This is a genomic window from Pseudomonas sp. TH31 (assembly GCF_016650815.1).
Taxonomy (GTDB): domain Bacteria; phylum Pseudomonadota; class Gammaproteobacteria; order Pseudomonadales; family Pseudomonadaceae; genus Aquipseudomonas.
The window spans coordinates 1-230,686 of sequence record NZ_JAEKEZ010000038.1; the positions used below are offsets into that span (position 1 = coordinate 1).

At 60.3% G+C, this 230,686-nt stretch carries 167 protein-coding genes and 42 pseudogenes (1 of these 209 cut by a window edge); 111 read left to right on the top strand and 98 right to left on the bottom strand.

Features of this window, described 5'->3' with window-relative positions:
* Nucleotides 1-156: 156 nt before the first annotated feature.
* Nucleotides 157-1,530: a transposase gene (locus JFV26_RS30450; RefSeq protein WP_201197308.1), complete on the bottom strand. Its 1,374-nt coding sequence runs from the start codon at nt 1,528-1,530 to the stop codon at nt 157-159.
* 226 nt (nt 1,531-1,756) lie between these two features.
* On the opposite strand from JFV26_RS30450, the gene JFV26_RS30455 reads away from it, so the two are divergent.
* Nucleotides 1,757-3,115, top strand: a complete 1,359-nt coding sequence (locus tag JFV26_RS30455; protein WP_201197309.1) for an MATE family efflux transporter — start codon at nt 1,757-1,759, stop codon at nt 3,113-3,115.
* A gap of 637 nt (nt 3,116-3,752) precedes the next feature.
* Here the strand turns inward: JFV26_RS30455 and JFV26_RS30460 are convergent.
* Both JFV26_RS30460 and JFV26_RS33930 read right to left on the bottom strand, forming a co-directional pair.
* Nucleotides 3,753-4,285: pseudogene (locus JFV26_RS30460) on the bottom strand (VOC family protein).
* The gene (locus tag JFV26_RS33930) at nt 4,231-4,398 is read right to left on the bottom strand and encodes a VOC family protein (protein WP_242488003.1); all 168 of its coding nucleotides are present in this window, start codon (nt 4,396-4,398) and stop codon (nt 4,231-4,233) included. Before JFV26_RS33930 ends, JFV26_RS30460 begins: the two are co-directional and overlap by 55 nt.
* A gap of 42 nt (nt 4,399-4,440) precedes the next feature.
* Here JFV26_RS33930 and JFV26_RS30465 point away from each other — a divergent pair, with 42 nt between their 5' ends.
* From JFV26_RS30465 to JFV26_RS30475, 3 genes are all read left to right on the top strand, one after another.
* Nucleotides 4,441-4,845, top strand: a complete 405-nt coding sequence (locus JFV26_RS30465) for an acyl-CoA thioesterase (protein ID WP_201197310.1) — start codon at nt 4,441-4,443, stop codon at nt 4,843-4,845.
* Nucleotides 4,846-5,091: 246 nt separating this feature from the next.
* A complete protein-coding gene (locus tag JFV26_RS30470) occupies nt 5,092-5,655 on the top strand; it encodes a YceI family protein (protein ID WP_201197311.1) in 564 nt (187 codons plus the stop codon).
* 1,132 nt (nt 5,656-6,787) lie between these two features.
* Nucleotides 6,788-7,588, top strand: coding sequence for a hypothetical protein (locus tag JFV26_RS30475; protein ID WP_201197312.1), 801 nt, complete (start codon nt 6,788-6,790; stop codon nt 7,586-7,588).
* Between the two features lie 233 nt (nt 7,589-7,821).
* On the opposite strand, the gene JFV26_RS30480 is transcribed toward JFV26_RS30475, so the two are convergent.
* Complete coding sequence (locus JFV26_RS30480) at nt 7,822-8,370, bottom strand: hypothetical protein (RefSeq protein ID WP_242487960.1); 549 nt, start codon at nt 8,368-8,370, stop codon at nt 7,822-7,824.
* Nucleotides 8,371-8,727: 357 nt separating this feature from the next.
* Between JFV26_RS30480 and JFV26_RS30485 the strand changes: the two genes are divergently transcribed.
* Entirely contained in the window at nt 8,728-9,600 is an 873-nt protein-coding gene (locus JFV26_RS30485; protein WP_201197313.1) for a helix-turn-helix domain-containing protein, read from the top strand.
* 269 nt (nt 9,601-9,869) lie between these two features.
* Nucleotides 9,870-11,141, top strand: a complete 1,272-nt coding sequence (locus JFV26_RS30490; protein ID WP_201197314.1) for a YbiU family protein — start codon at nt 9,870-9,872, stop codon at nt 11,139-11,141.
* A 116-nt stretch (nt 11,142-11,257) separates the two neighbouring features.
* Here JFV26_RS30490 and JFV26_RS30495 read toward each other — a convergent pair whose 3' ends face one another.
* From JFV26_RS30495 to JFV26_RS30505, 3 genes and pseudogenes are all read right to left on the bottom strand, one after another.
* Nucleotides 11,258-12,340, bottom strand: coding sequence for a Gfo/Idh/MocA family protein (locus JFV26_RS30495; protein WP_201197315.1), 1,083 nt, complete (start codon nt 12,338-12,340; stop codon nt 11,258-11,260).
* 120 nt (nt 12,341-12,460) lie between these two features.
* A pseudogene (locus JFV26_RS30500) lies at nt 12,461-13,349 on the bottom strand (LysR family transcriptional regulator).
* Nucleotides 13,350-13,531: 182 nt separating this feature from the next.
* On the bottom strand, nt 13,532-14,638 hold the full coding sequence (locus tag JFV26_RS30505) for an alkene reductase (protein ID WP_201197316.1): 1,107 nt from the start codon (nt 14,636-14,638) through the stop codon (nt 13,532-13,534).
* A 176-nt stretch (nt 14,639-14,814) separates the two neighbouring features.
* On the opposite strand from JFV26_RS30505, the gene JFV26_RS30510 reads away from it, so the two are divergent.
* A complete protein-coding gene (locus tag JFV26_RS30510) occupies nt 14,815-15,537 on the top strand; it encodes a GNAT family N-acetyltransferase (RefSeq protein ID WP_201197317.1) in 723 nt (240 codons plus the stop codon).
* An 80-nt stretch (nt 15,538-15,617) separates the two neighbouring features.
* Here JFV26_RS30510 and JFV26_RS30515 read toward each other — a convergent pair whose 3' ends face one another.
* Together JFV26_RS30515 and JFV26_RS30520 are read right to left on the bottom strand one after the other, a co-directional pair.
* Nucleotides 15,618-16,733, bottom strand: coding sequence for a DmpA family aminopeptidase (locus tag JFV26_RS30515; protein WP_201197318.1), 1,116 nt, complete (start codon nt 16,731-16,733; stop codon nt 15,618-15,620).
* Between the two features lie 155 nt (nt 16,734-16,888).
* Nucleotides 16,889-17,992, bottom strand: a complete 1,104-nt coding sequence (locus JFV26_RS30520) for an extracellular solute-binding protein (protein WP_201197319.1) — start codon at nt 17,990-17,992, stop codon at nt 16,889-16,891.
* A 111-nt stretch (nt 17,993-18,103) separates the two neighbouring features.
* Between JFV26_RS30520 and JFV26_RS30525 the strand changes: the two genes are divergently transcribed.
* Nucleotides 18,104-18,871: a LuxR C-terminal-related transcriptional regulator gene (locus JFV26_RS30525; RefSeq protein ID WP_201197320.1), complete on the top strand. Its 768-nt coding sequence runs from the start codon at nt 18,104-18,106 to the stop codon at nt 18,869-18,871.
* Between the two features lie 90 nt (nt 18,872-18,961).
* Here the strand turns inward: JFV26_RS30525 and JFV26_RS30530 are convergent, their stop codons facing one another.
* Complete coding sequence (locus JFV26_RS30530; RefSeq protein WP_201197321.1) at nt 18,962-19,900, bottom strand: class I SAM-dependent methyltransferase; 939 nt, start codon at nt 19,898-19,900, stop codon at nt 18,962-18,964.
* 158 nt (nt 19,901-20,058) lie between these two features.
* Between JFV26_RS30530 and JFV26_RS30535 the strand changes: the two genes are divergently transcribed.
* The 6 genes and pseudogenes from JFV26_RS30535 (at nt 20,059) to JFV26_RS30560 (ending at nt 23,634) form a co-directional block, all read left to right on the top strand.
* Nucleotides 20,059-20,676: a cytochrome b/b6 domain-containing protein gene (locus JFV26_RS30535; RefSeq protein WP_201197322.1), complete on the top strand. Its 618-nt coding sequence runs from the start codon at nt 20,059-20,061 to the stop codon at nt 20,674-20,676.
* Nucleotides 20,673-21,452, top strand: a complete 780-nt coding sequence (locus JFV26_RS30540; protein WP_201197323.1) for a molybdopterin-dependent oxidoreductase — start codon at nt 20,673-20,675, stop codon at nt 21,450-21,452. Before JFV26_RS30535 ends, JFV26_RS30540 begins: the two co-directional genes overlap by 4 nt.
* A 75-nt stretch (nt 21,453-21,527) precedes the next feature.
* The gene (locus JFV26_RS30545; RefSeq protein WP_201197324.1) at nt 21,528-21,824 is read left to right on the top strand and encodes a pentapeptide MXKDX repeat protein; all 297 of its coding nucleotides are present in this window, start codon (nt 21,528-21,530) and stop codon (nt 21,822-21,824) included.
* Between the two features lie 207 nt (nt 21,825-22,031).
* Nucleotides 22,032-22,247: pseudogene (locus JFV26_RS30550) on the top strand (GMC oxidoreductase); the annotation flags it as partial.
* Between the two features lie 113 nt (nt 22,248-22,360).
* Nucleotides 22,361-22,768 (top strand): response regulator, encoded by a 408-nt coding sequence (locus JFV26_RS30555; RefSeq protein WP_201197325.1) that lies wholly within the window; start codon nt 22,361-22,363, stop codon nt 22,766-22,768.
* Nucleotides 22,769-22,965: 197 nt separating this feature from the next.
* The gene (locus JFV26_RS30560) at nt 22,966-23,634 is read left to right on the top strand and encodes an HAD-IA family hydrolase (RefSeq protein ID WP_201197326.1); all 669 of its coding nucleotides are present in this window, start codon (nt 22,966-22,968) and stop codon (nt 23,632-23,634) included.
* A gap of 121 nt (nt 23,635-23,755) precedes the next feature.
* Here the strand turns inward: JFV26_RS30560 and JFV26_RS30565 are convergent, their stop codons facing one another.
* Both JFV26_RS30565 and JFV26_RS30570 read right to left on the bottom strand, forming a co-directional pair.
* A complete protein-coding gene (locus tag JFV26_RS30565; RefSeq protein WP_201197327.1) occupies nt 23,756-24,415 on the bottom strand; it encodes a methyltransferase family protein in 660 nt (219 codons plus the stop codon).
* Between the two features lie 299 nt (nt 24,416-24,714).
* A pseudogene (locus JFV26_RS30570) lies at nt 24,715-25,652 on the bottom strand (GlxA family transcriptional regulator).
* Between the two features lie 124 nt (nt 25,653-25,776).
* Between JFV26_RS30570 and JFV26_RS30575 the strand changes: the two are divergent.
* Both JFV26_RS30575 and JFV26_RS30580 read left to right on the top strand, forming a co-directional pair.
* The gene (locus tag JFV26_RS30575; protein WP_201197328.1) at nt 25,777-26,568 is read left to right on the top strand and encodes an SDR family NAD(P)-dependent oxidoreductase; all 792 of its coding nucleotides are present in this window, start codon (nt 25,777-25,779) and stop codon (nt 26,566-26,568) included.
* Between the two features lie 111 nt (nt 26,569-26,679).
* Nucleotides 26,680-27,594 carry a pyridoxal-phosphate dependent enzyme gene (locus JFV26_RS30580; RefSeq protein WP_201197329.1) on the top strand — a complete coding sequence of 305 codons (915 nt, stop codon included), beginning with the start codon at nt 26,680-26,682 and terminating at the stop codon, nt 27,592-27,594.
* A gap of 12 nt (nt 27,595-27,606) precedes the next feature.
* Here JFV26_RS30580 and JFV26_RS30585 read toward each other — a convergent pair whose 3' ends face one another.
* From JFV26_RS30585 to JFV26_RS30605, 5 genes and pseudogenes are all read right to left on the bottom strand, one after another.
* Nucleotides 27,607-28,377 (bottom strand): hypothetical protein, encoded by a 771-nt coding sequence (locus JFV26_RS30585; RefSeq protein ID WP_201197330.1) that lies wholly within the window; start codon nt 28,375-28,377, stop codon nt 27,607-27,609.
* Nucleotides 28,378-28,413: 36 nt separating this feature from the next.
* Nucleotides 28,414-28,766 (bottom strand): annotated as a pseudogene (locus JFV26_RS30590) (DUF2493 domain-containing protein).
* Nucleotides 28,754-30,403 carry a Na/Pi cotransporter family protein gene (locus JFV26_RS30595; protein ID WP_201197331.1) on the bottom strand — a complete coding sequence of 550 codons (1,650 nt, stop codon included), beginning with the start codon at nt 30,401-30,403 and terminating at the stop codon, nt 28,754-28,756. Before JFV26_RS30595 ends, JFV26_RS30590 begins: the two are co-directional and overlap by 13 nt.
* A gap of 150 nt (nt 30,404-30,553) precedes the next feature.
* Nucleotides 30,554-33,273 (bottom strand): annotated as a pseudogene (gene mgtA / locus JFV26_RS30600) (magnesium-translocating P-type ATPase).
* A 281-nt stretch (nt 33,274-33,554) separates the two neighbouring features.
* Nucleotides 33,555-33,851 (bottom strand): hypothetical protein, encoded by a 297-nt coding sequence (locus JFV26_RS30605; RefSeq protein WP_201197332.1) that lies wholly within the window; start codon nt 33,849-33,851, stop codon nt 33,555-33,557.
* Between the two features lie 564 nt (nt 33,852-34,415).
* Here JFV26_RS30605 and JFV26_RS30610 point away from each other — a divergent pair.
* On the top strand, nt 34,416-35,354 hold the full coding sequence (locus tag JFV26_RS30610; RefSeq protein WP_201197333.1) for a cyclase family protein: 939 nt from the start codon (nt 34,416-34,418) through the stop codon (nt 35,352-35,354).
* A gap of 180 nt (nt 35,355-35,534) precedes the next feature.
* Here the strand turns inward: JFV26_RS30610 and JFV26_RS30615 are convergent, their stop codons facing one another.
* Nucleotides 35,535-36,434 carry a LysR substrate-binding domain-containing protein gene (locus JFV26_RS30615; RefSeq protein WP_201197334.1) on the bottom strand — a complete coding sequence of 300 codons (900 nt, stop codon included), beginning with the start codon at nt 36,432-36,434 and terminating at the stop codon, nt 35,535-35,537.
* 117 nt (nt 36,435-36,551) lie between these two features.
* Here JFV26_RS30615 and JFV26_RS30620 point away from each other — a divergent pair.
* The 3 genes and pseudogenes from JFV26_RS30620 to JFV26_RS30630 all read left to right on the top strand — a co-directional run bounded on the left by JFV26_RS30620 (nt 36,552) and on the right by JFV26_RS30630 (nt 38,798).
* A pseudogene (locus JFV26_RS30620) lies at nt 36,552-37,567 on the top strand (aldo/keto reductase).
* Nucleotides 37,564-38,360: pseudogene (locus JFV26_RS30625) on the top strand (SDR family NAD(P)-dependent oxidoreductase). Before JFV26_RS30620 ends, JFV26_RS30625 begins: the two co-directional pseudogenes overlap by 4 nt.
* Nucleotides 38,361-38,387: 27 nt before the next feature.
* The gene (locus JFV26_RS30630) at nt 38,388-38,798 is read left to right on the top strand and encodes an SRPBCC family protein (RefSeq protein WP_201197335.1); all 411 of its coding nucleotides are present in this window, start codon (nt 38,388-38,390) and stop codon (nt 38,796-38,798) included.
* 136 nt (nt 38,799-38,934) lie between these two features.
* Here JFV26_RS30630 and JFV26_RS30635 read toward each other — a convergent pair.
* Together JFV26_RS30635 and JFV26_RS30640 are read right to left on the bottom strand one after the other, a co-directional pair.
* A pseudogene (locus JFV26_RS30635) lies at nt 38,935-40,328 on the bottom strand (sensor histidine kinase).
* Nucleotides 40,306-40,989 (bottom strand): response regulator transcription factor, encoded by a 684-nt coding sequence (locus tag JFV26_RS30640; protein ID WP_201197336.1) that lies wholly within the window; start codon nt 40,987-40,989, stop codon nt 40,306-40,308. The pseudogene JFV26_RS30635 and the gene JFV26_RS30640 overlap by 23 nt, the downstream one beginning before the upstream one ends.
* Nucleotides 40,990-41,157: 168 nt before the next feature.
* Between JFV26_RS30640 and JFV26_RS30645 the strand changes: the two genes are divergently transcribed.
* The 6 genes and pseudogenes from JFV26_RS30645 (at nt 41,158) to hcnC (ending at nt 46,710) form a co-directional block, all read left to right on the top strand.
* A complete protein-coding gene (locus JFV26_RS30645) occupies nt 41,158-41,493 on the top strand; it encodes a hypothetical protein (RefSeq protein WP_201197337.1) in 336 nt (111 codons plus the stop codon).
* Nucleotides 41,494-41,704: 211 nt separating this feature from the next.
* A complete protein-coding gene (locus JFV26_RS30650; RefSeq protein WP_201197338.1) occupies nt 41,705-42,646 on the top strand; it encodes a hypothetical protein in 942 nt (313 codons plus the stop codon).
* Between the two features lie 309 nt (nt 42,647-42,955).
* Nucleotides 42,956-43,495, top strand: coding sequence for a hypothetical protein (locus JFV26_RS30655; protein WP_201197339.1), 540 nt, complete (start codon nt 42,956-42,958; stop codon nt 43,493-43,495).
* A gap of 244 nt (nt 43,496-43,739) precedes the next feature.
* On the top strand, nt 43,740-44,054 hold the full coding sequence (hcnA, locus tag JFV26_RS30660; RefSeq protein WP_201197340.1) for a cyanide-forming glycine dehydrogenase subunit HcnA: 315 nt from the start codon (nt 43,740-43,742) through the stop codon (nt 44,052-44,054).
* Nucleotides 44,051-45,459 (top strand): annotated as a pseudogene (gene hcnB, locus JFV26_RS30665) (cyanide-forming glycine dehydrogenase subunit HcnB). Before hcnA ends, hcnB begins: the two are co-directional and overlap by 4 nt.
* A pseudogene (hcnC, locus tag JFV26_RS30670) lies at nt 45,452-46,710 on the top strand (cyanide-forming glycine dehydrogenase subunit HcnC). Before hcnB ends, hcnC begins: the two co-directional pseudogenes overlap by 8 nt.
* Before the next feature lie 97 nt (nt 46,711-46,807).
* Here the strand turns inward: hcnC and JFV26_RS30675 are convergent.
* The gene (locus JFV26_RS30675; protein WP_201197341.1) at nt 46,808-48,622 is read right to left on the bottom strand and encodes a monovalent cation:proton antiporter-2 (CPA2) family protein; all 1,815 of its coding nucleotides are present in this window, start codon (nt 48,620-48,622) and stop codon (nt 46,808-46,810) included.
* A 978-nt stretch (nt 48,623-49,600) separates the two neighbouring features.
* On the opposite strand from JFV26_RS30675, the pseudogene JFV26_RS30680 reads away from it, so the two are divergent.
* Nucleotides 49,601-50,514 (top strand): annotated as a pseudogene (locus JFV26_RS30680) (LysR family transcriptional regulator).
* On the opposite strand, the gene JFV26_RS30685 reads toward JFV26_RS30680, so the two are convergent.
* From JFV26_RS30685 to JFV26_RS30695, 3 genes are all read right to left on the bottom strand, one after another.
* Nucleotides 50,504-51,274, bottom strand: a complete 771-nt coding sequence (locus JFV26_RS30685) for a substrate-binding domain-containing protein (protein WP_201197342.1) — start codon at nt 51,272-51,274, stop codon at nt 50,504-50,506. The pseudogene JFV26_RS30680 and the gene JFV26_RS30685 overlap by 11 nt on opposite strands.
* Before the next feature lie 27 nt (nt 51,275-51,301).
* A complete protein-coding gene (gene tcuC, locus JFV26_RS30690) occupies nt 51,302-52,594 on the bottom strand; it encodes an MFS transporter (protein WP_201197343.1) in 1,293 nt (430 codons plus the stop codon).
* 423 nt (nt 52,595-53,017) lie between these two features.
* Nucleotides 53,018-53,623, bottom strand: a complete 606-nt coding sequence (locus tag JFV26_RS30695) for a DJ-1/PfpI family protein (RefSeq protein ID WP_201197344.1) — start codon at nt 53,621-53,623, stop codon at nt 53,018-53,020.
* A gap of 149 nt (nt 53,624-53,772) precedes the next feature.
* On the opposite strand from JFV26_RS30695, the gene JFV26_RS30700 reads away from it, so the two are divergent.
* Nucleotides 53,773-54,081, top strand: a complete 309-nt coding sequence (locus JFV26_RS30700) for an RcnB family protein (protein WP_201197345.1) — start codon at nt 53,773-53,775, stop codon at nt 54,079-54,081.
* A 21-nt stretch (nt 54,082-54,102) separates the two neighbouring features.
* Here JFV26_RS30700 and JFV26_RS30705 read toward each other — a convergent pair whose 3' ends face one another.
* Entirely contained in the window at nt 54,103-55,176 is a 1,074-nt protein-coding gene (locus JFV26_RS30705) for a sensor domain-containing diguanylate cyclase (protein ID WP_201197346.1), read from the bottom strand.
* A 173-nt stretch (nt 55,177-55,349) separates the two neighbouring features.
* On the opposite strand from JFV26_RS30705, the pseudogene JFV26_RS30710 reads away from it, so the two are divergent.
* A pseudogene (locus JFV26_RS30710) lies at nt 55,350-55,687 on the top strand (FKBP-type peptidyl-prolyl cis-trans isomerase).
* Between the two features lie 180 nt (nt 55,688-55,867).
* Here JFV26_RS30710 and JFV26_RS30715 read toward each other — a convergent pair.
* Nucleotides 55,868-56,014: a hypothetical protein gene (locus JFV26_RS30715; RefSeq protein ID WP_201197347.1), complete on the bottom strand. Its 147-nt coding sequence runs from the start codon at nt 56,012-56,014 to the stop codon at nt 55,868-55,870.
* 213 nt (nt 56,015-56,227) lie between these two features.
* Here JFV26_RS30715 and JFV26_RS30720 point away from each other — a divergent pair, with 213 nt between their 5' ends.
* Nucleotides 56,228-56,503 (top strand): metal/formaldehyde-sensitive transcriptional repressor, encoded by a 276-nt coding sequence (locus tag JFV26_RS30720; protein WP_201197348.1) that lies wholly within the window; start codon nt 56,228-56,230, stop codon nt 56,501-56,503.
* A 13-nt stretch (nt 56,504-56,516) separates the two neighbouring features.
* Nucleotides 56,517-57,446 carry a CDF family Co(II)/Ni(II) efflux transporter DmeF gene (gene dmeF / locus JFV26_RS30725; protein ID WP_201197349.1) on the top strand — a complete coding sequence of 310 codons (930 nt, stop codon included), beginning with the start codon at nt 56,517-56,519 and terminating at the stop codon, nt 57,444-57,446.
* 4 nt (nt 57,447-57,450) lie between these two features.
* Here the strand turns inward: dmeF and JFV26_RS30730 are convergent.
* Nucleotides 57,451-58,568, bottom strand: a pseudogene (locus tag JFV26_RS30730) (cytochrome P450).
* Nucleotides 58,569-58,650: 82 nt separating this feature from the next.
* Between JFV26_RS30730 and JFV26_RS30735 the strand changes: the two are divergent.
* Nucleotides 58,651-59,412, top strand: a complete 762-nt coding sequence (locus tag JFV26_RS30735) for an ArsR/SmtB family transcription factor (RefSeq protein WP_201197350.1) — start codon at nt 58,651-58,653, stop codon at nt 59,410-59,412.
* A gap of 71 nt (nt 59,413-59,483) precedes the next feature.
* On the opposite strand, the gene JFV26_RS30740 is transcribed toward JFV26_RS30735, so the two are convergent.
* From JFV26_RS30740 to JFV26_RS30765, 6 genes and pseudogenes are all read right to left on the bottom strand, one after another.
* Nucleotides 59,484-59,825 (bottom strand): hypothetical protein, encoded by a 342-nt coding sequence (locus JFV26_RS30740; protein ID WP_201197351.1) that lies wholly within the window; start codon nt 59,823-59,825, stop codon nt 59,484-59,486.
* Nucleotides 59,826-59,951: 126 nt separating this feature from the next.
* Complete coding sequence (locus JFV26_RS30745; RefSeq protein ID WP_169368974.1) at nt 59,952-60,971, bottom strand: branched-chain amino acid aminotransferase; 1,020 nt, start codon at nt 60,969-60,971, stop codon at nt 59,952-59,954.
* A gap of 459 nt (nt 60,972-61,430) precedes the next feature.
* A complete protein-coding gene (gene lpdA / locus JFV26_RS30750; RefSeq protein WP_201197352.1) occupies nt 61,431-62,813 on the bottom strand; it encodes a dihydrolipoyl dehydrogenase in 1,383 nt (460 codons plus the stop codon).
* Nucleotides 62,814-62,816: 3 nt separating this feature from the next.
* Nucleotides 62,817-64,088 (bottom strand): dihydrolipoamide acetyltransferase family protein, encoded by a 1,272-nt coding sequence (locus JFV26_RS30755; RefSeq protein WP_201197353.1) that lies wholly within the window; start codon nt 64,086-64,088, stop codon nt 62,817-62,819.
* On the bottom strand, nt 64,089-65,147 hold the full coding sequence (locus JFV26_RS30760) for an alpha-ketoacid dehydrogenase subunit beta (protein WP_201197354.1): 1,059 nt from the start codon (nt 65,145-65,147) through the stop codon (nt 64,089-64,091).
* Nucleotide 65,148: 1 nt separating this feature from the next.
* Nucleotides 65,149-66,383: pseudogene (locus JFV26_RS30765) on the bottom strand (thiamine pyrophosphate-dependent enzyme).
* Nucleotides 66,384-66,569: 186 nt separating this feature from the next.
* Here JFV26_RS30765 and bkdR point away from each other — a divergent pair.
* Nucleotides 66,570-67,058 (top strand): Bkd operon transcriptional regulator BkdR, encoded by a 489-nt coding sequence (gene bkdR, locus JFV26_RS30770; protein WP_201197355.1) that lies wholly within the window; start codon nt 66,570-66,572, stop codon nt 67,056-67,058.
* A gap of 198 nt (nt 67,059-67,256) precedes the next feature.
* Here bkdR and JFV26_RS30775 read toward each other — a convergent pair whose 3' ends face one another.
* Nucleotides 67,257-68,120 (bottom strand): MBL fold metallo-hydrolase, encoded by an 864-nt coding sequence (locus JFV26_RS30775; RefSeq protein WP_201197356.1) that lies wholly within the window; start codon nt 68,118-68,120, stop codon nt 67,257-67,259.
* A 103-nt stretch (nt 68,121-68,223) separates the two neighbouring features.
* Between JFV26_RS30775 and JFV26_RS30780 the strand changes: the two genes are divergently transcribed.
* The 5 genes and pseudogenes from JFV26_RS30780 (at nt 68,224) to nahK (ending at nt 74,750) form a co-directional block, all read left to right on the top strand.
* Entirely contained in the window at nt 68,224-68,559 is a 336-nt protein-coding gene (locus tag JFV26_RS30780; RefSeq protein WP_201197357.1) for an ArsR/SmtB family transcription factor, read from the top strand.
* Nucleotides 68,560-68,771: 212 nt separating this feature from the next.
* Nucleotides 68,772-70,015, top strand: a pseudogene (locus tag JFV26_RS30785) (FAD-dependent oxidoreductase).
* Nucleotides 70,016-70,053: 38 nt separating this feature from the next.
* A pseudogene (locus tag JFV26_RS30790) lies at nt 70,054-70,829 on the top strand (sulfite exporter TauE/SafE family protein).
* A gap of 192 nt (nt 70,830-71,021) precedes the next feature.
* A pseudogene (gene nosP / locus JFV26_RS30795) lies at nt 71,022-72,184 on the top strand (nitric oxide-sensing protein NosP).
* Nucleotides 72,153-74,750 (top strand): hybrid sensor histidine kinase/response regulator NahK/ErcS', encoded by a 2,598-nt coding sequence (gene nahK, locus JFV26_RS30800; RefSeq protein ID WP_201197697.1) that lies wholly within the window; start codon nt 72,153-72,155, stop codon nt 74,748-74,750. Before nosP ends, nahK begins: the two are co-directional and overlap by 32 nt.
* A gap of 194 nt (nt 74,751-74,944) precedes the next feature.
* On the opposite strand, the gene JFV26_RS30805 is transcribed toward nahK, so the two are convergent.
* From JFV26_RS30805 to JFV26_RS30830, 6 genes are all read right to left on the bottom strand, one after another.
* Nucleotides 74,945-75,610, bottom strand: a complete 666-nt coding sequence (locus JFV26_RS30805) for a response regulator transcription factor (protein WP_201197358.1) — start codon at nt 75,608-75,610, stop codon at nt 74,945-74,947.
* Nucleotides 75,611-75,666: 56 nt separating this feature from the next.
* Complete coding sequence (locus tag JFV26_RS30810; protein WP_201197359.1) at nt 75,667-76,224, bottom strand: PQQ-dependent catabolism-associated CXXCW motif protein; 558 nt, start codon at nt 76,222-76,224, stop codon at nt 75,667-75,669.
* A gap of 226 nt (nt 76,225-76,450) precedes the next feature.
* A complete protein-coding gene (locus JFV26_RS30815) occupies nt 76,451-77,242 on the bottom strand; it encodes an ABC transporter permease (RefSeq protein ID WP_201197360.1) in 792 nt (263 codons plus the stop codon).
* Nucleotides 77,239-77,970 carry an ABC transporter ATP-binding protein gene (locus JFV26_RS30820; protein WP_201197361.1) on the bottom strand — a complete coding sequence of 244 codons (732 nt, stop codon included), beginning with the start codon at nt 77,968-77,970 and terminating at the stop codon, nt 77,239-77,241. The genes JFV26_RS30815 and JFV26_RS30820 overlap by 4 nt, the downstream gene beginning before the upstream one ends.
* Entirely contained in the window at nt 77,967-78,926 is a 960-nt protein-coding gene (locus tag JFV26_RS30825; RefSeq protein ID WP_201197362.1) for a YVTN family beta-propeller repeat protein, read from the bottom strand. The genes JFV26_RS30820 and JFV26_RS30825 overlap by 4 nt, the downstream gene beginning before the upstream one ends.
* Before the next feature lie 39 nt (nt 78,927-78,965).
* Nucleotides 78,966-80,150, bottom strand: coding sequence for an ABC transporter substrate-binding protein (locus JFV26_RS30830; protein WP_201197363.1), 1,185 nt, complete (start codon nt 80,148-80,150; stop codon nt 78,966-78,968).
* A gap of 240 nt (nt 80,151-80,390) precedes the next feature.
* Here JFV26_RS30830 and pedF point away from each other — a divergent pair, with 240 nt between their 5' ends.
* The 13 genes and pseudogenes from pedF (at nt 80,391) to JFV26_RS30895 (ending at nt 93,920) form a co-directional block, all read left to right on the top strand.
* Complete coding sequence (gene pedF, locus JFV26_RS30835; protein ID WP_201197364.1) at nt 80,391-80,852, top strand: cytochrome c-550 PedF; 462 nt, start codon at nt 80,391-80,393, stop codon at nt 80,850-80,852.
* Between the two features lie 3 nt (nt 80,853-80,855).
* The gene (locus JFV26_RS30840; RefSeq protein WP_201197365.1) at nt 80,856-81,731 is read left to right on the top strand and encodes a substrate-binding periplasmic protein; all 876 of its coding nucleotides are present in this window, start codon (nt 80,856-80,858) and stop codon (nt 81,729-81,731) included.
* A complete protein-coding gene (locus JFV26_RS30845) occupies nt 81,731-82,492 on the top strand; it encodes a quinoprotein dehydrogenase-associated SoxYZ-like carrier (protein ID WP_201197366.1) in 762 nt (253 codons plus the stop codon). The genes JFV26_RS30840 and JFV26_RS30845 overlap by 1 nt, the downstream gene beginning before the upstream one ends.
* 14 nt (nt 82,493-82,506) lie before the next feature.
* Nucleotides 82,507-83,445, top strand: coding sequence for a quinoprotein relay system zinc metallohydrolase 1 (locus tag JFV26_RS30850; RefSeq protein WP_201197367.1), 939 nt, complete (start codon nt 82,507-82,509; stop codon nt 83,443-83,445).
* A gap of 274 nt (nt 83,446-83,719) precedes the next feature.
* Nucleotides 83,720-85,498, top strand: coding sequence for a PQQ-dependent methanol/ethanol family dehydrogenase (locus tag JFV26_RS30855; RefSeq protein WP_201197368.1), 1,779 nt, complete (start codon nt 83,720-83,722; stop codon nt 85,496-85,498).
* Between the two features lie 224 nt (nt 85,499-85,722).
* Nucleotides 85,723-87,243: an acetaldehyde dehydrogenase ExaC gene (gene exaC / locus JFV26_RS30860; protein ID WP_201197369.1), complete on the top strand. Its 1,521-nt coding sequence runs from the start codon at nt 85,723-85,725 to the stop codon at nt 87,241-87,243.
* Nucleotides 87,244-87,522: 279 nt separating this feature from the next.
* Complete coding sequence (gene pqqA / locus JFV26_RS30865) at nt 87,523-87,594, top strand: pyrroloquinoline quinone precursor peptide PqqA (RefSeq protein WP_003253598.1); 72 nt, start codon at nt 87,523-87,525, stop codon at nt 87,592-87,594.
* A 55-nt stretch (nt 87,595-87,649) separates the two neighbouring features.
* The gene (gene pqqB / locus JFV26_RS30870) at nt 87,650-88,564 is read left to right on the top strand and encodes a pyrroloquinoline quinone biosynthesis protein PqqB (RefSeq protein ID WP_201197370.1); all 915 of its coding nucleotides are present in this window, start codon (nt 87,650-87,652) and stop codon (nt 88,562-88,564) included.
* Between the two features lie 105 nt (nt 88,565-88,669).
* Nucleotides 88,670-89,422, top strand: a complete 753-nt coding sequence (gene pqqC / locus JFV26_RS30875) for a pyrroloquinoline-quinone synthase PqqC (protein WP_201197371.1) — start codon at nt 88,670-88,672, stop codon at nt 89,420-89,422.
* The gene (pqqD, locus tag JFV26_RS30880; protein WP_201197372.1) at nt 89,419-89,691 is read left to right on the top strand and encodes a pyrroloquinoline quinone biosynthesis peptide chaperone PqqD; all 273 of its coding nucleotides are present in this window, start codon (nt 89,419-89,421) and stop codon (nt 89,689-89,691) included. The genes pqqC and pqqD overlap by 4 nt, the downstream gene beginning before the upstream one ends.
* Nucleotides 89,669-90,811: a pyrroloquinoline quinone biosynthesis protein PqqE gene (gene pqqE, locus JFV26_RS30885; protein WP_201197373.1), complete on the top strand. Its 1,143-nt coding sequence runs from the start codon at nt 89,669-89,671 to the stop codon at nt 90,809-90,811. Before pqqD ends, pqqE begins: the two co-directional genes overlap by 23 nt.
* A 235-nt stretch (nt 90,812-91,046) precedes the next feature.
* Nucleotides 91,047-92,210 carry an alcohol dehydrogenase-like regulatory protein ErcA gene (gene ercA, locus JFV26_RS30890; protein WP_201197374.1) on the top strand — a complete coding sequence of 388 codons (1,164 nt, stop codon included), beginning with the start codon at nt 91,047-91,049 and terminating at the stop codon, nt 92,208-92,210.
* Nucleotides 92,194-93,920, top strand: a pseudogene (locus JFV26_RS30895) (PAS domain-containing hybrid sensor histidine kinase/response regulator). Before ercA ends, JFV26_RS30895 begins: the two are co-directional and overlap by 17 nt.
* Here the strand turns inward: JFV26_RS30895 and JFV26_RS30900 are convergent.
* The 4 genes and pseudogenes from JFV26_RS30900 to JFV26_RS30915 all read right to left on the bottom strand — a co-directional run bounded on the left by JFV26_RS30900 (nt 93,905) and on the right by JFV26_RS30915 (nt 98,175).
* Nucleotides 93,905-94,783, bottom strand: a complete 879-nt coding sequence (locus JFV26_RS30900) for an aldose 1-epimerase (RefSeq protein ID WP_201197375.1) — start codon at nt 94,781-94,783, stop codon at nt 93,905-93,907. The pseudogene JFV26_RS30895 and the gene JFV26_RS30900 sit on opposite strands and share 16 nt — an antisense overlap.
* A gap of 116 nt (nt 94,784-94,899) precedes the next feature.
* Nucleotides 94,900-95,790, bottom strand: a complete 891-nt coding sequence (locus JFV26_RS30905) for an SMP-30/gluconolactonase/LRE family protein (RefSeq protein ID WP_201197376.1) — start codon at nt 95,788-95,790, stop codon at nt 94,900-94,902.
* 26 nt (nt 95,791-95,816) lie between these two features.
* Nucleotides 95,817-96,634, bottom strand: a pseudogene (locus JFV26_RS30910) (NAD-dependent epimerase/dehydratase family protein).
* A gap of 245 nt (nt 96,635-96,879) precedes the next feature.
* On the bottom strand, nt 96,880-98,175 hold the full coding sequence (locus JFV26_RS30915) for an OprD family outer membrane porin (RefSeq protein ID WP_201197377.1): 1,296 nt from the start codon (nt 98,173-98,175) through the stop codon (nt 96,880-96,882).
* Nucleotides 98,176-98,468: 293 nt separating this feature from the next.
* Between JFV26_RS30915 and JFV26_RS30920 the strand changes: the two genes are divergently transcribed.
* On the top strand, nt 98,469-100,133 hold the full coding sequence (locus JFV26_RS30920) for an MFS transporter (protein WP_201197378.1): 1,665 nt from the start codon (nt 98,469-98,471) through the stop codon (nt 100,131-100,133).
* Entirely contained in the window at nt 100,130-101,272 is a 1,143-nt protein-coding gene (locus JFV26_RS30925) for an HlyD family secretion protein (RefSeq protein WP_201197379.1), read from the top strand. The genes JFV26_RS30920 and JFV26_RS30925 overlap by 4 nt, the downstream gene beginning before the upstream one ends.
* An 86-nt stretch (nt 101,273-101,358) precedes the next feature.
* Here the strand turns inward: JFV26_RS30925 and copD are convergent, their stop codons facing one another.
* The 3 genes from copD to JFV26_RS30940 all read right to left on the bottom strand — a co-directional run bounded on the left by copD (nt 101,359) and on the right by JFV26_RS30940 (nt 103,096).
* Nucleotides 101,359-102,219: a copper homeostasis membrane protein CopD gene (gene copD, locus JFV26_RS30930; RefSeq protein WP_201197380.1), complete on the bottom strand. Its 861-nt coding sequence runs from the start codon at nt 102,217-102,219 to the stop codon at nt 101,359-101,361.
* Nucleotides 102,220-102,222: 3 nt separating this feature from the next.
* Complete coding sequence (copC, locus tag JFV26_RS30935) at nt 102,223-102,588, bottom strand: copper homeostasis periplasmic binding protein CopC (protein WP_201197381.1); 366 nt, start codon at nt 102,586-102,588, stop codon at nt 102,223-102,225.
* Nucleotides 102,589-102,655: 67 nt separating this feature from the next.
* A complete protein-coding gene (locus JFV26_RS30940; RefSeq protein WP_201197382.1) occupies nt 102,656-103,096 on the bottom strand; it encodes an acetyltransferase in 441 nt (146 codons plus the stop codon).
* Between the two features lie 134 nt (nt 103,097-103,230).
* On the opposite strand from JFV26_RS30940, the gene JFV26_RS30945 reads away from it, so the two are divergent.
* Nucleotides 103,231-103,851, top strand: coding sequence for a TetR/AcrR family transcriptional regulator (locus tag JFV26_RS30945; protein ID WP_201197383.1), 621 nt, complete (start codon nt 103,231-103,233; stop codon nt 103,849-103,851).
* 116 nt (nt 103,852-103,967) lie between these two features.
* On the opposite strand, the gene preA is transcribed toward JFV26_RS30945, so the two are convergent.
* From preA to hydA, 3 genes are all read right to left on the bottom strand, one after another.
* Complete coding sequence (preA, locus tag JFV26_RS30950; protein WP_201197384.1) at nt 103,968-105,242, bottom strand: NAD-dependent dihydropyrimidine dehydrogenase subunit PreA; 1,275 nt, start codon at nt 105,240-105,242, stop codon at nt 103,968-103,970.
* A complete protein-coding gene (locus JFV26_RS30955) occupies nt 105,243-106,610 on the bottom strand; it encodes an FAD-dependent oxidoreductase (RefSeq protein WP_201197385.1) in 1,368 nt (455 codons plus the stop codon).
* Between the two features lie 223 nt (nt 106,611-106,833).
* Nucleotides 106,834-108,273 carry a dihydropyrimidinase gene (hydA, locus tag JFV26_RS30960; RefSeq protein ID WP_201197386.1) on the bottom strand — a complete coding sequence of 480 codons (1,440 nt, stop codon included), beginning with the start codon at nt 108,271-108,273 and terminating at the stop codon, nt 106,834-106,836.
* A gap of 620 nt (nt 108,274-108,893) precedes the next feature.
* Between hydA and JFV26_RS30965 the strand changes: the two genes are divergently transcribed.
* The 6 genes from JFV26_RS30965 (at nt 108,894) to JFV26_RS30990 (ending at nt 115,231) form a co-directional block, all read left to right on the top strand.
* Nucleotides 108,894-110,378 (top strand): NCS1 family nucleobase:cation symporter-1, encoded by a 1,485-nt coding sequence (locus JFV26_RS30965; protein ID WP_201197387.1) that lies wholly within the window; start codon nt 108,894-108,896, stop codon nt 110,376-110,378.
* 143 nt (nt 110,379-110,521) lie between these two features.
* Nucleotides 110,522-111,805: a Zn-dependent hydrolase gene (locus JFV26_RS30970; protein WP_201197388.1), complete on the top strand. Its 1,284-nt coding sequence runs from the start codon at nt 110,522-110,524 to the stop codon at nt 111,803-111,805.
* Nucleotides 111,806-111,836: 31 nt separating this feature from the next.
* Complete coding sequence (locus tag JFV26_RS30975) at nt 111,837-112,280, top strand: hypothetical protein (protein ID WP_201197389.1); 444 nt, start codon at nt 111,837-111,839, stop codon at nt 112,278-112,280.
* Between the two features lie 189 nt (nt 112,281-112,469).
* A complete protein-coding gene (locus JFV26_RS30980; protein ID WP_201197390.1) occupies nt 112,470-113,966 on the top strand; it encodes a helix-turn-helix transcriptional regulator in 1,497 nt (498 codons plus the stop codon).
* Between the two features lie 193 nt (nt 113,967-114,159).
* A complete protein-coding gene (locus JFV26_RS30985) occupies nt 114,160-114,408 on the top strand; it encodes a DUF1652 domain-containing protein (RefSeq protein WP_201197391.1) in 249 nt (82 codons plus the stop codon).
* A 553-nt stretch (nt 114,409-114,961) separates the two neighbouring features.
* The gene (locus JFV26_RS30990) at nt 114,962-115,231 is read left to right on the top strand and encodes a TRIC cation channel family protein (RefSeq protein WP_207204087.1); all 270 of its coding nucleotides are present in this window, start codon (nt 114,962-114,964) and stop codon (nt 115,229-115,231) included.
* A gap of 3 nt (nt 115,232-115,234) precedes the next feature.
* Here the strand turns inward: JFV26_RS30990 and JFV26_RS30995 are convergent, their stop codons facing one another.
* The 3 genes from JFV26_RS30995 to JFV26_RS31005 form a co-directional block, all read right to left on the bottom strand.
* A complete protein-coding gene (locus tag JFV26_RS30995) occupies nt 115,235-116,350 on the bottom strand; it encodes a Gfo/Idh/MocA family protein (RefSeq protein ID WP_201197392.1) in 1,116 nt (371 codons plus the stop codon).
* A gap of 270 nt (nt 116,351-116,620) precedes the next feature.
* Nucleotides 116,621-117,388 (bottom strand): SDR family oxidoreductase, encoded by a 768-nt coding sequence (locus JFV26_RS31000; RefSeq protein WP_201197393.1) that lies wholly within the window; start codon nt 117,386-117,388, stop codon nt 116,621-116,623.
* A gap of 38 nt (nt 117,389-117,426) precedes the next feature.
* Nucleotides 117,427-118,494 carry a phosphotransferase family protein gene (locus JFV26_RS31005; protein WP_201197394.1) on the bottom strand — a complete coding sequence of 356 codons (1,068 nt, stop codon included), beginning with the start codon at nt 118,492-118,494 and terminating at the stop codon, nt 117,427-117,429.
* 187 nt (nt 118,495-118,681) lie between these two features.
* On the opposite strand from JFV26_RS31005, the gene JFV26_RS31010 reads away from it, so the two are divergent.
* Nucleotides 118,682-119,041 carry a DUF4280 domain-containing protein gene (locus JFV26_RS31010; RefSeq protein ID WP_201197395.1) on the top strand — a complete coding sequence of 120 codons (360 nt, stop codon included), beginning with the start codon at nt 118,682-118,684 and terminating at the stop codon, nt 119,039-119,041.
* 92 nt (nt 119,042-119,133) lie between these two features.
* Here JFV26_RS31010 and JFV26_RS31015 read toward each other — a convergent pair.
* The 5 genes and pseudogenes from JFV26_RS31015 to JFV26_RS31035 form a co-directional block, all read right to left on the bottom strand.
* Nucleotides 119,134-119,394 (bottom strand): annotated as a pseudogene (locus JFV26_RS31015) (toxin-antitoxin system YwqK family antitoxin); the annotation flags it as partial.
* Nucleotides 119,377-119,539, bottom strand: a pseudogene (locus JFV26_RS31020) (hypothetical protein); the annotation flags it as partial. The pseudogenes JFV26_RS31015 and JFV26_RS31020, both read right to left, overlap by 18 nt.
* Nucleotides 119,540-120,340: 801 nt before the next feature.
* Nucleotides 120,341-121,305: pseudogene (locus JFV26_RS31025) on the bottom strand (2-hydroxyacid dehydrogenase).
* A 216-nt stretch (nt 121,306-121,521) separates the two neighbouring features.
* The gene (locus tag JFV26_RS31030; protein WP_201197396.1) at nt 121,522-122,139 is read right to left on the bottom strand and encodes a TetR/AcrR family transcriptional regulator; all 618 of its coding nucleotides are present in this window, start codon (nt 122,137-122,139) and stop codon (nt 121,522-121,524) included.
* 30 nt (nt 122,140-122,169) lie between these two features.
* A pseudogene (locus JFV26_RS31035) lies at nt 122,170-122,552 on the bottom strand (tautomerase family protein).
* A gap of 380 nt (nt 122,553-122,932) precedes the next feature.
* Here JFV26_RS31035 and JFV26_RS31040 point away from each other — a divergent pair.
* Nucleotides 122,933-124,213, top strand: coding sequence for an HAAAP family serine/threonine permease (locus tag JFV26_RS31040; RefSeq protein WP_201197397.1), 1,281 nt, complete (start codon nt 122,933-122,935; stop codon nt 124,211-124,213).
* Nucleotides 124,214-124,472: 259 nt separating this feature from the next.
* Nucleotides 124,473-126,133 (top strand): annotated as a pseudogene (locus tag JFV26_RS31045) (SulP family inorganic anion transporter).
* A gap of 173 nt (nt 126,134-126,306) precedes the next feature.
* On the opposite strand, the gene acnB reads toward JFV26_RS31045, so the two are convergent.
* The gene (gene acnB, locus JFV26_RS31050) at nt 126,307-128,916 is read right to left on the bottom strand and encodes a bifunctional aconitate hydratase 2/2-methylisocitrate dehydratase (protein ID WP_201197699.1); all 2,610 of its coding nucleotides are present in this window, start codon (nt 128,914-128,916) and stop codon (nt 126,307-126,309) included.
* Between the two features lie 511 nt (nt 128,917-129,427).
* Here acnB and JFV26_RS31055 point away from each other — a divergent pair.
* Nucleotides 129,428-129,898 (top strand): DUF1289 domain-containing protein, encoded by a 471-nt coding sequence (locus tag JFV26_RS31055; protein ID WP_008028699.1) that lies wholly within the window; start codon nt 129,428-129,430, stop codon nt 129,896-129,898.
* A gap of 119 nt (nt 129,899-130,017) precedes the next feature.
* Here the strand turns inward: JFV26_RS31055 and JFV26_RS31060 are convergent, their stop codons facing one another.
* Nucleotides 130,018-130,881: a universal stress protein gene (locus JFV26_RS31060; protein WP_201197398.1), complete on the bottom strand. Its 864-nt coding sequence runs from the start codon at nt 130,879-130,881 to the stop codon at nt 130,018-130,020.
* 159 nt (nt 130,882-131,040) lie between these two features.
* Here JFV26_RS31060 and miaE point away from each other — a divergent pair, with 159 nt between their 5' ends.
* From miaE to JFV26_RS31075, 3 genes are all read left to right on the top strand, one after another.
* Nucleotides 131,041-131,649, top strand: a complete 609-nt coding sequence (gene miaE / locus JFV26_RS31065; RefSeq protein ID WP_054047466.1) for a tRNA-(ms[2]io[6]A)-hydroxylase — start codon at nt 131,041-131,043, stop codon at nt 131,647-131,649.
* Nucleotides 131,650-131,896: 247 nt separating this feature from the next.
* Nucleotides 131,897-132,604 (top strand): winged helix-turn-helix domain-containing protein, encoded by a 708-nt coding sequence (locus JFV26_RS31070; protein WP_201197399.1) that lies wholly within the window; start codon nt 131,897-131,899, stop codon nt 132,602-132,604.
* Nucleotides 132,605-133,891 carry an ATP-binding protein gene (locus JFV26_RS31075; protein ID WP_201197400.1) on the top strand — a complete coding sequence of 429 codons (1,287 nt, stop codon included), beginning with the start codon at nt 132,605-132,607 and terminating at the stop codon, nt 133,889-133,891.
* 135 nt (nt 133,892-134,026) lie between these two features.
* Here the strand turns inward: JFV26_RS31075 and JFV26_RS31080 are convergent.
* From JFV26_RS31080 to JFV26_RS31090, 3 genes and pseudogenes are all read right to left on the bottom strand, one after another.
* Nucleotides 134,027-134,464, bottom strand: a pseudogene (locus JFV26_RS31080) (MipA/OmpV family protein); the annotation flags it as partial.
* A gap of 148 nt (nt 134,465-134,612) precedes the next feature.
* Nucleotides 134,613-135,101 (bottom strand): GFA family protein, encoded by a 489-nt coding sequence (locus JFV26_RS31085; RefSeq protein WP_201197401.1) that lies wholly within the window; start codon nt 135,099-135,101, stop codon nt 134,613-134,615.
* Between the two features lie 46 nt (nt 135,102-135,147).
* Nucleotides 135,148-135,552, bottom strand: coding sequence for a PaaI family thioesterase (locus tag JFV26_RS31090; protein ID WP_201197402.1), 405 nt, complete (start codon nt 135,550-135,552; stop codon nt 135,148-135,150).
* Nucleotides 135,553-135,798: 246 nt separating this feature from the next.
* Between JFV26_RS31090 and JFV26_RS31095 the strand changes: the two genes are divergently transcribed.
* The 3 genes from JFV26_RS31095 to JFV26_RS31105 all read left to right on the top strand — a co-directional run bounded on the left by JFV26_RS31095 (nt 135,799) and on the right by JFV26_RS31105 (nt 138,993).
* Nucleotides 135,799-136,683: a LysR substrate-binding domain-containing protein gene (locus JFV26_RS31095; protein WP_201197403.1), complete on the top strand. Its 885-nt coding sequence runs from the start codon at nt 135,799-135,801 to the stop codon at nt 136,681-136,683.
* A gap of 100 nt (nt 136,684-136,783) precedes the next feature.
* On the top strand, nt 136,784-137,893 hold the full coding sequence (gene aguA, locus JFV26_RS31100; RefSeq protein ID WP_201197404.1) for an agmatine deiminase: 1,110 nt from the start codon (nt 136,784-136,786) through the stop codon (nt 137,891-137,893).
* A 2-nt stretch (nt 137,894-137,895) separates the two neighbouring features.
* Nucleotides 137,896-138,993 (top strand): extracellular solute-binding protein, encoded by a 1,098-nt coding sequence (locus tag JFV26_RS31105; RefSeq protein WP_201197405.1) that lies wholly within the window; start codon nt 137,896-137,898, stop codon nt 138,991-138,993.
* A 126-nt stretch (nt 138,994-139,119) separates the two neighbouring features.
* Here JFV26_RS31105 and JFV26_RS31110 read toward each other — a convergent pair whose 3' ends face one another.
* The 5 genes from JFV26_RS31110 to JFV26_RS31130 all read right to left on the bottom strand — a co-directional run bounded on the left by JFV26_RS31110 (nt 139,120) and on the right by JFV26_RS31130 (nt 143,519).
* A complete protein-coding gene (locus JFV26_RS31110) occupies nt 139,120-139,737 on the bottom strand; it encodes a DNA-3-methyladenine glycosylase family protein (protein ID WP_201197406.1) in 618 nt (205 codons plus the stop codon).
* A 5-nt stretch (nt 139,738-139,742) separates the two neighbouring features.
* Nucleotides 139,743-140,546: an isocitrate lyase/PEP mutase family protein gene (locus JFV26_RS31115; protein WP_201197407.1), complete on the bottom strand. Its 804-nt coding sequence runs from the start codon at nt 140,544-140,546 to the stop codon at nt 139,743-139,745.
* Between the two features lie 24 nt (nt 140,547-140,570).
* Nucleotides 140,571-141,653, bottom strand: a complete 1,083-nt coding sequence (locus JFV26_RS31120) for a bifunctional transcriptional activator/DNA repair enzyme AdaA (RefSeq protein WP_201197408.1) — start codon at nt 141,651-141,653, stop codon at nt 140,571-140,573.
* An 80-nt stretch (nt 141,654-141,733) separates the two neighbouring features.
* Nucleotides 141,734-142,774, bottom strand: a complete 1,041-nt coding sequence (locus tag JFV26_RS31125) for a DMT family transporter (protein ID WP_201197409.1) — start codon at nt 142,772-142,774, stop codon at nt 141,734-141,736.
* 124 nt (nt 142,775-142,898) lie between these two features.
* Nucleotides 142,899-143,519 carry a LysE family translocator gene (locus tag JFV26_RS31130; RefSeq protein ID WP_201197410.1) on the bottom strand — a complete coding sequence of 207 codons (621 nt, stop codon included), beginning with the start codon at nt 143,517-143,519 and terminating at the stop codon, nt 142,899-142,901.
* Nucleotides 143,520-143,813: 294 nt separating this feature from the next.
* Between JFV26_RS31130 and JFV26_RS31135 the strand changes: the two genes are divergently transcribed.
* Nucleotides 143,814-144,401 (top strand): LysE family translocator, encoded by a 588-nt coding sequence (locus tag JFV26_RS31135; RefSeq protein WP_201197411.1) that lies wholly within the window; start codon nt 143,814-143,816, stop codon nt 144,399-144,401.
* 21 nt (nt 144,402-144,422) lie between these two features.
* Here the strand turns inward: JFV26_RS31135 and JFV26_RS31140 are convergent.
* Nucleotides 144,423-145,255, bottom strand: a pseudogene (locus JFV26_RS31140) (AraC family transcriptional regulator).
* 34 nt (nt 145,256-145,289) lie between these two features.
* Nucleotides 145,290-145,787 (bottom strand): VOC family protein, encoded by a 498-nt coding sequence (locus JFV26_RS31145; protein WP_201197412.1) that lies wholly within the window; start codon nt 145,785-145,787, stop codon nt 145,290-145,292.
* A 699-nt stretch (nt 145,788-146,486) separates the two neighbouring features.
* Between JFV26_RS31145 and JFV26_RS31150 the strand changes: the two genes are divergently transcribed.
* The 4 genes and pseudogenes from JFV26_RS31150 (at nt 146,487) to JFV26_RS31165 (ending at nt 150,398) form a co-directional block, all read left to right on the top strand.
* Complete coding sequence (locus tag JFV26_RS31150) at nt 146,487-146,942, top strand: (2Fe-2S)-binding protein (protein WP_201197413.1); 456 nt, start codon at nt 146,487-146,489, stop codon at nt 146,940-146,942.
* A gap of 25 nt (nt 146,943-146,967) precedes the next feature.
* Nucleotides 146,968-149,135: pseudogene (locus JFV26_RS31155) on the top strand (molybdopterin cofactor-binding domain-containing protein).
* A 1-nt stretch (nt 149,136) separates the two neighbouring features.
* Nucleotides 149,137-149,715, top strand: coding sequence for a hypothetical protein (locus tag JFV26_RS31160; protein WP_201197414.1), 579 nt, complete (start codon nt 149,137-149,139; stop codon nt 149,713-149,715).
* Between the two features lie 74 nt (nt 149,716-149,789).
* Nucleotides 149,790-150,398 (top strand): GGDEF domain-containing protein, encoded by a 609-nt coding sequence (locus JFV26_RS31165; protein ID WP_201197415.1) that lies wholly within the window; start codon nt 149,790-149,792, stop codon nt 150,396-150,398.
* Here JFV26_RS31165 and JFV26_RS31170 read toward each other — a convergent pair.
* Nucleotides 150,348-151,631 carry an amidase gene (locus JFV26_RS31170; protein WP_201197416.1) on the bottom strand — a complete coding sequence of 428 codons (1,284 nt, stop codon included), beginning with the start codon at nt 151,629-151,631 and terminating at the stop codon, nt 150,348-150,350. The two genes, JFV26_RS31165 and JFV26_RS31170, sit on opposite strands and share 51 nt — an antisense overlap.
* Nucleotides 151,628-152,053, bottom strand: a complete 426-nt coding sequence (locus JFV26_RS31175) for a VOC family protein (RefSeq protein WP_201197417.1) — start codon at nt 152,051-152,053, stop codon at nt 151,628-151,630. The genes JFV26_RS31170 and JFV26_RS31175 overlap by 4 nt, the downstream gene beginning before the upstream one ends.
* A gap of 112 nt (nt 152,054-152,165) precedes the next feature.
* On the opposite strand from JFV26_RS31175, the gene JFV26_RS31180 reads away from it, so the two are divergent.
* On the top strand, nt 152,166-153,020 hold the full coding sequence (locus tag JFV26_RS31180) for a LysR family transcriptional regulator (RefSeq protein ID WP_201197418.1): 855 nt from the start codon (nt 152,166-152,168) through the stop codon (nt 153,018-153,020).
* Nucleotides 153,021-153,301: 281 nt separating this feature from the next.
* Here the strand turns inward: JFV26_RS31180 and JFV26_RS31190 are convergent.
* The 12 genes and pseudogenes from JFV26_RS31190 to gloB form a co-directional block, all read right to left on the bottom strand.
* Nucleotides 153,302-153,385 (bottom strand): annotated as a pseudogene (locus JFV26_RS31190) (enoyl-[acyl-carrier-protein] reductase FabI); the annotation flags it as partial.
* Between the two features lie 127 nt (nt 153,386-153,512).
* Nucleotides 153,513-153,596 (bottom strand): annotated as a pseudogene (locus JFV26_RS31195) (enoyl-[acyl-carrier-protein] reductase FabI); the annotation flags it as partial.
* Between the two features lie 127 nt (nt 153,597-153,723).
* Nucleotides 153,724-153,807: pseudogene (locus tag JFV26_RS31200) on the bottom strand (enoyl-[acyl-carrier-protein] reductase FabI); the annotation flags it as partial.
* 127 nt (nt 153,808-153,934) lie between these two features.
* A pseudogene (locus tag JFV26_RS31205) lies at nt 153,935-154,018 on the bottom strand (enoyl-[acyl-carrier-protein] reductase FabI); the annotation flags it as partial.
* A gap of 127 nt (nt 154,019-154,145) precedes the next feature.
* On the bottom strand, nt 154,146-154,940 hold the full coding sequence (gene fabI / locus JFV26_RS31210; protein ID WP_201197419.1) for an enoyl-ACP reductase FabI: 795 nt from the start codon (nt 154,938-154,940) through the stop codon (nt 154,146-154,148).
* Between the two features lie 20 nt (nt 154,941-154,960).
* Nucleotides 154,961-156,570: pseudogene (locus JFV26_RS31215) on the bottom strand (ABC transporter ATP-binding protein).
* Between the two features lies 1 nt (nt 156,571).
* Nucleotides 156,572-157,590, bottom strand: a pseudogene (locus JFV26_RS31220) (ABC transporter permease).
* A 1-nt stretch (nt 157,591) separates the two neighbouring features.
* Nucleotides 157,592-158,665, bottom strand: a complete 1,074-nt coding sequence (locus tag JFV26_RS31225; RefSeq protein ID WP_201197420.1) for a microcin C ABC transporter permease YejB — start codon at nt 158,663-158,665, stop codon at nt 157,592-157,594.
* Nucleotides 158,666-158,669: 4 nt separating this feature from the next.
* Nucleotides 158,670-160,510: pseudogene (locus tag JFV26_RS31230) on the bottom strand (extracellular solute-binding protein).
* A pseudogene (locus tag JFV26_RS31235) lies at nt 160,507-162,338 on the bottom strand (extracellular solute-binding protein). The pseudogenes JFV26_RS31230 and JFV26_RS31235 overlap by 4 nt, the downstream one beginning before the upstream one ends.
* 212 nt (nt 162,339-162,550) lie before the next feature.
* On the bottom strand, nt 162,551-164,005 hold the full coding sequence (locus JFV26_RS31240; protein WP_201197421.1) for a transglycosylase SLT domain-containing protein: 1,455 nt from the start codon (nt 164,003-164,005) through the stop codon (nt 162,551-162,553).
* Nucleotides 164,006-164,104: 99 nt separating this feature from the next.
* Entirely contained in the window at nt 164,105-164,872 is a 768-nt protein-coding gene (gloB, locus tag JFV26_RS31245; protein WP_201197422.1) for a hydroxyacylglutathione hydrolase, read from the bottom strand.
* A gap of 65 nt (nt 164,873-164,937) precedes the next feature.
* On the opposite strand from gloB, the gene JFV26_RS31250 reads away from it, so the two are divergent.
* The 7 genes and pseudogenes from JFV26_RS31250 (at nt 164,938) to JFV26_RS31280 (ending at nt 172,230) form a co-directional block, all read left to right on the top strand.
* A complete protein-coding gene (locus JFV26_RS31250; RefSeq protein WP_201197423.1) occupies nt 164,938-165,696 on the top strand; it encodes a class I SAM-dependent methyltransferase in 759 nt (252 codons plus the stop codon).
* 89 nt (nt 165,697-165,785) lie between these two features.
* Nucleotides 165,786-166,238 carry a ribonuclease HI gene (rnhA, locus tag JFV26_RS31255; RefSeq protein ID WP_201197424.1) on the top strand — a complete coding sequence of 151 codons (453 nt, stop codon included), beginning with the start codon at nt 165,786-165,788 and terminating at the stop codon, nt 166,236-166,238.
* 342 nt (nt 166,239-166,580) lie between these two features.
* Entirely contained in the window at nt 166,581-167,156 is a 576-nt protein-coding gene (locus tag JFV26_RS31260; RefSeq protein WP_201197425.1) for an NAD(P)H-dependent oxidoreductase, read from the top strand.
* Between the two features lie 141 nt (nt 167,157-167,297).
* Nucleotides 167,298-167,681 carry a MerR family transcriptional regulator gene (locus JFV26_RS31265; protein WP_201197426.1) on the top strand — a complete coding sequence of 128 codons (384 nt, stop codon included), beginning with the start codon at nt 167,298-167,300 and terminating at the stop codon, nt 167,679-167,681.
* A gap of 426 nt (nt 167,682-168,107) precedes the next feature.
* Nucleotides 168,108-168,866 carry a DNA polymerase III subunit epsilon gene (gene dnaQ, locus JFV26_RS31270; protein WP_201197427.1) on the top strand — a complete coding sequence of 253 codons (759 nt, stop codon included), beginning with the start codon at nt 168,108-168,110 and terminating at the stop codon, nt 168,864-168,866.
* 480 nt (nt 168,867-169,346) lie between these two features.
* Nucleotides 169,347-171,601: pseudogene (locus tag JFV26_RS31275) on the top strand (Orn/Lys/Arg family decarboxylase).
* Nucleotides 171,602-171,615: 14 nt separating this feature from the next.
* Nucleotides 171,616-172,230: a GNAT family N-acetyltransferase gene (locus JFV26_RS31280; RefSeq protein ID WP_201197428.1), complete on the top strand. Its 615-nt coding sequence runs from the start codon at nt 171,616-171,618 to the stop codon at nt 172,228-172,230.
* On the opposite strand, the gene JFV26_RS31285 is transcribed toward JFV26_RS31280, so the two are convergent.
* Together JFV26_RS31285 and JFV26_RS31290 are read right to left on the bottom strand one after the other, a co-directional pair.
* Nucleotides 172,196-173,089 carry a LysR substrate-binding domain-containing protein gene (locus JFV26_RS31285; protein ID WP_201197429.1) on the bottom strand — a complete coding sequence of 298 codons (894 nt, stop codon included), beginning with the start codon at nt 173,087-173,089 and terminating at the stop codon, nt 172,196-172,198. The two genes, JFV26_RS31280 and JFV26_RS31285, sit on opposite strands and share 35 nt — an antisense overlap.
* 88 nt (nt 173,090-173,177) lie before the next feature.
* Entirely contained in the window at nt 173,178-173,438 is a 261-nt protein-coding gene (locus JFV26_RS31290; protein WP_201197430.1) for a hypothetical protein, read from the bottom strand.
* Between the two features lie 175 nt (nt 173,439-173,613).
* Between JFV26_RS31290 and JFV26_RS31295 the strand changes: the two genes are divergently transcribed.
* The gene (locus tag JFV26_RS31295) at nt 173,614-174,174 is read left to right on the top strand and encodes an NADPH-dependent FMN reductase (RefSeq protein WP_201197431.1); all 561 of its coding nucleotides are present in this window, start codon (nt 173,614-173,616) and stop codon (nt 174,172-174,174) included.
* A 472-nt stretch (nt 174,175-174,646) separates the two neighbouring features.
* Here JFV26_RS31295 and JFV26_RS31305 read toward each other — a convergent pair whose 3' ends face one another.
* Complete coding sequence (locus tag JFV26_RS31305) at nt 174,647-175,597, bottom strand: DUF1853 family protein (RefSeq protein ID WP_201197432.1); 951 nt, start codon at nt 175,595-175,597, stop codon at nt 174,647-174,649.
* A gap of 105 nt (nt 175,598-175,702) precedes the next feature.
* On the opposite strand from JFV26_RS31305, the gene JFV26_RS31310 reads away from it, so the two are divergent.
* The 8 genes from JFV26_RS31310 to JFV26_RS31345 all read left to right on the top strand — a co-directional run bounded on the left by JFV26_RS31310 (nt 175,703) and on the right by JFV26_RS31345 (nt 186,866).
* Complete coding sequence (locus JFV26_RS31310; protein WP_010459816.1) at nt 175,703-176,593, top strand: NAD(+) kinase; 891 nt, start codon at nt 175,703-175,705, stop codon at nt 176,591-176,593.
* Nucleotides 176,593-177,564 (top strand): metallophosphoesterase, encoded by a 972-nt coding sequence (locus tag JFV26_RS31315; RefSeq protein ID WP_201197433.1) that lies wholly within the window; start codon nt 176,593-176,595, stop codon nt 177,562-177,564. Before JFV26_RS31310 ends, JFV26_RS31315 begins: the two co-directional genes overlap by 1 nt.
* Entirely contained in the window at nt 177,561-178,430 is an 870-nt protein-coding gene (locus JFV26_RS31320) for a rhomboid family intramembrane serine protease (RefSeq protein WP_201197434.1), read from the top strand. Before JFV26_RS31315 ends, JFV26_RS31320 begins: the two co-directional genes overlap by 4 nt.
* Nucleotides 178,431-178,463: 33 nt before the next feature.
* Complete coding sequence (locus JFV26_RS31325) at nt 178,464-178,724, top strand: YeaC family protein (protein ID WP_133836178.1); 261 nt, start codon at nt 178,464-178,466, stop codon at nt 178,722-178,724.
* Nucleotides 178,721-179,551 (top strand): DUF2797 domain-containing protein, encoded by an 831-nt coding sequence (locus JFV26_RS31330; RefSeq protein WP_201197435.1) that lies wholly within the window; start codon nt 178,721-178,723, stop codon nt 179,549-179,551. The genes JFV26_RS31325 and JFV26_RS31330 overlap by 4 nt, the downstream gene beginning before the upstream one ends.
* A 10-nt stretch (nt 179,552-179,561) precedes the next feature.
* Nucleotides 179,562-182,219 carry an aminopeptidase N gene (gene pepN / locus JFV26_RS31335; RefSeq protein ID WP_201197436.1) on the top strand — a complete coding sequence of 886 codons (2,658 nt, stop codon included), beginning with the start codon at nt 179,562-179,564 and terminating at the stop codon, nt 182,217-182,219.
* A gap of 1,179 nt (nt 182,220-183,398) precedes the next feature.
* Complete coding sequence (locus JFV26_RS31340) at nt 183,399-184,451, top strand: WD40/YVTN/BNR-like repeat-containing protein (RefSeq protein ID WP_201197437.1); 1,053 nt, start codon at nt 183,399-183,401, stop codon at nt 184,449-184,451.
* A 39-nt stretch (nt 184,452-184,490) separates the two neighbouring features.
* The gene (locus JFV26_RS31345) at nt 184,491-186,866 is read left to right on the top strand and encodes an efflux RND transporter permease subunit (RefSeq protein WP_446739958.1); all 2,376 of its coding nucleotides are present in this window, start codon (nt 184,491-184,493) and stop codon (nt 186,864-186,866) included.
* Nucleotides 186,867-186,979: 113 nt separating this feature from the next.
* On the opposite strand, the gene JFV26_RS31350 is transcribed toward JFV26_RS31345, so the two are convergent.
* Complete coding sequence (locus JFV26_RS31350; protein WP_201197439.1) at nt 186,980-187,699, bottom strand: FadR/GntR family transcriptional regulator; 720 nt, start codon at nt 187,697-187,699, stop codon at nt 186,980-186,982.
* A gap of 297 nt (nt 187,700-187,996) precedes the next feature.
* Between JFV26_RS31350 and JFV26_RS31355 the strand changes: the two genes are divergently transcribed.
* Both JFV26_RS31355 and JFV26_RS31360 read left to right on the top strand, forming a co-directional pair.
* Nucleotides 187,997-189,589 carry a hypothetical protein gene (locus JFV26_RS31355; RefSeq protein WP_201197440.1) on the top strand — a complete coding sequence of 531 codons (1,593 nt, stop codon included), beginning with the start codon at nt 187,997-187,999 and terminating at the stop codon, nt 189,587-189,589.
* A 401-nt stretch (nt 189,590-189,990) separates the two neighbouring features.
* Nucleotides 189,991-195,063, top strand: a complete 5,073-nt coding sequence (locus JFV26_RS31360; RefSeq protein WP_201197441.1) for a hypothetical protein — start codon at nt 189,991-189,993, stop codon at nt 195,061-195,063.
* Between the two features lie 215 nt (nt 195,064-195,278).
* Here JFV26_RS31360 and JFV26_RS31365 read toward each other — a convergent pair.
* From JFV26_RS31365 to JFV26_RS31390, 6 genes and pseudogenes are all read right to left on the bottom strand, one after another.
* Nucleotides 195,279-195,496, bottom strand: a pseudogene (locus tag JFV26_RS31365) (hypothetical protein); the annotation flags it as partial.
* Between the two features lie 137 nt (nt 195,497-195,633).
* Nucleotides 195,634-195,951 (bottom strand): hypothetical protein, encoded by a 318-nt coding sequence (locus tag JFV26_RS31370; protein WP_201197442.1) that lies wholly within the window; start codon nt 195,949-195,951, stop codon nt 195,634-195,636.
* Nucleotides 195,948-196,190, bottom strand: a complete 243-nt coding sequence (locus JFV26_RS31375) for a hypothetical protein (protein WP_201197443.1) — start codon at nt 196,188-196,190, stop codon at nt 195,948-195,950. Before JFV26_RS31375 ends, JFV26_RS31370 begins: the two co-directional genes overlap by 4 nt.
* A 93-nt stretch (nt 196,191-196,283) precedes the next feature.
* The gene (locus JFV26_RS31380) at nt 196,284-197,273 is read right to left on the bottom strand and encodes a hypothetical protein (protein WP_201197444.1); all 990 of its coding nucleotides are present in this window, start codon (nt 197,271-197,273) and stop codon (nt 196,284-196,286) included.
* Between the two features lie 121 nt (nt 197,274-197,394).
* Nucleotides 197,395-197,910 carry a hypothetical protein gene (locus JFV26_RS31385; RefSeq protein ID WP_201197445.1) on the bottom strand — a complete coding sequence of 172 codons (516 nt, stop codon included), beginning with the start codon at nt 197,908-197,910 and terminating at the stop codon, nt 197,395-197,397.
* Nucleotides 197,911-197,912: 2 nt separating this feature from the next.
* Nucleotides 197,913-198,680, bottom strand: a complete 768-nt coding sequence (locus JFV26_RS31390; RefSeq protein WP_201197446.1) for a hypothetical protein — start codon at nt 198,678-198,680, stop codon at nt 197,913-197,915.
* Between the two features lie 383 nt (nt 198,681-199,063).
* On the opposite strand from JFV26_RS31390, the pseudogene JFV26_RS31395 reads away from it, so the two are divergent.
* The 8 genes and pseudogenes from JFV26_RS31395 to JFV26_RS31430 all read left to right on the top strand — a co-directional run.
* A pseudogene (locus JFV26_RS31395) lies at nt 199,064-199,504 on the top strand (AraD1 family protein); the annotation flags it as partial.
* Between the two features lie 10 nt (nt 199,505-199,514).
* Nucleotides 199,515-201,095 carry an aldehyde dehydrogenase (NADP(+)) gene (locus JFV26_RS31400; protein WP_201197447.1) on the top strand — a complete coding sequence of 527 codons (1,581 nt, stop codon included), beginning with the start codon at nt 199,515-199,517 and terminating at the stop codon, nt 201,093-201,095.
* A gap of 153 nt (nt 201,096-201,248) precedes the next feature.
* A pseudogene (locus JFV26_RS31405) lies at nt 201,249-201,464 on the top strand (aldehyde dehydrogenase (NADP(+))); the annotation flags it as partial.
* Nucleotides 201,465-201,773: 309 nt separating this feature from the next.
* Nucleotides 201,774-202,073 (top strand): DUF5629 family protein, encoded by a 300-nt coding sequence (locus tag JFV26_RS31410; RefSeq protein WP_201197448.1) that lies wholly within the window; start codon nt 201,774-201,776, stop codon nt 202,071-202,073.
* Nucleotides 202,060-203,235, top strand: coding sequence for a lactonase family protein (locus JFV26_RS31415; protein WP_201197449.1), 1,176 nt, complete (start codon nt 202,060-202,062; stop codon nt 203,233-203,235). The genes JFV26_RS31410 and JFV26_RS31415 overlap by 14 nt, the downstream gene beginning before the upstream one ends.
* Nucleotides 203,236-203,391: 156 nt before the next feature.
* Nucleotides 203,392-203,571 (top strand): hypothetical protein, encoded by a 180-nt coding sequence (locus tag JFV26_RS31420; protein WP_123514418.1) that lies wholly within the window; start codon nt 203,392-203,394, stop codon nt 203,569-203,571.
* A gap of 251 nt (nt 203,572-203,822) precedes the next feature.
* Complete coding sequence (locus tag JFV26_RS31425) at nt 203,823-204,038, top strand: hypothetical protein (RefSeq protein ID WP_201197450.1); 216 nt, start codon at nt 203,823-203,825, stop codon at nt 204,036-204,038.
* On the top strand, nt 204,035-204,292 hold the full coding sequence (locus JFV26_RS31430; protein ID WP_201197451.1) for a hypothetical protein: 258 nt from the start codon (nt 204,035-204,037) through the stop codon (nt 204,290-204,292). The genes JFV26_RS31425 and JFV26_RS31430 overlap by 4 nt, the downstream gene beginning before the upstream one ends.
* Before the next feature lie 125 nt (nt 204,293-204,417).
* Here JFV26_RS31430 and JFV26_RS31435 read toward each other — a convergent pair whose 3' ends face one another.
* From JFV26_RS31435 to JFV26_RS31450, 4 genes are all read right to left on the bottom strand, one after another.
* A complete protein-coding gene (locus JFV26_RS31435; protein ID WP_201197452.1) occupies nt 204,418-205,014 on the bottom strand; it encodes a glutathione S-transferase in 597 nt (198 codons plus the stop codon).
* On the bottom strand, nt 205,011-208,652 hold the full coding sequence (locus JFV26_RS31440) for an AAA family ATPase (protein WP_201197453.1): 3,642 nt from the start codon (nt 208,650-208,652) through the stop codon (nt 205,011-205,013). Before JFV26_RS31440 ends, JFV26_RS31435 begins: the two co-directional genes overlap by 4 nt.
* Entirely contained in the window at nt 208,649-209,893 is a 1,245-nt protein-coding gene (locus JFV26_RS31445) for an exonuclease SbcCD subunit D C-terminal domain-containing protein (protein ID WP_201197454.1), read from the bottom strand. Before JFV26_RS31445 ends, JFV26_RS31440 begins: the two co-directional genes overlap by 4 nt.
* 253 nt (nt 209,894-210,146) lie before the next feature.
* Nucleotides 210,147-211,580, bottom strand: a complete 1,434-nt coding sequence (locus JFV26_RS31450; RefSeq protein ID WP_201197455.1) for an MFS transporter — start codon at nt 211,578-211,580, stop codon at nt 210,147-210,149.
* A 523-nt stretch (nt 211,581-212,103) separates the two neighbouring features.
* Here JFV26_RS31450 and JFV26_RS31455 point away from each other — a divergent pair.
* The 9 genes and pseudogenes from JFV26_RS31455 to JFV26_RS33940 form a co-directional block, all read left to right on the top strand.
* Nucleotides 212,104-213,042 carry a condensation domain-containing protein gene (locus tag JFV26_RS31455; RefSeq protein ID WP_201197456.1) on the top strand — a complete coding sequence of 313 codons (939 nt, stop codon included), beginning with the start codon at nt 212,104-212,106 and terminating at the stop codon, nt 213,040-213,042.
* Nucleotides 213,039-216,809, top strand: a complete 3,771-nt coding sequence (locus JFV26_RS31460; protein WP_201197457.1) for a beta-ketoacyl synthase N-terminal-like domain-containing protein — start codon at nt 213,039-213,041, stop codon at nt 216,807-216,809. Before JFV26_RS31455 ends, JFV26_RS31460 begins: the two co-directional genes overlap by 4 nt.
* Complete coding sequence (locus tag JFV26_RS31465; RefSeq protein WP_201197458.1) at nt 216,806-217,612, top strand: polyketide synthase dehydratase domain-containing protein; 807 nt, start codon at nt 216,806-216,808, stop codon at nt 217,610-217,612. Before JFV26_RS31460 ends, JFV26_RS31465 begins: the two co-directional genes overlap by 4 nt.
* A 349-nt stretch (nt 217,613-217,961) precedes the next feature.
* Nucleotides 217,962-223,255, top strand: a pseudogene (locus JFV26_RS31470) (SDR family NAD(P)-dependent oxidoreductase).
* Nucleotides 223,256-223,268: 13 nt separating this feature from the next.
* Entirely contained in the window at nt 223,269-224,117 is an 849-nt protein-coding gene (locus tag JFV26_RS31480) for an ACP S-malonyltransferase (RefSeq protein WP_201197461.1), read from the top strand.
* 30 nt (nt 224,118-224,147) lie between these two features.
* Nucleotides 224,148-225,560, top strand: a complete 1,413-nt coding sequence (locus JFV26_RS31485; protein ID WP_201197462.1) for an FAD-dependent oxidoreductase — start codon at nt 224,148-224,150, stop codon at nt 225,558-225,560.
* A 48-nt stretch (nt 225,561-225,608) separates the two neighbouring features.
* On the top strand, nt 225,609-226,163 hold the full coding sequence (locus tag JFV26_RS31490) for an isochorismatase family protein (RefSeq protein WP_131062078.1): 555 nt from the start codon (nt 225,609-225,611) through the stop codon (nt 226,161-226,163).
* Nucleotides 226,164-226,257: 94 nt separating this feature from the next.
* Nucleotides 226,258-228,120: pseudogene (locus tag JFV26_RS31495) on the top strand (beta-ketoacyl reductase); the annotation flags it as partial.
* 221 nt (nt 228,121-228,341) lie between these two features.
* Nucleotides 228,342-230,686, top strand: the 5' portion of a protein-coding gene (locus tag JFV26_RS33940; RefSeq protein ID WP_242487961.1) for a type I polyketide synthase. It continues 1,189 nt past the right edge of the window; the window shows 2,345 of its 3,534 coding nt (coding positions 1-2,345); its start codon is at nt 228,342-228,344; the stop codon falls past the right edge of the window.

The following is a 230,686-nucleotide window of genomic DNA, read 5'->3' on the forward strand; positions in this document are numbered from 1 at the left end:
TCTGTTGAAAAAGTCGAATTTTCAGATCGCCTGAACTCAGGCACGACCACCACTGGAGAGCCTACTCACCACATTGAGTGGTTTTTCGGCCCTTCGGTGACCTTTGCTGCTCTGTTATTGGGTTAATTTGAGGTTTTTTGCTTGGTGCAGGCGCACCTATCCCGTGACTGGTGGCCCTTGAGATGAAAATTTGGCCAGCCGTCGCAGGTTCTGCACCGCAGCGGCCAGCGTGAATTCATCAGTCGCGCCACTCATGCCACGTAGTCTCAGGCGATCCAATTTCAGGATGCGCTTGAGGTGGGCAAACAACATTTCGACCTTTTTACGTTCGTGGCGAGAGCGCTGATACGCCGGCGTTGATGCAATGCGCCGAGCCACATCGCGAGCGGCTTCATGGACGCTGCGAGCGATCTTTCGGAACGCAGTGTTCGGGCAGCACTTGGCTTTCATCGGACACGTAGCGCAGTCGGTCTGCCGGGATCGGAAGATGATGGTGTTGGCTTTGGTGACGTGTGAGCGCTCATTCTTGAAGGCTCGCCATTCGCTGCGCAATGGGTTGCCGGCCGGGCAGCGGTATTCCTCGGCCTCTTCATTCCAGTGGAAATCGTTGCTCGAAAAACTGTCGTTCTTGCGCTCGGTTTTGTCCCACACCGGCACATGCGGCTCGATGTCTTTTTCCTCCACCATCCAGGCCAGCATCGGCGCTGTGCCGTAAGCGGTGTCGCCAATGAGGCGCTCTGGCTTGATGTCGAACTGCGCTTCGACCCGATCGATCATCGTCTTGGTGCTCTCGACTTCTGCGGTTCGATGAGCCGGTGTGGGTTCCACATCCATGATCACGCCGTGCTCGGTATCGATCAGATAATTCGTGGAGCAAGCGTAGAAAGCTGGGCCGCCTGGAGCAGCGGTCCAGCGGGCCTGAGGATCCGTCAGCGACAGGCGCTTCGGTAGCGTTTCGGCCAAAGCTTCTTCATCGAGGGCTTCAAGGTACTCACGCACGGCGCGGGTGCTCAGGGCCGGATCGCTCCAGTTGACCGGTTCATCTCCCGGTACACCGCGCTGCCGACTCGCATCCGCTTTGATGATGCTGGCGTCCACGGCAAAGCCTTCGCCCTTGACCAGACCGGCGTCCATGCAGCGACGCAGCACTTCATTGAACAACCAGCGAAACAGATCACTGTCCCGAAAACGGCCGTGTCGATTTTTGGAAAACGTCGAGTGATTGGGTACTTCATCCTCAAGGCTCAACCGGCAGAACCAGCGATACGCCAGGTTCAAATGGGCCTCTTCGCACAACCGCCGCTCGGAGCGAATGCCATAGCAATAACCCACGACCAGCATGCGGATCATCAGTTCAGGATCAATTGAAGGGCGCCCAATCGGGCTATAGAAATCGGTGAGATAATGGCGCAGGTCGCCCAGATCGAGACACCGATCAATGCTGCGCAGAAGGTGAGTGGCTGGAATGTGATCTTCAAGGTTGAACGAGTAAAACAGCCGCTCCTGCCCACTCGATAACTGTCCCATCATGCTGCGTACTTCCCCGCTGGCCAATGCAGAGATTTTGCCGCAGGCCAGGCAGGGGAGCTACTTTTTCAACAGAATCGGTCGGTTGCTGCACTTCTCGACCGGTTGAATCCACAGCCGAAACCAGACATTCCTAACGCTAACCAATTCCTCGAAATCTGAACGCATTGATCCCAGTCCCCTAGCGTAGAATTCCCCAAGCGCCAGCCCAACCCGAGACGGAGCCTCAATGCAAACCCCCACTCAACCCAACCCCCTCTGGAAAACCTACCTCCTTTTCCTGGCCCCCATGGTCCTCTCCAACTTCCTCCAATCCATGTCGGGCACCATCAACAGCATCTACATCGGCCAAATGCTCGGCACCCAGGCCCTGGCGGCCGTCTCGGGCATGTTCCCCATCGTCTTCTTCTTCATCGCCCTGGTGATCGGTCTCGGCGCGGGGGCGGGGGTGCTTATCGGCCAGGCTTGGGGCGCTCGCGAGCCGCACATGGTGAAAGCCATCGCCGCGACAACCTTGCTGTTGGGCGCAATGATCGGTCTGGTCGCCGCTGTGTTGGGCACTACGTTTGCACGGCCAGCCTTGCAGGGTTTGGGTACTCCGGCGGATGTGTTGGACGACGCAGTGTCCTACGCTCACGTGATGATGTGGATCATGCCGTCGCTGCTGGTCTACGTGCTGTTCACCCAACTCCTGCGCGGGGTCAGCGATACCCTTTCGCCATTGATCGCCTTGCTGGTATCAACGTCAATCGGTCTGGCGCTGACACCCGCGTTAATAAAGGGTTGGCTGGGCTTTGCGCCGATGGGGATCCAGAGCGCAGCGTTCGCCGGGTTGGCGGGTAACTTGTCGGCGATGAGTTGGCTGGCGTGGCGGTTGATTCGCAAGGGGCATCCGTTGGCGCCGGATCGGGAGATGTTTGCGGCGATGCGGTTGGACTCGGCGATTCTCGGCAAGGTGTTGCGCATCGGCTTGCCGACCGGGTTGCAGATGGTGGTGTTGTCAGCGTCGGAGTTGGTGATCCTGGCGTTGGTGAATCAGCACGGTTCGCAGGCGACGGCGGCGTATGGGGCGGTGACGCAGATTGTGAATTATGTGCAGTTTCCGGCGTTGTCGATTGCGATCACCGCATCGATTCTTGGGGCGCAGGCGATTGGGGCAGGGCGGTTGGAGCGGATTACGCCGATTTTGCGCACGGGGCTTTTGATCAACGTGTGTTTGACCGGTGGCTTGGTGTTGCTCGGGTATTTGTTGTCGCACTGGTTGCTGGGGTTGTTCCTCACCGAGGACTCCACTCGGGTGATGGCCGAGCATTTGTTGCACATCATGCTGTGGAGCCTGTTGGTGTTTGGTTTCCAGGCGATTATCGGCGGGATCATGCGGGCCAGCGGCACGGTGTTGGTGCCGATGCTGATTTCGATTGTGTGCGTGGTGGGGGTGCAGTTGCCGGTGGCGTATCTGCTGGATGCGCGGTTTGGGTTGCAGGGTGTGTGGATGGCGTTTCCGGTGGCGTATCTGGGGATGCTGGCGTTGCAGACGATTTACTACAAGTTCGTTTGGCAGCATCAGAAGATTGAGCGGTTGGTGTAGCGGTGGGGGATGTGTTCGCTTGAGGGATCTGGCGTAAAGATGGGCGCCAAGATCGCAGCCTTCGGCGGCGCCCATAGGGGATGCATTTCAACGTAGGAGCTGCCGAAGGCTGCGATCTTTTGATCTTAGGGTTTGATGTCGGCAGCCAAGATCGCAGCCTTCGGCAGCTCCTACAGGGGGGGCATTTCAACGTAGGAGCTGCGGTTCAACGTAGGAGCTGCCGAAGGCTGCGATCTTTTGATCTTGCGTTTTATATCGGGCAGCCAAGCCTTCGGCGGCGGCCACAGGCGCGTAGGAGCTGCCGGAGGCTGCGATTTTTTGATCTTGTGCGTTTGATATCAGGCAGCCAAGATCGCAGCCTTCGGCAGCTCCTACAGGGGGCTTTCAACGTAGGAGCTGCGGTTCAACGTAGGAGCTGCCGGAGCTGCGATCTTTTGATCTTGCGTTTTATATCGGGCAGCCAAGCCTTCGGCGGCGCCCACAGGCGCGTAGGAGCTGCCGGAGGCTGCGATTTTTTGATCTTAGGGTTTGATGTCGGCAGCCAAGATCGCAGCCTTCGGCAGCTCCTACAGGGGGCATTTCAACGTAGGAGCTGCGGTTCAACGTAGGAGCTGCCGGAGGCTGCGATCTTTTGATCTTAGGCGTTTGATATCGGCAGCGTTTTCAAACCTTCGGGCGTTTGAATATGCGCCACCAAATACGGCGCTGAAGCCGCTCCCAAAGCATGAAGACGAACCACCCCGGAAAAGTTGATCGCAGTCAGCAATGCCTGAACCTTCTCCGGATCAGGGTCAAACACAGCCAGCGCCACCAGCGAACACCCTTGATCAACCATAACGCTCGCAGGATGGGGCGTTTGCTCCCATTGAATCAGCGTCGGCGCTGACCCGTTCAGCGGCAGGCTGCCGTCGGCCGGAATGGTGATCTGCCAGGACAACGAGCCTCGGGTCATGGGTTCGGCGTCACCGACGATGGCGCGGCAGGCCTCGCTCATGCCATGGATGTCGTCGGTGCGCGCGACCCACGTCGCCAAGCGTGCCGGTGCATCAACCGCCAATTGATCCATAGCGAACCAACGCGGCCGGCCCGGTGTTTGGCGGTCGGGTCGATGGCAATCACTTCCAGGTAAGTCTCCGGGCCCAGGCGCAGTAGCCGGTTGTGGGTGCCCATGCGAGGATGTGCGCCCCGGGTTCCAGCTCGACGCCCAGCACGCGGGTCACGAAGGCGCAGCCGGTGTCGAGGTCGGGGGCGACGATGGCGAGGTGATCAAGGGTGCTTTTCATGGGGAGCGCCTTCAATTTAAAACAACAGGGAAGAGCTGTTCGATGCCTGGTGCAGTGTTTGTCCGCAGAACCATTTTATTCGGCGACTGCGACCCCGCAGGCGTGGTGTATACGCCGCGATTTTCATATTTTGCCGTTGAAGCCATTTATACCGCGCTGGACAGTTGGCTGGGGGCGCCTGGCCTCAGGACGCTGATGAGTTTTGATGTGCTGCCGCCGGTGCGCGCCATGTCGGTGGAGATGCTCAGGCCTTTGACCTGGGATGATGAGCTGAGCATCAAGGTCAGTGTGGCAAAGTTAGGCGTTCACTCCTTCACTTTTTTGGTCGAGGGCTTTGTCCATGATCAGACGATGGCGTTTACCGCGAGTGTCACGCATGTCTGCGTCTCGCCTGACACCAAAGAGGTCGTTGCCATTCCTGAAGGGCTGAGAGCGGCGCTTTCATAAGCAGATGGTTAGTATCTTGTGGGAGTGAGCCTGCTCGCGAATGCGGTGTGTCATTCAGCATTGATGTTGGCTGGCACGCCGTATTCGCGAGCAGGTTGAGTCGTCGCACCGCCGTTCCCACAGGGGGAATTGTGTTGTTCAGGTGAGTGGCGGTGGAATAACCGGCCATTCTTTGCTTTAGTCCACCTCTCTCGGGCCAGCGGGTTCGGCACTTCAGCCATGGACGGTGCCTGAACGGAGAGTCTCATGCGCTTTCGATTCCTGCGTTTCGCCGCAATCGCTGCTGCCATGGTCTTCACCGTCAGCGCCCAAGCCGTCGAATACAACCAGGTCAACGCCGCCGCCAGCCAGATCAGTTTCACCTTCAGCCAGTTTGGCTCGCGGGTCTACGGGACGTTCGGCCAGTTTGAAGGCACTCTCGATTTCGATACGCAAAACCCCGCAACCGCCCACGCCGCGCTCAACATCCAGCTGGCGAGCATCGACGCCGGCAGCAGCGACGCCAACACCGAACTGCAAAAACCGGCCTGGTTCGACACGGAACACTACCCGCTGGGCACCTTTAAATCGACCAGCGTCAAGGCCCTCGGCGGCGACCGTTATCTGTTCATCGGCGACCTCACGCTCAAAACCATTACCCGCAAGGTCAAGGTTCAAGTCCAGTTGAAGCCGGAGAGTGGCATCGGCGTGTTTGTCGGCGAGTTCGCGCTCAACCGTGACGATTTCAAGGTCGGCGAGGGCGAGTGGGCGGACGGGGTTGTCTCCAAAGACATCAACATTCGGTTTCGCATGGTCGCGCCGCAGCGGTAGCCGTCCGCTGTGGGAGCGAGCCTGCTCGCGATGACTTGGGCACATCGAGCACCGGGGTGTCTGTCAGGCCGCTATCGCGAGCAGGCTCACTCCCACATTGGGTCGCGGGTGAACGCAGTCTTTGAGGTCAACCTCGATCCCCTGTAGGAGCTGAGCTTGCTCGCGATGACGGTGGCACATTCAACAGGTGATGCAGTTGACCGGCCGCGGTAATCGCGACTGAACATCAAAAGATCGCAGCCTTCGGCAGCTCCTACAGAGGCTCGATGTATTCCAGATATCGAGGTTGCACGCAAGAGGCTCGGTGTATTCCTGGTATCGAGGTTGCACGCAAGAGGCTCGATGTATTCCTGGTATCGAGGTTGCACGCAAGAGGCTTGGTGCATTCCTGGTATCGAGGTTGAACGCAAGAGGCTTGGTGCATTCCTGGTATCGAGGTTGCACGCAAGAGGCTCGGTGTATTCCTGGTATCGAGGTTGCACGCAAGAGGCTCGATGTATTCCTGGTATCGAGGTTGCACGCAAGAGGCTCGGTGCATTCCTGGTATCGAGGTTGCACGCAAGAGGCTCGGTGTATTCCTGGTATCGAGGTTGCACGCAAGAGGCTCGGTGTATTCCTGGTATCGAGGTTGCACGCAAGAGGCTCGATGTATTCCTGGTATCGAGGTTGCACGCAAGAGGCTCGGTGTATTCCTGGTATCGAGGTTGCACGCAAGAGGCTCGATGTATTCCTGGTATCGAGGTTGCACGCAAGAGGCTCGGTGCATTCCTGGTATCGAGGTTGCACGCAAGAGGCTCGGTGTATTCCTGGTATCGAGGTTGCACGCAAGAGGCTCGGTATATTCCTGGTATCGAGGTTGCACGCAAGAGGCTCGATGCATTCCTGAAATAGAGGTCGCGTGCGGTCGAGGTAGGAGCTGCCGAAGGCTGCGATCTTTTGATCTTCAGCGATCCGCCTTCAGCGCCTCGATCTCCCTCGTCACAGGTTCGGTGTCACGGGCATTACCTGCAACCCGCCCCTTTGTATCGTGGCAGCTATATATCAAGGTGCCAGTACCGTTTCGCCGCCAACTGCTAAGCTATGCCCGTGAAACGCCCGAGTTGAGCGCGACAATCTGCAAGGAGGCAGGCTGATGCTGATCAAACGTATTGCCGGTTCAAGTGCGCACGCGGTTCCCGAACCTTTCGTTCGAGAAGAAGTGGAGCGGGTGCTGGCGCAGCTCCTGGCCAGTCCATTGTTCGCCAAGTCTCGGCGGATGGGCAGCCTGTTGGGTTTTTTGGTCGAACACGACCTTCAGGTCTCGAACATTCCCCTCACCGAGCACGCCATCGGCATCGCGGTGTTTCGCCGTGATCCGGCGGTCTACTGCACCGGCGATGATCCGGTGGTGCGGGTGCAGGTCGGCCGGTTACGGCGCAAGCTCGCCAGTTATTACACCACGCATGGCCAGCACGACCCGGTGCGCCTGAGCGTGCCGGCCGGTTCTTATCGGCTGGTCTACGAGCGACGTTCGCCCAAGGTGGCCGGCGCCCATCATCCGGTTCTGCAGCTTCAGCCGTTTACCTGCATCACCCTGGATGGCGACGACTTTACCCGGGGTTTGTGCGAGGAGTTGAGTTGCCGGTTGTTCCAGTCGTTCGAACAAACCCAGACCCATGCCAACCATATACTGATGAATATGCCCCGAAGCAGTCTCAAGGCAGCGGTTCCTGCGCGGGCGGGGCGGGGAAGCTATTCGCTGGAGGGCAGCGTGCGGGTGGAGCCGGCCCGTGTCCGGGCATCGGTGCGCTTGATCGACGTGGCCCAGGGACGGATTCGCTGGTCCGGGCAGTTTGATCGCAAGCAACCTTACGGCATCGCGACCCAGGAGGATCTGGCGGAGTCTATCTGTCGCTCGCTGACGGGATATTTCGCCCTGGGCAGTGACGATTGATGAGCAAGAGGGACAAGCGCAAAGCTGTCCCTCTTTGTGTGGCGGTTAAGGCGTTGTCCAGCTACCACCCGAGTAGAGGCGGACCGCATCGTTACTGTCAGTCAGGTTGATTTCGATTGATTGCGAGCGCGAGGTACTGAACATCGTGCTGGTTTGCACGTTCTGTTCGAACCACACGAGGATCGTCTCTACGGGCGTCAGTACAGTCGAGCCGGTGACCACCTGTTGCGAGGCTACGTAGATCGGCGTGGAGACCTGTTTGCCATCAATGCCAGTGGACAGTTGGCTGACCCCGGGTGAATCGGGCCATAGTTGTTCAACAGCGTGATGGAGATCTCAGGGCCGCCGCTTGACGCTGGGCCCAGCAGGCCAGACGTGTCGAGTGTGGCCTGTTGCCCCAGGCCGATGTTGACGAGATTGGTCGAAACATCAACCTGCACGTTGGCCTGGAATACATTGGAGCCGAACAACTGGTACTGAGGCGTCCAGCTGAACGTGTTGTTGCTCAGGTAGTTGGTGTAGGACTGCCAGACCACGTTGTAGTCTTCGTTACCGACCTTCTTGGCGAAGCACAGCTTATAGTTGGACTGCTTGAGCTGCGTCAGGTCCGCCGAGGCGATCTGGATCTTGACCGACTTTTGGGTCGCCGCCAGGGAAGACGTCAGCACCTTGCTGTAGTCGGTCGTTTTCAGGGCGGTCGGAGCGGCGAGGAGCGACTTGACAGCCTTTTGAAGGTCGTCGTGCAGCGCTTGCTGGTTGCTTGCAACGTTTGACTTGCTCATGGTGTCCCTCTGTTCTGTCTTGGTTGTGTTTAGGCAATCAATGGCCAGCGGGCATCGAATCCGACAAACGATCAGGCAGCACCCGTGACAGGTCTTCCATGCCTCCGCTGGCCGGAGGCGGGCGATGCCGATGATGTGTCACAACCCTGTCAGCACATTGACGGCTTCACGGTAGGCTCGACGGGCAGCGTGGCGAAGTATCGTGGCGTTACATTCGCAAGGGGCGTTGATGCGCTGACAGTCAGTCAGGTAACAGGCTGCGTAACGAGGTTGTATCAAAGCACTGCGGGTCTTCCTGCACGCTGGGTGATACGATTCTGGCGTTTGAGGTCGGGCGTCGAGCAGGAACGTATTGTCATGAAGCCGAGTTTCGAGAAAATCTCCACGCCAGCTGATGCCTCGTGGTCGATGCTTAACCGGCGGCTGGCCGATGACATTCCGTTCGAATGGCACCACCACCCTGAATATGAATTGACCCTGACCCTCAACAGCCGGGGTCATCGCTATGTGAGCAGTGACGTGCGGCTCTACGAGGACGGTGACCTGGTGCTGTTGGGGCCGAATGTGCCGCACAGTTGGTGTTCCGCTGAACGCATTGACCCGGACCAGCCCCACGTTGCGCTGGTCATCTGGTTTTCCCAGGCCTGGGCTCAATCACTCGTAGCGCTGTTTCCGGAGTTGGGCTCATTGCAGGCGCTACTGGCCGCCGCTCAGTGTGCGTTGCACTTCAGTGAGCAGGCCTCAAAAGAACTTCGCCCCCTGATCGAGGCGATGGTGGATCAGCAAGGGCCGGAACGATTGGTGTCACTGCTGCAAGTGCTGACCCGACTGACCCGTGACACCGATGCCCGGAGAATCTTCCCCGACGAACCCACCGGTGCAGCCGTCGTGGCGGGCGAAGACGCGCGCCTGCAACGGGTGCTTGGGCATGTCCACGCTCACTACGTCGAGTCCCTGACCATCCCCGAATTGGCGGACATCGCCTGCATCAGCGTTTCGGCATTTCATCGCATGTTCCGCCGTCATACCCATTGCACGGCACTGGACTACATCGCCCGGTTACGCATTGGTCGGGCGTGTGCGCTGTTACTGCAAGGCAATAGCCCCGTTGCGCTGATCGCCGAAACGGTGGGGTATTCGTCGCTGGCGCTGTTCAACCGACAATTCAAGGCACAGAAGGGCCTGGCCCCCAGCGCCTTCCGCAAGCGCCACGGGCATCATTTTCGATAGGTCGATTACAGCAGACACGGTCCCCGTAGGAGCTGCCGAAGGCTGCGATCTTTTGATCTTGATCTTGATTTGATCTTTCGCTGCGCGATATTGCGGAAGATCAAAAGATCGCAGCCTTCGGCAGCTCCTACGCAGGTTTGCATATACCTGATCCATCGTGGGCCTTACGCCACAATCGTATCGGTCAACGCGGCAAATCCGACTGAGCCGAAAAGGGCGTAAATGTTTTAGTGCAGGTGGCTTTTAACAACCCCCAGCAGGTCGCCACCATGAGCAACTATCACACCTTCGAAAGCGCGGTCCTTCCAGAACACTACCGAGACAACATCGTGCGCATGAAGCGAGCCTTGCGTGCGCAAATAGGCGATGTGGATGCCCTGTTTGCCGAAGTGAGCGCGTTTATCGAAGCAGAAATCATCTCGATCAAGCAACAGCACGCCCGGACCGGCAGCGCCTGGCCGGTACTGGACTACCCGAGCATTGCCGCAGGCCACGTGACAGACGAGCAGTTGGCGATGATCCGCCGCCGTGGCTGCCTGGTGATAAAAGGGCACTTTCCCACCGAACAAGTCGCCGAGTGGGACAAAGGCTTGCTCCAATACCTCGATGACAATGCCTTCGATGCCATCTACCGCGGTCCGGTGGACCAGTTCTTCGGCAACCTCGACGCCTCACGCCCCGAGATCTTTCCGGTCTACTGGTCCCGCTCGCAAATGCAGGTGCGCCAGCACGAACGCATGGCCACAGCGCAATCGTTCCTCAACCGACTCTGGAAAACTCATTCCCGGGGCCAGCAATGGTTCGATCCCGATGTCAATGCGCTGTACCCCGACCGGGTCCGCCGCCGTCCGCCGGGCACCACCTCCAAAGGGCTGGGCCCGCATACCGATTCCGGGGCACTGGAGCGTTGGTTGCATCCGGCTTACTTGAAGGTCTTCGACAACATCTACCGCAATGACTTCAAGGCCTATGACCCTTGGGACGCGGCCTATCGCACCGAAGTCGACGAGTACGCGTACCAGGACACGGTGAAGTGTTCGGCCTTCCGGACCTTCCAGGGCTGGACCGCGCTGTGCGACATGAAGGCGGATCAAGGCGTGCTGCATACCTTGCCCATTCCCGAAGCCATGGCTTATTTACTGCTGCGACCGCTGCTCAACGATGTCCCGGAGGATGAATTGTGCGGTGTCATTCCGGGCAAAGTGCTGCCGGTTTCGAAGCAGTGGCATCCGTTGCTGGTCGAGGGCTTGAGCCCGATCCCTGACGTTGAGGCCGGCGATTCTGTCTGGTGGCATTGCGACGTGATTCACAGCGTCGCACCCGTGGCAAACCAGCAGGGCTGGGGCAACGTGATGTACGTGCCGGCGGCGCCGATGTGCGCCAAGAATCGGCGATATGCCAAAGATGTATTTAACGCCTTCGCCGTGGGCGCCTCCCCGAGTGACTTCCCGAGGGAGGATTATGAAAAGGACTGGAAAGGCCGATTCAGTGTCGAGGAGCTGAACGAAATCGGCCGCTTGGGTCTTGCGAAGCCCCTGTAGGAGCTGCCGAAGGCTGCGATCTTTTGATTTTTGGCGTCTGTGATCTCGCTGAAAATCAAAAGAAAGATCAAAAGATCGCAGCCTTCGGCAGCTCCTACGGGAATGAGTGCATCCGCCTAACCGCGGGAGGTCTTGATGCCATCCAGCAACCGATGCATCCGCAGCGCATCCTCAAACGTCGCCGCCGCATGGGTGCCGTCCGCCAGGTCCTGCGCAAACACGTAATACAGCTCCGCCAGTTCCAGCACCGCCGACGGCAATCCGGATTCAGGCAAGCGCTGATAACTGTTCGGCACCGGCAGGATTTGCAACGGCAGGTCATCGCCATGTGCACCTTCGATCACATAGTCATCACCCACCTCACCGAAGGCTGAGCGGTTGCTGATTTTCAGATCGCCCTGATCGCCAGTGAGGTCGATCTGCACGCCCGAACCATTGCGCTTGCCGCCCTCGATATGGATCGAAACCACCGCGCCGTTTTCCAGCAAACCACTGAGCACCAGTTGATCCGGTGCGGTGCTGTCCAGCACTTCGCCGGTTTCGACGATGGTGACCTTCGGGAACTGACTGAGCATCAACCCCGACACGCTCAGCGGCCAACCGGTGGCGGTGAACAGCATGTCGAGGAAGTGCCCGGCGTAGATGGCGATGACGCTGGAGAAATTTTCCTCGGCTACGGTCCAGCGCAGGGCGTTGGACCGCAGCGCCTGTAAGTAATGGGTGCTGACGTGCAGGCGCACCGAGCGCAGTTGGCCGACATAACCTTGCTGCAGCAAGTCTTGCAGGTAGCGGTTGTGCGGCGCGTGGCGCCGTTGCAGCCCGACGATGTGACGCACGCCGGCATCCTTCGCCAGATGCACCAATTGTTCGGAGGCGGCGGTCGTGGTGGTCAGTGGCCATTCGCAGTAGACGTCTTTACCGGCAGCGATGGCGGCACGCACGCTGTGTTCGTGTTGCGGCGCGGTGTTGAGCACCACCACCAGGTCGACTTCGGGGTTATGGATCAAGGCGTCGAGCGAGTCGGCGACTTGAGGAATACCGTACTCGCTGGCTGCCGCTTTGGCGCGCTCGCGGTGTTCGCTGTAAATCGCTTGCACGTGGTATTGCGGCAGCAGGGCAAGCACGCGCAAGTGGCCGTGGCGGGCCCAGGTGCCGACGCCGACGATGCCGACGCGAATAGGGACGTATGAAGTGGTCATGGGTTTAGCCTCATAAGGTGGATGGCAGACGAGGCAAAGTCTAGGGAGCGCAGGCTTGAGGAAAAACGGGCCAAGGGGCCGAACACTCTGGACAGAAACGGCGTTAATCCGACGCCGGATTCAGACCTTGAGAATGTTGTCCTTGAAGAAATCGATCAACACCCGCAGCCTCGGTGCGGTCTGCTTTGACGCGGGCCAGAGCATCCACAGGTTGCCGGTATGGTCGGTGTAATCCTCCAGCACCACCTTCAGCCTGCCGTCAGCCAATGCCTGGCGGATTGAAAAATCCGGCAGGCAGGCAATCCCCACCCCATCAATCGCCAGGTACGTCAGCGGGTCCATCGTGGTGCAGGTCATGGCCTTCGCCAGATTCGGCTCGATGTGCGTCTCGCCTATCCTCAGCGGCCAGCGTTCGATCATTCCCGTCGCCGGAAACTTGTGCAGCAGGCAGACATGATTGATCAGCTCGTCCGGGTGCGTCGGGTTACCGTGGCGTGCCAGGTACTCCGGCGAGGCCACCAGTTGCAGTTGATAGCCGCCGAGTTTGCGCGCCATCAGCCGCGAGTCTTGCGGCGCGCCGGTGCGGATCACCGCATCGAAACCTTCCTCGATCACATCGACCATGCGGTCGGACATGTCCACGTCCAGCTCGATGTCCGGGTAGGCACGGATGAACCCGGCCAGCACCGGCATGATCAGCACGTTCTGCAACGGCACGCTGATGCGCACCTTGCCCCGTGGTGTGGCGGACAACTCCAGCAGCTCCAGTTGCGCGGCTTCCACTTCACTGAGAATGCGCTTGCAACGGTCCAGGAACAGCCTCGCCTTCGGTGGTCAGGGTGACGCTGCGGGTGCTGCGATGGAACAGCCGAACGCCCAGGCGTTCTTCCATGCGCGCCACGCTTTTGCCGACCGCCGAGGAGGAGATTTCCAGCAGGCGCCCGGCTTCGGTGAAGCTGCGGGTTTCGGCCACCTGAATGAAGGCCGTGATACCGCTGAGGCTGTCCATCATGGGCGGTGTACTCGATGCAGGAAGGGTTAAGGCAGAGTAGAGGCGGGCGGGGGATTTGCAAAGGGTGGGTAGAACAAGATCAAAAGATCGCAGCCTTCGGCAGCTCCTACAGGGGGAGTGTGTACACCTGTAGGAGCTGCCGAAGGCTGCGATCTTTGATTTTGAAAACGAGCGCCGACTCAGGCACTTTCTTGATAAAACGGATAATCCGTAAACCCAACCTCGCTACCCCCATAAAACGTATCCCGGTCATAAGCATTCAACGGCCGACCATGACGAATCCGCCCCGGCAAATCCGGGTTGGCAATAAAATCGCGACCAAACGCCACCAGGTCAGCATCGCCCGCCCGCAAAATCTGCTCGGCAGACTCGGCGGTAAAGCCTCCGGCAGCCATGATCAACCCGTCGTAATGTCGACGAATCAACTGCGCGGCCACCGGGTTCTGGTCCTTGCTTTCATCAATCGAATTGCCCAAGACACGCGGCTCGATCAAGTGCAAATAGGCCAGTTTCAACGGCGCCAGTTGTTCGGCGACGTAGGTAAACAGCGCTTCAGGATCGCTGTCCTTCATGTCACCGAACGTGCCGCTCGGCCCCAGGCGCACCGCGACTCGTTCACTGCCCCAGACCGAAATCACCGCGCCGGTGATGTCCAACAGAAACCGTGCACGCTTGGCGATGCTGCCGCCATAGGCGTCGGTGCGACGGTTGCTGCCATCCTGCAAAAACTGGTCGATCAGGTAGCCGTTGGCGCCATGGATTTCCACGCCATCAAAACCGGCGGCGAGGCCCCGTTGCGCGGCGCTGCGAAAATCATCGACCAAGGCTTCGACTTCCGCCTCGCCAAGGGCCCGGTGCGGTGTGCTCGCCACCCAACCGCTGGCGGTATAGGCGACACCGTCGTACTCGACTGCCGAGGGTGCCACGGGTTGGGTGCCGTTGGGTTGCATGTCGCTGTGGGACTGGCGACCGGCATGGAATAGCTGCAAAAAGATCCGCCCACCCTTGGCGTGAACCGCTTCGGTGATGGCTTTCCAGCCGGGGATTTGCGCATCGTTGTACAGGCCCGGCGAACCGAGATAACCATTGCCGGTGGTGGACACGACGGTGGCTTCGGAAATGATCAGGCCGCCATCGGTTGCCCGCTGCGCGTAGTACTCGACCATCAACGCGCCAGGCACATCGCCGGGCTCGGAACGCATGCGGGTCAACGGTGCCATGACCACGCGGTGGGCGAGGGCATGTGGGCCGATCTTGATCGGGGAAAGCAGGGTGGGGTGATTCATGGTGACCTCCAATAAGTGACTGGAGGTCACCTTAGGCCGATTGCTTCAGCGGAAAAACGGGCCGCCGATCCGCTCTCTTTGGACGGATTGCTCCGTAATCGCCTCAAGGCGTTAGCGCCGTGACACGTTACAATGCCCCGGCCCGCTGCGAACGAATCCCCGGAGTCAGATATTCGATGCCCCAGATCAGCCATTTCAAAACCCCATGCCCCGAGCCCATCAACAGCCAGATCCTGCAACTGGTCGTCGACAACCTGACCGAGATCAGCGCGGTGGCCTTGCCGCCGAGCAACCTGTTGTACAACGTGTATCAGTACGCGATCGGCTATGAGGTTCACCTCTATCTGGAGGCGTTGAACGGGACCAGGGGGATGGCGGTTGAGTTGATCGTGGCCACGGATGTCGACGACCCGGAGAAGGTCATCGGCTTCGTGTTGTACCTGCCGGTCAAGGATGATTCCGAGGCGTGCGGCGTGGCCTATATGGCCGTGGATTCCGGTCATCGGCGCCAGGGAGTTGCCCGGGCGATGTTGCGCGAGGTGCTCGGTCGCTACCCTCACGCCGAGCTGACTTGCAGCGTCGGCAAGGTTCCGTATTTTGAAGCGCTGGGCTTTCAAGTGGTGGGTGTCCGCGCGACCCAGGTGCTGATGAACACCCGTGATCACGGCACCGACGGCTTGATGGCGGTGCTGGACACGGCACCGATCTACAGCTCGCTGGAAGTGCGGCAGATTCATACCTACCTGCTGCAAAAGCACGGCAAACGGGCGATGACGGATGCGGAGAAACAACGGGATCGGCACCTGGATCAACTGACGCGCAAGGCCAATGAGTTTGTGCGGGGGCGTTTGGGCGATGAGGCGGTGCCAGCCACATCCCCGCGACTGCGGCTGGTCTAAATTTCCCAATCCAACACACATCCCCTGTGGGAGCGAGCAAGCCCGCTCCCACAGGGGATGTGTGATGGTTTGTCGGGCGTCTACACGGTTCCTGGCCAACCGGCCTGACGCAAGGCTTTAAGCAGTGTCGCGGCATCCAGCCCCGGAACCGCATGCCCATTGCCATTAGCCGTTTCACCCGCCAGCAAGGCATTGATGATCGCTTCCTCGACGGCTTCGGTGGCGGCCAGGAACAGTTCGCTGATGTGGTCGTTATTGACCATGCGCAGGTTGTCGCAGGTCGGTGCTTTTTTGCTTTCATACGCGGCGGGCGGCACATGGTTACCGGTCGCAAAGGCAATGAAGATGTCGCCGCTGTGGTCTTCGTTGCCGCCACCGGTGCGAGCCAGGCCGAGGCTGGCGCGCTGGGCCAGGCGCGTGCACTGGTGCGGCAGCAACGGCGCGTCGGTCGCCAGGCAGACGACGATCGAGCCCATTCCCGGATGCGGCAGCGAGGCCTTGAGAAACGGTGAATCGGCCTTTTCCATGTAGCGCCCGACCGGGTAACCGTCGACCCGCAACTCGTTGCGGATGCCATGGTTGGCCTGGACGATGGCGCCGACCGTCCAACCGCCCTGGGCACTGCTCAACCGCCGCGACGCGGAGCCGATACCGCCCTTGAATTCGTGACAGATCATGCCGCTGCCGCCACCGACGTTACCCTCGGTGACCGGTCCACCGACCGCCGTGCGCAGGGCCTCGGCGACGTGTTCGGGCTTCACATGAAAGCCGTTGATGTCGTTGAGCAGGCCGTCGAAGGTTTCCAGCACGACCGGCATGTTCCAGTAGAGTCGCCCGTCATCCGGTTGCTGCTCACGGTCCAGCACAATCAGCGCATCGCGGACCACGCCGAGGCTGTGGGTGTTAGTGAAGGCGATCGGGCTGGTCAACAGGCCGGCTTCGCGAATCCACTCAAGGCCCGTGGCGTCGCCATTGCCGTTGAGCACATGGACGCCGGCAAAACACGGCTGCTGGCTGGTGGAGCCGGCACGGGGTTCGATCACGGTAACGCCGGTCAGGATGTCGCGACCCTCGGCGGTGCGACCTCGCACATCGCTGTGGCCGACCCGGACACCGGGCACATCGGTGATGGCGTTGAGCGGGCCGGGTTGCAGTTGGCCGAACTGGATATTCAAGTCGCGGGCACGTGGTTTCATCGTTGCTCTCATGTTCAATTCATACTCACTGATTGCCGCAACCCTTGTAGGAGCAAAGCTTGCTCGCGATTGCGGCAGGTCAGGCGGTATTGATGTTGAATGTACTGCCGCTATCGCGAGCAAGCTTTGCTCCTACAGGGGACTGGCGGTGTTTGTTATTGACCGTTTTTCACTTTGCTCCAGACCCGGGTGCGCACGCGTTCGGTGGCTGGCGGCAGGGGTTGAAGGGTGAACAACGTGGCCATGGCTTCAGCAGAGGGGTAGACCGCCGGGTTGTTGCGGGTCGCTTCGGCCACCAACGGGGTCGCGGTGCGGTTGCCGTTCGGGTAGGCCAGGTGGTCGCTGACCGGGGCGATGACTTCGGGGCGCATCAGGTAGTCGATGAAGGCGATGCCTTGCGCCGGGTTCGGCGCATCCTTGAGCAACACCAGCGTGTCGAACCACACCGGTGCACCTTCCTTTGGCAGGCTGTAGGCGATCTTCACGCCGTTACCGGCCTGTTCAGCCGTTTTTTTGGCTTCGAGCATTGCCCCGGACCAGCCCACCGCGACGCAGATGTTGCCGTTGGCCAGGTCACTGATGAACTTCGATGAGTTGAAGTAAGCAATGTGCGGGCGCAGCTTCAGCAGTAAGGCTTCGGCCTTTTTGTAGTCCTCAGGGTCAGTGCTGTTCGGCGGCAGGCCCAGGTAGTGCAGGGCGACCGGCAGCATCTCCGAGGGCGAATCGAGCATCGCCACGCCGCACTGGCCGAGCTTGGCGAGGTTTTCTTCCTTGAATACCAGGTCCCAGGAGTCCACCGGCGCCTTGTCGCCGAGGGCGGCGCGGACCTTGTCGACGTTGTAGCCGATGCCGTTGGTGCCCCACAGGTACGGCACGGCGTACTGGTTGCCGGGGTCGTTGTTGGCCAGTTTCGCCAGCAGGTCGGGGTCCATGTTCTTGAACCCCGGCATCTGTGCCCGGGGCAGTGGTTGCAGGGCGCCGGCCTTGATCAGGGTCGGCAGGCTGAAATTACTTGCCACCACCACGTCGTAGCCACTGCGGCTGGTCAGCAGTTTTCCCTCCAGCACCTCGGCGCTGTCGAACGTGTCGTAAACCGGCGAAATGCCGGTGTCGCGGGTGAAGTCGTGGAGGGTCGTGGGACCGATGTAGTCATACCAGTTGTAGACGTGCACGGTGGGGGCATCAGCGGCAAATGCCGACAGTGAGGCCGACAGGCAGGCGCCCAGTCCCAGATTGAAATACGTGCGGTGACCACTCATGATGCGGCACTCCTGGCCTGCTGCAGGCCGGTGTTATTCAGGAGTGTTCAGGGTATCGGCGGGGTGGGTCTTGCCCCATTCCCATCATGGGTTACACAAAAGGGGTAGAGCGTGGAGGCGTTGCTGAAGGAGTTGCCGGTGCACCAAGGGCTGGCGCGGGTGTTTGGCGCGTTGGGCCACGACGGTTTCTGGCGGGCGCTGGTGGATACCTTGCGGTTGCTGGTGCCCCTGGATAACGCCTTGGTCGCGGTGATGCGGGCGGGGCGGGTGCCACGGTTGCTGATCGATTTCGACTCCCGCGCCAGCGCGCATGAGGAGGAAGAACTGGCTGACTACAGCGCCGGCATGTACCTGCTCGATCCCTTCTATCAGGCAGCTTGCGCCGGAATAACTGACGGTTTGCACAGCCTCGATTCCTTGGCCCCGGACCAGTTTCAACAGAGCGAGTACTACCTGAGCTACTTCCGCACGGTGGTGGGTGGTGACGAGTTGCAGTTCATGATCAATGTCGACGGCGCTGTACTCGGCTTATCGCTGGGACGCTCGACGCGTTTCACCCTGGAGGAACAGGGGCGTCTGCTGAGTGTTCGCGACTGGGTGCTGGCGGCGATGAGCCGACACCTGCAACTCGTGCCCCCGGAGGGGCCGACGGCGGTGGCCGGGGATCTGGCGACCTTGCTGGATCGCTTCGGCGCACGCTTGACCGCGCGGGAAGTCGAGACCGCTCGGCTGATTCTTCAGGGTTTCTCCAGCAAAGCCATCGCCCAGCAACTGAGCATCTCCGTGGAAACGGTGAAGGTGCATCGGCGCAACCTTTACCACAAGCTCAATGTCAGCGGTCATGGCGAGTTGTTTGCGCTGGTGTTGCAGCCGCTTTAAAAGATCGCAGGCTTCGCCAGCTCCCACAGGATCGAGTTTTCACACGGACAACGTAGGAGCTGCCGAAGGCTGCGATCTTTTGATCTTCAGCTAATCCTGCCGAAACACCAACGCCTTCAACCCGCACTCAACATCGGCATCGGGAAACTCCGGCGGGTTTTCCAGTCGTTGTTCGAAACGCAGGCTCGGCGCCTCGCGGGTGACGCCGTCGATCAGGAAGTCCGGGCCAAACGCCGGATCGTTCATGCAAGCCAGCACCGTGCCCTCGGGCGTGAGCAGTTCCGGCAACCGGCGCAATACTCGCTGATAGTCCTTGGTCAGCAGAAAGCTGCCTTTCTGGAAGGACGGCGGGTCGATGATCACCAGATCGTACGGCCCTTTGCCGATCACTTTGCCCCAGGACTTGAACAGGTCGTGGCCAAGGAAGGTCACCTTGCTCAAGTCGTGGCCGTTGAGCCGGTGATTGTCGCGGCCACGGCTCAGGGCCGAGCTGGACATATCCAGATTGACCACATGCGCCGCGCCACCCTCGATGGCCGCCACCGAAAACCCGCAGGTGTAGGCGAACAGGTTCAACACCCGCTTGCCGTCGGCATTGGCCCGGACCCAATCGCGGCCGTAGCGCATGTCGAGGAACAGCCCGGCATTCTGCTTGCGGCCCAGGTCCACCCGGTAATGCAGGCCGCCCTCGGTGATGGTCATTTCCTCGAGCGCATCGCCGAGCAGCCATTCGGTGGTGCTTTGCAGCAGGTAGCGGTGTTGCAGCAACAGCGTGTGCGCGCCGGACTGCTGCCACTCGGCTGACTGGGTGATACCCAGCAGCAACAGCTTCAAGTCTTCCAGTTGTTGCGGTTCCGGCTCTTTGAACAGCGACACCAGCACCACGCCTTGCAACCAATCGACGGTCAATTGCTCCAGACCCGGCCAGCAGCGGCCGCGCCCGTGGAACAGGCGGCGGGTTTCTGCCGGGGCGCTGGCCAGGGCGGTCAGCAAGTGAGTGTGCAGGGTGGTGAGGGCGTCTGGGTTCATCGGGCAGGGTCGGCAATTTAAGTGGGCGGCATTTTAACCACAATTGCGCCTCAGGCACGTCCGCAGAGTTATCACGATTAATTTAACTTTACGTGAGGATTTGGCGAACAGTCGGCTCCCATACTTGGCCCCATCGAACAACAAACAAGGAGCCGGACATGTCGCAGCCAACTGCTTCACCCAAGGCCAGCCATCCACGCTGGCTGCGCCTGACCCATTGGCTCAACGCCCTGGCGGTCGTGGTCATGATCGCCAGCGGCTGGCGCATCTATAACGCCTCGCCGCTCTACGATTTCAGCTTCCCGGCATCGCTCACCCTCGGCGGCTGGCTCGGTGGCGCCCTGCAATGGCACTTCGCGGCGATGTGGTTCCTTGCCGTCAACGGCCTCATCTACCTGATCGTCAACATGGCCAGTGGTCGTCTGTTCAAACGGTTTCTCCCGGTGTCGCCCAAAGGCGTGCTGCATGACCTCTGGGCCGCGCTGAGAGGGCGGCTGGGGCACGCCGACCCGAGTCATTACAACCAGGTCCAGCGCTTTGCCTACCTGTTCGTCATGCTCGACATCACCATGATGGTGGTCTCCGGGCTGGTGCTCTGGAAGTCGGTGCAGTTCCCGCTGTTGCGTGGGTTGCTGGGCGGTTACGAAGGGGCGCGGCAGGTGCACTTCATTGCGATGTCGCTGCTGGTGGCCTTCATCGTGGTGCACCTGGTGATGGTGCTGCTGGTGCCCAAAACGTTGTGGTACATGATCGTTGGCCGCAAGGAGTCCGTATGAAAAAGCGCATCCAGGGACTCGACGAGTCGTCCATCCTGAGCGACGCCCGGAAAATCCTGGCCCCGCAAATCGAAGATCGCTCACGGCGCTCGTTCCTGATGCGCAGCCTGACCCTCGGCGGTGTGGCGATGTTGTCGGGCTGCAACATCACCGACAACGACAGCGTCGAAACCGCGTTGTCATCCATGTCCCGCTTCAACGACCGGGTGCAGGGCTGGCTGTTCAACCCCAACGCCATGGCGCCGACCTATGCCGAGTCGATGATCACCCGGCCGTTTCCGTTCAATGCCTTCTACGGCATCGACGAGGCGCCGACGGTCGAGGAGGAAAGCTATCGGCTGGAAGTCACCGGCATGGTCGCCGACAAGCGCAGCTGGAAGCTTGAGGAACTGCGCGCCATGGCCCAGACCGATCAGATCACCCGGCACATCTGCGTCGAAGGCTGGAGTGCGATTGGCCGCTGGGGCGGCGTGCGCTTCAGCGACTTTCTCAAGCGTGTTGGCGCTGACACCGATGCCAAATACGTGGGCTTCAAATGCGCAGACGACTACTACACCAGCATCGACATGGCTACGGCGCTGCATGCGCAAACCCTGCTGGCGCTGACTTACGACGGCGCCGTGTTGCCACGCGAATACGGCTTCCCGATGAAGCTGCGGATGCCGACCAAGCTTGGCTACAAGAACCCCAAACATATCCAGGCGATTTTCGTCACGAACACCTATCCCGGTGGCTACTGGGAAGACCAGGGCTACAACTGGTTTGGTGGCAGTTGACGAACGCTGGAAAAACGACACCGCGCAGCACGCGCTGCGTTCATTCGCAACCTGAGCTCTAAAAGGAACTACACCATGAAGAAGTTAGCCACCGCCGCACTGTCGCTGTTCTTGGCCATGGGCGTCGCCAGCGTGTACGCCGCCGACACCATGAGCAACGACAGCATGAGCAAGGACTCGATGTCCAAAGATGCCATGTCCAAAGACAGCATGAAGAAAGACACGATGAAAAAGGACTCCATGGCCAAGGACACGATGAAGAAAGACAGCATGTCCAAAGATGCAATGAAGAAAGACGCGATGTCCAAGGACAGCATGAGCAAAGACGCGATGTCCAAAGATGCGATGAAAAAAGACGCCATGTCGCAGTAATCCAACACACCGCAATCCCCCTGTGGGAGCGAGCCTGCTCGCGAAGGCATCAGTTCAGTCGACCTCAACGTTGCCTGACACGACGCTATCGCGAGCAGGCTCGCTCCCACAGGTTTTTTCTACAGGATGCAAAGGGTATTACCAGAACTCATACCCCCATGATTTTTAATGGTTACAGCCCCGCCAGCCCCCAGTGTTAAAAAATCGCAAACCAGCGGTTCGATCTATCACCTGTGCGGTTCGTGTGCGATGGGTGCGGATGAACAGAAATCGGTGGTCGACAAGCGGCTTAAAGTGCATGGGATCGACGGTTTACGCATCGTTGATGCATCGATTTTTCCCAACGTGACGAGCGGTAATACCCACGCCGCAGTGCTGATGGTGGCGCAGAAGGGCGCCGATCTGATCCTGCAGGACGCCTGATTTCTTCACCTGACTGTATCAAAAATGAATTTCCGCCAACCCCGTTGCTCATACCTGATAGGTGGCGGATTTAAACTGCGAAATTATGGGTGCAATCAGGGAGTGGTCAGGTCATGAGTCCAATATCAAAGACGGGCGAGTCGCTTTCCGACGGCTTGATTCTGGTGGTGGAGGATGACCCGCTGATTCTGGAGTTTCTGTGCGAAATTCTTCAGGAAGAAGGCTTCGTCGTGCAGCCGCACACCAGCGCGGATGCGGCAGCGCAGTTCCTGGAACAGCACGCGGGCGAGGTCAAATTGTTGCTGACGGACATCACCATGCCCGGCAAGCGCAACGGTGCGGACCTGGCCAATGAGTTCGGTGATCGCTGGCCGGACAAGCCGATCATGATCATGTCTGGCTTCGAAACGCCGCAAAGCGCCGGGGTGCGGCATGAGGTTTCGTTCATCAAGAAGCCTTGGGCGCTGGGGCAGTTGCTCGATTGCGTGGAAGGGGCTCTGAAATCCCATCGGTCCCTGTAGGAGCTGCCGAAGGCTCGGGCCGCGTTCGGACGATCTTTTGCTCTTGCTATTCGTCGGTCATGCCATCGCTAAAAGATCAAGATCAAGATCAAAAGATCGTCCGAACGCGGCCCGAGCCTTCGGCAGCTCCTACGTCGATCGTGACCGACCAGTGGTGTTACATTGCCCGCCCGGCCCTTGCGATAGGAAGCTGTCTTTTGCCTGCTAAAACATCCGTTTTCGATACGCCATACCGCGCCTTTCTGTTCGACATGGACGGCACCGTTCTCAACTCCATCGCCGCCGCCGAGCGGATCTGGACAACCTGGGCCGTGCGCCATGGTCTTGATGTCCAGACCTTCCTGCCGACCATCCACGGCGCTCGCGCTATCGATACCGTTAATCGTCAGGCTCTGCCGGGGCTGGATGCCGAGGCTGAAGCCGCCTGGATTACCGAGGCGGAAATCGAGGATGTGGAAGGGATTGTCGAGGTCGCGGGGGCGGCGGGTTTTCTGAAGTCGCTGCCGGCTGACCGCTGGGCGATTGTCACCTCGGCGCCGAGGGCGTTGGCGTTGCGGCGGATGGCGGCGGCGGGGATTCCCGAGCCGGGTGTGATGGTCACGGCCGAAGATGTGAAGGCGGGTAAACCTGATCCTGCCGGCTATCGACTGGCGGCTCAGCGGTTGGGTTTTGAGGTGACTGAGTGCCTGATCTTTGAAGATGCCACGGTGGGGATACAAGCGGCCGAAGCGGCGGGTTCTGATCTGGTCGTTATCACGTCGACTCATGATCACCCGATTCAGACCTCACACGCGACACTGGCTGACTACACATCGGCCGAAGTCCGTACTAACGCGGATGGCCGGATCCAACTGCACTCTATCTAATCGAACATAACCCCCCGTAGGAGCAAAGCTTGCTCGCGAAGGCGTAGCGTCAGTCAGCATTGATAGTGGCTGACCCACCGCCTTCGCGAGCAAGCTTTGCTCCTACAGGAACCGGTGTCAGTCAGTAGACCCCGGGGATCAGCCGCCAACTCCTGCCGCAATAAACCTCATATTCCCAACCAAACTGCGCCCGCAGCAGCGCCTCTTCGGCGTTGATCCTTGCGATCAGCGGGATCAGGGTCAGCGCTGCCAGCACCAGGCCAACCCCCGAACGAAACGCCAGCGCCCAGCCAATGGCAATGACCATTAGCCCGAGGTAACTGGGGTTGCGCAAATTTCGGTAGATGCCGTCGGTCACCAGGGTGTGTCCCGGCTGAATCGCGACCAATCCGCTGAAACGCTTGCCCAGCACAAACACCGGCCACAGCCGCAGCGCACCGCCGAGGATGAACAGCAGTGCACCGAGCCAGCGCACACCCTCGCCACCAAAGGTCCAGAAGTCGATGCGATCGGTGTAGGCCGGCAGAAACCCGCTCAACACGCCAATGACCCCGAACGCCCAGATAACCCAGCGATTGGCCCGATCCTCCCGCTCGCCAGAACTCAAATTGACCTCGGTAAACAGCGACGCGACGGCCATCACCAGCGTCGCCAACGCCACCACCACCAGCGCCCCATGGGAAAAGTACGCCGCAAACCCGCCCAACCCCCACACCGCGAGGCCAATGTAGGCGAGGGTAGAAACAACGGCGAAAAACGCCAGTGTGGGCGAGATTTTCATGGCGACCTCCAGAAGGTATACACACTTCAGTGTAGGAGCTGCCGCAGGCTCGGGCCGCGTTCGGACGATTCTTTGATCTTGCTTCCGCGAAGGCCTTGAAATCCCCCACCCCCTGTAGGAGCTGCCGCAGGCTGCGATCTTTTGATCTTGCTTTGAAGTCACCGAAGACCCATGTAGGAGCTGCCAAGGCTCGGGCCGCGCTCGGACGATCTTTTGATCTTGATCTTCGGCGTCCTCAAGGCTGCCAGAGAAGCAAGATCAAAGAATCGTCCGAACGCGGCCCGAGCCTGCGGCAGCTCCTACGCCGACCGGGCGTTACGCCGGATAACCTGCGGCGGCTGTCCAAACGCCCGCAGGAATGCTTCGCGCATCCGCCGCCGATCGCTGAACCCGGTCTCTTCAGCAATCTGATCCAGCGTCAGCCGCCCCCGTTCCAGCATCTGCCGCGCCGCTTCCAGGCGCAGATTCTCGATGGCCTTGGCCGGCGACTGCCCGGTTTCCGCACGAAACGCCCGACTGAACTGCCGTGGGCTAAGCCGCGCCACGTCCGCCAATTGCTCCACCGACAGCGCCGAGGCCAGGTGTTCCCGGGCGTAGCCAAGCACGGTCTGGATGCGGTCGGATTTCGGCTCCAGTTCCAGCAACGCCGAATGCTGCGACTGACCGCCCGCGCGGCGGTGGTATATCACCAGTTTCTGCGCCACGGCCCGGCCAGTTCGGCGCCGTGGTCCTTTTCGACCATCGCCAGCGCCAAGTCGATGCCGGCCGTCATGCCCGCCGAGGTCCAGATCGACCCGTCGACCACGAATATCCGGTCTTCCTCGACCTTGATCGACGGGAACCGTGCCTGCAGTTCCCGGGCATACGCCCAATGGGTGGTGGCGCGTCGACCGTCAAGCAATCCGGCCTGGGCCAATACAAACGCCCCGGAACAGATCGAAGCGGTGCGCCGTGCGGTGTTCACGCTGCCGCGCAAGTACGTCAGTAGCGCTGCGGGCGCCTGCTCGACGATGGAATCGCCGCCGACCACGATCACTGTGTCGAACACCCGCGCATCGAACGCTTCGGTGCCGACGCTCAATCCGCCAGAGGCGCGCAATGTGCGGCCATCCTCTGACAACACGCGGACTTCATACAGCACTTCGCCGGCACTGACGTTGGCGTACTCGAACACCGGCATCGCTGCCAGCGCCATCGACTGAAACCCCTCGAACACCACAAACGCCACGGAAGTCATCGCTACGCCCTCAACAGGTTATGTCCTGAAAACGTACTTTAAAGGTCATTTGAGACGAGCGTCAGCCCATTTATAACTATTCACACCCGGCGAACCTCTCGCCTCACTGTGAAGGACATCTGAAATGGCACTCTCCTCCCAAGGCACCGCCCTGATCACTGGCGCTTCTTCGGGCATCGGCGCGGTCTACGCCGACCGTCTCGCCCGGCAAGGCTACGACCTGATTCTGGTCGCCCGCAGCCAAAGCAAATTGAACACCCTGGCCAACCACCTGAGCAATGAAACCGGCCGCGCGGTGGAAGTGGTCGCCGCCGACCTGAAAGACAAGTCCGACCTGTTGCGGGTCGAAACCCTCCTGCGCAGCGACGCCAGCATCACCGTGCTGGTCAACAACGCCGGGGTTGGCGGGGTCATGCCGCTGCTTGGCAGCCCGGTGGACGACATGGAAGACATGATCACCCTCAACGTCACTGCGCTGATGCGCCTGGCCTACGCGGCGGTGCCGGGTTTTGTCGCCCGAGGCGCCGGGACCGTGATCAACATCGCCTCAATCGTCGCCATCGGCCCGGAAATCCTCAACGGCGTATACGGCGGGACCAAGGCCTTTGTGCTCGGCCTGAGCCAATCCATGCACCACGAACTGGCCGACAAGGGCATCCGCATCCAGGTCGTGCTGCCCGGCGCCACTGCCACCGATTTCTGGAGCGAGGCCGGCAACCCGGTGGAAAACCTGCCGCAGGAAATCGTGATGTCGGCCCGGGACATGGTCGATGCCGCCCTGGCAGGGCTGGCGAAGGGTGAGGTGGTGACCATTCCGAGCCTGCACGAAGGCGAAAAATGGGACGCTTACGAGGCCCAGCGGCAAACGCTGTCCGGGTTGTTCGGCCACTCGACGGCGGCACCGCGTTATCGTTGAAACGACAGGTGCGGGGCAGGGTGAACTAAGCTTGGATAAGCAACGTTCATCCGTTCGCCCCGGCTTGTTGAGGTATTTCGACGGAACCGGGGTGCCACAAGGAACCCCGCAATGCTGCACATCCGAACCCCGTTGATTCTGCATCCGGGCCTGTCCACGCCAACCCGGCGAATCTGGCTCAAACTGGAAAACCTGCAACCCAGCGGCTCGTTCAAACTGCGCGGCATGGGGCTTTTGTGCAGCCAGGCCGCCGCCCAGGGCAAGCGTAAAGTCGTCTGCCCATCCGGCGGCAACGCCGGTTTTGCGACGGCCGTGGCCGCCGCGCGCCTGGGCCTGAAAGCCTGCATCGTCGTCCCCAACACCACCCCCGAAAGCACCCGCCTGCGGATCAGCAAAACCGGTGCCGAGGTGATTGTCCACGGCAAAGTCTGGGACGACGCCAATCAACGGGCCAAGGAACTCGCCCGGGGCGCGCGCACCGAATACGTGCCGGCCTTCGATCACCCGGTGCTGTGGGAAGGCCACAGCACGATGATCGATGAAATCCTCGACGATTGCCCCGAGGTCGATGTTGTAGTGACGTCGGTGGGCGGGGGTGGTTTGCTGGCCGGGATTCTCACCGGATTGATCCGCCACAAACGCATGGATTGCCGGATCGTTGCCTGCGAAACCGAGGGCGCGGCGTCGTTTGCTGCGGCGGTCGAGGCCGGCCATCCGGTCCGGCTGGCGCGGATCAGCACGGTTGCCACGTCCCTGGGTGCGAGCCAGGTCGCGGCCTGGCCGGTGGAGCACATCCGCGACTTCCCCCACGAATGCGTGGTGCTCGGCGATGACGCAGCGATCATGGGCGTGGTCCGCTATGCCAGTGACCTGCGCCAGTTGGTCGAACCGGCCTGCGGGGTGTCGCTGGCGGTGGCGTACCTCGATCACCCGGCGATATCCGAGGCTCATGACGTGGTGATCATTGTCTGCGGCGGGGTCAGTATTACGGCGCAATTGGTGGCGGGATGGGCGCGGCACCATTGAACCCCAGTACCTTCAAAACCGCAGCGTCGCCCCCGTGGTCGGCCACTGGTCTCGGTCGCCGACCAGGCTGCGCCCCAGCACCAGATCAACATCGATCCGCTGGCCAACGTGCAACCGTGGCCCGGCCTGCCACGCCTGTTCGCCGCCTCGTTGGCCGTAGCGTTCGGCGATCAGGGTCAGGGAGTGGGCGAGGTCGTATTCCACGCCCGTGCCCCAGGTCCAGCGATGGTTTTGTTCGCCGTCGTCATAGGCGTGCGCCCAACCGGCGTTGAAGTTCAGGCGTAGGCTTTCCAGCGGTTGGTAGGTCAGCGGCAGGTTCAGGTCGCCGCCGTCAAAGGCATGTGCGCGATTGACGGCAACGTGCGCCGAGCCGGCCAGCGCCAGTTCAAGTCCGAGATCGTCCCAGGAGAACAGTCGGGCCTTGAATTGGGGGCTCAGCTGCGTTTCCCCGGTGCCATCCTCGCGGCTGTACTGCGCGGCGGCACCGAGTTGCACAGTGGGCAGGCCTTTGAACGTGCAGTCCTGAGACACCACGCTGTTACTGGATGAGTTGTGCCGGCCATTCTGATACCAGGCGTCGATGTTGCATTCGCCGGGGGCGTTGATGGCCGCGTCATCCACGGTATACGAGCCGCCAGCGGCGTGAGCGTTGGAGATTGTGCTTAACAGCGCAATCACACCCAGTGTGAAGCTGACGAACAGCAGATTGCGTCGTAGCCTCCGGCCCTGGGCGGGCGGCAGGCTGCGGGTTAAAGCGGTGAACAAACGCGTTGGCTTTTGCATGGGAGTGACCTCAAACGTTGTGTTGGCAGGCGCGACTTAGCCGCGATCCTCTACCGTTAAGGTTTGCAAACCGGCCGCCCGGCTTGGGCGACCAGTTCTTCGGTGTCTTCGCCGCCGGGCAGGGCGATCACCACGTCGGGGCGGCTGTCGCGCAACATGAAATGGTTGCGCAAGCGTTCGGCCAATTTGCCGTGGCGTTGCCAGTTGGGCGGGTAGCGCACGATGTCGGCGCCGTGTTCCCGGGCCCATTCCTCGATGTCGGCGCCCAGGTATTGGTTGCCGCCATGGATCAGCACCTGCACCGAGTGCAAGCGCCGGAAGGCGTCGAGCACACGCCGGCACTGGCGGCTGTCGGTGTAATGGCGGCCCGCACACATCAGGACGCGCATGGCGAGGCTTCCTTGCTGGCGTCATCGTTCAGCGGCTCACCGGCCCGCTCCAGCAACGGGTAGGCGAGGGCGGCGATGTGGTGATGCACCCGGCGGTAATCGCGCAGCACTCGCTGGAAAATGTCGCCGGACTCGGCCCAGGTGCTTTTGTCCTCCTGCAATTTACGAAAGTGCTCGCGGCTGGCGCCGGCTTCGAGCCTTCTGACGCTCTCCTTGCGCTGGATCAGTTGGTGCGCGGTGGCAATGTCTTCGCGCAGGAACACGGTGATCGCCAGGCTCAGGCTTTCCAGCAGCGCCTCGTGCAACGGCGCAATGTTCCTCAGTTCGAACACCGAGAAGTGCTCACCGCGCCGCAAGCGGCGCATGGCCAACTGCGTGAGGCTGCTGGAAAGAATGTCCGCCGCATGTTCGAGGTTGATCACGAACGTGAGGATTTCCTGGGAGCGATCGGCGTCGCTGTCGCTGATCCCTTCCTGGCCGATGTCTGCCAGGTACGCACGTATCGCCGCACTGAGCAGGTCCAGGGATTGATCGATATTGCGCACCTGATCGGCACACCCCGGCGCCGAGCTATGGAACAACTGCAGCGTGCGTTCGAGCATGGCCGAGAGCATGTCGGCCATGCGCAGGGCTTCGCGGGCGGCGTTGGACAGACCGATGTTGGCCACTTCCAGTCCAGCCTCGTCGAGGTAGTGCGGCATGCCCGGATCGACATCCCGTGCCGGCTCCGGTAGCAGCCGGGTCAGCAGTTTGGCCAGCGGTTCGGTGAAACCGATGAACACCAGCGCCAGCAGCAGGTTGAAGCCGGTGTGGAGGTAAACCACCCATGCGCCGGGATTGAGATTCAGCGACGCCAGCCATCCAGCCAACGGCAATACCACCGCCGCACCCAGCGAACGCACCAGCAGATTTCCGAGCGGCAGGCGTCGGCCAACGTTGGAGCCGGCGTTGATGACCGACGGCAACGCCCCGCCAATATTCACCCCGAGCACCAGCGCGACGATGGTGGTCGCCGAGAGCATCCCGGTCGCCGCCAGCGACACAATCAGCAGCACCACGGCCACGCTGGAATGGCAGAGCCAGGTGAGGATCAGCGCCACCAGCAGCGCGATCAGCAGGTCGCCATCCAGGCTTTGCATGATCAGTTGGAACACTGGCGTGCTTTCAACATCCGCCAGCGTCGAACCGAGCATGTGCAGGGCCATCAGCATCAGCCCCAGGCCGATCAGCGCACAGCCGACGCTCTCGAAACGCGAGTCATCGCGCAACCGGAAGACGATCAGGCCTGTCAGCAGAACGATGGGCGTCAGGATCGAAATGTCAGCGCTGAGCAGTTGCACCACCAGGGTCGAACCGATGTTGGCGCCGAGCATCACTGCCAGCGCCGGGGCCAGGCCCAGGGTGCCGGCAGCGGTGAACGAGGTGGCCATCAGGCTGACGGCGGTGCTGCTTTGCAATACGCCGGTGATGCCGATGCCCGCGAGCAAGGCCAGCCAGCGGTTATTCAGGTGCTGGCCCATCCAGTGGCGCAGTGGCGTGCCGAAGCCGCGCAACAGCGCCGAAGAAATCATGTGCGTGCCCCACAGCAACAGTGCAATGGCGCCCGCGAGGTTGATCAGTAGAGTCGTTCCCGACATGAGAACTCTCCTTTATTTCGTGTTGCATTGATTAACGGCCGGAAGGCCGGAGGGGCTGTGAACACAAAACCTGTAGGAGCTGCCGAAGGCTCGGGCCGCGTTCGGCAGCTCCTACAGGGGGCGGGTTGGCAGGCCCGCCGGTTCAGTGTTTTAGAACCACTGCTTGAAGCGGCGGATGTAGATCGTCTTCATGGTCTGCGCAACCACGCAGTAGCTGAGCAAAGTACCCACCAGCCAAGGGAAGTATTCCCATGGCAGCGGCACCAGGCCGACCATCGTCCCCAGCGGCGAGAACGGGATGTAGATGCCCAGGCCGATCACCACGCCGGTCGCCAGGATCACCGGCAACGCCGCGGTGCTCTGGAAGAACGGAATCTTCTGGGTACGCAGCATGTGCACCACCAACGTCTGCGACAGCAACCCTTCGATGAACCAGCCGGACTGGAACAGGCTCTGCATTTCCACGCTGTTGGCGGCGAACACGTACCACATCAGGGCAAACGTGGTGATGTCGAAGATCGACGAGGTCGGCCCGATCCACAACATGAAGCGGCCGATGTTCTTCGCGTCCCACTTGCGGGGTTTACGCAGGTATTCCTTGTCCATCTTGTCCCACGGCAAGGCCAGCTGAGAGATGTCGTACATGAGGTTTTGCAGCAGCAGGTGGATCGCCAGCATCGGCATAAACGGAATGAACGCACTGGCCACCAGCACCGAGAACACGTTGCCGAAGTTGGAGCTGGCGGTCATGTTCAGGTACTTCATGATATTGCCGAAGGTTTCGCGGCCCTTGAGCACGCCTTCTTCGAGCACCATCAGGCTCTTTTCCAGGAGGATGATGTCCGCCGATTCCTTGGCGATGTCAGTGCCGCTGTCCACCGAGATCCCGACGTCGGCATCGCGCAGCGCCGGGGCGTCGTTGATGCCGTCGCCAAGGAACCCCACGGTGTGACCGTTCGATTGCAGGGCCTTGAGCACCGGGATTTTTGCAGCGGCGTCAGCTTGGCAAACACCGTGCGTTCTTCGACCCGCAGCTTGAGGGTGGTGTCGTCCATGTGCTCGATGTCCTGGCCGAGCAGCGGCGTGCCCGGATCGAGTCCGACTTCGCGGCAGATCTTGCAGGTGACCACGGCGTTGTCGCCGGTCAGCACCTTGACGGTCACACCCATCTCGCGCAGTGCGGCAATGGCCGGGCCGGCGGTTTCCTTCGGTGGATCGAGGAAGGTCAGGAAGCCGCGAATCACCAGATCACGTTCATCGGTGGTGCTGTACTGGTTTTTGCTCCGGGCTTGCGGGATCTCGCGGGTGGCGACTACCAGTACGCGGAAGCCATCCTCGTTGTACTCGTTGGCCAGGGCCAGCAAGTCTTTACGGCGCTGTGCATCCAGCGCGATGACCTGGCCGTTTTCATTGATGTGGCTGGCGATGGACAGCATTTCCTCGACCGCGCCTTTGCACACCATCAGGTGATCGTCGCGGCTGTCCTTGACGATGATCGACAGGCGTCGACGGACGAAATCGAATGGCAATTCATCGACCTTGCTGTAGGCGAATGGCACCCGGAACTTCGGATTTCGGTCGGCAAATTGCACCACCGCCTGGTCCATCAGGTTTTTCAGACCGCTTTGGTGATGGCTGTTAAGCCACGCCAGTTCAAGGATCGAATCGTCGCGCCGGCCGTGGCTGTCGACATGATGCTCGAGAATGATCTTGTCCTGGGTCAGGGTGCCGGTCTTGTCGGTGCACAGCACGTCCATCGAACCGAAGTTCTGGATCGCGTTGAGGCGCTTGACCACCACTTTGCGCTTGGCCATGGCCATCGCGCCTTTGGCCAGGTTGGCGCTGACGATCATCGGCAGCATTTCCGGGGTCAGGCCGACTGCGACGGCCAGAGCGAACAGGAACGCATCGCCCCAATCGCCTTTGGAGAAGCCGTTGAGCAGGAACACGATCGGCACCATCACCAGCATGAAGCGAATCAGCAACCAACTGACGCTGTTCACCCCACGGTCGAATGCGGTTTGCACCCGCGAGCCGACGATGGCTTTGGCCAGGGAGCCGAAGTAGGTCCGCGAACCCGTGGCGACCACCACCGCCTTGGCCGTGCCGCTGACCACGTTGGTGCCCATGAAGCAGATGTTCGGCAGGTCCAGCAGGTTCGACTGATCGGCCGCGGTGCTGGTGGCGGATTTCTGCGCCACGTTGCCCAGAGTGTCGTATTTCTCGACTGGCAAGGCTTCGCCGGTCAGTACCGCCTGGCTGATGAACAGGTCACGGGATTCGATCAGGCGGATGTCGGCCGGGATCATGTCGCCCGCGCTCAACTGCACGATGTCACCGGTCACCAGTTCACGCATCGGCACTTCACGCAGCACCGATTTGCCATCCTTGTGCTCACGGCGCAGCACGGTGGCGGTGGTGCGCACCATGGCTTTCAGGGCTTCGGCGGACTTGGTCGAGCGGTATTCCTGCCAGAAGCGCAGCAGGCTGCTGAGGCTGACCATGGTCATGATAATGATGACTTTGGTCAGGTCTGCTTCATCCGCTTCGCCGTTGCTGATCGGCAGCCAATAGTCAGTGAAAAAACTGATACCGGCCAACGTCAGCAGCACGTAGATGAACGGGTTATTGAGGGCTTTGAGCAGTTGGAGGAGGGCGTGAGGCGGCTTGTCGTGGGCCACTTCGTTGTAGCCGCCACGGGCCAGGCGGCCCTGGGCTTCGAGTTCGGTCAAGCCGTCAGGGGTGGCGTTGAGGTTGGTCAGCGTCACGGCGAGGCCGTTTTGCGCTTCCCGGGCGGCGCGCATCGACAGCTTGGCGTTGTCGCTGCTGGCGCCCTGGGTGGTTTTCTTTGCGGTTTTTACAAGGGTCATTGCTGTGCTCCTGCCGCAGGCTTGCGGCACGACACACAGGCACCTCAGCTAATTAAAGACGAGCGCACGTATGTCGAGCCGCAAATAAGCGATCGATTCTGATAGTTGCGTTTTTATGTTTAACGTTCGCTGGCCGTCTATTGAAAAGTGACGGGCAGCGAACCGCCTACTGGCTTCGTCCATAATGAGTTCCAATAATTTTGTTTTTAACAGGCAATAATAAGTTGCCGAATTCCTATATAAGGAAAACGTTCGGGAAGGACTTTTAAAGTACCTTCAACTCAATTGAAAGTGCGCACCCCAAGGTACAGGCCGAGCATCAGGCTCGCCTGCTGGAACAGGCGAGCGATGCCCCGACTCTGTGGGTCCTGACTATCGTCCATGCTCCAGCGTTGCTGAAGCTGCCCGGTCATCGGGCAGACGCGCCAGTTGGCACGCGGGTGTGCCTTGGCCGGGGAGCAATGGCTGGAAAACGGCGCGCGGGCCTGGGCCGTGACCAGGCGCTCACGGCAGAGCTTGACCCGCATGGTCGAGGCAAAGGCGCGGACGCCGGGCATTACAGTGGATTTGAAGTTCATAACATACCTCTGGACCGGACTGACGCCGGCGAGGCAAGTTACGGTGGAGCATCAAGCTCTAGCGCAGCTCACCCGACGATAAGTCGAGTCCCGTCATGTTCTGGGTTGTGTGCCAGATCCTGCGAATTCGCAGTCACCCGACAGCGACTAGATACTGTGTCCATTGGATTCTTTTGTGAGTTGAAAAAAGGCCTGTGAAACCGGCCCGGGCAATTTACTCAGGGAGGTGGGTGAAGTCAACCTTCAATGTCCGATTAAAGTTCAATTGAATGGAAAAACTGCGGATACGATTATTGAAGTTAGAACTTGTTCAGGTAAATGACAGTTAATTGTCACGGTCCCCTGTAGGAGCTGCCGAAGGCTGCGATCTTTTGATCTTGATCTTGATCTTGATCTTCGGCGGCTGTTGAAATGCGAAGATCAAAAGATCGCAGCCTTCGGCAGCTCCTACGCACTCGCATTACTCGTGCCGATCCAGAACTATTGTATTGCCCGCACCTGCCTGTTTCCCCGCAGTAGGGCTGCGTACCTTGGCGTCACTGCTACCCCACAAGGACGCCCCCCATGCTCAATCGTTTGATACTGCCATTTACCTTGCTCTTCACGTTTAGCGCTGCACAGGCCGCCGATGCGGAAAAATGGTATCCCTCGAAATACGGCGCCGATGACGAGATCGGTGCGCTCAACCTGTTGAACGCCGACTCGGTGCTCAACGCCGCCAAACTGATCAAGACTGGCAAGACCTATCCGCTGGCCGTGCCCATCGACAAAACCCTCCCGGCCTTCCGCCATCGCAGCTTCAACCTGACCAACGTCCAGCCAGGCGAAGCCGGCGGCACGACCATGGGCCCGAACAAGTTCACCTTCAACGATGAACTGGTGGTGGGCTGGACCGGCGTCGGCACCCAGCTCAATGGCATCGGCCATATCGGCATCGACTACGTCTACTACAACGGCAATCGCGCGGCTGATTTCGTCACCGTCGAAGGGGTGAAAAAACTGGGCATCGAGAAGGTCCCGCCCATTGTCACCCGTGGGGTGGTGCTGGACATGACCGCCGTGTATGGCACACCAATCGTGCCAGAGAAAACCGAGTTCAGCGTCGCCGATATCCAGAAGGCCCTCGACCTGCAAGGCATCACCATTCAGAAAGGCGATGTGGTGCTGTTCAACACCGGTTGGCTGGAGCTGCTGGGCAAGGACAACGCGAAGTTCCTCGCGGTGGAGCCGGGCATCGGCATGTCGGCGGCCAAATGGCTGGTGGACAAGCAGATCGTCGCTTTTGGCGGTGACACCTGGGCCTCGGAAATCTACCCGGCCAAGGACGGCCAGGAGTTCCCGGTCAACCAGTACATGCTGGCCAAGAACGGTATCTACAACCTGGAGCTGATCGACAGCCGCGCGCTGGTAAAAGACAAGGCCTGGGCGTTCATGTTTGTCCTCGGCCAGCCGCTGTACAAGGGCTCGACCCAGGTCAACATCAACCCGGTTGCGATTCACTGAGCGCGATTGTTCGGCGCTGACAGAGCGGGTGGTTGCCGGTATCGGTTAAACACTGCAATCCCCTGTGGGAGCGAGCTTGCTCGCGATTGCGGTGGATTATTCAACATGAGTGTTGGCTGAGAGTCCGCTATCGCGAGCAAGCTCGCTCTCACAGGGGTTCTGTGGTGTGTTCTGACACAGTTACTGCCCCGAGCCCGGTTCGGTCAGGACTTTCCTGAACGTCTCCACCAACGGCCGCAGGTTAATCCGGTGCCACGCCGCCCACAGCGGCGTGGTGAAGGAGATCCACGGCACGTCCCGCAGCACCACGCCTGGCGGTGCACTGCGGCTCAAACCTTTCTGGATCATCGCGATGCCCAGACCCGACGCCACAAGCCCCAGCGCGGTGAACGGTTCGGTGGCTTCCATGCGAATGTCCGGGGTGAAACCGGCGCGGATGCAGGCGCTGACGAAGTCGTCGCGGCGGGTGACATTCTGGCGGTGTTGTACGCCGATCCATTCCTGATCGGCCAGGTCGGCCGGGGTTAGCGTCACCTGTTGGGCCAGCGGATGGTGTTCGGGCAAGGCCAACAGCATCGGGTCGTCGAGCACCTGGAAGCCCAGCAGGTCCGGGTCATCCGTGACCGGCGGTTCGCTGACCAGGGCGATATCCAGACTACGCTGGCGCAGGCCTTCCAGTTGTTCGGCAGAACTGAGGTTGTACAACGCGACGTGGACGTTCGGCCGGTCCACGCGCAACACGCGCAGGGCATTGGGCAGCACCCCGGCGTGCATGGCATTTTCGATGTAGCCGATGCACAACCCGCCTTCTTCACCGCGACCGAGACGTTTGCCCAGTGATTCCAGGCGATTGGCGTGGGTCAGCAGGGCGCGGGTTTCAGCGAGGAAAGTCTGGCCGTCACGGGTCAGGCGGATGCGCTGCTGGCTGCGTTCGAACAGGGTCAGGCCCAGGCGTTCTTCGAGCTGGGCGATTTGCCGGCTCAGGGGCGACTGGGAAATGTGCAGGCGTTCGGCGGCGCGACCGACGTGTTCTTCTTCGGCGACGGCGACGAAGTAGCGCAATTGGCGGATGTCGATCATGTCAGACCTATAGGGACTCAAGTACTGCATATTATGTCTTGGACGGTCAGATCATCGCAATCTACGATCTGCTCAACGGTCACCCACGTGGCCAACGACACTGATGAGGATTGAATAATGAGCTTGAAAGACAAACTGCCCGGCGCACTGGGTTTCGGCACCGCCCCATTGGGCAACATGTTCCGTGCCATCCCGGAAGAAGAGGCGATGGCCACTGTGCACGCTGCCTGGGATGCTGGCGTGCGTTACTTCGATACGGCACCGTTTTACGGGTCGGGCCTGTCGGAGATTCGCCTGGGTGCTGCGCTGGCCCGATACAACCGCGACGATTACGTGCTGAGCAGCAAGGTCGGCCGGGTGATTCTCGATGAAGTCGAAGACACCGCGGCCCGTGACCTCGGCGAAAAAGTGGTGTGTTTGAACACGGCCGCCCGAACAAAATCGTCAATGACTACAGCGCCGACGCGACGCTGCGTTCGATCGAGGACAGCCTCAAGCGTTTGCAAACCGATCGCCTGGACATCGTTTGGGTGCACGACATCGCCCAGGACTTCTACGGTGATCAATGGCTGGAATACTTCAACCAGGCCCGCACCGGGGCCTTCAAAGTGCTGACTCGTTTGCGCGAAGAAGGCGTGATCAAGGGCTGGGGGCTGGGCGTGAACAAGGTCGAGCCGTGCGAATTGACCCTCGACTTGACCGAAGCCCAGCCGGACGGTTTTCTGTTGGCCGGTCGCTACACGCTGCTCGACCATGAGCGTGCCCTGCAACGCTTGATGGACGCGGCGCTGGCGCAAAACGTCGAGATCGTCGTCGGTGGTCCTTACAGCTCGGGCATCCTGGCCGGTGGTGCGCACTTCGAATACCAGAAGGCGAGCCCGGCGATCATTAATAAGGTCGAGCAGATTAAACGCATTGCTGCTGCACATGGCGTCAGCATCAAAGCGGCGGCGCTGCAGTTCTCCTTGGCTAACCCGGCGGTGGCGGCGGTGATTCCGGGTTCCAGCCGTCCTGACCGCATCGCTGAAGATGTGGCGGCGTTGACGGAGGTGATTCCTGCTGCGTTCTGGCAGGCGTTGCGTGAGGCGAAACTGATTTCTGAACGGGCGCCGTTACCGGGCGGTGTCGTATGAAAATTGATCTGAGTGGCAAGTTGGCGATTGTCAGCGGCAGCACCGCCGGCATTGGCCTGGGCATCAGCAAGGCGTTGGCCGAGTGCGGCGCCACCGTGGTGGTGATCGGCCGCGACCCGGCCAAGGTTGAACAGGCGCTGACGAGCATTCTTGAACGGGTGCCGGGCGCGCAACTGCGTGGCCTGACTGCTGACCTGGGCACTGCCGAAGGCGCCGCGTTATTGTTCGCCGCCGAACCGCGAGCGGACATCCTGGTGAACAACCTCGGAATCTTCAACGAAGTGGATTTCTTCGATGCGCCGGACAGCGAGTGGACGCGCTTCTATGAAGTCAACGTGATCTCCGGCGTGCGCCTGGCCCGGCATTACACGCCGGCCATGGTCAGCCAGGGCTGGGGCCGGGTGATCTTCCTGTCCTCGGAATCCGGGGTGGCGATCCCGGCCGACATGATCAACTATGGCGTGACCAAAAGCGCCAATCTGGCGGTGTCCCATGGCTTGGCCAAACGGTTGGCGGGCACCGGCGTGACGGTCAATGCAATCCTGCCCGGCCCGACCTTTACCGATGGCCTGGAACAGATGCTCAAGGCCGCCACGGCCGAGTCCGGCCGTAGCGCCCGGAAGAAGCCGACGCCTTCGTGCGCAAGGCTCGGCCCAGTTCAATCATCCAGCGCGTGGCCGATGTCGAAGAAGTTGCCAACCTGGTGGCGTACATCGCCTCGCCACTGTCCTCGGCCACTACCGGCGCTGCGTTGCGGGTCGATGGCGGTGTGGTCGACAGCATGGCAATCTGAATTTCATTTATAGCGAGAGCATTTCACATGGCAACTGCATCAGCGTTTATCGATATCCCGGCTTCGGCCGATGAGGTTTGGCAACTGATTGGCGGCTTCAACTCGCTGCCGGACTGGCTGCCGTTTATAGCCAAAAGCGAGTTGAGTGAAGGCGGGCGGGTGCGCAGCCTGGAGACGGCGGATGGGGCGGTGGTGGTGGAGCGCCTGCAAGCGTTCGACAACGCGGGCAGAACCTACAGCTACTCTATCGAACAAGCACCGTTCCCGGCGACCGATTACCTGGCGACTCTGCGGGTCGAAGCCCAAGGGCAGGGCGCCCGGGTGACCTGGTCCGGGCGCTTTGCCGCCAAAGGCGTGACCGACGAAGAAGTCGAAGCGCTGTTCAACGGCATCTACCAGGGCGGCCTCGAAGCGCTGCGCGCCAACTACCCGACCTGACGTCAACCCCCGTAGGAGCTGCCGAAGGCTGCGATCTTTTGATCTTGCTTCTCCGCAATGCCGGTAAGATCAAGATCAAGATCAAGATCAAGATCAAAAGATCGCAGCCTTCGGCAGCTCCTACGGGGGATTTGTGTCAGGTCTGTGGGATCAAACTCTGCCGACAATCCAGCGCCAAACGCGCGCCGCCGCTGTCGCTGGTGCCGACGTCGAGGGTAAACCCGTGCAGGCTGACAATCGCCGCAACGATCGATAGCCCCAAGCCAAACCCACTCTGCTGATTACCGCCCTCAGCCCGATAGAACCGCTGGAATACCGCTTCACGTTCAGACGGAGGTATGCCGGGCCCGGAATCGAGCACTTCGATTCGTGTGTGCCCACCCTGATTGATCCCACGCAAAATCACCTCGCCACCGGGCGGCGTGAATTTGATCGAGTTGCTCAACAGGTTCGCAATGGCTTCGAACAACAGCGCCCGATCACCATTGAGTGAAGGCAGGGACGCGGGCAGTTGCAGTTGAAAAACCAGCTCGCCTTCTTCCGCCAGCGGCAGATAGAAGTCATGCAACTCCTGCAGCAGCGGCACCGGATCAAGCTGCACAAAGCCCGAACGACGCTGACGATCCTCCAGTTCGGAAATTCGCAGCAACCCGCGAAACCGTGCCATCAAGGTGTCGGCCTCGGCCATTACCGAATCCAGTTGCTGCGCCAGGGGCGAGCTCTGGTCGGCCTGTTGCTGAATCCGGTACAACTGCGCTCGCAGGCGGGTCAGTGGGGTACGCAGGTCATGAGCGATGTTGTCACATACGCCTTTGACCTCGTTCATCAGGCGCTCGATGCGCTCGAGCATGGCATTGACGATGGCGGCGAGCATGTCCAGTTCGTCGCGCCGGTTGGACAGTGGCAAACGGCGGGTCAAGTCGCCGGCGACGATGGCTTCGGCACTGGCCTGGATCGCGCGGATGCGCCGCAGCGGACGGCGGCGTAACAAATGCCAGCCGGCGATGCCGGGCAGGATCGTCAGGGACACCCCCAGAACAGCGCGCGGAGGATGATCCGGGTGACGGCAAACAACGAACCGTTGTCGCGCACCAGCACCAGCCAGCGACCGTCCAGCGTCGGGGTCGCCACGGCGTCGCAGCTGTCTTCGGGCAAGGTCGGGTCGTCGGACTCGGCGCAGTCCGCGAGCATGTGGATCCGGGCGTCCAGCGGCAGATCCGACGGTATCTCGCGCAGGGCGCCGCTGAGGTAGCGATGCTCGGCGTCGAACAGGCCATAGGCATCGATGCCGCGGATGTCGAAGGTCATGCTGGCGGCGAGGGCATCCACCAGTTGTTCACCCTGGAAGCGCGAAAACAGATGTTGGCGCTGCATCAGCGAATGCTTGGCGAGGTTGTCCAGATAGCCGGAGACTTCGTAGTACATGACCCCCATGAGGATCCCGCTCCAGGCCACGAACAGTGAACTGTAGAGCGCCAGCAAACGGCTGCTGGAAGAGCGCCAGCCTTTAGAGGGGTTCAGCAATGACATACCCCGAACCTCGCACAGTCCGGATCAGTGGGACATTGCCGGGCGGGTCGATCTTCTTGCGCAAACGGCCGATGTGCACGTCGATCAGGTTGGTGCCGGGGTCGAAGTGGTAACCCCAGACTTCTTCGAAAATCATCATTCGCGACAGAATCTGTCCGGTGTTGCGCATCAGGAACTCCAACAGCTTGTATTCGGTAGGCAGCAGCGTCAGCAATTCGCCATTGCGGCTGGCTTCGTGGCTGATCAGGTTCAGTTCCAGATCCGCCACCCGCAGCGTAGTGGCGTGGGAGCTGACCGTGTTTTGCCGGCGCAGCAACACTTCCACCCGCGCCGCCATTTCATCGGTGGCGAAGGGTTTGGTCAGGTAATCGTCGCCACCGGCCCGCAGGCCTCGCACGCGTTCGTCGACGTCGGAGAGGGCGCTGATCATCAGAATCGGCGTGGCCACGCCCATGGTCCGCAGCGTGGTGACAATCGCCAGGCCATCGAGCTCCGGCAACATGCGGTCGAGGGTGATCAGGTCGTAGTGACCGCTGACCGCTCGCGCCAGGCCTTCACGACCATTGTCTACCCAGTCCACTTCCAGACCGTGGCTGCTCAGTTCAGCCACGATTTCCCGCGCGGTCACGGCGTCGTCTTCGATGGTCAAGATTCGAGTCATAGGGCGGGGCCTGCTAATCGGTTCATTACAGAGTGAGGGCATTTTGCCAAGAAATGCTCGCGGCTTAGTAAATTAACTTTCATGTTGCTTCAACAACCTGGCGAGCGCGGCGTTAATTTGCCTGGAAGGTTGATATCATCGTGCCATGACTTTGACAGGGGTTTCACTGTGCGCACGCTGATTCGCCGTGGCTGGATGCCGATATTGTTGCTGTTACTAACCGTTGCCAGCTCAGCCACATGGGCTGGCAATACTCCATGTTCAGGGAAGAAGGGCGGGATTGATCGCTGCGACGGCGATCTGTTTTTGTGTAATGACGGCTCCATCAGTGCCTCGAAAAAGAGTTGTTCAGCCCTGTATGGCGGCCCGCGTCAGGCGCGGCCCGCGTCGTTTTTATACAGCAGCGATGGCTGTGCGTGCGGCACCGGTTCTTTTTGCACCGGGCCGCGGGGCGGGGTGTATTGCCTGACGCCCAGCGGTAATAAAAGCTACAAGCGCAAGTAGGCTGCTCAACCTCAAATGCTCGCATTGCGCTCAATGCATAAAACCCGCTGATATTAACCAGCTCTTGCAAAATGCATGGTCGAAAAATCCGGATTGTTTCTTAATCTTTTGAAAATTAAAGATTTATTTAAAGTTGGCGACTGGCACGGTGCCTGCAATTGCTCTTTCGACGAGTTGTAACACCATCTTTCATGCCTGGAGCTTCATAATAATGAATAGATCTTCTGAGGGTTTTTATCCTGCCGCAGATGAATCAAGCACGCTCTCGGGCGTGTCCTGGGGCGCGATCTTCGCCGGGGCTGCTGCGGCAGCGGCGTTGTCGTTGATTCTGGTGTTGCTCGGCTTCGGGCTGGGCTTTTCGGCTGTTTCACCGTGGGCCAGCGAGGGCGTCAGCGCCAAGGCCCTGGGCGTTTCAACGATTGTCTGGCTGGCCTTCACGCAAATCATTGCCTCCGGGCTCGGCGGTTACATTGCCGGGCGCCTGCGGGTGAAGTGGGCCAACATGCATGGCGATGAAGTCTATTTCCGTGACACCGCCCATGGCTTCCTGGCCTGGTGCGTGGCAACGCTGGTGACGGCGACCCTGGTGGTCGGCTCGGTCAGCAGCATCGTCAACGGTGGTGTGCAGGCCGGGGCGAGTGTCGCCGGCGGTGCCGCCAGTGCCATGAGTCAGGCTGCGGGGACCGCTGCCAGCAACAGCAACAGTGATCCGTACGGCTACTTTGTCGACAGCCTGCTGCGCGATGATCGCCCGGCCGCCGTCGGCGATGACGCGGCCCGTGGCACTGTCACCCGGATCTTCGTGCGCACCTTGGGCAGCGACGGCCAACTGGCTGCCGAAGACCGGATCTACCTCGCGCAACGGGTCGCCCAGCGCACCAACCTGACCCAGGCCGATGCCGAACGCCGTGTCGACGAAGTCTTTGCCAAGGCTCACAAAGCCGTGGATGACGCCAAACTCGCCGCCAGACAAGCTGCCGATACCGCCGCCAAAGTCGCTGCCTGGACCGCGTTGTGGATGTTCGTTGCGCTGCTGGCCGGTGCGTTTTTCGCCAGCCTTGCCGCTACCTTCGGCGGTCGCCGCCGGGATGCCGTGGTGTACCTGGAATCCGATGCCTACGTGACCACCACCGCGCTGCCACCTGTTCGCTAACCGGGAGAATCATCATGCGCTCACTACTTCTGTTCTTTCTCGGCGTGCCAATCCCGATCATCATTCTGATCGCCTTGTTCATGCACTGATCCCGCTGAGGCACATGCCTCTGCCTCTGCCTCTGCCGCTTCTGCCTCTGGTAGAAGCGGCGTTTTGCTTTCTAGGGCAATATGCAATGAGAGTTATCCCTGTGGGAGCGGGCTTGCTCGCGAAAGCGGTCGAACATTCAGCATTATTGTTGACTGATACACCGCTTTCGCGAGCAAGCCCGCTCCCACATTTAATTTGTGTACATCAAGGAGAACCAGTTTGGACAAGAAGGAAATCAAACAGCAAATCGTGGCCATGCTCGATGCCGGACGCTCCAGAACCGAAACGTTCAAGGCGTTCTCCGGTGGGGCGATCAAGGACCGCGTGCTGGCTTATTTGATCGGCGCGCACCCGGCCCCGGCGCGTATTGAGCAGCATCAAGGCAAGATCAAGACGCTGCTTGTATTGACGGTCGCTCAAGCAGTGCTCGGTGCTGTTGCAGGGTTCTTCCTCGGTTCGATGATCGGCCCCAAGGCGACGGTGTTTTTCACCCTGTTCGCCGCGCTCGTTCCCCTCTGGTTTGCGTATGGCTTCTACAAGAATCGGGCGCAGTTCTACACCGTCTACGTCATCCTTTCCATCAGCCAGCTTCCGCGCTTGTTCAAAGACTTTGCCGAGGACCCGGTCTCGACCCTGATTGGCGTCGCGATCACCCTGGGCATGGTGTTTTTTGTCGCCTGGCTCAAGACGCTGCTGTTTCCCGACCTGGCTTTTTTCGGCCCGAAAAAAATCAAGGGGCAGTACGTGTTTTCCAACTGACGGCCGGGGCAGCACGGGGTGGGTTTCACTGGCGTGGATCAATATTTCGAAGCGAAATATCGCTTAACGTAAATCAATCAAGCCCTCGCTGCGGCATCAACTACAGTGCTTTGGTGCGCAGCTATTGCTGCCGACGAAGTACCAGTGCAGACCTTCTCGTTTTTTGCGTATCAGTTGGCCGGCAACGTGTAGTGCAGCATGGAGCTGGCAAACCCACCTGAACCTTTCATGGAAGAACATCGCAATGCAACGCTTAGACAGAACCTTCGATATCCAGCCGCTGGTACGGGCGGATATGACTTTGCACATCAACGGCCAAGCGGTCAGCGCCGCCATCGGCGAAACCGTCCTCACGGTCATTCAATCCCTTGGCCTGCGCCAGGTGGCTCGCAACGATCACGATCAAATCAGCGGCGCCTATTGCGGCATGGGCGTGTGCCAATGCTGCCTGGTGAAAATCAATGGCCGGCACAAGCGCCGCGCCTGCCAGACCGTCGTGCGTGACGGCATGATCGTCGAAACCCAGGTCAATCGCATCGCCGAGCTGGAGGCTTTATGAGCCTGCATCCGGTGATCGTCGGCGGCGGGCCGGCGGGCATGGCCGCGGCCATTGAACTGGCCCGCCATGGCGTGCGTAGCACCTTGCTGGAAGAAGCTTCGCGACTCGGCGGTGTGGTCTATCGCGGACCGCTGCGCGACGGCGTCCAGCTCGACTACCTGGGGCCGCGTTACTCCGAGATCCTCAGCCGATTGCACGGCGAGTTTGAGGAACAGTCGGGGCTGATCGACGTGCGCTTGAACCATCGCGTGGTCGGTGCCGAGGGCACTCGGGCATTGGTGGTGCTGGACGCCGATGAGCATCTGCACGAGATCGCCTACCCGCAATTGCTGCTGGCTGCCGGTTGCCACGAGCGCAGCGTGCCGTTTCCTGGCTGGACCTTGCCCGGTGTGATCCTGCTCGGCGGGTTGCAGCTGCAAATCAAGAGCGGGGTGGTCAAGCCCCAAGGGCCGGTGGTCATTACCGGTACCGGGCCGTTGCTGCCGCTGGTGGCGTGTCAGTTGCACGCCTCCGGGGTAACAGTCGCCGGCGTTTATGAAGCGTGCTCGTTCGGCAAGATCGCCCGGAAAGCCTGGCGCTGCTGAATAAACCGCAGCTATTTCTCGATGGCCTGAGCATGTTGGCGTTCATGAAAATGCACGGCATCCCCATGTATTACGGTTGGGGCGTGGTCGAGGCCAGGGGCGATGGCGAGTTGCAATCGGTCACCGTGGCGCCGTATTCGCGCACCTGGGTGCCGGACCTGAGCCGCGCCGAACAGGTCGCCGCCCAGACCCTGGCGGTCGGTTACGGCTTCATTCCTCGCACTCAGCTCAGTCAGCAAATGGGCCTGAACCACGGCTTCAGCGACGACGGCTACCTGCGGGCCAACGCCAATATCTGGCAGCAAAGCAATGAGCCTCACGTCCATCTGGCCGGCGACATGGGCGGGATTCGCGGCGGTGAAGCGGCGATGCTGGCAGGGCGGATCGCGGCGCTATCGATGCTGCTGCAACGGGATGTTCTGGACACGGAGCTGGCGCTGGTCAGGCGTGACCGCTTCCTGTCCAAGCTCAAGGCGATTGTGCGCTTCCGTGCGGCGGTTGACCGCTACACCGGGCGCGGTGCCGGGCAGACCGCTTTGCCGGCCGCGGACACCGTGATCTGCCGCTGCGAGCACGCCACACGCGCCGACATTGACCGGGCGCTGGAACAGGGCGTGCAAGACATGGCCAGCCTGAAAATGCGCACCCGCGTCAGCATGGGCGACTGTCAGGGGCGGATGTGCGTCGGCTATTGCAGCGACCGGCTGCGCGAAGCCACCGGGCGCCAGGATGTGGGCTGGTTGCGACCACGCTTTCCGATCGACCCGATTCCGTTTTCAGCCTTTCATAACGCCGCCACGGAGGCCGCCAGCCATGAGTAAGTTCTATGACGTGGTCATTGCCGGCGGCGGCGTGATCGGCGCGTCCTGCGCCTATCAACTGTCCAAGCGCAAAGACCTCAAGGTTGCGCTGATCGACTTCAAGCGTCCGGGCAACGCGACCCGGGCGTCGGCCGGCGGCTTGTGGGCCATCGGCGAATCGGTAGGGCTGGGCTGCGGGGTGATCTTCTTTCGCATGATGTCGGCCAACCGCAAGCGCGAAGCCCACGGCTCAGCCGTGGTGGTCGACTCCAGCACGCCGCACATCCTGCCGCAGTCGTTCTTCGATTTCGCCTTGCAGTCCAACGCCCTGTACCCGGCGCTGCACAAAGAGCTGCGGGACAACCACGGCATGGACTTCAAGTTCGAAAAGACCGGGCTGAAGTTCGTGATCTACGACGATGAAGACCGGCTCTACGCCGAGCACATCGTTGCCTGCATTCCCCATTTGGCGGATCAGGTGCGCTGGCTGGACCAGGCCGCGCTGCGCGAAGCCGAACCCGCCGTCAGCCATGAAGCGAGGGGCGCGCTGGAGTTTCTCTGCGACCATCAGGTCAGCCCGTTCCGCCTGGCCGATGCCTATACCGAAGGCGCACGGCAGAACGGCGTGGACATGTACTTCAACACCAACGTCACCGGTGTGTTGCACCACGGCTCGCGAGTCACCGGCGTGCAAACCACCGAGGCCGGGGTGTTTCATTGCACCACCCTGATCAACGCGGCGGGGGCCTGGGCTGCAGACTTGAGTGAGCAGGCCACCGGCATTCGCATTCCGGTGAACCCGGTGAAGGGCCAGATCCTGCTGACCGAGCGCATGCCGAAAATCCTCCGCGGCTGCCTGACCACCAGCGACTGTTACGTGGCGCAGAAGGACAACGGCGAGATCCTGATCGGCAGCACCACCGAGGACAAAGGCTTCGACGTCACCACCACCTACCCGGAGATCGCCGGGCTGGTGCAAGGCGCGGTGCGCTGCATTCCGGAGCTGGCCGACGTCAACCTCAAGCGTACCTGGGCCGGGTTGCGCCGGGGTCGCCGGACGAGCTACCGATTCTTGGGCCGATGAAAGGGGTGGACGGTTATCTCAATGCTTGCGGGCATTTTCGCACCGGCATCCTGACGTCGGCGATTACCGGGGTGCTGCTGGATAAACTGGTGAACAACGAACCGTTGCCGCTGGATATCACACCGTTTTTGGCGGACCGGTTTGAGGTGAAGGCTGAGGCTCAGGTGAAGGCGCTGGAGTTGGCCTGACGCAGCACCGCGTTATCGTTCATCGCGGGCAAGCCTTGCTCCTACAGGTTTTGCGTCATGCCACTTGTAGGAGCAAGGCTTGCCCGCGATGGCGGCTTCAAGCCTTGCCTGATTTCTCCTGCTCCTCCAACTGATCCGCCTCAAACAACTTGGCCAATTCCGCCCGCGCTTCCTGCGCCGTCTGCAAGACTTTTGCCGCATCGTCATAAACCGCATGCTGCGCCTCCAGCACCTGTTCATCGTGGTGCTTGAAGCGTTTGATCCGCGCATCGGCCTGTGCCTGGGTCAGTCCGAGGCCAACCAGTGTCCGCCGGCTTATTTCCAGGCTGGAATAGTAGGTTTCCCGAATCGCCTCGGCGCCAAGGTCGACCAAACGATGTACATGCTGGCGGTTACGCGCCCGGGCGATGATTTTGATGTGCGGATACAAGCGGTGCACCACCTCCGCAGTCTTGATGTTGGTGTCCGGATCATCGGTGGCGATGATGAAGTATTCCGCCTGCTCGACCTTGGCTGCGCTGAGAATTTCCGGGCGCATCGGGTCACCGTAGAACACCGGCACGCCGCCGAAGCTGCGGGACAGCTCGATGGTTTCCACCGACGTATCCAGCGCCACGAACTTGATGTTCTGCGCGCGCAAAATCCGCGCAACAATCTGGCCCATCCGGCCCATGCCGGCGATCACCACACGTGGCGCATCGGTGTCGATTTCGCGGAATTTCTCCGGCACCACCACCGGTTGCACCTTGGGCGAATACAGCCGCGCGCACAGCAGCAACAGCAGCGGCGTCACCGCCATGGACAGGGTGATCGTCAGCACCAGCAAGTCGTACAGGCGCGGCTCGAACAAGCCCTGATCGCGACCAATCTTGAACACCACAAACGCAAACTCACCACCGGCCGCGAGCACGATGCCGAGGCGAATCGCACTGACCTTGCCCAAACCACCGGCCAGGCGACCAACGACAAACAGCAGCGGCAGCTTGATCGCGATCAACAACAGCGTCAGCCCCAGCACCGTGATCGGCGCGCTCAACAGCAGACTCAGGTTGGCGCCCATGCCGACACTGATGAAGAACAACCCCAGCAGCAGGCCTTTGAACGGTTCGATCTGCGCTTCCAGTTCGTGACGGTATTCGGAGTCCGCCAGCAGCAAACCGGCGAGGAACGCGCCCAGCGCCATCGATACGCCGACCAGGTCCATCAACCACGCCGTGCCGATGACTACCAGCAATGCGGTGGCGGTGGACACTTCCGGCAGACCGGTCCTTGCCACCACCCGGAACACCGGCCGCAGCAGGTAACGCCCGCCGATCACCACCACCGCGATACTGCCCAGCACCCGCAAGCCGTGGTTCAGATCTTCAGCGGCACTGCTGGTGTGATCACCGCCGGCCAGCAATGGCACCATGGCGATCAACGGGATCGCAGCAATGTCCTGGAACAGCAGAATCGCGAACGCCAGCCGCCCGTGGGGGCTGGTCAGTTCCTTGCGCTCGGCCAGGCTTTGCAGGCCGAACGCGGTGGACGACAACGCCAGGCCCAGGCCCAGCACAATCGCGCTGTTCAGCGACTGGCCGAACACGAACAACGCCAGTACGCCAATCACCGAACCGGTTAGCAGCACCTGCGCCAGACCGACACCGAACACCGATTTGCGCATCACCCACAAACGTCGCGGCGACAGTTCCAGGCCGATGATAAACAGCAGCAACACCACCCCAAGCTCGGAGATATGGCTGACGCTTTGCGGGTTGCCGATCAAGCCCAACACCGAGGGCCCGATGATCACCCCGGCAAACAGATAACCCAGCACAGCGCCCAATTGCAGACGCTTGGCCAAAGGCACGGTGAGCACCGCCGCGAACAGAAACACGACAGCGGCTTGCAACAGGTTGCCTTCATGGGGCATGGCAAAACTCCATAGACTCGGTACGGCGGGGGATACAAGGATAAGGGCTGGGGCTGCTTGCGTCAGCTATGCCGTTGCGATGATGGTGCCTGATGTACCGCCTTCGTCGGAACGCCGCCCGGAGCAGGCTCGCTCCCACAGTGGATCTTGGGTGTTCAGCTATTTTGTATTCGGCAGAGATCCCCGGTGGGGGCGGCCTTGCTCGCGAAGAGGCCATGACATCCAACATGGATGTCGACTGACACATCGCCTTCGCGAGCAAGCCCGCTCCCACATTGGATCTTGGGTGTTCACATATTTTGTAGTCGGCAGAGACCCCTGTGGGAGCGGGCTTGCTCGCGAAGAGGCCATTACATCCAACATAGATGTCGACTGACACATCGCCTTCGCGAGCAAGCCCGCTCCCACATTGGATCTTGGGTGTTCACATATTTTGTAGTCGGCAGAGACCCCTGTGGGAGCGGGCTTGCTCGCGAAGAGGCCATTACATCCAACATAGATGTCGACTGACACATCGCCTTCGCGAGCAAGCCCGCTCCCACATTGGATCTTGGGTGTTCACATATTTTGTAGTCGGCAGAGACCCCTGTGGGAGCGGGCTTGCTCGCGAAGAGGCCATTACATCCAACATAGATGTCGACTGACACATCGCCTTCGCGAGCAAGCCCGCTCCCACATTGGATCTTGGGTGTTCACATATTTTGTAGTCGGCAGAGACCCCTGTGGGAGCGGGCTTGCTCGCGAAGAGGCCATTACATCCAACATAGATGTCGACTGACACATCGCCTTCGCGAGCAAGCCCGCTCCCACATTGGATCTCGGTAGTACACAAATTTCGTGGTCGGCAGGGAAACCTGTGGGAGTGAGCCTGCTCGCGATGGCGGCTTGGAAGTCGCCGCTATACGGTTACATTTTGCATCAATTAGCTGCATTCATAGGATAAGCTGATCAATCTGCCCGTCCCCCCGAGTGCGCACCATGGCCATCAACTTCGACCTGAACGATCTGCAAGCCTTCCGCGCCGTGGTCGAGCAGGGCAGCTTTCGCAAGGCTGCCGACACGGTGCGCATTTCCCAGCCGGCCTTGAGCCGGCGTATCGAAAAACTCGAAGACGCCCTCGGCGTGAAGCTGTTCGAACGCACCACCCGCAAGGTCAGCCTGACCCAGGCCGGGCGCGGGTTTATCCCCAGCGTCGAGCGTTTGCTGGACGATCTGGACGTGGCGCTGCTGGGCATCAGCGAAGTCGCCTCGACCCGGCTCGGGCATGTCACCGTCGCCTGCGTGCCGTCGGCGGCGTACTACTTTATGCCGCGGGTAATCGCGCATTACCACCGGCAATTTCCCCGGATCAAGGTCAAGGTCCTCGATTCCAGTGCCCACGACGTGCTCAGCGCCGTGGTCAACGGCGAGGCGGATTTTGGCCTGAGCTTCTTGGGCACGCTGGAGTCCGAGGTCGATTTTGAACCGCTGGTGCAAGAGGGCTACGTGGTGGCCTGTCGGCGCGATCACCCGTTGGCCGGGCGCAGCAGCGTGACGTGGGATGAGTTTTACCAGCAGGACTACATCTCGCTGGACAAGACTTCGGGCAACCGTTTTTGCTCGATCAAGCGCTGGCCGGCGTGGTGCCGCAGCGAGCGAGCATCTGCGAAACCCGTCACGTCACGACGATGATCGGGCTGGTGGAAGCCGGGCTGGGCGTGGCGGCAGTACCGATGATGGCGATGCCGGCGCAAGATCACCCGATCCTGACCCGGGTGCCGCTCACCGATCCATGGGTGATGCGCAGTGTCGGGCTATTGAAGCGCCGGGGTCGCACGTTGACCCCGGCAGCCTTGGAGCTGGAACGGCTGGTGGTGGCAATGAAAGTCCAGCCGCCAGCTGTCAGCGGCTGACCGAATCCAGCCCGGTGGCTTGCACCTGCGGCTGAACAGCCGGGGAGGCCAGGTAGTCCAGCAAGGCCTTGGCCTCGGCCGGGTGTTGCGCGCCCAGCGCAATGCCGGCGGCGAAACGGGTCACCGACTGCACCGACTCCGGAATTTTCGCCACAAAACTCACCCCTGGCACCGGCAGCAATTCGCTGACCTGCTGGAAGCCCAGTTGATAGTCGCCGGTCGCAACCACCGAGCCCACCGGGATTTTCGGGATCATCTTCGATTTGGGCTTGAGCTGGTCTTCGATGCCCAACTTCTTGAACAGCTGCTCCTCGATGTACACACCGCTGGCGCTATCGGAATAGGCCACCGACTTGGCGTCGAGCAGGGTCTTTTTCAAAGCCTCGACCGAACTGATGTCCGGTTTCGCTGCGCCTTCGCGCACCACCAGGCCAATCCGCGAGTCCGCCAGTTCCACCCGTGAAGCGGGGTCGACCTTGCCTTGTTTGATCAGGTCGTCCAGCGCGTAGCCGACCATGATCACCACATCGGCTTTTTCACCGCGAGCCAGGCGATTGGGGATTGCCTCCGGCGCCTTGCCCATCGATGGGCCGAGGTCGGTGTGCAGGGTGTTGCCGGTGGACGTGGCGAATTCCGGGCCGAGGATTTTGTAGGCAGCGGTGAAGCCGCCGGAAGTCATCACGCGGATTTCTTCGGCTTGGGCGACGGAGCTCAAACTCGCGATCAGGATCAGCGCTGCATAGCTGAAAAGCTTTTTCATCGATTATTTCTCGCAGTCAAAGGTCAATCACGACACGGCTGGTTGCAGGCGGCCGGTGGAGCGGCGATAGAGAAACAGCGTCGCGCACAACGCACAGAGCGCCGCAAAACTCATCCAGTAACCCGGTGCAGCCTTGTCGCCGGTGTACTGGATCAGCAACGTCGACATCGCCGGAGTGAAGCCACCGAACACCGCCGTGGCCAGGCTATACGCCAACGAGAACCCGGCGACCCGCACTTCCACCGGCATGATTTCGGTGAGGGCGGCGACCATCGCGCCGTTGTACAAGCCATAGATGAACGACAGCCACAGCAACACCAGCAGCATGTTGATGAAACTTGGCGCGTTCACCAGATAGGTCAACGCCGGATAGGCCGTGGCCAGGGTCAGCAGCGACATGGCGATCAGCACCGGGCGCCGACCGATACGGTCGGACAAGGCACCGCCAATCGGCAGCCAGAAGAAGTTCGAAACCCCCACCAGCAACGTCACCAGCAACGCATCGGAGGTGCTCAAGTGCAGCACGGTTTTGCCGAAGGTCGGCGCGTACACGGTGATCAGGTAAAACGCGGTGGTGGTCAGGGCGACCATCAGCATCCCGCCGAGCACGATGCCCCAGTTCTGCGCCAGGGTACGGAACACTTCGCCCATGCCCGGACGGTGTTTGCGCGCAGCGAACTCGGCAGTTTCTTCCAGGTTGCGGCGCAGGAAAAAGATGAACGGCACAATCATGCAGCCGACGAAAAACGGAATCCGCCAGCCCCAATCGGCAATCATCGTCGGCGCCATCCATTGGTTCAGCCCATAGCCCAGTGCTGCCGCGACAATGATCGCCACTTGCTGGCTGGCCGACTGCCAACTGGTGAAGAAGCCCTTGTTGCCCGGCGTGGCAATCTCCGAGAGGTACACCGAGACACCCCCCATTTCCGCACCGGCCGAGAAACCTTGCAGTAAGCGGCCAATCAACACGAGGGCCGGTGCGAACAGCCCGATCGTTTCGTAGCCGGGCACCAGCACAATCAGAATCGTACCGCTGGCCATGATCGACAGCGTGACGATCAAGCCTTTGCGCCGGCCCACATCATCGATGTAGGCGCCCAGCACCACAGCGCCCAATGGCCGCATCAGGAACCCGGCGCCGAACACTGCAAACGTCATCATCAGCGAGGCAAATTCGCTGCTGGCCGGGAAGAACACGGCGGCGATCTGGGTGGCGTAGAAGCCGAAAAGGAAGAAGTCGAACTGTTCGAGGAAGTTGCCGGAGGTCACCCGGAAAATCGAACTGGCGTGGGAACGCCCGGAAGGGCTTGATGCTGTCATTGACGTGTACTCCAGCGCTTTTATGACGTGCGCCGCGTGGGGGCAGCGCACGGTTCTTATTGGCGCGGATAGTGGAGCAGGGGGATCGATATGTTAATTGCATAGTTGGCATGCATTGATGCGTGAAGCGGATCAATGCGCTTGATAATGATGTCGCCTGACACGACGCCTTCGCGAGCAGGCTCGCTCCCACAGGAGATTTGCAGTGAACACAGAATCCGTGAACAACCGAGATTAAGTGTGGGAGCGGGCTTGCTCGCGAAGAGGCCATACGATTCAACATCGATGTCGCCTGACACGACGCCTTCGCGAGCAAGCCCGCTCCCACAGGAGATTTGCAGTGAACACAGAATCAGTGAACACCCGGGATCAAATGTGGGAGTGAGCCTGCTCGCGAAGGCGGTGGATCAGGCAACCCAACCGTCAGATATACGCCTCGATATGCGCCATCCCCCGGCCCACATAATCTTCCTTCTCACCCACCGGCGCGAAGTAGTGCAGCACTTCTCGCGCCGTTTCAATGCCCTTGAGCCGGGCCAGCACCCACGCCGACAAGTATTGCGCCGACAAACAACCGCCCGCGGTGGCGATGTTGCCATTGGCATGAAACGCCTGATTCACGATGTTGGCCCCGGCCGCCTGCACCCAGGGTTTGCTGGTGGTGTCGGTGCAGGCCGGCGCATCGCCGAGTAGACCGAGTTTGGCCAGCAGGAACGTGCCGGAGCATTGCGAGCCCAGCAGTTGTCGCGCCGGGTCGAATTTCAGTTGATCCATGATCGCCGGGTCGTCGGCCACTTCCCGGGTCTTCATGCCACTGCCGAACAGCACTGCATCGGCGGCACAGGCTTGTTGCAGATCGATGTGCGAGTCGATGGTCAAACCGTTCATCGACGTCACCCGTGGCGTCGGCGAAGCAATGTTCACCCGCCAGTCCTGGTCTCCGAGCAGCGAAATGCGGCTGAGCATGCCGTAGGCAATCAGCGAATCCAGTTCGTTGAAACCGTCGAAGGTCAAAATGGCGATGTGCATGGCGAATCCCGATGTTTTTTCGCAGCCTACGCCGACCTGGCGCGACGCCTGCCGTACAGTGGGCCGCAGAATCATCGCTACAGTAAGGAATGATTCGCCATGCGCGCAGTCGGAACTCAGTCACCACTGACATCCCAAGAGGTTCACCGATGAACAGCAAAACCCTTATCGCCAGCCTCGCCCTTGTCGCCGGAATCGCCGGTATCAGCCCCATCGTTCAAGCCGCGGAGTCCCCGCAGAAAACCGTCCAGCCCGGCGTCAACAACGCCCGCAGCCTGGTGAAAGGCGACCGCGCGCCGGAGGTTTATCAGCGCAGCGAAAAAGCCGTGAAAAACTGGAAGGCCAAAGGCCTGAAGGCGCCGGCGTCTGATGCGCAGTGGGTGCAGATCAATGACAAATACATGATGGTGTTGATTACCAGCGGAACGATTGTGGATGTCACGCCGGTAGAGCGCTAAGCCCCTGGAGCCCGGGCGAAGCTATTCGCTGTGCACGCGCACCGGGCTGTTGGTTCCCAACCGATACTGATTATTCCCACTGCGCTTGGCCTCATACATCGCCAGATCCGCAATATGAATCAGCCGATCCATGCTCGGCGCATGATCCGGGAACACCGCGACCCCAAGGCTGGTGCCAATGTGGCGCTGGTCGTTGCCAATCGTCACCGGCGGTGAGAGTTCGACGAAGATTTTCTGACAGATGCTGCGGGCTTCATCTTGCAGGTTGATGCCTTGCGGCAGGCCTTGGAGGATCACCACGAATTCGTCGCCGCCAATGCGCGCGACGGTGTCGGTTGAGCGCAGGATTCGCTTGAGTCGGGTGGCGGTGGTAACCAGCACCCGATCGCCCGCCGCGTGACCGTAATGGTCGTTGATTGCCTTGAAACCATTGAGGTCGACAAACACCAGCGCCACCCGTGTGGCGGTGATGCGCGCCTGTTCCAGTGCATCGGACAGGCGTTCTTCGAGCACCAGGCGATTGGGCAGGCCGGTCAAGGGGTCGTAATGGGCCAGGTGTTGCAGGTAACTGGCGGAGGCTTTTTCTTCGGTGATGTCGCGCACCACACCCATCATTTTGATCGTGGTGTCGTGGTCGTTCTTCACCACATTGCCAGTCTCGCGCAACCAGCGGATGGTACCGTCGGGCCAGACCACGCGGTATTCCTCGTCATGGTTTTCGCCGGTTTCCAGGCAGCGCAATTCACCGGCGCGGACCTTGGTCCGGTCGTCCGGGTGCACGCAGGAACAGAACAGGGCGTAGGAGGGCGTGACCTCGCCGATCTTGAACCCGAACATGCCGTAGATCGCCTCCGACCAGTAGAGCTTGTCGGTGTCCACGTCCCAGTCCCAAGTGCCGATACGGGCGAAGTACTGGCTGCGTTTGAAGCGTTCGGCCTCCGGGTCCAGATGAATGTTTTGGCCTTCGGACAGGCTGGCGATCAGCGCGCGGCATTCCGACAGTTGCTGTTGCAGGGAATACTGGCGCCAAACCAGCGCAACAAGCACGGCAAGCATCACTGAGCCAATGGCAGCGCTGATCCAGAGGACACTCATTCAGGGATTGCCAGCATGGCGTGTTTAACCGTGGAGGGATGGTGCTTATATTAGTTCACGCTGACTGCCGGAAATAGATCCAAACCGCTGCGAACGGTTGCCAATGGCCTGCAATTCTGGGAAAACGCTGCCCATGAAGCCCTTTCGAGGGCGTGAACAGACGAGTGCATGTAATGAATGATGAGCTTCAGGTAATCGACCTGGTGTTGGGCGACGGCAAAGCAGCGGTCAGAGGCGCACTGATCACCACTCAATATCGCGGGTGGCTGGAAGACGGCACCGAGTTCGATTCTTCCTACAGCCGGGGAAACCTTTTCAGTGTGTGATTGGCACTGGCCGGGTGATCAAGGGCTGGGATCAGGGGATTATGGGGATGCAAGTTGGCGGCAAGCGCAAGTTGCTGGTGCCGGCGCATTTGGCCTATGGCGAGCGAGCGCTGGGGGCGATTACGCCTGATTCGAATTTGATTTTCGAGATTGAGTTGCTGGAAGTGCTGACGCGAGATGATTGAAACGTCGGCCCTGGTTTGAAACGACAAAACCCGCCATCTCGGTGAAACGTGATGGCGGGTTTTTTTGTTGTCTGGGGGAGAGATCCAAAGATCGCAGCCTTCGGCAGCTCCTACGCCGGGGTACGCGTTTCCTTGTAGGAGCTGCCGAAGGCTGCGATCTTTGGATTTTGATTTAGCGAGTCAGGTGAACACTTCAATATCATCGAACGTGTCAGTAATAGTCGCTTCAAGTGCGGGACATTTTTTCTTCGCCGAATCGAAGGCAGGCAACACGGTATTCATGTCCAGCTCATCGGCTCGATCATGTTCAATCAGCAGCGACGTCAAATCGATCCGCCTGAGTAGGCGCGGTCTGCCGGGGCGGGTGGTTTGATCGTTCCCACGCTATGGGAGCGATCAGTCAACGCTGCTCAAATGTGGACGCGATCCTACTCGCGAAGAACGCTAACGCGGTCCAGCTGTAGAAACTTCCAGTAACACCTTGCCAGCCCTGGCCATATCAGTGACTATGCTCGCCATATAGGGGTAGGGGGTATAGGTATGTCGCACATTCACGAGCACAAAGACGATCTGCTCAACCGCGTTCGGCGCATTGCCGGTCAGGTTCAGGCGGTGGAAAAGGCGCTGGAATCCGACGCCGATTGCGCCAAGACCTTGCACCTGGTCGCGGCGATCCGTGGCGCGGTCAACGGGTTGCTGGATCAGTTCATCGACGCCCATGCCCGTGAACACGTGGCCCATCCCGATCTCAGCAACGAGGAACGCGCCCAAGGCGTGGAAGAGTTGCTGCAAGCCATCCGCCGTTATTCGAAATAGAGCAGCGATCCACATGACACTGACACCTCAGGCTTCAAGTTTCACTCACGACCACGTGTTCCTCGGTGCATCCCACGATGAAAACGCCCGCCGCACATTGTGGGTGGTGGCGTTGACCTTCGTGATGATGATTGGCGAAATCGCCGCCGGTTACATCACCGGTTCCATGGCGCTGCTGGCAGACGGCTTCCACATGGCGACCCATGCGGTGGCCCTGGGTATCGCAGCGGCGGCCTACGCGTTTGCCCGGCGTCACGCCAGTAATGCGCGATTCAGTTTTGGCACCGGAAAAGTCGGTGACCTGGCCGGTTTTGCCTCGGCCATGGTGCTGGGGCTGGTGTCGCTCGGTATCGCCGGCGAGTCCATCCTGCGTCTGTTCCAGCCGACCACGGTGGCCTTCACCGAAGCGACGATCATTGCGGTGGTGGGGCTTGCGGTAAATATCGCCAGCGCCTTTCTACTGGCGGGCAATCATGGTCATCACGGCCATGATCACGGCCACAGCCACGACCATGGTCATCATCATGACAACAATCTGCGTTCAGCCTACGTCCACGTGCTGGCCGATGCCTTGACCTCGATCCTGGCCATCGCCGCGTTGCTGGCAGGCCGCTACCTGGGCTGGGTCTGGCTCGATCCGGCGATGGGCATCGTCGGCGCCATCGTGATCGCGAAATGGGCCTATGGCCTGATACGTGACAGCGCCGCGGTGCTGCTCGATACCACCGATGAACACGTGGCCGAGGAAATTCGTGAGTTGCTGGAGTCGACGGGGGACGTGACCATCAGCGACCTGCACGTCTGGCAGGTCGGCCCTGATGCGCGGGCGGCGATTGTCAGCGTGGTCGCGGCGGCCAGCGTCAGTGCCGAGGTGATTCGCGAGCGTCTGGCGCCGGTTCACGAGTTGTCTCATCTGACGGTGGAACACCGCACCGCCGCGTAAGCGTTCATGTTTGTCCCTCGCTGAACAGCGGAATACGACCGTTCAAGGATGGGCGGTAGTGCCAGGTCAAACGCTCCAGCGCAGGTTTCATCGCCAGAATCTGCGTCAGCGTGGCGGTGGCGATACTCAATGCCAGCCTCTGCCCGGGCATTGGTGGCGGCCGGAACCGAAGGTAAAGCTGCGACGATTCGGACGGTCGAGAAGAAAAACGTCAGGGTTGTCATTGAGCTGCGAATCGCGGTTGGCTGAGGCCAGCAACACCAGGATCGCGTCGCTGGGGTTCAGGCTCACGCCGGCTATTTCGCAAGGTGCGGCGACGAAACGACGGGTGTTCTGCACCGATGGATCGAAGCGTTGGACTTCTGAAATCAGAACGTCAATGGATGCCGAATCACGCTGCAACGATGGATTGCGAATCAACGTCACCAACGCATTACCGATCAGCCCAGCCGTGGCTTCATAGGCCTGGGAGCACAGCCCGATCAGATTGGCGATCAGCCTCTCGTTATCCGAAGCACCGAACCGCTGCTTGATGTCGCTCAACAGTGGGCTTTGCGCGCCCGGATCATCCAGCAACTCAATGAAATAACCCCGCAACTGTTCAGTCGCCCCATGCGCAGCATCTAGTTGAGCCTGGCTACTCAGCGGCGATAGGCAGGCCACGAAGTCCGCCGTCAACTCACTGATCATCCGACCCTGAGCAGGGGAGAACCCCAACAACGCCGCCATCACGCACACCGGACCGCGGAACATCGCTTTTGACAGACCCTCGGCGTCCGGGGTGATCAACCGCGCATTGACCAACGCTTGCACTTCATTCCGGTCGATCAACGCCAGTCCCGGCTCAATCGCCGACCTCGGGCAGCGCTGCGGTTCACCTTCATTCATCCGCATCAACCGACCGAATACTTCGCCGGCCAATCCTTCAACAATCGTCTTGGGCACCGGCTCACTCAGCGGGCGCACCTGGCAGTCCGGATGCGCGAACACCGCCGCCACGGCGTCAGCACTGCTGGCCACCCACAGTTTCAGTCCTTGATGAAAAACCAGCCCACCCTCGGCGCGCAGTTGCGCGTAATACGGGTAAGGGTCGGCATGAGTCGCAGCGATGATCGGGTCCATGGGTCGCAGCCTTGTTCGTGGTGGGAAAAGTGTTGCTACTATCTCCAGTCCAACCAGGCCTTGATTCGTCCGGGAGCGAAATATGAACGTTGAACAACACGACATCGGCGTTTCTCAAGTGGCGGCCGCGATTGCGGAGCCGGCCCGGACGAAAATCCTCTGCTCGTTGATGGACGGCCACGCCCGCACCAGCACCGAGCTGGCGGCGATTGCCGAGGTCAGTGCCTCCACCGCCAGCGCGCACTTGGCCAAACTCAAGGAATCGGCGCTGGTGCGGCTGCACGTTCAGGGCCGCCATCGTTATTACAGCCTCGCGGACAAGCGTGTGGCCCAAGCACTGGAAGCCTTGATGGTGCTCGGCCAGAACGCCGCGCCGACGTTCAATTCGCGCACCCCCGATCGCCTGCAATTCGCCCGTACTTGCTACGACCACATGGCGGGCACCCTGGCGGTGTTGCTGCATGACCGGATGATCGAGGCGGGGTGGTTGCTGGAAACCGATGAGCAGGTTTATCAACTGAGCGAGAGCGGCGAGACGTTTTTCGAGGGCTTGGGGGTTGAGGTCAAGGATTTGAGCGCGTTGCGCCGGCGTTTTGCCTGCCCATGCCTGGACTGGAGCATGCGCCGGCCGCATTTGGGCGGTTCGCTGGGGGCGGCGTTGTTGCAAACGGCGATCAAGCGCAAATGGGTGGTCCAGGATCTGGACAGTCGGGCGTTGGCGTTGACGGCGCTTGGGCGCAAGGAACTGGGTGCGCGGTTTGATTTGGAGGTGCCGGATCAGTCGATTCAACTGGTCAAGATCAAAAGATCGCAGCCTTTGGCAGCTCCTACGGGGGGCATGTGATTCGTTACGGAGATTGGGCTGCGGCGTGATTCATGTAGGCGCTGGCGCAGCCTGCGATCTTTTGATCTGCCCTACGCCCGGAAATCCCAGACGATTTCCACCACCCGTATCGCCAACACCAGATAAATCAGAAACAAGACCACCTGAAACGCTGTGTGATACGGCAACCGGGACAAGCGCCGCAAACCGTCGCTGACATTGAGCACCATCAACAGCGCCGACACCGCGATCAGCGACCAGCCCGCGACGTCCGCGGCGAACAGTCCGAGGAACATGTGATGGCCGCTGTGCAGTGCATTAGTGCCTGCCGCGAGCAGCAAGGCGCACACCAGCAGGTTCTTGATGTTGTCGAACACCTGCGTGGTGAACTCGGTGTCCAGCAAGGCCAGATACTTTCGCCAGAGTTTGCCCATGGTGTTGGTGGCGCCTATTGATTGGTAGTCAGCAATTTTAGTGAGCTTTTACAGGTATGCACGAACGAAAAAACCGGCCATCAAAGTGATGGCCGGGCTTTTTGTTCGAACGGGCAGCGCGTCAGGTCAAACCTTGACGATCCAGCCCGCTGGCGCTTCGATGTCGCCGGTCTGTACACCGGTCAGCTCTTTATAGAGCTTCTGGGTGACCGGGCCGACTTCGGTTTCGCTGTGGAACACGTGCAGGTGATCGTTGTAGCTGATGCCGCCGATTGGCGTGATCACGGCCGCGGTGCCGCAAGCACCGGCTTCCTTGAAGTCCGACAGTTTGTCGATCAACACGTCGCCTTCGACCACTTCCAGGCCCAGGCGCGATTTCGCCAGCTCGATCAACGACAGACGGGTAATGCCCGGCAGTACCGAAGGGGACTTCGGCGTGACGAACTTGTTGTCGTGGGTGATCCCGAAGAAGTTGGCCGAGCCGACTTCTTCGATTTTGGTGTGGGTCATTGGGTCCAGGTAGATGCAGTCGGCAAAGTGCGCCTTCTTGGCTTGGGAGCCGGGCATCAGGCTGGCGGCATAGTTGCCACCGACCTTGGCCGCGCCGGTGCCTTGTGGGGCTGCGCGGTCGAAGCTGGAGATCAGGAAGTTGTGCGGGGTCAGGCCGCCCTTGAAGTAGGCACCGACCGGAATGGCGAAGATCGAGAAGATGAATTCGGGAGCGGTGCGCACGCCGATGTTGTCACCCACGCCGATCACGAACGGACGCAGGTACAGCGCGCCGCCAGTGCCGTAAGGCGGGATGAAACGCTCGTTGGCGCGGACCACCGCCTTGCAGGCTTCGATGAACTGCTCGGTTTCCACGAACGGCATCAGCAGGCGAGCGCAGCTGCGCTGCATGCGCAGGGCGTTCTGGTCCGGGCGGAACAGGTTGATCGAGCCGTCCTTGCAACGATAGGCCTTCATGCCTTCGAAGCACTGCTGGCCATAGTGAAGGGCAGTCGAGCCTTCGCTGATGTGCAGCACGTTATCTTCGGTCAGGGTGCCTGCGTCCCACTCGCCATTGCGCCAGTACGACAAGAAACGCTTGTCTGTCTTGATGTAGTCAAAACCCAGCTTGTCCCAATTGATGCTTTCGTTACCCATGACACCCTCTATCGCTTAACAACCGCCGAAACGGTTCAAGGCTTCTGACGTTTTTCTGGATGGGGACAACAATACTTCATTCCGGGGCTGTTTCGCAGCCCGCAATTCGTTCTCTACGACCATCGACGCACTCGATGTAATGCATTCGCTGCTGACAACGCGCCCGCCGTAGCAGCTGTCGAGCACCGCGAGGCAGCGTTCGACGACGAAGTCGTCGCAAAACCTGCCATCGCGGTCTTACAGATTGACCGCGTCAGCCGGATTACGACGAAGTCGTCGCAAAACCTGCCATCGCGGTCTTTCAGATTGACCGCGTCAGCCGGATTACGACGAAGTCGTCGCAAAACCTGCCACCGCGGTCTTACAGATTGACCGCGTCAGCCGGATTACGACGACTTCGTCGCCGAACGCTGCCTCGCTCCGCTCGACAGCTGCTACACACAGGGTTTGCGTTCGGTTTTAGAGGTGCAGCGCGTGCCCAAGTGCACGCAATGCCGCTTCCTGCACCGCCTCGCCCAGTGTCGGGTGCGCATGAATGGTGCCGGCGATGTCTTCCAGCCGGGCGCCCATTTCCAGGCTCTGGCCGAACGCCGTCGACAACTCCGAAACCCCGACACCGACCGCTTGCCAACCCACAATCAGATGATTGTCCCGACGCGCGACCACCCGCACGAAGCCGGTTTTCGACTCCAGGGTCATCGCCCGGCCATTGGCCGCGAACGGGAAGCTCGAAACGATGCAGTCCAATCCGGCAGCCTTGGCCTCGTCCGGGGTCTTGCCGACCACCACCAGTTCCGGGTCGGTAAAGCACACGGCGGCGATGGCGGTCGGGTTGAACTCGCGGGATTTGCCGCTGATCAACTCGGCGACCATTTCGCCCTGGGCCATGGCCCGGTGCGCGAGCATCGGTTCGCCGCTCAGGTCGCCGACGGCGTAGACGTTGCGCATGCTGGTCTGGCAGCGGTTGTCGATCTTGATCGCCGAACCATTCATCGCCAGGTTCAGTCCTTCCAGGTTCCAGCCCTGGGTGTTCGGCTTGCGACCGACCGCTACCAGGACCTGATCCGTTTCAAGGTTCAGCACGTCGCCATTCGGGTCAAGAACTTGAAGTGTTTTTTTATCAGAATCAAAGCCTTGCACGCTGTGCTTCAAGTAAAGCGTCACGCCAAGTTGCTTGAGCGCTTCGTGCACCGGCTGAGTCAATTCGGCGTCGTAGGCCGGCAGGATGCGATCCTGAGCCTCGACCACACTGACTTCGGCGCCGAGCTTGCGATAGGCGATCCCGAGCTCCAGACCGATGTAACCGCCACCGACTACGATCAGCCGTTCAGGCACGCTTTTCGGCGCCAGGGCTTCGGTGGAAGAGATGATCGGCCCGCCAATCGGCAGCATCGGCAGGTGCACACTCTTGGAACCGGTGGCCAGTACCAGGTGCTCGCACTGAATCCGCGTGTCGCCGACTTCAACGGTTTTACCGTCGATCACCTTCGCCCAGCCTTGAACAACCTGGACTTTGTGCTTCTTCAATAGCGCCGAAACGCCAGTGGTCAGGCGATCAACGATGCCGTCCTTCCACTCGACGCTTTTAGTGATGTCGAGGGTTGGCGCCGAAACGCTGATGCCCAGGGCTGAATGCTGACTGTGGTGCTGCGTCTGGTGAAACTGCTCGGCGACGTGAATCAGCGCCTTCGATGGAATGCAGCCGATGTTCAGGCAGGTACCGCCCAACGATTCGCCTTCCACCAGGATGGTCGAAATACCCAACTGACCGGCACGAATCGCCGTCACATAACCGCCAGGGCCGCCGCCGATGATCAGCAGCGTGGTGTTCAGAGTTTGCATCACTTACTCCACAAACAAGGTTGCGGGTTGTTCGAGCAAGCCACGAATGGCCTGGATGAATTGCGCCGCGTCCATGCCATCGACCACCCGGTGATCGAAGGAACTGGAGAGGTTCATCATCTTGCGAATCACGATCTGGCCTTTGACCACCATCGGACGTTCGACGATTTTGTTCACGCCGACGATCGCCACTTCAGGCAGGTTCAGCACTGGAGTGCTGACGATACCGCCCAACGCGCCAAGGCTGGTCAGGGTGATCGATGAGCCGGACAACTCATCGCGGCTGGCCTTGCCATTGCGCGCAGCGGTGGCCAAGCGTGAGATTTCCGAGGCGCTGTCCCACAAGCTGCGAGCTTCGGCGTGACGCACCACCGGCACCATCAAACCGATATCGCTTTGCGTGGCAACGCCGACATGCACCGCGCCGAGGCGGGTGATGACTTGGGCTTCGTCGTCGTAACGGGCATTGATCTGCGGGAAGTCGCGCAGGGCAACGACCAGGGCGCGGACCAGGAACGGCAGCAACGTCAGCTTGCCGCGGCTCGCGCCATGTTTTTCGTTCAGGTGTGCGCGCAGTTCTTCCACGGCGGTGACGTCGATTTCCTCGACATAACTGAAGTGGGCCGCGCGTTGGGTGGCGTCCTGCATGCGCTGGGCGATCTTGCGGCGCATGCCGATCACCGGGATTTGCTCTTCGTCGCTACGCCGGGCGTAAGCGGCGGTAGCGGTCGAGGCATTCGACTGACCCTCGGCCAGGTAGGCGTCGAGGTCTTCGTGCAGTACGCGACCGGCAGGGCCGGTGCCACGCACCAGACGCAACTGGATGCCGAGGTCCAGCGCATGTTTACGTACGGCCGGGGAGGCCAGCGGACGTTCATCGGCGTCACGGGCAACCATCGGGCCCTGACAAACCGCAGTACGAGGCGCTGCTACGGGCTTGCTTGCAGCTACGACTTCAACTTTAGGAGGCGCCGCAACCGGTGCTTCTTTCACCGCAGCCGCAGGCTGCGAGGACGCTTTAAAGTTGCCCGCGCCTTCAACTTCAATGCTGATCAAAATGCTGCCAACCGCCATGACTTCGCCAGGCACACCGCCCAGGGAGATGACCTTGCCATGCACCGGCGAAGGGATGTCTACCATCGCCTTGTCGGTCATCACATCGGCCAGCACCTGATCTTCGACAACCATGTCGCCAACCTTGACGTGCCACACCGACAATTCTACTTCTGCAATGCCTTCGCCAATGTCCGGCATTTTAATAACGTGCGTGCCCATTCAGACCTCCATAACCCGTTTCAACGCCGCGCCCACTCGGGACGGACCAGGGAAATACGCCCACTCTTGCGCGTGCGGGTAGGGGGTGTCCCAACCGGTGACGCGTTCGATCGGCGCTTCCAGGTAGTGGAAGCAATGTTCCTGCACCAGCGCGACCAGTTCCGCGCCGAAACCGCAGGTGCGGGTGGCTTCGTGAACGATCACGCAACGGCCGGTTTTCTTGACCGACTTGACGATGGTGTCCAGGTCCAGCGGCCACAGGCTGCGCAGGTCGATGACTTCGGCGTCGACACCGCTTTCTTCAGCGGCGACTTGCGACACGTAAACCGTGGTGCCGTAGGTCAGGATGGTCACGTCCTTGCCTGGGCGGGCGATGGCGGCAACGTCCAGCGGCACGGTGTAGTAACCGTCTGGCACTTGTGCGGCCGGGTGTTTCGACCATGGGGTTACCGGGCGGTCGTGGTGGCCGTCGAACGGGCCGTTGTACAGGCGTTTTGGCTCAAGGAAAATCACCGGGTCATCGTTTTCGATGGAGGCGATCAGCAAGCCTTTGGCGTCGTAAGGGTTGGACGGCATGACCGTGCGCAATCCGCAGACCTGGGTGAACATCGCCTCGATACTTTGGCTGTGGGTCTGGCCACCGTAGATGCCGCCGCCACAAGGCATGCGCAGGGTCATCGGCGCGGTGAACTCGCCGGCCGAGCGATAGCGCAGGCGCGCGGCTTCGGAAATGATCTGGTCGGATGCCGGATAAACGTAATCGGCGAACTGAATCTCGGCCACCGGCCGCAGACCGTAGGCGCCCATGCCGACGGCGACGCCGACGATCCCGCTTTCGGAGATCGGCGCATCGAACACTCGGGAGGTGCCGTACTTGCTTTGCAAACCTTCGGTGCAGCGGAACACGCCGCCGAAGTAACCCACGTCCTGGCCGAACACCACGACGTTGTCGTCGCGCTCAAGCATCACGTCCATGGCCGAGCGCAGGGCCTGGATCATGGTCATGGTGGTCGTGGTCATGGCGGTTTCCAGCTCGATATGGTTGTTGTGGTCGTTCATGTCAGATCCCCAACTCTTGACGCTGGCGCTTCAAGTGCTCCGGCATCTCTTTGTAGACGTCTTCGAACATGGTCGCGGCGCTTGGCGTCTGGCCACCGGCGAGGGTGCCGTACTGCTCGGCTTCTTTCTGTGCGGCGATCACTTCGGCTTCCAGTTCGGCGCTGACGGCGGTGTGTTCCTCTTCGGACCACTGGCCGATTTTCACCAGGTGCTGCTTGAGGCGCGCAATCGGGTCGCCCAACGGGAAGTGGCTCCAGTCGTCGGCAGGGCGGTATTTCGAAGGGTCATCGGAGGTCGAGTGCGGGCCGGCGCGGTAGGTGACCCATTCGATCATGGTCGGGCCGAGGTTGCGGCGCGCGCGTTCGGCGGCCCAGGCAGAGGCGGCGTAGACCGCGACGAAATCGTTGCCATCAACCCGCAGGGAGGCGATGCCGCAGCCGACGCCACGACCGGCGAACGTGGTGGCTTCACCCCCGGCAATTGCCTGGAACGTGGAGATCGCCCACTGGTTGTTGACCACGTTGAGGATTACTGGTGCCCGGTAAACGTGGGCGAAGGTGAGGGCGGTGTGGAAGTCCGATTCAGCGGTGGCGCCGTCACCGATCCAGGCCGAAGCGATTTTGGTGTCGCCCTTGATCGCCGATGCCATGCCCCAGCCCACACCCTGTACGAACTGGGTGGCGAGGTTGCCGGAAATGGTGAAGAAACCGTGATCGCGTACCGAGTACATGATCGGCAACTGACGACCCTTGAGCGGATCGCGCTCGTTGGACAGCAGTTGGCAGATCAGGTCCACCAGCGGCACTTCGCGGGCCATCAGGATGCTTTGCTGACGGTAGGTGGGGAAGCACATGTCGTCGATGTTCAAGGCCAGGGCCTGGGCGCTGCCGATGGCTTCTTCGCCAAGGCTTTGCATGTAGAACGACATTTTTTCTGACGCTGGGCGACCACCATGCGGTTGTCGAAAATCCGCGTCTTGAGCATGGCGCGCATGCCTTTGCGCAGGATCTCGACCGGGACGCCTTCAGCCCACGGACCGAGGGCATTGCCCTGGTCGTCGAGCACGCGAATCAGGCCCTTGGCCAGATCAGCCGTGTCGGCCGGTTCAACGTCGATTGGGGGTTTGCGCACCGTACCGGCGTCAGTCAGCCGCAGGTAGGAGAAGTCGGTTTTGCAGCCTGGGCGGCCCGACGGTTCGGGCACGTGCAACTGCAGCGGTTCATACGCTTGGTTCATGGCTTCTACGCTCGATCTTGTGAATTTCTTGTAGTGAGCTGGCAGTCCTTCCACGGATGATGGAAATCTTGTCCTACAAACATCATAGGCCCGGCGCAGGAGAATATTTCTCTCTGTTTCGTTGCGTTGGCGGTCATTTGAGGATAAAAAATCTGCATAAACAAAAATAACAGGTGGTTTTGTCTCATGCGCAAACTGGACCGTACCGATATCGGCATTCTCAACAGCCTTCAGGAGAACGCCCGCATCACCAACGCCGAGCTCGCACGCTCGGTCAACCTGTCGCCGACACCGTGCTTTAACCGGGTCAAGGCGATGGAGGAATTAGGGCTGATTCGCGAGCAAGTCACGCTGCTGGACGCCGACCTGCTGGGGCTGCATGTGAATGTGTTCATTCATGTCAGCCTGGAGAAGCAGGTGGAAGAGGCGCTGGCGCATTTCGAAGAGGCGATTTCGGATCGCCCGGAAGTGATGGAGTGTTATTTGATGGCCGGCGACCCGGATTATCTGATCCGGGTGTTGGTGCCGACCATTCAGTCGCTGGAGCGCTTCATGATGGACTTCCTGACCAAAGTCCCCGGTGTCGCCAACATCCGCTCGAGCTTTGCGCTCAAGCAAGTGCGCTACAAGACGGCGCTGCCGTTGCCGGCGAATGGCTTGACCCTTGGCGCCTAAACACAACCCCCGTAGCAGCTGTCGAGCACCGCGAGGCAGCGTTCGGCGCGGGCCGCGATCGGACGAAGCCGTCGTAATCCATCCCACGCGGTTTACCTGAAAGAACACGGTCGCTGATTTTACGACGGCTTCGCCGCCGAACGCTGCCTCGCGGTGCTCGACAGCTGCTACGGGTCTACAGGGGGCGGGGTTAGGAGGTCAGAGTTTATTCAGGGGAATCTTCAGGTACGTCACGCCGTTATCCTCGGCCGGCGGCATATTCCCCGCCCGCACATTCACCTGAATTGCCGGCAGCAACAGGTTCGGCATGCCCAACCCGGCATCGCGCAGGGTACGCATGGCGACGAACGCCGCCTCATCAATGCCGTCATGCACGTGGATGTTGCTCTTGCGTTGCTCACCCACCGTGGTTTGGCATTCAGGCTCGCGCCCCTCAGGCGGGTAGTCATGGCAAACGTAAAGCCGCACGCCAGCCGGGAAGGCCAGCAACGTGTGGATCGAGGCGAACATCTGGTTCGCATTGCCGCCCGGAAAGTCGCAACGCGCGGTGCCGACATCCGGCATGAACAGCGTATCGCCTACCAGAATTACATCACCGTCGATCAAATAAGCCATGTCCGCCGGCGTGTGGCCGGGCACATGCAGGGCCGTGGCCTTGAGGTTGCCGATCATGAACGATTCGTTCGGCGCGAACAGGTGATCGAACTGCGAGCCATCCACACAAAATTCCGGCTCCAGATTGAACAGGGTCTTGAACACGCCCTGGACCTTGCTGATCGACTGCCCAATCGCAATCTTCCCGCCCAGTTCCCGGCGCAGATAGGGCGCGGCAGACAGGTGATCGGCGTGGGCGTGGGTTTCCAGCAACCATTGCACCTGCAACTGGCGGGCGCGCACGAAGGCGATGATCCGGTCGGCCTGGACTGTCGCGGTGCGCCCGGCGGCCGGGTCGTAATCGAGCACGGTGTCGACAATCGCGCAGTGCCCGCCCGCCTGCTCGTAGACAACGTAGCTGTAGGTCGAAGAGGCGGGGTCGAGGAAGGCTTCAATCTGCGCGGACATGGAATCGGACCTGTGAAAAGGGCGGGAAGACAGTAACCGGTTGCAACACTTTATGTTTACACATAATGTCTGCAGCTTAAGTGACGTCGAAGGCATCCTGCAAATGCAATCCAGTCTGACCGAATGTGAAGTCGCCCAATTGCGGGTATCGGCCTCCAAAGCTTGCGCGCTGCTCAAGGCTTTGGCCAATGAGGATCGCTTGCTGATTCTCTGCCAGTTGACCCAGGGCGAGCGCAACGTCGGCGAACTGGAAACCATGACCGGCGTACGCCAGCCCACACTGTCCCAACAGCTGGGTATTTTGCGCGATGAAGGCCTGGTCGCGACCCGCCGCGAAGGCAAGTACATTTTCTATGGCCTGGCCAGTCATGAAGTGATTCAGGTAATGAAAACGCTGTCCGGCCTGTATTGCGGAGCGGTTCAAAAAAGCTGGGGTTAACCACACCTTTATGTAGCAGCTGGCGAAGCCTGCGTTCGGCTCGGGCCGCGTTCGGACGAAGCAGTCGTAAATCAGACAATGCGGTTTATCAGGAAGACCGCGTCGTCAGGGTTTACGACTGCTTCGTCCGAACGCAGGCTTCGCCAGCGGCTACAAAGTAAGGGTGTGCCTGACCCAGCCACATGCGTGCAGCAGTAAAAAGGGAACAACCTATGAACGATCAACACTGGGGCCCAACCATCAGTGCAGACATCGTGGTGATAGGCGGCGGCACGGCAGGGATTGGTTTTGTCGCCAGCCTGCTCAAGCGCGATCCGTCGTTGAACATTACCGTTATCGAACCCAGTGCCGAGCATTACTACCAACCGGCCTGGACCTTGGTCGGCGGTGGCGCCTACACGCTGGAAGACACCGTACGCCCGATGTCCAGCGTCATGCCGCGTCAAGCCACCTGGTTGCAGGCATCGGTCACTGACATCGCCGCCGACCGCCAGTACCTGACCCTCGACGACGGCCGCACCGTTGGCTATCAAAACCTCATCGTCTGCCCCGGCCTGCGCCTGGCCTGGGAGAAGATCGAAGGCTTGCAGGAAGCCCTTGGCCAGCACGGTGTGACGTCCAATTACAGCTACCGGCACGCGGCCTACACCTGGGAACTGGTCAAGGGGTTGCGCGGCGGCAAGGCGATCTTCACCCAGCCACCGATCCCGATCAAATGTGCCGGAGCGCCGCAAAAGGCCTTGTACCTGTCCTGCGATCACTGGTTGAAAAGTGGTGTGCTGAACAAGATCGACGTCGAGTTCAACCTGGCCGGTGCCGCGTTGTTCGGTGTACCAACGTTCGTGCCGCCGCTGATGAAGTACATCGAAAAATACAACGCACGGCTGGCTTTCACCTCCAACCTGATCAAGGTGGATGGCCCGGCGAAAGCCGCGTGGTTTGAGGTCAAGGACGCTGCCGGTAACGTCACTGTCGAGGAAAAACCTTCGATATGCTGCACGTCGTGCCGCCGCAGGTTGCTCCGGATTTCATCCGGCAAAGCCCCTTGGCCGACGCCGCCGGCTGGTGCGAAGTGAACATGCACACGCTGCAACACGTGCGTTATCCCGAGGTCTTCGGCCTGGGCGATATCTGCTCCACCAGCAACGCGAAAACCGCTGCCGCCGTGCGCAAGCAGATCGTGGTGGTGGCCGAAAACCTGCTGGCCCTGCGCAAACAACAGCCGCTGCCGCTCAAGTACGACGGCTACGGTTCGTGCCCGCTGACGGTGGAGAAGGGCAAAGTGATCCTCGCCGAGTTTGGCTATGCCGGCAAGTTGCTGCCGACCTTTCCTCTTGACCCGACCGTAGCCCGTCGTTCGGCCTGGTGGCTGAAGGCGAGCCTGCTGCCGTGGTTTTACTGGAACGGCATGCTCAAGGGCCGCGAATGGCTGACGGCTTTGTCCGAGGTCGATTGAGAGAACCCTATGCTGCTGGCAAGTTTTTTGGTGTGCTGATGGGCCTGGTGCTCGGTTTGACCGGGGCCGGGGGCGGGATTCTGGCGGTGCCGGCGTTAGTGCTGGGGCTCGGCTGGAGCATGACGCAAGCGGCGCCGGTCGCATTATTTGCGGTGGGTAGCGCGGCGGCGGTCGGTGCCATCGACGGTTTGCGCCACGGTCTGGTGCGCTATCGTGCGGCGCTGTTGATCGCTTTGCTGGGCGCACTGTTTTCGCCGCTGGGCATTTACTTTGCCCATCAGTTGCCGGAAAAATCCTGATGATCCTGTTCAGCCTGCTGATGGTCATGGTGGCCTGGCGGATGCTGCGCCGTGAACGCCAGGACGAAGGTCCGAACGACCATGGCCACGCCAACTGGGGCCAGAAGAACTGCATGCTCGATCAACAGACCGGCCGCTTTTCCTGGACCGCCAAATGCACCGCGACCCTGGCGGCACTCGGCGCGGTCACCGGGGTGGTATCGGGATTGCTGGGGGTGGGTGGCGGCTTTCTGATCGTCCCGGCGTTCAAGCAACTGACCGACGTGCAGATGCGCGGGATCATCGCCACGTCGTTGATGGTGATCAGCCTGATCTCGGCGATCGGCGTGATCGGCGCGTTTCATGCGGGCGTGCGGATCGACCGTTTGGGCGTGGCGTTTATCCTCGCCAGCATTGTCGGCATGGTCATGGGTCGCAAGCTGTGCGCCCTGGTGCCGGCCCGAACATTGCAAGTGGGCTTCGCCAGTGTCTGCGTCGTGGTTGCCGCTTACATGCTGTTTAAAGCGGGTCTCTAGCCGGCAGCCTGGTAAACGCAGATCCACTGTGGGAGCAAGCCCGCTCCCACAGTGGAATTGTGGTGTCTGGTGGATTTTGCACAACCACTCTCATCCCATCGAAGCGCCTGACCGCTACCCAAGTAGCATACGTCCCGGCCCGCAGGCTTCGTACACTCGCACCTCATACATGCGCACCTGCGGGAGGCGACGATGCAGCAGGTCCAGAGTGAAGGTGTGGTCAGTGCAATGTCCCAGGCCACCGATGCCCAGCAGGCGGCGCAGGAGTTGGCGCGACAGCTGTTGCATCCGCATCTGGGCTTTGTGCTGTTTTTCTGTTCCGCCGAGTACGACTTGCAGGCGCTGGGCCAGGCCTTGCAACAGAGCTTCGGCGGGATTCGCCTGGTGGGTTGCACCAGCGCCGGGGAGATCACCCCGCAAGGTTACGGCCGCAACTGCGTGACGGCGGTGGGTTTCGATCATCGGCATTTCTCCATCGCCATCGAACTGATCGACGAGATGGAGCGTTTCAGCCTGATCGATGCCCAGCAAATGGTCGAACGATTGGTGAGTGGCTGCCGCAGCAACACCCTGGCGCCGATCAAGGGCAACAGCTTTGCCCTGACGCTGCTCGATGGCCTGTCCAGCCGTGAGGAAATGGTCCTCGCCGCGTTGAGTGCCGCCTTGGGCGACATTCCGCATTTCGGCGGTTCCGCCGGCGATGACAACTACCTGACCCACACCCACGTGTATTTCGGCGGCGAGTTCCACAGCGGCGCGGCGGTGGTGGTGCTGGTCAACACCTGGCTCGACTTCGAAGTCTTCACCACGCACCACATCCTGCCCCGCGAGGAAAAACTGGTGGTCACCGGCGCTGACAGCGCGTTGCGGCGGGTCTTTGAACTGAACGCCGAGCCCGCTGCCCAGGAATACGCGCGCCACATCGGGGTGCCGGTGGCCGAGCTCGATCACCGGATTTTCGCCGCGCATCCGTTGGCGGTGCGGATCAACGAACAGTATTACGTGCGCGCCATCCAGCAGGTTCACCCGGACCTGAGCCTGAGCTTCTATTGTGCCGTGGAAAACGGCATCGTCCTCACCGCCATGACCCCGGGCCGATGCTGCCAAACCTGCAAGCGCTGTTTGAAGGGTTGCAGGAGCGCCTGGGCGATCTGTTGCTGACCATCGGCTGCGATTGCTTTCTCAGGCGCCTGGAACTGGAAGAACGCGGCAGTCTGGAACCGATCGGGGCGTTTTTGCGTGAGCATCGGGTGATGGGTTTCAACACCTACGGAGAACAGTTCAATGGCATGCACATCAACCAGACCTTCACCGGGGTTGCCATTGCCCGAGGCCGTTCCCCTGGACAGCGTTGAGCTCCAGGCGCAGATCGCCAGCCTGCAGCGCGACAACCACAAATTGCAGCGCATCAATGGCGCGCTGATCGAACGCATCGAATCCGGCATCACCCGTGGCAACGACCCGTATGCGGCGTTCCAGCATTCGGTGGTGTTGGCCGAGCAGGTCCGCGAGCGCACCGACGCCTTGAACCAGGCCATGGCCGAGCTCAAGGCCGGCAATCACTTGCTCAGCGACGCGCGGTTACGGGCCGAAACGGCGCATCAACACTTGATCGATGCCATCGAGAGCATTTCCGATGCCTTCGTGCTGTTCGACGAAAACCAGCGGATCGTGCTGTTCAACAGCCGCTTCAAGTCCTTCTGGGGCAATAGCCGGGTGCGGATCATCGCCGGCATGCACCTGGCCGAGGTCAAGCGCTTGATGACGGCCACCGGGTTATTCACCGAAGAACCTCGCGGCCAGGCCGAGCAGAATTTGCTGTATCGCCTGCAGAATGGCCGCTGGCTGCAAGTCAGCGAACGGCCGACCCAGGAAGGTGGGCGGGTGATTCTGTTCACCGACATCACCGACGTCAAACTCAGCGAAACCGTGCGCCGCGAGCAAGCCGTGGCGCAGAAATCGCATTTGCTGCAACGGGCCGTGGATAACCTGTCCCAAGGTGTGGCGATGGTCAACGCCGAAGGCATCCTGGAGTTGTGGAACCGGCGTTTCCTTGAACTCAGCGGCCTGGCGCCGGTGGCGGCTCATCGGCCATTCGCGCAAGTGATCGCCGACAGCGAATTGAACCTGCTGACTCCGGCCAGTCGTGACAGCAACGGGCGGCCAGTGCAGGAGTGCGAACAGCGTCTCGACGATGGCCGGGTCCTGGAAATCCGCACCCATCCGCTGCCTACCGGCGGTTTCGTCAATACCTTCACCGATATCACCGAACGCTACCAGCACGCCGAGGCGCTTAGCGAAAGCGAACGCTGGATTCGCCTGATCACCGACCATGTCCCGGCGCTGATCGCCTACCTGAACGCCGATCTGGTCTACGAGTTCACCAACAAGGTTTATGAACAGTGGTACTGCTGGCCCCGGGGAGTGATGCTCGGGCAGAGCCTGCGCGAAGTGCACAGCGAACAGCATTACCAACGCCTGGAAGCCTATGTGGCCCGGGCTCTGGCCGGTGAGAGCGTGACCTTCGAGTTCGCCGAAACCAACATCAACAACCAGGAGCGCTACATGCTGCGCTCCTATGTGCCCAATCGCCTGGCGACCGGGGAAGTGGTGGGTATTTTCGTCTTGATCCGCGACATCACCGAACGCCGCCGCACCGCCGAGGCCTTGCACCAGGCTTATCAAAACCTTGAGCTGCGGGTGCGCGAACGCACGGCGGAACTGACCACCCTCAACGACCAGTTGCTGCGCGAGATTGACGAGCGTCGCCACGCGGAATCCCGCCTGCGCGAAGCCAAACTCGAAGCCGAACAGGCCAACCTGTCAAAGACCAAGTTTCTCGCCGCCGTCAGCCACGACCTGCTGCAACCGTTGAACGCCGCACGGCTGTTTACCAGCGCCTTGCTGGAACGCCGGGAGCCGGTGGCCAACGCGATTCTGGTGCGCAATGTCAGCAATTCCCTGGAAGACGTGGAAAGCCTGCTGGGCACCCTGGTGGACATTTCCAAACTCGATGCCGGGGTGATCAAGGCCGACATTGCGCCCTTTGCCCTCAGTGAATTGCTGGAAAACCTCGCCGCCGAATACACCCAGGTAGCATGCAGTGAAGGACTTGAGCTGCATTTCGTCCGGTGTTCGGCGCTGGTGCGCAGCGACATTCAGTTGCTGGCGCGGATCCTGCGCAATCTACTGAGCAACGCGATTCGCTACACCTACAGCGGTCGCGTGGTGCTCGGTTGCCGGCGCCATCATCAGCGCTTGTCGATTGAAGTCTGGGACAGCGGCATGGGCATTGCCGAAAACCGCCTGGAGGAGATTTTCCAGGAGTTCAAGCGCGGTGATGTGCAGCGCCCGGATCAGGATCGCGGGTTGGGCCTGGGCCTGGCGATTGTCGAAAAAATCGCCGGGATTCTCGGGCACCGGATTCATGTGCGGTCGTGGCCGGGCAAGGGCTCGATGTTTTCCGTCGAAGTACCGCTCAGTGCCACGGCGCCCAAGGCATTGCCGAGTTTACTGATGAGCGAGCCGATGCTTGAACGCCTGCGTGGCGCGCGGGTGTGGGTGCTGGACAACGACGCAGCCATTTGCGCGGGGATGCGCACGTTGCTGGAAGGCTGGGGTTGTCTGGTGGTGACGGCGCTGTCGGAGCAGGACCTGGCGCGACAGGTCGACAACTATCACGAAGAGGCCGACTTGCTGATTGCCGACTATCACCTGGACGACGACCAGAACGGCGTCGATGCCGTGGCCCGGATCAACGCCCGGCGCGGCGCGGCCATTCCGGCGATGATGATCACGGCCAACTACAGCAATGAACTCAAATTGCAGATCCGTGAGTTGGGGCACACCCTGATGCATAAGCCGGTGCGGCCGATGAAACTCAAGACGGCGATGAGTCATTTGCTCGGCCCACCCCGATAACTTGAGTCGCCCCCCGACCTGTAGCAGCTGGCGAAGCCTGCGTTTGGCTGCGAAGCAGTCGTAAACCCTGACGACGCGGTCTTCCTGATAAGCCGCATTGTCTGATTTACGACTGCTTCGTCCGAACGCGGCCCGAGCCGAACGCAGGCTTCGCCAGCTGCTACAGGGGGCGTCCTGCGCTCAGGAATTGTGTTTCAGCGCCGCAGATAAGACCCGAAATCAATATCCCCGGCACTCAGGATCGCCTGCACCCGGTTGTGCACATTGAGTTTGCGCAGGATCGCCGAGACGTGGGCCTTGACCGTGGTTTCGGCGATTTCCAGGGTGTAGGCGATCTGTTTGTTCGACTCGCCCTTGGTCATGCGTTCAAGCACCAGCAACTGTTTGCGGGTCAGGGCCTGGAGCAGTTCCGGCGGGAAACTCGGGTTGTCGTTCATTCGCCGGTGGGTGCCGGGTTTTTGCGTGCGGATGATGTCCGGCGGCAGGTACACATTACCGTTGAGAATCTGCTGGATCGCCTCGGTCATTTGCAGCCGTGGCGAGGATTTGGTGATGAACCCCACCGCGCCATAGGTGATGGCTTGCAGCACGATCTGCTTGTCCTGCTCGGCCGAGACGATCACCACCGGAATGGTCGGCGCCTCGTTGCGCAGGTTGATCAGGCCGTTAAGGCCGTGCATGCCGGGCATGTTCAGGTCCAGCAAAATCAGGTCCAGGTCGTCGTGTTCCCGGGTCAGCAACAGGGCGCTGTCCAGGTCGGCCGTTTCCATCACTTCGCTGCCGGGGAAACCGTCGCTGATCACGTTATGAATGGCTTCGCGAAACAGCGGGTGATCGTCGGCAATCAGAATTTTGTACATGGCCTTTCACCTCATTATTGTGTTTTTGGGTGGGGCAACAACGTGCAAGTGTTCAGTCAGGGAAAGGGCTCGGGCTGGGCCGGCGCAACGGGCAGGTTCGCCGCTTGCCAGGCATCCAGGCCATCGCGATACCAATACACTGACTTATAGCCCATGGCGGCGGCGCGTTTTACCGCGTTCCAGCTCAACCAGCAATCGGCGCGGCAGTAGAAGACCAAGGGGTGCTGCACATCGCCGTCGGTGAATGTGTCCAGATTACGCGCAAACCAGGCCTGCCAGTCGGGCGTCAGCTCCCCGTCGCCGGTATTGGCCAGCCAGTGGCTGCCGGGCAGGTTCTCGTGGGGCTGGTCTTCGATAAAACGCCCTTGCAGCCATTGGCGGCGGTAGACGTCGATCAGCACGGGTCTCGGGGTTTGGCTGAGCAGGGTTTGCAAGGCGGGCGTGTCGATGATGGCCGCGCCTTGCAGTTGATTCGGCGTCGGGCTGCGGTACAGGCCAATGCGGTAGCCTTCGGCGGAAAATAGCGCGGTGTCGGCGTGCGCGGTGCTCAGCAGCAGGCCGAGGGACAGGGCCGTGAGGCAAGGGCGAAACAGACGACGTCGGGCACGCGGCATGGGGGTTCAATCCTTATCGTTATGAACCCATTACATGCCAGTCCCGGTGCGATTGGAATGCGACGATAGACAGGTAAACCAGTACTAAAGTAGTAAATTCCCCCTGATTGATGGAGATCCCCTGTGGGAGCGGGCTTGCTCGCGAAAGCGTCAGTTCAGTCGACAAAAATGTTGCCTGATACACCGCCTTCGCGAGCAAGCCCGCTCTCACAGGGGATTTGTGTTGTCAGTTGGATTTGCGCAGGACCGCGTGTTGCGGGTTGAAGGTGAGCACTGCGAGCAGCACGAACAACAGCGTCAACCCCACGCACACCGCCAGCGCCAACGGATTAAAGCGTTCATACAGGGCAAACCGCACCGTTTCCACGGCATGGGTGAACGGGTTCAACGCACACAGCCAATACAACCACTCGCTGGACTCGCGCATTTTCCACAGCGGATACAGTGCCGACGACAGGAAAAACAGCGGGAAGATTACGAAGTTCATCACCCCGGCGAAGTTCTCCAACTGGCGGATCGCGTTGGACAGCAACAGCCCCAGTGCGCTGAGCATCAACGCCACCAGCAACAACGCCGGCAACGCGATCACCAGGCCCAGGGCCGGTGGTTGCACGCCGTACACCCAGGCAATCGCGAGGAAGGCATACACCTGCAACAACGAAATCAGCGACGTCGCCAACAGTTTGCTACACAGCAGGAAGGTCCGGGGCAGGGGACTGGTCAGCAGCACGCGCATGCTGCCCATCTCCCGGTCGTAGACCATTGACAGCGAACCTTGCATGCCGTTGAACAGCAGGATCATGCAGGCCAGTCCGGGAATGATGTACACCTCATACGGAATGTAGGTGTCGTAAGGCTCGATGATCGCAATGCCCAGCGCCGCGCGAAACCCGGCGGCGAACACCAGCAGCCACAGCAGCGGCCGCACCAGCGCACTGAGAAACCGCGTGCGCTGCAACACAAAGCGCAGCCATTCGCGCAATACGATGCCGTTGAAACACTGCCAGTAAGCATTCATCGCGCGGCTCCTGATGTCGTCAGTCGAGTGAAGGCTGAACCGAGGTCGCCGCCGTGTTCCAGGCTCAGGGCGTCGGCTTGACCGCTGGCCACCAGCCGGCCTTGATGAAGGATCAACAAGTCGTCGCTGGCCTGCACTTCGTCAAGCAGGTGAGTGGTCCAGAGCACGCTGATGCCTTGCTCGCGGCACAGGCTGCGGATGTGTTGATTGAGTGCCAGGCGACTGGCCGGGTCGAGGCCGACACTGGCTTCATCCAGCAGTAACAGGCGCGGCTCGTGCAGCAACGCCCGGGCGATTTCCACCCGCCGCCGATGGCCGCCATTGAGCTCGCGGACCCGTTCGCGGCGGCGTTCGGTCAGCGCCTGGCGGGCCAACTCGGCGTCGACCCGCAGGCCGGTCTCGCGCCGGGACAGGCCGTGCAGCGCGGCGTGGTAGCGCAGGTTTTGCTCGACGCTGAGGTCCAGGTCCAGGGTGCTTTGTTGAAACACCACGCCCAATTGCTTGAGCGCCGGGCGCGGTGCATCGCGCAACGAACAGCCGCCGACCCGGATGTCCCCGCGCTGCAAATCGTAGAGCCGGGTCAGCAGGGCAATCAGCGTCGATTTGCCCGCACCGTTGGGCCCCAGCAGCGCGGCAAAACGACCTGGCGCCAGGCTGAAACTGACCTGGCGCAACGCCTCCTTCGCGCCATAAGCGAAGCTCAGCTCGCTGACTTCCAGTGCGTTCATGGCGTGACCACCACGCCCCATGGATAACGCCCGACCTTGATCGATTTGCTGACTTTTAGGCTGTCGACATCAATCACCGACACATCGCCACTGACGCCGTTGGTGGCCAGCAATTGCTTCTGATCCGGGGTGAATGACATCTGCCAGACGCGCCGGCCCACCAGCAGGTAATCGAGCACTTCAAAGGTCTTGGCATCGACCACCGCCACGTGGTTGGCCGGGCCGAGGGCGACGAAGCCGTACTTGCCGTCGGCGCTGAGCTTGATGCCGACTGGCTGGACCTTGTCCGGGTGTACACCCTTGATCTGGAAGTTTACGGTCTTGAGGATCTTGCGGGTCGCCACGTCAAGAATCGTCACCGTGCCGCCGATTTCCGCCGAGGCCCAGAGCTGCGTACCGTCGTGGTTGAACTCGACGAACCGCGGCCGCTGATCCACCAGGGTGCTGTCGGCCAGGGTCTGGGTGCTGGTGTCGATCCAGTGCAGCATGTTGGTGGTTTCGCTGGTGTTCACCGCCCACTTGCCGTCGGGGCTGACCGCCATGCCTTCGGGTTCGACGCCGACGTTGATCTGGCTCAGCACCCTGGAGGTTTCGGTGTCGATCACCGTCACCAGCGCGTCGTCTTCGTTGGAGACGTACAGCCAGCGATTATTCGGGTGCAGGGCGAATTGCTCGGGGTCCTTGCCTGAAGGCAGCTCCTTGATGATCTTGCGCGTGGTCACGTCCATGACCTGGACCCGGTCTGAATCACTGGCGCAGATGTACAGCAGTTTGCTGTCATGGGACAACAGCAGGCCGCGCGGGCGCTGGCCGACGGGCAAGGTGTCGGTGACTTGCAGGGTCTGCATGTCGATCAGGCTCAGCGTGTTGTCCTTTTCGTTGGAGACCCAGGCGGTGCTGGCCACGGCGTGCCCGGCGGCAAGCAGCAGGGCGCATGAGAGCAGGGTAAGGCGCATGGCGGATTCCTTTTTATTGTAATTGTCGTGGAAGAAAAATCAGGGAAAGTGGCAGGTCACTTCAGGCTTGTCGTAGCCCAGACTGTCCATTTCGTTAAACGGGTGCAGGAAACCGTCCTGGGGCGAGGTGCTGACCAGCGCTCGGGGCTGGACGATGGGGATGGGCTGGCGCAACTGGCCGTTCCAGGGTCGATAACTGAGCTTGCGGCCCTTGAAACCGTCCAGCGGCAATTGATCGCTGAGCTCAAGTGCACGGATGGCCATGGGGTCGGCCTGACGCAGTTTGGTCACCGCACTGGCGATGCTGCGCACGGCCATCCACGCGGCGAAATCCCGGTCATTCATCCAGCGCCCGGCCAAGGCCTCGAAGCGTTTTTGCAATTGGGCGGCGCCGTAGGTTTCCACGGTTTTGTGCCAGCCCACCGGGGTCAGGCCCTGGGTGCCGGCGACCGGGCGTGGGTACCAGGTCTGGTAAGGCACGTATTCGCCGAAGTCGCCGCGTTCGTCCGCCACCAGCACCACGTCGTATTCGGCGGTCTGGGTGAACAGCGGCATGTCGGCCTGGGCGCTGCGGCGTTGATCGTTGTCGAAACTCCAGGCTTTTTCCGCCACCAGTTTCAAGCCGAAGCGTTTGGCGGCGCGGCGCAGGGCGGCGGCGTAGGCTTGATCGTCCGGGGTCGGGCCGACGATCAACAGCGCTCGTTGCCATTTGCGCACCACCAGAAATTGCGCCAGCGCATCGGCGAGCATCGCCCGGCTCGGCAGGCTGTGCAGCACGTTCGGCAAACAGTCGGTGGTGCGCAAACTGTCATCCGGGCTGCCGGCGTTGAACAACAAACTGTCGGGCAGCGCGGCGCTGAGCCGGCGCAGGGTTTCCACGGGCGCATTTACCACAAACAGGCGCAGGCCTTGTTCGTGTTGGGCCTTGGCCGCTTCAACCAGCGCATCCGCAGTGTCGGTGCTGGCGCTGACCAGGCGGTAGCTGTGATTGAGAAAATGCCCGGTGCTGTTGCTGTCGGTGATCGCCAGCTCGGCGCCGCGCAGTCCGGCATCGGTGGGGTCGGGAATGACATTGGACAGCAGCGGCCCCGGATCGGGGCGATAGCCCAGGTAGCCGATCTGCACCTGCAACGGCGCATCGGCGGCCTGACTCCGGGTCGCCAGCCCGGCGGCGCAGGCGATCGCCAGCAGGTAGATCAAGGCGTAAGGGGCAAGCTGGCGCATAAGGCACTCCATGACAGGTAGCGCCAGCATAGGAACCCTGCGGGGTCGGGGAAATATGCAGAAAGTATCGGAGAGCCAGTACCAAGGTCGTAAATCCCGGCGGCGCTGCGCCACAAGCCCTACTACCAAGGTACTGGATGGCGACCACCAAAGCAGCATGGGGCTGGCGCAACGCGGTTCCTAAGATGGGTGCCATAGCCTCTGCCAAGAGGTTCTGCGTGCAACCCTGAGGGCATAACAATGACAACAAAACGCAACGCCTTGCTTGTTGCCGGACTGCTGGCCGGTTTTATCAGCGCAGGTCCTGTCTGGGCCCACGGCAACGTGGTACCGCAAGCAGTGGAAACCCCGGGCCTGACCCCGGTCAAAGACGCTGGCGTGCCGGTCGATGCCGATGGCTGGGCGGCGGTGAACCCGTATCGCAACTCCCCGCAGCACGATAAAGCGCTGGAAATCGGCTCTTCGGCCTACAACCAGAACTGCGCGGCCTGCCATGGCCTGGAAGCCAAGTCTGGCGGTATCGCCCCGGATTTGCGCCTGCTCGATGTCGGCGACGCCGGCGATGAATGGTTTGTCCAGCGGGTGCGTAACGGCGCAGTTCGCGATGGTCGGGTCTACATGCCGAAAATGGCCGATTACCTGAGTCAGGAAGCCTTGTGGGCGGTGCGTACCTACCTGGACAGCGTGCACTCCGAGGAGTAACCCATGCGTCTGCTCGCTGTGTTGATCAGTGCTGTGTTGCTGTGCTGCCAGGTGGCGCAGGCGCAGGTCCGTAGCTATGACCAAATGATCGCGGCCGGGGAACTGAAAGTGGCGGTCTACAAGGACTTCGCCCCCTACAGTTTTGAAGATGCCGGCCAGCCGCGCGGGGTGGATATCGAACTCGCGCAAGCCCTGGCCCAAGCGCTCGGCGTGAAATTGAAGCTGATCTGGGCACCCGCCGGGGAGAAGCTCGACGATGACCTGCGCGATTACATCTGGCGCAGCAGTCAGTTGCACAACCAGCAACTGGCCGACCTGATGATGCGCGTGCCCTACGACCGCGACTATTCCCAGAAACGCAACGAGCTCGGCGAGCTGGAAAACGATCATGTGGTGATGTTCGGCCCGTACCAGAACGAACAATGGCAAGTCGCCTATGACCGCCGTCGGCTGGGCTCGGTGGGCAGCGTCGCGGTGTTCGAGCAGCACCCGATTGGCGTCGAAGTCGACAGCGTGCCGTCGTTCTACCTGACCTCGGTGTTCAACGGCATGCTCGCCGCCAGGACTCACCACTATCCCGGCGTTCCCCAGGCCTTTGCGGCGATGAAGGCCGGTGAAGTCGATGCGGTGATGGCGATGCGCGGCGAGATCGACTGGCAGGTTCACGAAGCCAATGATCCGCAGGTGGCACTGGCGCAAAACGCCTACCCGAACATGGGCAAGCAGCGCTGGGAGATCGGCATGGCGGTGCATGAAAGTAACCGTCAATTGTCGTACGCCGTGGAAGAGGCGCTGGAAGCCCTGATCCGCGAAGGCTCGGTGCAAGCCATCTATGCCCGTTACGGCCTGCAATACGAAGTCCCGGAGATGTATCAATAGTGAACTGGCGAGCGAGTTGCCTGTTGGCCTGTTGGTTGCCCATGGCCGCCCATGCGCTGGACATCGATCCGGGCAAAGACCCGGTGCCGTCGGTGATGTGGGCGTTCTATCACCAGCAAATGCTCGGCGACGCGCCGTTCGTGTTCGACCAGCGGGTCAAGCTGCTGGCGCCGCCATTCGCCGAAGACGCCCGCCAGGTGCCGCTGGAAATCGACGCCCGGGCGTTCAAGGGCGAGGTGGTGAAGATCCTCGCCTGGGCCGAACTTAACCCGTTGCCGAAAATCGTTGATTTTCAACCGCTGGGCCGGGTGCTGCCGTGGCTGTCGATCCGCATCCGCATCGAACAGGCCACGCCGTTGCGCGCGGCGGTGCTGACCCGCGACGGCCTCTGGCACGTCGGTTCGACCCTGATCGATGCGGCGGGCGGCGGTTGCACGGCGCCAAGCGTGGTACGTACCCAGCCGGGTTGGGAAGAACACATCGGCGAAGTGCTCGGCGGGCGCTATCCCCGTGGCGAATTCAGCCGCGTGCGCTTGCAGGTGGCGCATCCGATGGACAACGGCATGGTCAGTGGCATCCCGGAATTCTTCATCAACCACGCCGAACTGCGGGATCAGAACGATCAGTTGCTGGCCACGCTGGAGCTGTTTCCCGCCGTCAGCGAAAACCCCAACCTGGCCTTCGACATTGAAGGGGCAGGGCAGACGCGCCTGTTGCTGCGCGACAACAGCGGCAATCAATTTGATGCGGACATCCCCTGACCAAGGAGCGCGCCATGCGTTGGATATTGCTGTTGTTCATCGGCTTGAGCCTGCCGGCGCTGGCAGAGCTTGAATACTCGCTCAAGCCCCGGCTGATCGCCGAAGACACCTGGCTGCTGGAAGGCAGCACCGATAATTTCGCCACGGCCAACGGTGGCAATATCGTCAACACCGGGTTCATCGTCACCGAACGCGGGGTGGTGGTGATCGACACCGGGCCGTCGAAACGCTACGGCGAAGCCATGCGCAAGGCGATTGCTGCGGTCACCGATAAACCGGTGATCGAAGTGCTGCTGACCCACCATCATCCCGACCATGCACTGGGCAATCAGGCGTTCACCGACGTGCCGATCGGCGCGCTGGCCGGCACTACCGAGCTGTTGCATCGCCAGGGCGATGCCATGGCCGAGAACCTGTACCGCTTGGTCGGCGACTGGATGCGCGGCACCGAAGTGGTGTTGCCGACCGAGGCATTGACCCCCGGTGTACGACGTTTTGGGAACCACGATTTGCGTCTGCTAGGCCTGGGTGGGCATACCGGCGCGGATCTGGCTATTCTCGACCAGCAAACCGGCGTGCTGTTTGCCGGCGACCTGGTGTTTTATCAACGGGCGCTGACCACGCCGAACAGTCCGGGGCTGGCGGTGTGGCTGGCGGACATCGCCACTCTGCAAGGCCTGCCCTGGACGCTGATCGTGCCCGGCCACGGCCCGGTGGCCACCGATCAACAGCCGTTCGAGCAGATGCGCGACTACCTCACCTGGCTCGACCAACTGCTGCGCGACGGCGCCGCCAATGGCAGCGACATGCCCGAGATGATCCGCAGCCCCATCCCCGAGCGTTTTTCCGGCATCAGCCTGAGCCGCTACGAACTGATCCGCAGCGTCAGCCATTTGTACCCGGGCTATGAGCGCGCACAAATGACCCGCGTTGATTCGAACGCGGACAAGTGAACACCACAAGTCCAATGTGGGAGCGGGCTTGCTCGCGAAGGCGGTGTGTCAGGCGACATCAATGCTGAATGTGAGGACCTCTTCGCGAGCAAGCCCGCTCCCACATTGGAGTTGTGTTGGTCACAAAATCTGAGGCGTATCACCTCCGACCCGCTACTAAGGGACTAGAAATCTCCACATTGCGGGCAATTGTTGGAAGGGCGGCGGCGCCCAAGAATCTGCATCAGACCGGGAAAATCCCCCGGGAATAATAAAAACTGCAGAGGTAGCCGTCATGACCCAACCCGCACGTCGCCAACCCTTCGTCTTGAGTGTGCTGCTCAGTGCCATGCTGTTGTCCGGCCCGGTACTGGCCGCCGTCACCGACCAGGACATCCTCCAGGACCCCAAGAACCCGGAGCAGATCGTTACCAACGGTCTGGGCGTCCAGGGGCAGCGCTACAGTCCGCTGGACACCCTCAACGTCGACAACGTCAAGGAATTGCGGCCGGTCTGGGCCTTCTCCTTCGGCGGTGAAAAACAGCGCGGTCAGCAAGCGCAGCCGATGATCAAGGACGGCGTGATGTACATGACCGGCTCCTACTCGCGGGTGTTCGCGGTGGATGCGCGCACCGGCAAGAAACTCTGGCAATACGACGCGCGCCTGCCCGACGACATCCGCCCGTGCTGCGATGTGATCAACCGCGGCGTGGCGCTGTACGGCGACCTGGTGTTTTTCGGCACCCTCGACGCCAAGCTCGTGGCCCTGAACAAAGACACCGGCAAAGTGGTGTGGAGCAAGCAGGTGGCCGACCACAAGGAAGGCTATTCGATCAGCGCCGCGCCGTTGGTGATCAACGGCAAACTGATCACCGGCGTGGCCGGTGGCGAGTTCGGGGTGGTTGGCAAGATCTCCGCCTACGACCCGAAAAACGGTGACTTGCTGTGGGTCCGCCCGACCGTTGAAGGCCACATGGGTTATGTCTACAAGGACGGCAAAGCGATCGAGAATGGCATCTCCGGCGGCGAAGCCGGCAAGACCTGGCCCGGCGATCTGTGGAAAACCGGCGGCGCCGCGCCTTGGCTCGGCGGCTACTACGACCCGGAAACCAATCTGCTGCTGTTCGGCACCGGCAACCCGGCACCGTGGAACTCGCACCTGCGCCCTGGCGACAACCTCTACTCGTCGTCGCGCCTGGCGCTGAACCCGGATGACGGCACGATCAAATGGCACTTCCAGAGCACGCCCCACGACGGCTGGGACTATGACGGCGTCAACGAGCTGATCTCGTTCAACTACACCGAGGGTGGCAAGGAAATCAAAGCCGCCGCCACCGCTGACCGTAACGGTTTCTTCTACGTGCTCGACCGCACCAACGGCAAGTTCATCCGCGGCTTCCCGTTCGTGGACAAGATCACCTGGGCCAGCGGCCTGGATAAGGATGGCCGGCCAATCTACAACGAAGCCAGCCGTCCTGGCGCACCGGGTGCCGAAGCCAAGGGCAGTTCAGTGTTCGTCGCCCCGGCGTTCCTCGGTGCGAAAAACTGGATGCCGATGGCCTACAACAAGGACACCAAGCTGTTCTACGTGCCGTCCAACGAGTGGGGCATGGACATCTGGAACGAAGGCATCGCCTACAAGAAAGGCGCGGCGTTCCTCGGCGCCGGGTTCACTATCAAGCCGTTGAACGAAGACTACATCGGCGTGTTGCGCGCCATCGATCCGGTCACCGGTAAAGAAGTCTGGCGCCACACGAACTACGCGCCGCTGTGGGGCGGGGTGCTGACCACCAAGGGCAACCTGGTGTTCACCGGCACGCCGGAAGGTTTCCTGCAGGCGTTCAACGCCAAGACCGGCGAGAAAGTCTGGGAATTCCAGACCGGCTCCGGCGTGCTCGGTTCGCCTGTGACCTGGGAAATGGACGGTGAACAGTACGTCTCGGTGCTGTCCGGTTGGGGCGGTGCTGTTCCGCTGTGGGGCGGCGAAGTGGCCAAGCGCATCAAGGACTTCAACCAGGGCGGCATGCTCTGGACCTTCAAGCTGCCGAAAGACCTGGTGGTGGCCAAGCACTGATCGATCATCTGCACAAAACCTGTAGGAGCAAAGCTTGCTCGCGATGAACTCACCACGATTTGACTGAAAAACTGCGGTGGCCCAGTCGCGGGCAAGCCTTGCTCCTACGACCAAATAACGAGAGTCCCCCCTGCCAACGGCGCATTCGCCCGGCACGCGGGGCTCTCTACTATCGGTTCATCGCCTGTTGGCTTGACAGGCATCGACCCAGACAGAGGCCCACCATGATCTACGCACAACCTGGTACACCCGGCGCCGTCGTTTCCTTCAAACCGCGCTACGGCAATTTCATCGGCGGCGAGTTCGTCCCGCCGGTCAATGGCGAGTACTTCACCAACACCTCGCCGGTCAACGGTGAAGTGATCGCCGAGTTCCCGCGCTCCAGCGCTGCCGACATCGACAAGGCCCTCGACGCTGCCCATGCGGCGGCCGATGCCTGGGGTAAAACCTCGGCGCAGGACCGCTCCCTGGTGCTGCTGAAAATCGCCGACCGCATCGAACAAAACCTCGAAATCCTCGCCGTCACCGAATCCTGGGACAACGGCAAAGCCGTGCGCGAAACCCTCAACGCCGACGTGCCGCTGGCGGCTGACCATTTCCGCTACTTCGCCGGATGCATCCGCGCACAGGAAGGCGGCGCCGCCGAGATCAACGAGCTGACCACCGCCTATCACTTCCACGAGCCGCTGGGCGTGGTCGGGCAGATCATCCCGTGGAACTTCCCGCTGCTGATGGCCGCCTGGAAACTTGCCCCGGCCCTGGCCGCCGGCAACTGCGTGGTGCTCAAACCTGCCGAACAAACGCCGCTGTCGATCATGATCTTCGCTGAACTGATCGCCGATTTGCTGCCGCCCGGCGTGCTGAACATCGTGCAAGGTTTCGGTCGCGAAGCGGGTGAGGCCCTGGCCACCAGCAAGCGCATTGCCAAGATTGCGTTTACCGGTTCCACTCCGGTGGGCGCGCACATCATGCATTGCGCCGCCGAGAACATCATCCCAAGCACCGTTGAGCTGGGCGGCAAGTCGCCGAACATCTTCTTCGAAGACATCATGAATGCCGAGCCGCAGTTCATCGAGAAAGCCGCCGAAGGCCTGGTGCTGGCGTTCTTCAACCAGGGCGAAGTCTGCACCTGCCCGTCCCGGGCGCTGGTGCAGGAATCGATCTACGAGCCGTTCATGGCCGAGGTGATGAAGAAGATCGTCAAGATCAAGCGCGGCAACCCGCTGGACACCGAAACCATGGTCGGCGCCCAGGCGTCCGAGCAGCAATACGACAAGATCCTTTCGTACCTGAAGATTGCCCAGGAGGAGGGCGCTGAGCTGCTCATCGGTGGCGCCGCCGAGCGGCTTGAGGGCGACTTGTCGACGGGGTATTACATCCAGCCGACCCTGCTCAAGGGCCATAACAAAATGCGTGTGTTCCAGGAAGAAATCTTCGGCCCGGTAGTGGGCGTCACCACCTTCAAGGACGAAGCTGAAGCCCTGGCGATTGCCAACGACAGCGAGTTCGGCCTCGGCGCCGGCCTGTGGACCCGCGACATCAACCGCGCCTACCGCATGGGCCGGGCGATCAAGGCCGGGCGTGTCTGGACCAACTGCTACCACCTGTACCCGGCCCACGCCGCGTTCGGTGGCTACAAGAAGTCCGGGGTCGGCCGCGAAAACCACAAAATGATGCTTGATCACTATCAGCAAACCAAAAACCTGCTGGTGAGCTACGACATCAATCCGTTGGGGTTCTTCTGATCTACCGCGTATAGCCGCAAGTCATCGGATGTACACAATCTCTGTAGGAGCTGCCGCAGGCTGCGATCTTTTGATTTTGATTTTGATTTTCAAGGTCAAAAGATCAAAAGATCGCAGCCTGCGGCAGCTCCTACATGGGATCGCCGGGCCTTCCTGGCACCCGGCACCCCCCCTACCAACGCACGCCGCCACCTCCTTCGAAAGTAGCATTCGGGCACTTGGCGCCCCGTGCATTAATGGTTCTACCGGAATTGCCCGGCACAAGAAGAGGATTGACCCATGTGGACTAAACCCGCGTTTACCGATCTGCGTATTGGCTTCGAAGTGACGATGTATTTCGCCAACCGTTGATTGATCACCCGGCCAGCCGATGCGTTGGCCGGGCCTGCCTTCTGGAGCATTGCTCATGCACATCCGCGTTCTCGGTTCCGCCGCTGGTGGCGGTTTCCCGCAATGGAACTGCAACTGTCGGCAGTGCGCCGCGATGCGCAACGGCAGCCTGCGCGCGCAACGACGCACGCAATCGTCGATCGCCGTGAGCGACAACGGCGTGGATTGGGTGCTGTGCAATGCTTCCCCGGATATCCGTGCGCAACTGGAGAGCTTCCCGGCCTTGCAACCGGCGCGCCGATTGCGCGACACGGCGATTGCCGGTGTCGTCCTGCTGGATAGCCAGATCGACCATTGCACCGGGCTGTTGAGCCTGCGCGAAGGGTGCCCGCATTCGGTCTGGTGCACCGCGCGGGTTCATGAGGATTTGAGCAGCGGTTTCCCCCTGTTCAGCATGCTCAAGCATTGGAACGGCGGCTTGCAATGGCAACCCATCGGGCTTGCATGCGAGCCGTTCAGCATCGGCGCTTGCGAACACCTGCAGTTTCGCGCGATTCCCTTGGTCAGCAACGCACCGCCGTACTCGCCCAATCGCGGCAATCCGCAGTCGGGCGACACCATCGGCTTGTTTATTGAAGATCGGCGCACTGGCGCCTCGGTGTTCTATGCGCCGGGCCTGGGCCAGGTCGATGACGACGTGCTGAGCTGGATGCAGCGCGCCGATTGCCTGCTGCTGGACGGTACGTTGTGGCGCGACGACGAGATGCGCGTCTGCGAGGTCGGGCAGAGCCTTGGCAGTGAAATGGGGCACCTGCCGCAAAGCGGTCCTGGCGGGATGCTTGAAATCCTTGAGGGGTTCAGCCGCCAGCGCAAGGTGCTGATCCACATTAACAACACCAACCCGATCCTGGATGAAGACTCGACCGAGCGGGCGTTGCTGGAGCGGCGTGGGGTTGAAGTGGCGTTTGATGGCATGAGTCTTGTGCTGTAGCGGATGGCCCTATCGCGGGCAAGCCTTGCTCCTACAAGGTCGCGTGATCCTGTAGGAGCAAGGCTTGCCCGCGAGACCATACACAGCGAAATCCGGAGAACCACAATGACCAACACCCCGATGTCCCCCAGCGAATTCGAAGCCGCCCTGCGCGCCAAAGGCGCCTACTACCACATCCACCACCCCTTCCACCAAGCCATGTACGCCGGCCGCGCCAGTCGCGAGCAGATCCAGGGCTGGGTCGCCAATCGCTTCTACTACCAGGTCAATATTCCGCTCAAGGACGCCGCCATCCTTGCCAACTGCCCGGACCGCGACGTGCGTCGGGAATGGCTGCAACGGATTCTCGACCACGACGGCGTGCCTGGCAGCGAAGGCGGCATTGAGGCCTGGCTGCGCCTCGGCGAAGCCGTGGGGCTGGACCGCGAACAAATCCTCTCTCAAGAGTTGGTCCTGCCGGGCGTACGGTTTGCCGTGGACGCCTACGTCAATTTTGCCCGTCGCGCCTGCTGGCAGGAAGCCGCCAGCAGTTCCCTGACCGAACTGTTTGCCCCGCAGATCCACCAATCCCGGCTCGACGCCTGGCCGACCCATTACCCGTGGATCGACGCCGGCGGCTACGACTACTTCCGAACGCGATTGAGCCAGGCGCGAAGGGATGTCGAGCACGGTTTGCGCATCACCCTGGCGCATTACGTCACAGTCGAAGGTCAGCAGCGGATGCTGGAAATCCTCCAGTTCAAGCTCGATGTGCTGTGGAGCATGCTTGACGCGATGAGCATGGCCTACGAACTGGAACGGCCGCCGTATCACACCGTCACGAACGAGAAGGTCTGGCACCGGGGGATTGCGCTGTGAGTTTGCTTTACCGCGAAAACTCACCGTCCTTAAGACAGGGTTATCGCCTGCAATGGGAGCCGCGTCAGGACTGCCACGTGCTGCTGTACCCCGAAGGCATGATCAAACTCAACCTCAGCGCCGGGCGAATCCTCGATCTGGTGGACGGCCAACGCAGCGTCGCGGCGATCATCGAGCAACTGTCGACGAACTTCCCCGGCGTGCCGGGCATTGACGAGGACGTGCTGACGTTTCTGGAGGTGGCTCATGCTCAATTCTGGATCGAATAAATCGCCGCCGGGACCGCCGCTGTGGCTATTGGCGGAGCTGACTTATCGCTGCCCGCTGCAATGCCCGTATTGCTCCAATCCGCTGGACTTCGCCCAACAGGGCGAGGAACTGAGCACCGAAGAATGGATTCGGGTATTGCGCGAAGCTCGCGAGATGGGCGCGGCGCAACTGGGCTTTTCCGGGGGTGAACCGTTGGTGCGTCAGGACCTGGCCGAACTGATCAAGGCTGCGCGGGACATGGGTTATTACACCAACCTGATCACCTCCGGCATCGGCCTGACCGAGCAGAAGGTCCGCGACTTCAAGGTCGCCGGGCTCGATCATATCCAGATCAGTTTCCAGGCCGCCGACGAAGCGGTGAACAACATGCTTGCCGGCTCACGCAAGGCCTTCGCCCAGAAGCTGGCGATGGCCCGGGCGGTGAAAGCCCAGGGCTACCCGATGGTGCTGAACTTCGTCACGCATCGGCACAACATTGATCGGATCGACCGGATCATCGATTTGTGCCTGGAGCTGGAGGCGGACTTCGTCGAGTTGGCCACGTGCCAGTTCTATGGCTGGGCCGAACTCAACCGCGTCGGGCTGTTACCGACCCGCGAGCAATTGCAGCGGGCCGAGCGCATCACTCATGAATACCGCGAACGGCTTGAGGCCCAGGGCCACCCGTGCAAACTGATTTTCGTCACCCCGGACTACTACGAAGAACGCCCCAAGACCTGCATGAACGGCTGGGCCAATCTGTTTCTCGACATCACCCCGGACGGCACCGCGTTGCCGTGCCACAGCGCCCGGCAGTTACCGGTGCAGTTTCCCAACGTGCGCGAACACAGCATCGAACACATCTGGACCGACTCCTTCGGCTTCAACCGTTTTCGCGGCGACGACTGGATGAAGGAACCGTGCCGCTCCTGCGATGAAAAACACCAGGACCTGGGCGGCTGCCGCTGCCAGGCATTCATGCTCACCGGCGATGCCGAAAATGCCGACCCGGTGTGCAGCAAGTCGCCGCACCACGGGGTGATCCTCAAGGCCCGAGAAGAAGCGGACGCGCCGGGGCAGGGTATGGAACACCTGACGTTGCGTAACGAGAAGGCTTCGCGGCTGATCTATCGCGGATGAACCAGGCACCACAAATCCCCCTGTGGGAGCGGGCTTGCTCGCGAAGGCGGCGTGTCAGTCAATATCCATGTTGCCTGATCCACCGCTTTCGCGAGCAAGCCCGCTCCCACAGGGGATTTGCGGTGGATATAAGGTTTGGGCACATCCAGCCTGCTACCCATTGGTCTGATTGCATTCGCAGCCGGATGGGTTAGTGTGGGTTCTTCCTTCCAAAACAATAAAAACAGGCTTTCCAATGAGCCAGAGTCTCAGTCAGCTGCGTAAATTCGTTTCGCCTGAAATCATTTTTGGTGCCGGCTGCCGGCACAACGTCGGCAACTACGCCAAGACCTTCGGCGCCCGCAAGGTGCTGGTGGTCAGCGACCCCGGGGTGATTGCCGCCGGGTGGGTCGCGGATGTCGAGGCCAGCCTGCAAGCCCAGGGCATCGATTACTTTTTATATAGCGACGTCTCGCCCAACCCCCGGGTCGAAGAAGTCATGCTCGGCGCCGAGTTGTACAAGGAAAACCACTGCGATGTGATTGTCGCTATCGGTGGCGGCAGCCCGATGGACTGCGGCAAAGGCATCGGCATTGTCGTGGCCCATGGGCGCAGCATTCTTGAGTTCGAGGGCGTGGACACCATTCGCGTGCCCAGCCCGCCGCTGATCCTGATCCCGACCACCGCCGGCACTTCGGCGGACGTCTCGCAGTTCGTGATCATTTCCAACCAGCAAGAGCGCATGAAGTTCTCCATCGTCAGCAAGGCCGTGGTGCCGGATGTGTCGCTGATCGACCCGGAAACCACCCTGAGCATGGACCCGTTCCTGTCGGCCTGTACCGGCATCGATGCGTTGGTGCATGCCATCGAAGCCTTTGTTTCCACCGGTCACGGCCCGCTGACCGATCCCCATGCCCTGGAGGCCATGCGCCTGATCAACGGCAACCTGGTGCAGATGATCGCCAACCCGACGGACATTGCCCTGCGCGAGAAAATCATGCTTGGCAGCATGCAGGCCGGCCTGGCGTTTTCCAACGCGATTCTTGGTGCCGTACACGCGATGTCACACAGCCTCGGCGGCTTTCTCGACTTGCCCCACGGCTTGTGCAACGCGGTGCTGGTGGAACACGTGGTGGCGTTCAATTACAGCTCGGCGCCGGAGCGTTTCAAGGTGATCGCCGAAACCTTCGGCATCGATTGCCGGGGCTTGAATCATCGGCAGATTTGCGGACGCCTGGTGGAGCATTTGATCGCGTTGAAACATGCGATCGGCTTCCACGAGACCCTGGGCCTGCACGGGGTCAGCATGGCTGACATTCCGTTCCTGTCGCAACACGCCATGCACGACCCGTGCATCCTGACCAACCCGCGCGAATCCAGTCAGCGTGATGTCGAGGTCGTCTATGGCGAAGCCCTCTGACGAACAGCAACGGGCGCTGGCGGGGTTACTGGGGTTAGGCAGCCACTCGGCGCGCAAGAGTCATTACCCGGAACTCGCCGCGCGGCTGGATGAACTGGAGGCCGAGCGCAATCGCTACAAATGGCTGTTCGAAAACGCGGTCCACGGGATCTTCCAGGCCAGCCTGCTGGAAGGCATGCGTGCCGCCAACCCGGCGCTGGCGCGGATGCTCGGTTATGACGATCCGCAAGAGGTGCTGTTTTCCCTGGTCGATCTGGCCAGCAACCTGTTTGTCGGCGGCGCCAAAGAGCTGGCCGGCATCGGCGAAATCCTCAAGACCGAACGCAGCCTGCACGGCTATGAAACCCAATTGCGGCGCAAGGATGGCAGCAGCCTCGACGTGCTGATGAACCTGTTGCTCAAGCCCGATCAGGAAGGGCTGGTGGAAGGCTTTGTCGCGGACATCACCGAGCGCAAACTCGCCCAGCAGCGTCTGCAACAACTCAACGATGAGCTGGAGCAACGGGTCACCGCGCGCACCGACGAATTGCTGGAAGCCAACCGCAACCTGCAACAGCAAATCACCCAACGCAAGCAGATCGCCCAGGCTTTGCGCGATGCCGGGACGCTGCCGAGGCGGCCAATCGCAGCAAGGACAAATACCTCGCCGCCGCCAGCCACGACCTGCTGCAACCGCTCAACGCTGCTCGGTTGCTGATCTCGACCTTGCGCGAGCGCCAACTGCCGGACATCGAGCAGGTGCTGGTGGAACGCACTCACCAGGCCCTGGAAGGCGCCGAGGATTTGCTTACCGATTTGCTGGATATTTCCCGGCTTGATCAGGCAGCGGTGAAACCGGACGTCGCGCTGTACCGTCTCGATGAATTGCTCGCGCCGCTGGTGTCGGAGTTCCAGTCCGTGGCCGAGGCGGCGGGGTTGAACCTGCGGGTGCACATGGGCGATTTCGCGATCAACACCGACCTGCGCCTGATGACGCGGATTTTGCGCAACTTCCTCAGTAACGCCTGCCGTTACACCGACGAGGGCTGCATCCTGCTCGGGGCTCGCCGTCGGGGTGAAATGCTACGCCTGGAAGTCTGGGACACCGGGCGCGGGATTGCAGCGGATCGGCTCGACTCGATTTTCCTCGAGTTCAACCAACTGGACGTCGGCCGTGCTGCCGACCGCAAAGGCGTCGGTCTGGGGCTGGCCATTGTCGAGCGCATCGCGAAGATTCTCGGCTACCGGATTCAGGTGCGTTCCTGGCCGGGACGCGGCTCGGTGTTCAGCATCGACGTGCCGATTTCCCATGAGGTGCCACTGCCCATCAGTCTGGCCGCGCCGCTGCCGGGCGCCGGCAACCCATTGCCGGGTCGGCGCTTGCTGGTGCTGGATAACGAAGTCAGCATCCTTGAGAGCATGAGCGCGCTGCTTGGACAATGGGGCTGCGACGTGGTCATCGCCACGGATGAATGCTCTGCGTTGGCAGCGTTACAGGGGCGCGCGCCGGAACTGATTCTGGCGGACTATCACCTTGATCACGGGGTGGTGGGCTGTGACGTGGTGCGGCATTTGCGCGAGCATTTCAATCAGCCGATTGCGGCGGTGATCATCACCGCCGACCGCACCGACCAGTGCCGCCGCTCCTTGCGGCAGCTCGACGCGCCATTGCTGAACAAACCGGTAAAGCCCGGCAAGTTGCGCGCGGTGTTGAGTCAGTTGCTGGGGTAGCTGAGCTCGCGGTATTGCAGGCTGAACCCCAGCTCAGTGGACTGACCTTGCTCCAGCAACACCAACCCCGGTCGACCGGGCAAGTGATGTGCGTTGACCGGATGACTCACCGGCTCGATACAGAAAAATCCCAGGTCCACCGGGCAGTACAGCAGGTAGTAATCGCTGCCGGTGGCCTGGCATTGCAGCTCATGACCCAGATCCGGTTGCTGGATCAGACAATGGCCATCCCATTCGCAGAAACCGTTGTCCACCAACGTTCCGGGTAAGGCCTTGGGCTGCTGGAAATCCCATTCGGCGGGTAGCGCAATGCGTTGGGTTGGCAGTTTCGACCCGTCGCACAACCAGACGTGCCCGGCCTTTGCCTGTAACCGCGTATGGGGGGTTCTCGGGAAGTACGGGTGCAAACCCAGGCCGTGCCACGCAGCGCCTTCGGCCAGATGGGTGACGGTTAATTCGATGCTCAGCTTGCCGTCACGCAACTGGAAACGTTGCCGGGCGCGATAGGCGAACGGCGTGCTGCTGTCGAGTTGCAAGACGGCTTCATCACCCGATTGCGAAACCACCTGCCACGCTTGTTGCCAGGCACTGCCATGGATCGGCAAGGGATCGGTGAGGCTGTTGGGCGTCAGGGCCAGCCACCCGGCCGGGCAGTCGAAACCACCTTTGGCGATGCGGTTTGACCAGGGGACCAGCGGGTAGCAGCCGAGTTTACCGGGCAGGCCGGTGTTGAGCGCCTGGCTGTCGTTGTGGCGCAGCAGCGGTTGGCCGGTGCTGCGCAGCGTCCAGTTGACGATGCTCGCGCCGAGTTCGGGGGCGAGGGTGAGGTGGGTGAGGTTGTCTTCGAGTTCGAGCAGTTTCATTATTTTGGTTCTGCGTTGACGGGGAAAGATCGCAGCCTGCGGCAGCTCCTACAGGATATGCGGATGTATACGATTCCACTGTAGGAGCTGCCGCAGGCTGCGATCTTTTGGGCCGTTCAACCCTCCCGAAAGACTGGCTCAGGCAAACCTTTCACGCCGGGGTTGAGGGCAAATACACCGCCGGCCAACGACTGTTCATCATGGTCATCACCGGGGCGGATCGAGGTCACGAACAACGTATCCAGTCGGCTGCCCCCGAAGGCGCACATGGTCGGCTTCTTCACCGGCACGGCGAGGGAACGGTCGAGTCGGCCGTCGGGGGTGAAGCGGTGGATCAGCCCGGCGTCGTTGGCGCAGATCCAATAGCAGCCCTCGGCATCCACCGCCGCACCGTCGGGGCGACCACAGTACTGATTCATGTCGACAAACAGCCGACGATTACTCGGCGTGCCGCTGTCGATGTCGTAGTCAAAGGCCCAGATCTGCCGGGCCAAAGGGTGGGAGTCGGACAGGTACATCGTCCGGCCGTCCGGGCTGAAACCCAGGCCGTTGGGAACGATGAATCCAGAGAGTCTTGGTTCGAGCGGCCCGCGCTGTCCGGTGGAGTAGCGATAGAGCGTGCCGTCCGCCGCGTTGGCGCCCATGTTCAGGACCATGCTGCCGGCCCAGAAACGACCCTGACGATCGCAGCGGCCATCGTTCAGGCGCATGTCCGGGCGGGCGTGATCGACAGGGGCCAGCAAATCGCTGTCGAGGCTGCCGTCGTTGTGGGGACGTAATCGGAAGAAGCCGCTTTCCATCCCCGCGACCCAGCCACCGTCGCAATGGCGAGCGATGCAGGCGAGCATCTCGGGTGTTGTCCAGGCATCCACGTGACCGGTTGCGGCACTCCAGCGCTGCAAGCCCCCGGCGGGAATATCGACCCAGTACAGGGCGTTTTCCTCGGGGACCCAGACCGGGCATTCCCCGACGGCGTTACGGGCATCGACAATCAATTCGGCTTGCATGGCGCATCATTCCTTTGGACGTTGGCTCAGTCGCCGAACGGGCCGGAGGCGACAAACGCGCCACCCTGGTAAACCATCGCCGGGTCATCAGCGGCCGGCATCGGTTGGGCTTCGACTTTTTCGCGGAACCCTTCGGAGCTGTCCTGGGGGCATAACCCAGGCCGGCGGCGAAGTGGTTGTCCCACCAGACGTTCTGGTTATTGGACACGCCGTACACGATGGTGTGGCCGACGTTCGGGGTGTACAGAGCACGTTCGATCAACTGGGTCAGGTCACCAAAGCTCAGCCAGGTGCTCATCATCCGGCGGTTTTGCGGTTCTGCGAACGAAGAGCCGATGCGGATGCTGACGGTCTCGATGCCGTAGCGGTCGAAGTAGAAACTGGCCGTGTCTTCGCCGTAGGACTTGGACAAACCGTAGTAGCTGTCCGGGCGGCGAGGGGAGTGGGCGTCGATCACCTCCTCTTGCTTGTAGAAACCGATGACGTGGTTGGAGCTGGCGAAAATGACCCGCTTCACCCCATGGCGGCGCGCCGCTTCATAGATGTGGAATACGCCGCAGATGTTGGCGCCGAGAATCTCCTCGAACGCGTGTTCTGTCGATACACCGCCAAAGTGCAGGATCGCGTCCACGCCTTCGACCAGTTGATGCACGGCCTGTTTGTCGGCGAGGTCGCAAGGCACGATTTCTTCGCGATCATCGATGGCCGGGGCGATATCGGCAATGTCCGACAGGCGAATCACGTTGGCGTAGGGCCGCAGGCTCTCGCGCAGGACTTTACCGAGGCCACCGGCGGCACCGGTCAGCAGCAGACGATTGAAAGGGGCTGTAGGTGTGGAGGTCATGGAAGTCCCTGGGTATGCAGTTATTGAAGTTGTTATAGGTTGTCGTATGACTTGATCGAAGTATCGTTAGCCTGTCCGGTTGTTGTCAACGAGGCAGCGGGTGTAATTGACCGAGGGTCTGGCCGCCCCGCAATCGATGTAGCAGCTGGCGAAGCCTGCGTTCGGCTCGGGCCGCGTTCGGACGCAGGCTTCGCCAGCTGCTACAAAGGGCGGTGTCAGCCTTGAAACAAGGGTGCTGCTGGCCCTTACAACAACGAAATCGGATAGCTGATGAAAATCCGGTTCTCGTCAAATTCGTTGGTGCTGAAGTCTTTGCGAATGCTCGAATTACGCCATCTGACGTTGAGGTTTTTCAGCGTGCCGCTCTGCACGGTATAGGCCAGTTCCGATTCGCGGCCCCATTCCTTGCCGTTGGTGATCGCTCCGGTGTGCACGTTATCGCCGCTGATGTAGCGGTTCATCATGGTCAGGCCGGGGATGCCGAGGGCGACGAAGTTGTAGTCGTGGCGCACTTGCCAGGAGCGTTCCTGAGCATTGTCGTAGCTGTTGTTGTAACTGTCGTTGGCCAGGGTGCCGCCGCTGGTGCCATTGACGCGCATCCAGACGCTGTCGCCAGTGAGTTTTTGCAGGCCGACATAAAAGGTGCTGCCGCCGTATCTGGCCGAGAGCAGGGCGAAGGTGGTTTTGTTATCCAGTTCGCCGGCCAGCGCACTGCCGTCCTCCTTGCCGGTGAAGTATCCGAGGTTCGCGCCCAGCGTCCAGTCGCCGATTGGCTGGCTGTGACTCAGGTTGAAAAATTCCTGCTGATAAATGTCGCTGAGTTGCGAGTACCAGACGCCCACCATCGTGCGTTTGTCGTTGAAGGTGTATTCACCACCGCCGAAGTTGAAGCGATCCGAAGTGAACGCCGCTTTACCGTTCATCGACATGTCGCTCATGCTCGAATCGTTGCGCGGGCTGTTGGCGCGGAACTGGCCGCCGTAGAGCTTCAGGCCTTCGATCTCGCTGGAAGTGACCTGGCCACCGCGCAAGGTTTGCGGCAGGGAACGGCCATCGTCCGAGCGCAGGACCGGCAGCACCGGCATCCATTCGCCGACCTTCAATTCAGTCTTTGACACCTTGGCTTTGAGCGCCACGCCCAAGCGTCCGAAATTGTCCGCCGGGCGGCCATCGTGATCCAGCGGCAGCAATTGCGTACCGCCAGTGCCTTTACCGCCGTCGAGTTTTTCCGAGAACAGGCCCAGCACATCCAGGCCGAAGCCGACGGTGCCTTGGGTGAAGCCGGATTTGGCGTCGAGGATAAAGCTTTGCGTCCACTCCTCAGCCTTGCCCTGGGGGTAGGCCGGGTTGGTGAAGTTACGATTGAAGTAGGCGTTGCGCAGGTTCAGCGAGGCCGTGGCGTCATCGACGAAACCTTCAGCATGGCTGGTCATGGGCAAGGCGAGGGCCAGGCTGCCGCAACCGATCAGGCTCAAGGTGTGGCGGCGTACGAAGGTCGGGCGAGGGGTGCAGACGGAAGAATGGCGGACGAGCTTGCTCACAGTGACGCTCCCTTGGTGTTTTGTTGTTTTTATTTTTTGTTATACGTCGTCGTACAACATTGGCGGCGATTATTTGCAAGGGTTTGGGGGAATGTCAATCACAGGTTGTACGATGACGTGGCGATCTAAAAGCAAAACCTTTGGGCGCGGGCTTGCTCGCGAAGGCGGCGGCATATTCAACACATTGGTTGACTGACACACCGCTTTCGCGAGCAAGCCCGCTCCCACAGGGTTATGTGTATTGCTTTCGATTTTCCGGCAAACTGGCACGGTCCCCAGAACAAGGCCATTGAATGGATCACTACGCCCCGCGCAACTGGCAGCCCCACGAGCGGCCCAGTTTGCCCGGTTCCCCTTCGACGCCCGAGCACTCCAATCCCAAGCGGCTGGCTTATGCGCTGGTGGGTTTGCTGGTGGCGTTGACCGGTGGCCTCGGCAATTCGCTGGTGATTGCCAACCTGCCTTACCTGCAAGGCGCACTCGGCGCGACCACCGCCGAGATGGCCTGGCTGCCGGCGGCCTACGTGATGACCAACGTCTCGATGAACCTGTTGCTGGTGAAGTTTCGCCAACAGTTCGGCTTGCGGGCGTTCACCGAAGTCTTCCTGGTGCTCTACGCCCTCGTGACCTTCGGCCATTTGTTCGTCAATGACCTGAGTTCGGCGATTGCCGTGCGGGCGGCCCACGGCATGGTCGGTGCGGCGCTGAGTTCGCTCGGCCTGTATTACATGATCCAGGCCTTCCCGGCGAAATGGCGGATGAAGGCGCTGGTGCTGGGCCTTGGCACTTCGCAACTGGCATTGCCGCTGGCGCGACTGTTCTCTGAAGACTTGATGCAAATCGCCGAATGGCGCGGCTTGTACCTGTTCGAACTGGGCATGGCGCTGCTGACATTGGGCTGTGTTTTCCTGCTCAAATTGCCACCGGGCGACCGCTTCAAAACCTTCGAAAAACTCGACTTCCTGACCTTCGCCATCCTTGCCACGGGCGTGGCGTTGCTCTGTGCGGTGTTGTCGCTGGGACGCATCGACTGGTGGCTGGAAGCGCCGTGGATCGGCGTGGCCTCGGCGGCGTCCATCGTGTTGATCCTCGCGGGCCTTGCCATCGAACATAACCGCAGCAACCCGATGCTGATGACCCGTTGGCTCGGCAGCGGCGTGATGATTCGCCTGGCCCTGGCGGTGATCCTGATTCGCATGGTGCTGTCGGAGCAGTCCACCGGCGCCGTCGGCTTCATGCAGGCGCTGAACATGAGCAGTCAGCAACTGCACAGCCTCTACGTGGTGATGTTGCTCGGCAGCATCGCCGGCCTGGCGACCAGCGCCCTGACCATCGACCCCAAACACCTGTTCATGCCGCTGATCGTATCCCTGGCGCTGATGGCGGTCGGCTCGGTGATGGACAGCTATTCGAACAACCTGACGCGCCCGGAAAACATGTACTTCAGCCAGTTCCTGCTGGCCTTCGGCGGCACGTTTTTCCTCGGCCCGACCATGGTGCTCGGCACGCGTAATGTGCTGACCAACCCGCGCAACCTGGTGAGTTTCTCGGTGTTGTTCGGGATCTGCCAGAACCTCGGCGGCTTGATCGGCGCGGCGCTGCTGGGCACGTTCCAGATCGTTCGCGAGAAATTTCATTCCAGCAACATTGTCGAAAACCTGACCTTGCTTGATCCGCGCGTCGCCGCTCGGGTGCAGAGCGGCGGCAACGCGCTGGGTTCGGTGATCGCCGACCCGAGCCTGCGTAACCTTCAGGGCATTCGCAGCCTGGCCACGGCGGCGACTCGCGAGGCCAATGTGCTGGCCTATAACGACGTATTCATGCTGATCGCGGTGATTGCCGTGCTGACCATGATCTGGATTTCCATTCGCGCCCTGTGGCTGATGAGCACCACCCAAGCCGTCGCCCCAGCGCCTGCCACTCCTTCCGTCCCACCCAGCGGTGCCACTTCTTCATGACCGAACCAACCACTACGACCACCAACGCCATCGCCGCCACGCCTGAAGGCGTGGCGCCACCGTCCTCGCCGGCCACTGAGCCGCGTTCGCTGCGGGTGCGGATCGTCTCGTCCATGGGCTTCGCGGCGATTGCCATCGTCGGCGTACTGATCGTCTTGTACGCCTGGCAGCTGCCGCCCTTCGGCAGTGCGGTGGAAACCACCGAAAATGCGTTGGTGCGCGGCCAGGTGACGATCATCGGCCCGCAGCTCAGCGGCTACGTGTATGAAGTGCCGGTGACGGATTTCCAGTTTGTGAAGGCCGGCGACCTGCTGGTGCGCCTCGATGACCGGATCTACAAGCAACACCTCGACCAATCGCTGGCGCAACTGGCGGTGCAGAAAGCCGCGCTGGCCAATGTGGTGCAGCAACGCAACAGCGCCGAAGCGACCATCCAGTTGCGTCAGGCCGCGGTGGTCGACAGTCAGGCTCAGGCACGTAAAAGTGAAGCCGATTTGCGCCGCAACAAGGAGTTGATCAATGACGGCTCGGTGTCCAGGCGTGAGCTGGACGTGACCCTGGCCGCCAACGCCCAGACCATCGCGGCGGTGGCCCAGGCCCAGGCCAACCTGGAAATCTCCCGGCAGGATTTGCAAACGGTGATCGTCAATCGCGGCTCGCTGGAAGCCGCAGTGGCCAGCGCGCAAGCGGCGGTGGAACTGGCGCGGATCGACCTGTCCAACACTCGGGTGCTGGCCCCGCGTGATGGTCAGCTCGGGCAGATCGGCGTGCGCCTCGGGGCTTACGTCAACTCCGGCGCGCAGTTGATGGCGCTGGTGCCGAACCAGTTGTGGGTGATCGCCAACATGAAGGAAACCCAGATGGACGACGTGCGAGTCGGCCAACCGGTGAGCTTCACCGTCGACGCGCTCGACCATCGTAAATTCAAGGGGCGGGTGCAGCGGATTTCACCGGCCACCGGTTCCGAGTTCAGCCTGTTGCAGGCGGACAACGCCACCGGCAACTTCGTCAAGATCGCCCAGCGAGTGCCGGTGCGGGTGACGGTGGATGCGGATCAGGAACAGATTGAGCGGTTACGGCCGGGGATGTCGGTGGTGGTGAGTATTGATACAGGGGCAGAGGGGAGGATCGAGCAATAAGCTCAAAAGATCGCAGCCTTCGGCAGCTCCTACAGAGGGACGCGTTTTCTCTGTAGGAGCTGCCGAAGGCTGCGATCTTTTGATTTTTAGCTGGCAATCATCGGCGGCAGGGTGCCCAGCAGTGAAACCGCCGCCACCGCGCCCATCCCCAGCAACCACTCCAGCATCACGCTGGTCTTGAGCGCGCCCACCCGCTGCTCACAATCCTTGATCCGCAATCGATTGAACAGCGCCAGCCCCAGCATCACTGCCACCAGCACCACCTTGATCAGCAGAATCAAGGCAAACCCGGACAGCAGCGGTGTCGGCCAAAATGCCCCGGTCAGCACTCGCACGTTAATCAAGCCGGTGATCACCAACGCCGCGACCAAGCCGTAGCCGACCCCGCTGAAGCGGCACAGAACCGCGCTCAATGAATCGCCGGTCGGCTGCCGCAGGATCATCACCAACAGCATCAACCCGCCGAGCCAGGCGCCCACGCAGGTCAGGTGAATGATCTGGTTGAGGATCAGCAATTGGCCGCTGAGCCCGTCGAGCATCGCGCCATGACCGACCGGCGCCAGGGTCGCGAGCAACAGGCCGCTGACGATCAACCGCAACGGCACGTTCGTGCGCAGTGGTGTCAGCAGCAACCCCATCAGCACGGTGTTGAGCAGCAGGTGCCAGGTCCAGACCTGGCCGAAAAAGGTATTGCGCAGCACCAGGCGCAGGGTCGAGGGATCGAACGCCGCGTCCCAGGCCCCGGCCATGCTGGCGGTGATCAGCAGCAGCCAGGTCACGCCACTGACCAGTGCCACGGCGGTCAGCCAGCGGGTGCCGCGCGCCAGTTGCCGATCCAGCGTGCAGGCCTCGGTTTTCAGCAACAGCGGCCTGAACAGCCAGGCCCCGAACAGCATCAGCACCACCACAAAATGCAGGAAGCGGCACAGCACCAGCGCGTCGGTCATGAATTACTGGCCAACCTTGAAGCTGTAGGCGCCTTCGCTTTTGTGGGTGTCGACCGACACCGCGTGCCATTCGACTTTATAAGCACCCGCGGCCAACGGCGCGGCCGGGGTGACGATCAGGGTTTTCTTGTCGGTGCCTTCGGTGGCCAGGCTTTTCACCGGGACGTCGGTACCGTCCTTGCTGAGGCTGACTTTGGTGAAGGTCGCTTCAACGCCTTCGGAAAATACCAGGCGCAGTTCAGTCGGCGCGGCCACGGTGCTATCGGCGGCCGGTGTTTCACTTTTCAGATGGGCGTGGGCGAACACCGATGAAGCGGCGAGCAGCGAACCGAGCAGGGCGGCGGTGGTCAGGGCTTTTTTCAGCAACATGTTCAATTACCTTCTGGGCAGTGGAATGGGCGTCACTTAAGCATGAACGGTGCACGCCGGGAAATGTTTACGCCGGTTTTAGCGTCAGGTGAATCACGGGGAACGGCCGACCTTCGCCATCGGTTTGCGAACGGCCGGTCTGTTCAAAACCATAGTGCAGATAGAAGCCGTGGGCCTGGGGATTTTGTTCGTTGACGTCGACGCTCAAGGTCGGGTGCAGGGCCTTGACGTGATCGAGCAACTGTCGGCCGATGCCCTGACCCCGTTGGGCCGGTTCGATAAAGAGCATTTCGACAGTGTCGCCGCCGGTGGCAATGAAGCCTGCGGGCGTGCCGACCGGGTTTTCACCGACCCACACCGTCAGCGCTGACAGGTAGGCATCGCGCACCAGCGGATAGAAAAACTGAATATCGTCTTCGCTGAGAAAGTCATGGGTGGCGCGCGCCGAGCGTTCCCACAGGGCGGCGAGGGCGACATCGTCGGCCGCGACGCGGGGTCGAATGTTCACGGTGGGTGATCCATTGCGGCAAGAAAAGAGCGGCGGATGCTACCGAATCGGTTTTCCAGGGAAGTGAAAATGGCCTGTCGCCGCGACCCAGAGCGGATGCTAGTCTTGGTCAACGCTGTTGTCAGGGAGCCCTCATGGGCAATCACAAGATCGAGATTCGTCGCAGTAACGTCGAGAAAATCCTGCTGGGGGCCGAGAAGGTCTTCGCCGAAAAAGGCTTCGGCAGCACCGCCATGGCGGACATTGCCGCCGAAGTGCAACTGCCGCGCTCCAATCTGCATTACTACTTCAGCACCAAAAGCGAGTTGTACAGCGCAGTGTTGTTCGACCTGCTGGAAGTCTGGAAGCAGGACGCCTTGTGCTTTGAGATGTTCGACGACCCGCGCGTGGTGCTCAGCAGTTACATCCGCGCCAAGATGAACCATTCCCGCAGCCGGCCGTACGGTTCGAAAGTCTGGGCCAACGAGATTATTCACGGCGCGCCAACGTTGGGTGAGGCGCTGGACGTCAGTCTGTACGACTGGGCCAAGATGAAAGAAGCGAAAATTCGCCAGTGGGTCGAGGACAAACGGATCCTGCCGGTGGAGCCTTCAGCGCTGCTGTACATGATCTGGGCGTCGACCCAGCATTACGCGGACTTTGATCATCAGGTGAATATCCTGAACGACCACCAAGCGCTGTCGGACATGCAGTTCGAGCGGGCGGTGCAGACGGTGACGAGTGTGATATTGCGCGGGATCGGGTTGGAGCCTTGAGGTTTGCGGTGTAGCGGCCGGCCCCATCGCGGGCAAGCCTTGCTCCTACAGGTACGGTGTGATCCTTGTAGGAGCAAGGCTTGCCCGCGATGGCGTCAGCTCAGGCGCCGCAATTCTCAAACAGCGACGTGATAGGGATTCCTCGGATCATGATTCCAATCCAGAAACGGCTTCCCGCTGTCCATCGGCACCATCTCGATACAATCCGCCACCGGACAGGTGATCTGGCACAAATTGCAGCCCACGCACTCATCATCAATCACTTCATATTTATGCGTCCCGTCCGCCTGCTTGAGGCTGGCAATCGCCTGGTGCGAGGTATCCTCGCAAGCAATGTGGCAACGCCCGCAACCGATACAGGCCTGCTGATCAATCTTCGCAATCACCTGATAGTTGATGTCCAGGTACTTCCAGTCCGTGGTATTGCCCACCGCCCGCCCGGAAAACTGCGACACGCTGGCGTAGCCCTGACTGTCCATCCAGCGCGATAATCCGTCCTTCATTTCATCGACAATCCGGAAGCCATGCAGCATCGCCGCCGTGCACACCTGCACCGCGCCGCTGCCCAACGCGATGAATTCCGCCGCATCGCGCCAACTGCCGATGCCGCCAATACCGCAGATCGGCAAGCCTTGGGTCTGCGGGTCGCGGGCGATTTCGGCGACCATGTTCAGCGCAATCGGCTTCACCGCTGAACCGCAATAACCGCCGTGGGTGCTTTGGTGGCCGACAGTGGGGATCGCGACCATTTGCTCCAGGTTAACGCTGGTGATCGAGTTGATCGTGTTGATCAGCGACACCGCATCGGCGCCGCCACGGTGGGCGGCGCGGGCGGCGACGCGGATGTCGGTGATGTTTGGCGTGAGCTTGACGATCACCGGCAATGAGCAATAGGTCTTGCACCAGCGGGTCACTTGTTCGACGTACTCCGGCACTTGGCCGACCGCTGCGCCCATGCCCCGCTCCGGCATGCCGTGAGGGCAGCCGAAATTCAGTTCGATACCGTCGGCACCGGTGGCTTCCACCAGCGGCAGGATGAACTTCCACGATTCTTCGACGCACGGCACCATCAGCGAGACGATCAGCGCGCGGTCCGGCCAGTCCTTTTTGACCTGGGTGATTTCCCGCAGGTTGATCGCAAGCGAGCGGTCGGTGATTAGCTCGATGTTGTTGATGCCCATGACTTCGCGGTTCGCGCCGAAGTGCGCCGAGTATCGCGATGACACGTTGACCGCCGCCGGGTCCTCACCCAGGGTTTTCCAGACCACGCCGCCCCAGCCGGCCTCGAAGGCGCGGACCACGTTGTAGGCCTTGTCGGTGGGGGGCGCGGAGGCCAGCCAGAACGGATTGGGGGCTTTGATGCCGGCGAAGACAATCGAGAGATCGGCCATTTACGCAGCCTCCACGTTGAGCATGAGTTGGGCATTGATGGCTTCAGCCGCCAGTTTGCCGTGTTGCACCGCTTGCACCGTCAGGTCCTGATCGAGGCTGGTGCAGTCGCCACCGGCATACACGCCGGGGATGCTGGTACGCAGGTTTTCGTCCACCTGAATCCGCTCGCCCTGGCGCTTGAGTTCCCGCGCCAGCGGGTCGGCGAGGGCGCTGCCGTCGAAGGCCTGGCCGATGGCTTTGAAGATCGCATCGGCGGCCAGTTCGAAGGTTTGCCCGGTGGTTTGCAGGCGCCCTTCGACCCAGTGGGTACGGGCGAAACGCATGCCGCGCACGTTGCCCTGATCGTCGAGCAACACTTCTTCCGGTTGTGCCCAGGTCAGCAAACGCACCTGATTGGCTTTGGCGATGTCTTGTTCGTGGTCGGTGGCGCCCATGTCCTCGACGCCACGGCGGTACACCAGATTGACGTCACGGGCCCCGAGGCGAGCCATTTGCACCGCCATGTCGATGGCGGTGTTGCCGGCGCCGAGGACGATGCAACGGTCGGCCAGCGGCAGTTGCGTCAGGTCATCGGCCTGGCGCAGTTCGCGGATGTAGTCGGTGGCGGCGAGCAGACCTGGGGCGTCCTCGTGATCGAGCCCGAGTTGTTTGCTGGCCGCCAGGCCGAGGCCGAGAAACACCGCGTCGAATTGCTGGTGCAGTTCGCTCAGGGTCAGGTTCTCGCCGAGTTTGTGCCCGTGACGGATTTCGATGCCGCCAATCTGCAACAGAAAATCCAGTTCCTTTTGCGCGTAATCGTCCACCAGTTTGTACTTGGCGATCCCGTATTCATTGAGGCCGCCAGCCTTTTCCTGCGCTTCGAAAATCACTACTTCATGACCATGCATGGCACTGCGGTGAGCGCAGGACAAACCGGCCGGGCCGGCGCCGACCACCGCGATGCGCTTGCCGGTCGCGGCAGCGCGCTGGAAAGGGTGTTCGCTGAAGTTTGCGTTATCGACGGCATAACGTTGCAACAGGCCGATCAACACCGGCGCGCACTCATGGTCGTTGTTACGCACGCAGGCTTGCTGGCAGAGGATTTCGGTCGGGCAAACCCGGGCGCAACTGCCGCCGAGGATGTTGGCCGAGAGGATTTTCTGCGCGGCGCCCTGGACGTTTTCCTGGTGGATATTGCGGATGAAAGACGGAATATCGATCTCGCTCGGGCAGGCATTCACGCATGGCGCGTCGTAGCAATACAGGCAGCGCGAGGCTTCCAGATGCGCCTGACGATCGTTGAGCGGTGGCGCCAGGTCGGTGAAATGGCCGGCGAGGGCGGCCGCATTCTCGTAGGGATGCGGGAGGTGGTTCAGGGTCTTGATCACGGTGTTGGCCTCACGGTTATTGAGGTACTGCCTCTGATGGGCATTGGTTTGTTAACGCCTGTCCCCTCTGTAGGAGCTGCCGAAGGCTGCGATCTTTTGATCTTGATCTTAAAAACAAAGTCAAAAGATCGTCCGAACGCGGCCCGAGCCTTCGGCAGCTCCTACAGGGGAATGCATTCCAAATGTGGGAGCGAGCCTGCTCGCGATAGGCCGAAGGCCGCTTTCAGCGCTTCACGGCAACTGGCTTATTCAACTCAGCCCGTTTACTCAGCAAGTCAAACACCGCCGGGTACGCCGGCCGTTCGATGTACCGCCCGGCACCGCGCTCGGCGCGCAGGTCGCCATCGGCCCAGACCACGCGGCCCTGGCTGACGGTATGGCTGGGCACACCGCGCACGGTCTTGCCTTCGAAGATGTTGAAGTCCACCTGCTGATGGTGGGTTTTGGCGGAGATGGTTCGCGTACCTTCGGGGTCCCACAGCACCAGATCCGCATCGGCACCGACGCGGATCGCGCCTTTGCGTGGGTAGAGGTTGAAAATCTTCGCGGTGTTGGTGGAGGTCAGGGCGACGAAGTCCTGCATCGACAGGCGACCGGTGTTCACGCCTTCATCCCAGAGCACCGCCATGCGGTCTTCAATACCGGCGGTGCCATTCGGGATTTTGCTGAAGTCGTCACGTCCGGCGGCTTTTTGCTCGGCGCAGAAGCAGCAGTGGTCGGTGGCGGTGGTGTGCAGGTTGCCCGATTGCAAACCGTGCCAAAGCGCTTCCTGATGGCCGCGAGGGCGGAAGGGCGGGCTCATCACGTAACCGGCGGCGGTCTGCCAGTCCGGGTGCTGGTAGACACTGTCGTCCAGCAGCAGATGCCCGGCCAACACTTCGCCGTAGACCGGTTGACCTTTGCTGCGGGCGTAGGTGATTTCGTCAAGGGCTTCCTTGGTCGAGACATGCACCAGGTACAGCGGCGTGCCGATGGTTTCGGCAATGCGAATCGCCCGGCTGGCCGCTTCACCTTCCACTTGCGAAGGTCGCGACAGCGGATGCGCTTCCGGGCCGGTGATGCCCTGGGCCATCAACTTGCGTTGCAGGTGATAGACCAGTTCGCCGTTCTCCGCATGCACGGTTGGCACCGCACCGAGTTCCAGGCAGCGCTCGAAACTGGCCACCAGGGTGTCGTCGGCGGCCATGATCGCGTTCTTGTAAGCCATGAAATGCTTGAAGCTGTTGATGCCGTGGTGGCTGACCAGTTCGGCCATTTCCTCGCGGACCTGTTCGCTCCACCAGGTAATTGCCACGTGGAAACCGTAGTCCGATGCCGACTTCTCGGCCCAGCCGCGCCACTGATGGAACGCTTCCATCAAGGACTGCTGCGGATTGGGAATCACGAAGTCGATGATCGACGTCGTGCCACCGGCCAGACCCGCCGCCGTGCCACTGAAGAAGTCTTCACTGGCCACCGTGCCCATGAAGGGCAGTTGCATGTGCGTGTGGGGGTCGATGCCGCCGGGCATCAGGTATTGGCCGCTGCCGTCGATTTCTTCGGCACCCGCCGGAACATCCAGATTGTTGCCGATGGCTTTAATCACGCCGTCGGCGCAATAGACGTCGGCGCGATAACTTTCATCATGGGTAATAACGGTGGCGCCACGGATCAACAGAGACATTCCGAGTTCCTCGCAGGCATGACCGACTGATGCCGGTTCTAAATGTTTTATATGAAGCCAACGAAAACAGGTGTATTCCTGTCATCGCTGTCAGGATTAAAAGCTAGCTGGTGTTAATGGAATGAGCAAGAATATTTTTTATAAGCTTATGTTGATATTAAATCGTTGATAAATAACGATTAAATATAAAAGTAACCAAAATGGTGAGGCCTCTCACCATTTTGACGCACTTGACAGGATCTGAAAATCGACGAGATTTCTTATGTGAAATCAGCCGTTTGAGGAGGGTCTATGGTTGATCCGCAACTTTAAAAAAAGATTCATGCACCAGATTGAGTCCTGACTGTTCGGACAACTTGCAGCCCATTCGGCCCGAGCGGTGTGACAAGTAACCGAAGATTCAATGGTTGGATAAATAAAACTGATGAACATCAGTTGGTTATAAAGTTTTTATGGCACGGCCCGATGCGCAAGCGGGGCACCCGGCACGTTTATTGATGCCGCCGCTGACGCCTTGGCCGGTTTGTAAAAGTTGTCAGTTCCTCCGGCCATCGTCGGCTCGCGCTCCCTGGCGCCAGCCCCTGATGAGCAAAAATAATTCAAAGAACAGTGGAGCGGCCATGCAACAGATCAGATCGCAAGTGACCGAACGCGACGGCTTGTTTGAGCTCGAAGCCGGCACCGACGTCCTCGACAGTCCCCGTTACAACCACGACATGGCACCGACCAAGGTGCACGAACGAACCTGGAACAAATGGCACATCACCGCGCTGTGGATCGGCATGTCGGTTTGCGTGCCGACCTACACCCTTGGCGGGGTGCTGACGGCGTACTTTGGCTTGAGCGTTGGCGAAGCGCTGCTGGCGATTCTGCTGGCCAACCTGATCGTGCTGATCCCGCTGACCCTCAACGCGTTTGCCGGGACCAAATACGGCATTCCGTTCCCGGTGTTGCTGCGTTCGTCCTTCGGCATCCTTGGCTCCAACGTGCCGTGCCTGATTCGCGCCCTGGTGGCGTGTGGCTGGTTCGGTATCCAGACGATGTTCGGCGGGTTGGCGATCCACCTGTTTCTGGGCTCGATTTTCGAGGGCTGGAAAGCCCTCGGCGGGACCGGGGAAGTCATTGGTTTCATGATCTTCTGGTCGCTGAACCTGTGGGTGGTGCTGCGCGGTGCCGAGTCGATCAAATGGCTGGAAACCCTGTCTGCACCGCTTCTGGTGGCGGTCGGTATAGGTCTGCTGGTGTGGGCGATGCCCAATGTGTCGATGAGCGAGTTGCTGGCGATTCCACCGAAACGTCCTGAAGGCGCGAGCGTGGTCAGTTACTTCGCCGCCGGGCTGACGGCGATGGTCGGGTTCTGGGCCACCTTGTCGCTGAATATCCCGGACTTCAGCCGCTACGCCAAAAGCCAGAAGGATCAGATCCTCGGGCAGATTTTCGGCCTGCCGCTGACCATGTTCCTGTTCGCCTCCCTCGGCGTGATCATGACCGCTGCGTCGGTGAAACTGGTGGGCGTCACCGTCTCTGACCCGGTCAGCCTGATCGGGCATATCCAGAGCCCGGTGTGGGTGGCGGTGGCCATGGCGCTGATCATCATCGCCACGCTGTCGACCAACACGGCGGCCAATATCGTGTCGCCAACCAACGACTTCCAGAACATCGCACCGAAGGTGATCAACCGCACTAAAGCAGTCATGCTGACCGGTCTGGTCGGCTTGCTGCTGATGGGCCATGAATTGCTGAAAAAGCTTGGGCTGATCGTTTCCGACGTGAGCCTGGAAACGGTCTATTCCAACTGGTTGCTGGGGTATTCAAGCCTGCTCGGGCCCATCGCCGGGATCATGGTGGTGGACTATTTCCTGATCAAGAAACAGCAACTGGATTTGGCCGGGCTCTATCGCGATGACGTGTACCCGGCGTGGAACTGGTTTGGGTTTATCGCGTTTGGCGTGCCGGTGGTGTTGACGTTGCTGTCGCTGGGCAGCAGCGCATTCAGCTGGTTCTACAGCTATGGCTGGTTTACCGGGTCGGCGCTGGGAGGGTTGATTTATTACGGGTTGTGTTCGATGCGAAGCAGCCCGTCCATCGCGAAATCTCCGGTGTAGCGTATGGCCTCATCGCGAGCAAGCTTTGCTCCTACAGGTTTGCGCCGACCCTCTGTAGAAGCAAAGCTTGCTCGCGATGGCAGCCTCAAACACACCCAAAAATTGCCTGAAGAAACCTATAACAACTGCCTGAGGAGATCCCCATGAACGCTGCCGTAGACGTTCTGCAATCCACCCATCAGCACATCAACCGCGACCGCCTGTGGCAGTCGCTCATGGAACTGGCCAAGCTCGGCGCCACGGTCAAGGGCGGCGTGTGTCGTCTGGCCCTGACCGACCTCGACCGCCAGGCCCGGGATATTTTCGTCAATTGGTGCGAAGAGGCCGGTTGCACCGTCAGCATCGATGCCGTCGGCAATATCTTTGCCCGCCGCCCCGGCCGTAACCCGAACCTGCCACCAGTGATGACCGGCAGCCACATCGACACCCAACCCACGGGCGGCAAGTTCGACGGCTGTTTCGGCGTGCTCGCCGGGGTCGAAGTGCTGCGCACCCTCAATGATCTCGGTGTGGAAACCGAAGCGCCGCTGGAAGTGGTGGTCTGGACCAACGAAGAAGGCTCGCGTTTCGCCCCGTGCATGATGGGTTCGGGCGTGTTCGCGGAAAAATTCACCCTCGAAGAAACCCTGGCCAAGGTCGATGCCGATGGCGTCACCGTTGGTGAGGCGCTCAATGCCATCGGTTACGCCGGCCCACGCGAAGTCAGCGGCCATGCGGTCGGTGCCTATTTCGAGGCGCACATCGAGCAAGGCCCGATCCTCGAAGACGAGCACAAAACCATTGGCATCGTCATGGGCGCCCTTGGCCAGAAATGGTTCGACCTGAAACTGCGCGGCGTCGAAGCCCACGCCGGCCCGACCCCGATGCATCTGCGCAAGGATGCCCTGGTCGGTGCCGCCGTCATCGTCGGCGCGGTCAATCGCGCCGCGCTCGGCCATCAACCTCACGCCTGCGGCACCGTCGGTTGCCTGCAAGCCTATCCCGGCTCGCGCAACGTCATCCCCGGCGAGGTGCGCATGACCCTCGACTTCCGGCATTTGGAACCGGCACGCCTGGATTCGATGATCGCCGAAGTCCGCCAAGTCATCGAAACCACCTGCGAGGAACACGGCCTGACCTTCGAACTGACCCCCACCGCCGACTTCCCGCCGCTGTATTTCGACAAGGGCTGCGTCGAAGCGGTCCGCGGCGCGGCACAAGGCCTTGGCCTGTCTCACATGGAGATCGTCAGCGGGGCAGGGCACGACGCAATTTTCGTCGCCGAACTCGGCCCGGCCGGGATGATCTTCGTGCCATGTGAAGGCGGCATCAGCCACAACGAAATCGAAAACGCCGCGCCGGACGACCTGGCGGCCGGGTGTGCGGTGTTGTTGCGGGCGATGCTGGCGGCGTCGGCGGCGATCGCCAGTGGGCAGTTGGCGGCTTGATGGTAAAGGCTCGCAACCTTCGGCAGCGCCTGTGAGCGCTGCAGCAGGTTGCGAGCTTTATGTTGATGATTCAATGACGCGCTTGCAGCACTTTGAACACCAGCAGCCCCCCAGCATGGCGATTGAGCATTGGAAACGGTTGAAGCCGCACACCGGTCTGCCCCAGGTGTTCGCACAAATGACCGTGTGGAATGCCGAAACGTTGATCCATCAGCACCGTTCAACGATTACTCGGTGGCTGGCATCGCAAGGGGAGGATTGGCTGCTGAATGTCATTGGCATCAACGAGGGCAAGAGCTATTTTTTGCTCGAACCTTTGACCAGCCAGGAGAAGTTGAGCCAACTGCTGCGGCTCGATTGTCAGGGTGGGATGGTTGTGCTTGAGCGGTCGCTGCTGCGCAAGGAGTTGATAGCGATGAGCGCCGAAAAGATCGCAGCCTGCGGCAGCTCCTACGATGAGCTTATACACCCGTAGAGTTGCGAACATCCGTACGCCCCCTGTAGGAGCTGCCGAAGGCTGCGATCTTTTGATTCTGATTCTAAAAAACAACCTCAAAAGATCGCAGGCTTCGCCAGCTCCTACAGGGAACGGGTGACAACCCCGCGCGGTCGTAATCTTCACAGGGCGGTGCGTAAAAGCGCCGCCGCACTTTGTGGAGACCCAATGAGCCAGGACGTCCTGACCACCGAAACCAATCGTCGCCAGTTGCAGCAGATTATCGCCGGTTTGTCCGACGGGGTGATTTTGCTGGAGCTCAACCAGACCATCCTCTGGGCCAATGCCGCTGCGCTGGCGATGCATGGTGTCAGCGAGATCGACGAGTTGGGAGCCAATGCCGAGGAGTACGCCAAGCGTTTTGCCTTGCGCTTTCGCAACAATCATCCGGTGCTGGCGGACAACTACCCGATCAGCCGCATCGCTCGGGGTGAAGTCTTCAGTGACGTACTGGTGGAAGTGACACCGGCCGACGACGAAACGCGGATGTGGGTTCACAGCGTGCGCAGTATGCAACTGGCCGACAGCGCCGGTGCGCCGGAATCCCTGGTGTTGATCATGAATGACGTCACCGAGTGGGCCAGCGCCGAGCAGCGTTTCGAAAAGACCTTCAACGCCAATCCAGCCCCCGCGGTGATCTGCCGCCTCAGTGATTTGCGTTACATCAAGGTCAATACGGGCTTCCTGGAAATGACCGGCTACACCCGTGATCAAGTCATCGGCGTGTCAACCTATGAACTGGATATCCTCGAAGGCGCGGAAAAGAAGGACCTCGCGATTGAACGCCTGCGAGAGCGCGCGACAATCCCGCAAATGCAGGCCGAGCTGAAATTGGCTGATGGCGGCAGCAAGCAGGTGGTCGTGGCCGGGCAACCCCTGCAGCTCAACGAAGAAGACTGCATGCTGTTTTCCTTCGTCGACATGGAGCCACGGCACAAGGTCGAGGTGGCCCTGCGTCAAAGTGAAGAGCGCTTCGCCAAGGCCTTCCGCCTGACCCCGGTGCCGACGCTGGTGTGCAGCGCCGAGAATCAATTGGTGATTGATGTCAACGAAGCCTTCCTCGAAACCCTCGCTTACCCCAGTGAAGAAGTGCTCGGCAAGACCGTGGCAGAAATGGACTTTATCGATGACAAGGGCGCTCGCACGCGACTGTTTGCTGCACTGGAGAAGGCCTGCAGGCTGGATCGCGTTGATGTCCGGGTGCGCAAGAAGGGCGACGAATTGCTTGATTGTGCTGTCTCGGCCGACACCGTGAACATTCATGACAGCCCTTGCTACCTGCTGGTGTTTATGGACATCACCGAGCGCAAACGCACAGAGTTGGAGTTGGTGTCAGCGATTGAAGAGGTGATGAAGGATGCGTCCTGGTTCAGCCGCACCCTGATCGAAAAACTCGCCAACGTGAAGAGCGTCAATTCGCCGAAGTTGTCCAGCGTGTCCTTCACTGACCTGACTGCCAGGGAACGCGATGTGCTTGGGCTGATCTGCGAAGGCCTGGCCGACAAGGAAATCGCCGCGCGCCTGAAACTGGCGCCGAACACGGTGCGAAATCATGTCGCCACGGTGTATTCCAAACTTGATGTGCACAGTCGCAGCGAGGCGATTGTCTGGGCACGGGAGCGCGGTTTGTTCTCCAGTGAATGGCGGCCAAAGGGCCCGCGATAAGGTGCAAATGCACTAGCCGCAACGGTGCAAATTAGTGTGTTGGGCGGGTCGGGCTGTTCTTAGTCTGTAAGGGTGCGAAAGACGTCTCAGGGCAACTATCGCGTCCCCTTCGAAACAGCTAAAGGAACAGCCACATGGGTAACGATCAGTTCGACAGCGTGTTCAATTTTGCACTGTCGGTCGGGTGAGTCAGATGATCCATTTGACGCAGTTGCGTGCTCAATTGGAGCAAGGCTTTTCGCCGCTGGCTTGTGATTGCGCGCTCACCGGAGACAACTCCTTGACCGTGAAGCTCTATCACCCGATGTCGGGGCAGGTGGATCTGGTGGTCAGCGGCTTGAGTATTGTGAACCTGCGGTCGCCGGAGGCGGTGGTGGCGTTGATTGAAGAGCTGCGGTACGAGCTGCAGACCAATGCGCTGCATCGCCCTGAAACGTCATAAGCGATGTACACCATCCAATTGTGGGAGCGGCGGTGCGACGATTCGACTTGCTCGCGAACGCGTCCTTTCAGTCGATATTGATGTCGACTGCACCGCTTTTGCGAGCAGGCTCGCTCCCACATTAGATTGATGTTGTTTCCAGCATTTTTGATCGAAACCAAACCCGGTTCTCGGGTGTTTACTGGCATTGGCCGGCGGCTGGGCTATAAGGAATGCGTGGTACTTATTTTCTGTGACCGGGTCCGCGGCTGCGCGGTGTGGTTTTCGGGTCGCGGAAACACGTCGATCAGCCACTGCAGGTCAGCCAATGAACAGTCTTGCGAAACGCTTTTTTACACCACTGTCCCTCGCCTTTTGCGCGGTGATTTTAAGTGCTTGTGCCAGCCCGCCGCCACCTCCGCCTCCTGCAGCACCGCCACCACCACCTGCTGTACGCACCTGCCAGACGATGGATAAAACCGATGTATTGGGCGATGTGCGCGCGGACGGGCAGGTGACTCGGGTCACCACGACCACGCGTTGTGTCACTCAATAAGCCTGGGCGAAGCCGTCGTTGAAGCCCCGTGTCGAGAAAACTGTGCTGGTGGCCGACCTGCTCGGCACGGCGGTGTTTGCCGTTGAAGGCGCGATCAGTGCCATGCGCAGTAACCTCGACCTGCTCGGGGTGATGGTGATTTCCTTCATCGTCGCCTTGGGCGGCGCCGCGGTTTTGATCATCGGGCGGCGTTGCGGCGTGCCGCCCGTGGCCGCCGCGGCGTGCCTGACGTTACGTCTGTTGTCGGTGAACTATGGCTGGCAGTTGCCGAAGGTCATGGGCGGCTGAGCCTCAGACTTCTTCAAGCCTGACCCAGCGCGACTCGTTGGCAGCCACACGTATCGCCGTCGCCAACCGTTCGACTTCCCACGCCTGTTCGAAATCGGTGCCGCCCTGACTGATCCCGGCCAACGCCATCACCAGATCATGCACCTCAAGGGTCTTGAGTTCGTTGTAACCCAGTTGATGCCCCGGCGCCGGGCTGAACGCCGCGTAACCCGGCAAGTTCGGCCCGGCGAGCAAGCGCTGGAAGCCGTCCTGGCCAGCACGAAACAGACGCAGTTCATTCAAGCGTTCCTGATCGAAAGCCAGGGTGCCTCGGGTACCGCTGATCTCGAAACTCAGGTGATTCTTGTAGCCATGCTTGAGCCAACTGCTGCTGAACGTGCCCCAGGCGCCGCTGGCAAACCGCAGCAGCGCATGAACCTGATCGTCCACTGCAATGTTCCGGTGTTCCTGACTACCGGTGGTGGCCGGGCGTTGTTTGTGTACGGTCTGGGTGTCGGCGCACACCGCTTCGACATCGCCTGCCAGATAACGGGCCATCGCCAGCAAGTGACTGCCCAGATCGGCTAACGCGCCGCCGGCATGCGCGGCGTCGCAACGCCAGGACCAGGGTGAGGCGGCATCGGCCATGAAATCTTCGCTGAATTCACCCTGGAAACTGATGATATCGCCCAACTCGCCGCTCTGAATCAGCTCGCGTGCCAGGCCAATCATCGGGTTGTGCTGATAGTTGTAACCAACCCGCGTCACCACACCCGCCGCTTTGGCCGCCAGACGCATGGCGTTGGCTTGTTCGAGGTTCACCGCCAGCGGTTTTTCGCAGTACACCGGTTTGCCGGCGGCGAGGGCGGCCATGGCCATCGGGTAGTGCAGATGATTGGGGGTGGTGATAGCGATCAGGTTGACCTTCGGGTCATCGATCAGTTGTTGCCAGTCACTGTGAGCGCTGCCGAAACCCCAGGCCTCGGCACACTGCCGGGCGCGCTGCGGATCGGCGTCAGCCAGCGCGGCGAGTTTGAGCTTCAGGGGCAGCTCGAAAACCGCACTGACGTTACGAAACGCCAGGGCGTGGGCACGGCCCATGAAACCTGTGCCGATGAGTCCGATACCGAGTTCGCGCATAGCCGGGGTCCTTTTGGATTTTTGTTTTCAGAAGGGATATTAATGGAATAAATATTCCCACAATGCAATCCTTGGAATAAAAATTCTCAATAGTGGATCCCCCCGTAGGAGCTGCCGAAGGCTGCGATATTTTGATCTTGATTTTTGCGATTCTGAAGGCGCTAGAGTCAAAGATCGCAGCCTTCGGCAGCTCCTACATTGGGGCGCACACATTCTGGCGGGGAATAAAAAGGCAGCCCTCAGGCTGCCTTCGCGTACCCGCCAATCCAGTCAGGACAGGAACCCGCCATCCACATTCAACGAAACACCGGTGGTGTAGCTGGAGGCATCGCTAGCGAGGTAAAGCACTGCCCCCGCCATCTCACTCGGATCCGCCACTCGCTTGAGCGGAATCTGCTGCAGCGCAGTCTTTAAAATCGCGTCGTTTTTCACCAGCGCCGACGCAAACTTGGTGTCCGTCAGCCCAGGCAGCAGGGCGTTGCAGCGGATGCCGAACTGGGCACATTCCTTGGCGAAGACTTTGGTCATGTTGATCACCGCAGCCTTGGTCACCGAGTAGATGCCCTGGAAGATCCCCGGTGAGATACCGTTGATCGACGCGACGTTGATGATGCTGCCGCCGCCGTTGTCGCGCATCAGCTTGCCGGCTTCCACCGACATGAAGAAGTAGCCGCGGATGTTCACGTCGACGGTTTTCTGGAAGGCGCTGAGGTCGGTGTCCAGCACGTTGCAGAACTGCGGGTTGGTCGCGGCGTTGTTGACCAGGATGTCCAGGCGCCCGAATTGTTCGCGGATGCTGGCGAAGACTTGGGTGATCTGTTCCATTTCGCCGATGTGGCAGGCGATGGCGGTGGCTTTGCCACCGGCGGCGATGATCGCGTCGGCCACGTGTTGGCAGCCGTCGAGTTTGCGGCTCGAAACGATGACATGGGCGCCTTGCTGGGCCAGCAGTTTGGCGATGGCTTCACCGATGCCACGGCTGGCGCCGGAAACGAAAGCGATCTTGCCGTCGAGGTCGAACAACTGAGTCTTGGACATGGGATTCTCTTATAAAAAGTCTTATTAGGCGGCCTGGATCAGAGGCTGGATTTCGAAATGACCTGCAAGCTCATTTGCTCCAGCAGTTTGTTCATGTGAATGAACTGCGCGAAGCGTTTGTCCTGGGTCTGACCGTGGAAAAAACGGTAATAAATCTGCTGCACGATACCGGCCAGGCGGAACAGGCCGTAGGTGTAGTAGAAGTCGAAATTGTCGATCTGGATGCCGGCGCGCTCGGCGTAGTAGTCGACGAATTCACGGCGGGTCAGCATGCCCGGCGCGTGGCTCGGCTGGCGACGCATCAGTTGCACGGGTGCCGGGTCGCCGGCTTCGATCCAGTAGGCGAGGGTGTTGCCCAAATCCATCAGCGGATCGCCGAGGGTGGTCAGTTCCCAGTCGAGCACGCCGATGATCTGCATCGGGTTGTTCGGGTCCAGGATCACGTTGTCGAATCGGTAGTCGTTATGGACGATGCTCGACGTCGGATGGTCGGCCGGCATCTTGGCATTGAGCCAGGCCTTGACCGCGTCCCACTGCGGCGCGTCGGGGGTCAGGGCTTTCTCGTAGCGTTCGCTCCAGCCTTTGATCTGCCGTGCGACATAGCCTTCGGGTTTGCCAAGGTCCGCCAGGCCACAGGCCTTGTAGTCGACCCGGTGCAGTTCGACGAACTTGTCGATGAAGCTTTTGCACAATGCCTCTGTCTTGGCGGCATCCAGACCGAGTTCCGGTGGCAGTTCCGAGCGCAGGATGATGCCGTTGACCCGTTCCATCACATAGAACTCGGCGCCGATCACCGATTCGTCGGTGCAGTGCACGTAGGCCTTGGGGCAGTACGGGAAGCCGTCCTTGAGCTGGTTCAGGATGCGAAACTCGCGGCCCATGTCGTGGGCGGACTTGGCCTTGTGGCCGAACGGCGGGCGACGCAGAACGAATTCCTGCCCGGGGTATTCCAGCAGGTACGTCAGGTTCGACGCGCCGCCCGGAAACTGGCTGATCTGCGGCACGCCGCTCAGGCCCGGAATATGGGCCTTGAGGTATGGATCGATCAGGCTGGCATCGAGTTCTTCGCCGGAGCGGATACGGGTGGACTGGTCAGTAAGCGCCATGCTTATCCCTTCTGCTTATTTTGGAGGCCAGACATCATTGGTTAATCTAATGGTGAGACGGGCGTGCCACAAGCACGGCTCGGTCTTATAGGTTAGCGTGTTGCTGGATAATCAGCGTTCCTGATGCGAGAACCGACGTGGCGGGCTCTGGTTCAGGGATGCAGCGCTTCCAGGAAGGAGGTTTGAAATGAGCTGTGCGCAAGTGTGTGTCACCGCAACCCTGCAATGCAGCTTCGGCGCGGCGCCTGGCGTGCTCAACGTGTTGCCGGTGAACCGAACCCTGACCGGCGGCATGCCCGCCGCCAACATCATGGACCACATCCCGCTGGTCAACGGCATGCCTTTTGGCGGGTGCATGAGCATGGCCAAGCCGATGGTCGCGGCCGCTACCGCCGCTGCGCTCGGGGTCTTGACGCCGATGCCGTGTATCCCGGCCACCACCGCCGCCCCGTGGATACCCGACGGCGCGCCAACGGTGTTGCTGGGCAACTGGGCGGGGGTGATCAAAATCGCCATGCCGGGGCAGATGCAGATGCTGATTCCCTGATCCAGACATGCACAGTTTGGGAGTATGGGTGAAATTCCTGTAGGAGCTGCCGAAGGCTCGGGCCGCGTTCGGCAGCTCCTACAACACAAGGCTTACGCCTGCGCTGGATCCGCCCACCGTCGAAACCACCAGCGCACCCGCGATATCGGCTTGCCCTCGGCATCCAGCGGTCGCCCGTCACTGGCAAACCCCTGTTCCGGCTCCACCAACTGCCCATTGAGATACCGCGCATCCACCGTCGGTTTGCCATTGGGATGAAACCGCTGATATCGCCCCTCACGCACGCCATCACGGTAGAACTCAGCTTTAGCCAGTTGCCCGTCCGAGAAGTAATTATTCGCCTTGGCCGCCAGGTCCGCGCCGCTCTTGATGCTGAAACTGCCGCCGCTTTGCAGGGGCAGGATACCGCTCACTTTGATCGTCAGGTTGCCATCCACCGTCAGGCTGTAGTTGCCGGTGACCTTGTGCTCGTTCGTAGTTGCCGCCGGGGCTGTGGCTCACCACATAACAACTGTGGGAGTGAGCCTGCTCGCAATAGCGGTCTGACATTCAATATTGGTGTTGACTGACACGGCCTCATCGCGAGCAAGCTCAGCTCCTACAGGGATTGTGGTCGTCCACACATACTCGGTTCACCACATAACAACTGTGGGAGTGAGCCTGCTCGCGATAGCGGTCTGACATTCAATATTGGTGTTGACTGACACGGCCTCATCGCGAGCAAGCTCAGCTCCTACAGGGATTGTGGTCGTCCACACATACTCGGTTCACCACCGAACAACTGTGGGAGTGAGCCTGCTCGCGATAGCGGTCTGACATTCAATATTGGTGTTGACTGACACGGCCTCATCGCGAGCAAGCTCAGCTCCTACAGGGATTGTGGTCGTACACACATACTCGGTTCACCACATAACAACTGTGGGAGCGAGCTTGCTCGCGAAAGAGGTCTGACATTCAACATTGGTGTTGACTGATACGGCCTCATCGCGAGCAAGCTCAGCTCCTACAGGGATTGTGGTCGTACACACATACTCGGTTCACCACCGAACAACTGTGGGAGTGAGCCTGCTCGCGATAGCGGTCTGACATTCAACATTGGTGTTGACTGATACGGCCTCATCGCGAGCAAGCTCAGCTCCTACAGGGATTGTGGTCGTACACACATACTCGGTTCACCACCGAACAACTGTGGGAGTGAGCCTGCTCGCGATAGCGGTCTGACAGTCGACATCTCTCTGGCTGGAAGGCTGCCATCGCGAGCAGGCTCGCTCCCACCTTGATTTATGGTGTGGCCGGGATTTAGACGGGCCGGGTAACCATGGGTGTTGGTAAGGCAATCGGTGTCAGCACCGGTCGGTCGGCGAAGAATGCAACCAGGTTTTTGCCGACCAACTCCACGGTGCCCTGGGTTGCTTCCGGCGACAGCCCGGCGACATGCGGCGTCAGGACCACATTGGTCAAGGCCTTGAGGGCATCAGGCACCTTGGGCTCGTGGTCGTACACGTCGAGTGCCGCACCGCCGATCCTGCGTTGTTCCAGTGCATTGATCAGGTCTGCCGTGACCACGACGCTGGCTCGGGCAATGTTGACCAGGAAACCCTTCGGCCCCAGCGCGTCCAGCACCTGTCGATTGATCAGGTGTTGGGTGCCGAGCCCGCCGGGGGTAGCGACGACCAGGAAGTCCGACGCCCGCGCCAGTTCCGTCGGCGTCGAGCAGTAGCTGTAGGGCACGTCGCTGCGGTGCTGGCGGTTGTGGTAACTCACGCTCATGTCGAAACCATTGCCGGCACGCTTGGCGATGGCCATGCCGACTGCGCCGAGCCCGAGAATGCCCAGGCGTTTGCCGGCGAGGGACGGGCGCATGATTTTCGGCCATTCGCCACGGCGCACGGCGGCATCGGCCCGGGAATGTCGCGCACCAGCGACAGCAGCAACGCCATGGCGTGATCGGCCACCGAAGAGGCGTTGACCCCGGCACCGTTGGTGACGGTGAGGCCGCGGTCGCTGGCGGCTTGCAGGTCGACGTGTTCGTAACCGGCGCCGATCACACAGATGATTTTCAGGGCGGGCAGGGCGGCGATTTCTTCGGCGTACAGACCCAGCGGGCCGCGAGTCAGCACGGCATCGATGCGGGCGCCGTGGGTGGCGATGGCTTGGGCGCGTTCGGCAGGTGTGGGCGCCAGGATCAGGTGAAAGCCCTGATGCTCGAGAATCGGCAGGTAGTCATTGATGGTTTCAACCAATACCAGAACGGTTGCGGTCATGCTGGGCTCCTGTGGGCATTGGAATGTCGGGGGCTCGAATGGGGGTTCAGATTGCTGATTCCAGAGCGGTTTGGCAATTACCAGAGATCATAGGCTATGGGTTGGGGCTCCGTGGAAGGGGCGTCCCGTTTACGGCGCCGGGCAGGGCCAGTCCGTAGGAGCACAGCTTGCTGGCGATGGCGTCCTTAATATCGCCATCGCCAGCAAGCTGTGCTCCTACAAGATCGGTATCGCCGCAGTTGTGGTGGAATCGTCCGCCGTCAGAAAGGCGCGCGCCGCGTCGAGGATTTCATCGGACAAGGGCTCCCCACGGGTGGCGCGGGCCAGAGTCAGGGCGCCTACCATCAGTGAATATTCGACCAACGCCTGTCGTCGATCACGTTCGGCATCGCCAGAGTTGACCAGTGAACCATAAGACTCCAGCAGTTTGTCGAGGCCTTCCATGAAGGTCTGGCGCAAGCCGCTATCGGTCGCTTCGTGGCACATGTCCCCGGCAAAGGCGACCACCGGGCAGCTGTCGCCGGGATTGTCGCGGCTGGCGGCCGACAGGTACGGATCGACCAAGGCGTGGCGGGCAGCGGTTTTGTCATCATGCTCGGCGATCCTGGCTTTCCAGCGCTCAGCCGATTGCTCGAACGCCCGACCGCCGGCCTCACGGGCCAAGGCTTCCTTGGACTCGAAGTGTCCGTAGAAGCCGCCATGGGTCAGCCCGGCCGCGCCCATCACGTCGACGACGCTGATGCCGTGGAGGCCGCGCTCACGAAACAGCCGCGTGGCGGCCTCGACGATGATTTCGCGGTTGAGGTCGGCTTGTTTACGGGAGACTCGGGGCATCAACGGCTCACAGGTTTGAGTGGACAGCAATCAACTGGCGTACTGGGCAATCCCGTTTCCAAACGACCAGTTCTCTTTTTCACTTCCACCAGATTAATGAAAACATCTTCCAGGCGCACCGCCAGTTCACTGTTCAGGCTCTGGGCAATGGTCTTGTAGAGCCGTTTTTTCTGCTCCAGGGTCCGGCCTTCATTCAACGTGATCTGGATCACCACCAGGCTGTCGGTGCGCTGGATGCCCAGGTATTCGGTGTCGAAGATGAAATGCCGCTCGTCGTGCTCTGCCAGAATCTGGAAATTATCGTGTTCCGGTACACCGATCGCGCTGCGCATGGCGGCGTAAATCAACTGACCCACGCGTTTGGCGAAGGTCGGGTCCTGATGCTTTTTGATGTCAACGCGAACCAGTGGCATGGGATGACTCCAGACAGAATGTGGATCAGTTAAAAATACATGATGCTTAACCTTTATCAAGCAGGCATTTTGTCCGGCGACGAACTGCACAAGCCCGACAACAATGAAGTTCCCTGTGGGAGCGAGCCTGCTCGCGATAGCGGAGTATCAGCCAACATCAATGTTGAAAGTGAAATCGCCATCGCGAGCAGGCTCACTCCCACAGGGGCCTGCAGCGCTTTTGGCATCTGATCCGCATAACCGCTCCTCAGCTAAGTCTTTGCTTCTGCTCATTAATCCCGGACAATCGCGCCCCTGTTTCGGTCAGGGCGCTGCCTGTCGGATTTTTCCGACTCGTCCTGACCGGGTAGCAACTGACCGGAATGCGGAGATCCCACCGGATGAATGATCAGGCCAATAGCGTCGACGAACGCTATGTAGCGGCGGCACCAGCGACACTTGAGAGCTGGAATCGCCAAGACACCACCTGGATGCTGGGCCTGTTTGGCACGGCAATCGGGGCCGGCACGTTGTTTTTGCCGATCAACGCGGGCCTGGGCGGTTTCTGGCCGTTGATGGTCCTGGCGGTGCTGGCGTTCCCCATGACGTTTTACGCACACCGTGGCCTGACCCGCTTTGTGTTGTCCGGCCGTGAAGGCGCGGACATCACCGAAGTGGTGGAAGAACACTTCGGCATCAAGGCCGGTGCGCTGATCACTTTGCTGTACTTCTTCGCGATCTTCCCGATCCTGCTGATCTACAGCGTGGCGCTGACCAACACCGTGGGCAGTTTCCTCGAGCATCAACTGCACATCATGCCGCCGCCACGGGCGATTCTGTCGTTCGTGCTGATCCTCGGCCTGTTGGCGGTGGTGCGTTGCGGCGAGCAGGTGATCGTCAAGGCCATGAGCCTGATGGTGTATCCGTTTATCGTCGCGTTGCTGTTCCTGGCGGTGTTCCTGATTCCGCACTGGAACGGCGGCATCCTCAGCACCGCGTCCACGCTGCCTGCACCCTCGGCGCTGCTGCACACCTTGTGGCTGGCGATTCCGGTGATGGTGTTCTCGTTCAACCACTCGCCGATCATCTCGGCATTTGCGGTGGACCAGAAGCGTCGTTACGGCGAACATGCCGAAGAGCGCAGCTCGCAGATCCTGTCCCGCGCCCACGCGTTGATGGTGGTGATGGTGCTGTTCTTCGTCTTCAGTTGCGTGCTGACCCTGACCCCGGCGCAACTGGCCGAAGCCAAGGCGCAGAACCTGTCGATCCTGTCGTACCTGGCCAACCACTTCAGCAATCCGACCATCGCCTTCGCGGCGCCGTTGATTGCGTTCGTGGCGATTTCCAAGTCGTTCCTGGGGCACTACATCGGCGCCAGCGAAGGTCTTAAAGGCTTGATTGTCAAAAGCGGCAAGCGTCCTTCGCCTAAAGCCCTGGACCGCATGACCGCTGCGTTCATGCTGGTGGTGTGCTGGATCGTCGCGACCCTGAACCCGAGCATCCTCGGCATGATCGAAACACTCGGTGGCCCGATCATCGCGTCGATCCTGTTCCTGATGCCGATGTATGCGATCCGCAAAGTACCGGCCATGGCGCGTTATCGCGGCCAGGCGTCCAATGTCTTTGTGACGGCGGTGGGCCTGGTGGCGATTTCGGCGTTGATCTATTCGTTGACGGCCTGACGCATTCCCCTGTAGGAGCAAGGCTTGCCCGCGAAGAACGATAATGCGGTCTTTCAGATACACCGCGTTACGGCCTTCGCGAGCAAGCTTTGCTCCTACAGGTAGAGCAAAAAACGCCGCTCCTTGCAAAGGGCGCGGCGTTTTTCATGGCCTGCGCTCAGCACCTGACCCAGAGCACACACTCAACCGGATAAACGGCTACGCTAGAGCCTGAATTTACGCGTCGTAGAGCGTGTTGATCTTTCTCTGGAGACGCTGCATGGCTCGTGCTCAAGGCGCATCGGTACAACCCTCCGCCGATACTCCTAACCGTTGGCAGGACCTGCTGGCCGGGCTGTCGATTGCCGGTTTGCTGTTGCCGGAGGCGGTGGCCTATTCGAGCATCGCTGCGGTGCCGCCCCAGGCCGGGGTCATCGCGTTGTTTGCCGGTTTGCTGTGTTACGCGCTATTGGGCACCAGCCGTTTTGCGATTGTCTCCGCGACCTCGTCTTCCGCTGCCGTTCTGGCCGCCGCCACTGCCACGTTGGCGAGCGGTGATCCGACCTTGCGCATGACTCTGGCGATCGGCCTGGTCTTGGTGACAGGCGGGTTTTTCCTGCTGGCCGGGCTGCTTAAATTGGGCAGTGTGACGTCGTTCATAGCCAAACCGGTGCTGCGCGGCTTTGCGTTGGGCCTGGCAATTACGATCATCCTCAAGCAAGTGGCGAGCGCCGTCGATGTGCATCTGGACAGCGCCAATCTGATCCGTTTCATGCCGCAACTGCTGGAACAGTGGCCGCAGTGGAATCGGGTCGGCTTGCTGGTCGCGGCGGTGGCTTTGCTGGGCTTGAGCGTGTGCGCACGGTTCCGGCGGGTGCCGGGCGGTTTGCTGGTGGTGGCGCTCGGTATCGCCGCCAGCCAATGGCTGAACTTGCCGGCCTACGGGGTGAAGCTGATCGGCGTGATCGACCTGAGCCTTGAAGTGCCGCGGCTGCCGGTGTTGCCGTTTGCCGACTGGCTGCGGCTGGGGGAACTGGCGTTTGCGATGGTGATGATTCTGTACGCCGAATCCTATGGTTCGATCAGTTCCTTCGCGCTCAAGCATGGCGACCGGGTGTCGTCGAACCGCGACCTGCTGGCCCTCGGCGCGGCGAATCTGTTGTCCGGCCTGTTCCATGGCATGCCGGCGGGTGCCGGTTACTCGGCGACGTCGGCCAATGAGGCGGCGGGTGCCAGTTCACGTCTGTCCGGCGTGGTCGCGGCGGTGGTGGTGTTGCTGATCGTCTTGACAGTGTTGCCTTACATCGCGCTGACCCCCGAGCCGATTTTGGCTGCCATTGTCATTCATGCCTTGGCCCGTGGCTTGAGCCTGCAGCCATTGGGTCGCTATTTCATCTGGCGCCGCGATCGGGTGCTGGTCATCTGCGCGGTGGCGGCGGTGCTGGTATTGGGTGTGCTGGACGGTTTGCTGGTGGCGGTGGCGATCAGCGTGGTGCTGATGCTCAAACAAATGTCGTCGGCGGATATTCAAGTGCTGGGGCAAATGGGCAGCGGTCACGATTACGTCGATGTGCAACGCCATCCCGACGCTCTGGAGATACCCGGCGTGCTGATCGTGCGGCCCAGCGAGGCACTGTTTTTCGCCAACGTGGAGCGTATTTTGGGCGGTGCGCTGCGGCTCGCCCGGCATGCGTCGCCGCCGGTGCATACGATTATTCTCAGTCTGGAAGAGTCCCCGGACCTGGATGGCACCAGCATCGAAGTGCTGGAAGGGTTCTTTTGCAGGTGCGGGCGCTGGACAAGTTGCTGATCCTGGCGCGGCTCAAGCATGAGGCGCAGGCGGTGCTCTCGATGTTGCCGGCGCAGGAACTGGAGCAGGTCATTCTCAGCGGCCTGAGCGTCGACGGCGCCGTGCAACAAGCCCTCAAGTCAAACCCATAACCCTGTGGGAGCGGGCTTGCTCGCGAATGCGGTGTGTCAGTCAAAATAGATGCTGAATGACACACCGCATTCGCGAGCAAGCCCGCTCCCACAGGGAGTAGTGCAAACCCTGCAGGCATAAAAAAACGCCGCTCATCTCGCGATGGGCGGCGTCTTTTTATTGCGTTGCAGCGTTAGGCTTGAACGACCGGAATGTTGGCGTTCGCAGCGGCTTCACGGAACTCGGCGATCTGGTCGAAGGACAGGTAGCGGTAAACATCAGCCGCCATGCTGTCGATCTTGCCAGCGTATTCCATGTACTCCTCGACGGTCGGCAGGCGACCCAGGATGGAAGCAACAGACGCCAGCTCAGCCGAAGCCAGGTAGACGTTCGCGCCGTCACCCAGACGGTTCGGGAAGTTACGGGTCGACGTCGACACCACAGTCGAGTTCGGCTCTACACGTGCCTGGTTACCCATGCACAGCGAGCAACCCGGCATTTCCATGCGAGCGCCGGCCTTGCCATAGATGCCGTAGTAGCCTTCTTCGGTCAGCTGGTGAGCGTCCATTTTGGTCGGCGGCGACAGCCACAGACGGGTTGGCAGCTGACCCTTGACCTGCTCCAGCAACTTGCCGGCAGCGCGGAAGTGACCGATGTTGGTCATGCACGAACCGATGAACACTTCGTCGATCTTCTCGCCAGCAACGCTGGAGAGCAGACGGGCGTCGTCCGGATCGTTTGGCGCGCAGAGCACAGGCTCTTTGATGTCAGCCAGGTCGATTTCGATGATTTCAGCGTATTCGGCATCAGCATCGGCAACCATCAGCTCAGGGTTGGCAACCCAGGCTTCCATCGCTTGAGCGCGACGTTCCAGAGTACGCGCATCGCCGTAGCCTTCGCCGATCATCCAACGCAGCAGGGTGATGTTGGAGTTCAGGTACTCGGTGATGGAATCTTTCGACAGCTTGATGGTGCAACCGGCAGCCGAACGTTCAGCCGAGGCGTCGGACAGCTCGAAAGCTTGCTCGATGCTCAGGTTGTCCAGGCCTTCGATTTCCAGGATGCGGCCGGAGAAGGCGTTCTTCTTGCCTTTCTTCTCGACGGTCAGCAGGCCAGCCTGGATCGCGAAGTAAGGAATGGCGTGAACCAGGTCGCGCAGGGTAACGCCCGGTTGCATCTTGCCTTTGAAGCGCACCAGGATCGATTCCGGCATGTCCAGCGGCATAACGCCGGTGGCCGCAGCAAACGCAACCAGGCCGGAACCGGCCGGGAACGAAATGCCCATCGGGAAACGGGTGTGGGAGTCACCACCGGTACCGACGGTGTCCGGCAGCAGCATGCGGTTCAGCCAGCTGTGGATGATGCCGTCGCCCGGACGCAGGGAAACGCCGCCGCGGGTCATGATGAAGTCTGGCAGGGTGTGGTGGGTGGTCACGTCGATCGGCTTGGGGTAAGCCGCGGTATGGCAGAACGACTGCATGACCAGATCGGTCGAGAAGCCCAGGCACGCCAGGTCTTTCAGTTCATCACGGGTCATTGGACCGGTGGTGTCCTGGGAGCCGACGGTGGTCATCTTCGGTTCGCAGTAGGTACCAGGACGAACGCCTTTGCCTTCTGGCAGACCGCAGGCCTTGCCGACCATTTTCTGTGCCAGGGTGAAACCCTTGCCGGTGTCGACAGGTGCTTCAGGCAGTTTGAACAGGTCAGTAGGGCCCAGGCCCAGTTCGGCGCGCGCCTTGTCGGTCAGACCGCGACCGATGATCAGCGGGATACGGCCGCCGGCACGAACTTCGTCCAACAGAACCGGGGTCTTCATTTCGAAGGTGGTCAGGACTTCGTCAGTGCCGTGTTTGCAGACTTTGCCAGCATGCGGGTACAGGTCGATCACGTCGCCCATGTTCATGTTGGTAACGTCGAACTCGATTGGCAGTGCGCCGGCATCTTCCATGGTGTTGTAGAAGATTGGAGCGATCTTGCTGCCGAAGCAGAAACCGCCAGCACGCTTGTTCGGCACGTTAGGGACGTCGTCGCCGAAGAACCACAGCACCGAGTTGGTCGCCGATTTACGCGACGAACCGGTACCGACCACGTCACCGACGTAGGCGATAGGGAAGCCTTGACCGCGCATTTCTTCGATCTGCTTCATCGGGCCAGTCACGCCTTGGACGTCAGGCACGATGCCTTCACGGGCCATTTTCAGCATGGCCAGGGCGTGCAGCGGGATGTCCGGGCGGGACCAGGCATCCGGAGCAGGGGACAGGTCGTCGGTGTTGGTTTCGCCGGTGACCTTGAACACGCGCAGGCTGATCTTGTCGGCCAGGACAGGGCGGTTTTTGAACCACTCGCCGTCAGCCCACGACTGGATCACGCCTTTGGCGTGTTCGTTGCCGTTCTTGGCTTTTTCCGCGACGTCGTGGAATGCATCGAACATCAGCAGGGTGTGCTTGAGTTGAGCGGCAGCGACTGGGGCCAGTTCGGCGCTGTCGAGCAGGTCAACCAGGGTCACGATGTTGTAGCCGCCCTGCATGGTGCCGAGCAGTTCAACAGCGCGCTTTTTGTCGATCAGGGGGGAAGTTGCTTCGCCTTTGGCCAGGGCAGACAGGAAGCCAGCCTTTACATAGGCTGCTTCGTCCACGCCAGGTGGAATGCGATTGGTGATCAGGTCAACGAGGAAAGCTTCTTCGCCAGCCGGGGGATTCTTCAGCAGCTCGACCAGGCCTGCAGTTTGTTCGGCGTTAAGCGGCTGGGGAACGATACCCAGTGCTGCACGCTCTTCGATATGTTTGCGGTAGGCTTCAAGCACAGTTATTACCCTCATCAGTGGTCCCAAATGGGTGTCCGGGACGCTCATCCCGAAATGGCCGTACTCATGCGCTGCGTGGCGTTGTGGGCCACTTAGCCAGAATTACCGGCAATTCCTTACAGAAGCTGCTTTCAAAGTTTTACGCCTGCAGAACGGGGAGCTGATGAGGGTTGGCGTTGGGCTTTTCCCCGCTGGAAAAACCCTTCGCCAACACCGCTCTGTAGGAACGACTGTGCTCGTGACGCTTTGAAAACAGCTTCTAACGGACATTGGCGCCTTAAAAGGCTGGCTGATTCTACGGCAAAAAAAAATTAAAGGTAAGTCAGGGGCTATTGGACTTTGGTGGCGTACCGCGTTGCCGGGCCAACGTGCGCGAGGCAAGGCGCGGGCATCCATCGCGGCTGTCACCAAAGTCCAATAGACCCTGAGGCCCTCAAGATTGAGGGGTGATCAATGTTGGACAAAGGGCTAACATGCGGATCTGTTCTGCTTTCCCGTGTTTTGCCTACCTATGCCCAATCAGACCATCAAGACCCCCTGCGTCGGCCTCTGCTCCACCGTTTACGGTGACCTGGTGTGCCGTGGCTGCAAGCGTTTCCACCACGAAGTGATCAACTGGAACGGTTACAACGAGGAAGAAAAACGCGCGGTGTGGCTGCGTCTTGAGCAACTGCTGTCCCAGGTGATGGCCAGCAAGCTGGAAGTGTTCGACCCGCAGCGCCTGCGCTTGCAGCTTGAACAACGGAAAATCCGCTTTGTGCCCCATCAGTCGGAATATTGCTGGGCCTATCAGTTGATCGCTCGCGGGGCGCGGGTCATCAATAACCTGGAGGCCTACGGAATGGTGCTGATGCCGGAGTTTCGCGACTGGAACCTGCCGGAGTTGCGCGATGCCATTGATCGGGAGTTTTTCCTGCTGTCGGAAGCGCATTACCAGCGCTACATCGCGCCGGGCTTCCTGAAAGACGCCTTCGGCGGCTGATTTTTAAAGTCAAAAGATCGCAGGCTTCGCCAGCTCCTACCGGGTGAACGCAATCCCATGTAGGAGCTGGCGAAGCCTGCGATCTTTTGATCTTGCTTTTGCGATCTTTTGATCTTGCTTTAATGCCGGGTCACAACCTCTTCCAGGTGATCCATGATCTCATCCGGCTTGAGCACCAGCACATCGCTCTCCACCGCATCCAGCACCACTTCCGCCGTATTGCCGATCAACGCCCCGGACAACCCGGTGCGTGCCACGGTGCCGATCACCGTCACTGCCGCCTGCAGCTTATGAACCATATGCGGAATCAGCACGTCCGCCGGGCCTTCCTCGATGTGCAGGTGCTCGTCGTCGATGTCGAATTCGGCCTGGAACGCCTTGCACTGCTCGCGATACTTGGCTTCGATGGTTTCCCTGAGCTGGAACACCGGATCAGCCGACGACAGCATCGGTGACGGATGCGCACTGATCACGTGCAATTGCGCCTTGGCCAGGCTGGCAATGTCGAACCCGTGATCGACGATGCAGGCATGCAGCGTGCGGTGTTCGCCGTCGGTATTGCCGACGTCGATGGCCGCCAGGATGACCCCGCCGGTCCAGGGTTTCGACGTTTTGACCAGCAACACCGGCGTTGGGCAGTAGCGCAGCAGTTTCCAGTCTGCCGGGGTCAGCAGCGCCTTTTTCAGCGGGCTGTCGGGGTAATGCTGTTTGACCACCAGCCCGCAGCCTTCAGCCTGCTGCACGTCGACAATGGTTTCATGCAGGCTCTCGTTCCAGGCCTGTTCGGTGGTGACGCTGTAGCCGTCGTCGATCAGGGCGGCCTTGAGCACGCCCAACATGCCGCTGTGGTCGTGCTTGGGGTCGCAGACCAGCAAGTGCAGGTGGGCCTGGGTCACGCCGGCGATCAGCTTGGCCCGCTTGAGCGCCAGGCTTTCCGAGTGTTCGGGTTCGATGACCACCAGGATGCTGCGAATGGCTTGCATGAGCGGGATCTCCAGGAAGTAAAAAGCGCTGCGTTGGACAACTATAGTTGCTGCCCGGCAACCGGGGACTTGATGCATATCAATGGCGGCGACTGGTGGTCTGCCGGCAGGCCGGTATAATCGGCGCCCTTCGTTTTGAACCTTTTATCCGTGAGCCCCATGATCCTTCCCGAAATTCACGAGTTCCTCGGCTGCCGCACCCCTGACGGCTGGGTCCAGGCCGCGCTGGCCGATCAGGAAACCTTGCTGATCGACCACAAGAACTGCGAATTCAAGGCCGCCAGCACGGCGTTGAGCCTGATCGCCAAGTATCACTCCCATGTCGATCTGATCAACCTGATGTCGCGCCTGGCCCGTGAAGAGCTGGTGCACCACGAACAGGTCATGCGCCTGATGAAAAAGCGCAAGATCGAGCTGCGCCAACTCTCCGCCGGGCGTTACGCTTCGGGCCTGCGCAAAGTGGTGCGCAGCCACGAGCCGGTGAAACTGGTGGATACCCTGGTGGTTGGCGCGTTCATCGAGGCCCGCAGTTGCGAACGTTTCGAGGCGCTGGTGCCGCATCTGGACGAGGAACTCGGCAAGTTCTACTTCGGCCTGCTGAAAAGCGAGGCCCGGCATTTCCAGGGTTATCTGAAACTGGCCTATCAGTACGGTGACGCCAAGGACATCGCCCAGGTGATCGACCGGGTTCGTGCCGCCGAGCAGGAATTGATCGAGTCGCCGGACGTGGAGTTCCGCTTCCACAGCGGCATACCAACCGCCGCCTGACCCCCGTAGGAGCTGCCGAAGGCTGCGATCTTCAGTAGCGTCGAAAGATCAAGATCAAAAGATCGCAGCCTTCGGCAGCTCCTACAGGTGCGATCTTTGCTGCTGAAATGTTAAAAACTCTTAAGAGTATGAAAGATCACTGAAAACCGGTCCTCGTGACCGGTTTTTGCTGCCTGCCGTCACCGTCCCACCACCGATTGCCGCCATAATGCCGCCTACTTTAAACAAGGGTTGGCAGACGGTCGTAATGGATAACCTGGGTTTTGGCAAAGTATTGCTGGTGGAAGACGACGAAAAGCTTGCCGGGCTGATCGCACATTTCCTGTCCCAACACGGCTTCGAGGTCCGGGCGGTGCACCGTGGCGACCTGGCGTTGGCCGCCTTTCTTGAGTTCAAACCGAAAGTCGTCGTGCTTGACCTGATGTTGCCGGGGCAGAGCGGCCTGCATGTGTGCCGCGAAATTCGCAGCGTGTCGGACACGCCGATCGTCATCCTCACCGCCAAGGAGGACGACCTCGACCATATCCTCGGCCTGGAATCCGGCGCCGACGACTATGTGATCAAACCCATCAAACCGCCGGTACTGCTGGCCCGTTTGCGCGCCCTGCAACGTCGGCAGGCACCGGACACCAGCGTCTGCAGTGCCCTGGAGTTCGGCAACCTGAGCATCGACCGCAGTTGCCGCGAAGTGCGCCTGGCGGGTGAGGGCATCGAGCTGACTACCATGGAATTCGAGCTGCTGTGGTTGCTCGCCAGCGCCGCCGGCAAGATCCTGTCCCGCGATGACATCCTCAACCGCATGCGCGGCATCGCCTTCGATGGCCTCAACCGCAGCGTCGACGTCTACATCAGCAAGCTGCGGGCCAAGCTCAAGGACAACCCCCGTGAGCCGATGTGCATCAAGACCGTCTGGGGCAAGGGTTATCTGTTCAATCCGTTCGCGTGGGAGTTGTAGATGCTGCGGTTATTTCTTGGGCTGTTTCTGGTGATGACGCTTGGTCTGGTGTTGGCGTTGCAAACGGTCGAGCGCACGTTCGATGTACTGCTCGACAATCAGATGCAGCGCTACAACCGTGAGGCGGTACGCGGCCAGGCCTGGACGCTGGTCGAGCAGTTGCGTGAGTTGGACGGTCCGGCGCGGGAGCGGCAACTGGAAACGGTGCGCCCGCACTACGGCCTCGGGCTGACGCTGGTCGGGGCCGATCAACTGGCTTTGAGTGTTCGTGAAAAAGCTGAGTTGGCCCAAGGTCTTCTGGTGATTCGCGACAAATACACGCAGTACATTGCCTCGATCGACGATGGTTCGCAGTTGCTCAGCATCAAACTGCCGCCAGAGCCAAGCCTGATGTCGTTCTATCTCGTTGGGGCGTATCTGATGATCGCCGTGCTGATTGGCTTCGTGCTGTTCTTCTGGGTGCGGCCACACTGGCGGGATCTGGAAAAACTGCGCATGGCGGCAGAGCGTTTTGGCGATAACGATCTGTCGTCGCGAATCCAGTTGTCCAAACGCTCGAACATCCGCGACCTGTCCGAACACTTCAACCTGATGGCCGCGCGTATCGAAGGCTTGATCGCCAACCAGCGCGAGCTGACCAACGCGGTGTCCCATGAATTGCGCACGCCGATTGCCCGGCTGTCGTTCGAACTCGATCAGCTCAAGCAACAGCCCGATCCGGCGCAAAACCGCGAATTGATCGCCGACATGTACGCCGACCTTGGCGAGCTGGAAGAAATGGTTTCGGAACTGCTGACCTATGCCAGCCTTGAGCGCGGCGCAACGGTGATTACCTGGGAGAGCATTCAGGCCGGCAGTTGGCTCGACAGCGTGGTCGGCAGTGTGGCGCTGGAAGCGGAAGCGGCGGGGGTGCAGTTGCTGATTGTCGAATGTCAGATCGAGCAGGTACGTATCGAGCCGCGCTTCATGGCCCGGGCGGTGATCAATTTGTTACGCAACGCCATTCGCTATGCCGATGGACGCGTCGAAGTGTCGTTGGTGCGCCGCGCTGATCACTATGAAGTGCGGGTCAACGATGACGGGCCGGGTGTGCCGGTGGACGGGCGGGAGAGGATCTTCGAACCGTTTTCACGGCTGGATGCCAGTCGTGATCGGCGTACCGGCGGTTTCGGGTTGGGGTTGGCGTTGGTGCGAAGGGTTTCGCAGTCCCATGGCGGGCAAGTGGAAGTCAGCGATTCCCCTTGGGGCGGGGCGTCGTTTCGCATGACCTGGGCGCATCTGGATTAACGGCGTTGTGCTTGCGGACGCCATCGCGGGCAAGCCTTGCTCCTACAGGTGAGGAGTGATCGCAACCATTGGGCACGACACAACACCGTAGGAGCAAGGCTTGCCTGCGATGGCGCCATCACTCACAACGCAATTTCAAAAGGTGTAGACCACCTGCCCAGCCACTGAAGTCTGCAACCGCCGCTCGACAATCGGGCTGTCCGCCGCCTCACTCGCCAGGTACTGCACTGCCAGCACCGTGGTGAAACTCCACTGATCATCAATCGGTTACGACCAGGTCAAGTCCGCCCCGCGACTGACCATCCCGCCATGGGTGTCATACGCCCGGAACTGACTGCGCGATGCCCGGGCATTGCTGACGCCATACCAGGTGCGCAGGTAATTGCTGGCGCCGAATTGGCTGTTGAGGCTGCCGACCACGCGGTCATATTGACCTTCGTAAAACGGCGCGCTGATGCTCAGCTTCAAGCGGTTCCAGGCTGAACCGGTGTCGTGGTCGTCATCGTCCTTTTCCAGCGCATGTTCGAAGCTCGCCCCGAGAATGATCGGGCCCAGGTGATAAGTACCGTCCACCCAAGGGAGGTTGGATGCGCCCATGCCAGGCGGCCGGTGACCAGCAATCTTTGAGAGTTTTGTCGGGAAACTGTCAAAGACTGTGAATGGGATCGATCAAGTGGTGAGTCACCTGTGGCGAGGGACGGTGTTTATTTTTGATCCAGTGTCACCGGGTCAAACCCAGCCGTTCATGCCACTGGGCAATCGACTCTTCTGGATAAACCTCAAACTGTTGGTCCTTGGGCTGCACCTGGACTTCCACCCACGGGGCTTTCGAACCCAGCATCAGATGCGTGTGTTCCGGCGGCACCGGCAGCGGGGTGTCGATGGCCGAGGCAAACGGGTGAATCAACTCCGGCCACTGCGGGCTGAACAGCCATAGACCGCTTCCGCACACTGAACAGAAATGCCGCTCGGCGGTGCTGCTGTGGGCGCGCTTATCGCCTTCGTCCTGGAGCCGCGCATGGTAGATCGCGATGTGCTTGCGCCCGCGAACCTTGAGGCTTTCGGCATCGCCACCGAGGTTGATCGCGTAACCGCCACCGCCCTGGGTCTTGCGGCAGATCGAACAATAGCAGCGCTGATAAGGGTAGGGGTGGGCGCTGGTCAAACTGAACGACACCGCGCCGCAGTGGCAGGAACCTTCGAGCTGCATGACAACCTCCGACTGTTCTTGAATGGATTCAAGACAGCCTAGACCTTCACTGGCTATCGACCGGTACCAGAATCGCGTCGCCGGTCGCCACCAGCTTCAGTTGATCGCCGGTCTGCGCGAACAGCTCGGCGCGGGTGAATACCTGCTTCCTGCCGGCCTTCACCACCCGGCCCTTGGCAATGAATACCTCACCGACGGCGGGCGCCAGGCAGTTGACCGAAAAGTGCGAAGCCAGCACGTTGCCCGCAACCGTCCCGGCGGCAAAACCGCAGGCCGTGTCGAGCAATGCACCAATCAGGCCGGCATGCAGGAAACCGGCATATTGCGCCATGTCGGTTTCGCGAAAAGCCAGGGACAAATCCGCCTCACCGCGTACGGCACGGGTGACTTCGATGCCGGCCCAGCGGTTGAAGGCTGAGGTTGAATTGATCTGTTTGAGTGTGTCGAGCATGTCGAATCCCTCCGGTTGAGGGCTCAACATGCGCCGGGTTTGGCGGGATGTCATGGTGGATAAGAGGGGGTGATGGAGCGGTGAAGTTGTGGTGAATGAACTGGCTCATCGCGAGCAAGCTCGCTCCCACCGGGGAATGCATTTCAATGTGGGAGCGGGCTTGCTCGCGAAGAACGATAACGCGATCCCACTGGACGCCTACCGCCCATCACGTCAGCATGAGCGCCTCAAAAAAGGGCTTGATCGATGCGACGTCTACCTTCCCTGGCAGCACTCAAAACCTTCGAATGCGCCGCCCGCCATGCGCATTTCGGCCGGGCAGCGGCGGAGTTGTGCGTCACCGACAGCGCCGTCAGCCATCAAATCCGCCAGCTCGAAGAGCAACTGGGGGTGTCGCTGTTCATCCGCGAAGGCCGGCAGATTCGCCCGACCATGGCCGCCGGGCGCTTGATGCAGAGCTTGCAGCAAGCCTTTGAACTGATCGGCGAGGCCTGCGATGAACTGCGCGATCCGTCATCGCTGGCGGTGTTGCGTCTGGCGGTCACGGCAGAGTTGGCGCAAAAGTGGTTGATGAATCGGCTCACGGATTTTTACGCGCGCTATCCGCACATTACCTTGCACCTCTATGAGCAACCGATCGATGCCACCGCGCCGGGGGAAGATATCGACCTGGCGATCACTTACGGCACCGGCCCGGTGGACAGCAGCGCGTACTTCGTGCGGCCGCTGCCGGCGTTGCAGTTCTTCCCGGTGTGCAGCCCCGGCCTGTTCAACCAGGGCACGCTGAAAACCCCGAAGGACCTGGCCCGCCATTGCCTGCTGCACGACGATCAGGACGGCAAGACCTGGACCGCTTGGCTCACCAGCCATGCCGGCGACCAGCGCCCGCAACGGCAGCTGTATTTCGCCCACGCCGGATTGGCGCTGGAAGCGGCGGCCCAAGGGCAGGGCGTGGCCATGGGCGACAACCTGACGGCGCAGGAAGATTTGCTCAGTGGGCGTCTGGTGCGGCCGTTCACCTCCAGCATGACTGCGCTCGGTCAATATGCGCTGGTCTGCGAACGGGTGCGGCTGGAGCGGCCGGCGGTGGCGCAGATGCTGGAGTGGTTCAACGATCAGTTGGTCGATTGATGAGTTAAATTCAAGTATTCCCCAATATTCATCGTTGGCGAGGAGTCTGCCTGCGACCTTAGCCTGTGGTCATTCCAATCCCCGCTGATGAGGTTTGCCCATGGCACGTTTACTCGATTCCACCCCCAAGCACGATGGTTTTCGCCTGCCCGGCGAGTTCGAAACCAAGTCCGGCTGCTGGCTCGGCTGGCCGGAACGCACCGACGTGTGGCGCAACGGCGCCAAGCCTGCGCAGAAGGTCTGGGTGCAGATTGTCACCGCGATCTCTCAGAGCGAGCCCGTCACCGTGTGTGCCTCTGCCGCGCAATTTGCCACCGCTCGCCGTCAATTGCCACCGCAGGTTCGCGTGGTGGAAATGACCTGCAACGACACCTGGTTCCGCGACAGCGGCCCGTGCTTTGTGGTCAACGACGCCAGCGCTGAAGTGCGCGGCGTGGATTTTGAATTCAACGCCTATGGCGGCCTCGACGGTGGCTTGTACTACCCGTGGGACAAGGACGACCAGATCGCCAGCAAGATCCTCGAAATCGAACGCTTCGACCGTTATCGCGCCCCGCTGATTGCCGAACTCGGCGGCATCCAGAGTGACGGCCAGGGCAGCATTCTCACCACCGAACAATGCCTGCTCAACCGCAATCGCAACCAGCACCTGGGCAAGGCCGAAGTCACTCGGCGGCTGACCGATTACCTTGGCGCCGAGCAAATCATCTGGCTGCCCCGGGGCTGCAAGTTCGACGAAACCGATGGTCATGTCGATGATCTCGCCTGTTTCATCCGCCCCGGCGAAGTGGTGCTGCAATGGACCGACAACCGTGATGACCCGCAGTGGGAGATCTACCAGGAAGCCTACGACATCCTGCGCAGCACCCGCGACAGCCGTGGCCGCGAGTTGATCGTGCACAAGTTGCCGCAACCGGACGTGCTCGAATGGACCGCTGAAGAAGCCGAAGGCCTCGATCAGCAAGACAGCACCCATACCCGCCAGGCGGGAACGAAAATCTGCGCGTCGTACATCAACTACTACGCCGGCAACAGCTCGATCGTGGTGCCGTTGTTCGGCGATCGGCAGGATCAGGCTGCGTTGGCGACCCTCGCCGAACTGTTCCCGCAACACAAGATTGTCGGCATCGAAAACTCCCGGGAAATCCTCCTCGGCGGTGGCAACGTCGCGTGTATCACCATGCCGCAATACGCCGGTAAAGGAGTGTGATCATGGGCCTGCACAAACTGACTCAAGCGTTAATGCTGGTGCTCGCACCCCTGTGTGTGCAGGCCGCCGACTCCGCCAAACCGGTGGTCAACCTGTACATCTGGGGCGAGTACCTGGCCCCGGACACCCTGAGTGATTTCGAGAAGCAGACCGGCATTCATGTGGTGGCCGATCACTTCGACTCGCTGGAAACCGTCGAGACCAAACTGCTCACCGGCCGCAGCGGTTATGACCTGGTGCTGACGGCCGGGCAGCATCTGTCCCGGGCGATCCAGAGCGGCGCAATCCAGCCGCTGGACCACCAGCAACTGCCGCACTTTGCCGGCGTCGGCGAGGAGTTTCGTCAGCACATGGCAGTGTTCGATCCAGGCAATCGCTATGCCGGGATCTACGCCTGGGGCACCACCGGCGTGGGCGCCCAGGAGGAGGCGGTCAACAAGCGTTTGCCTGACGCGCCACGGGACAGCTGGGCAATGTTGTTCGACCCGGCGGTGGTGTCGAAATTCGCCGATTGCGGGGTCAGCCTGCTCAACGATCCCAACGAGGTTTTTGCCGCGGTCATGAAGTACATGGGCCTGGACATCAACCGCCAGAACCTCGATGACCTGAAACTCGCCGAACAGCAATTGGCGAAGATCCGGCCGTACATCCGCTACTTCGACAACGACCTGAACATCAGCGACCTGGCCAACGGCAACACCTGCGTAGCGATGTCCTGGAACGGTAACGTGGCCATCGCCGCCGGCCAGGCTACAGCTGCAAACAAACCGTTCACGCTGGGTTACCGGATTCCGAAGGAAGGCACGTTGATCTGGTTCGACGCCATGGTCATCCCCAAGGATGCGCCGCATCCGCAGGCCGGGCTGGCGTTGATGGATTACCTGATGACGCCGCAGGTGATTGCGCCGATCACCGACACCATTCATTACGCCAATGCGATAACGGCGGCGGACGGGTTGATCGATCCGGCGATTCGCAATGATCCGGGGACGTATCCGTCGGCGCAGGTAAGGGCTTCGTTGTACAGCAAGAATGACAATGGGAAGGAATTCAACCGGGCTTTGGTTCGGGCGTTTAGTCGGTTGAAGTCGGGGTTGTGATTGGCCTTTGGGTGATGGGTTGGCTGTGAGATCGCCTTCGCGAGCAGGCTCGCTCCCACAGGGGCTTTGTGAGCGCCACAAATCAAATGTGGGAGCGAGCCTGCTCGCGATGAACGATAACGCGGTCTACCTGCCAGGCACCCGCCACAAATACCACGCAGCTACCGTGCGAAACGGGCTCCATGCCAATCCAATCTCAATCATCTGCTTGCGAGTGGGCTGCACCTCCAACCCCTTGAGCCGCCGATACCCCTCACGCACCCCGAAGTCATCCGCCGGCAAAATATCCGGCCGCTCCAGGCTGTAGATCAGCAGCATCTCCACGGTCCAGCGCCCGACACCGCGCAAGGTAACCAAGCGCTCGATCAGCGTTTCATCGTCCATGGCCAGCGCGGTGGCGTAATCCGGCACGACACCGTCCAGCGTCGCCTGGGCAATCCCCTGAATCGTCGCGATCTTGTTCGCGGAAAACCCGCAAGCACGCATCTGCTCAAAGTCTGTCGCCAGAATCTGCTCGGGCTTGGGGAACCGGCCTGAAGGAAACAGCGCCAAGAGCCGCCCGACAATCGCATCCCCGGCCCTGGCATGCAGTTGCTGATAGGCAATCGACCGCACCAGCGATTCATAAGGATCGCGCGCTGGATGCGGTTGATGCAGGCAAGGGCCGATGGCGGCGATGTGGCGCTGCCAGTCCTCATCGAGGGATGCTAGAAAAGTACTGTCAGGCCGATACAGGTCGGGCATGCAGGTCAGGATTTTTTCAGCAGGCCGTTCACCTCGCCATACGTGAAAGCCTTGAGGTCGTGAGTGTCGAGCTTGCCAGTTTCCAGAAAACTCTTCGCCAGCGAACCCATGGCGCCATACAGGAATTCGGCAATGCTTGAACCGGCGCTCAAGCGCCGAACTCCGAGGGCTTTCAATTCGTCAGGCGACGGCAGGCAGGCAAAGCCCAGCACGTTCACTGGCAGTGGCGTGCCCCGGCAGATCGCACCCATCTCGTACTCCGCCGTGACACCCGCCGCGAATAACCCGTCAGCCCCAGCGGCCTGATACAACGCAGCGCGTTTGAGCGTTTCTGCGACACGATCTTCGGCTGGCACCAGGCCCTTGAGGTAGACATCGGTTCGCGCGTTGATGAATAGCTTCACGTTCCGGCGCACCGCCACCTGACGGGCGATTTCGATTTTTCGCGCCAGCAACTCGGGCGTTGAAGCACCGTCCTCGATGTTGATCCCGACGGCACCGGCAGCGATCACCGCGTCGATCACTTCGGCCACCCGCACCAGGTCATCGGAATAGCCGGCCTCGATGTCCACGGTCAACGGCACGCGGATGACCCGGGCGATGGATTCGACTGTCGACACCAGCCGTTCGAGGGGCAGGGTGTTGCCGTCCGGATAACCATGAGCCCAGGCCACCGCTGCGCTACTGGTGGCCACGGCTTTACTGCCCAGTTGTTCCACCAGCCGCGCCCCGACAGCGTCGGCGACGTTGGTGAGGATCAGCAGGCCGTCGTGATGCAGGCTGTGGAACTGTTGGTCGAACGATTGCATCGAATTTCCTTCCCTTTGAAATAATCAGAATGCCAATGGTTGAGTGATCTGCACCGCAGCCTTTTCCAGCCTGAGCAAAAACGCCTTGCGCGGTTGTCCGCCACCATAGCCGGTCAGCGAGCCATCCGCCCCGATCACTCGGTGACAGGGCAGCACAATCGCCAGCCGATTATGCCCGTTGGCCAGTCCCACCGCGCGGCTGGCGCCGGGTTTGCCCAGCAGCGCCGCGATGGCGCCGTAGGTGCTGGTCTGGCCGTAGGGAATCTGTGCCAGTTCGGCCCAGACTTGCCGGGCAAATTCGCTGCCCGGCAGGTGCAGCGGTACGTTGAACCCGGTGCGTTTACCGGCAAAGTATTGCGCCAGTTCTGCTTCGATTTGCTGCAAATGCGCGTTGTGTCCCGGCGCCACGGCGTAACCATAACGGTGTTGTAATGCCTCGACCTCTTTGGTCAGCGCCGGCCGATCCAGAAACTCCAGCAGGACCAACCCTCGACGTTCAGCCATGGCAATCATCGGCCCCAGCGGCGTAGTCAGCCGGGTGAACAGCAGCGGCTCACTGTTCGCCGCGCGGCCCGGGGTGATGTGAAAGGACTTTTGAAAGGCGTCGCGAAAACCGCTCAGGGATTCGTAGCCGGAGTCGAACGCCGCGTTGTCGATGGACTCACCCTGTTTGATCCCGCCCAGCGCCATGCCGAGGCGCCGGGTACGCAGCCAGGCGTGGAAAGTCATGCCGAAATGCTGCTTGAACCAGCGCCGCAATTTGAGCGGCTCGATGCCCTCGGCCTGCAACTGCGTGTCGGTCCAGCGCTGGTCCGGTTCGGCATCCACCCGGTTGAGCAAGCGCTGCACCCAGTCCGGCGCGATGGCTGCCGCATCCAGCGGTTTGCAACGCAGGCAGGCGCGGTAACCGGCGCTCATGCATTCGTCGGCATGGGCGAAGAATTCGACGTTCTCCGGTTTGGGTTTGCGCGCCGTGCAACTGGGGCGGCAGAAGATCCCGGTGGTTTTGACCGCCGTAAAAAACACCCCCTCGTAGGCGGTGTCTCGTTCGAGCATGGCGCGAACCATCTCGGCGTGGGGCGGCAGCACAGCGTTTTGTAGGTTCATGGGCTGAGCATAAGGCCGGTCATGCGGCGCCTCCACCGGAAAATCGACAGGTAATTTCGCCCAGGCGTCGTGCCGTTGAATTAATGCCGGTGCCGATGGTGAATGTCCGGAAAGTGCGGATGACTGTGGCGCATCGGCGTGTGTTCATGTTCATGGCTGTGGGGTTCGGTGCCGTCCCATTCAAAGGGATGCTCGTGCTGATGATGCTCGTCGTGCACATGCCGATGACCATGTTTGAGCGCCTCGTGTTGATGGTCGTGGCCATGGCTTTCGGTCAGGTGAGTCCACACTCCGAGCCCCATCAGCAGGGCCGCGGCCCAGAACGTCAGCGTCACCGGCTCACCCAGCAGCAGGATGGCAATCGCCGCACCGAGGAACGGAGCCGTGGAAAAGTACGCGCCGGTGCGCGCGGTGCCCAGCCCGCGCAGTGCCAGAACGAACAGCACCAGGCTGATGCCGTAACCGAGGAAGCCGACGATCAGCGTCGGCCCGAGCACATTGAACTGCGGCAGTTTCGCGCCGAGCAGCAGCGCCAGGCTGCAGTTGACCAGCCCGGCGACCAGGCCCTTGATGCCCGCGATGAACAGCGCATCCGAAGCCGAGACCTTGCGCGTCAGGTTGTTATCGACCGCCCAGCAGGCGCAGGCCAGCGCCACGGCCAATGGTCCGATCCAGCCCAGTGTCTGCGCCGAACCCTGGGGCCAGGCCAGGAGCAAGCCACCGGCAACAATCGCCAGCATCCCGGCGACGATGCGCCGGTCGGCGTTCTCCTTGAACACCAGCCAGGCCAGCACGGCGGTGAGCACTGACTCGAGGTTGAGCATCAGCGAGGCGGTGGCGCCGGAGGTCATCGTCAAACCGTACATCAACGCCACCGGCCCCAGCACCCCGCCAAAAGCGATGGCGCCGATCAGCCAGGGCCATTCCGAGGGTTTCAGGCCGCTGGGCTGCCAGCCCCGATCGCGGATCAAACGGACGATGGTCAGCCCGACGCCGCTGCCCGAATACAACAACCCGGCGAGCAGGATTGGCGAGACGTTCAGCCCCAGCAACTTGGCCAGCGGCGTGCTCGCACCGAACAGGGCGGCGGCGCCGAGGGCGTAGATTATGTTCAGGTTCATTGAGGGCCCATCGAGATAGGTAGGAGCACAGCTTGCTCGCGATAGCGTAATGTCAGGCAATTGGGGCGTCGACTGATATATCGCTATCGCGAGCAAGCTGTGCTCCTACGCGATTACGGTGGTTTCAAGCACGGCGCGCCATCAACAGCACCGATGCCGCCGCCGACAACAACCCCGCGCAGCAGCGGTTGAAGATTCGTTTGCCGCGCGGTTCGGCGAACCAGCGGCGCATGTGCAGGCCCATGTAGGCGTAGGCGCTGATGGCGATCCATTCCAGCATCAGGAACAGCGCGCCCAGCACGGCAAATTGCGGCGCCACCGGCAACGTCGGGTCAACGAACTGCGGCAGGAATGCGGTGAACAGAAGAATCGCCTTGGGATTGCCCGCGGCCACCAGAAACTCCTGCCGCACCAACGTCACGATGCCCACAGTGGGTGCGCTTGCCTGCTGCTCGGCCTCGGTGTTGGCGTGCCACAGCTTCCAGGCCATGTACAACAAGTACGCGGCGCCGACGACCTTGATCGCATCGAACAGCCATTGCGAGGTGTGCAGCACCACCGACAGCCCGGCGGCGGCAAGGGCAATCATCCCGGCAAACGCCAGCAAACGCCCGACCCCGGCCACGCAGGCGCGACGGTAGCCGTAGCGGGTGGAGTTGCTGACCGACAGCAAATTATTCGGTCCGGGGGCCATGTTCAGGGCAAAACAGGCCGGCAGAAACAGGGTGAGGGTGGCGAGGTCCATGGCGAGGGCTCCAGCAGCGGGAGCGGTATTTTTAACACAGGTACGGGGTGGCTTGACCCGTACAGTGACGTGCTGCGCTCGCGGTACACCCTGATGAAAAAAGTCCCTGTGGGAGCGAGCCTGCTCGCGAAAGCGGTTTTCCAGTCAACAGAGAGGTTGCCTGACACGCCGCCTTCGCGAGCAGGCTCGCTCCCACATTGTTTTGTGGTGATCAAAGGGGTGTTTTGTTCAATACGGCGACCGGTGTGCGCTCTACCTTGAGGCCCGGTTCAACTGAATTGAAGAAGGTGTGTGATGAGTGTGTTGATCTCCATGGCGGCGTTTGCCCTGGTCGCTTCGATAACGCCGGGGCCGGTGAATATTGTTGCGTTGAGTTCCGGGGCGCAGTTTGGCTTTCGCGCCAGTCAACGGCATGTGGCCGGAGCGACGCTGGGTTTTGTGTTGCTACTGGTGTTGATGGGGCTGGGGTTGCATGAGTTGCTGCAGTTATGGCCGGCGCTGACGCGGGTGGTGCAGGTGGCTGGGGTGGCATTTTTGTTGTACATGGCGTGGAAACTCGCTGCCGATAACGGGCAGTTGGATGCCAAGCATTCAGGGCGGGCACCGTCGATGCTCTACGGCGCGGTGATGCAATGGCTCAACCCGAAAGCCTGGCTGGCCTGTGTCGCGGGGATGGGCGCATTTGTCGCCGATGGCGAGGCGCGGCTGGTGTGGCAGTTTGCGGCGGTGTATCTGGTGATTTGCTATCTGTCGGTGGGGTGTTGGGCGTATGCCGGGACTTTTCTGCGGGGGTACTTGAATAACCCGGCGGGTATGCGGCTATTCAATCGGCTCATGGCACTGCTGCTGGCGGCGAGCGCAATTTACTTGATGTTGCCGTAGCGTGAGGGTGGCAGGTCGGGTTCAGCCCCGATATTGCCCTGGTGTTGCCGCCAGGTGTTGCTTGAACGCCCGCTGGAAATGCGCCTGATCGGCAAACCCGGCTTCCAGCGCCACGTCCGCGATCAGCTTGCCGTTGCGCAAGCGGTCCCGGCGAACTGAATCCGTTGGTTGACCACAAAGGCGTGGGGCGTCATGCCGTAATGTTGTTTGAACGCGCGGATCAGGTAGGACGGCGACAGCTGCGCCGCCTCGCAAATGTCCTCGAGCTTGAGCATTTGCGTGCAGTTGTCGCGGATGTAATCGGCGGCGCGTTCCAGTTTGAAATTGGCTTCGCGCAGCGGCTGATCGATGGGGTTGAGGCGCTGCTGCACCTCAGTAAAAAACTCCACGGTGGCGCTGTGTTTGCGCAGCACATCGTGCTGATCGTCGACCAACACGGCGTACAAATCCTTCAGGCCGGTAAACAGGCTGGCGTCACGATGGTGGGTGATGGCAAACCGGCGAAACGCCTGGTCCCGGCCGAACCCGAGTTGATGCTGCAAGTCGGTCAGCCACGGCGTCTCGACGTACAGCATCAGGTACGACCAGGGTTGGTCGTCAATGGGATTGCAGGCGTGGACATCGCCGGGGTTCATCAGCACCAGGGTGCCGGTGCTGACCTGAAACTCCGATTGTTCGTGCACATAGGTGCTGCGCCCGGCGGTGATTGCACCGATGGAAAAGTGCGCGTGGGAATGCCGGGCGTAGCAGACTTCGCGGCCGTCGGCGATGGCTCGGGCCTCGATGAAGGGCAGGGCGTCGTCGCGCCAGAAACGTGGGGCTTTGTCGGGATCTTTGGCAACGGCGTGCTTCATCGTCAGCGTCCTCGCAGGTCAGCGCCCGAGTGTATTAGCTCTCGCCGTTAAAGGCCCGTTGCAGTTCAGCGATGTCGAGTTTTTTCATCTGCATCATCGCTTGCATCGCCCGCTGGGATTTGACCGTGTCGGGGTCTTTGAGCATCTCCATCATGACCACCGGGACGATCTGCCAGGACAGACCGAACTTGTCCTTCACCCAGCTACATTGCTCGGCCTCGGGGACGGCAGATAACGCGCCCCAGTAATGGTCGACCTCTTCCTGGCTCTCGCAATTGACCTGGAACGACACCGCTTCGTTGAACTTGAACACCGGGCCGGCATTGAGTCCGGTGAAACCTTGGCCATCAAGTTCGAAACTCACGGTCAGCACCGAGCCTTCGGGGCGACCGTGCTGCTCGAAACCGGCCTTGCCATAATGGGTGATGGCGGTGATTTTGGAGCGATCGAAGATCGAGCAATAGAATTTGGCAGCCGCTTCGGCCTGATCATCGAACCAGAGGCAGGGTGTGATTTTTTGCACGCGTTGCATGGTGTTCTCCTCTACGGGGTTATCACGCTGGACTATCAGCGTAGTCACTCGGTAGTCGGTTGGCGGTGCCGTAGATCGACAAGTCGAGAAGCGATATCGGGCCGGGTCATTTGTTGCTAGACATGCCGCCCCGATTTTGCCGCAAGGACGCTCAGCATCATGGTTGCCCCTCGTTTATTGGCTGATGCCTGCCTGCTCGCCAGTGCGTGTGCGGCGGCTGAACCGCTGGCGTTACATCGATGCGTTTGTTGCCGACGAACTCAACACCTGGCGCGCTTCTAAAGCCTCCACGCTCGTAGCAGCTGCCGAGCACCGCGAGGCTGCGTTCGGCGGCGAAGCCGTCGTGAATCCTATGCTTGCGAATTGCCTGACACACCGCAGGGCCTGATTTTACGACGGCTTCGCCGCCGAACGCAGCCTCGCGGTGCTCGGCAGCTGCTACGGCGAAGGTTGCGCTTCGCCGATAGGTGTGACCGGCGGTCGCAGAAGCTCGCCTCCCACTCAATCTGCGCTTAGCTGTATGGATAGCCCGAGGTGCGCATAGACCCGCCGACCCTGTAGGAGCAAGGCTTGCTCGCGATGAACGGTAACGTGGTTGGTCAGACCTGATGCCTTCGCCGGCAAGCCTGGCTCCTGCAAAAAAACCACGTCGTTTCAACGGCGCCCCTTCAGAACACCGTGAGTCTGAGGAAATCCGTAATGCTGACCCTGAATATCAATGGCAAGGACCAGGCACTGGATGTCCCCGAGGACATGCCTTTGCTGTGGGTCTTGCGCGATGTCGCGCACTTGACCGGGACCAAGTTCGGTTGCGGTATGGCCCAGTGCGGTGCCTGCACCGTGCATGTCGACGGCGCGCCGCTGCGTTCCTGCATCACCCCGGTCACCGCCGTGGCCAACGGGCAAAAAATCCTCACCATCGAAGGCCTGTCCACCGACGGTTCGCACCCGGTGCAACAAGCCTGGGCTGAGCTCGATGTGGTGCAGTGCGGTTACTGCCAGTCGGGGCAGATCATGTCGGCCGCCGCGTTACTGGCGAAGATCCCCAAACCCACCGACAGCGACATCGATCAGGCGCTGTCCGGCAACATCTGCCGCTGCGGCACTTACCCAAGGATCCGTGCGGCGGTCAAACGCGCCGCCGAGATCGGTTGAGGCCACGCCGAGGGGAATCAGTTCAATGAACAGCTTTAATCCTGTTTCACGCCGTAGTTTTCTCAAGGGCAGTGCGGTGCTTGGCGGTGGGCTGGTGGTGGCGTTTGTCATCCCCGGCGGCCATCGATTTGCTTTGGGTGCCGAGGACCAAGGCAATGTCTTCGCGCCAAATGCCTTCCTGCGAATCGCCAATGACAATAGTGTCACCATCCTGCTTGGCCATTCGGAAATGGGCCAGGGCATCTGGACCGGCCTGACCATGTTGATTGCCGAAGAGCTGGACGCCGACTGGTCGAAGATCCACGTCGAACATTCCCCGGCCTCGGCCAAGGATTATGGCCTGGCCGGATTTGGCGGCATGCAGATCACCGGTGGCTCAACGTCAACCTGGATGGAGTTCGACCGCTATCGCCAGGCGGGTGCCGCCGCGCGGTTGATGTTGATCGACGCCGCCGCCAAGCGTTTCAACGTTGCACCGTCCGAGATTCACACCGAACCGGGCGTGGTCATCGCCGGCGACAAACGCGCGACCTACGGCGAACTGGCCGATGACGCCGGCAAGCTGCCCGTGCCGGACCCGGCCTCGATCAAGTTCAAGGACGCCAAGGACTGGAAAATCATCGGCAAACCGACCAAACGGCTCGACACTCCGGAGAAAATCACCGGCCGGGCCAGGTTCGGCATGGACGTGCAATTTGAAGGGCTGATGACTGCGATGGTTGCGCGCCCGCCGGTGTTCGGCGGCAGCGTCAAATCCTTCGAAGGCGCCGAGGCGTTGGCAGTGCAGGGTGTGCACAAAGTGGTGCAGGTGCCCACGGGCGTGGCGGTGATTGCCGATCACTACTGGGCGGCGAAACTGGGCCGCGATGCGTTGAAAATCGACTGGGACCTGGGGCCGAACACCGGGCTCGACAGCGTGAAACTGCTGGAAAGCTTCCGCCAACTCGCCGCGACCCCCGGCATGCCGGCCAGTCAGGCCGGTGATACCACTGCGGCGCTGGGCAAAGCGGCGAAAACCATCGACGTCGAATACAGTGTGCCGTACCTGGCCCACGCGCCAATGGAACCGCTCAATTGCACGGTGAAAATCACCGCGGACAAATGTGAAATCTGGACCGGCACCCAGTTCCAGACCCTCGATCAAATGATCGCCGGCAAGATCACCGGGCTTAAACCCGAACAGGTGGAAATCCACACCGAATTCCTCGGCGGCGGTTTCGGCCGCCGGGCCAACCCGACCTCGGATTTTGTCAGCGAAGCGGTGCAAGTCGCGAAAGCCGCCGGTATGCCGGTGAAAACCGTCTGGTCCCGGAAGACGACATTCGTGGCGGCTATTACCGCTCGATGTTCCTGCATCAGGCGCGCATCGGCCTGGATGCGGCCGGCATGCCGCTGGCCTGGAAGCATGTCATGGTCGGGCAGTCGATCATGGACGGCACGGCGTTTGCGGCGACCATGGTCAAGGATGGCGTCGACAAAACCTCGGTTGAAGGCGTCGCCGACAGCCCGTACCTGGAAGGGCTGGCCAATCACCAGGTGGAACTGCATTCACCGAAAACCGGCATCAACGTGTTGTGGCTGCGTTCGGTCGGGCACAGCCACAATGCCTTCGTCATGGAGTCGTTGATCGACGAACTGGCCACGGCTGCTGGCAAAGACCCGGTGGAATACCGGCGAACCTTGCTCAAGGACCATCCTCGGCATCTGGGCGTACTGAACCTGGCCGTGGAGAAAGCCAACTGGAACGCACCGCTGCCGGACGGTCACGCCTTGGGTGTGGCGGTGCACGAATCATTCGGTAGCTTCGTCGCGCATGTCGCCGAAGTGTCCCAGGACAACCTGAAGATCCGCGTGCACCGGGTGGTGTGCGCGGTGGACTGCGGCATCGCGGTCAACCCCGAAAGCATCGCTGCGCAAATGGAATCCTGCGTCACCTTCGGCCTGGGGTTTGCGCTGCACAGCAAGGTGACGTTCAAGGACGGTCAGGTGGTGCAGTCCAATTACCACGATTATCAGGTGCTGCGGCTCAACGAAATGCCGGTGGTGGAGGTGCACATCGTGCCCAGTACCGACAAGCCCGGCGGTATCGGCGAGGCCGGTGTGCCGCCCATGGCGCCAGCGGTGGCCAATGCAGTATTCGCCCTGACGGGACAACGTCTGCGGGAACTGCCGTTGCAACTGTCGGGGGTATGAGATGAAACGACATTTGATTCTCGCAACGGTAGTGCTGATTGGCCTGGGTGGCTATGCCTCGGACCTGTTCGCCGACGATCAGGCCGCGTTGAAAGCCTTCGGCACTGTGCAGAAGGTGTTCCAGAGCCCGCGCTGCCAGAACTGCCACATCCCCGGCGACTCACCGTTGCAGTTCGACGCCGGCATCCCGCACGCGATGAACGTAGTGCGCGGCATGGACGGCAAGGGTGCCGCTGGTTTGCCGTGCGCCACCTGCCATGCCGAAAGCAACCCGCCGGCCAGTTACGGCCCCCACGCACCGCCGGGCGCGCCGCACTGGAGCCTGCCCTCCGCGGCGCACAAAATGGCCTGGATCGGCTTGCCGCCAGACAAACTCTGCGCGTTGATCAAGGATCGCTCCAGTAATGGCGACCGTGATTTTGCCGCGCTGATCAAGCACGTCAGCGACGACAAGCTGGTGCTCTGGGGCTGGAATCCGGGTGGCAATCGGGCGCCGGTGCCGGTGCCTCACGACATTTTCGTGACCCAGTTCAAACTCTGGGCGGATGCCGGAGGACCGTGCCCGGTGGCGGGTATCTGACCAGCGGCGGATTTATCAGGAGTCAAACCGGGTCTGTGCGCCTCTAACGTATAGACCCATCAAAGGAGTGAGACATGTTGGTTCCAGGCAAACCGGTCAAGCCCGGTGCTTGTGCAGACCCCCTGCGCGGGCCGGATGCTTCATTGCAAGAGCGCGAACTGCTGCGCGAATTGGCGCGCCAGGCCGAGCAAGAACTGACGGCGGTGCAGGTGGCGAGCATGGACGAATTGACCCTGCTGCCTAATCGTCATGGCTTCGAAGCCCTGGCTCAACGGGGGCTGGACGCTTGCTTGCGGTTGGGCAAGCCGGCGACCTTGCTGTTTTTCGACCTCGACAACTTCAAACACATCAACGAACTGTATGGCCGCGCCGAAGGCGACGATGCCCTGAAAACCTTCGCCGATGTGCTGCGGATCGCCTTTCGCGAGAGTGATGTGATTGGCCGCATGGGCAGCGACGAGTTTGCCGCGCTGCTGACCGGTGCCAATGGCGTGGAGGTCGAGGCCATCCGGGCACGGCTCGAAGAGATGCTCGACGAGCGCAACGCCACGGTGCATCGCGGTTATGCCATTCGCTTCAGTGTCGTCCAGATCGAGTGTCATCCGTCGCCTCACCAGACGGCCGAGGGGTTGTTAGCGGCCTTCAGTGCGCAGGTCGGCCGCCACCCGTTCCGCTGTTCGTAACAACAAACCGTCGTTTCTGAACCGGCCGATCATCTGCAATCCGATTGGCAGTAATCCTTTGGCACGAGCCAGTGGGATGTTCACTTGTGGCCAGCCGAACGCGCCCCAGAACTTGATAAAGTCCGACGGGCCGGTACTTTCGGTGCTTTCCAGGGCCCGCGGTGCAACGATCCCGCAGCAAGGACCGAGCATGGCGTCGAAGGGCTGGCATAGCTTGTTGAGACACTGCGCAAGGGCAGCCAGCCGGGCCTTGGCTGCGGATTCCTGTTCCCATGTCGTGGCTGCGGCTCGGTCGAACATCGCCAGTATCGAAGGGCTCAACAGCGCGCGGTGCTGCTGAAATTCCTTCGCCAGCGAACGGGCACCTTCGCAATCATTGATTATCAGGTGATCGTCGAACACCCCGGCAAACTCGTCCGGTAAGTGCACCTCGCTGACCTGATGGCCGGCGCTGCGCAATTGCTCGACAGCCCGTTCCAGGGCGTGGGCGACTTGGGGCTCGACATGATCCCAGCGTGCTGTGCGGCAGAACCCCAAGTGCAGCGCACGTTGTGGTGTTTCAGGGATGGCAAAGCCAGGAATCAGTACCCGCGCCATCAGGCTCAGATCCCGCACCGAGCGACCGTACCAGCCCACCGTGTCGAAGCTCGGCGCCAGCGGTTTTACACCTTCCAGCGACACCAGTCCGAACGACGGCTTGAAGGCGAACAGCCCGCAGTAGGATGCCGGTTTGAGCAGCGAGCCGGCCGTCTGGGTGCCCAACGCCACCGCAAAGAAATCCGCCGCCATTCCGGCCGCCGAACCGGCGCTTGAGCTGCCTGGCGTTCGGGACAAGTCGTGGGGATTACGGGTGGGGCCGGTTTGCATGTAAGCGAATTCGGTGGTGTGAGTTTTGCCCATGATCAGTGCGCCAGCCTGGCGGAGCAGGGTCACCACATGGGCATCCTGAGACGGTTGATGACCGGCATAGATCGGCGAAAAGAATTGCGTGGGGTGGTCAGCGCTGTCGAAGATGTCCTTGACCCCCACGGGTACGCCGGCCAGCAAACCACGGCCCGTGTGTAAAGCGGCTTGAAGACGGACCTGCGAGGGTTTGAGCGAAACGAATGCCTGGATACCTGGTTCCAGTACTTGAATGCGCTCAAGAACGGTGTCGGCAATGGCCGCGACTGTCGTCTCGCCATTGAGCACCGCCTCGCTGAGGGCGGTGGCATCTTGCGCGGGGCCGATCATTTGGCGAACAACTGGCTGATGTCCTTGAACGCCTTGAACTCCAGGGCATTGCCGCAAGGGTCGAAGAGAAACATCGTCGCTTGCTCGCCTACCAGCCCTTGAAAGCGAATGCCGGGTTCGATCACGAACTGGGTGCCAAGGGATTGCAGCCGTTCGGCCAGGGCTTCCCATTGCGCCATGCCCAACACCACGCCGAAATGCGGCACCGGCACGTTGTGGCCATCCACGGCATTGGTGTGCGCGGCTTCTTGAGAGGCGTTTTTCGGTGCCAGGTGGATGACAAGCTGATGCCCGAAAAAGTTGAAATCCACCCAGTGATCGCTCGAGCGGCCTTCTTCCAGGCCGAACACGTCGCCATAGAAGCTACGCGCGGCGGCCAGGTCGTACACCGGAATGGCCAGGTGAAAAGGGGAGAGCTGCATCGGGTAATCCTCAACGGTCAAAAGTTGAAGCTGAGTTTAGTCCTGTGCTTTTTGATTAAAAGACGATAATTTTCGCGTCGAGCTCAAATTATTTCGATCAATGGTGACGGCTATGTTGCGCGAACTGAAAACCTTTATCGCCGTGACCCGCTACGGCACGTTCGCGGCGGCCGGCATGCACATCGGCCTGACGCAATCGGCGGTCAGCGCGCAGATCCGTAATCTGGAACAGGCCTTGGGCATTCGCTTGTTCGATCGCACCGGACGCCAGGCGCTGCTCAATGCGGCGGGGCAGCGGGCGTTGCCGATGGCCCGTGAGATGCTGGAAACCTTCGCCCGCATGGCGGTCAGTGATGATGTCAGTGAATATCGCGGCGAACTGAAGATTGGCGCGGTGGCCACCGTGCAGACCGGGTTGCTGCCTCAGGCGCTATTGCGTTTGAGGCAGCAGGCGCCGCTGCTGGAGCCGAAACTGGTGCCAGGCGTGTCGCTCAACCTGCTGAGCCAGGTCGATACCGGTGAAGTGGACTTGGCGATCCTGATCAAGCCGCCGTTCGAGTTGCCCAAAGAACTGTCAGCGCAGGTCATTCGCAAAGAACCGTTTGTGCTGATCGTGCCGGAAGACCTTGAAGGGGATGATCCCTTGCAGCTACTCGCCGAGCATCCGCACGTGCGCTACGACCGTAATTCGTTCGGCGGGCGGTTGGTGACGCGGTTTCTGCGCGAGCAACAGATTGATGTGCAGGTCGGGCTGGAGCTGGATGAGCTGGAAGCGATCGTGAAAATGGTTGAGTGCGGGTTGGGGGTTTCGCTACTGCCGGAAGCGGGGTTGTGGGTTGAGCATGGGGCGAAGGTGCGGGTGATTGCGTTGGGTGAATTGACGTTCCATCGCGAGATTGTGTTGTTGCAGCGTTATAGCCAGCGGACACAACCGATTCAGCAGCTGTTTGCCCGATGTTTGTCTTGACGATCTTTTGATCTTGAGCCCAATAAAAAAACCGCCAGACTTGGCGGGTTTTTTATTGGCTAACCGAAGATCACTCTTCGAGGTTGCCCATGGCGGTCGTGTTGAAACCACCGTCTACGTACATGATTTCGCCGCTGATGCCGGACGCCAGGTCCCTTCGGCAGCTCCTACAGGGTGTACGCCGAGCCGGTGTAGGAGCTGCCGAAGGCTGCGATCTTTTGATCTTGAGCCCAATAAAAAACCCGCCAGACTTGGCGGGTTTTTTATTGGCTAACCGAAGATCACTCTTCGAGGTTGCCCATGGCGGTCGTGTTGAAACCACCGTCTATGTACATGATTTCGCCGCTGATGCCGGACGCCAGGTCCCTTCGGCAGCTCCTACAGGGTGTACGCCGAGCCGGTGTAGGAGCTGCCGAAGGCTGCGATCTTTTGATCTTGAGCCCAATAAAAAACCCGCCAGACTTGGCGGGTTTTTTATTGGCTAACCGAAGATCACTCTTCGAGGTTACCCATGGCGGTCGTGTTGAAACCACCGTCTACGTACATGATTTCGCCGCTGATGCCGGACGCCAGGTCCCTTCGGCAGCTCCTACAGGGTGTACGCCGAGCCGGTGTAGGAGCTGCCGAAGGCTGCGATCTTTTGATCTTGAGCCCAATAAAAAACCCGCCAGACTTGGCGGGTTTTTTATTGGCTAACCGAAGATCACTCTTCGAGGTTACCCATGGCGGTCGTGTTGAAACCACCGTCTATGTACATGATTTCGCCGCTGATGCCGGACGCCAGGTCCCTTCGGCAGCTCCTACAGGGTGTACGCCGAGCCGGTGTAGGAGCTGCCGAAGGCTGCGATCTTTTGATCTTGAGCCCAATAAAAAACCCGCCAGACTTGGCGGGTTTTTTATTGGCTAACCGAAGATCACTCTTCGAGGTTGCCCATGGCGGTCGTGTTGAAACCACCGTCTACGTACATGATTTCGCCGCTGATGCCGGACGCCAGGTCCCTTCGGCAGCTCCTACAGGGTGTACGCCGAGCTGGTGTAGGAGCTGCCGAAGGCTGCGATCTTTTGACCTTGAGCCCAATAAAAAACCCGCCAGACTTGGCGGGTTTTTTATTGGCTAACCGAAGATCACTCTTCGAGGTTACCCATGGCGGTCGTGTTGAAACCACCGTCTACGTACATGATTTCGCCGCTGATGCCGGACGCCAGGTCCGAGCACAGGAAGGCGCCGGCGTTGCCGACTTCGTCGATGGTGACGTTGCGACGCAGCGGGGTTTGCGCTTCGTTGGCGGCCAGCATCTTACGGAAGTTCTTGATGCCGGAAGCCGCGAGGGTACGGATCGGGCCAGCCGATACAGCGTTGACGCGAGTGCCTTCCGGGCCCAGGGAGCCGGCCAGGTAACGAACGCCGGCTTCCAGGGAGGCCTTGGCCATGCCCATTACGTTGTAGTTCGGCATGGTGCGCTCGGCGCCCAGGTACGACAGGGTCAGCAGGCTGCCGTTGCGGCCTTTCATCATTTCGCGGCCAGCCTTGGCCAGCGCCACGAAGCTGTAGGCGCTGATGTCGTGAGCGATGCGGAAACCTTCACGGGTGGTGGCTTCGGTGAAGTCGCCGTCCAGTTGGTCGCCCGGGGCGAAGCCGACGGAGTGAACGATCACGTCCAGGCCATCCCACTTCTTGCTCAGCGCTTCGAAGACCTTGGCGATTTCTTCATCGCTGGCCACGTCGCACGGGAAGCACAGCTCAGGGCTCGAGCCCCAGCCTTGTGCGAATTCTTCGACACGACCCTTGAGTTTGTCGTTCTGATAAGTGAAGGCAAGCTCAGCGCCCTCGCGATGCATGGCGGCAGCGATGCCGGATGCGATGGACAGCTTGCTGGCGACACCGACGATCAGTACGCGCTTACCGGCGAGAAAACCCATGTGTTGCTCCTCTTTTCAGGTTATTGCGCAGTGGCTGGTGCCAGGAAAGCGGCTTCCAGCAACTGCTGTGTATACGGATGTTGGGGGCGGCAAAGATACTTTGCGCGTCCCCCTGTTCGACCACTTGGCCATGCTTGACCACCATCAACTGGTGGCTTAGCGCCTTGACGACAGCCAGGTCATGGCTGATAAACAGATACGTCAGGTTGTACTTGGTTTGCAGTGAACGCAAAAGCTCCACCACTTGGCGCTGGACTGTCCGGTCGAGGGCCGAAGTCGGCTCGTCCAACAGTATCAACGCCGGTTTTAGCACTAATGCCCGGGCAATGGCGATTCTCTGCCGTTGCCCGCCGGAAAATTCATGGGGGTAGCGGTTCCGGGTTTCCGGGTCCAGGCCTACCTCCTTCAATGCCGCAATAATCGCTTGTTCCTGCTGCGCCTCGGTGCCCATCTTGTGAATCCGCAGGCCTTCGCCGACGATCTGGCTTACGCACATCCGCGGGCTCAGGCTGCCGAACGGGTCCTGGAACACCACCTGCATCTCCCGGCGCAACGGCCGAACCTCGTTCTGCGTCAGGCAGTCTAGCTGCTTGCCTTCAAAACGGATGCCGCCCTTGCTGCCAATCAAGCGCAAAATCGCCAAACCCAGGGTCGATTTGCCGGAACCGCTTTCTCCCACAATCCCCAGGGTCTGGCCCTGGGGCAGGCTGAAATTGATCCCGTCGACCGCTTTGACGTAATCCACCGTGGTTTTCAAAAAGCCTTTCTTGATCGGGAACCAGACTTTCAGGTCCTCGACTTGCAGCAGCGGCGGGCCGATTACATTGGTCGCCGGTGTCCCGCTGGGCTCCGCGGCCAGCAGTTCCCGAGTGTACGGATGCTGCGGCGCGCGGAACAACTCTTCGCACGATGCCTGTTCGACGATGCAACCGCGCTGCATGACACATACGCGATGCGCAATTCTTCGCACCAGGTTCAAATCGTGACTGATCAGTAACAACGCCATGCCCAGACGGGCCTGTAATTCCTTGAGTAATTCGAGAATTTTCAGCTGGACGGTCACGTCCAAAGCGGTGGTGGGTTCATCGGCAATCAGCAATTCCGGCTCGTTGGCCAGGGCCATGGCGATCATCACCCGCTGGCGCTGGCCGCCCGATAATTCGTGGGGCAGGGCCTTGAGGCGCTTGTGCGGCTCGGGGATGCCGACCATTTCCAGCAGCTCCAAAGTACGCTTGGTCGCTACTTTTCCGGTCAAACCCTTGTGGATGCCCAACACCTCGTTGATCTGCTTCTCGATCGAGTGCAGCGGATTGAGCGAGGTCATCGGCTCCTGAAAGATCATCGCGATCCGGTTGCCACGGATATGACGGATGGTTTTCTCTTTCAGGCTCAGAAGGTCTTGCCCGGAATACTCGATGGTGCCGGATGGGTGCCGGGCCAGCGGGTAGGGCAGCAGGCGCAGGATCGAGTGCGCGGTCACCGATTTGCCGGAGCCACTTTCTCCGACCAAGGCCAGGGTTTCGCCACGCTTGATATCGAAGCTCACGCCTTCGACCACCCGCTGCACGCGCTCGCCAACGACGAATTCGACGGCGAGGTCGCGCACTTCGATCAGATTGTCCTGATTCATTTCACTTCCTCGGGTCGAAGGCATCGCGAGCGGACTCGCCGATAAACACCAGCAAACTCAACATCAACGCCAGCACCGCAAACGCGCTCATGCCGAGCCACGGCGCTTGCAGGTTGGATTTGCCCTGGGCCACCAGTTCGCCGAGCGACGGGCTGCCGGCCGGCAAACCGAAACCGAGGAAATCCAGAGCCGTCAGCGTGCCGATGGCGCCGGTCAGGATGAACGGCATGAAGGTCATGGTCGAGACCATGGCGTTGGGCAGGATGTGGCGGAACATGATCGCGCCATTCTGCATCCCCAGCGCCCGGCTGCGCGCACATATTCGAGGTTACGGCCACGGAGGAACTCGGCACGGACCACGTCCACCAGGCTCATCCACGAGAACAACAACATGATCCCCAGCAACCACCAGAAGTTCGGCTGGACGAAACTGGCGAGGATGATCAACAGATAGAGCACCGGCAACCCGGACCAGATCTCCAGGAATCGCTGCCCGGCCAGATCGACCCAGCCGCCATAGAACCCCTGCAAGGCCCCGGCGATCACGCCGATGATCGAACTGAGAATGGTCAACGTCAGGGCAAACAACACCGAAATCCGGAAGCCGTAGATTACCCGGGCCAGCACATCGCGGCCCTGATCGTCAGTGCCCAGCAGGTTATCTGCCGAGGGCGGTGCCGGGGCGGGTACTTTCAGGTCGTAGTTGATGCTCTGATAGCTGTAGGGGATTGGCGCCCAGAGAATCCAGGCGTCCTTGGCCTTGAGCAGTTCGCGGATGTACGGGCTCTTGTAGTTGGCTTCCAGCGGGAATTCGCCGCCGAAGGTGGTTTCCGGGTAGCGCTTGAGTGCCGGGAAGTACCAGCTGTTGTCGTAATGCACCACCAGCGGTTTGTCGTTGGCAATCAGCTCGGCGCCAAGGCTGGCGCCGAACAGGATCAGAAACAGCCACAGCGACCACCAGCCACGCTTGTTGGCCTTGAACAATTCGAAACGACGGCGATTGAGGGGAGACAGGTTCATCTCAATGCTCCCGGTGTTCGAAGTCGATACGCGGATCGACCAGGGTGTAGGTGAGGTCACCGATCAGTTTCACCACCAGACCCAGCAAGGTGAAGATGAACAGCGTGCCGAACACCACCGGATAATCGCGGTTGATCGCCGCTTCAAAACTCATCAGGCCCAAGCCGTCGAGGGAGAAAATCACTTCCACCAGCAGCGAACCGGTAAAGAAAATGCCGATGAATGCGGACGGGAATCCGGCAATCACCAACAGCATGGCGTTGCGGAACACGTGGCCGTACAGTACCCGGTGATTGGTCAGGCCCTTGGCTTTGGCAGTGACCACGTACTGTTTGTTGATCTCATCGAGGAAGCTGTTTTTGGTCAGCAGGGTCATGGTCGCGAAGTTGCCGATCACCAACGCTGTCACCGGCAGGGCCAAGTGCCAGAAGTAGTCGAGGACTTTGCCACCCATGCTCAGTTCGGCGAAGTTGTTCGAGGTCAGGCCCCGTAGCGGGAACCAGTCGAAATAGCTGCCGCCGGCAAACACCACGATCAGCAGGATGGCGAACAGGAACGCCGGGATCGCGTAACCGACGATGATCAACGAACTGGTCCAGACGTCGAAGTGGCTGCCATGCCGCGTGGCCTTGGCGATCCCCAGCGGGATCGACACCAGGTACATGATCAGCGTGCTCCACAGCCCGAGGGAGATCGACACCGGCATCTTTTCCTTGATCAGGTCGATGACCTTGGCGTCGCGGAAGAAGCTGTCGCCGAAATCCAGGGTCGCGTAGTTCTTGATCATGATCCACAAACGTTCCGGCGCCGATTTGTCGAAGCCGTACATGTGCTCGATTTCCTTGACCAGCGCCGGGTCCAGGCCCTGGGCGCCGCGATAGGCCGAGCCTGCCACCGAGACTTCGGCACCGCCACCGGCGATGCGGCTGGTGGCGCCTTCAAAGCCTTCGAGCTTGGCGATCATCTGTTCCACCGGGCCGCCGGGGGCGGCCTGGATGATCACGAAGTTGATCAGCAAAATGCCGAATAAGGTCGGGATGATCAGCAGCAGTCGCCGAAAAATATACGCCAGCATCTGATTACTCCGTGCCCGCAGGGTCGGCTTGCAGTTTGGTTTCGACTTCTACAGCCGGTTTTGCGTCAGGCTTGACCCACCAGGTGGCGATGCCGACGTCGTACTTGGGTGAAACTTTCGGATGGCCGATATGGTTCCAGTAGGCCACGCGCCAGGTCTTGATGTGCCAGTTGGGGATCACGTAATAACCCCATTGCAACACGCGGTCCAGCGCCCGGGCGTGGGCCACCAGGCTTTTACGCGATTCGGCGTTGATCAGTTCCTCGACCAATTGGTCCACCACCGGGTCTTTCAGGCCCATGGAGTTGCGGCTGCCGGGTTTGTCGGCGGCGGCGGACATCCAGAACTCGCGCTGTTCGTTGCCTGGTGAACTGGACTGCGGGAAGCTGCCGACGATCATGTCGAAGTCCCGGAGCGCACGCGGTTGATGTACTGCGAGACGTCAACCCGGCGAATCACCAGGTCGATGCCGAGGTCACTGAGGTTGCGCTTGAACGGCAGCAGCACCCGTTCGAACTCGGTCTGGGCCAACAGGAACTCGATGCTCACCGGTTTGCCGGTGGCGTCGACCATTTTGTCATCGACAATCCGCCAGCCGGCCTCTTGCAGCAACTGATAAGCCTTGCGTTGCTGGGTGCGAATCATGCCGCTGGCGTCGGTCGTCGGGTTCTGGAACGCCTCGCTGAACACCTCGGCCGGGAGTTTGCTGCGCAACGGATCGAGGATTGCGAGTTGATCGGCGTCCGGCAGGCCGGTGGCGGCCATTTCCGAATTTTCGAAGAAACTGCGGGTGCGCGCATAGGCGCCATTGAACAGTTGCTTGTTGGTCCATTCAAAATCCAGCAGCAACGTCAGGGCCTGACGCACGCGGATGTCCTGGAACACCGGGCGACGCAGGTTGAACACGAAGCCTTGCATGCCGGTCGGGTTGCCGTTGGGAATCTGCTCCTTGATCAACCGGCCTTCGGTGACGGCCGGGATGTTGTAGGCATTGGCCCAGTTCTTCGCGGTCATCTCCAGCCAGTAATCGAACTGCCCGGCCTTGAGCGCTTCGAGGGCCACGGTGTTGTCGCGGTAATAGTCGGTGGTCATCACGTCGAAGTTGTAGAAGCCACGGTTTGCCGGCAGGTCCTTGCCCCAGTAATCCTTGACCCGTTCATAACGCACCGAACGCCCGGCCTTCACTTCGCTGACCTTGTAGGGGCCGCTGCCCAGCGGGATTTCCAGGTTGCCCTTGTTGAAGTCGCGGCTCGCCCACCAGTGTTTTGGCAGCACCGGCAACTGGCCGAGGATCAGCGGCAGCTCGCGGTTGTTGTTGTGCTTGAACTTGAACAGCACTGTCAGCGGGTCTTCGGCGACCACCTCGGAGACATCGCTGTAGTAGCCGCGATAGAGCGGGGCGCCGTCCTTGATCAGGGTCTCGAAACTGAACACCACGTCTTCGGCGCGCACCGGGTGACCGTCGTGGAACCGCGCTTGCGGGCGCAGGTAGAAACGCACCCAGCTGTTGTCCGGGGCTTTTTCGATCTTGCCGGCGATCAACCCGTATTCGGTGAACGGTTCATCCAGGCCTTGCTTGGCCAGCGTGTCGTAGATCATCCCGATATCGTCGGCCGGCACGCCTTTGCTGATGAACGGGTTGAGGCTGTCGAAGCCGCCGAAACCGGCCTGACGGAAGATCCCGCCCTTGGGCGCGTCCGGATTGACGTAATCGAAGTGTTTGAAATCGGCCGGGTACTTCGGTGGCTCGTTGTACAGGGTCAACGCATGTTGCGGAGCGGCGCAGGCCAGACCGGCGAACAACAGACCGCTGGCCTGCAGGAGCAGGGCGCGTACGGGTTTCATTGATCTTTCTCCGACGATTTCAACCACCACGCGCTGATGCCCAGGGTGTAGGGCGGCGTGGTGACGAAGGCGAACCGGTTGCGGTAGGCCAGGCGATGATAATTGAGGTACCAGTTGGGAATGCTGTAGTGCTGCCACAGCAGCACCCGGTCGAGGGCCTTGCCGGCGGCGACTTGTTCATCACGAGTCTGCGCGGCCAGCAGTTGCTCAAGCAAATGATCGACCACCGGGTTGGCGATGCCGGCGTAGTTTTTACTGCCCTTGACCCCGACCTGGCTGGAGTGGAAGTACTGCCATTGTTCCAGGCCCGGGCTGAGGGTCTGGTTGAGGGTCATCAGGATCATGTCGAAATCGAACTGATCCAGGCGCTGTTTATACTGGGCGCGATCCACCGTGCGCAGCCGGGCGTCGATGCCGATGCTGGCGAGGTTCTCGACGTAGGGCTGAAGGATGCGTTCCAGGTTCGGGTTGACCAGCAGAATCTCAAACCGCAGCGGCTGGCCTTTGGCGTTTTCGACCCGTTGGCCGTTGAGTTTCCAGCCGCCCTCGTTGAGCAGGCCCAGGGCTTTGCGCAAGGTTTCCCGGGGATGCCGCGGCCGTCGGTCTGCGGCAGGCTGAAGGGCTCGGTGAAGAGCTTGGCGGGCAACTGTTCGCGGTAGGGCTTGAGCATCAGCCATTCGTGACCGACCGGCAGGCCGGCGGCTTCGAATTCACTGTTGGGGTAGTAACTTGTAGCGCGCTTGTAGGCGCCGCTGAACAGCGTACGGTTGGTCCACTCGAAATCGAACATCAACCCCAGCGCTTCACGAACCTTGACCTCGGAAAAAGTCGGGCGCCGGGTGTTCATGAACAGGCCCTGGCTCTGGGTCGGGATCTGGTGCGGGATCTGCGCCTTGATCACGTCGCCACGGGTGACGGCCGGGAAGTTGTAACCGTTGTCCCAGTTCTTCGCCTGGTGCTCGATGTAGATGTCGAACTCGCCGGCCTTGAAGGCTTCGAAGGCGACGTCGCTGTCGCGGTAGAACTCGACTTCCATACGGTCGAAGTTGTACTTGCCGCGATTCACCGCCAGGTCCTTGCCCCAGTAGTCCTTCACCCGTTCGAAGATGATTTGCCGCCCCGGTTGCACCGAGGTGATGCGATACGGCCCGCTGCCCAGCGGCGGTTCGAAAGTGGTGGCCTTGAAGTCGCGATCCTTCCAGTAATGCTGGGGCAGCACCGGCAGCTCGCCCAGACGCAGGATCTGCAACGGATTGCCGGCGCGTTTGAAGACAAAGCGAATACGCTGCGGGTTGAGGATATCGACCCGCAGCACTTCCTGGAGGGCGGTGCGGTACTGTGGATGGCCTTCCTTGAGCAGCAACCGATAGGAAAACGCCACGTCGTACGCGGTGATCGGCGTGCCATCGTGGAACCGCGCTTCGGGGCGCAGGTTGAACACCACCCAGCTGCGGTCCTCGCTGTATTCCACCGATTGGGCGATCAGGCCATAGCTGGACGTCGGCTCGTCGCCGGACGGCGCGTACTGGCCGGTGCCGACCATCAGCGGCTCGTTGAGCTCGTTGATGCCGTATTGCAGGAAGTTCGGCGTTGAAACCGGGCTTGAGCCCTTGAAGGTGTAAGGGTTGAGCGTATCGAAGGTGCCAAACGCCATCACCCGCAACGTACCGCCCTTGGGCGCTTGCGGGTTGACCCAGTCGAAGTGGGTAAATCTGGCCGGGTACTTGAGCGTGCCGAACTGCGCATAACCATGGCTTTCGCTGATCGTCGCGCTTGCAGGGGAGCTCAAGGCCAGGCTGATCAGGAGCAGGAGGAGGGCGCGCTTCAAGTCAGAGATCCGATCCAGGCGGCTTGGGCTTTGTGGGCCGTACAGTAACAGCTTGTATCGACAGGAAAAAGACAGGGCTCTAAAGCGGTGTTTTGGGCACAAAAGATCGCAGCCTGCGGCAGCTCCTACATCGATCGCGTACACCCGAGCGGATGTACGCGTTACCTGTAGGAGCTGCCGAAGGCTGCGATCTTTTCGGCTTCACACGCCAATTAGCGTGGCGAAGACACCGTCAGCATCTGACCTGGCTTCAGCGCCTGGCCAACCCGCGGGTTCCAGCGCTTGAGGTGTTGCATTTCAACGTTGAAACGCTTGGCGACCATGTACAGCGAGTCGCCTTGCTTGACCTTGTATTGGGTCTGCTGCGCTTTGCTGGTGGCCTTGCCGTTCGCCTTGGAGTTGGCTGCCACGACGGTGTTGACGCGACCGGCGCTGCGTTTGGTGGTGTCGCGCATGACCAGGGTCTGGCCGACCTTGAGGTTCTTGCCGGTCATCTTGTTCCAGCGCTGCAGATCCTTGACATCAACCTTGTTGGCCTTGGCGATGGTGGCCAGGTTGTCGCCACGCTTGACGCGATAGGCCCGCTTGAGTTTGGCGATTTCGTTGTCATCAGCGCCTTCAAACACCGGTTTGAGTGGGCGCGAGCTGATCAACTCTTCGGGGCGCATGGTCGACAGGCTGGCGGTCAGCAGTTGCGCCTTGGACGTTGGCACCAGCAAATGCTGGGGGCCGTCAATGGTGGTGCGCTGCTTGAAGGCCGGGTTTAGCTGGAACAGTTCGTCTTCGTCGATGTTGGCCACCGCGGCAACTTTGGACAGGTCCATGCGCTGGTTGATTTCGACGACCTGGAAGTACGGTTCGTTGGCGATCGGGTTCAGGTTCACGCCGTAGGCTTCCGGCGACAGCACCACTTGCGACAGGGCCAGCAGCTTGGGCACATAGGCCTGGGTTTCCGCTGGCAGCGGCAAGTTCCAGTAGTCGGTCGGCAAGCCAAGCTTCTCGTTACGCTCGATAGCCCGGCTGACCGTGCCTTCGCCGGCGTTATAAGCCGCGAGGGCCAGCAGCCAGTCACCGTTGAACATGTCGTGCAAGCGGGTCAGGTAATCCATCGCCGCGGTGGTCGAAGCGGTAATGTCGCGACGGCCATCATAAAAGCGGGTTTGACGCAGGTTGTAGTAACGCCCGGTGGACGGGATGAATTGCCAAAGGCCCACCGCGTCGGCCCGGGAATAGGCCATCGGGTTGTAGGCGCTTTCAATCACTGGCAGCAGCGCCAGTTCCAGCGGCATGTTGCGTTCTTCAAGGCGTTCGATGATGTAGTGGATGTACAGGCTGCCGCGTTCGCCGGCGTTTTCGAGGAAGGACGGGTTACTGGCGAACCACAGTCGTTGTTGCTCGATACGCGGGTTGACGCCCAGGCCATCCTGCAACTGGAAGCCTTGGCGCATGCGCTCCCAGACGTCCTGGGGTACTTGTGGAGTAGGTTTTTCGCTGAGCCAGATAGGTTTCTGCTTGGCTCGCGCGGCGATATTCGGAGTGTGGGCCGCGTCGGTCTGCGGCACATGGCTTGAACAGCCCGCCAAAGTGGCGGACACAGCCACCGCTATGGCTTGAGCCAAGCGGGTCAATGCGTCTGAATTGATGGCTTTACGAATAGATGACGACATTGGCTGGAAGTAAGTTCCGGGCAAAAATGTCGGGCGATTCTAGAAAGCGTACCCGTCGCGGTCAACCATTCAGAATTTTTGTACCAATAGGTAGCCTGCTTAGAACTTATCTTTCCAAGCCCGCAAGGCAGCAAAAACCGCACTCGGGACCCGGTTATCGGTTCCATTCCGTTCGTCCACTTTTTCTTTAACGGATGTTTCTTTGACACGCAAAAATGGGTTGGTGAGCTTTTCCAGTGCAATAGTCGACGGCAGCGTCATGATCCCGGCTTCGCGCTGGGCAGTGACTTTGGCCAGCCGTTCGGCGGTGTCCGGATTACCCGGTTCGACGGCTGCGGCAAACTTGAGGTTGCTGAGGGTGTATTCGTGGGTGCAATAGACCAGCGTATCCTCAGGCAAGGACGCCAGGCGCGTCAGCGAGGTGTGCATCTGCTCCGGCGTGCCTTCGAACAACCGGCCGCAACCGGCGGCGAACAGGGTGTCGCCGCAGAACAGCAGGCCGTGTTGATAAAAGGCGATGTGCCCCAGGGTGTGGCCGGGGACGGCGAACACATCGAAGTCCCAGCCGAGCACGTTGATACGGTCGTTGTCCTTGAGCGCGACATCCCGTGCCGGGATGGTTTCGCTGGCGGGGCCGTAGACGGTTGCGTCAGTCGCTTTTTTCAGCTGCTCGACGCCGCCGACATGGTCATGATGGTGGTGAGTGATCAGAATATCGCTGAGCACCCAGCCCGGATGCGCCGCCAGCCAGGCCTGGACCGGTGCGGCGTCGCCCGGATCGACCACGGCGCAGCGTTGGGTGCGGTGGTCCTGTAACAACCAGATGTAGTTGTCGGTGAAGGCGGGCAGGGCACTGATCTGTATCATCGTCGGATTCGCCAAGCGGAAAACAATGGCGCATCTTAGAACTTCCTGGCGCTTTGGAGAATGCAATGACCGATAAAGCGTTCGCTCAGGCTGATCCTGACTGGCTGGAATTGATCAGCGCGGCCCGTGAATGGCTGTCCGGCCCGATCGGGAAATTTCTGCTGGACGAAGAACGACGCATGCTCGAAGACGAGTTGGGCCGGTTCTTTGGCGGCTACCTGGTGCACTACGGCCCACAGGCCGAGACACCGCCGTCCGCGCCGCAAGTGCAGCGCAATGTGCGCCTCGGCGCGCCATTGCCCGGCGTGGAGATCGTCTGCGAAGAACAGGCCTGGCCCTTGAGCGAGCACGCCGCCGACGTGGTGGTGTTGCAGCATGGGCTGGATTTCTGCCTGTCGCCCCACGGTTTGCTGCGCGAAGCGGCGAGCAGTGTACGGCCCGGCGGGCATTTGCTGATTGTCGGCATCAATCCCTGGAGCACTTGGGGCTTGCGCCACGTCTTCGCCAACGACGCCATGCGCCACGCCCGTTGTATTTCGCCATCGCGGGTCAGCGACTGGCTGAACCTGCTGGGTTTCGCGCTGGAGAAACGCCGCTTCGGGTGCTATCGTCCGCCGCTTGCGTCGCCCAAGTGGCAGGCCCGTCTGGCCGGTTGGGAACGCAAGGCCGGTGACTGGCAGCTATCGGGCGGCGGCTTCTATTTATTGGTCGCGCGCAAGATCGTGGTAGGCCTGCGGCCAGTGCGTCAGGAACGGCGCGAACCGATGGGCAAGCTGATTCCATTGCCAATGGCCAAGGTCAACCGTCGTCACATCGAGCCATAAACACTCTTTATTTCCCGGCCGGGCTTGCCCGGCCTCGGGCATCGTCGATCCCGGATCGGCGAGCCACCGCATATTCTGGATAGATTGGCATGAGCGATAGCGTAGAACTGTTCACTGATGGCGCCTGCAAAGGCAACCCTGGCCCCGGCGGCTGGGGCGCACTGCTGGTGTGCAAGGGCGTCGAAAAGGAACTCTGGGGCGGCGAAGCCAACACCACCAACAATCGCATGGAACTGATGGGCGCGATCAAAGGCCTGGAAGAACTCAAGCGTTCCTGCGACGTGCTGCTGGTGACGGACTCCCAGTACGTGATGAAAGGCATCAACGAGTGGATGGACAACTGGAAGAAGCGCGGCTGGAAAACCGCCGCCAAGGAACCGGTTAAAAACGCTGACCTGTGGAAGCTGCTGGACGAACAGGTCAACCGCCACAACGTAACCTGGAAATGGGTGCGTGGTCACATCGGCCACCACGGCAACGAACGGGCCGACCAGTTGGCCAACCGTGGCGTGGATGATGTGCGCGGGTACAAGCAGGATTAACGGCCGATCACAATTTCCCTGTAGGAGCTGCCGAAGGCTGCGATCTTTTGACGTTGCCCTTAACAGCGAAGATCAAAAGATCGCAGCCTTCGGCAGCTCCTACAAGGGTTGTGTTCACAGTATCAAAATGGCACTCGCCAGTTGTTGATCCGAATACAACCGGTCGCCAATCACGCTGCGAATTCGTGCAAACGCCGCTTCAATCCCCCCGCGAATACCCGGTCAAGATTTCCACCAACTGTCGCAAGCCTGATTATCCCTGGCCCTGGCCAAACCGACCATTGACTCTCCCGTTAGGGGCACACTCTACCCTGAGCGCTCCACTTGCAGGGTGTAGTGAAGATGAGCAAGCGAGTACTGGTGATTCTGGGTCACCCTTCAACCGAGAGTTTCTGTGGTGCCTTGACGCAGACTTATGTCGAGGCGGCAAAAAGTGCCGGGCATGATGTGCGTCTGTTACGACTGGATGCGCTGACTTTCGATCCGGTGCTGCACGATGGCTATAAACAGATTCAGCAACTGGAGCCCGATCTGCTCAAGGCCCAGGCCGATATCACTTGGGCTGAGCACCTGGCCTTTGTCTATCCGATCTGGTGGGGCGGCATCCCGGCCTTGATGAAAGGCTTCTTCGACCGGGTATTCCTGCCCGGTTTTGCCTTCAAGTACCGCGAAGGCCAGGCCTTTCCCGACAAACTCCTGAAAGGACGAACGGCTCACCTGCTGGTCACGATGGACACGCCACCGTGGTACTACAAGTGGGTTTATCGCATGCCTGGCCTGCACCAGATGCGCAAGACCACGCTGGAGTTCTGTGGCATCAAGACGTTGAAGACCCTGGCGTTTGGACCGCTGCTCGGTTCCAAGCCCAACCAGCGGGATGCCTGGCTCAAGCAAGCCCGGGCAATCGCCAGCCACTGATACGCACCTTGCGCAGCATCGCCTTGCAACAGGCGATGCCGAGTACCCCCCGCCATTGAACGCCTTCGGGTTACCGCCTTCGCGCAGGTATGTGAAAATGCGGCGCGCGCGCCTCTTTCCGGCCATAAAAAAGGACTTTTCATGTATATCGGCAAAGCCGCCCAGTTGTCGGGCACGACGATCAAAAGTATCCGTCACTATGAAGACATTGGCTTGTTACCGCCGCCCCGGCGCGAAGGGAAATATCGGGTTTACAGCCTGCAGAGCGTTGAGTTGCTGAGTTTTATCAAGTGCGCTCAGCAATTGGGCTTCAAGCTCAAGGAAATGCGGGCGATCCTGCAGGATCACCGGGGCCAGGCGTTACCCTGGGACCTGGCGAACAAGGCGATCGTCGACAAAAAACAGGAACTGATGACCCAGATCGAAGGGTTGCAGAAAGTCTACGCAGGGCTGGCGGAGTTCGAAGCCAGTCTCAAGGATGCCCAGGACCAATGTCAGTTCGAACACCTTGGCAAAACCGCTTGAACGGTTTTATTGCATGACCTGGTGAAGCACTTTGCGCCGCTTGGCTACGCCGGCAACCAGTGGTTAATCATTGCCCAAGGCCGGCGCACCCCCGTTTCAACCGTTAGTTCAAGGCACCCTCGCGCACTGGCTGTTCGCGTTCTTCTGTACGCGGTCAGGCACGCGGGGATTTCGCGGGCACTGGTAATAGCTCTCCAACTCCAATGGATTGTTCATCAGAAAATCCAAGGGTTTGAGGTGCAGCCGCCTTCGTCGCGTTCGATTTGAGCGAGGGTCCTGGTCATGAGTCGCAGCAGGGGATGGAAGTCATCGCCGGCACCGTCACGCTCGGGAACAGTGTTCGTTTTCGGATTGATCCGGTGTGTTAATATCGCCGGCCTTCGCAGGGTGACGGCAGGGTGACGAGAGATGAGGATTTAACAGCATATGGCTCAAAGGATGGTTGTACTCGATACCGAAACCACCGGCATGCCGGTGACCGACGGCCATCGTATTGTCGAAATCGGTTGTGTCGAGTTGATCGGTCGGCGTCTCACGGGCCGGCATTTTCACGTTTACCTGCAACCGGACCGCGAGAGTGATGAAGGCGCCATCGGTGTCCACGGCATCACCAACGAATTCCTGGTGGGCAAGCCGCGTTTCGCTGAAGTGGCCGATGAGTTCTTCGAATTCATCAAGGGCGCGCAGCTGATCATCCATAACGCGCCGTTCGACGTTGGCTTCATCAACAACGAATTCGCGCTGATGGGTCAGCAGGATCGCGCTGACATCACGCAGCACTGCTCGATCCTCGACACCCTGATGATGGCCCGGGAACGTCACCCAGGGCAGCGCAACAGCCTCGACGCCCTGTGCAAACGCTACGGCGTCGACAACTCCGGCCGCGAACTGCACGGCGCGTTGCTCGATTCCGAGATTCTCGCCGACGTTTACCTGACCATGACCGGCGGCCAGACCAGCCTGTCCCTGGCCGGTAACGCGTCTGACGGTAACGGTTCGGGCGAGGGCGCGGACAACTCCGCTACCGAGATTCGCCGCCTGCCGGCAGATCGTCAGCCAACCCGGATCATCCGCGCCAGCGAAGATGACCTGGCGCAGCACCTGGTTCGCCTCGAAGCAGTGGCCAAATCCGCCGGTGCGCCGTCGTTGTGGCAGCAGTTGGTGGATGCCAAGGCTCAGGCCTGAACTGTAGCAGCTGCCGAAGGCTGCGTTCGAGCGCGCAGCGCTCGCCAACAGGCGCCACACATTACTTCTGACGCAGGCGAGGGCTTCGCCCTCGAACGCAGCCTTCGGCAGCTGCTACAGGTCTGGTTCGCCTCGAAGCGGTGGCCAAATCCGCCGGTGCGCCGTCGTTGTGGCAGCAGTTGGTGGATGCCAAGGCTGAGGCCTGAACTGTAGCAGCTGCCGAAGGCTGCGTTCGGCTGCGCAGCAGTCGTAAAATCAGGCAACTCGGTTCTGCTGTTGGACCTCATTCATCGGGTTTACGGCTGCTGCGCAGCCGAACGCTGCCTCGCGTTGCTCGACAGCTGCTACAGGCCGAACGAGCTGCTACACAGTCAGCCACTGACCTTCTTTGGGGCATCGGCGCTCGCTACATCCGCCTCAACCCTCTACCCTGAGGTGATTGACAGGCCCATGGTCTGCCGCCTCAGGACACTGAGCCCCATGTATAAAGATTTGAAATTCCCGGTCTTGATCGTCCATCGCGACATCAAGGCCGACACCGTTGCCGGTGACCGCGTGCGTGGCATCGCCCGGGAGCTGGAGCAGGAAGGCTTCAGCATTCTCAGTGCAGTGGATTACACCGAAGGGCGGCTGGTCGCCTCGACCCATCACGGCCTCTCGTGCATGTTGATCGCCGCCGAAGACGCCAGCAGCAACTCCCATCTCTTGCACAACATGGCCGAGCTGATAGGTCTGGCGCGGGTGCGAGCACCGGACCTGCCGATCTTCGCCCTCGGCGAGCAAGTCACCCTGGAAAACGCCCCGGCCGACGCCATGGCCGAGCTCAATCAATTACGCGGCATTCTGTATCTGTTCGAAGACACCGTGCCGTTCCTCGCCCGTCAGGTGGCCCGGGCAGCGCGCAAGTACCTGGACGGCCTGTTGCCACCGTTCTTCAAGGCCTTGGTGCAGCACACTGCCGATTCCAACTATTCCTGGCACACCCCGGGCCATGGCGGTGGCGTGGCGTATCACAAGAGCCCGGTGGGGCAGGCGTTTCACCAGTTCTTCGGGGAAAACACCCTGCGTTCGGATTTGTCGGTGTCCGTGCCAGAGCTGGGTTCGCTGCTCGATCACACGGGCCCGCTGGCCGAAGCCGAGGCCCGGGCCGCGCGCAATTTCGGTGCCGATCACACCTTTTTCGTGATCAATGGCACCTCGACGGCGAACAAAATCGTCTGGCACTCCATGGTTGCCCGGGATGACCTGGTGCTGGTGGATCGCAATTGCCACAAGTCGGTCTTGCACTCGATCATCATGACCGGCGCCATCCCGCTGTACCTGTGCCCGGAGCGTAATGAGCTGGGCATCATCGGCCCGATTCCGCTGAGCGAGTTCAGTCGCGAATCAATCCAGGCCAAGATCGATGCCAGCCCGCTGACCAAGGGCCGCGCGCCCAAGGTCAAGTTGGCGGTGGTGACCAATTCGACCTACGACGGCTTGTGCTACAACGCCGAGCTGATCAAGCAGAACCTGGGCAATAGCGTCGAGGTCTTGCACTTCGACGAGGCCTGGTATGCCTATGCGGCGTTTCACGAGTTCTTCGCCGGCCGCTACGGCATGGGCACTTCGCGCAGCGAAGACAGCCCGCTGGTGTTCACCACCCATTCCACCCACAAATTGCTGGCAGCGTTCAGTCAGGCGTCGATGATCCACGTGCAGGACGGCGGTGCACGGCAACTGGACCGCGACCGTTTCAACGAAGCGTTCATGATGCACATCTCCACCTCGCCGCAGTACAGCATCATCGCGTCGCTGGACGTGGCGTCGGCGATGATGGAAGGCCCGGCCGGGCGTTCGCTGCTCCAGGAAATGTTCGATGAAGCCCTGAGCTTTCGCCGCGCACTGGCCAATCTGCGTCAGCACATTGCGGCGGACGACTGGTGGTTTTCCATCTGGCAGCCGCCGTCGGTGGAAGGGATCACTCAGGTGGTTACCGCAGACTGGCTGCTGCAACCCGACGCCGACTGGCACGGCTTCGGCGGCGTGACGGATGATTACGTGCTGCTCGACCCGATCAAGGTCACGCTGGTCATGCCCGGCCTGACCGCGGGCGGCGCCTTGAGTGAGCGCGGGATTCCAGCGGCGGTGGTCAGTAAATTCCTTTGGGAGCGCGGATTGGTGGTCGAGAAGACCGGGCTCTATTCGTTTCTGGTGCTGTTCTCCATGGGCATCACCAAGGGCAAGTGGAGCACGCTGCTGACCGAGTTGCTGGAATTCAAGCGCAGTTACGACGCCAACGTCAGCCTTGGCACCTGCCTGCCCTGTGTCACTCAGGAAAATCCGGTGCGTTATCAGGGCATGGGCCTGCGCGATCTGTGCGATCAACTGCACGCCTGCTACCGCAGCAATGCCACGGCCAAACACCTCAAGCGCATGTATACCGTACTGCCGGAAATCGCCATGAAGCCCGCTGACGCCTATGATCATTTAGTCCGCAGTGAGGTCGAGGCGGTGTCGATCGATGCCCTGGATGGGCGAATCGCCGCTGTGATGCTGGTGCCGTACCCGCCGGGGATTCCATTGATCATGCCCGGTGAGCGCTTCACCGAGTCGACACGCTCGATCATCGACTACCTGGCATTCGCCCGTACCTTCGACAGCAGCTTCCCGGGTTTGTCGCCGATGTGCACGGCTTGCAACACGAAGACGAGGGCAATGGGCGGCAGTACACCGTCGATTGCATCAAGGAATGAGGACCTTTCCCAGTATGCAACCGGTCATGAATCCGAAATACCCTGGCCTGTCGGTGCGTGTCGCCGATGATGGTTTTGCGGCCTACATCTGGGGCAGCGATTTCAGTTTTGAAGTCGCCGCCTACGGTGCTGCCGAAATCGGCAAGCCAGTGGCGCAGTGGCCGGTGACGCCGATCACCCCTTATCGCAAGTGCTATGGCATCGATCCGGAAGAGTTCAGCAGTTTCCGTGATGCCGCCGACAGTGCGATTTTCATGGCCTATCTGGATGACGAGCCGGTGGGTCACCTGGTGGTCAGCACCAACTGGAACGGTTTTGCCCACATCGATGAACTGGCGGTGCATGCGCCGGCCCGTCGTCACGGCGTAGCCAAGTCGCTGCTCGATGTGGCGCAGTTCTGGAGTCGCAAGAAGAAACTGCCGGGCATCATGCTCGAAACCCAAAACAACAACCTGGGCGCCTGCCGGCTCTATGAGCGCTGTGGTTTTGTGATTGGCGGGGTCGATCATCTGCGCTATCGCGGCATCGACCCGAACACCGCCGAAGTGGCGTTGTTCTGGTACCGGCTGTTCGATAACCCGCTGGAAAATCCGATCAGTTCGCCAGCATCGCCACGGCTTGTTCCGTGATGATCGCCAGCAAGGCCTGAACGGCGGGCGAGGGCTCGGCGTTCTTCAAGGTCAGGGCGTAGAGACTGATCGGCACGGCCGGCGCCAGTGGGCAAACATCCAGCCCGGACGATTTGGCCCCGAGGGCGGTGAAAGGGTCGACGATGGCCAGGCCTTCGCCGGCCTCGACCATGCTGCGCATCATCTGATGGGTCTGGACCCGGGTTTGGATCATCAAGGCCGGGCGTAGCGCTTGCAGCTTGATTTCCAGCGCCGGGCTCAACGGATCATGGCCGTCGAGGCCCACCATCGCCTGGCCCGCCAGGTCTTGCACCGACACATACTTCTGCTTGGGTTGCAGCCAGCCATGAGGCGCCAGCAGCTGGAGTTTGCCCTGGGCAATCACTTGGCAATCGATGTCGGCGTGGTCGGGGTCGTGCAGGCTCAGGCCCAAATCGCTTTCGCGCAGCAGCAGGCTGCGGACGATCTCGCGGGTGGGTTGGTTGAGGAGGGTGCAGGGTGCGTCGGGAAAGCGTCGGCGCAGGGCCGCGATGCTGTGAGGCAATAACTGTTGAGTCAGCGGCGGGGTGCCGATGATGCGCAGCGGCGGCGCCAAATATTGCTTGAGGCTGTTGGCCAGGCGTTGCACCGGTTCGAGGGCTTCATAGACATGGGCGATCTCGACCTGCAACTCCCGCGCCTCGCGCGTGGCCTGCAAGCGACCGCGCACGCTGGAAAACAGCATGAAGCCCAACTGACCCTCGGCATCACGCAAAATCCCTTCGACCTCGGTCACGGGCAACTGCAGCCATTCGGCGGCGGTGCCCAGGTGACCGGTCTGCAAGAGCGCCTGGATCACTTCGATATGACGTAAACGCATGCATGAAGTCCATGTTCAGCAGGTGAGGGAGTCAGTGTCTGAATCCTAACTCAAGTGCGCGCATATGACTTCTGCTCATAACACCGGGTTATGAGGCAACGGTGGTTTCCGGCAGGCTGCCGACATAAGTGTCCGGTTCGCGAGTGAGGGTGATATCCGACTGGATCAACTGGAACCGGTTGTCATCGAGCTTCTTCATGCGATCGCCAATGGCCAGTTTGTAGGTGGTGACAGGCTCCGTGCCTTCGACACCGTCTGCCGACGGGGTGGATTCCTGGAACTCATGCACGGAATAAACGCGGCCTTCCGCGTCTCTTGCATGGAACTGACCGACGAGTACTGCTGCCATCTGCTTAGAACCTCTGGAGATAAATCACTCAATTTGCGGCTCAGTAGACCGTGGTTGGGCGAGGTAAGTTTTCCTACAGGAAAAAAATAGTCAGGGGTGGCAATTTTCGCTCGCCCGCTGAATGAATCGTCATCTATAACTACAGGCTCTTTCCATCGTTAGTCGAGAATCTTCCATGAGCAACGTCTACACGATCGCCGTCATAGTCGGCAGCTTGAGAAAAGAATCGATCAATCGCAAGGTCGCGCTGGCCCTGGCTGATCTGGCGCCTGGCAATCTGAAACTGAACATCGTCGAAATTGGCGACTTGCCACTCTACAACGAAGACATCGATGGCGCTTCACCGCCGGCAGCCTACAGCACTTTTCGGCAACAAGTGAGCTCATCCGACGCAGTGCTGTTTGTGACCCCGGAATACAACCGTTCGGTGCCGGCACCGATGAAGAATGCGATTGACGTAGGTTCGCGTCCGTATGGCAAAAGTGCCTGGAATGGCAAGCCGGGGGGTGTGATCAGCGTTTCACCAGGTGCCATTGGCGGTTTCGGTGCCAATCATCACCTGCGTCAGTCGATGGTGTTTCTCAATGTGCCGTGCATGCAGCAGCCGGAAGCCTACCTCAGTGGTGCCGGGACAGCGTTCGACGCGGCAGGCAAACTGAGCGAATCGGTGAAGCCATTCTTGCAGAGCTTCATCAATGCTTACGGGCAGTGGGTCGAACAACACAAGAAAATGTGACAAACACCTTGCAGGAGCAAAGCTTGCTCGCGAAGGCGACTGTACATTCAACGTTGATGTTGGCTGACACACCGTCTTCGCGAGCAAGCTTCGCTCCTACAGGGGTTATGGCGTACTGGCCAATCGGCTAAAGATCATCGCCTCGATTTCCGACAGCCACGCGGCGGCTTGCTCCTCGGTCGGTTGTGCGGTCATGCAATAACGCCGGCACAGGCAAGGCGCAGTTGAGCGCCATTGCCGGGGCGCAGCCCGTGTTCTTTTTGCCCCGATCCAGGTCCGTAAACGCAATGCCGAACTGCTACGCTGGCATTACTTCAAGGTCGGGATTGTGCTGATGGTGCCGGTGTTGTTGGTGACGTTGGCGGTGCGGTTGGCCATGTAGGAGCTGCCGCAGGCTGCGATCTTTTGATTTTAAAGATCAAGATCACAAGATCGCAGCCTGTGGCAGCTCCTACGTGGATTGGCGTCAAGTTCAACCACTACCCGGCACATTCGGCCAAAGATCCGCCACCAGAAACAACCGCTCGGCTTCTTCCCAATCCCCACTGGCATTCTCTGCCAGCCGCACCATCAACTGTGCCGGCGCCTCCGGCTCCAGTTCACTGAACCACGCATCCAACTGCCCAGTGGTCCAGGTCTGTTCCGCCGGATAATGCGCCGGGGCCAGCCAGGCATGGCGGGGCAGGGGTAGCCAACGACCGGGCGGGCGTTGCACGACGAAGTCCGCCCAATCCTTCTGATGCAGCCAGCTACCGCGCAAGTGCTGGGGATGGGCGCCACTTGGTGACTCGGACTGCCCCGGCCACGGATACAGCAGATAGCCGCCCAGCCACAAATGCGCACTGAACTGCTGAATATCCAGTGCCGCCAGCACTTCGCGGCTTTCCGGTCGCGCAGAAATCGGCAGTTGATGCTGGCTCAAGTGCGCCAGTTTACGGTCCAGTCGATCATGACAGCCGGGGCCGAGCCACTGGGCGGTGTCGTGTCCATCGCCATTCTGCGGGCCGAGGTAGAGTTTGATTGCCAGTTCCAGGTGATGCACGCCGTCACGGTCGCGCAGCAGCATGTCCAGCTCACCCAGGGTATGACCCTCGCGGCGGATCGGCAGGTTGGCCGCGATCAGCTCGATGCCCGGCGCATGGCGCACGACGTATTGCCACAGGCGTTCGTAATACAGGCCCAGGCGCCGGGTCCGGGCCTGCGCCAGCCAGTGCAGCAAGTCATAACTGTCGCGATCCAGTTGTCGCAGCCAGTGCTCCAGGCGTTCCGGCGCCTGCACCCAGTCGCTGCCGGCCAGCGGATGGCGCTGCGGCCACGGCGTCTCGTCAAGCATCGGCGGCGCGAGGATGACCCAGGCCAGGTCGCGCACTTCAGGGTGGCGCAACTGGTGGGGTAGCTGGAGCAAGTCCGGGAATAAGATCATTCTGCGAGCATAGCCTCTTAAGTCATGGCTGAAAGGGTTTTGTCTACGCCGTGCTTTCGCCCATAATCGTCGCTTTAGCCCGTCGCAGAAACTCGCAGGAGCCCCATGGAGCAATTTCGTAATATCGGCATCATCGGTCGCCTGGGCAGTTCGCAGGTGCTGGATACCGTCCGCCGACTGAAACGGTTTCTGCTCGATCGTCACCTGCACGTGATCCTCGAAGACACCATCGCCGAAGTCCTGCCGGGTCATGGCCTGCAAACCTCATCGCGCAAGATGCTCGGCGAAGTCTGTGACATGGTGATTGTGGTCGGCGGTGACGGCAGCCTGCTCGGCGCCGCGCGAGCGCTGGCCCGGCACAATATTCCGGTGCTGGGGATCAACCGCGGCAGCCTGGGTTTCCTGACCGATATCCGCCCCGATGAGCTGGAAGTCAAAGTCGCCGAAGTGCTCGACGGCCACTATCTGGTGGAAAACCGCTTCCTGCTGCAAGCCGAAGTCCGTCGCCATGCCGAGGCCATTGGCCAGGGCGATGCGCTGAACGACGTGGTGCTGCACCCCGGCAAATCGACGCGAATGATCGAGTTCGAGCTGTACATCGACGGCCAGTTCGTCTGCAGCCAGAAGGCCGACGGCCTGATCGTCGCGACGCCAACCGGTTCGACCGCTTATGCGCTGTCGGCAGGCGGGCCGATCATGCATCCCAAGCTCGACGCTATTGTGATTGTGCCGATGTACCCCCATACCTTGTCAGGCAGGCCAATTGTGGTCGATGGCAACAGTGAGCTGAAAATCGTCGTGTCCAAGGATATGCAGATCTACCCGCAAGTCTCCTGCGATGGGCAGAACCACTTCACCTGCGCGCCGGGCGACACCATCACCATCAGCAAAAAGGCCCAGAAGTTGCGGCTGATCCACCCCCTCGACCACAACTACTACGAAGTGTGCCGGACCAAGCTCGGTTGGGGCAGTCGATTGGGTGGTGGAGGCGACTGATGCTCGATCCCGCGCGAAGCTACGACCTGATCGGTGACGTGCACGGTTGCGCTCTGACTCTTGAGCACTTGCTCGACCGGCTCGGTTATCACAAACAAGCGGGCGTCTGGCGGCATCCGTCGCGTATGGCGGTGTTCGTCGGTGACATCATCGACCGTGGCCCGCGCATTCGCGAAGCGCTGCATATCGTCCACGACATGGTCGCGGCCGGCCAGGCGCTGTGCATCATGGGCAACCATGAGTTCAACGCACTGGGCTGGAGCACGCCGGCACCGCCCGGCAGCGGCAAGCAATTCGTGCGTGAGCACACTCCGCGCCACGCCCGGCTGCTGGGGGAAACCCTGACCCAATTTGAAGATCATCCCGGCGACTGGCATGACTTCCAGCAGTGGTTCTACGAGTTGCCCCTGTTCGTCGATGCCGGACGTTTCCGGGTGGTACACGCCTGCTGGGATGCCGGCCTGATCGAGCCGTTGCGCGCGCTGTTCCCCGACGGCTGTATCGATGAGCATTTCCTCCAGGCTTCGGCCGTGCCGGGCAGTTTTGCCTGCACCGTGTTCGATCGCTCGCTGCGCGGCACCGACATGCGCTTGCCCGATGGCCAGACCATGACCAGTGGCGATGGCCTGACGCGTTCGTTCTTCCGCACCAAATTCTGGGAAGACGACCCGCAAACCTACGGAGACATTGTGTTCCAGCCTGACGCCTTGCCTGAGCCGGTGGCCCGTACGCCACTGTCGTCCAGCGAAAAAGACACCTTGCTGCGTTACGGCATCGATGAGCCTTTGTTGTTCGTCGGCCACTACTGGCGCAGCGGCAAACCGGCGCCGATCCGGCCGAACCTGGCCTGCCTGGATTACAGCGCGGTGCTTTACGGCAAGCTCGTGGCCTATCGCCTGGACCAGGAAACCCGCCTCGACCCGCATAAATTTGTCTGGGTCGATGTCGAACGGCCGGAGGTGCTGCAATGAGTACCGTTGCCGTATTGCGCCTGCCACTGACGGCGGATCTGAGCGGGTTCGTCAAGCTGTTGCAGCGCATGCAGGTGCCGCATAGGGTCAGCGAAGAGGCGGGCGAACAGGTGCTGTGGGTACCGGACAATATCAGCGAGGACGTGCGTTCGCTGTATGAACGCTTCCCGGCCGGTGATCCCGACCAGCAACTCGACATTCCGCTGGCGCAAACCTTGCGTCGCCCGGGTTTCGTCGAACAGTTGCGTTACAGCAAGGCGACCGCCGCTGTTCTGTTGCTGTGCCTGATCGTCGGCGCCGTGACGTTGCTGGGTGAAAACCTCGACACGATGCGCTGGTTTACCTTCCTCGATTTCCGCGTGGTCGGCGAATACATTCATTTCAAACCGTTGGCCGACAGCCTGGCAGCGGGGCAGTGGTGGCGTCTGGTGACGCCGATGCTGATCCACTTCGGCTTCCTGCACCTGGCCATGAACGGCATGTGGTACTGGGAACTGGGGCGGCGCATCGAGGCGCGCCAGGGCAGCATCAACCTGATTGGCCTGACCTTGCTGTTCAGCCTGGTTTCGAACTACGCCCAGTATTATTACAGCGGTGCGAACCTGTTCGGTGGCTTGTCCGGCGTGCTGTACGGCTTGCTCGGGCATTGCTGGATCTTCCAGCTGCTGTCGCCAAACCCGGCCTATCGCCTGCCGCGCGGCGTGTTGGTGATGATGCTGGTGTGGCTGGTGTTGTGCATGTCCGGACTGATCTCGATGATCGGTTTCGGTGAAATTGCCAACGCGGCCCACGTCGGCGGGTTACTCATCGGCTGCTTCACCGGTTTGTTGGGCGGTTTGTACAACCGCCGTAAACTCGCCGTCTAAAACCGTATTTGAATAAAGAGCGCGGAGACCCTGATGTCCTCTTTTAACGAAATGATCAAAAACATCACCCCGGATATCTACCAGAGCCTGAAACTGGCGGTGGAAATCGGCAAATGGTCCGACGGTGGCAAACTCACCGCCGAGCAGCGCGAACTGTCCCTGCAAGCGATGATCGCCTGGGAAATCCAGAACCTGCCCGAAGAAGAACGCACCGGCTACATGGGCCCGCAGGAATGCAGCTCGAAGTCGATCAGCGTGCCGAACATCCTGTTCAAGTCGGATGCCATCCATTGATCGAGATTGGCCGCGGTGCAATCAGCAAAATGTCGGCGCGCCTTGACGGGCCGAACGTGCAGTACGCTTTTCGTCTGGACGACACCGAGGTGCCGGTCAATCCAATGATCGGTACGACAGTGCGCCTGGAGTACCTGGGGGCGATTTTCTGCTCCCATTGCGGGCGCAAGACCAAAACCAGTTTCAGCCAGGGTTATTGCTACCCGTGCATGACCAAACTGGCCCGGTGCGACCTCTGCATCATGAGCCCGGAGCGTTGCCACTTTGACGCCGGCACCTGCCGAGAGCCGGAGTGGGGCCAGACGTTCTGCATGACTGATCACATCGTCTACCTGTCCAACTCCTCGGGAGTCAAGGTCGGGATTACCCGCGCCACCCAGTTGCCGACCCGCTGGATCGACCAGGGTGCCCGCCAGGCCTTGCCGATCATGCGTGTCTCGACCCGTCAACAGTCGGGTTTCGTCGAAGACCTGTTCCGTAGTCAGGTAGCTGACAAGACCAATTGGCGTGCTTTACTCAAGGGCGACGCGGTGTCGGTGAATCTGGCCGAAGTTCGCGACCAGCTGTTTGATAGCTGCGCCGAGGGCCTGCAAACCTTGCAGGAACGATTCGGACTGCAAGCAACCCAGAAAATTACCGATGTGGAACCGCTCGAAATCCGCTATCCGATCGAGCAATACCCGGCCAAAATCGTCAGCTTCAACCTGGACAAGAACCCGATTGCCGAAGGCACGCTGCTGGGGATCAAGGGCCAATACCTGATCTTCGACACCGGCGTGATCAATATTCGTAAGTACACGGCCTACCAGCTCGCCGTGCATCAGTAAGGACTCCAGCATGCGCACCGAACAACCGAAGATGATCTACCTGAAGGACTATCAGGCGCCCGAGTACCTGATCGACGAGACGCACCTGACCTTCGAGTTGTTCGAGGACCACAGCCTGGTCCATGCGCAACTGGTGATGCGCCGCAATCCCGAGCGTGGCCCGGGCCTGCCGCCGCTGGTGCTGGACGGCCAGCAGATCGAGCTGCTGTCGGTGATCCTGGCCGACAGCGAATTGACCGCCGCCGACTACCAGTTGACGGAAAATCACCTGACCCTGCACCCGACCAGCACCACGTTCACGGTCGATACCAGCGTCAGGATCCACCCGGAAACCAACACCGCGCTGGAAGGCCTGTACAAATCCGGCACCATGTTCTGCACCCAGTGCGAGGCCGAAGGCTTTCGCAAGATCACCTATTACCTAGACCGCCCGGACGTGATGAGCACGTTCACCACCACCGTGGTCGCCGAGCAGCACAGCTATCCGGTGCTGCTGTCCAACGGCAACCCGATTGCCAGCGGCCCTGGCGAAGACGGTCGGCACTGGGCGACCTGGGAAGACCCGTTCAAGAAACCGGCTTACCTGTTCGCGCTGGTGGCCGGTGACTTGTGGTGTGTCGAAGACACCTTCACCACCATGACCGAGCGCTCTGTGGCGCTGCGCATCTACGTCGAGCCGGAAAACATCGACAAGTGCCAACACGCCATGAACAGCCTGAAGAAGTCGATGCGCTGGGACGAAGAGGTCTACGGTCGCGAATACGATCTGGACATCTTCATGATCGTCGCGGTCAATGACTTCAACATGGGCGCCATGGAGAACAAGGGCCTCAATATCTTCAACTCCAGCGCCGTGCTGGCCCGGGCCGAAACCGCTACCGACGCCGCGCACCAGCGGGTCGAGGCGATCGTTGCCCACGAATACTTCCACAACTGGTCGGGCAACCGCGTGACCTGCCGCGACTGGTTCCAGTTGTCGCTCAAGGAAGGCTTCACCGTGTTCCGCGATTCCGGCTTCTCCGCGGACATGAACTCGGCCACGGTCAAGCGCATCCAGGACGTGGCGTACTTGCGGACCCACCAGTTCGCTGAAGACGCCGGCCCCATGGCCCATGCGGTGCGCCCGGACAGCTTTATCGAGATTTCCAACTTCTACACCCTGACCGTGTACGAAAAGGGCTCGGAAGTGGTCGGCATGATCCACACCTTGCTCGGCGCCGCAGGCTTCCGTAAAGGCAGCGACCTGTATTTCGATCGCCACGACGGCCAGGCCGTGACCTGTGACGACTTCATCAAGGCCATGGAAGACGCCAACGGTGTCGACCTGACCCAGTTCAAACGCTGGTACAGCCAGGCCGGTACACCGCGTTTGGCGGTGAGCGAGTCCTACGACGCGGCGGCGAAAACCTACCGCCTGACCTTCCGCCAGAGCTGCCCGCAAACTCCGGACAAGGTTGAAAAACTGCCGTTCGTGATTCCGGTGGAGCTGGGCCTGCTGGACTCCAAAGGTGTAGAGATTGCCTTGCGCCTGTCCGGTGAAGCCAGTGCCCAGGGCACTTCGCGGGTGATTTCGGTCACCGAAGCCGAACAGACCTTCACCTTCGTCGACATCGCCGAGCAGCCGTTGCCTTCGCTGCTGCGTGGCTTCTCGGCGCCGGTGAAACTGAGCTTCCCGTACAACCGCGATCAACTGATGTTCCTGATGCAGCACGACAGCGACGGTTTCAACCGCTGGGATGCCGGCCAACAACTGTCGGTGCAGGTGCTGCAAGAACTGATCGCCCAGCAGCAGAAGGGTGAAGCGCTGGTGCTGGATCAGCGACTGGTTTCGGCCTTGCGTACCGTGCTGTCCGACGAGACGCTGGACCAGGCCATGGTCGCGGAAATGCTTTCGCTGCCGGGCGAGGCGTACCTGACTGAAATCAGCGAAGTGGCTGATGTTGACGCGATTCACACCGCTCGCGAGTTCGTTCGCAAGCAGTTGGCGGACACTTTGTTCGAAGCGCTGTGGCTGCGTTATCAGGCCAACCGCGATCTGTCGAAGAAAACCCCGTATGTCGCCGAGGCCGAGCACTTCGCTCGTCGCGCGTTGCAGAACATCACGCTGTCGTACCTGATGCTCAGCGCTAAGCCAGAAGTGTTGGCCGCGACCCTTGAACAGTTCGAGACCGGCGACAACATGACCGAGCGCCTGACGGCGTTGGCGGTGTTGGTCAACTCGTCGTTTGAAGACGAAAAAGCCACGGCCCTGGCCAGTTTTGCCGAGCACTTCAAGGACAATCCGCTGGTCATGGATCAGTGGTTCAGCGTTCAGGCCGGCAGCACGTTGCCGGGTGGTCTGGCGCGGGTTCGTCAGTTGATGCAGCACCCGGCGTTCAATATCAAGAATCCGAACAAGGTGCGGGCGTTGGTGGGGGCGTTTGCCGGGCAGAACCTGATCAACTTCCATGGGTTGGATGGGTCGGGGTATCGCTTCCTGGCGGATCTGGTGATCGAGCTGAACGGTTTTAATCCGCAGATTGCTTCTCGGCAGTTGGCGCCGCTGACTCGCTGGCGCAAATACGACGACGCTCGTCAGGCGTTGATGAAAGCTGAGCTGGAGCGCATTCGGGCTTCGGGTCAGTTGTCCAGCGATGTGTTTGAAGTGGTCAGCAAAAGCCTGGCGTAGGCGCGAGGTTTACCCGCGAAGGCGGCCGCACTGCCGACCCGCCTCTCGCGGCTGTACACCTATCAAACTGTGGGAGCTGGCTTGCCTGCGAAGGCGGCCTTATAGCCGACCTGTCTCTTGCGGATGCACATCAATCACATTGTGGGAGTGAGCCTGCTCGCGATGGCGGCGTTCGGGTCGGTCTATTTTTGGATGGTGTACATATCCATTCCTGCGGTGACGGCTTCTTATGGTTCCGCTCTTACAGCGGGTCACTTTGAAAAGCGCAAAGTAACCAAACGCTTTCGCCCCTGACGTACGGTGCCTCGCCTAGGCTCGGCATGCCCTCGCTCCGGTCCTGCTCCGTGGGCCCGCCGCCATCGGCCATCCATGGCCGGGGGCGGCTACCGCGGCATCCCTGCCGCGGTGCCCACTGCGCAGAACCTGCGTTCGGCCTTCCGACGGGGCAGATCAAGATCAAAAGCAGAAGCAAGATCAAGATCAAAAGATCGCAGCCTCGTTTCACTCGACAGCTCCTACAGAGGATGGGGGCGTTTGAGTCAGGGTGTTTTCTCGTACTGAAAACAATCAAGAACAAACGCATGACCACGTAGGAGCTGTCGAGTGAAACGAGGCTGCGATCTTTTGATGTTGCAAGGCCGAGCGTTAGCTCGCCTCGAGAGCTGTTGCGATGCACGCCTCCTCGAGAGGCCGAGTGGAGGTTCTGCGCAGTGGGCAACCCGGCATGGATGCCGGGTTAGCCGCCCCCGGCCATGGATGGCCGATGGCGGCGGGCCCACGGAGCAGGACCGGAGCGAGGGCATGCCGAGCCTTAGCGAGGCACCGAACGAAAGGGGCAAAAGCGTTTGGTTACTTTGCGCTTTTCAAAGTAACCCGCTGTAAGAGCGGAACCCATATCCGCCGTGACCGAAGAAACGGATATTCACCCAAAACCCCGAACACAAAAATAACTCCACCTAATACCCAATCATTCACCCAGCCCCTAACGTCCTCAGGTTAACAAAACATAACGTGGCGTCGATTGTCAGACCTTTCCAAAGCCCGATAGGATAAGCCAGCTTCCGAAGGGGCTCTAGATTGCAGGTTTCAGGACTATGCTCCAGCCAGCCAATCACCACGAGCACCCTTACGGCGCCCTGAAAGGTTGAACGACCTAACAATAATAATGGGGGAAGGTCTATGAGTGAGCCTGTCATGGGTGTGGGTATTTGCCGCCCGCCGGCACTACGCAAGTTCGCGTTGCTGGCTACAGCGCTCTCGCTGTTGGGTTGCGCCGTGCTGTCGGCACCGGTGATTGCCGCCGACGCGCCAGCAGCCGATACGGTGTATGCCGTTGAATCCGCCAAGGCTGCCAAAAGCCTGATGCTTGATGTCGTCCACGCCGGCAAGCGCCTGGTGGCGGTCGGGGATCGCGGGCATATCCTGTATTCCGATGATCAGGGCGCGACCTGGACCCAAGCCAAGGTGCCGACCCGGCAACTGCTGACGGCGGTGTTTTTTGTCGATGACAAGCACGGCTGGGCCGTCGGGCATGACGCGCAGATCCTCGCCAGCGAAGATGGCGGCGTCAGCTGGACCAAGCAATTCGAAGACCTGAAACGCGAAGCGCCGCTGCTCGATGTCTGGTTCAAGGACGTCAACAGCGGCTTCGCCGTGGGCGCTTATGGCGCCTTGCTGGAAACCACCGACGGCGGCAAAAACTGGGCAGACGTCAGCGCTCGCCTCGACAACACCGACCAGTTCCACCTCAACGCCATCGCCGCAGTCAAGGATGCCGGGCTGTTTGTCGTTGGCGAGCAGGGCAGCATGTTTCGTTCCGCCGATTGGGGCCAGACCTGGGAAAAGCTCGAAGGTCCGTATCAAGGTTCGCTGTTCGGCGTGATCGGCACGGCGCAGCCCGACACCTTGCTGGCCTACGGGCTGCGCGGGAATCTGTTTCGCTCCACCGATTTCGGCAGCACCTGGGCGCCAATCGAGTTGAAGGCCGCCCGCGGTTCGCTGGAGTTTGGCCTGTCCGGTGCGACGTTGCTCGATGACGGCTCCATTGTGATCGTTGGCAACGGCGGCTCGGTGATCAGCAGCAGCGACAACGGCGAGACCTTCACGGTGTTCAACCGCCCGGACCGGATTTCCGTCTCGGCAGTCACTGCAGCAGGTAACGGCAATCTGATTCTGGCAGGACAGGGCGGCGTTCGCGCCACTTCGCCAACCGGCGCCGAGCTCAGCAAATAAGCCGGGCCACATAATAAGAAGGGCGGAGACATGACATCCATGACAAGTCATCACCAAGACAAGGCGACGTTTCTTGAACGCCTGATTTTCAACAACCGCCCGGCAGTGATCGTCATCTGCCTGCTGGTGAGTATCTTCCTGTTCTGGCAGGCGACGCTGATCCGGCCGTCCACCAGCTTCGAAAAAATGATCCCGCTCGAACATCCGTTCATTCAAAAGATGATGGAGCACCGCAACGATCTGGCGAACCTCGGCAACACCGTGCGTATCTCGGTCGAAGCCACCGACGGCGATATCTTCTCCAAGGAATACATGGAGACCCTGCGTCAGATCAACGACGAGGTGTTCTACATCTCCGGCGTCGACCGTTCCGGCCTCAAGTCGCTGTGGAGCCCGAGCGTGCGCTGGACCGAGGTGACGGAGGAGGGCTTCGCCGGCGGTGAAGTGATCCCGCAAAGCTACGACGGCTCCCAGGAAAGTCTTGATCTGCTGCGCAACAACGTACTCAAGTCCGGTCAGGTCGGGCGGCTGGTGTCCAACGACTTCAAGTCGAGCATCGTCGACATCCCGCTGCAGGAGTCCTACCCGGACCCGCAAGACCAGGGCAAGTTGCTGGCCCTGGACTATCGCAAGTTCTCCCACGAACTCGAAGACAAGATTCGCAACAAGTTTGAAGCCCAGAACCCTAACGTGAAGATCCACATCGTCGGGTTCGCCAAGAAAGTCGGCGACCTGATCGATGGTCTGGTCATGGTAGTGATGTTCTTCGGCATCGCCTTCGTTATCACCTTGATCCTGCTGTACTGGTTCACCAACTGCATGCGCAGTACCGTGGCGGTGTTGAGTACGACGCTGGTGGCGGTGGTCTGGCAACTCGGGTTGATGCACGCGTTTGGTTTCGGGCTTGATCCCTACTCGATGCTGGTGCCGTTCCTGATTTTCGCCATCGGTATTTCCCACGGCGTGCAGAAAATCAACGGGATCGCCTTGCAGTCCAGCGAGGCCGATAACGCCTTGACCGCGGCGCGACGTACCTTCCGGCAACTGTTCCTGCCGGGGATGATCGCGATTCTCGCGGATGCGGTGGGCTTCATTACGCTGCTGATCATCGACATCGGCGTGATTCGTGAACTGGCCATCGGCGCCTCTATCGGCGTGGCGGTGATCGTGTTCACCAACCTGATTCTGTTGCCAGTGGCGATTTCCTACGTTGGTATCAGCAAACGAGCGGTCGAGCGCAGCAAAAAGGATGCGGTCCGCGAACACCCTTTCTGGCGCCTGCTGTCGAACTTTGCCAGCAAGAAAGTCGCCCCGGTTTCCATTGTCCTGGCCCTGATCGCCTTCGGTGGCGGCCTTTGGTATAGCCAGAACCTGAAAATCGGTGACCTTGACCAGGGCGCACCGGAATTGCGTCCGGACTCGCGCTACAACAAGGACAACAACTTCATCATCAACAACTACTCCACCAGCTCCGACGTGTTGGTGGTGATGGTCAAGACCAAGGCAGAAGGCTGCTCGCGCTACGAAGCCATGGCGCCGATCGATGAGCTGATGTGGAAGATGCAGAACACCGAGGGCGTGCAGTCCGCGATCTCGCTGGTGACCGTGTCCAAGCAAATGATCAAGGGCATGAACGAGGGCAACCTGAAATGGGAAACCCTGTCACGCAACCCGGACGTGCTGAACAACTCCATCGCCCGGGCTGATGGCCTGTACAACAACAGTTGCTCCCTGGCGCCGGTGCTGGTGTTCCTCAACGACCACAAGGCCGCGACCCTTGACCGTGCGGTACATGCGGTGCAGGACTTCGCCAAGGCAAACAACACGGACGGCCTGGAGTTCATCCTCGCCGCCGGTAACGCCGGGATCGAAGCGGCGACCAACGAAGTCATCAAGGAATCGGAGCTGACGATCCTGATCCTGGTGTACCTCTGCGTCGCGACCATGTGCATGATCACCTTCCGTTCCTGGGCGGCGACCTTGTGCATTGTGCTGCCGCTGGTGTTGACCTCGGTACTCGGCAACGCCCTGATGGCCTTCATGGGCATCGGCGTCAAAGTCGCGACCCTGCCGGTGGTGGCGCTGGGCGTGGGGATCGGCGTGGACTACGGCATCTACATCTACAGCCGCCTGGAAAGCTTCCTGCGTGCTGGCCTGCCGCTGCAAGAGGCGTATTACCAGACGCTGAAGTCCACCGGTAAAGCGGTGCTGTTCACCGGTTTGTGCCTGGCTATCGGCGTGTGCACCTGGATCTTCTCGGCCATCAAGTTCCAGGCCGACATGGGCCTGATGCTGACCTTCATGCTGCTCTGGAACATGTTCGGCGCGCTGTGGCTGTTGCCGGCGCTGGCACGGTTCCTGATCAAACCGGAGAAACTGGCGGGGCAGAAGGGCAATTCGTTGTTTGCTCACTGATCCCTGGCTGAGACAGAAAAGCCGCAACTCGGGTTGCGGCTTTTTTGTGGGCGCCAAGATCAAAAGATCGTCCGAACGCGGCCCGAGCCTTCGGACGATCTTTTGACTTTGCTCTATGACAATTCCGCGCCGAGCACCACATTCAAAGCACTGCGCGCATCATCGAGCTGCACCAGCGTCGCATGCCGCGCACCCAGCGCGTCACGATTCTCGATCGCGGTCAAAATCGCCTTATGCCGTGGCAGCGCCAGTTCATGCAGATTCGGCCGCTGGTTGGAATGCTTCAACGCCTCGGCAATCGCCACCGACAGCATGTTGCACAGGTTGGCCAGCAAGTCGTTGTGGGTCGCGTCGGCGATGCGGCTGTGGAAGTCCAGGTCCGGCTGCAACAGCGCTTGCGGCGTCGGCGCAGCTTCCATCCGTTGGTAGGCTTCGCCGATGGCGGCGATGTCCGCGTCGGTGGCGTACTGCGCAGCAAGGGCGGCGGCAGCGGGTTCGATGATGCTGCGCACGCTGGTCAGCAGGCTGAAGAATTCATTTTGCGGGCTGCTTTGCATCAGCCAGTGCAGCACGTCCGGGTCGAGCATGTGCCATTCCTTGCGCGCCTTGACCACCGTGCCGACCCGCGGCCGGGAATACACCAGGCCCTTGGCGACCAGCACCCGCGTGGCTTCGCGCAATACCGGGCGACTGACCGCGTACTCTTCGCACAACAGCGCTTCGGCGGGCAGTTTGTCGTCGGGCTTGAAGCGTCCGGAGACGATCTGCATGCCCAGTTCCTGGACGATGCGCGAATGCATGCTTTTGCGGTCGGAGGGTTTGCGGTAATCCATGGCGAGCGACGCGATCCTGGGCGGGTGGGGGTGTTGCGCATGATAGCAGGCGTGGAGAAGGTCCTGAATCAGATGAAGAACCAATGTGGGCGAGAGGTTGCTCCTGCAGGGGGCGTGTGGGCCGCCGTGCCTGAAGTTCTCAAGTTACACATCGGCACGTCGGTCACTTGGGTTTCGAGCGTTTTTTGAAAAAAGTTGCCTGGGCGCTGGCGCCTAATTGCAGTGCCTGTCCCTCATGGAGGTTGCTCCCACACAGGACAGGTCTTGATCGAAGCACCCCAACGCAGGAGAGGCATCATGATCGCTGTTAACGCTACATCGTTGAGTCATACAACAGGCGCTATTAAATCGCCCATGGGCTCCGCGCCTCAGCCGTGCACCGCCCTGCACCTGGGGCTTTTGACTACAGGGAACGGGTGTAGCGAAGCAGGTAGCGGCTTTGCTCGGGTCGCCCGCTCGTCCTCCAATCAGCCTGTGGCCTCGCCCTTCGAGACCAGCGCTACCCCGCAGGAAAAGGCGGCGAATTTGTTGCGACGCCACGAGGACTACCAAACCGTAAGAGCCCCCTCCGGCAAGTTTCTGAGCGAACTGCCCCTGGGCGCTCAGGCGAATATCTGCGGGCTCTTGCTCGCGAAGGACACTTTGCATTTTTACGTCGAAGAGTGTCTAAAGACGCAGGGGATGAATACCACAGATTTACACGAGTCCATCGACAGCCTGGTAGAAAAGTTGCTCGTTGCTTCTCCTGCACTCGACGCTGTAAAAGTCGTGCAACGACTCGTCGAAAAAATCCCTCGAGACCGCCACACGCCTCAAACAGTTATTGAGCGGTTCCCGGTCAAAGACTACAAGCGCGCAGCGGAACATCAGCAAGGGGCCTCGTCGCAGACCGCAGGCGGGGAGCAGAGGATGGAGGCCTTGTCTCGTTTACTGCTGTCTTGGGCGCAGCCGATGCATCGCGTCGGGATCAGCGAGCACCACGCTGGCAAAGCCATGGCGGCGCCGCAGATCAGCCAACCGATCCAGGACGTTGTGCATCAGGATTTGGTTGCGCCCGTGCCCGGGCTTTCACCCTTACCGCAGGCCCGTGCCGGGGCACTGACAGACGAAGGTCACCGCAAGACGATTGCCAATCAACTGAGGCCTGCGTTCGGGTTGCCCGGGGTTATGGCAGGCGACCTGCCTGCCACCGCTGATGTTGCCTATGACATGGGTGGTGAAGGTGACGGTTTTCTCGACAGCGTTCAAGCGACGGGGCAGGGTCTGGCGGCGGCACGCTCTGCGCTGACAATTCGCAGATCGCCCCTCGCCGCCCTTATAACGGGAGGTGGCGTTGCGATAACGGGCCTCGCGTATGGGGGATACAAAGCGGTCCAGGCAATGTACCCGCAGCCGGCTCCCGACGCCGCCCTTGATGTTCAGGCACCCATTTTCCTGCCGCTTGAAGGCCGCGAATGCGCTGCCGCTCCAGCCTTGGCATTGGTGCCCCGTGCACAGCAGAGTGGCAGAGGGACTTCGGAGGTGGGCGCGCTCAACCATTTCGTTAGAAGGCCCGCGCCCGGCTACCGGCGCACCGAGAGCGGGGAGGAAGCCTATCGACGCAGCGGGGCTTCGGAGGTGGACGCGCTCAACCAGTTCGATAAAAAGCTCGCGCCCGGCTACCGGCGCACCGAGAGCGGAGAGGAAGCCTACCGACGCAGCGGGACTTCTGAGGTAGATGCGCTCAACCATTTTGTTAGAAGGCCCGTGTCCGGCTACCGAGGCAGCGAGAGCCCGGAGGTGGAAGTGCTCAACCGTCCAGTTAAAAAGCCCGCGCGTCGTGGGGGCTTCGCGAGTACGTTCGGCCCTGCAGTGGGTGGGGAGCTTGGGGGACCCAACCCCGCTTGGTAAATGATAAGCGATGAGTTGGCGAACCACGTGATGCAGGATGACGCCTGCCTTGAAGTTCTCTACATCTGGCGTGTCGATGAGGCACGCAGGTTAAAACTGCACTGAGTGGCGATGATCGGCTGTGTTGGCGGTCCGGGCGGCGACTGTGCCCGGAATTTTCGGTTACACATCCGCAGGTCGTTCACTGGGGTTTCGAGCGTTTTATGAAAAAAGCGGTTTGGGCGCTGACGCTTAATCGCGGCCCTGTCCTGTGCGCAGCTTGCCAGCGCACACGACCGGCATTGATCAAGACACTCTGAGACACGAGAGGCACCATGAACACTGTTAACTCTACACAGTCGAGTCATCCACAGGCCGCTGCCCAGGTACTAGGGTGGCCTGCGCCTGCGCAGAGTACAGCCTTGAGCCTGGGGCTCATGGCCACGGGGAACCGTCTCTGCGGTGAAGGGCTGCCCCGCCGTATGGCTGCCGGTTCGCCCTCCAACCAGCGCCCGGCCCCGGTCGTAGAGAGTAGCCGTACCTTGCCAGCACAGACGCGTGAGCTGTTGCAACGTATTAGCGACTATTTCTCGTGGAAAACAGCAGCCAACGAATTTATCGCCGAATTGACCCAAGACCCGAGGGGGAATACCCGCCGGGATGAGCTCGAAAAGGACCTTTTGATTTACAGCGTCGCCAGGATGCTGACGGAGGCAGGGGTTGATCCCACAGATTTGGCGGCGGCCATCAAAGGTCTGGTAGAAAAGATGCGCAGTGCCTCACCCACGCTGGACTATACGAAAGTGATGCAAGGACTCGTCAACAAAATCCAACAAAGCCACAACACACCTCAACAGGTCATTGAGCAGTTTTCCCTAAAGTCATATGTGCGAGCGGCGTGCCATCAGCAAGGACCTTCGTGTCAGCCCTGGGGCAGGCAGGATGCCATGGTGGCCGCGCTTTATCTGTTCGCCCCTTGCCTGACGAATCAGACCCATAGCGTCGGGACGCATGAGCAGCGTTTTTTCGAGGCCCTGGCGCAGGCGAGTACGCAACCGACGGTGGCCAACGAGCAGGTGGTACGTGATCGATATCCGGCGTTCCACGAAGCGGTGAGTCAGTTCACCCCCATGCTGCCTTTCACCCCACTCGCGACAACCACTATTGAGCAACAGGAACGCGAGATCGTACAGGCCCGGATCGAAGGGATTGCGAACACTCTTTGGAAGCCGCGACAGATCAGCCACCTGGTACCTGCTCTTTCTACACAACCGCTGGAAGATGATTGCTCTGCGGCGCCAGGCCGGACATTTTCAAACCTTCCCCACGCCCACGCCGGGGCGCTGACCAACCAAGGTCGGTCGATCAGGATTGCGAACCATCTGACCCCAGCTTTCGGATTTAGTGGAGCCAATGCTGCTCAATCCTCATCCAACGATCACATCAACATTCCCATCGAAGGCGAAGACCAGACGCTTCTCCAGCCGGCATCGGACGTAGCGCAGGTATTGCTGGCCGCAGTCCCGGCCCGGGTTGTGCAGCGAAGTCGCCTCACTGCTGCCGCAGCGGTGGGTTTTGCCGCGATTACAGGTGCCCTGTATGCCGGTTACCGTTATCTGTCCCCCCACGCCGCCCCACCCGCGCAGCGTTCCATCGTGCCAGTCAGTGACCGTGAGCAGGAAATCCTGGCATTCCTGCAGCAGGCGCCGCATGTACAGGATAACGGGGCCTGGACCTCGAGCCTGGACGCGCTACGCGCCTTGCTCGCGCAGACCCCCGAGCCCTCCCGGATCGAGGCGGCGGCGGCTCTGTTGGACGTGGACCTGGGGCGGGACTGCTCCCTGGTCGCGCAGCAGGCCCCCGCAGGCGCGACACGACAAAGGCGCAGCGTGACGGACGAAGCCGCCGAGGTCATCATTCCTGGCCTGGGAGTGGTGACCGTCAGCGAGGTGGTAATAGCCGTGCAGCATGACCAGCAGCGCGCGCAGTTGGAAGATCAGCTCTTCGTCAATCTGCAACAATACTGGCGCAACGACCCGGAAATGCACTGGCTCGAGAGTCAGCCGCAGAGCGAACAGAAATTATGGATCAGTTATGCCGCCGCCTGCCTTGCCAGTAACCGCGCATTGAGCGACGCGCTGCCCACACCCGCGGGACTCTGGCTTGAGCGTGCGCAGGACTACTGGGCGCAACAAGGCCTGCCCGGTCATCCTTATGAATATGAGATGAGCTTCAATAGCAGCGTGCATGCGGGGCAGCAGCAGGTGCCCATCACCACGCACTTATCGCTGCTGGAGGCCAGCAGGCTCGAGCCTTGGCTTGAGATCAGCAATGTCACGGTCTGGCGCGATGGCCAAGTCTTGACGGCCTCCCGGCAGGATAGCGTCATGGATTTCCAACGGGGTGCAGGCGCCTGGCAGCCGCTGCTTGCTGAAGTGACCGCGCGCCATACCACGCAACGCGCGCAACTCCAGGCGCTGTACAGCCGCAGTCTGGAGGCGGAGCTGCACCGGGATGTGCTGGAAGCCCGGTTCAAGGGAGAGCTATCGGGGCATGGCGCTTATCTCGATGGCGAGCGTATCGTGCTGGACGCCCTTCGCAACGAGCCGGGCGTGCGCACGGGTTTGCTCAGCCTGTCCAAGGGCACCGGCCGACAGGCCGTCTCGGTGAACCTGACGAACTGGTTGGTGTTCGAGCGTGCCGGGGTTCAGGGCGAGAGCGCCGGGGTAGTGCTTTACCGGCCGGACATCCACACCTGGCAGGCGTATAACACCCGCCAGGAACTTTTCCAGGACCTGGATCAGCGTCGCCTGCAACAGCGTCTGCTGGGCGAATTGACTGTCACCACGCAGTCCTCATTCGGTGTTCTGCTCAGAGAAGAAGCGCTGGCGCTGGCAGCACCTGAAGACCGTGCCACCTTACGTCAATTTTTTCAGCAAATCGCCGATAAACCCGCCGTTTGGAGTGAGGCTAGCCTGACGTTCACGCCCTACGCCAAGGGCGACTTTGCGCACAATATCGCTCAATGGGCCAGCGATAAGCTTGCGGTAAACGACCGCCAGCTACGCGAGCAAAAGCAAAGCCCGAGCCTGGCTGCGCGGCAAGCCGAAGCGGTTGCCATCGCAGCGCAGTTGGACGCTTTTAGCGTGCAGCACCTGCCACCTTTGCGCGAGTTTACCCGGCGCCAGGAGAGCGCCAAGCTCACCCGCTTCGTGCACCAGCAAAACCCGCAGGCCAATCAGACACGGGTGGATTCCGACACCGTCTTTATAGACTACAACAGCCGCAATACGACCTGGACCGACTGGGTATTAGAACAATATCGCGGTCATGGCGACATGCCCTTTGATTTTTCCAGCACCAACGTCACCAGCAATAATTTCCAGAAATACGCCACGCTGACCGCCGCCGATCCTGCGCTACAGGCCTCGCTCAACACCCCAGCCGTAAAGCAAAGTGTGGAAGCCAACCTGCGTGCCACCTATGCGGGTGATGACTATATTGCGCACGTGCGTGCACTGCTGGATCCGAACACTGAGCACTACGCTATGTTCCAGCAGCTTCGCGTGGCCGAGCAGATCGCAGGCCTGCGCGTGGCGGTACAAATGGCGCATGACAACAAGGAACTGGCACCGGATCAATCGCTCTGGCTTAAAAGTCTGGTCGACAGACTGCCCGGCTCCTTGGCGGGGACTAAAGAGGAAGTGGGCGAGCTAAGTATTCGTGGAAGGCGCATCCCCGGTATGTGGGTGCTGTCACGACGTTATCAGGGCACGCCGGTCAGGCAAGCCGAGGCTCGGCGGGAGAGTTTCGTTTACATGGCCAGCGCCCCGTGGGGCAAGTCGCTCTGGAAGCTCGATGCCAACTTCATCGCCTGGCTGCGCACCGAGCCGTTGCGCGAAGCGGTAGAGCAACGCGTACTGACCCAAGACCGCACGCTCATTGATGAAGCGTTCAAGAGCATGAGTTCGAACAGTTTTCGCACCGCGGTCAGGCCGCTCAGCCATTTTGCCGTGGCCTGTGATCAACTGATTCTGGACATCATCGACAACACCGCAGAGACCACCACCAGCAAAGCCGAGGTTATCCAAAACGAGATCCTCAAAGGGGCACGCTACGCTGCTAGCGGTGCTTGCCTCATCAGCACCGCCGGTATTGGGGCTGCACCCTGCGCACTGCTCACACTCCCGTTGATGGCAAACGATATAAGCGATGTGGTGCAACTCACACGGCGCGGCGAGACTGGCGAGGCGCTGCTGGTGTCGGCTTTTTTGTGGGCCGACACACTCGATGTCATGCAGGGGTTTAAAGCCGCCCTGGCCGTGGGCAAGGCCAGCCTGGGCATGCGATCCGTCCGGCGTTATGCCGAGGGCCTCACGCCAGGCGGCAGGCCCAATACGCTGTTTTCGCGCCACGACTTAAACCCCACCGATCTGAGCAAGACTAATGCCCCTCGTGCCGAACTCGGCGGCGCCTTCTATCGGCGGGCAGGCAGCGACAAGTGGTACGTCATTGATCGCGAGCTGGGTCAGCAGCGGGTGTTTGAGGTGTATTCCGATAATGGTTGGGGCACGGTGCGCATCCGCGATCCGCAGCGGCCATTGGGGCAGGGGATGCCCATTGTTTGGCGTGACGGGAGCTGGCAGTTCGATCCCGGCGGTTTAATGGGCGGAGCTCCGACTGTCGAACAATACCTTCGCAGACCCGGTATGTCGGAAAGTGAATATAACGTGATGCGTGAACACTTTGAAAAGGACGTCAATGATTTTTTTAGCAAGCCCTATACCTCTACCTCAATACAGCTACCTTCTGTTTCTGCTTCGGAAACCCTTGAAACGTTCTTTCAGAAAATATACAAAACCCACAAGGGCGCGATTATAGGTGAAAATCACCAAGAGTTTGATTTGGTGGTGCTGTATAAAACATTGAAAGAACAGATGGGTAGTTTGCAGAGCAACGGTGTAAAGATTTTATATATGGAACTTCCCGCGGAAGGTCGAGAAGGCCAACATATTTTAAACGCATGGCCTAACGGCAAGGTGGACCTCAAGTATTTGCCAGACCTTGGGTCTAGTACTGCATTGGCTGATATGATTGATGAAGCCCACGCTAAAGGCATCAGAATTATTCCAGCTGACAGTCTGCTGGCGGGTGATTATAATTATGACCTGTCATGCACCGTTGGTATGCTCGCGGATAATGTAGACATGGACATAGCGAAGCTGCGGCGTCTCAGACTTTTCAACTACTCGGCAACCGTACAAATCCAAAGTCTCGGTCCAGACGAAAAATGGCTGATGGTGGTAGGCAGAGCGCATGTTAAAACACACAGAGGTGTTCCTGGCGTAGCCGAGCTTAACGGTGCCGTCGGGATCGAGTTTGAAATTGATCACTCGCTCTATGCCCCTACCATCAGCGGCGCGACACGTTACGGTGATTTTAAACTTTCAGCAGATGATAGATATTCGGTCGGCGTTGATACGGACTACTTTTAGTGCCCTTGGATTTATCGGTAAAAGCCGACTTGCTGCAGACAGTGGGTGAGAATGTGGCCAATGCATGAGCTTTGTGGGGTTGGGGTTGCTTGGGAAGGCGGCCGCCTATCGGGTGGTTGTGTTGGCTGGTAGATAGCTATCGCGGGCAGGCCCGCTCCCACAGTGGCGTGTTGGGTGTGAGGTTGGTGTCGGGCACCAACCCCGTCCGGTGGGCGTTATGAGGCGATCAGTTGGCACAGGACGTAGTGCAGGATACCTCCGGATTTGAAGTATTCCACTTCGTTGAGTGTGTCGATCCGGTACAGGACTTCGATTTTTTCGCGGCTACCGTCTTCTCGGGTGATGGCAGGGTCAGGTTCATTCTTGGGGTCAGTTCGATGCCGGTGAGGCCGAGGATGTCAAGCGTTCCCTTGCCGGTGAGGTTGAGGCTTTGGGATCAAACCCGCCATCACGGCCAGATCTTGAGCGGGTGTATAGAAATTGAGCTGGCCGATGATGTTTTTGCGGCGAATTGAGTCGTGATTCGCCGTAGTTAGAGCTTCGACACGAAGATCTTGAAAGGGCTGAGTGTTATAGCGACTGGCAGGCAGTGATCAAAGCGTCCAGGCCAATAGTGCGGGAGCGGTCATTACCCAAAGCGACCTTGAGTTTGTAGCAGTCATCGAGAAGACTTTGATTCGTTTGCCTAATCTCACACTTTTTGGTCAAAGCATGACCATCCGGGATGGGTGTTTCGGCATAGGGCTTGTAGCGCAAATGTAAAAGACGACGCTCCTTGTCGAGCATCTGTATTTTGTTCCTGGCTTCAAGATGGGCTGGATCTCCCGGAGTTGATTTTTTGATCGCCGGCAGGTCAAAGGAAACAGCGCGTGTGGTCGATCGGTTCACATAGGCAAATCGGTTTGAAGCGCAAAACCTGCGTCTGAGTAAATACATGATTTTTTGCCACAGGTTTTTTTGTTCTCAGAGGCTTTGCCCTTGCTGCTTATGGCGCAGAGGTCGCCTGGAACATTGGCGCTCCACCTCAATGAGTCGGGCCAGCTATCTTTAGCGTGCAGGGCTTCTGGATCCGGAAAAGCGAATGTGCTTGGTATACCAATACGGGCTACAGGCTTCACAGTTGCCATGGTTATGCTCCCTGCTAGATATTCAAACAGAAATGATAATTTTGCCTTTGCGTCGTTGACTTGTGTAAAACGCTCTTTGTTCCAGGGGTAGGCTCAAGAGTTCGATTGTGTGGGGCTATTTGGGTTTTTCAGTTTTGCACGTGGGATTTTCGACGAAACAACAGCGGCCAGTTTTTTCTCATGGTCGTCAAAATTCAGTTTGCGAGCGGCCTCTTTAATGCAAGTGAGTGCGTTATTTATTTCCATGAGTTCGTGTCTGAAATACCAGGGAGAATTGCTTCTGATTGTGGTGTTTGCATCTTCCAGTGCCATCCAGGAGCGATGGATATTTTCGATAAGCGCTTTTTTCAGGTTTCCATTATATGCCTTGTTTTGAAATTTATTATTGGGTTTTTTTAACAGTTTTTCAGTTTTCTCGATAATGAGTATACTCTCCGAACAGATCTGTTTTATCTTCTCGGTTGAGAGAATCCTTTGTTTGTCGCAATAGGCAATAATCATCGTGTCGAGCTCTCGCCTAAAGGACGTGCAATTGTCGATCAATGAACAGAGGCCAATGTCGTAAGTGCGGTCTTTGCCAAAAGCAACTTTCAGGCGTTCAAGCTCTGCTTGAGCCTTTTTAAGGTGATAGAGGTTCCTCTGTAGATCCCGTATAACAGAAGTGCGTTTATTCTCTTTGGCGGGTGCCGCGGAGCTAGACCCGTAGTGGCGTCGTATAACCAGAATGTTCTGGTCAAGCTTGGTTATTTTTTTACTGGCTTTGGTGTGCAATTCATCGCCCGGAAGTGAACGTTTTATGGCACCAGCGTCAAAATAAAAAGTATTGCCATAAAAGTTAAACGCGTGGGGTGTAGTTGGCGACTTGCATTGGAAAAAATGAATAAATTTTTTAAGCAGTGATGTACGTTTGGGGGGCTCAGTCTGCTCGGCTATAGGGCGTAAAGTATGAGCAGTGTCGCTTGTTGATACCAGCGAAGCCCGCACATTATTATTGGGTACCAAGATCGGGATTTCTCGGTTGTCGGCAATGTATCGGGTGGCTGCGCTACCGGAGCTGCAGGCTGCTTGCATTCCCACTGTCATAGTGACTGACTCCATGTGTGAATAAAAACATCAATATCAACGCTGTTTTCGCAGCGCCATGCGTAAAAAAGCTCATCGCCAGGGTCGCTCCTCGCTCAATAGACTCATGCGCAAGAAAATATCAGGGTGCCTTAAGCTGCGCATTCTTGTCAGAGGTTCGCGTCAGGCTGTTCGGGTTTATAAGTGCTTGCCGAACGAAGTGTGACAATTGCTTTAGCTCAAGGTAGCTTCCGCTGGTTGATGGAGTGTTATTTATAGCAAGGGTTGCGATCTTGTCTTTCAGCTGTTGTTCGCTCAGTAGTAGGTCCTGCGTCAATTGTCTTTCTGTGTCGCTTACAGATTCAAAACCCATGCCCCTGGCGGTCCCAGTGTTCGGCGTACTCGCCAGTTCTGCGGCCTTGGCGATCATCTCGTTGCAAGTCTGTTCTATTGGTTTTACGGTTATTTTACCTAAAGGCTGAGCTCCATGGGGTGGAGGACTTTTCTTTATCGGGGTCAGGGCGTTTGAACCATTCCCGGTTGAAAAAGCGCAGGTGGAGAGGTGTTTGTGTGGCGCAACTTGTTGGCTCGAGTCGAGATTGTTCGCGCTATCACGAGTTTTTACATGCGCCACATTTGGTAAGCCCAAGGCGTCCATGTCTACCTGACGACAGGGGGGGACAAAGAGACGGTGTCTGACATCAGGCTAAGGTCTGTTTTTTCAAGTGTTTCATGGGGCCTAATCACAGTAGGCTGAGGGTGTGAAACTTTTTTACCGAGCATGGGTTTCTGGCCTGCTGAAGCAGATTTCCAAGGCGCGATTTTTTTCAGCAGTGATTCGGCTTCTTTCTGTGCAAGATGTTCCTGGCGATCTTGTTGGCGTTTATCGAATTCCAAGTCTTTAAGTGCTGTTTTAATGAAGCCGATATTTTTTATGAGCTGAGGATGAATGCTTTTGTGATGAATGCCAGGGTTATTATTGAGGGTGGTAAGTTGCTCGATCAATTTTTTCTCGCCAGTGGAAAGTTCCTCGGATAGGCTCGTTTTTGCATCGTCTACAGAGGCGAACCCCATGGTTTTTGCCATCCTTGGGCTCGGCTTGTCCACCAGTTTTTCAGTTTTCTTGATCGTTGAGTCGATGTCTTCAAAAGTCTGTTCTATGCGGGCTTGCGAAATGTCCCGGTTATTATGAAAGTTTGTAAGGCGCCCGTTGTCGAGATCTTTTCCAAGAGATTCATACATATCGATCAAGGTATCAAGGCCAATCGCGCTAATGTGTACATCACCCAAGGAATCCTTCATCTTTCTGGCTTCTCCGAAGCAAGACTGTACGGTGTCATAGATCTTGCACATTTCGCCGAACGCCTGCAGCTCTTCACCCTTTTCGGTGAGCTTGCTGTCGAAGTGTTCGAAGTCGGATTGGAGCACGCGACATTTTTCGCGAAGTTTATTTATATTTCCCATGGCCTCAAGGCTGACCGAGTCCCCGGGGTTGATCGTGTTATGGCACTGAGATTGAAACGAGTCGGCCCAAGAGTCGATTTGCCAATATAGGTCGCTCGGTCCAACAGTCGGCTTTTGAGAAGGCTTATGATTTTTTGACCTTTTGCTTTTGCTCGCTTTTGCGTGGCGGCTGCCTTGTCGATCGATGAGAGCGAGTCGCAGACATTGGTGACTGAAGACAACGAGGGCTGCAAAGCTGTTTTAGCGCTGAGGTCTTCATCCGCAGGTCTGTAGGTGCCCGGTATTCCCCTGCTTGCCACATGCGTCATAGTCGCCATAAGTTGCTCGCTCTCATTCAGAAATCAAAAGGCTATGCGCTGGGCAACGAGTTCTCCGACCACGTGATGGAGCGCAAGAATTACCTCTACCTCGCGCACTCGAAATTGCGCAGTTGCAGCTATGGCCCGGAACTTCGGGTCGGTGAACTGCCTCAACACCTGGCAGGCACCAGCCGCATCCTGCGTGATGGCGAGGTGCTGTGGCAGCACGAGTTCCTCAGTGGCGAGGCCAATATGTGCCACAGCCTGGAAAACCTCGAATACCACCATTTCAAGTACAGCCAGTTCCTGCGGCCGGGGGACGTGCACATTCACTTCTTCGGCACCGCGACCCTGTCCTTCGCCGATGGCATCCGCACCCAACCGGGTGATGTGTTTGAAATCAGCCAGGCCGAGTTCGGTGCACCGTTGATCAACGGCATTGCGCCGGTGGCTGCAGCGTTCGAACCCGGCACCGTCGGCACCCTTTAAGGAGATCCGCATGACCCCGATCCTCGGCCACAACTACATCGGCGATCAGCGCAGCGCGGCCGGCGCGGTCAAATTGCAAAGTGTCGACGCCACGACCGGTGAAGCCTTGCCCGGTGACTTCTACCAGGCAACTGCGCAAGAAGTGGACGCCGCCGCCAAGGCTGCTGCCAGCGCGTACCCGGCCTATCGCAGCCTGAGTGCCGAGCGACGAGCGCAGTTTCTGGACGCCATCGCCGATGAACTCGATGCCCTCGGCGATGACTTCGTCGCCGTGGTCTGCCGCGAAACCGCGTTGCCCGCCGGCCGTATCCAGGGTGAGCGAGGTCGCACAAGTGGCCAGATGCGTTTGTTCGCCAAGGTTCTGCGGCGCGGCGATTTCCATGGCGCGCGGATCGATCAGGCCTTGCCCGAGCGTCAACCGCTGCCGCGTCCCGACCTGCGTCAGTACCGCATCGGCCTTGGCCCGGTGGCGGTGTTCGGCGCCAGTAACTTCCCGTTGGCATTCTCTACCGCGGGTGGCGACACCGCCTCGGCGCTGGCCGCCGGTTGCCCGGTGGTGTTCAAGGCGCACAGCGGTCATATGGCGACCGCAGAATGGGTCGCCGATGCAATCATCCGCGCCACCGAAAAAACCGCGATGCCGGCCGGGGTGTTCAACATGATCTACGGCGGCGGGGTCGGCGAAGCACTGGTCAAGCATCCGGCGATCCGGGCGGTAGGCTTTACTGGTTCGCTCAAGGGCGGTCGTGCCTTGTGCGACTTGGCCGCCGCCCGGCCGCAGCCGATTCCGGTGTTCGCCGAGATGTCGAGCATCAACCCGGTGATCGTGTTGCCTCAGGCGCTGGCGGCCCGGGCTGTAACCATCGCCCGTGAGCTGACGGCGTCGGTGGTGCAGGGCTGTGGTCAGTTCTGTACCAGTCCGGGGTTGGTGATCGGCATGCGTTCGCCGCCGTTCAGCGCGTTCATGCAGCAGGTAGCGGGGCTGATCGCTGATCAACCGGCGCAAACCATGCTCAATGCCGGGACGTTGGGTAGCTATGGCAAGGGTTTGCAAAAACTTCTGGCGCATCCGGGTATTGAGCACTTGGCCGGTAGCCCGCAACAAGGCAAGCAGGCGCAGCCACAACTGTTCAAGGCGAATGTGAGTCTGTTGATCGAGGGTGATGAAGCCTTGCAGGAAGAAGTGTTTGGTCCGGCTACAGTGTTCGTCGAGGTCGCGGATCAGGCGCAGCTCAGCGCCGCGTTGAACGGGCTGCACGGGCAACTGACGGCGACGATCATCGGCGAGCCGGCGGACTTTGAACAGTTCGGCGAGTTGACCGCATTGCTGGAGCAGAAGGTCGGGCGAATATTGCTTAACGGCTATCCGACCGGCGTTGAGGTCTGCGACTCGATGGTTCACGGCGGGCCGTATCCGGCGACGTCCGATGCCCGCGGCACCTCGGTCGGCACCTTGGCCATCGACCGCTTCCTGCGCCCGGTGTGCTTCCAGAACTACCCGGACAGCTTGCTGCCAGAGCCCTTGAAAAACGCCAACCCGCTGCGAATCCAGCGACTGGTGGACGGCAAACCATCGCGCGAGGCCCTCTAACGGCCAACCGCAATCCTTGTAGGAGCTGCCGAAGGCTCGGGCCGCGTTCGGACGATCTTTTGACTTTGTTTTTAAGGATCAAGATCAAAAGATCGCAGCCTTCGGCAGCTCCTACAGGGAAGAGCCCTATCATTGGCTCTTTCCAATTGAATGATCGATGACTGCGACTCGATGGTTCACGGCGGGCCGTATCCGGCGACGTCCGATGCCCGCGGCACCTCGGTCGGCACCTTGGCCATCGACCGCTTCCTGCGCCCGGTGTGCTTCCAGAACTACCCGGACAGCTTGCTGCCAGAGCCCTTGAAAAACGCCAACCCGCTGCGAATCCAGCGACTGGTGGACGGCAAACCATCGCGCGAGGCCCTCTAACGGCCAACCGCAATCCTTGTAGGAGCTGCCGAAGGCTCGGGCCGCGTTCGGACGATCTTTTGACTTTGTTTTTAAGGATCAAGATCAAAAGATCGCAGCCTTCGGCAGCTCCTACAGGGAAGAGCCCTAACATTGCTTCTTTCCAATTGAATGATTGATGTCTGCGACTCGATGGTTCACGGTGGGCCGCGTTCGGACGATCTTTTGACTTTGATCCTTAAAAACAAAGTCAAAAGATCGCAGCCTTCGGCAGCTCCTACGGGGAAGAGCAGCTATCATTGGCTCTTTCCAATTGAATGACTGATGACCATGACTGCCGTAACCGATACCTTGCTCAATGCCCTCGAAAACTGCGACATGCTGGAAATCGACGGCTTGCACGCCTCTGATTTCTACCTCGGTGAAGAAGACGACAGTCTGAATATCGAATGCATGGACGGCCGGGCGCTCAAGCATTGGGAATTCAGCAAGGCTCAAATTGAGGCAGCCACCTTTGACCCAACCCTGCAAAGCTGGCTCGTTACCGATGATTCCGGTGAGCATCGGCTGCTGTGCATGAGCGCCTTCGGTGGTGCTGACGACGAGGAAGCAGAGAATGAAGATGCGTAGTTTCTGGCCACTGTTGATGGCGGGCAGTGTCGGCGCCATGGGCGTTCAGGCCGCCACCGTCGACGATTATCAACTGCTGGTCGGCTCTTATACGGCAGGCCAGAGCCAGGGGATTTATCGCCTGAACTTCGACAGTGCCACCGGGCAGATCGACGCCAGGCCACTGCAAGTGGTCAAGAGCGAAAACCCGTCCTGGCTGACCGTGTCCAAGGACCAGCATCACCTGTTTGTGGTCAACGAAAACGGCCCGGGGCAGGCCGACCCGGTCGGGAAGGTCAGCAGCTATGCGATCAATCCCAAGACCCATGAGCTGAGCCTGATCAGTCAGGTCCAGAGCCTGGGCAACGAGCCGACCCATTCGAGCCTCAGCGGCGATGGCACTCACCTGTTCGTCAGCAACTACTCGGTGGTTGAAGATCCGGGCGGCACCCTCGCGGTATTGCCGGTGGGCGCTGATGGCAAGCTCAAGCCGGTGGTGCAGATGAGCAGCCATCCGTCGAGCCGGGTCAACCCGGAGCGGCAGATGTCGGCGCACGTGCATTCGACGATTTCCTCGCCAGACGGCAAGTACGTGTTCTCCAATGACCTGGGGGCGGACAAGATCTTTGTCTACCACTTCAATCCAAAGGCCAACCCGCTACTGCCACTGACGCCAGCGACTCCGGCCTCGGTGCAATTGCCAGCGGGCAGCGGGCCGCGTCATCTGCTGTTCAGCGCCGATGGCAAACACGCCTGGCTGAGCATGGAAATGAGCGCCCAGGTGGCAGTGTTCGATTACCAGGACGGCACGCTCAAGCAAACCCAGATGGTCGATCTGGCGGCGGGGCAACCCACTTCCGACAAGGCTGGCGCGGCGCTTCACGCCTCAGCCGATGGCAAGTTCCTCTACGTCAGCAACCGTGGCACCGCCAACCAGATGCTGGTGTTTGCCATCGACCCGGCGACCGGCCAGCTCAAAGAGCTGCAGCGCCGTTCGGTGGAAGGCGATCACCCGCGCGAATTCAGCCTCGACCCCAGTGGCAAATTCCTCTTGATCGCCAACCAGAAAAGTAACGAGATTGTCGTCGTCGAGCGCGATGCCAAGACCGGTCTGCTCGGCAAAATCGTGCAGAAACTGCCGATGGATGCCCCCAGCGACCTCAAGTTCCTGCTGCGTCAATAGGCCGCAGGCCCCGGTTGATGGGGCCTGCACCCTTCTATTAATGAGACTGATATCGGCTAATGCTACAAAGCATTTCAAGGCGCGGACCCTCGGGGAGTAAGTTTGCTTCACGGCCTGACCAGGCAAGCAAGCCAACTGACTCCGAGGAATACCATCATGAACTTCAATCTCTTCTCCATCATCGCTGCATCCGCTATCTCTGCCACCGTTGCCCTGCCAGCCAGTGCCAACGTTGAAATCAACAGCAAAAAATCCCACACCCAGAGCTACACCCAGAAATACCTGCAACAAAGCGCCAACTTCTACGCCGCGCTGGATCACAAAACCCAAGCCTGAAATCTGCAAACTTCATCGCGCTCCCTGGTAGGAGCTGCCGAAGGCTGCGATCTTTTGATCTTGATCTTAAAAATCAAAGTCAAAAGATCGCAGCCTTCGGCAGCTCCTACTTGTGTATAGGTTTTAACCAGCGTCGAGATAGGCGGGCTTAATGATCAACCAAGCTGATGGTCACTATGGAAAACCCTGAGTGGTTGGCCCGGGTTTTTGATCGATCCTGTGGGCACTGAAACATGCCCACGGAGAACACCATGGCCAGCGCAATCCTCACTTCTGCCAAACACGGCGCCTATGTGGCCATCGGTCTTTACGTGGCCATGGTGCTGGTTGTCAGCCTCTCGGCTCAATCGCAACAAGACCTTAAGGCGCCGATCCAAGTCGCCTATCCCGCCATCCAGTTCGAACACCGCGCGCTACAGAATGCGGTGGTCGATCACGGCGATGTGTTGGGAGCGGTCGGCGCATGAAAGGACGCAAACTCTGGGTCGTCGCCTTCCTGGCGTTCATGACCAATGGCGCTTCACTGTTGGGAGTCGGGCAGGGCTCGGCGGGGGCGGTGGCGCGTTCAATCGAATGCAACCACGCCATCGCCCACAATATTCAGGCTGCCAAGGGCTTGGGGCTGCTGGTGGGGAATCCGCCGCAGAAAGTCCGCGCCGAGTTCCTCGGACCGTTCCAGGTCGATTGCTCGGCGCTGGGGATGTGCTCGGTGTTGGCCTGATACACCGAACCCTGTGTAGGAGCTGCCGAAGGCTGCGATCTTTTGATCTTGATCTTGATCTTGAAAAGCAAAATCAAAAGATCGTCCGAACGCGGCCCGAACCTTCGGCAGCTCCTACGGATGGCTCACTTCTTCATGTTTGCGGTGAACAGCTCTGAATCGATGAAACGCTGCAGCCACGCCTGTAACCGTACATACGGCGTCTGCGCGAACCATTCCCGATCCACGTGCGCAAACTGTCGCACGAACGGCATCAGCGCCACATCCGCCAGACACGGATGGTTGGCCAGCAAGTAGTCGTTGCGCCCCAGCATCTCCTCGAGCTGGCTCAAGAATTTCTCACCCTCGGCCCGGTAAAATTCCATGGGCTGCTCGGGATAGCGCTCGGCGTACTTGTAGTGATTCAGATGAACCTTGAACACCTGATCGTTGCCCACGATCAGTTTGTCCATCCACAACGCCGCAAACGAATCATCCTTGAGCAGCCAATCCTGCGGATCGTTTTGTGCCAGCGCCCAGCGCATGATCTCCAGGCTTTCATCGATCACCCGGCCATCAACGTCGAGCACCGGCACCGTGCCTTTGCTCGACAGTGCGAGCATCTGCGCAGGTTTGGCCTTCAGGCTGACTTCGACAACCTGCACCTCAACCCCTGAGTAATGCAGGGCCATGCGCGCACGCATGGCGTAGGGGCAGCGGCGGAAGGAATAGAGCGTGGTCATTTCACCTCCAGGGTGCTCAGGCCATTGCCTTGGCGGCGGACCTGAATCTGCACCGGAATCCGCTCATGCATTTCCTGCACGTGAGAGATCACCGCAACCTTGCGTCCTTGCGCCTGCAGGCCGTCGAGGGCGTCCATGGCCAGTTGCAGGGATTCCGGGTCGAGGCTGCCGAAGCCTTCGTCGATAAACAGTGATTCGATTTTCAACGTGCTTGAGGCCATCGACGCCAGGCCGAGCGCCAATGCCAGCGACACCAGGAACGTTTCGCCGCCGGACAACGAATGCACCGAGCGCAGTTCGTCGCCCATCTCGGTGTCCATCACCAACAAACCGAGCATGCTGCCGCCGCGTTTCAGGCGATAGCGCCGCACCAGCTGCCGTAACTGCACGTTAGCGTGATGCACCAGCAGGTCGAGGTTGTAGGCCTGGGCGATCTTGCGGAACTTATCGCCAGTGGCCGAACCGATCAAGGCATCCAGGCGTGCCCAGCGCTGAAACTCGGTGTAGGCGTCGGCGATTTGCTGTGCCAGGGCCTGATTGGCGTTCTGCCGGCGCTGATCCTCGGCTTGTTCAGCCCGCAGTTCGGCGCAACGATGTTCGCTGGCGGCAAACAGGTTTTGCAGTTCCGTCAACGCGGAGGCCAGTTGTTCGGCGTCGAGGTTGCCGTTGTGTTGGGCTTGATGCTTGAGCAGACGCTCGTCGCGTTCCTGCAACAATACCTTGGCCTGCTGGATGGCTTTTTCGCTGTGCTGCAATTGCTGGCGCAGCTCGCTGACCTGTTGCTCGTCAACACTGAGTAATGCTTCCAGCCCACCGTCGTCCAGCTCCGGATGCAACGCACGCCAGTCGGCAATCCGGGTGCTCAACTCGCGGTCTTCAGCCTCCAGGGCTTGTGAACGTTCTTGCTGCGCCTTGAGTTCAGCGGCCAGTTGCACCAACCGTGTGCGTACGGTTTGCAGTTCCTGATTGGCCGTCGCTTCGGCATGACGCGCCTGTTCGACGGCTTGGTCGAGTTGCTGCTGCCACTGTTCGGCGCTCGTATGTTTGCCGAGTAATTGCCCCAGTTTCTGCTGGCAAACCTGTTGTTGCTCAGCCTGCACCGTGAACTGCTGTTTGGCGGTGTCCAGTTGCTGGGCGCGAGTCAGTTGACGGTCCTGCTCCTTCTCCAGTGTCTGTTGGCGCTGTTGCTGTTCGCTGTGTTCATCACGCTGCTGATCAAGTTGTTGCAGACGCTGGGCGATCTGCCGGTCGAGCTGCATGAACGTCGCGGCCGGTTCGTTACGCAACGCTTCCAGGGTATCGGTCGCCAGCAACGTGCTGAACGCCGTCAGTTCTTCGTCCAGGCGTTGGCGATCACCGCTCAACGCCTGCTGCTGATGGCTCAGGTGCTGGGTCGCTTGCTGGCTCGCCGTTTCGGCGCTGCGCAGTTGCTGGGCCAGCCGCGCAGCATCCTGTTGCAGGGTGAGCAGGGCGGTTTGGCGTTGCTCGTCCTGGCTGATGCTCTGGTTCAACTGACTGTTTTGTTGCGTGAGCCAGGCATCGCGCCTGGCGAGGTCCTGATTCAGCAACTGAGCCGACAGCGGATGCGCTTCGAGACTCGGCGCCAGGCTCTGTTGCTGGGTGGCGAGGTGTTCCTGCTGTTGCAGCAACTCCTTTTGCTGCGCAATCAAACCGCCGACTTCGGCCCGCAGATCAGTGAGTTTTTCCTTCAGCAGGTCAACGGCTTGCTGGGCGTTGGCCTGTTCGCTTTCGTCATGCCGGCCGAGGCTTTGCAACAATGCTTCAGGCTGGTGATAAGGATGATCCGGGCTGCCGCAAACCGGGCACGGCTGATCGTCCTGCAACTGTGCGCGCAGTTCCTCGACGCTTTCGCTGCGGGCCAGGCGTTGGCGCTCCAGCAGCTCCCGGGTGACGGTCAGGGTCTGCTCGGCGACGGTCAGTTCGGCCTTGGTTTTCACCCCGTCCTGGGTAAGACGCTCGCGCTCTTGCTGGGCTGCGAGCTGACGCTGCTGAAGCTCGGTGCCACGTTTATCCAGTTCCTGCTGACTGGCCCACAGCCGCGTCAGTTCTTCGAACGCTCGCAACTGCTTGCGGTTGTCCTGCAACAGCGTGCTCAGCAGTTGAATCTGTTCGGCCACGGCTTCGGGTTCGGCGCCGGCCTCTTTGTAGAGCACTTCCACATTCTGCTTTTGCGCGGCCAGTTCTTCGGCGGCGCGAGTGGCGCCCTGTTCCAAAGCAGCCAGTTCGGCCTGGCCTTTGTTCAGGCGATTTCCGATCAGCATCAACTGTTGCAGGCGATCGCGGTAAGCGTTCCAGGCCTCGCTCAATGGCGCCAGGTGAACGCTTTGCTCAAGCTCGGCGGCGATGCGCTGTAAACGTTCGGTGACCTGTTGTTGCTGATCGAGCAAACCTTGAATCGTGCTTTGGCCCTGGGTGCAGGCCAGTTCAGCCTGCTGCTTGAGGTCGGCACTCAGGCTTGCCTCACGTCCCAGACGGGCGAGGGTGCTTTGCTCTTCAAAGGCTTGGCGCAGCAACGGCGCACCGGCGCTGTGCTGGTTTTGCGCTTCGGTCAATGCGGTGTGGGCGCCGCTCAGGCTTTGTTCAAGTTGAGTCTGGCGTTCGCTCAGTTCTTGTTGCTGTTGCGTGTGTTGTTGAATCTGCGCCGCCAGCGGTGTGAGCTGCGCGGTGAGTTCAGCCTTGCGCGCAAATTGATGCCGCTGCGGCGCCAGTTGCTCCAGGCGTGTCAGCTTCAGCCGTTCGCCGGCCAGACTTTCCCAGTGCTGCTGGGCGGATTGCAGTTGTTCGGTGGCGCTCTGTTGTTCGTCCTGCAATTGGCGCAGGTCTTTGAGCCAGGTGTGTTGCTGCTCAAGCTGCTTGAGTTGCGCCTGCTGGGTCTTGAGTTGCTGCCGGGCTTCGTTGAAGCGTTCATCCAGTTCGGCGCGTGCTTCGGGGGACAACGGCGTGACGCCGGTGGCCTGGTCCTGCAACAGCTTGTGGGCTTCGCGAGCCTCTTTGGTCTTGTCGAACGCCCGCCGACCCAAACGGGTATAGAGCGCGGTGTCGGTGAGTTTTTCCAGCAGTTCGCTGCGGTCGTTGTCGTCGGCCTTGAGGAAGGCGCTGAACTCACTCTGGGCCAGCAGCACGGCGCGGGTGAACTGTTCGAAGTTCAGGCCCAGTACGGCTTCAAGCTGGGTTTTGAATTCTGTTTTCTGACTCGCCAGCAATTGATCCTGATCGATGTCCCGCAAACTCTGACGACTTGTTTGCAGCTTGCCACCGGCCTTCTCTCGAGCGCGATTGGCTTCCCAGCGCGCTCGATAGCGACGGCCATCGATGCCAACGAAATCCACTTCTGCATAGCCTTCGCCAGTGCCGCGGCGTAACAGCGTTCGCGCGTCGCCAGTGCCGATTTCCCCCTCGGCATCCGGGACCTTGGCAGTCGACTGAGCATTTATCAAGCGCGGCACGGTGCCAAACAACGCCAGGCACAATGCATCGAGCAAGGTACTTTTGCCGGCGCCGGTCGGCCCGGTGATGGCGAACAATCCAGCGCTGGCCAAGGGCTCGGCGGTGAAGTCGATTTCAAACGGCCCGGCCAGCGAGGCAAGGTTTTTCAGGCGGATCGCGAGGATCTTCATGGCTGTTCGCTCTCCATCTGCACGTCTTGCAACAGCTCGGCAAAGTCCTTGAGGGTTTGTTCATCGACCTCGCTGCCGTAGTTGTCCTGCCAGGCGCGGCTGAACAGCTCCTGAGGCGAAAGTTGATCGAGTTCGATCAGCGTGGTGCCGTCATCGGCGCCCTCTTTACCGCCGTTGCCGGCGTATTCGGCAGCAATTCGAACCAGTCGCACAGCCTTGCCTTGCAGGGCGGTTTCAACCTTGTGGCGCAGATCCGGTTGCGGTTCGTCGAGGCGCACCCGCACTTCCAGCCACGGCTGGCGCTGAATATCTTCCAGCAGGTCGATGTTCGGCAACTCGGCCAGTTTCAGCAGGATTTGCGCCAGCGGCGCAGGGCCGACCCGTTGCAGGTCGACCGCGCGCGGGATCAGTTTCGGTTCGACGCTGACCAGGGTTTCGCCATCGAGGGTGATGTCGAGAATCTGATGCGGATAGTTGATCTCGGAGAATGACAACGGAATCGGCGAACCGCTGTAGCGGATGCGTTCTTCGCCGTTGACCTTCTGCGGCTTGTGCAAGTGCCCGAGGGCGACATAGCTGATGCTCGGGCCGAACAGGCTGGCGGGCAGGGCTTCGGCGTTGCCGATGATCAGGCTGCGCTCGGAATCTTCCGACACCGAACCGCCGGCCATGTGCGCATGGCTGATGGCGATCAAGGCCTGGCCCGGCTGGCGCTTGGCGTTCGCCGCCTCGATCAGCCATTCATGCACCTGGCCGATACCGCGCAAGTAGTTGTCGCCCAAATGCGCGCCGGTCACTTCGGCAGGCCGCAGGAACGGCAGCGCCAGGCACCAGCCGGTAATCTCGCCAGAGGCATCGGGCAGCGGCAGCAGCAGGCGCTCGGCGTCGAGTTGACCGTCATCGAGCCACAACACCCGGCCCAACGCGTGAGTGCGCAGACGCCGCATCAACGGCGCGGGCAGTTCAATCCGCGAACCGGAATCGTGGTTGCCGGCGATCATCACGATGGTCAGCAACGGCTGCTGTTCGTGGGCGCTGACGATAAAGTCGTAGAGGCGTTCCTGGGCGGTGACCGGCGGGTTGACCGTGTCAAAGATATCGCCGGCGATCAGCAGCACATCGGGCTGGTCCAGCTTCAGTTGGCGCAACAGCCATTCAAGGAAACAACCGTGCTCGAAATCGCGGTCCTGGCCGTGCAGGTTCTGCCCAAGGTGCCAGTCGGAGGTGTGGAACAGACGCAAGGCGTACTCCGTAGGAAATAAGGTGATGGCCGCGTGGGAAATGATGGCGGCTAAAGGGCAGGGAGTTTACTGGCAAAAGGCGAGGAATGCAGAAGGGCAGAAAAGATCGTTCGAAGGCGGCCCCGACCTTCGGCCGCTCCACAGGGGAGGGGGTTGACCCTGAGGGGCTGCCGAACGCCGTGATTGGTCGAGGTTTGCGGTTTTTTTGCCGGGCCCGGGCGGCGATTCTGTTTCGCTGCGTTTGGGCCTGGGATCATTTACGCATGAACACCGCGCCCACCAGCGAGGCAAGGAGGGCAAGCAGAGCGCCCGCTAAAAAGGCCATGCCATAACCGCCGCTCAACGCATCAAGCGGTGCAAGTCCGGTATCTGCAAGGTAGTCACGATGATAGGACGCCAGACTGCTGATAAGGGCGAGACCCAACGCACCGCCCATCATGAAGGATGTGTTGACGATACCTGAGGCGAGGCCGGACTCACTGGGGTCCACATCGTTCATGGCGGCCACCAGCACCGGGTTGAATGCCATCCCGGCGCCCAGTCCCAGCAACAGCATGCCCGGCAGGACGTCAAACAGAAAGTCACCGTTTGCCGGTGCCCTGGACAGCAGCAGCAGGCCGGCGGCGGCCAGCGCGAGGCCCAGGACCAGCGGCGGCTTGATGCCGTATCGAATGATCAGCCGCGGCGACAGGCTCAACGAACACACGGCCATCACCAGGTTGGCGGGCAAAAAGGCCAGTCCCACTTCGAGCGGGCTATAGCCCAGAACCTGTTGCAGGTAGAGGGCGCACAGAAAAAACCAGGCGAACATCGACGTTGCCCAGAGGATACCGATCAGGTTGGCCGTGCTCAGGTTTCGCAAGCGGAACAGGCGCAGCGGTACCAAAGGCGCCTTCACGCGAACTTCTATGGCTAAAAACAGCACGAACAACAAGGCCGCCAGTGCCAGCAAGCCAAGCGTCCGGGTGGATCCCCAGCCGGCGTGATTGCCATTCATTATCGCGTACACCGCCAGCATCAGTGCGGCAATGATCGTGATGGCGCCGGCCACATCGAGCGAGCCTCTGTTGATTTTTTCGGCCGGCGGCAGTAAGCGGTGGGTCAGGCCGAGAACGATGATCCCCAGAGGCAGGTTAACCAGGAAAATCGAATGCCAGTCATAGGTGTTGGTCAGGACGCCGCCCAACAACACACCGATGCTGCCGCCGCCAGCACACACGAAGCTGTAGGCGCCGATGGCTTTCGCACGCTCGATCGGGTCGGTGAACAAATGAATGATCAGCGACAGCGCCGTGGCGGTGACCAGTGCGCCGCCGAGCCCCTGCAAACCCCGCGCGGCTACAAGGGTCCATTGCGTCGAGGCCAGGCCGCAGGCCAGTGATGCCAGGGTGAAGAGGGTGACCCCGGCGATAAAAAGATTGCGCTGCCCATACAAGTCGCCCAAACGACCGCCCAGCAGCAGGAAACCTCCAAACGTCAGCAAATACGCATTGATGATCCAGGCCAGCGAACCATCGCTGAAGCCCAGTTCCAGTTTGATCGAGGGCAGCGCGACGTTAACGATCGTGGTGTCCAGCACAATCATCAATGTGGCCAGGCAGACAATCATTAATGCTTGCCAGCGTTTCTCGCGATAAGCGTCCTGCTCCAGGCTCAGCGGCAGTGAGCGTGTGCTTATATCATCCATAAAAATATATCCATGTAGGAAGTTGCTTGAGTGGTAAGTCTTCGAAGTACCGGATTCATTGGCTGATGTAGGAATTTGGTGAAGGTTTTGTCAGTCGTATATCGCGATATTTAAACAGATTACACGTGCGGAAAAGTGGTTCCGCAGTGAATGTAGCCCAATATTTGATATTTGCAAGTCGGGTTGCTTCCTGCGATTTTGGTGTTGTAGGCTCATCGCCAATAGTTGATGTTTTGCAAAGGATTTCAGTTCGCTTTATCGCCGCAACGTATTGTATTTGAATGTGTTTTTAGAATTTATGGACTAGGCGTTTAATAAGGCGTCGAAGAATGGCCGGGAGGGCCGATATACAATGCACAGGCTCGCGAGTTGCCATGAAGAACTTATATTCGACCGAATCGAGAAGAATCGGGATGATCCCGGTTGCAGGCTGTCATATGGCTTTCTACTTCATGGCGATATAGTGGCAAGTGTGTTGGGTGATGCGCTGTATACTTTGATATGTCGCGATTACCGAACGGCCTTGAGTACATTTGTTAGAAGAGAATCCGGTCTTCACGTTTATCCGGCGGCGATGCCGGAAAATGTACTGGAATATGTAGAAAGTGCCCTCCACAGTGACGCCGTTCTTTTGCCTGCTTCTGCGGTTTCGCTCCCGCAAAACCGACTGTTTTGCTTCACCCTGACGAAGCACTCGGAGCATCTCCACCATCTTCGATTGACCTTCAGCCATCTGATTTTCGACGGGCAGTGCTATCGGATATTTTGTACGATGCTGACTCGACTTTACGGACAGGCGCGTGTCCGGCCCGACCCGGTCGATGAGGCTCAACGTACCCGTTGTCTTGCGCCTGAGGCGACGGCCCTTCAATCGGCCGACTCGGTCGCTTTCTGGAAGGACCGGCTGAGCCGATACCCTCTAGGCCAGACGTTGTCGTTTCTCAAGACGCCGCATCGAGGCGAATCCCCCTTCCTGACGGTCAGACGCTCGCTGGGCGGCTCGGACTATGCGGCCCTCCAGGCCTTTGTCGCCGCGTCGAACAGTACGTTGTTCAGGTTGATCGTGGCCGCGACAGCCATAACCATCGCCCGCTACAGCAATGATCAGGACCTTGAAGGGCTCTGCATTGCGCATACGCTCGACACTCGACAGCAGCCTGGTGCGCCGGGATGCTTCACCAGCCTGGTGCCCTTGTGGATTGCGCACCACCCGGATTGGTCGCCTCGACAGTACCTGAGCCACGTGGATCAGGAGCGCCGAGCGGTCAGGCCGCATCAACAGCTTGCGCCCCAGAGGCTGCTGGGGCTGGCGGATGAGCGACTGAATCGCAATCGTCCGGTCCTGAACGTCGTGGTCAATCAGTCCGAGGGGCTGTTGCCAAGCGTCTGCCCTGAGCTGGAAGGGCTCAAGGTCGAATTGATCGAAACGCCATCGACTGGGGGGCCCTATGACCTGGGGTGAATTTCCATCACGATGCCAAGGGGTTGTCCCTGAGTGTCGACATTCCCCGCAGCCTTGCGACCGATGCCCTGGTCAATCAGTGGGCCGATAACCTCATGCAGGTGTTGAATCGCTTCGTGAGTGACGGCGATACGGCCATCGACGCCATCGAGTTTGCCCAGCCCTTGCGCCCGGCGGCCTGCGGCGATGCAATGACGTTGACCAGGGCCGACAGTGTGGTTGCACGCGTGCATGAACAGGTGCAATTGCGCCCGGAAAAAATCGCCGTGCAGTCGCCGCAACAGGTGCTGACGTATGCTCAATTGTCGGACCAGGCCCTGTATCTGGCCCGGCAGATTCAAGCGGTGGTCGAGGGCGCTGCGCTGCAGCACGGTATCGGCCTGATGCTGGGACGCTCCTCCTGGCTGCCGGTGTCGATACTCGCCGCATTGAAGCTTCAGGTCCCGTTCATCCCCCTGGACAGCGCACTGCCGGAACAACGGCTGGATGCGATCCTGGTCACGACGCGATTGGCGGTTGTGCTTAGCGACGGACAGGCGGATGTCGCGGGTTTACAGGCGCGTCATCCCGACGTGCGGGTGATCGAGTTGCCGCACGCCGCCACGCTGCTGTCGAGTGTCAGTGAGGAACCGCTTCGGGAGCATGGCTGCGATCAGGCCTACATCCTGTTCACCTCGGGCTCGACCGGTGTGCCCAAGGGTGTTGCACCCACCCGGGACAACCTGTCGAATTTTCTGATGGCCATGACGTTTGAACCGGGGTTCTGTGAGGAAGACCATTTCCTTGCATTGACGCCCATCAGTTTCGATATCTCGATCCTCGAACTGCTGCAGCCACTGGTCGTCGGCGGCACACTGGAAATTGTCGATGATGAGACTCGGCGCTCGGCGACGGCACTCGCCCGGCACATCAATGACTCGGCGGCCACGGTGATCCAGGCCACTCCCGCCTCCTGGCGATTGCTCAAGAATGCCCGATGGTCCTGTCCCCGCAGGCTGACGATTGTTTGCGGTGGGGAAGCGTTGACGGCTGATATCGCGCAGTTCCTGCTCCGGGACCGGCACCTGCTGTACAACGTCTATGGTCCTACGGAGGCAACGATCTGGGCTTCCTGCGCGCGCATCGAAGATCCCGATCTCATTTACCTCGGCCGCCCGGTACTCAACAGTCGCTTCTACGTCGTTGACGAACACCTGCGAACCGTCGCCAACGGCCAGACAGGAGAATTGCTGATCAGCGGTGCCTGCGTGGCGCCGGGTTACTTGAATGTCGACAGCCGCAACGCGTTCATCGATGTGCCCGGCATACAGGGCAAGGTCTACCGTACCGGCGATCGGGTCAGACATTTCGGCGAGGGGCAGTTGGCGTATCTGGGGCGGGCCGATAGCCAGCTCAAAATCAATGGTCATCGGATCGAACTTGACGAAATCAACCTGCGTCTCGCGGCGTTGCTGGGGCCGGTGGAGGTGTTCACGGTCGTGCGTTCCGGCACCGTCCCTCACTTGTGCAGCTTTTACTGGTCCGGGCAGGGCGATGCAGTGGATGAGCCGCGCGTCCTGGCTGACCTGAAAAAAGTCGTGCCGCTTTACATGGTCCCGGCCGCTCTGTTGCGCCTGGAGGAGATCCCGCTGACCACGAGTGGCAAAGTCGATTTGCGGCGCCTGGCCAGCGAACCGCTGGCGTTGCTGAGCCTCCTGCCCACTGGCGCCGTCACGCCTGTTTCAGTGCTGGGGTCATCAACCTGCGAATCTGAGGGCCGCGAGGCCAAAGTGCGGGCCATCATCCTTTCTTGCCTGGGGGTGGATGTCCACGATCGACAACTGCCGCTGGGATGGCTGGGGCTGAACTCGATTTCCTACAACCTGTTGTCGCAGGCGCTGTTCGATGAGCTGGGGGTGAGTGTCGCCCCGCATCGTTTCTATGCCCTCAACACGCTGGCCGCCATCAGCGAAGAGCTGGCGGACCGCCAGCCGCGAAACAGTGATGGCGACCGCCAGCAGGCGCGTGAGACGCCGCAGCCAGCGGCCCTGACTGAACAGGACGATCAGATCGCGATCATCGGTTATTCCGTATTGATGCCTGAAGACCTTGAGGCACCGGGGTTCTGGCAGGCGTTGCTGGATAATCGAAGCCTGATCTCCAGTACCTCGCGTCCCGGTTTTACCGCGCCGCTTCAGGCCGGGTTCCTGAACAACATCAAGGCATTCGATGCCCGGCTGTTTTCCATTTCACCGCTGGAAGCCAACTACATGGATCCGCGTCAGCGCCTGCTCTTGCAGACGACCTGGCGCACACTCGAAGACGCCGGCTATGCGCCGCAAGCCCTGGCCGGCAGTCGAACCGGCTGCTATATCGCAGGAACAGGCGCCGACTACGCCACGCTGCAGGCCAGGTTCTCCACGTCACCGACTCCGTACACCTTGCCCGGCAACTCGTTGAGTATCCTGGCCAATCGTCTGTCGAGTTTTTTTGATTGGCGCGGCCCGTCCTTCACCTTGGATACCGCCTGCTCAGGTTCGTTGAGCGCACTGGTCAAGGCGTGCCAGGATCTGGCTTCGGGTGTGTGTGAAGTCGCGCTGGCGGGCGGCATCAACCTGATTGCCGATGATCAGATTTCCCTGGGGCTGCAGGCCGGCAACTTCATGTCGCCGCGGTTTCGTTGTGCCAGTTTCGATGAGTCTGCCGACGGCTATGTCCGCGCAGAAGGCGTGGGCTGTTTCTTGCTTAAACCCTTGCGCCAGGCCCGGCAGGATGGGGATGCCATTCATGGTGTGATACTGGCACACGGTGAAAACCATGGCGGGCGGGCCAACTCCCTGACCGCGCCTAACCCGGCGGCTCAGGCAGCGCTGTTGACCCGTGTCTACAGTCCCGGCCTCGCCGCGCAGGTCAGTTACATCGAAACCCACGGCACCGGCACCTTGTTGGGCGATCCGATCGAAATTGATGCGCTCAAGGCCGCCTGGCGCGAACTGTGCCCGAACCAGCCCGAGCAGTCGGTCTGGCTGGGGGCCGTAAAGTCCAATATCGGTCATCTGGAGCCGGCCGCCGGAGCCGCGTCGCTGGCCAAGGTGCTGCTGGCCATGCAACACAGCACCCTGACGGCGAACCATCACTTCAGCCGGTTGAATCCACTGATCAACCTTGAGCAGTCGCCATTCTCGATCCTTACCCAAACACGGCCGTGGCCTTCGCCGCAGGTGGCGGGTATCAGTTCGTTCGGTTTCGGTGGCGCCAATGCTCATTTGGTCGTTGGCCAGGCGCCGCACCGTGAGCGATGTGCCAATCTTCACACCTGTTATCTGGTGACGTTGTCCGCTGCCAGCGACAAAGCCTTGCAGGCCATGCGTGAACAGCTCAAGGACTTTTTGACCGACACATTGCAGACCGATCCGTCGCGCCTCGACCTGGAGCAGGTTGCCTACACGTGTAACAGCGGTCGTGCCCAGGCGGAATTCAGATTGGCCTGGGTGGCCAGCAGTCTCGCCGATCTGGTGCAGCAACTGGCACTGCCGTCGGCCTCATGGCGTGCGGCCGCTCAAGCCAATGGCGACGTTGCTGCATCGCTGCTCGCAGACTTGCCCCGGCACGAAGCGTTGTCAGCCCTTAGAGAATGCTTCTTGCAGGGCGAGACACTGGATTGGGCGAGCTTACATCGGGGCGAAAGCGGTCAACGAGTACATCTGCCGACTTATCGCTTCGACGAGCGCGACTACTGGTTTGACCAGGTACGCCCAAACCGTGCCGCGCAGGAATCGGCCAGATGATCGGGGAGGGTATTTTTGCCCCTTTCATTCAGGCCCGGGGCCACGCTGCGACACTCTGCGTGCCGCCCCATCATCCATGCTTTTGCGATCATCAGGTGCGCTCGATACCGGTCTTGCCCGGCGTGAGTTATCTGGAGCTGGTCTTGAATGCCGCGAAGCTGCTCTTTCCGCACTTCACGACAAGCACGCTGGAAGACTGTCTGTGGTTGCGGCCGTTTCTTGGCAACGTCCCGTCCCCGCGACTGAACATCGAGTTCAAGCCGGTCGGTGATGAGCGTCTGGCGTTTACCGTGGGTGACCAGGAACATACCTATGCTCTGGGCTGCCTCTGCGCCGAGCCCGCAAAAACGGACGTTCCTGCGCAGGGGCAACGTATTCGCGAGCAATTGGGGCTGCACTTCAGCCGGTATTTCAATCATCAGCAGGTGTACGCCGAGTTCACCGGCATGGGGATCGACTACGGCCCGTTCTTCAAAAAAATCAGTGAAGTGCGCATCCATGAGCAACAGTCCCTGGCGTTGCTTTCAAGGCAGGCCGGCGCCGGATTTTGCTTCAGTAATCTACTGGACTGCGCGTTTCAATCGGGCATGGCCATTTCCATTGGCACCGAGCGCGGCAGCCTGATGCCGTTCTCGCTGGGCACGCTGGTGCTGCATGCCCCCATCGACTTCAGCCACACGAATGAATACTGGGTCACCACCCAGAAAAACACTGAGTTTCGAACCGACATTTGCGTGCTCAGCCATGACGGCAGACCGCTGATATCGGTTCGCGACCTGGGCGTCAAGCCGTCTCTTCTGTAAAGCGCAGATCATATTCATATGGAGGTGAAACATGAGCCAGCCCGTTCTCCCGTTCTCCCAGGTTGCATCATTGGTATACGCACCTCGGTGGCAGTGTTCGAAGCTTGCGCCCGACAGTCGCGCCTGCATCGAGCGTGACATTCTGGTCGTGGTTCCGGCCAGGCAGGTCACTACTGTCGAAGCGCTCAAGCGATGGTTGCCCGATGCGCAGTCACTGCTGCTCAATGCCGAAAACGTCGAGCGGATAGGGCACTTGGTCGAGAGCGGTGCGGTTTCGCGCATTGTTTTCATGTCGGTCACGCCTTGGCGCGATGGCATCGATGATCAGGCGATAAAAGTCTTTCTGCAGATGAACAAGCGGCTGGCCAAACTGGCGCATGTGCGGCTGGATATCGTGACGGTCAAGTCGATCGTTTCACCGGCTGCCGAAGCACCGACCCATCCGGTCGACAGTGTCTACATCGGTCTGGGGCAGACAGCGGCCAAGGAGTTTGGTGGCTGGGACGTGCGCTGTTTTTCGTTGGCGGCGTTCACCCAGGAGCATTTCCGGGCGGCCTTGCAGGGGCAATTCCCGGTCGAGAGCGGCCAACCGATTACCCTTGATGACCAACAGTGGTGGACACAGACCCTGGCCGCTCAGTCACTGGCGCCGGTCGATACAGCCACGGGCTTTAAACAAGGCGGCACCTACCTGATATTCGGCGCTACCGGTGGTCTGGGAAGTATGCTGGCTCATTATCTGGCCAGTCGTTATCAGGCCTGTCTGATTCTCGTCGGCCGTCGCGCCAGCGCCGATGAACTGCTCGCTGATCTGCGGCCCTTGGCCGCCAGCGTGGTGTATGAGCAGGCTGACCTGGCCGATGCGGCCGCGGTCGCGGCACTGTTGGCGCGTTATCCTGAAATAGACGGGATCATTCATTCAGCGCTGGTGCTCGATGATGCGGTGCTGAGCAACATGACCGAGCAGGCGTTGATGCGTGTGCTGGAGCCGAAGTTACACGGCATGGTCAATCTGTTGAATGCAGTCCGTGGGCGGGACTTCGATTTCGTTCTGCTGTTTTCCTCGATCCAGTCCTACATTGCCAACGCCGGTCAGGCCAATTACACGGCGGCCTGTGTCAGCAAGGACGCGCTGGGTGGATTGCTGCGTGACGTCCTGATGGTCAACACCAAAGTCATCAACTGGGGGTATTGGGGCTCTATCGGCATTGTCGCCTCGCCCCTCTACCGTGAACGCATGCAAAAGCTGCAGATCGGTTCGATCGAGGCGCCGGAAGGGCTGGCGATCATCGAGGCGTTGCTGCACAGCGCCGTCCCGCAGATCAGTGTGGTCAAGGCGTCGCCGCAAGCGCTGGAGCGGCTGCGTATCAGCCCTCATCCGGAGGCCGGGATAGAGACCCCGGTGAGCGCTGCGCAATCGCTGCTGGCTGCAGTCGTTCCGGCCTTTGACCCCGACAGTGAGCGCGTGCGCCGTAATATTGGCTTGTCCCTGGGACTGCAAAATTATGCACGTGCGCGCCTGGCGCAGACCACGATTCCAGCGATGACGGTGCCCCGACACGCCAAACTGGTGGCCGCCATCAAGGCCATTGCACCAAGCCACGGCCCCAGTCGTGAGCAACTGTTGAGCGAGTTTCCGCAAAGCGCCGGACATGTCGCGTTGCTCGACGCTTGCCTGGCCCGCTACCCGCAAATACTCAGCGGTGAAATCGACCCGCTGACCGTGTTGTTTCCCGAAGGCAGTTTCGCGCTGGTCGAACCGGTGTACCGGGACAACCCCCTGGCGGATTATTTCAACAACATCGTGGCACAGGTCGTCGACCGGTTTGCCCGTCAACAAGCGCGACCCTTGCAGTTGCTTGAAGTGGGCGCCGGCACTGGCAGTACCTGTCAATTCGTGCTCCCGGTATTACAAGGGCGCGAGGCTACTTACACCTTCACTGACCTGTCCCATGCCTTTTTGAACAAGGCGCGCAGCCGTTTTTCCGAGTACGGATTCGTGCGTTACGAGCTCTGCGATATCGCGCAACCGACCACCAGCGATGAGCGTTACGACGTCATCATCGCGACGAACGTCATCCATGCGACCGCTGATCTCCCGGCAACCCTGGCCAATGTGCGTGATCGGCTGGCGCCCGGAGGTATTTTCATCCTCAATGAAATAACGTCCTGCCAGGACTACGCCACGCTGACCTTTGGCCTGACCGAAGGCTGGTGGTTGAGCGTTGATCCTTACCGGATCCCCAACAGCCCGCTGGTGGCTGCCGCGACCTGGCGCTCGTTGCTCGGCGAGGCCGGATTCAGCGCAACGATCGGCCACGGTTCCGAGGATCAGCAGGTGATCGTTGCCAGGCTTGAGCCCGCAGCCGTTGCGTCTGCGGCAGAGGCCGGCGCCACCCCGAACGCGGGCGTCGCAGGTGATCCCCAAGCCTCGGTAGAACACTGGGTACGCCGGGTGATCGCCGATGTGCTGCACGCCTATGAAGACGAAATCGATGTTGACCAGCCCTTCAACGAGTACGGCGTCGATTCGTTGATTGCAATGGAGTTGCTCAAACCCTTCAAGGAAAGCCTTGGGTATCTGCCGGCCACCGTGTTGTTCGAACATCCCACCATCGCGCGTCTGGCGCGGCACTTCCTGACGGAGTTCGGCGAGGTGGTGCAGCGTGCAGCCGGCGCTATGCCGCCGCTCGCCGCTGGCGTACAGCAACTGCCAACCGCAGTAACGCCGATAGCGCAGCCTGCGCTCGCGCCAACCGTCACTGCCGTCGCGACAGCGCCAACTTCGCAGCGGCCGGCCAGCGCGCTCCTGCGTCAGGTGATTGCCGAGACCCTGTTGATGGAGCCTGATGAGTTGGAGGACACGGTGCCGTTCAAGGAATACGGCATCGATTCGATCATTTCACTGGAGTTGCTCAAACCGTTGCGTGAGCGTTTTGGTTACTTGCCGGCGACGTTGCTGTTCGAATACCCCACCGTTGACCGGCTGGCTACTTACCTGGAGCAGCATTACCCCAAGGCCGTCGGGCCACAGGCTTCAGAGCCTGCCCCGGTGGCCAACGAGTCACTGAGTGAGCCTGCGCAACCGTTTTTCGCCGGCGCCGGCATGGACACAGCGTCGCCGGCGCGAGCCGATGATCTGGCGGTTGTCGGTATGGCGGGGCAGTTTCCCGATGCCGATGATGTGCAGGAGTTCTGGGCCAGTTTGCAGGCCGGGCGTCAGTGCACCGCTTCTATTCCAGGCCAGCGCTGGCCGCTGGAAGGCTTTGAGAACCCGCGCAGTCCGCTCGAAGGGGGAGCTACACCTCAATCGGTGGCTTTGTGCGGGATGTCGACGCGTTCGATCACCAGTTTTTCAATATCACGCCGCGTGAAGCGCAGCGGATGGACCCCCAGGAGCGCCTGTTCCTGCAGAACGCTTATCAGACGTTCGCCGATGCCGGTTACCGGCGCGGTGATCTGAAGGGCAGTGAAACCGGGGTCTTTGTCGGGGTGATGAATGGCGGTTATGCCTGGCATCAGCCCGAAGAACCGACGGATCCGACGCCGACGTCGCTGTTCTGGTCGATTGCCAATCGTGTCTCCTACCTGTTCGATCTCAAGGGGCCGAGCATGGCCATCGATACCGCCTGCTCGGCGTCGTTGACCGCGCTGCACCTGGCGTGTCAGGCGGTACGCAGCGGCGACTGCAGCCAGGCACTGGTCGGTGGCGTCAACTTGATCGTCAACCCGCGTCATTACGAGCAGCTCTGCAGCCTGCACATGCTGTCGCGTTCGGGCACCTGCAGCCCGTTTGGCTCGGCGGCGGACGGTTTTGTTGACGGCGAAGGCATCTGCGCGATCCTGATCAAACCCTATGCCGATGCGATCCGTGCAAATGACCGTATCTACGGTGTGATTCGCGGGACAGCCATTAATGCCGGTGGCCAATCCAACGGTTACTCGGCCCCCAACCCTGAAGCGCAATCGCGGGTTGTCGGCAAAGCCCTTGAACGTGCCGGGTTGACGCCCGCCGACATCCATTTTGTCGAAGCTCACGGCACCGGCACCGAATTGGGTGATCCGATCGAGATCCGTGGCCTGAGCAGTGTGTTCAAAGGAGTGGCAGCCGGCTCAGTTGCCATTGGTTCGGTCAAAGGTAACGTCGGGCACCTGGAGTCGGCGGCGGGGATGACCGGCGTCATCAAGGTCCTCAAACAGTTGCAGGCTCGTACGTTGGCCCCCTCGATCAATGCGCAGCAGATCAACCCATTGCTGAATCTTGCCGACACGCCGTTTTACCTGGTCCAGCAACTCCACGCCTTGCCGGCCAACGGAACGTTGTATGGCTCTGTCAGTTCTTTTGGTGCGGGCGGGGCCAATGCTCACGCGGTGTTGCAGTCGGTGCCGGCGCCAGTGGCACAGCCGACGACCGAGGTGAACATCGCGCTTTTGTCGGCGCGTACCGAGGCGGGTCTACAACGTCAAATCGACGCGCTGCACGACTGGCTGGAGCAGCACGATCCGTCGCTCACCGCGATCAGCTACACGCTGTGTTGTGCGCGGGAACACTTCGCCTATCGCCAGGGGTATGTGTTTTCAAGCAAGGCGCAGTTGTTGAGCCTGCTGCGTGAAGATTTGCAGCAGCGTGCGCCTGCGGTGGCCGATCCGGTCGATGCACCGTCGATGGCTCAAGCGGTGGCCGGCAGCGTTCGGCTGCAGGCGGCTCAGGCTGGCGAACTGGTCCTGGCGTTCAGGGCGGGGCAGGACATTGCATGGTCTGCATACTTTTCCCGGCGCGAGGTCGTCTCACTGCCCGGTTATCCGTTCGAGAAAACCCGGTCGTGGGTCAAGTCGACACAAAGTGCGTTCCATCACGCCAATGATCTGGTACGCCAACACTCGATTCTTGGTACTGAAATCGCGCCGGCCGCCTGGGCGCTCGCGCACTGCCTGGAGAACCGCCGCGACGTGGCCTTGAAAGCCGTGATATGGCGCAGTGTCATCCGCGATCTGGACGACGTGTTGCTGGACATCAACGGTGAGCGATTCGAATTGCGTTCCCTGGATCACGCACAGATTTACTGCGAAGGGCTGTTGCAACCCGCTGTCGAAAACACGCTGGTGAACTGGCCGGCTCCCGAGCCCTCGTCAACCTTTCTGGAGCATCAGGAGATTTACCGGCAGTTCACTCGGCTGGGTTACCAGTATGGCGAGGATTTGCGGCCTCTGCGTTGGGCAAAGGTGGGGCACACCAGCGTCAGGACATTGCTCGATGCAGGGCGCGATTGGGGGTACCGGATATCACCGGCATTGCTCGACGGCGGCCTGCAAACCGCCATTTTGATCCCGCAATTGCGAGGTCTTGGCGCGGACGAACTGCTGGTGCCTTACCACTTGGGCGAGTGCCGGGTGTTGCGCATTCCGGAGCATGAAGCGGTGTTCTGCCACTGCGTCATGCGCCCGGCGCAGCCCAGTGATCGATCGGTGACCTTTGATTTGCTCTTCAGTGACGGCCAGGGCCGACCGCTGATTGTCATGCGTGAGCTGACGTCGGTGGTGGTGCATAAAAGTGCATTGAAAACCGAGCGGCCTACGGGCATCGATCGCGACTTTTCAGCGGTTCACAGACCGTCGCCGATCGTAGCCTTCGACCTGGACTAAGAGAGGAACGCTCATGTTGATAGGTATGTTTCCCGGCCAGGGATCACAGTTCCCTGGCATGGGGCGGGAGTTGTTCGCCCGCTATGCGCTGCAATGCGAAATCGCCGACGACATTCTCGGTTACTCGATAACCGCCTTGTGCAACGGTGAAGACTCCCCGCGCATGAACTCAACGGCTTACACCCAACCGGCGATTTTTTTTGTCAGTTGCCTGGCCTGGCTTGAACGTCAACAGCAAACCGGTGACCTGCCGCAACTGCTGATCGGCCACAGTCTGGGCTTGTATGCTGCACTGTTCGGCGCCGGGGCTTTTGACCTGTCGACCGGCCTGCGGCTGGTGGCCAAAAGGGCAGAGTTGATGGCGGCAATGCAGGGTGGGGCGATGGCGGCGATCATTGGCGAGAACGTCGAACGGTTACCCGAGTTACTGCTTGAACATCAGTTCCATCAAATTGATATCGCCAACTACAACAGCCCGGTGCAGGCAGTGATCAGTGGTAAGTCCGAGGCTATCGACGCGGCGTGCAAAGCGCTGGAGCAGCACCGCCTGCGTTGTGTGCGGCTTCCCGTCAGCGGGGCTTTCCATTCCCGCTACATGGAACCGGCCCGGCTGAGCTATGTCGCGTTCCTGCAACAACAGACCCTGGGTTCTCCCGGCACACAGGTTATTTCCAGCACCAGTGGCGAACGTCTCGGGGAGGCGCATTTGCTTGAAGAAATGGGCTTGCAGCTTATTCGCCCGGTGCGCTGGACCCAAAGCATTCGCGCTTTGTGTTCACGCTTTGACGAGATTGCTTTCGAGGAAATCGGACCGGGCCAGGTCTTGACCCGCCTTAACGCTCAATTGCTTGCGCACAACTGAACTGCGCTTACAGACACGGACGAGGTCGATATGAAACGCGAAAGGATTGCAATTATTGGCGGTGGCGCGGCAGGTACGACAGCCGCCTGGCAGCTGCGCACACTGCACGATGTCACCCTGTTCGAAGCCGGGCCGCGCCTGGGCGGCCATGCCTATACCCACCATTTTAATGTGGGTGAGGACACGCTTCACGTGGACATGGGGGTGGAATACTTCAACGAGCGCCTGGCCCCTAACCTGTTCGCGATGTTGCAGCAATTGGGGATCGATACCTACATCGCCCCCATGTCGTTTCGCGCGGCCTTTCCCGGGTTTGACAATACCTGGAGCAATCTCCACGGCGGGGGGCGACTGCGGGGTGAGCTGGCCGATGAGATCGACCGTTTTCATCTGGACATGACCCAGGTGCTCAGCGGCGGTGATCCGCGTTACAAGAAACTCAACATTGGCGAGTTCCTGACCGAGCGCAACTACTCCGAAGCCTTCCGGCAGCAGGCGTTGCTGCCCTTGCTGACGACGTTTTCCGGGTGCAATGCGCCTTCGCTGGAATACACGCTCATGTACGTGGCGATCTCGTTCAACATGAGCCTGTTGTCTTTTTTCACGCCGGGTGTCTGGCGTAAAGCCAAGGGCGGTATCGATGGCTATTTGCTGCAGCTCGGCGAATTGCTCGGCGCGCGGGTGCGCCTTGCCTGCCCGATACGGCAAGTGCGCAAGGACACCGGTCGCGGCTGGCTGGTCGAGACTGCACAAGGCGACATTGAGCCGTTCGACACTGTGGTATTTGCCACACACGCCGATGTCACTCTCAAGTTGCTTGAAGCACCGACCGCCGAACAACGGGACATTCTTTCGCGTTTCGACTATGTCCAGACCCGCAGTGTGTTGCACACCGACGAACAGGTGCTGGTCGAAGGCGGGCACGGCGAGTACTGCGAGTTTTCCCGACCTTCGGGCCTCGGGGGCACGGGCCACGGGCAATTGACGCGAATCAACAATGCCCTGGCGCCCTATGCCCATGTGCGTGAGCCGGTGCTGGTGACGTTCGACCCCAAACAGGCGATCGCCCCTGAACGGCAGGTTCATGAACAGCACTGGAAGTTGCCGAAGCTGCGGCCGATCGACTTCTACCAGAAGTCACGCTATCGACGCATTCAAGGGCTTGGAAAGCTCTGGTATTGCGGCACCGACACCTCACTGACCGGCCACGAAGGGGCGGTGGTGTCGGGTATGGTCATTGCCCACCGTTTGGGTGCCGACCATCCCTATGCCGACAACAACCTGGCCGCCATTCAGTTCAATGTCATCAAGGACCTGATGGGGGTACACCGTCCCTCCGAGCGCTTCAAGGCGACATTGGGCAACCTGCTGTTCGCTGCCGCCAAAGGCACCTCACTGCACAAGAGCCAGTCGCATAAGTTCATCAAGGACGTCATCGTTTAAGCCGACCCAAAGGCTTGGCGAACCCATCATCTGACAGGGAGTTTCATTATGTTGATCAAGGCCGACAACGTCTGCGTGGTTATTTTCAATATGCAGCTGGAAATGATTCCGTTGCTGCATGAAGGCACGCAAGTGCTCAACAACTGCTGCTGGCTCGCCGATGTGGCACAGACCCTCGACGTGCCGACGCTGATTATCGAACACAGCAAACTCGGCGCACCGTCCCAGGCGTTGAAAGAGGTGGCGGGCGCCGCCTCTTACCTCGAAAAGACCTGGTTCGACTGCAGCTCGCATGACTCGATTGCCCATCCGCTTGAGGCCACCGGCCGGCGGCAGGTGGTGCTGGCGGGGGCCGAGTCACATGTGTGCCTGCTGCAGTCGGCACTGGGGCTGCGTGAATTGGGCTATGAGGTCAGCGTGATGGCGGATGCGTGCAGCGCCCGTAATCTTTTCGATCACCAGCACGCGCTGGCCAATCTGGCGCAGGCAGGCATACGCGTGCTGACTCGGGAAATGTTTTTCTTCGAATGCATACGCCACTCCACGCGCCCCGATTACATCGATCTGGCGATGAAGTACCTGGACGGACGGTACATCCGCTAAGCGAACAAAGGGCCTGCCTGCACGCCTGCTTCGATGCTTACCCGAGAGATTTTTTTATATGGATATTTTCAAGCGTCATTTCGTCCCGACAGCGATGGCTTCCGGCTCGAATCCAGTGTTGAGCACCAGCGTCCTGTTGACTGACAGTGATGAGTTTGCACGCTGGGGCAGCACCGCCGGGCTGGTGGTCATTCAGACGGACATTGAACGTCTGGCCGCGCCGGATGAACTGGAAAAGCTCCTGTCGCGCCTCGACGCTAGCCGTGCGCACACCGTCCTTTGTGCCGTGTCTGGCGAATGCCCGCCAGCGGTTGAGCCATACCCTGTAGTCAGTCAATGTGCGCAGGTTTTTCTGGGGCTGATCAAGGGGCTGATCAGCCAATCCAGAGCCGTCGCGCTGGTGGGGCTGCGCCGTCGCGACGCCCTGGCAGCCAGTGTGCTCGATGGCCTGGGGTTGTCTGCGTGCCAGGAAACGACCCGCCTGCGTTATGCCTCGCTGATTGTTGAAGGCGCGTTGACGTCGACGTTGACCCAGGCGATTGCCACGGCGCTGGACCAGCCCGGCGTACGGCATCGCTTTGACGGGCAGACCCTGGCGCGTGAGCAACTTGAGCCCGTGGGCAAGCGTGTCGAGTCGAGCCCGGGATCCACCTTGCGCCACAACGGTTGCTATGTGGTCACGGGCGGCGGCGGCGGTGTCGGGCGGCTACTTTGTCGGTGGCTGGCCCGTGAGTACCAGGCCAAGGTCTGTGTGGTCGGACGTTCCTCGGTGGATGACGAACGACGCGCAATGCTCCTGGCGCACGGCGTGACCTCTTATGTGCAGGCCGATGTGGCGGACCGACAGTCACTGGCGGGGGCGCTGAATCATTTCAAGGATCGTTATGGCGCCATCGACGGGGTTTTTCACCTGGCCGGTACGACGGCTGATCGCTTGCTGATCAACAAAAACAGTGCAGATGTCGAGCGGGTGCTGCTGCCCAAGATTGCCGGCAGCTTGAATCTTTGGGCCCTGGACTCATTGATACAGCCAGGCTTTGTCTGCCACTTCAGTTCCCTCAGTGGGCTGGTGGGTAATGTCGGGCAGGCCGACTACGCCGCTGCGAATGGTTATATCGATGAGCTGACCGATTTTGTCAGTCGCCAGGCGCCAGCCGGTCGCGCTCGCTGGCAGTCGGTCAACTGGGGGTTGTGGGCTTCCGAGGGCATGCAAATGGCCGAAGGGAGCAGTGAATTACTGGCCCTGTCGGATGAGCAGGGCTTGGCGGCATTGCGCACCATCCTCGACCAGGCCGCGCCGCGTCTGGTCGCCTTCGCTGGCAGCCGCGCAGTCCTCGGTGCGCTGAACCCGTCCGGTGGCGGGCAAGGCGTGGCAGATTCAGCGGCGGCCGTGAGCTTGCCATCCCTGAGCCAGGTCAGTGAGTGGATTGGTTCACTGGTTTATACCTTCAGCGGCTTACGCGATGTGGCGCATGACGCATCGCTGGTGGCGCTGGGCGTGACGTCTTCGGCGCTGATCAGCATTGTCTCGGCGGTGGAGCATCGATTGAACGGTAGCGGTGTCGCGGTCTCCCTGAGCAAGGCGCTGATTTTCGATTACTCATCGGTGAGCGCGTTGAGTGAGTATTTGCTCGGTACCCAGCCCCAGGCGCTCGCTGCGGCATTTGCCAGTGAAGGGGCAGGGCCGCCCCGGCCTTTGCCGGCCATCGAGACGATTGCGCCCACGCCTGGCACGCAGACCAACCTTGAGGATCGCCTGACACAGTGGGTGCAAGAGGTGGTTCGGCGCTTCAGCGGGATAACCGATCCGTCGGTGGACGATAATCTGCTTGAGCGTGGCCTGGATTCGGTGGCCAGCATCAACATTGCCACCGAACTGGCTCGACGTTTGTCGACCCAGGCCCCGGTCAGCATCAGCAAGACGCTGTTGTTTGAATACTCGAGCATCAGTCAGATGGTGCGTTTCCTGATAGATCGCTACCCGGCGCAGATTGCCGCCGTGCTGGACGCTGCGGTGGCCCGGGCGGTGCCGGGCGTTACTTCTGCCGCCGTGACGGCGACGGTGGCGGCCAGCCCCGTGGCCGATGTCGCCTCGGGTGTCAGTGCTCACTATCGGCCTGATGACATCGCGATTGTTGGCGTGGCGGGCGAGTTTCCGGGGCGGACAACCTCGCCCAGTTGTGGGCATTGCTTGAGTCCGGGTCCGAGGCGATCAGCGTCATCCCCGCGCAACGTTGGGACTGGCAGCTCGATTACTCAGCCGATCCGAAACAACCGGGCGCCAGCTACGGCCGTCATGGCGGTTTTCTGCGGCGGGCCAAACAGTTCGATCCGGCGTTTTTTTCCATCACCCCGATCGAGGCGGCGCGTCTTGATCCTCAGGAACGGCGGTTGCTGGAAATGACCTACCATGCCCTGGAAGACGCCGGGCATTTTGCCGATCCGCTGGAGGACACCGGAGTCTTCACGGCTGCGATGTTCGGCCATTATCAAAACCTGAACGCCGCCAGCACGGTGACCAGCAGTTCATTTGCCTCGATCGCCAACCGCATTTCGTACACCTTTAACCTCCAGGGCCCGAGCCTGTGTGTCGACACCATGTGCTCGGGGTCGCTGACCGCCCTGCATCTGGCGATCAACAGTCTGCGCAGTGGCGAATGCACCCAGGCGCTGGTCGGTGCGGTCAACATCATGCCCCACTCGGGCAAGTTCAAACTGCTGTCGGCGGGACGTTTCCTGAGTCCCAGCGGACGGTGCCACAGCTTTGGGATCGAAGCCGACGGTTATGTGCCGGGTGAGGGGGCTATCGCCCTGATGCTCAAGCCACTGGCCCAGGCGCAAGCCAATGGTGACCGGATACACGGGGTCATTCGTGCCACTGCGCTCAATAGTGGCGGGCGCTCCAGCGGTTTTACCGTGCCCTCGGCAAGAGCCCAGGAAAAGGTCATTCGCCAGGCGTTAAGCAAGGCTGGTGTGGACGCCAGCCAAATCGATTATGTGGAAGCCCATGGCACCGGCACTCGACTGGGCGATCCGATCGAGATCAACGCACTGAGCGCGGCCTATGGCACGCGTCAGGGCGAACGACGCTGCATCGGTTCGATCAAGAGCAATATCGGGCACCTTGAGTCGGCTGCCGGACTGGCCGGCCTGGTCAAAATCCTGCTGCAGTTCCAACATCAGTCGCGGGTGCCGACGCTCAACTGTGAAATCGAAAATCCCTGGTTGAATCTGGGCGACACTGATTTTCGCTTGCCGCGCACCACCGAACCCTGGACCGCTGACACGCCGCTGCTGGCCGGGCTCAGTTCGTTCGGCGCCGGGGGCTCCAATGCCCATGTCATCGTTCAGCAGTACATCGAAGCGCCGCCCGCGCCCGCGCCACAGGCGGAATATTTGTTGCCTGTTTCGGCGCGCACACCCTTGGCGTTGAAGGACCGGATCAACGATTTGCTCGCCTGGATCGACAAACATCCGCAGGCCAGCCTTGCAGCGGTTGCCTATACCCTGGGCGTCGCCCGTGAACACTTTGGGCACCGTGCCTGTTTCGTTGGCGACAGCCTGGCTCGTTTCAAGCAACAACTGCTGGATGCCATAGCGGGGGTGCCTGTCATGGATCAATCGCGGTCTACCCTGCAGGCCCTTCAAGCGTCTTACCTGGCGGGGGAAACACTGAATTTCGCGGCGTTGCATGACAGCCGCAGACTGGTGTCGTTGCCGCATTATCCGTTCGAAGAACAATCGTATTGGGACGACCAACTCGTGACCTCCGGGGCGGTGGGCGCTGACCCGCTCACGCCTGTGGGCGACGATACTCCGGCGTTGGAGAAGGCTTCGGTGCCGGTGTGTTTTCAAACCGTCTGGGAGCCTCAGCCCGTTCACGCATCGGGTGGTGCGCGAGGGCAGGGCGCCATCGTCTTTTGCAACCCGTCACAGGCCCGGGCGTTGATCGGCCAACCACGCATCGTGGTGGTCACGCTCGGTGACAGCCTGCGTCTGGACGAACATTTCGCCCAAGTGCGCAGCGATTCGATCGACGATTGCCAACAAGTCTTGCAGCGTTATGCCCCAGGTGATGGATCGCTGCGACCGTGGCTGATCAATCTGGTGCAAAGTTCAGCTGAGGACATGCAGGCTTCATGGGCCTGTTGGCTGTTCACGCAGGCGAAGGCGATCAGTGCTGCCGGGGCCCGTTACCGGATGGCCTTTGTCCACGAAGAAGGACTGGATGTCTGGCCGATGCCCGCAGCCGGGGCCGTGAGCCGATTGTTTCGGGTGCTGCAAATCGAGCAGCCCGAATTCGAACTGCTGTCGATGACCGTTGCATCGCAGGACTTCGAGCATGTGCCGCAGCTGCTGGCGTCTGCGCTGGATGAGCTGGCCAATGCTTCTGACGGCTTCAGTGCCAGTCGGCATGTGGCCGGTGAGCGCTGGCAGGCTCGCGTGCGTGAAGTGCCTTGGCCTGAGGCGAATGGCAGCCGTTTTCGCCACAAGGGGGTCTACCTGATCACCGGGGGCATGGG

Excerpts from the sequence above, each read along its gene's own strand:
- JFV26_RS30810 (WP_201197359.1), bottom strand. The coding sequence starts at position 76,224 with ATGCCGCGTGCCCGACGTCGTCTGTTTCGCCCTTGCCTCACGGCCCTG.
- JFV26_RS33930 (WP_242488003.1), bottom strand. The coding sequence starts at position 4,398 with ATGAAAAGCACCCTTGATCACCTCGCCATCGTCGCCCCCGACCTCGAC.
- JFV26_RS31175 (WP_201197417.1), bottom strand. The coding sequence starts at position 152,053 with ATGCAGCTCTCCCCTTTTCACCTGGCCATTCCGGTGTACGACCTGGCC.
- JFV26_RS31145 (WP_201197412.1), bottom strand. The coding sequence starts at position 145,787 with ATGCAACGCGTGCAAAAAATCACACCCTGCCTCTGGTTCGATGATCAG.
- JFV26_RS30505 (WP_201197316.1), bottom strand. The coding sequence starts at position 14,638 with ATGAATCACCCCACCCTGCTTTCCCCGATCAAGATCGGCCCACATGCC.
- JFV26_RS30780 (WP_201197357.1), top strand. The coding sequence starts at position 68,224 with ATGCAATCCAGTCTGACCGAATGTGAAGTCGCCCAATTGCGGGTATCG.
- JFV26_RS30465 (WP_201197310.1), top strand. The coding sequence starts at position 4,441 with ATGCCTGGTGCAGTGTTTGTCCGCAGAACCATTTTATTCGGCGACTGC.
- JFV26_RS30485 (WP_201197313.1), top strand. The coding sequence starts at position 8,728 with ATGAAGCCGAGTTTCGAGAAAATCTCCACGCCAGCTGATGCCTCGTGG.
- JFV26_RS31290 (WP_201197430.1), bottom strand. The coding sequence starts at position 173,438 with ATGGCAGCAGTACTCGTCGGTCAGTTCCATGCAAGAGACGCGGAAGGC.
- JFV26_RS31340 (WP_201197437.1), top strand. The coding sequence starts at position 183,399 with ATGAGTGAGCCTGTCATGGGTGTGGGTATTTGCCGCCCGCCGGCACTA.
- JFV26_RS30515 (WP_201197318.1), bottom strand. The coding sequence starts at position 16,733 with ATGAAACCACGTGCCCGCGACTTGAATATCCAGTTCGGCCAACTGCAA.
- JFV26_RS30595 (WP_201197331.1), bottom strand. The coding sequence starts at position 30,403 with ATGTCGGGAACGACTCTACTGATCAACCTCGCGGGCGCCATTGCACTG.
- JFV26_RS30995 (WP_201197392.1), bottom strand. The coding sequence starts at position 116,350 with ATGCGCGAACTCGGTATCGGACTCATCGGCACAGGTTTCATGGGCCGT.
- JFV26_RS30745 (WP_169368974.1), bottom strand. The coding sequence starts at position 60,971 with ATGGGTAACGAAAGCATCAATTGGGACAAGCTGGGTTTTGACTACATC.
- pepN (WP_201197436.1), top strand. The coding sequence starts at position 179,562 with ATGCGCACCGAACAACCGAAGATGATCTACCTGAAGGACTATCAGGCG.
- JFV26_RS31430 (WP_201197451.1), top strand. The coding sequence starts at position 204,035 with ATGAAAGGACGCAAACTCTGGGTCGTCGCCTTCCTGGCGTTCATGACC.
- JFV26_RS31130 (WP_201197410.1), bottom strand. The coding sequence starts at position 143,519 with ATGGACCTCGCCACCCTCACCCTGTTTCTGCCGGCCTGTTTTGCCCTG.
- pqqC (WP_201197371.1), top strand. The coding sequence starts at position 88,670 with ATGACCAACACCCCGATGTCCCCCAGCGAATTCGAAGCCGCCCTGCGC.
- JFV26_RS31165 (WP_201197415.1), top strand. The coding sequence starts at position 149,790 with ATGTTGGTTCCAGGCAAACCGGTCAAGCCCGGTGCTTGTGCAGACCCC.
- JFV26_RS31420 (WP_123514418.1), top strand. The coding sequence starts at position 203,392 with ATGAACTTCAATCTCTTCTCCATCATCGCTGCATCCGCTATCTCTGCC.
- JFV26_RS30585 (WP_201197330.1), bottom strand. The coding sequence starts at position 28,377 with ATGCAAAAGCCAACGCGTTTGTTCACCGCTTTAACCCGCAGCCTGCCG.
- JFV26_RS31180 (WP_201197418.1), top strand. The coding sequence starts at position 152,166 with ATGTTGCGCGAACTGAAAACCTTTATCGCCGTGACCCGCTACGGCACG.
- JFV26_RS31095 (WP_201197403.1), top strand. The coding sequence starts at position 135,799 with ATGCGACGTCTACCTTCCCTGGCAGCACTCAAAACCTTCGAATGCGCC.
- JFV26_RS30825 (WP_201197362.1), bottom strand. The coding sequence starts at position 78,926 with ATGCGCCTTACCCTGCTCTCATGCGCCCTGCTGCTTGCCGCCGGGCAC.
- JFV26_RS31380 (WP_201197444.1), bottom strand. The coding sequence starts at position 197,273 with ATGACAGTGGGAATGCAAGCAGCCTGCAGCTCCGGTAGCGCAGCCACC.
- copD (WP_201197380.1), bottom strand. The coding sequence starts at position 102,219 with ATGACCGACGCGCTGGTGCTGTGCCGCTTCCTGCATTTTGTGGTGGTG.
- JFV26_RS31030 (WP_201197396.1), bottom strand. The coding sequence starts at position 122,139 with ATGCCCCGAGTCTCCCGTAAACAAGCCGACCTCAACCGCGAAATCATC.
- JFV26_RS30820 (WP_201197361.1), bottom strand. The coding sequence starts at position 77,970 with ATGAACGCACTGGAAGTCAGCGAGCTGAGCTTCGCTTATGGCGCGAAG.
- JFV26_RS30490 (WP_201197314.1), top strand. The coding sequence starts at position 9,870 with ATGAGCAACTATCACACCTTCGAAAGCGCGGTCCTTCCAGAACACTAC.
- JFV26_RS31000 (WP_201197393.1), bottom strand. The coding sequence starts at position 117,388 with ATGTCCAAGACTCAGTTGTTCGACCTCGACGGCAAGATCGCTTTCGTT.
- gloB (WP_201197422.1), bottom strand. The coding sequence starts at position 164,872 with ATGATACAGATCAGTGCCCTGCCCGCCTTCACCGACAACTACATCTGG.
- JFV26_RS31060 (WP_201197398.1), bottom strand. The coding sequence starts at position 130,881 with ATGCAAGCCATTCGCAGCATCCTGGTGGTCATCGAACCCGAACACTCG.
- JFV26_RS30705 (WP_201197346.1), bottom strand. The coding sequence starts at position 55,176 with ATGAGTGTCCTCTGGATCAGCGCTGCCATTGGCTCAGTGATGCTTGCC.
- JFV26_RS30540 (WP_201197323.1), top strand. The coding sequence starts at position 20,673 with ATGAAAAAGCGCATCCAGGGACTCGACGAGTCGTCCATCCTGAGCGAC.
- JFV26_RS30510 (WP_201197317.1), top strand. The coding sequence starts at position 14,815 with ATGCCCCAGATCAGCCATTTCAAAACCCCATGCCCCGAGCCCATCAAC.
- JFV26_RS30480 (WP_242487960.1), bottom strand. The coding sequence starts at position 8,370 with ATGAGCAAGTCAAACGTTGCAAGCAACCAGCAAGCGCTGCACGACGAC.
- JFV26_RS30535 (WP_201197322.1), top strand. The coding sequence starts at position 20,059 with ATGTCGCAGCCAACTGCTTCACCCAAGGCCAGCCATCCACGCTGGCTG.
- preA (WP_201197384.1), bottom strand. The coding sequence starts at position 105,242 with ATGGCCGATCTCTCGATTGTCTTCGCCGGCATCAAAGCCCCCAATCCG.
- JFV26_RS30605 (WP_201197332.1), bottom strand. The coding sequence starts at position 33,851 with ATGAACTTCAAATCCACTGTAATGCCCGGCGTCCGCGCCTTTGCCTCG.
- JFV26_RS31090 (WP_201197402.1), bottom strand. The coding sequence starts at position 135,552 with ATGCTCGACACACTCAAACAGATCAATTCAACCTCAGCCTTCAACCGC.
- JFV26_RS30855 (WP_201197368.1), top strand. The coding sequence starts at position 83,720 with ATGACCCAACCCGCACGTCGCCAACCCTTCGTCTTGAGTGTGCTGCTC.
- exaC (WP_201197369.1), top strand. The coding sequence starts at position 85,723 with ATGATCTACGCACAACCTGGTACACCCGGCGCCGTCGTTTCCTTCAAA.
- hydA (WP_201197386.1), bottom strand. The coding sequence starts at position 108,273 with ATGTCTCTGTTGATCCGTGGCGCCACCGTTATTACCCATGATGAAAGT.
- JFV26_RS31485 (WP_201197462.1), top strand. The coding sequence starts at position 224,148 with ATGAAACGCGAAAGGATTGCAATTATTGGCGGTGGCGCGGCAGGTACG.
- JFV26_RS31320 (WP_201197434.1), top strand. The coding sequence starts at position 177,561 with ATGAGTACCGTTGCCGTATTGCGCCTGCCACTGACGGCGGATCTGAGC.
- rnhA (WP_201197424.1), top strand. The coding sequence starts at position 165,786 with ATGAGCGATAGCGTAGAACTGTTCACTGATGGCGCCTGCAAAGGCAAC.
- pqqB (WP_201197370.1), top strand. The coding sequence starts at position 87,650 with ATGCACATCCGCGTTCTCGGTTCCGCCGCTGGTGGCGGTTTCCCGCAA.
- JFV26_RS31160 (WP_201197414.1), top strand. The coding sequence starts at position 149,137 with ATGAAACGACATTTGATTCTCGCAACGGTAGTGCTGATTGGCCTGGGT.
- JFV26_RS31110 (WP_201197406.1), bottom strand. The coding sequence starts at position 139,737 with ATGCCCGACCTGTATCGGCCTGACAGTACTTTTCTAGCATCCCTCGAT.
- ercA (WP_201197374.1), top strand. The coding sequence starts at position 91,047 with ATGAGCCAGAGTCTCAGTCAGCTGCGTAAATTCGTTTCGCCTGAAATC.
- JFV26_RS31005 (WP_201197394.1), bottom strand. The coding sequence starts at position 118,494 with ATGGCGCTTACTGACCAGTCCACCCGTATCCGCTCCGGCGAAGAACTC.
- JFV26_RS30980 (WP_201197390.1), top strand. The coding sequence starts at position 112,470 with ATGAGCCAGGACGTCCTGACCACCGAAACCAATCGTCGCCAGTTGCAG.
- JFV26_RS31085 (WP_201197401.1), bottom strand. The coding sequence starts at position 135,101 with ATGCAGCTCGAAGGTTCCTGCCACTGCGGCGCGGTGTCGTTCAGTTTG.
- JFV26_RS31225 (WP_201197420.1), bottom strand. The coding sequence starts at position 158,665 with ATGCTGGCGTATATTTTTCGGCGACTGCTGCTGATCATCCCGACCTTA.
- JFV26_RS31280 (WP_201197428.1), top strand. The coding sequence starts at position 171,616 with ATGCAACCGGTCATGAATCCGAAATACCCTGGCCTGTCGGTGCGTGTC.
- tcuC (WP_201197343.1), bottom strand. The coding sequence starts at position 52,594 with ATGACAGCATCAAGCCCTTCCGGGCGTTCCCACGCCAGTTCGATTTTC.
- JFV26_RS30555 (WP_201197325.1), top strand. The coding sequence starts at position 22,361 with ATGAGTCCAATATCAAAGACGGGCGAGTCGCTTTCCGACGGCTTGATT.
- JFV26_RS31480 (WP_201197461.1), top strand. The coding sequence starts at position 223,269 with ATGTTGATAGGTATGTTTCCCGGCCAGGGATCACAGTTCCCTGGCATG.
- JFV26_RS31435 (WP_201197452.1), bottom strand. The coding sequence starts at position 205,014 with ATGACCACGCTCTATTCCTTCCGCCGCTGCCCCTACGCCATGCGTGCG.
- JFV26_RS30530 (WP_201197321.1), bottom strand. The coding sequence starts at position 19,900 with ATGAACCCAGACGCCCTCACCACCCTGCACACTCACTTGCTGACCGCC.
- copC (WP_201197381.1), bottom strand. The coding sequence starts at position 102,588 with ATGTTGCTGAAAAAAGCCCTGACCACCGCCGCCCTGCTCGGTTCGCTG.
- JFV26_RS31315 (WP_201197433.1), top strand. The coding sequence starts at position 176,593 with ATGCTCGATCCCGCGCGAAGCTACGACCTGATCGGTGACGTGCACGGT.
- JFV26_RS31295 (WP_201197431.1), top strand. The coding sequence starts at position 173,614 with ATGAGCAACGTCTACACGATCGCCGTCATAGTCGGCAGCTTGAGAAAA.
- JFV26_RS30755 (WP_201197353.1), bottom strand. The coding sequence starts at position 64,088 with ATGGGCACGCACGTTATTAAAATGCCGGACATTGGCGAAGGCATTGCA.
- JFV26_RS30455 (WP_201197309.1), top strand. The coding sequence starts at position 1,757 with ATGCAAACCCCCACTCAACCCAACCCCCTCTGGAAAACCTACCTCCTT.
- JFV26_RS30775 (WP_201197356.1), bottom strand. The coding sequence starts at position 68,120 with ATGTCCGCGCAGATTGAAGCCTTCCTCGACCCCGCCTCTTCGACCTAC.
- JFV26_RS31440 (WP_201197453.1), bottom strand. The coding sequence starts at position 208,652 with ATGAAGATCCTCGCGATCCGCCTGAAAAACCTTGCCTCGCTGGCCGGG.
- JFV26_RS30830 (WP_201197363.1), bottom strand. The coding sequence starts at position 80,150 with ATGCGCCAGCTTGCCCCTTACGCCTTGATCTACCTGCTGGCGATCGCC.
- JFV26_RS31125 (WP_201197409.1), bottom strand. The coding sequence starts at position 142,774 with ATGAACCTGAACATAATCTACGCCCTCGGCGCCGCCGCCCTGTTCGGT.
- JFV26_RS31170 (WP_201197416.1), bottom strand. The coding sequence starts at position 151,631 with ATGATCGGCCCCGCGCAAGATGCCACCGCCCTCAGCGAGGCGGTGCTC.
- hcnA (WP_201197340.1), top strand. The coding sequence starts at position 43,740 with ATGCAACGCTTAGACAGAACCTTCGATATCCAGCCGCTGGTACGGGCG.
- JFV26_RS30700 (WP_201197345.1), top strand. The coding sequence starts at position 53,773 with ATGAACAGCAAAACCCTTATCGCCAGCCTCGCCCTTGTCGCCGGAATC.
- JFV26_RS31285 (WP_201197429.1), bottom strand. The coding sequence starts at position 173,089 with ATGCGTTTACGTCATATCGAAGTGATCCAGGCGCTCTTGCAGACCGGT.
- JFV26_RS31325 (WP_133836178.1), top strand. The coding sequence starts at position 178,464 with ATGTCCTCTTTTAACGAAATGATCAAAAACATCACCCCGGATATCTAC.
- JFV26_RS31240 (WP_201197421.1), bottom strand. The coding sequence starts at position 164,005 with ATGTCGTCATCTATTCGTAAAGCCATCAATTCAGACGCATTGACCCGC.
- pqqE (WP_201197373.1), top strand. The coding sequence starts at position 89,669 with ATGCTCAATTCTGGATCGAATAAATCGCCGCCGGGACCGCCGCTGTGG.
- JFV26_RS30905 (WP_201197376.1), bottom strand. The coding sequence starts at position 95,790 with ATGCAAGCCGAATTGATTGTCGATGCCCGTAACGCCGTCGGGGAATGC.
- JFV26_RS31115 (WP_201197407.1), bottom strand. The coding sequence starts at position 140,546 with ATGCAATCGTTCGACCAACAGTTCCACAGCCTGCATCACGACGGCCTG.
- JFV26_RS30695 (WP_201197344.1), bottom strand. The coding sequence starts at position 53,623 with ATGCACATCGCCATTTTGACCTTCGACGGTTTCAACGAACTGGATTCG.
- JFV26_RS31260 (WP_201197425.1), top strand. The coding sequence starts at position 166,581 with ATGAGCAAGCGAGTACTGGTGATTCTGGGTCACCCTTCAACCGAGAGT.
- JFV26_RS30685 (WP_201197342.1), bottom strand. The coding sequence starts at position 51,274 with ATGAAAAAGCTTTTCAGCTATGCAGCGCTGATCCTGATCGCGAGTTTG.
- JFV26_RS30850 (WP_201197367.1), top strand. The coding sequence starts at position 82,507 with ATGCGTTGGATATTGCTGTTGTTCATCGGCTTGAGCCTGCCGGCGCTG.
- JFV26_RS31465 (WP_201197458.1), top strand. The coding sequence starts at position 216,806 with ATGATCGGGGAGGGTATTTTTGCCCCTTTCATTCAGGCCCGGGGCCAC.
- JFV26_RS31350 (WP_201197439.1), bottom strand. The coding sequence starts at position 187,699 with ATGGATTACCGCAAACCCTCCGACCGCAAAAGCATGCATTCGCGCATC.
- JFV26_RS30735 (WP_201197350.1), top strand. The coding sequence starts at position 58,651 with ATGAACGTTGAACAACACGACATCGGCGTTTCTCAAGTGGCGGCCGCG.
- JFV26_RS30815 (WP_201197360.1), bottom strand. The coding sequence starts at position 77,242 with ATGAATGCTTACTGGCAGTGTTTCAACGGCATCGTATTGCGCGAATGG.
- JFV26_RS30615 (WP_201197334.1), bottom strand. The coding sequence starts at position 36,434 with ATGATCGACATCCGCCAATTGCGCTACTTCGTCGCCGTCGCCGAAGAA.
- JFV26_RS31265 (WP_201197426.1), top strand. The coding sequence starts at position 167,298 with ATGTATATCGGCAAAGCCGCCCAGTTGTCGGGCACGACGATCAAAAGT.
- JFV26_RS30970 (WP_201197388.1), top strand. The coding sequence starts at position 110,522 with ATGAACGCTGCCGTAGACGTTCTGCAATCCACCCATCAGCACATCAAC.
- JFV26_RS30545 (WP_201197324.1), top strand. The coding sequence starts at position 21,528 with ATGAAGAAGTTAGCCACCGCCGCACTGTCGCTGTTCTTGGCCATGGGC.
- JFV26_RS30675 (WP_201197341.1), bottom strand. The coding sequence starts at position 48,622 with ATGCCCCATGAAGGCAACCTGTTGCAAGCCGCTGTCGTGTTTCTGTTC.
- JFV26_RS30630 (WP_201197335.1), top strand. The coding sequence starts at position 38,388 with ATGGCAACTGCATCAGCGTTTATCGATATCCCGGCTTCGGCCGATGAG.
- JFV26_RS30470 (WP_201197311.1), top strand. The coding sequence starts at position 5,092 with ATGCGCTTTCGATTCCTGCGTTTCGCCGCAATCGCTGCTGCCATGGTC.
- lpdA (WP_201197352.1), bottom strand. The coding sequence starts at position 62,813 with ATGCAAACTCTGAACACCACGCTGCTGATCATCGGCGGCGGCCCTGGC.
- JFV26_RS31490 (WP_131062078.1), top strand. The coding sequence starts at position 225,609 with ATGTTGATCAAGGCCGACAACGTCTGCGTGGTTATTTTCAATATGCAG.
- JFV26_RS31355 (WP_201197440.1), top strand. The coding sequence starts at position 187,997 with ATGATCGCTGTTAACGCTACATCGTTGAGTCATACAACAGGCGCTATT.
- aguA (WP_201197404.1), top strand. The coding sequence starts at position 136,784 with ATGGCACGTTTACTCGATTCCACCCCCAAGCACGATGGTTTTCGCCTG.
- JFV26_RS31075 (WP_201197400.1), top strand. The coding sequence starts at position 132,605 with ATGCTGCGGTTATTTCTTGGGCTGTTTCTGGTGATGACGCTTGGTCTG.
- dnaQ (WP_201197427.1), top strand. The coding sequence starts at position 168,108 with ATGGCTCAAAGGATGGTTGTACTCGATACCGAAACCACCGGCATGCCG.
- JFV26_RS30495 (WP_201197315.1), bottom strand. The coding sequence starts at position 12,340 with ATGACCACTTCATACGTCCCTATTCGCGTCGGCATCGTCGGCGTCGGC.
- JFV26_RS31400 (WP_201197447.1), top strand. The coding sequence starts at position 199,515 with ATGACCCCGATCCTCGGCCACAACTACATCGGCGATCAGCGCAGCGCG.
- JFV26_RS30475 (WP_201197312.1), top strand. The coding sequence starts at position 6,788 with ATGCTGATCAAACGTATTGCCGGTTCAAGTGCGCACGCGGTTCCCGAA.
- bkdR (WP_201197355.1), top strand. The coding sequence starts at position 66,570 with ATGCGCAAACTGGACCGTACCGATATCGGCATTCTCAACAGCCTTCAG.
- JFV26_RS30720 (WP_201197348.1), top strand. The coding sequence starts at position 56,228 with ATGTCGCACATTCACGAGCACAAAGACGATCTGCTCAACCGCGTTCGG.
- JFV26_RS30740 (WP_201197351.1), bottom strand. The coding sequence starts at position 59,825 with ATGGGCAAACTCTGGCGAAAGTATCTGGCCTTGCTGGACACCGAGTTC.
- JFV26_RS31410 (WP_201197448.1), top strand. The coding sequence starts at position 201,774 with ATGACTGCCGTAACCGATACCTTGCTCAATGCCCTCGAAAACTGCGAC.
- JFV26_RS31040 (WP_201197397.1), top strand. The coding sequence starts at position 122,933 with ATGAATGATCAGGCCAATAGCGTCGACGAACGCTATGTAGCGGCGGCA.
- JFV26_RS30580 (WP_201197329.1), top strand. The coding sequence starts at position 26,680 with ATGCTGCACATCCGAACCCCGTTGATTCTGCATCCGGGCCTGTCCACG.
- JFV26_RS31415 (WP_201197449.1), top strand. The coding sequence starts at position 202,060 with ATGAAGATGCGTAGTTTCTGGCCACTGTTGATGGCGGGCAGTGTCGGC.
- JFV26_RS30985 (WP_201197391.1), top strand. The coding sequence starts at position 114,160 with ATGATCCATTTGACGCAGTTGCGTGCTCAATTGGAGCAAGGCTTTTCG.
- JFV26_RS31425 (WP_201197450.1), top strand. The coding sequence starts at position 203,823 with ATGGCCAGCGCAATCCTCACTTCTGCCAAACACGGCGCCTATGTGGCC.
- JFV26_RS31010 (WP_201197395.1), top strand. The coding sequence starts at position 118,682 with ATGAGCTGTGCGCAAGTGTGTGTCACCGCAACCCTGCAATGCAGCTTC.
- JFV26_RS31385 (WP_201197445.1), bottom strand. The coding sequence starts at position 197,910 with ATGGACGCCTTGGGCTTACCAAATGTGGCGCATGTAAAAACTCGTGAT.
- JFV26_RS30640 (WP_201197336.1), bottom strand. The coding sequence starts at position 40,989 with ATGACTCGAATCTTGACCATCGAAGACGACGCCGTGACCGCGCGGGAA.
- JFV26_RS31120 (WP_201197408.1), bottom strand. The coding sequence starts at position 141,653 with ATGAACCTACAAAACGCTGTGCTGCCGCCCCACGCCGAGATGGTTCGC.
- dmeF (WP_201197349.1), top strand. The coding sequence starts at position 56,517 with ATGACACTGACACCTCAGGCTTCAAGTTTCACTCACGACCACGTGTTC.
- JFV26_RS30450 (WP_201197308.1), bottom strand. The coding sequence starts at position 1,530 with ATGATGGGACAGTTATCGAGTGGGCAGGAGCGGCTGTTTTACTCGTTC.
- JFV26_RS31250 (WP_201197423.1), top strand. The coding sequence starts at position 164,938 with ATGACCGATAAAGCGTTCGCTCAGGCTGATCCTGACTGGCTGGAATTG.
- JFV26_RS30965 (WP_201197387.1), top strand. The coding sequence starts at position 108,894 with ATGCAACAGATCAGATCGCAAGTGACCGAACGCGACGGCTTGTTTGAG.
- JFV26_RS30610 (WP_201197333.1), top strand. The coding sequence starts at position 34,416 with ATGCTCAATCGTTTGATACTGCCATTTACCTTGCTCTTCACGTTTAGC.
- pedF (WP_201197364.1), top strand. The coding sequence starts at position 80,391 with ATGACAACAAAACGCAACGCCTTGCTTGTTGCCGGACTGCTGGCCGGT.
- JFV26_RS30840 (WP_201197365.1), top strand. The coding sequence starts at position 80,856 with ATGCGTCTGCTCGCTGTGTTGATCAGTGCTGTGTTGCTGTGCTGCCAG.
- JFV26_RS31310 (WP_010459816.1), top strand. The coding sequence starts at position 175,703 with ATGGAGCAATTTCGTAATATCGGCATCATCGGTCGCCTGGGCAGTTCG.
- JFV26_RS30575 (WP_201197328.1), top strand. The coding sequence starts at position 25,777 with ATGGCACTCTCCTCCCAAGGCACCGCCCTGATCACTGGCGCTTCTTCG.
- JFV26_RS31305 (WP_201197432.1), bottom strand. The coding sequence starts at position 175,597 with ATGATCTTATTCCCGGACTTGCTCCAGCTACCCCACCAGTTGCGCCAC.
- JFV26_RS30520 (WP_201197319.1), bottom strand. The coding sequence starts at position 17,992 with ATGAGTGGTCACCGCACGTATTTCAATCTGGGACTGGGCGCCTGCCTG.
- JFV26_RS31450 (WP_201197455.1), bottom strand. The coding sequence starts at position 211,580 with ATGGATGATATAAGCACACGCTCACTGCCGCTGAGCCTGGAGCAGGAC.
- JFV26_RS31055 (WP_008028699.1), top strand. The coding sequence starts at position 129,428 with ATGCCCAATCAGACCATCAAGACCCCCTGCGTCGGCCTCTGCTCCACC.
- JFV26_RS30920 (WP_201197378.1), top strand. The coding sequence starts at position 98,469 with ATGGATCACTACGCCCCGCGCAACTGGCAGCCCCACGAGCGGCCCAGT.
- JFV26_RS31070 (WP_201197399.1), top strand. The coding sequence starts at position 131,897 with ATGGATAACCTGGGTTTTGGCAAAGTATTGCTGGTGGAAGACGACGAA.
- JFV26_RS30945 (WP_201197383.1), top strand. The coding sequence starts at position 103,231 with ATGGGCAATCACAAGATCGAGATTCGTCGCAGTAACGTCGAGAAAATC.
- fabI (WP_201197419.1), bottom strand. The coding sequence starts at position 154,940 with ATGGGTTTTCTCGCCGGTAAGCGCGTACTGATCGTCGGTGTCGCCAGC.
- JFV26_RS31345 (WP_446739958.1), top strand. The coding sequence starts at position 184,491 with ATGACAAGTCATCACCAAGACAAGGCGACGTTTCTTGAACGCCTGATT.
- JFV26_RS30760 (WP_201197354.1), bottom strand. The coding sequence starts at position 65,147 with ATGAACGACCACAACAACCATATCGAGCTGGAAACCGCCATGACCACG.
- miaE (WP_054047466.1), top strand. The coding sequence starts at position 131,041 with ATGATCCTTCCCGAAATTCACGAGTTCCTCGGCTGCCGCACCCCTGAC.
- JFV26_RS31105 (WP_201197405.1), top strand. The coding sequence starts at position 137,896 with ATGGGCCTGCACAAACTGACTCAAGCGTTAATGCTGGTGCTCGCACCC.
- JFV26_RS30805 (WP_201197358.1), bottom strand. The coding sequence starts at position 75,610 with ATGTACAAAATTCTGATTGCCGACGATCACCCGCTGTTTCGCGAAGCC.
- JFV26_RS30565 (WP_201197327.1), bottom strand. The coding sequence starts at position 24,415 with ATGAAAATCTCGCCCACACTGGCGTTTTTCGCCGTTGTTTCTACCCTC.
- JFV26_RS31150 (WP_201197413.1), top strand. The coding sequence starts at position 146,487 with ATGCTGACCCTGAATATCAATGGCAAGGACCAGGCACTGGATGTCCCC.
- JFV26_RS31375 (WP_201197443.1), bottom strand. The coding sequence starts at position 196,190 with ATGGCAACTGTGAAGCCTGTAGCCCGTATTGGTATACCAAGCACATTC.
- JFV26_RS30925 (WP_201197379.1), top strand. The coding sequence starts at position 100,130 with ATGACCGAACCAACCACTACGACCACCAACGCCATCGCCGCCACGCCT.
- JFV26_RS30650 (WP_201197338.1), top strand. The coding sequence starts at position 41,705 with ATGAATAGATCTTCTGAGGGTTTTTATCCTGCCGCAGATGAATCAAGC.
- JFV26_RS30900 (WP_201197375.1), bottom strand. The coding sequence starts at position 94,783 with ATGAAACTGCTCGAACTCGAAGACAACCTCACCCACCTCACCCTCGCC.
- JFV26_RS31135 (WP_201197411.1), top strand. The coding sequence starts at position 143,814 with ATGAGTGTGTTGATCTCCATGGCGGCGTTTGCCCTGGTCGCTTCGATA.